Raw genomic sequence first — 163,352 nt, 5'->3', positions numbered from 1 at the left:
ATTTGGCATTTGACAAGTGCACGCTGTTGAGTTCTCAAGGATCGGACGCACCCACACACCCACCAGAACCTGATGGAGACGCGCAGGGCAACTTCACTATCTTATCCACCTCCACCGATCTGTCAACTCGACGGATCGAAGGAGGAGGAAGCATGTCCGCCGCTTGGAGGGGAGCTGGGCCTTCCGGCCTTTCGCTCAACCGCTTGGGGCGAACAGGTAATAACTTACGCGGATCCGGGGCATCGGGCAAATCGGGCCCGACTCTCTGGCGTGTCGCGCGCCGCTTCCCCGGAACGACGCGGATCAACCGCCGGTGTACCCGGTGATGAAGCCCTGCGCGAAGAGCAGCCCTGCGGCGAGGGTGCCGAAGACGCTGATCACGATGCCCGCGATCCCCGCCCACCGCGGCCGGCGCATGACCGCGATGATCGACAGGACGAAGCCGACCACGAGCACGAGTCCGCCGAGCAGCTCGGGCAGGATCCACGGCGTGCAGACACCGACCGTTCCGATCACCGCCAGCGCGATGCCGACGAACCCGATGGCACTGCGTCGCGGTGCGGTGGACGTGCTGAGCTGCCCGGCCTCGCCGCCGGCAGGCGCTTCACTCGACATGGCACGATCCTCGCAAAGATCGTCGGCGTTGCCCACTGATCCAGCGGCATGCCGCGAACCGGAATGCGAGAAGCCCCGGCGATCGCCGGGGCTTCTCCGTCTTGTGGACCCAGGGGGATTCGAACCCCCGACCTCTTCATTGCGAACGAAGCGCGCTACCAACTGCGCCATGGGCCCTAGGACTCAGCAACACTATCACGGGTTCAGCCGGCCGCACGCCGCTCCAGCAGCTGACGGACGTGCGCTTCGATCTCGGCGTCGTCGACGAACCCCATCCGGGCGTACGGCGAGGTGCCATCCGCCGCCGGAAGACGCACGGGCTCGGGCGGGGCGATCTCCTCGGCACGTCGGCGGAGCTCCTCGCGACGCGCTGCGCGGCGCAGTTCCTCCTGCGCCTCGCGCTGCGCCTGCGCGACCTGCGTGCGGGAACCGGCGACCTGAGAGAGCGACTGCGGCACCGGGCGCGGCGTCCACGTCGGCGCTCCCTGGTCGTGCAGCGGCGGCGAGACCCGAACGTGCTCGGCCGCAGGTGCGGCGACCCGGCGACGCGTGCGGAAGGCGACCCGTGCCATCTGCACCAGCACCACGATGCCGGTGAGGATGGTCACTCCCCCGGCGATCAGCCATCCGAAACCTCCGGCTGTCGCCAGCTGCCATCCGCCGAGACCGGCCATGCCGATTCCGAGCAGCAGCACGACCAGCGCCCCCTGACGCGTCCGGCGACGGGCGCGCGCCTGGCGCAGCACCGGATCGTTCCTGGTGGCGGCGAGCTCTTCCCTCAGCCTCGCCAGTTCGGCGTTCTCCCGCTCGTTCTGCACGCGCTTGGCCAGCCTCTGCTGAGCGAGCGCGGTACGGGCATTCAGCTCGAGACGGACCTCCTCGGGGGTCTCGCTGGTCTCGGCGAGCACGCGGAGGGCCTGGTTCAGTCGCACAGCGTTGCGCTCCGCGGCGTTGTACTGGTGACGGCCGCGCCAGCTGGGCAGCAGGTAGAGCATCCACAGCAGCGCGGCTACGAGGACGATCACTCCCCCACTCAGAACCGGCCCGTTCATAGCCTCAACGGTAAGCGACGCCATCGGTCCGCCATGCGCAGTGACGTCGCGTGTCGCCTCAGCCGATCGTCGGACCGGCCGAAGAGTCCCGTCCGGGTGCGGTCGAGCTCGGCGGCACCGCGCCGGCGTCCTTGGGCACGCCGCCCTGCAGCCACCGCGCGAGCACGCCCTGCGGGACGTCCTCCGTCGTCAGCGCGAACGCGTGGTGGTCGCGCCAGTCGCCGTCGATGTGGATGTAGCGGCGGCGCAGCCCCTCGTAGCGGAATCCGAGCTTCTGCACCACGCGGAGGCTCGCCCTGTTCTCGGGCCGGATGCAGATCTCCATGCGGTGCAGCCCGAACTGGGTGAAGCAGGCGTCCGTGGCCAGTGCCACCGCGGTGGGTGTGATGCCCTTGCCCGCGAACCGTTCGCTGACCCAGTATCCGATGGTCGCCGAGCACAGCGATCCGCGGGCGACGCCCCAGACGTTCAGCTGACCGGCGACCTCGCCGTCGTACTCCATGACGAACGGATACCCTGCTCCGTCGCGATACTGCTGCAGCAGCCGGCGGATGCCGACGCGCATGTCGAATGTCGGGACGCCGCCGGGAATCGTCGCCTCCCAGGGCTGCAGCCAGGACCGGTTCGCCAGCAGTTCGTGCTGCAGCACGCGCGCGTCGCGCGAGCGCACGAGACGCAGCGCGATCGGACCGTGCTGCAGGGGTGCGGAGGTGTCGAAAGGCATGGTGGTCGCGACTCGCACTAGAGGCGCTCGGCGAAGTCCTTCAGCCACGGCCGCAGCTCGGGGCCGAGGTCGTCGCGGTCGGCGGCGAGCTGCACGATCGCCTTGATGTAGTCGACCCGGTCCCCGGTGTCGTAACGCCGTCCGTGGAAGACGACGCCGACGACCCCTGGCCCGTCCGGCGCGGCGGCGAGTTCCTGCAGGGCGTCGGTGAGCTGGATCTCCCCTCCCTTGCCCGGCGGGGTGCGCTCCAGGATCTCGAAGACGGATGGCGGCAGCACGTAGCGCCCGATCACGGCCAGGTTCGACGGCGCATCCTCTGCGGCGGGCTTCTCCACCAGACCCGTCACGCGCACGACCTCACCGTCGTCAGCGGGTTCGACGGCGGCCGCTCCATACATGTGGATGCTGGCGGGGTCGACTTCCATGAGCGCGATCACCGCGGCACCTGTGCGCTCGTGCGCGGCGATCATGTCGACCAGCAGCGGGTCGCGCTCGTCGATCAGGTCGTCGCCCAGCAGCACGGCGAAAGAACTGTCGCCGACGTGCGTCCGCGCACGAAGCACCGCGTGCCCGAGTCCCTTCGGCTCGCCCTGACGCACGAAGTGGATGTCGGCGATGTCGCTCGAGGCCATGACGCGCTCGAGCCTGCCGGTGTCGCCCTTCTCCATGAGCTTCACCTCGAGCTCGGGCACCGAGTCGAAGTGGTTCGAGATGGCGTTCTTGTTGCGCCCGATGATGACGAGGACGTCGTCGATGCCGGCGTTCGCCGCCTCTTCCACCACGTACTGGATGGCCGGCTTGTCGACGACCGGCAGCATCTCCTTGGGCATCGCCTTGGTGGCGGGCAGGAAACGAGTGCCGAGACCCGCAGCGGGGATGACAGCCTTCATGGGGGACTTCGCCATCCGGCAAGCTTAGCGGGGAGCCTCGCAGAGCCCGCCTGTACGATCGGAGGCATGGCGAACGAGGTCGAGCAGGAGAAGCGCGCACTGCGCGCAGAGCTGCGAGAGCGCAGACAGCTGCTCTCCGACGCACAGCGCGAGGCGGCTGCTGCAGGCATCACCGCACAGCTCGACGCCCTGGTCGCCGCGCACGACGCATCCTCCATCTCGTGCTTCCTCTCGACGACGACCGAACCAGGCACGTGGGAGTTCGTCCGCGGCGCGGTGACGCGCGGCATCCGCGTGCTGCTGCCCGTCACCCGCGCCGACGGGCTGCTCGACTGGGCTGTCGCGAACGATTCCGACGAGGTGGCCGAGGGGATGTTCGGGCTGCCCGAGCCGACCGGCGAGGTACTCGGCCCGATCGCCGTGAACGACGTCGATCTGATGATCATCCCCGCGGCGGCTGTGGATCGCGGCGGCGTGCGCCTCGGCTGGGGTCGCGGCTACTACGACAAGACCATCGGATCAATGGAGCGCTGCCCGCCTGTCTACGCGGTGATCTATGATTCCGAGGTACTCGATTCGCTGCCGAGCGAGGTGCACGACCAGCCGGTGACCGGCGTCGTCACCCCCACGCAGACCATCACGCTGCCCCTGCCGCAGCACTGAACATCCGGGGGAACGTTGCCCACCTACGCCTATGCCTGCACGTCGTGCGGCCACAGTTTCGACGCCGTCCAGTCGTTCTCCGACGACGCCCTCACCATCTGCCCCGAGTGCGGCGGCGCGCTGCGCAAGCAGTACGGCTCGATCGGAGTGACCTTCAACGGCTCCGGCTTCTACCGCACGGACTCGCGCAAGAGTTCCGGTTCTGGCGCATCGAGCTCGGATTCGGCATCATCGAAGACGGCTTCTTCGTCATCCGCCTCACCGGCACCGGCGAAGGCCCCGTCCTCGAACTGAGGCTGGACACCTATTCGCACAGGGGGAAACTGTGATCAAGGGATTCAAAGAGTTCATCACCAAGGGCAACGTGATCGATCTGGCTGTGGCCGTCGTGATCGGTGCCGCATTCGCCGCGGTCGTGAACTCGCTCGTCGAAGCCGTCATCAACCCGCTCCTCGGCGCGTTCGTGCCCAGCGGAGATCTGGCGAAGTGGACGATCGACTTCCCGGGACTGTTCGCAGAGGTCCACCTGGGCATCGGCGCGATCATCTCGGCACTCATCACCTTCCTGGCCACCGCGCTGGTCGTCTACGTGGCACTTGTCCTGCCGATGAACAAGTACAAGGAGCACCAGGCGGCGAAGAACCCGGCCGTCGAGGAGGAGACCCTTCCCTCCGAGCAGGAACTGCTCATCGAGATCCGCGACGCTCTGCGCAAGAACGCCGCGAACTGACGGACCTCATCGAGGAGGCCGCCCCACGGGGCGGCCTCCTTCGTCTGTCACGTCTCAATAGTGCGGCGGCACCTCGCGCCGCATCCGCTCGTCATTGGGTCCCGTGTCGCCGGAGGCATCGGACGCCGCGGCATCCCGATCCCGCTCGTCCGGCTCCGCCCAGGTGTCCGGCGCGGGCGTCAGCTTCGCGCGGCGCGAACCGGGGACCCGCACCACATGCTGACGCTCCTCATCAACCATCCGTGCCGAGGTCCATCGGCTCGGTGTCGTGCTCGGCGCGCGCAGTCTCGGCAGAGATTCCCAGCACTTCGGCGATGCGGGTCGCGACCGTCGCGGGATCGCTGTACAGGTCGAAGGCGTGCACGCGCACGTAGTGCCATCCCAGCCGGCGCAGCACGTGCGGCCGCAGCCGCAGACTCTCGCGCAGCGATTCGCCGCGCGACTCCGGGTCGGGCTCGATGACGACGGCCTTGCCCGCGTACTGCGCGACCAGCGGCAGCAGGCCCCGGTAGTCCACGTCGACGGATGCTCCGAGCCGGCGAAGCTCGCGGGCGAGCGCCAGGGTCAGCGGATCGGCGAGGTCCTCGAGCCGGGCGTCCCTCCCGCGCACGGCCAGACCGCCGAGGATCGACATGAGCGTGGCAGCGCCGTACTTGAGCCGTCCCTCGTCGAACGCCGACGGCCGGATCGACGACACGATCACCATGGAACGGCGCGCCCTCGTCATCCCGACGGTGAGCAGGCGCTCGCCGTCCGCCGATGACAGATCACCGAAGTCGCTCAGCACGCGGCCGTGCTTGGTGAGCCCGTAGCCCAGCGAGAAGATCACGCGGTCGCGGCTCTCGGCGACCGACTCCTCGAGCGTGAGCACCGCGAACGGCTCTGCGGTGTCGCGCCGGACGAAGTCCGCGACATCCGACCGCCCGGCGAACGCGTTCGTCACCGCCGCGCGCACGCGCTCGGCGTGACGCCGGCTCGCCGTGACCACCATCAGGGTGTCGTCCGGCCGGTGGACCGCGTGCTCGACCACGAGGGTGACCACTCGGGCGACCTCGGCGTCCGGACTCTCGACAGCACCGGTGACGGGGTCGGGAGCCCCGACTCCGCCCTCGACGTAGTCGACGGTCAGGCTCCCCCGGCCCAGGTACGACCCCGCCCAGGGCAGCGACACGATCTCGCCACCGTAGAAGGCGTCGTTGATCAGTTCGGCGAGGTCCTCGCCCCCGGCGCGGTAGCTGCGGGTCAGGGTCGTCACCGGGAAGAGCTCGGCGAGCCGCTCGAACACCGAGACGTCGTCGAAGGCGACCTCGGGCTCCCAGGACTCATCGCGGTCGGTGGCCACCTCGAACGGCGTCGGCCGCTGGGTCACCGGATCACCGAATGCCACGATCTGGCGCGCGCGACGGATGGCGGGCGCCGCCTCTGCGAGGTTGATGGCCGCGGCATCCACCAGCAGCACGGTGTCGAACCGGATCTGCTCGGGGATGTCGGGAACCTCGTACGGCGACGAGATCCACAGCGGTGCGAGCACCTCGGTCAGGCGCGGTGCGGCGGTCACGATCTCGGCGGCCGTCGCGTGCCCGTGCTTCAGGGCGCGGCGCAGATGCTGCGCCTCCTGCGGCTCGTCGACGACGGCGATGCGCCACTGGTTCGCGAGGTTCCACGCCAGCAGCGGACCCGACATCGCGGCGTGCGCCTCGTCGACGAGACGGAAGTCCTTCTCAAGGCGATCGACGACCGCGGTGTTCGCGCCCAGCAGCGCACGGTCGTCCTGAAGTGAGCGCTCCAGCAGTGACTGCCACCACGCGAACTCCAGTTCGTCGGCGACACGCTCCTCCGGCACGTGCCGCACCGAGAGCTCCGTGAGCAGCGGGTCGAGTCCTAGCGCGGCGAGCTCGTCGCGGAGGGTCGCCCGCTCGACGAGGTTGTCGAAGACGTCGGACTTCGCGGCGAGACCGGAGAGCGTTCGCACGAGCCGTGCCACGGGGAGGGAGGAGAGCGGTTCGCGGCGTCCGATCGCGGCGTCCAGCTCGGCGAGTTCGGCGTGCACGCGCTGCCAGGCGACCTGCACGTCGGCGAGGCCGAGCGGCACCTCCGGTGCCACTCCGGCCTCGACGTACCGCTGCCACTGCGTGCGCTGCTGCTGGATGCGCAGCAGCGCCTCGTGCATCTCGGTGACATGCGCCCCCGGCCGCACGTACTCGCGGGCGAGACGTTTGAGCTGTCTGCGGGACGCCGCCGACATGCCCGGCGAATCCCGCCGCGAGCCGTGCGCCTGGATCAGCTCGCCCAGAGGCCGCTCGAACACGGTCGGGCTGAACCTGTCGAGGGTGTCCCTGATGCCCTGCAGCAGTCGCAGGTAGTCGCCCATCTCGTCGATCGTCGCGAACGGACGCATCCGCGTCTGCGCGATCAGCTCGTACCCGCGCTCCAGCAGTGCCGGCACCGCGGTGCCGTGCAGCCGTCCGGCGAGGGCGTGCGCGCTGCGCGCCGCCTCGGTGGTCTCGAAGCTCACGCCGTACCAGGGCGAGTCGTCCGGTCCGAACCGGAACTCGCCCAGCCGCGCGGCCTGGGTGAGCCGTTCGGCTGCAGCGCCGCGCTCCCCCGCCAGCCGCTCCAGCGCCGGGAGTCCGAGCCGAGCGCTCGTGGACGGCGGCACCTCGAGCGAAGCGAGGCGGGTCAGATTCCGCGTGGCGTCCAGCACGGATGCGCCCGTGGCGCCGACCGGCGAGACGAGAGCGTGCCGGTAGGCACGCAGCACGGTGCGCAGGCGCACCAGTGCGTCGTCGACGTCGGCGACCTTCGGCTGCGTGCTCTTCTCGCAGCGCGCGATCGCGCGCACCAGGTCGCGGCGGATGGATGCCGGAGACACGGCCAGTCCGTCCAGGCCGATGCCACCGAGGCGGTGCCGGACGCCGTCGAGAGTCGATCGGCGCGCCGAGATCACGAGAACGCGCTTGCCCGCGCGCACCAGTTCGCCGAGCGCATTGATCACGGTCTGGGTGCCGCCGGTGCCGGGAAGCGTGGCGACGATGAGCGACTGCCCCGCCGTGATCCGCGCGAGCACGGCCTCCTGCTCGCCGTCCGCGTCGAGCAGCAGGGTGTCGGATGCCGGAGCGCGGTCGTCGGGGCTGCTGACCGGTGTGTCGTCGCGGGACCCCGCACGGCGGCTGACCAGCTTCTCGCGGTCGTCGACGTGCCCCGCCAGCGCGTTCAGCACCGGATGATCGAGGTCTGCCATGTCGCGGACCATCGGGCTCGCGACGTCGGCGAACGTCGAGACGACGAGTCGTGGCTGCACCGAGAAGGTGTCGATGTGCTTGGTGAGCGCACGGAGCTGATCGATCACCGGCTGGGGCTTGAAGATGCCGCCGTCGTAGGCGAGCGCGGCGAGGTCGGCTGCATGGAGCGAGAGCCCGAAGTGCTCGCGGACCAGGCGCACCAGCTCCGGGTTGACCTCGAAGGCGCCGTGCAGTTTCAGTTCGAAGTCGGAGTGGTGGCGGCGGATCGCGAGCGGCCTCAGCAGCACAGGGGCCGCGAAATCCGTGCCGCCGATGCGCCAGCGGGCGATGCCGACGGCCAGGCGCACCGCGTCGATGCCCCGCACCGTGCGCAGCTCCGTGTTGCGGGCGGTGATGCGCTCTGCCGCCAGACGTGCGGTGCGCAGCCCCACCTCGTCGCGGAACAGGTTGGAGAGCAGCGTCGCGCGGCCGGTGATGAACTGGGGCAGGCTGCCGGGGTGGGCCTTGGAGATGTCGATCCCGTTGTCGCCGCGGTCGCGGAATCCGGTCAGCGACGACTGGCCGCCGAGGTCTGCCGCTTCGGCCCTCAGCCGCGTGCGCTCGGCTTCGGCGGCATGCGCGATATCCACCCCGGTTCCGGACTCTCCGAGCTCGCCCAGGGTCACCGCGGCATCCGTCTCTGCGTCTCCCGCCGGTTTCCCTTCACGTCGCCACACACGTCACAGACTAAGCGCGCCGCGCGCCCGAGCCGGTATCCCCGGCCGGTTTCCGGGCATTCCCCGGTGTCTCGACCCGTACTGCACAGGCCGGACGAGGTGGCGAACAGTCCACAGACACCGAGGATGACGCAGGCCGGAGCCGCGCAGTGGGCACCGCCCGGCGACAGTATGGAGCCATGACCTTCCGCTACGACTTCGCACCGACGCCGTTCGGCGACGCGCTCACCGTCTTCTCGGACGAGGGGCTGGTCTCGCTCGATCTGTCCGAGTCCGTCGATCCGCAGGCGCCCTGGCTGCTCGACGACATCTCGCAGCGCCTGCATGAGGTGCCGCGTCCCGACCCCGGCGCTGCCGATGAGCTCGCCCACCTGCTCGACCGCTATTTCGAAGGCGAGCCGACCCGGTTCGACGAGAGCGTGCGGCTGGACTGGCGTCTGATCGAGGGCTTCCTACGCGACGCGCTGCAGGCGATCTGCACGATCCCGTGGGGCGAGACGCTGAGCTACGGCGAGGTCGCCGTGCTGGCGGGAAGTCCGGGAGCGGCTCGTGCGGTCGGAACGGCCTGCCGGAACACGCCGTTCTCGATCGTGGTGCCCGTGCACCGGGTGATCCGCTCCGACGGGACGCCGGGCCACTACGGAGCGCACCCCGAGCGCAAGCGGTTCCTGCTCGATCTCGAGCGGCAGGCGGCCGCCTCCTGAACGACGCGGACCCCGGCGTGTAGGCCGCCGGGGTCCGCGTACTCGTTCTCGCTCGCTAGTGCTCGACCGCCTTCTCGGCTCCGAAGCCGGTGAGTGAACGCACCTCCATCTCGGCGGCCAGCGCACGCGACTCAGCCGTCTTGGCCGTGACCGTTCCCAGCCAGCCGAGGAGGAAGCCGAGAGGGATCGAGATGATGCCCGGGTTGTTCAACGGGAAGATCGCGATGTCGATCCCGGGGATCATCGACTTCTCCGAGCCCGAGAACACCGGCGAGATCACGATCAGCCCGATGGCGGCGATCAGCCCGCCGTACATGCTCCAGACGGCGCCGCGGGTGTTGAACCGCTTCCAGAACAGCGAGTACAGGATGGTCGGCAGGTTCGCCGACGCCGCCACGGCGAAGGCGAGCGCCACGAGGAACGCGATGTTCTGTCCCTGCGCTCCGATACCGCCCACGATCGCCACGATGCCGATCACGATCACCGTGCGGCGAGCGACCTTCACCTCGCCGTTCGGGTCGGCGGTGCCGTCACCGTTCTTGCCGCGCCTGATCACGTTCGCGTAGATGTCGTGTGCGAACGACGCCGCCGCCGTGATCGTGAGACCTGCGACCACCGCGAGGATCGTCGCGAAGGCCACGGCGGAGATGAATCCCATCAGGATCGGGCCGCCGAGCGCCTGCGCCAGCAGAGGTGCAGCGGAGTTCACGCCGCCGGGCGCGGCGAGGATGTTCTCCGGTCCGACCAGCGCTCCCGCACCGTAGCCGAGCACCAGGGTCAGCAGGTAGAAGAGTCCGATCAGCCAGATCGCCCAGACCACCGAGCGACGGGCCTCCTTCGCGGTGGGGACCGTGTAGAAGCGCATCAGCACGTGCGGCAGGCCGGCGGTGCCGAGCACGAGCGCCATGCCGAGCGACAGGAAGTCGATCGGATTCGCGCCGTACTGCAGGCCGGGACCGAGGATCTTGTCACCCGCAGGCGCCTCCGCGACCGCCGCCTCGAGCAGCGCGTTCAGGCTGAAGCCGTTCAGTGCGAAGACCCAGATCGTCATGGCGATCGCGCCGGCGATGAGGAGAACAGCCTTCACGATCTGCACCCAGGTCGTGCCCTTCATGCCGCCGATCAGCACGTACAGGATCATGAGCACACCCACGACGGCGATCACGATCGACTGCCCGACCTTCGTGTCGATGCCCAGCAGCAGCGACACGAGTCCGCCGGCGCCCGCCATCTGCGCCAGCAGGTAGAAGAAGCAGACCGCCAGGGTCGTGATGGCCGCCGCCATCCGCACCGGGCGCTGCTTGAGCCGGAACGAGAGCACGTCCGCCATCGTGAACTTGCCCGTGTTGCGCATCATCTCCGCGACCAGCAGCAGCGCCACCAGCCAGGCCACCAGGAATCCGATCGAGTAGAGGAACCCGTCGTAGCCGTTGACGGCGATCGCGCCGCAGATGCCGAGGAAGGATGCCGCGGACAGATAGTCGCCCGCGATCGCGAAGCCGTTCTGCGGACCGCTGAAGGAACGGCCGGCGGCGTAGTAGTCCGCGGCGGTCTTGTTGTTGCGACTCGCGCGGATGACGATGAACAGCGTGACGGCGACGAATGCGCCGAAGATGGCGATGTTCAGGACCGGATTGTTGTCGACCGTGGTGACGGCGGAATGGATGTTCATGCCTCTGCCTGCACCTTCTCGAGTTCATCCCTGATCGCCGATGCCTGCGGATCGAGTCGCTTGTTGGCGAAGGCGACGTACCACATCGTGATGACGAATGTGGTGACGAATTGACCCAGTCCGAACAACAGGCCGACGGTGATGTCGCCCCAGACGCGCTGACTCATGAATTCCGTCGCGAAGGCGGCGAGCAGCACATAGGCGAAGTACCAGATGAGGAAGAACGCCGCGAGCGGGAAGATGAATGACCGCTGCGTCTTCTTCAGTGTCCGGAACCGCTCCGATTCCTGCATCGCGATGTAGTCGATTCCGTCCGGGGGAACGGGATCATTCAGATCTGTCATGAGGCCTCCTTGCCGCATGTCATGGGCACGCACGTGCGCGCCGCACGGGTGATAGGGTCGACGCTACGAAAGTGGGGATCGGTGCCGTCACCCCCGAAAGTTGGTACTCGGTGAACATGACTTCCACGTTGGAGTCAGAAGAGCAACTCGTCGCCGGCGCGGTGCGCGAGCTCTCCCGCCGTACCCGGTTCCCCGTCGCGTTCGGAGGCCTGGTCGAGAGCGGAGTCGTCTCGGTCACGACCATCGTGGGCAACCGCACACGCAGCCTCGACGGCCTGCGAGTCCGCCCGGATCGCGGACTCGGCGGCCGCGCGATGACCGAGCTGCGCCCTCGCATGACCAGCAACTACCGCACGTCGCAGCAGATCACCCATGACTACGACATGTTCGTGCTCGGCGAGGGGCTGCGGACCCTGCTGGCCGTGCCCATCGTCGTCGCCGGCCGCCCGCGCGGCGTGCTCTATGCCGGCGCGTGGGAGGAATCCCAGATCGGCGGCATCACCACGGCACCCGCGATGTCGGTCGCCCAGGCGCTCTCGAGCGAGCTGCGCATCAGGGACGAGGTGGAAAGACGCATCGCGTCGCTTTCTGCACCCGCGGACCTCGCCCCCTCGCACAAGGAGGAGCTGCGTGAGAGCTTCGCCGAACTGCGCAGCGTCGCCGCCTCGGTCGACGACGCGGAGCTGCGCGAGCGGATCGCCGGGGTGGAGAGGCGCCTCCTCGCCCTGACCGGTGATGCGCTTCCGCCGCTCACCTCCCCCATTCCGACGGTTCATCTCTCGCCTCGAGAACTCGATGTCCTGTCGTGTGCGGCTCTCGGGTCGACCAATGCCGAGATCGCCGCGCAATTGGGTCTTCGAGAGGGAACGGTGAAAGCGTATCTGGGCACGGCGATGTCGAAACTCGACGCGTCGACGCGTCATTCTGCTGTGGCCCGTGCGAGGCGCGCGAATCTTCTTCCGTGAAACGCGCGCGGAATTCTTGCGATGACGAATTCCCTGCTTTACGTTTGACCGCATGGCTCGAAGAATTGTGCACCAGCTGGTCGACGATATCGACGGAACCCTGCTCGAGGTCGGCGACGGCGAAACCATCCATTTCTCGGTCGGCGGCACCGCCTACGAGATCGATCTGAACAACGAGCACGCAGAGGAGTTCCGTGCCGCGCTCGCTCCGTACATCCAGGCGGGTCGTCGTGCCGGTTCTGCGGGCGGCGGCCGCAGCGCGTCACCGCGCCGCAGCGCCTCGCGCAACTCCGACACGGCCGCCATCCGCGAGTGGGCCGGGGCGAACGGGTACAAGGTGTCCGAGCGCGGACGCATCTCCGCGGAGGTCGTCGAGGCGTACCGCGCCGCGCACTGAGGTCTTCATCTGAGAAGGAGCCGTCCGGGTGGCGGCTCCTTCTTCGTGCCCTCGCGTCCCCATCGCGCCCTCCACGCGCCGCAGGAACGCAGGCGGGTCACGTTGCGCGGAACAGCGGCGCGCGGAGCCTCCTGCGCGACCGGGGCCCGGCTGACGAGCGGTGAGGATGCGAAAGGGGCCACCCTCCGGGCGGCCCCTTTCGCATCCGTGCCCTCGACAGGATTCGAACCTGCGACCTGCCCTTTAGGAGAGGGCTGCTCTATCCAGCTGAGCTACGAAGGCGCCCGACAAGTCTATCCGGCTGCGTCCGCACTGCGGATCACGCCGCCAGCGCCAGGTACGGCTCCCAGCACGGGTCGCTGCGCTCGGTGCCGCGCACCGTCCACGCCGTGCCGTGCGGCGGACGCGGCGTACTGCGCAGCTCCCAGCCCATCTCCTGCGGAGTCCGGTCGCTCTTGACGTTGTTGCAGCGCAGGCAGCAGGCCACCAGGTTCTCCCAGGAGTCCGCTCCCCCGCGTGAGCGCGGCATCACGTGGTCGATCGTCGAGGCCGCCTTGCCGCAGTACCCGCACCTGTGGCTGTCGCGGCGCAGCACCCCGCGTCTGGTGACCGGCACACGACGCGAGAGGGGCACGCGCACGTATCTCGACAGGATGATCACCGCGGGGCGGTCGTACGACCCGTGGGAGGCCCAGACCGGGTCGCCCTCCACTCGTTCGATGACCGTGGCCTTGTCATTCATGACCAGGACAAGGGCTCTCTTGAACGAGACCACCGCGAGCGGCTCGTATCCGGCGTTCAGTACCAGTGTGCGCATCGTCATCCTCTCGATCCGCCGGGATGGCTTCCCGGCACTCTCGACTCACACGACGCCGTGCAGACAGCAGTCGACCGGAGGATGCGAAAAAGGCGCCGTCTCAGCTGAGACAGCGCCTTTCAGGCTCGGCGGCACCGAGGCATCCATCCGGCAGATGGCGAAGGACCAGACGACCGAGAGCATCCATGGTGCGGATGCGCGGTTGCAGCTCCATCGGCTTCTCCTGCCTGAACGACGACGGGTTCAGGCTAACGCATGCGCGACACGCCCGGGCGAAATCGTGGTGAACGCCCGGTGGCGTGTCGGCCGCGGGATCAGCCGGCGTTGGCGCGAAGCCAGGCGATCGGCTCGACGAGGGAACCGTTGATCTCGACCTCGAAGTGCAGGTGCGCGCCGTAGGAGCGGCCGGTGTTGCCGCGCTTGCCGATGAACTGGCCGGCCGTGACGGTCTGGCCTGCGGTCACGGCGCGCGAGCCGTTGATCATGTGCGCATACAGCGTCGAGACGCGCTTGCCGCCCACGACGCCGTCGATGACGACGGCGACACCGTAGCCGTAATAGCTCTCGCTCGAGATGCGCACGCGTCCGCCGGTGGCCGCGAAGATCGGGGTGCCGGCGGGGCCGGCCATGTCAGCACCGTTGTGGCCGCTGCTGAGCGTACGGCTGACGGTGTAGGAGCCGGCAGGAAGCGGGTAGCGCACCGCGCCCGAGCCGGCGGCGACCAGCTGCAGGTCGGCGTCACTCACATTGCCACCGGCCGAGGCGACGCGCGCGGCTGCGGCGGCCCGCTTCTTGGCCGCCTCCTCCGCCTTCTTCTTCGCGATCTCCTCGGGAGTGGTCGCCGAGTAGTTGCCGCGCGCGATCGGAGCGGCGGTGGCCTCGGAGGCGACGACGAGCGACTGCGCATCGTCGACGGCCGCCTGGCGCAGCGACGTGGCCGCAGCGGTGGAGGGTGTCGAGGTCGCCGCGTACGCCGGGAGGGCGACTGCTGCGACGAGCGCGCCGACGGCGGCGAAGATCGCCACTGTCCGCATCGGCTTCACGTTCCGAGTCCTGGGCTTCGCCCCGCGCTTCGCGGGGGTGCGCTGTTCAGATGTCGTGTCGGGCTTGTCGATGTCTGCGGCCAAAAGGTGGTCCTCCTGCGCCTCCGCGCTTCGGGTGAGCGCAGGCTCGTCAGCAAGTCGTCAGTCGTGCACGCAAATATTGCGGCACGTTGTGCGTTCTCCGCGAAGACGACGAGCCCGGGAGGCGATCTTCACGTCAGTCACCGGCGGGCTTCTTCGCCAGCGACCCGAACGACGTTACCGGAAGATAACGATTCTGTCACCCTGTGAACCTGACAATCCCCGGCATGGATGCCGAAAGCACCCGTGATCAGGCCGGATCTCCGACGAGGAAGATGTGCGAGGCGAGCTCGACCGGAAGCTCGAGCCCTTCTTCCTGCCCCTCCATCTGAATCAGGACGTAGCCCTCGTTGTAGCGGTAGTCGCCGCGCGCGCCGGGCACGACGCCCGCGTCGCGCAGCTGCTCGAGCAGCTCAGGGTCCACCTGTGCCGGCTCCGCCAGGCGCCGCACCGTTCCGTCGATCGGCTCGCCTGCGGCGTCCAGCTTCTTCACCAGTCCGATGACCCCGTCGTCGAAGGTGCGCGCGGGCAGGTCGCCCAGCTGGTCGAGGCCGGGGATCGGGTTGCCGTAGGGCGACTCGGTCGGATGCCCGAGCAACTCGACGAGACGGCGCTCGACCTGCTCACTCATCACGTGCTCCCAGCGGCAGGCCTCTTCGTGAACGAACGCCCAGTCCAGGCCGATCACATCCGACAGCAGACGCTCGGCGAGGCGGTGCTTGCGCATCACGTCGACGGCCTTGCGGCGGCCGGCGTCGGTCAGTTCGAGCGTGCGGTCCTCCGACACGACGACCAGACCGTCGCGCTCCATGCGCCCGACGGTCTGCGACACCGTGGGGCCGGAGTGCCCGAGGCGCTCGGAGATGCGCGCGCGCAGCGGAACGATGTTCTCCTCCTCGAGCTCGAGGATGGTGCGCAGATACATCTCCGTGGTGTCGATCAGGTCGGCCATGGATTCCCTCCGAAGTCTTCTTAGGCAAGCCTACATTCCCCCTCCGACACCGGGCGTCACAGGAACGGGAGGGCTTCCCCTCCGCGCCTATGATCGATCCATGGCGATCGAGATCCCCCGAGAACTCCTGCCCGTCGACGGCCGCTTCGGCTGCGGTCCATCCAAGGTGCGCACCGAGCATGTCGCGGCGCTGGCGGAGGTCGGCGCCTCGCTGCTGGGCACGTCGCACAGGCAGGCTCCGGTGAAGAACCTCGTCGGCAGCGTGCGAGAGCAGCTCGCCTCGCTGTTCCGGCTGCCCGACGGGTACGAGATCCTGCTCGGCAACGGCGGTTCGACCGCGTTCTGGGATGCCGCGGCGTTCGGCCTCATCGAGAACCGCGCGCAGAACCTGGTGTTCGGAGAGTTCGGCGGCAAGTTCGCCAAGGCTGCGGCAACTCCGTGGCTGCAGGCACCCGACGTGCGCAAGGCCGAGCCCGGCTCACGGATCGGCGCCGAGATCATCGACGGCGTCGACGTGTACGCCTGGCCGCACAACGAGACCTCGACCGGCGTCGCCGCTCCCGTGCATCGCGTGGCGGCCGAAGGGGCACTGACCGTGATCGACGCGACCAGTGCCGCAGGCGGCATCGACGTCGACATCGCCGAGACCGACATCTACTACTTCGCGCCGCAGAAGAACTTCGCCTCCGACGGCGGACTGTGGCTGGCCGCTGTGTCGCCCGCCGCGATCGAGCGTATCGAGCGCATCGCTGCATCCGACCGCTACATCCCCGAGTTCCTCAGCCTGAAGAACGCGGTCGACAACTCCCGCCTGAACCAGACGCTGAACACCCCGGCGCTCACGACGCTGCACCTGCTCGACAGCCAGCTGCGGTGGATGCTCGAGAACGGCGGACTGTCGTGGGCGGCTGCCCGCACGGCCGAGTCCTCCGGCATCCTCTACGACTGGGCTGCGGCGTCTCCGGTGGCGACACCGTTCGTCGCCGAGCCGGCCGACCGCTCGCAGGTCGTCGTCACTGTCGACTTCGACGACAGCGTCGACGCGGCGGCGGTCGCGAAGGAGCTGCGCGCGAACGGCATCGTCGACACCGAGCCCTATCGCAAGCTGGGCCGCAACCAGCTGCGCGTCGCGACGTTCGTGTCGATCGAGCCCGACGATGTGCGGCAGCTGACCCGCTCGATCGACTACGTGCTCGAGAACACCGCCGGCTGAGCCGGGGCGCCGCGACAGCCGCACCGCCGGCAGCGCTCGCGCGGCACTCCCCTGCTCGCGCTGCGCACATCTGCGCCGCGCGAGCCGAGAAGAGCAGCGCGAGCGACCCCGGATGCCGAGAAGGGCAGCGCGAACCGAGAAGAGCAGCGTGAGCCTGTGACGGCAGCGCGCCGCGCTGGCGATGACCTCCACAACGCCGAGACCCCGTCTGAATCACGTGATTCAGACGGGGTCTCGGCGAAGAACGCGAGTTCCGGCTACTCCTCCTCGTCGGATGAGTCCTCGTCGCCCGGCTCGTCCTCGCCGGATGCGCCGTCCTCATCGGCCTCAGCCTCATCGGACGCCTCGTCGAGCTCGTCGATGTCGACGCCGTCCAGATCGCCGGCGTGCAGTGCACGGGGCTCGTCCTCGGCGTCGAGGTCGTCGTCATCCTCTGCGTCGAGATCGTCCGCGTCGAGCTCCTCTTCCGCGTCCTCCTCATCGGAGCCCTCGGCGGCGGCCTGCTCGGCCAGCTCCGCCTGGTGCGCGCGGTACTCGGCCAGACGCTCGGCCCACGGCACCCAGTCCGGGGCCAGCAGCGCGCCGTCTCCGGGGAGCAGCTCCACCTCGAGCACGGTCGGCTCGGCGTCGTCGACCTGCGCGACGGTGACCGTCCAGTACCAGCCCGGATATCCGGGAAGGCGGTTCTCGAACCGCAGCGAGACCGCGCCATCCTCCTCGACCGAGTGCCCCGCGGCGGGCCCGACGGTCGAGGGGGCGGTGATCTCGTGCAGCGCGGCGAGCGCCAGCTCACGGGATGCGTCGGCGAGGGCCTCAGGCGTCGAGGTCATCGGCGACCTTGCGGAGCACGGCCGCGATCTTGCGGCCCTGAGCGGACGAGGGGTAGCGGCCGTGGCGCAGGTCGCCGCCGATGCCGTCGAGCAGCTTCACGAGGTCCTCGACGATGATCGCCATGTCATCGGCCGGCTTGCGCTTCGCCTTCGCCAGGCTCGGCGGGGTGTCGAGGACGCGCACCGACAGCGCCTGCAGACCGCGCTTGCCGTCGGCGACCCCGAACTCCACACGGGAGCCGGACTTCACGGCCGCCCCCGCGGGCAGGGCTGAGGCGTGCAGGAAGACGTCCTGGCCGTCATCCGCGGAGATGAAGCCGAACCCCTTCTCGTCGTCGTAGAACCTGACCTTGCCGGTGGGCATGCGAACAAACCTCTTCTGCTGAGAAAATCAAGACTTCGCGCGGGTGCGCGACGTCTCCAGCCTACCGGGTGAGCGCGACCGCGGCCGCGGGCAGGGACTAGTCTGAGAAGGATGAGCGCACAGCGGAGACGGCCGGACAGCGGCACCCCCAATTCTGAGGTGCCCGACCTCCCGGTCCGCACGATCGACAAGGTGCTCGCCTATACGGCACTCGGCCTCGCCGGAGCGTCCGTGCTCTGCTTCTTCGCGATCATCATCGGCACGGCCACAGGCATGAAGCAGGAGGCGTTCGCGCAGGGTGCGTGGCCGCTCATCGCCGGGTTGCCGCTGTACGGCCTGCCGATCGCCTTCGTGATGATCATCGCGCTGCTGATCATGAGCATGGTCCGCAAGGGACGCGCGGCGAAGCGGTCCTAGGACGCCTCGATCATGAGCACCCACGCGCGCCCGCTCGCCGTCAGGCTGGCTGCGGCGAGCGATGACGAGCTGACCGCGCTGTTCCGGGCGCGCGGCATCAAGCCGGATGCGCCGTGGCAGGACTTCTTCGATGCTGCGGAGGCGCTGCTCGAACCGGCCTCCATCGAGCGCGCGCTGGTCGCGCTCCCCCTGGCGGATGCCGCTGCGCTGCTGCACGCCGCAGAGGGGCACGGGCAGGCCACGCCGCACCTGACGGCTCTCGCCCTGCAGGATCCGTCCGGGCTCGTCCCGGTACCCGTGGCGGAGCAGGTCGCCGGCCGGCGGCTGCCGGACGTCGCCGAGGAGCAGCCTCAGCACGCCGCATCCGTCCACGACCCCGCACCCATCGCCGAACGCGCATTCACCACAGCCTCCCGGGTCGCCGACATGCTGCTCGTGGCGCGCGAGGCGCCCTTGGGCCTGCTCGCGACGGGGACGCTCGCGGCGGGCGAGAAGAAGCGCCTCGCGGAGGCCGGGATCGAGCAGAATGCCGACGACCTGCGCACGATCGCCGAGGACGCGGGGCTGCTGAGCACGAGCGATCGTCGGGTGCAGGTGACGACGGAAGCGGATGCCTGGCTCGGTCTGCCCTTCGCCGACCGCTGGTCACGACTGGCAGCGGCGTTCCGCCGGGCGCTGCCCGACGGGGTCCGCGACGGCGCCGGGTGGCTGCCGCCGTCGTCCTGGCCGCACGCCTACCCCTGGGATCCGTCCTGGCCGGACCGCGAGGCCGGGCTGCGGCGCAGAGCTCACCTGCTCGGCCTGACCGCGGCGGACGGCGCCGAACCCGACTGGGCGGCGCCGCTGCGGCGGGGCGACATCGTCGACACCGCATCCCTCGAGCAACTGGTGCCCGCCGAAGTCGACCGGGTCTTCCTGCAGAACGATCTGACCGCCATCGCTCCGGGCCCGCTCCAGCCGGCCCTCGAAGTGCGACTTCGCGGCATGGCCGAGCGCGACTCCGCGCAGTCCTCGTCCTACCGGTTCACCGCGGAGTCGATCGACCGGGCCCTCGTCGAGGGCGAGACCGAGGCATCCGTCCTCGGGTTCCTCACCGCGCTCTCGCTGACCGGTCTCCCGCAGCCGCTCTCCTACCTGGTCGGCCAGACCGCGCAGCGGCACGGTCTGGTGCGGGTCTGGGCGTCGGAGACCGGAACGGTCGTCACCAGCAGCGACCCGCATCTGGTCCAGGCGATCGGCATCGATCGCGGTCTGCGGCCGCTGGGCCTCACCGCAGAGGACGGCATGCTCGTCTCGCGCGTCAGTGCCGAGACCGTGTACTGGGCGATGGTGGACGCCCGCTACCCCGCGACCCTCGTCGACGACACGGGCAACGCGGTCTCGATGCGCCGCACCCCGCCCGTCGCCCAGACGACCGCCGCCGTCCCGTCCTACGCCTCGCTCATCGCGCGGCTGCGCGCACGGCAGGGGCCGGATGCGGATGCCGCGTGGCTGGACCGCGAACTGGAGGCCGCGGTGCGCGCCAAGGCACTGCTGATCGTCGACGTCGGGATGCCGGACGGCTCGACGCGCGAACTCGTCCTGGAGGCGACGGGGCTCGGCGGAGGCCGCCTGCGCGGCCTGGACCGCGGCGCCAACGTGGAGCGGACGCTGCCGGTGCGCAGCATCCGCGCCGTGCGTCTCGCCGACCTGCCGACGCCCGACTGACGACCGGCGGGTAGACTGGACAGCTATGTCTGACGGCCCTCTCATCGTCCAAAGCGACCGCACCGTGCTGCTGGAGGTCGCGCACGCAGATGCCGAGGCCGCCCGGCACGAGCTGGCGATCTTCGCAGAGCTGGAGCGCGCGCCCGAGCACATCCACACCTACCGGATCACCCGGCTGGGTCTGTGGAACGCCCGCGCGGCCGGGCACACGGCCGAGGACATGATCGAGACGCTCGACCGCTGGTCGCGCTTCCCCGTTCCGCCGTCCGTGGCGGTGGACCTGCGCGAGACCGTGAACCGGTACGGCCGGCTGGTGATCGAGCGCGATGACGAGGGCGCCCTCATCCTGCGTTCCACCGACCCCGCCGTACTGACGCAGGTCGCGGGCAACAAGCGCATCCAGCCGCTGCTGATCGGCCACCCCGCCCCCGACACCTTCGTCGTGGATGCGTGGGCGCGCGGACAGATCAAGCAGGAGCTGCTGAAGATCGGCTGGCCTGCCGAGGACCTGGCCGGCTACACGCCCGGCACCCCGCACGAGATCGACCTCGACGAGGACGGCTGGACCATGCGTCCGTACCAGCACGAGGCCGTCGACGCCTTCGCGAAGGACGGCTCGGGAGTCGTCGTGCTGCCCTGCGGCGCCGGCAAGACCATCGTCGGCGCGGGCGCGATGGCCGCCACCAAGACCACCACGCTCATCCTCGTGACCAACACGGTCTCGGCCAGGCAGTGGCGCGACGAACTGCTCAAGCGCACCTCGCTCACTCCCGAGGAGATCGGCGAGTACTCCGGCCAGGCCAAGGAGGTCAAGCCGGTCACGATCGCGACCTACCAGATCCTCACGGCGAAGCGGAAGGGCCAGTACGCGCACCTGGCTCTGCTGGATGCGATGGACTGGGGCCTCATCGTCTACGACGAGGTGCATCTGCTGCCCGCTCCGGTGTTCAAGCTCACCGCCGATCTGCAGGCCCGCCGCCGCATCGGCCTGACCGCCACCCTGGTGCGCGAGGACGGCCGGGAGGGCGACGTGTTCAGCCTGATCGGGCCGAAGCGTTTCGACGCGCCGTGGAAGCAGATCGAGGCGCAGGGCTTCATCTCCCCCGCCGCCTGCTACGAGGTGCGCGTCGACCTGCCGCCGGGAGACCGGCTGGAGTACGCGGCGGCCACCGACGACGAGCGCTACCGTCTCGCGGCATCCGCGCCGGCGAAGATCCGTGCGGTCAAGGAACTGATCGCGAAGCACCCCGACGAGCAGGTGCTCGTGATCGGCCAGTACCTCGACCAGCTGGACGTGCTGGCCGACGCCCTGGGCGCGCCGCAGATCACGGGTGCGACTCCGGTGGACGAGCGCGAGGTGCTGTACCAGCAGTTCCGCTCCGGCGAGATCAGGGTGCTCGTGGTCTCGAAGGTCGCGAACTTCTCGGTCGACCTGCCCGAGGCCTCGGTCGCGATCCAGGTGTCCGGGTCGTTCGGCTCCCGCCAGGAGGAGGCGCAGCGCCTCGGCCGGCTGCTGCGTCCGAAGCAGACCGACCACACTGCGAGCTTCTACACGCTGGTGGCGCGCGACACGGTCGACCAGGACTACGCGCAGAACCGTCAGCGCTTCCTCGCCGAGCAGGGCTACAGCTACACGATCATGGACGCCACCGACCTGCAAGCTGCCTGATCACGTCGCGGCCCGGGGCTCCTCACCGGGCTTCAGGCCGCACCGCCAGCAGGGTGCCGCGAGGTCGTCGAGCAGCGCCCCGCACTCCGGGCACACCTGCGCGAGCCAGCAGGCGGAGTCTCCGCCGTGCTCATCGTGGTCCATGATCCGGATGCTACCCCTGCGCGGGTACGGCAGGGGCCGGCCAGCGCAGGGTGCGGGTGCGCGCGATCGGCGTGCGCCGCTGCATCCACTCGATCGTGCCCACCGAGGCCGCGAGTACGAGCACCGAGATGACCAGGTCGAGCGGTCCGCCACCGGACGAATTCGCGTCGGCCAGGCCGAACGACGCCAGCACGAAGATGCTCACATTGTTGACCACGTGCAGGGCGATGCCGGCCTCCAAGCCTCCGGTGCGCCAGGTCAGCCACCCCGCGGCGAGCGCGAAAGCGGCGACGCTGAGCAGCCCCCAGACGTCGTAGAGGTGCCCGAACACGAACAGCGGCAGGGGCAGCACGATCGCGAACGCAGGGTGCTTCAGCCAGGATCCGATGGCCTGCATGAGGAAGCCACGGAAGACGTACTCCTCCGTGGCGGACTGCAGCGGCACGAGCAGGATCACCAGGAGCAGCATCGGCCACGGCTGCGGAGCGGTGCCGGTCACGATGAGGTCTTCGCCCCGCGCCACGGAGATGACCATCGAGATGCCCGTCTGCAGCGCGAAGACTGCCGCGGCGAGCCCGAGGCAGCGCAGCATCCAGCCCCAGCGCAGCCGGCCGGTCACCGAGGAGAGCAGGCCGAGGCCGCGCCCGGCGACCACGCGCGACGCGATCAGAAGGGCCGGCAGCAGCAGGATGATCGACACCATCGAGACGACGAAGGTCACGGGGTCGGTCATGTCCATGCCGCCGCTGTCGACGAGACGGCTGAATGCCTGCATGACCTCGGGCACGAATGCGGCCGCGACCGCGAAGGGGACGACCAGCACGACGACCATGCCGATGTACAGGGCCAGCCCCAGCAGTGCCACCAGCAGCGGGCGCCACCAGCGCGGCCGCCTGCCGCGTGCGAGATCCAGCCGGTGGTACTCGACGTCCACGGCGACCTCCGGGGCGACCGGTGCCCATGCGGGCGTCGGCGCGCCATCCGGCATCCGCGGGGCGGGCGGCGGAGGCGGGGGGAACGGCATGGGGTCGGCAGGGCCGGGAACGGGCTCGTCCGTGGGAAGCATCCTTCGATCATCGCCGATTCTCGCCGCACACGCCGCGCGCCGGTCCGGCTCCTGCCGGACCGAGCTATTCGCCGACCACCGACTCCGGACGATGTCGATGCGTGCGGGCGATCTCGGAGATCATCTCGGCGAGCCCGTCGATGCCGGGTGACGCGGCGATCTCGGTCTGGAGCTCCTCTGCACGGATGCGGAAGGACGGGGTGCTCAGCACGCGATCGACCGCGTCCCCGACCGCTGCCGAGGTCGGACGCTGCACGCCGAGGTTCACGCCCGTCCCCGACCATTCGACTCGCCTGGTGGTCTCGGCCTTGTCCTCGGTGACGCCGGAGACGACGAGTGGCACGCCGTGCGCGAGCGCGTAGTGCAGACCCCCGTAGCCGCCGTTGGAGACGAACACGTCCACCTGCGGCATGAGCAGGTCGTACGGCACGAAATCCGCGACGCGCACGTTGGCCGGCAGCGGGCCGAGCGTCCCCACGTCCGCCCCGCCGGTCGTCGCGACGACGATCAGGTCGCGGTCCGCCAGGGCGCGGACGGTCGGCTCGACGAGCTCGCTGAGCTCGTTCGCCACAGTGCCCTGTGACACCAGCACCACGGTCCTGCCCTCGAGGTCACCCCACCAGGACGGCACCGCCGTCGCGCGGGTCGGCGGCCCGAAGAGCGGTCCGACGAAACGCACCGTGGGAGAGAGATCGCTGCGCGGGTATTCGAAGCCGGGAACGGTCAACTGCGCGTAGAGCGCGGAACGGGTCGCCCAGTCGAAGCAGAAGCCGGTCAGCTCGCCGCCTGCGACCTCGCGGATCGTCTCCACGGCGAGCCGTTGCGGCCGGCGCAGCACGACGTGCTGAGTCAGCCAGTTGAGGGCCCGGTTGCGCAGGCGGGCGACCTCGCCGGTGCGCGGAAGGATGCCCATCCCCCACGGCGCGGTGTCCCGGCTGCTCAGCCCCAGGGGCAGGATCCCGCACACGACGACGGGCGGATGCGGCATCGCGCCCCAGGTGAGGCACGCGGCGCCGACGACGGTGTACTCGGTCACGACGACGTCGGTCTGCTCCGCGTCGATCGCCTCCACCAGCGCCCGGTACTGCCCCGCGGCTGGTGCGATGAACAGCCGCTCCACGTTGGCGGCCATGGCGGCCATCCCACCGGCATCCGCGCGCAGCGCCTGATGGTCGACCTGGCCGTCCGCCGGCCACGGCAGGTACTCGATCCCGGCCGCACGCACGACAGGGGCGAACCTCTCACCTGTGAGGAAGCGCACCCGATGGCCCTGGTCGGCGAGGTGCCGGGCGATCGCAAGGGTGGGAGCCATGTGCCCGTCGGCGACGTGGGCCGCGACGAGCACGGACAGGCGCTCCGTCATCTCAGCTCGCCTGCCGGTGCAGGTGTGCGCCGAGTCTCGCCAGGCCACCCGGCCAGGCGACGTCGCGGAAGAAGTCGCGGAGTTCGGCGGTGGCGATCGGGCTCTGCTCGACGGTCACCAGGGTGCCCTGTCCCGCCGGCTCGAAGGTCACGACGATGCGACTCTCCACGGTCGGCAGCTGCTGCTCGCCGACGAAGGACTCGGCGACCAGGTCGGTGACCAGCCGGTGAGGACGGTCGATCTCGCGATAGGTCTGCCGGTCGTGCACCCGCGTCTGCGGATTGGGATGGAAGCGCGCCTCCCAGACCCCGCCGACGCGCAGGTCGACTGTGCTCTGCACCGCCCCCTCATCAGGGCCGAGCGCGGACAGCCAGATCCGCTGCGCGGCGGGGTCCGTGTAGGCGTCGAAGACGGCCTCGGGCGTCGCCTCGATCTCGACCTGCACCTTCAGGCCGATGGCCTCGGTCGTGCTCGTCTCGTTCATGATGCTGCTCCTGTCTGTGCGGAACGATTCGGCGCGGCAGCGGCGGCGAACCAGTCCAGGGTGTGACGGACTACGGCGTCGGGGGCGTCGTCGGTGATGAAGTGCGAGGCGCCCTCGGCGAACGCGACGGCGAACCGATCCGCGCGGCGCACGTGGTCGCGGCAGATCTGGCGGACCAGCTCCTCGGGGAACTCGTGGTCCTCCCGCCCGAACACGGCGAGCGTCGGCGGCTTCAACTGCACGCGCCTGTACGAACCGGCAGCGAGCTTCATCACCTCGGGGATGACCAGCCCGCGGTACAGGTCACGCACCGCTCGGCTCACCTCCGGCACCCGGTGCGCCCGCAGATATCCGTCGATCTCTTCATCGGTCAGGGGTTCGGCCAGGTACTTCTCCGAGAAGAGATAGTTCAGCGGCTCCCCCTCGTGGTGCATCAGCAGCTTCGGCATGTGCGAGAAGGCCGGCAGCAGCCGAGGAGTGAAGATCATGAAGGCCGGGGGCACGGCGAACTGCACGGCGGCGACGACCCGCTCCGGATGCCGGTACGACAGCTGGTACGCGACGACACAGCCGAAGTCGTGACTGACGACGCGCGCCCGATCGACCCCCATCACATCCATCAACGCCACGAGATCGTCGACGACGGATTCGCGATGGAAACCCGGTTCATCGGCCCTGGTCCAGCCCGCACCGCGGAAATCCGGGCATATCACGCGGTACCCGGCCGCGGCGACCCGCGGTGCGATCGTGCGCCATTGCCACCAGTGCTGCGGGAACCCGTGCAGCATGAGCACCGGCTCCCCTTCCCCGATGGTGGCGACGTGGGTACGCAGACCCGGCGTCTCGACGAGGTGATGTTCGAAACCCGGAGCCTCCGGCAGCGGCGGCTCCCACAGCCTTCTCTCATTCATGAGGCGACTGTACTACTTTCATAGTGCGTTGTCACTAGAAATATAGTTGCGTAGGCTCGAGACGTGAGCAGGACCCGACGACAGGCGCTGGACGCAGCGGTGACGCTGATCGGCACCGAGGGCATTCGCGCGCTCACACACGGGCGCGTGGACGCGGCGGCTTCGCTGCCGCCGGGATCCACGTCGAACCACTTCCGCACCCGGGCGGCTCTCATCGCGGGGGTGATCGAGTGGATGGCGCGCCAGGAGCGCAGCGATGCGGGTACGCCGGAGATCACCAGCCGAGACGACCTCGTCGGCGCGCTCACCCGCATGATCGCCCTGCAGTCGGGCCCGCTGGCCGGACGCACTCGTGCGCGCTATGCCCTGTTCCTCGAGGCGGACGAGGACGCGACGGCGCCGCTGCGCGAGCAGCGCATCGGGATGGAGATGTGGATCCGCAGCATCCTTCTCACGCTCGGCGGTGAGACCGCCGCACGTCGAGCACCCTTCCTGATGGCCGCCGGCGAGGGCCTGCTGCTGCATCGCATCACGGTGGATCCCGAGGCGCCGATCGAGGACGTCATCGCGCGCGCGGTGGACGCGACGCTGACCGGCTAAAGACCGCCGATCCGGAGACAATCAGACACGGCACCGGTCGAGTCACCATAATGGGGGCATGACTGATGCGCGCATCCTGGTCGTCGACGACGAGCCGAACATCCGCGACCTGCTCTCCACGGGTCTCAGCTTCGCCGGATTCCAGGTGAAGACCGTCGCCAACGGGGCGGCCACCATCTCCGCGGTCCTCGAAGAGGAGCCGGACCTCATCATCCTCGACGTGATGCTGCCCGACATGAACGGGTTCAGCGTGACCAAGCGCCTGCGCGGCGCCGGTTTCACCGCACCGATCCTGTTCCTCACGGCGAAGGACGACACCCAGGACAAGATCGAGGGCCTGAACGCCGGCGGCGACGACTACGTCACCAAGCCCTTCGCCCTCGATGAGATCGTCGCCAGGGCGCAGGCCATCCTGCGCCGCACGATGCAGGCCGACGAGGAGTCGGTCATCCGCGCGGGCGAGCTGTCGATGGACCAGGACACGCACGACGTGTTCGTGGGCAAGGAGCCGATCGAGCTCAGCCCGACCGAGTTCAAGCTGCTGAAGTACCTCATGCTCAACCCCAACCGCGTGCTGTCGAAGGCGCAGATCCTCGACCACGTCTGGGAGTACGACTTCAACGGCGATGCCGGCATCGTCGAGAGCTACATCTCGTACCTGCGCCGCAAGATCGACCCGCACACCGAGGAGTCGCTGATCCAGACCAAGCGCGGCTTCGGGTACATGCTCAAGGTCGGCAAGACCGTCTGACGCCCGGAGAAGTTCATGGCGCAAAGGACTGATGCCGTCACCTCGTGGTGGCGGCGCATCAGCCTGCGCGCCAAGGTCACCGGCGTCACCGTCGCCGTGCTGGCCCTCGGGCTCCTCGTGGCCGGTATCGGCACCGTGCCGATCCTGCGCAACGCGATGATCGGCAACATCAACGCGCAATTGCCTGGGCTGGTCTCGACCAGTCAGGCGGACCGGTTCTTCGTCGTCACGATCGAGAACGGCGAGGCGGTGTTCACCCCGCGGGACGGCGCCGTCTCGCGCGCCGACTACTTCGCCGCCTTCTACGACACCGCAGGGCGGAAGGTCGCCGAGGCCGGCGGTCAGCCGGGCGCGGAGCGCCCCGTCTTCCCGGAGACCTACACCCTTGCCGAAGCGCAGTCGAGCGCCGATCAGATCATCCCCCTGCAGGGCGAAGACGGCGGTGCGTTCAGCGCCGCCGCGGCGACCCAGGTGGCGGTCGGGGCCTCGGTCACCTACGTGCAGATCGTCGCGCTGCCGCTGGACGAGGCCGACCGCATCGTCGCGACGTACTTCGGCGTGTACACGACCGTCGCGCTGGTGACCATCCTCATCGCGGCGCTGCTCACCAGAGGACTGGTCACGCTGACGTTCCGGCGGCTCGGGCAGGTGGAGTCCACCGCAATGTCGATCGCCGCCGGCGACCTCAGCCAGCGACTCACCGATCTCGAACCCACCACCGAGGTCGGTCGTCTTAACGCCGCGATCAACACGATGCTCGACCGTGTCGACGGGGCGATCGCGCAACGGGACCGCACCGTGCAGCACATGCGGCGCTTCATCGGCGACGCCAGCCATGAGCTGCGCACTCCGCTGGTGAGCGTCCGCGGCTACGCCGAGTTGTACCGGATGGGCGCCATCCGCGGCGACGAGGACACCGCGCGCGCGATGGAGCGGATCGAGAAGGAGGCCATCCGCATGGGCGCGATGGTCGAGGATCTCCTCGCGCTCGCGCGGCTGGACGAAGACGCCGGCCGCTCCCTCGAGATCGTGCCGCTCGACCTGCGGCCGATCGCCCGCGATGCAGCCCTCGACATGCGGGTCACCGCCCCCGCACGCACCGTGACCGTCGTCGACACCACGCTGGAGCAGGCGGTCGAGCCCGTCCTGCCGCCTCCGACGCCGGCGACGCCGGCGGCGGAGGCACAGAAGCCGTCGAAGACGAAGGATGCCACGACCCGCGCGCCAGGCGCACGCGGTCTGACCGGGGCTGCTCTCGCCCGGCTGCGCCGCCGTCCTCGCACCGAGGTCGTGCCGCAGATCGACTTCCACGAGACGCTCGACATCCCGGTGCGCACACCGCCCATCGTGCTCGGCGACGAGAACAAGGTGCGGCAGGTGGTGACCAACCTGCTCGGCAACGCGCGGCGCTTCTCGCCGGAGGACAGCCCGATCGAGATCATCGTCGGCGTCGACCGGCTGCGCGGCATCGGCACCATCGCGATCGCCGACCACGGCGAGGGTGTTCCGCAGCAGATCAGGGAGCAGATCTTCCAGCGGTTCTGGCGCGCCGACACCTCCCGCGCTCGCGAGACCGGCGGCTCCGGTCTGGGCCTCGCGATCGTCTCGTCGATCGTCGAAGCGCTGAACGGATCCGTACGCGTCGAGGAGACCGCCGGCGGCGGTGCGACGTTCATCGTCTCGCTCCCCCTGGCGCCGGCGAGCGCGACGCCGGAGCATCTGCTCGAGGAGACGCAGCCGATCGCGCCGCCCGATCTCTGACGGCGACTCGTCCTCCACAATCGGCATCTCGCGGGAGATGTCCCGGATGCCGCGAATCCCGCGTCTCCGGCGTCGCGCGGCGCTCTAGCGTCGGAAGCCCAACGAGAGGAGACCCCATGTCCGTCTTCACCGTCGACACCGACGCCGTCCACGCCGCGCACGGCGCGACCCGGGCCACGATCGAGCGGCTGCAGTCCGAATCGGCCGCGCTGATGGCGCAGCTGAACCAGCTGCAGTCCTCGTGGACGGGCAGCGCCTCGGCCGCGTTCCAGCAGTGCAGCGAGCAGTGGCGCGGCGCGCAGCTGCATGTCGAGCAGGTGCTGGCATCGATCGGGACGGCCCTGGGCTCTGCGGCGACGCAGTACGCCGACGCCGACCAGTACTCCGCGAACCTGTTCCGCTGACCCCCGCCCTCCCCCTCGCGGAACGCAGAACGCCCCCGGCCGAAGCCGGGGGCGTTCTGTGTGCGAGGGGTATGGATCAGAAGTCCATGCCGCCCGACGGGTCTGCCGGCATGGCCGGAGCCTTCTCGGGCTTGTCGGCCACGACCGCCTCGGTGGTGAGGAACAGGCCGGCGATCGACGCGGCGTTCTGCAGCGCCGAGCGGGTGACCTTGGCCGGGTCGATGATGCCCTGTGCGAACATGTCGCCGTACTCACCGGTCGCGGCGTTCAGGCCCTGGCCCGCGGGGAGCTCGGAGACCTTGTGCGCGACGACGCCGGCCTCGAGGCCCGCGTTGATGGCAATCTGCTTCAGCGGAGCCTCGATCGCGACGCGGACGATGCTCGCACCGGTCGCCTCGTCACCGACGAGCTCGAGGCCGTCGAGCACCTTGGCCGACTGCAGCAGCGCGACGCCACCACCGGGGACGATGCCCTCCTCGACGGCTGCCTTCGCGTTGCGGACGGCGTCCTCGATGCGGTGCTTGCGCTCCTTGAGCTCGACCTCGGTGGCCGCGCCCGCCTTGATGACGGCCACGCCGCCGGCGAGCTTGGCGAGGCGCTCCTGCAGCTTCTCGCGGTCGTAGTCGCTGTCGGTGTTCTCGATCTCGCGGCGGATCTGGGTCACGCGACCCTCGATCTGCTCCTGCTCACCGGCACCCTCGACGATCGTGGTCTCGTCCTTGGTGACGATGACCTTGCGTGCACGGCCGAGCAGGTCGAGGGTGGTGTTCTCGAGCTTGAGACCGACCTCCTCGGTGATGACCTGGCCGCCGGTCAGGATCGCGATGTCCTGCAGCTGCGCCTTGCGACGGTCGCCGAAGCCCGGGGCCTTGACGGCGACGGACTTGAAGATACCGCGGATCTTGTTCAGCACCAGGGTCGCGAGAGCTTCGCCCTCGACGTCCTCGGCGATGATGACGAGCTCCTTGCCGTCCTGGATCACCTTGTCGACGACGGGCAGAAGGTCCTTGATGTTGCCGATCTTCTGGTTCGCGATGAGGATGTACGGGTCCTCGAAGACGGCCTCCTGGCGCTCCGGGTCCGTGACGAAGTACGGGTTCAGGTAACCCTTGTCGAAGCGCATGCCCTCGGTGAGCTCGAGCTCGGTGCCGAAGGTCTGCGATTCCTCGACGGTGACGACGCCCTCCTTGCCCACCTTGTCGATGGCCTCGGCGATCAGCGCGCCGATCTCGGGGTCGGCGGCGGAGATCGACGCGGTGGCGGCGATCTGGTCCTTCGACTCGACCTCCTTGGCGGTGGCGAGCAGGTCGGCGGTGATCGCCGCGACGGCCTTCTCGATGCCCTTCTTCAGGCTGATCGGGTCCGCACCGGCCGCGACGTTGCGCAGGCCCTCGCGGACCAGCGCCTGGGCGAGGACCGTGGCGGTGGTGGTGCCGTCACCGGCGACGTCGTCGGTCTTCTTGGCGACCTCCTTGACGAGTTCCGCACCGATCTTCTCGTACGGGTCGTCGAGCTCGATCTCCTTGGCGATCGAGACGCCGTCGTTCGTGATCGTGGGGGCGCCCCACTTCTTCTCGAGCACGACGTTGCGGCCGCGCGGGCCGAGGGTCACCTTGACGGCGTCGGCCAGGGTGTTCAGGCCGCGCTCGAGACCGCGACGGGCCTCCTCATCGAAAGCGATGATCTTTGCCATGAGTAGTGTCGTCCCTCCTGGACGTAGACGTTGGGGTTAGCACTCACAACGATCGAGTGCTAACGCCATTCTGGCACTCGACCATGGAGAGTGCAAGCCACGACGGCGCTACTCGGCTGGGGTCTCCGGCGCCGACGCGCTGCGGTCCGTGCCGATCACCACGGCGAGCTGCTTGCCGCCGGATTCGTTGTAGTCCTTGTACACGTCGCTCTGCTGCACTTCCGCGCCGCCGATGGCACCGGCGAGTCCGATCGCCGCGGCCTCGTCAGCCGCATCGACGTAGTACACGGTCGTCGTCGGGAAGTCGGTGCTGGAGGCGTCGCTGCTGGTGATCTGGTCACCACTCCAGCCGGCCTTGATCAGCTGGTCGCGCATCGAGTCCTCCAGACTGTCGTCCGGAGTGGCGTTGAGGATCAGCACGGCGTAGGACGTGTCCACCACGCCCGTCTCCTCCGGCGCGACGGTCGCAGCTGCGGTGGGCGGGGCATCTCCGCCGAACGAGATGCGCCCCATGGCCAGCAGAGACCCGAAGATGCCGACGACCACGAGAACGAGCACTGCCGCTGCCGACCACAGCAGCACGACCCATCCGTTCATGCCCGGAACCTCGGCGCGGTGCGCTCCGACGCGCCCGGTCGAGTGCGGGACGTCGTCGAATCGATCATGGTTGGGCTTGGACACCCCTCGATGCTAGGGCATGTCCTCTGTGAATCCCCGTCGCCCCGTCAGCCGACGAAGCCCCTCATCCGCGCGACGCGGCGCTCGCTGCGGGCGTCGCGGATCCGACGCAGCCGGCGCACGAGCAGAGGGTCGAACTCCAGAGCCTGCTCCGTCTCGATGAGGCGGCCGAGCAGCTGGTAGTAGCGGGCGGGACTCATGCCCAACTGCGCCCGGATCTTCTCCTCCTTGGCGCCGCCGTGCCGCGGCCAGGCGGCCTCGAGGGCGAGGATCGCGCGATCGCGATCGGTGAGGTCTCCGAGCATGGCCCCAGGCTACGCGGCATCCGGCGCAGCATCCGCGCGCCACTCCCGCCATCGCGCCATTCCCCGCGGAGCGAGGGACAATAGACCCATGGGTTACGACGTGGACAAGACGGAAGCCGAATGGCGCGAACAGCTCGGCGAAGCCGAGTACGCGGTGCTGCGCGAGGCGGCGACCGAGCGCCCCTGGACGGGCGAGCTGCTCGACGAGAAGCGCGACGGGCTGTACCGGTGCGGCGCCTGCGGCGCCGAACTGTTCCGGAGCGGCACGAAGTTCGACAGCGGATGCGGCTGGCCGAGCTTCTACGAGTCGGTCCGGCCGGAGGCCGTGACGCTGATCGAGGACCGCACGCTGGGCATGGTGCGCACCGAGGTGCGGTGCGCCGCATGCGGCTCGCACCTGGGGCATGTCTTCCCCGACGGCTTCGGCACCCCGACCGGCGACCGCTATTGCATGAATTCGCTGGCGCTCACGTTCAGCCCGACTGAATCGTGAGCGCTCTCGACGCCGCGCGCTCCCGGCGGTCCTGGTCTAAGGTGAGCGACGTCGCACCCACGCACGAGCAATTGCTACCGCTCGTCACCGCGGCGGGCCGGGTGGCCGACCACTCCTCTCTGCACCCGTGGCGGCTGATCGAGCTGCGCGGCGAGGATCGCGAACGGCTGGGCGCCGCGATCGCCAAGGCGCAGGGCGACGACAAACCGTCGTCGAAGCCACTGCGCGCCCCGCTGCTGATCGCCGTCGTCGTCAGCCCGCGCAAGAGCGAGAAGGTGCCGTACTGGGAGCAGGAGGCCGTGGCATCCGGCGTGGCGCACATGCTGAGTCTGCTGCTGGACGAGGCCGGCTGGGGCGTCATCTGGCGCACCGGCCACTACACCCGTTCCAAGGCCGTCGCGAAGGCGCACGGCCTGAAGAAGAAGGAGCAGCTGCTGGGTTGGCTGTACGTCGGCGGCAAGCCCGCGGGCAAGGACGGCGGACGCCGGAAGTCGATCGACGCTGAGAAGGTGCTCGGACAGATGCCGCGGCGCTGACGCGCTGTCGGTGGCCGGGGCTACGCTGGCCGCATGTGCGCCAGTTATGGTCTCGATCCCCGGTTCACCGACGCCGAGCAGCTCGCTGCGGCGGATGCCGCGATGCTGGAGGGCCTGCGCCACTGGGCCGAGCAGAACGCCGGTGAGACGCTGCGCCCCACCGGACGGAATCTGCGCAACCTCAATCCTGTCGTCATGCCGGGCGACGACGCGGCGGTGCTCGAGCAGGCCTGGTGGGGCTTCCTCGTGAACGGCGCGCCGGCACGGTTCCCCTCGATCAACACGCGCTCCGAGCGGCTGCAGGAGAAGCCCGGGTCGCTGCGCGGCCGGGCGATCGTGCCGAGCACCGGCTGGTTCGAGATGCAGAAGCCGCAGCGCGCGTGGCACGAGTTCGGACTGGGGCGTGGCGTCCTGTTCGGAATGGCGGCGGTCACGCAGCGCGGGAAGGACCCCGACGGCGAGTGGCGCACCTGCTACTCGATCGTCATGCGCCCCGCTCCCCCGCAGGTCGCGCACATCCACGACCGGGTGCCGCTGCTGCTGCCGGCATCGTTCCAGGGCGACTGGCTCACGGCCGACGGCTCCCGCGAACTCATCGACGAGGCACTGATCGCCGCAGCATCCCTCGACGAGCGCATCGCCGCCGTCGAACGGGCCGACGACAAGGGCATGGACGAGATGCTGTTCTGAGCGGTTCCTCCGCTTTCCTTGCTCTCCTCTCGTCGACGCTGACACACTGGCGCTGTCCGCCGTCAACGAAGACAAAGGAACGATGAGATGGCTGAACAGTCCCCCCGATTCACCCTCACTCGCCGGCACCTGCCTACTGGACCCGGGTCCAGCCGCACGTCGGCCTCGACATCCACCACCAGGGCCTGAAGTACGACGCGTCCGACGAGCCGATCACCATGTCGCTGGGTATCTCGCTGGCGCCGAGCGGACCCACGCTGCCGGGAATCCGCGGTGGCGAGTACGACATCAAGGCCCGCCAGTTGCAGGGTCACGTGTACTCCGAGCTCAAGAAGTACGGGTACGTCAACATCGATCGTTACAGCGTCGGCGGTCCGCGCGAGATCGACATCAAGGGCGGTGTCACCTCGGCGGCGATGCTCGGCCTGAACCACAACGGTCTCAACCCGACCGGACACAGTCACCCGATGGTCTTCTTCGAGACCTACGGCGGCTCGATCGGGCAGAAGAGCCGCGGCAAGGCCGTGAAGCAGAACGTGCTCGGCGTCGAGTCACTGCTCGGCGGGCTCGTGGAGGGCGAGGTCTGGAACACCGACCCGATGATCTGGCACAGCATCCCGCACGAGGCGTACATCGGCTATCTCACCGACACCGGCCCCCTGGACGGCTGGCCGGCGCAGGGCCCCGTGGTCTGACGCGCCCCGCAGACGAAGAAGAGCTCCCCTCACGGGGAGCTCTTCTTCGTCTTGCCGAGCCTCCTGCCGGACTCGAACCGGCCACCTGCGGTTTACAAGGCCGCTGCTCTACCAGATGAGCTAAGGAGGCGAACGGTCACCAGCTTAGCGGCGACCGCCGGCCTCACTTCGCCGGGGTCGTGGCAGTGGGCGTGGGAGTCGGGGTCGGCTCGCCGTAGTAGGCGTCGCTGGCGACGGTCATCACGAACTGGGAGAACTCGGCCGGGTCGTCCATCGCGCCGACATAGGCTTCACCGTTCACGACGATCATCGGCGCGGCGTTCAGCTTGAGCTTCTTCGAGCCGGGCAGCGGCCCCTCGAGCGCACGCGTCGTGGCGTCCTTCGCCCAGGTCAGGTAGTCGCCGCCCTCGATGCAGGAGCGAACCTGCTCGGCGTTGTCGATGCCGACCGCGCCGGCGAGGTCGGCCAGTTCGACATCCGTGCGGCCGTCGCTGTCGACCTTCGGCTGATCGATCAGCAGCTCGTGGTTGTACGCGTAGAAGAAGTCCGGAGCATAGCTGGCGATGCAGGCGGATGCGGCGGCCGCGCGCAGCGAGTACTTCGTNATGCGGCGGCCGCGCGCAGCGAGTACTTCGTGCCGTTGGAGCTCGCCGTCAGCAGCGAGACGGGGTGGTAGGTGACGTTGACCGCGCCCTCGGTGATCCATCCGGTGAGCTGACGGGCGTTCGCACGCCCGAACTCACCCGCGTCGGGCGAGAGGTAGTCGACGTAGATGTGCACGTCCACGGCGCCCTCGACGGGAGTCGGCTCGGGCGTGGGGGTGGCCGAGGCCGTTGCGCCCGCACCGCTCGGATCCGGCGTGGGCGTGCCCTCCGGTGCGGTCTGAGGCGCGCTCACGGCGACCTCGCGCACGGTCACGCCGTCGTCGGCCATGCCGGCCGGGCTCAGCGTGGGCTTGGACACCGAGGAGGTGACCGCCCAGGTCACGGCCGTGCTCACCGCGCCGACGGCGACGACAGCGACGAGACCGATGATGATCCGTCGCATCGCGCGCGCCCGGCGCTGACGGGAATGCACCTGCTGTGCCTTCTCCCGCACCGCCTCGCGTGATGAGGTCGTGGTGGGGACGTTCGGCGTTTCGTCGCTCGACATCGTTCCTCTTGAAAGTCCGGTTGGGGACGGGTCTCCCCCTGATGGCCGCCCGAAGCGGCCGGCGGCCGCCTGAAGCGGCACCGGGTTCGATGTTATCCAGACCTCCTGGGAAGTTACCCAGATGGCGCAGGTGCATGCCATACTGAACCTGGCCCGAAGGCGGGCCACGGCGGGCAACCCCGCCGCTTCCATCACAACGGATCGTCCGGCACGTACCTGCCGGTGAAGGAGAAACCAATGGCAACCGTGACCTTTGACGACGCCACCCGCCTCTACCCTGGAGGCACGCGCCCCGCGGTCGACAAGCTGAACATCGACATCGCCGATGGCGAGTTCCTCGTTCTCGTCGGCCCCTCCGGTTGCGGAAAGTCCACCTCGCTGCGCATGCTCGCCGGCCTCGAAGAGGTCAACGCCGGCCGCATCCTGATCGGCGACCGCGACGTCACCGACGTGCCGCCGAAGGACCGCGACATCGCGATGGTGTTCCAGAACTACGCGCTGTACCCGCACATGACCGTCGCCGAGAACATGGGCTTCGCCCTGAAGATCGCCGGCGTCGGCAAGGAGGAGCGCGCAGCTCGCGTCCTTGAGGCAGCCAAGCTCCTCGACCTCGAGGAGTACCTGACCCGCAAGCCGAAGGCGCTCTCGGGCGGTCAGCGTCAGCGCGTCGCCATGGGCCGCGCGATCGTGCGCCAGCCGCAGGTGTTCCTCATGGACGAGCCGCTGTCGAACCTCGACGCCAAGCTGCGTGTGCAGACCCGCACCCAGATCGCGTCGCTGCAGCGCCGCCTCGGCGTCACCACGGTCTACGTCACCCACGACCAGACCGAGGCTCTGACCATGGGTGACCGCATCGCGGTCCTCAAGGACGGTCTCCTGCAGCAGGTCGGCACCCCGCGCGACCTGTACGAGAGCCCGAACAACGTCTTCGTCGCGGGCTTCATCGGCTCGCCGGCGATGAACCTGTTCACCTCCAGCCTGGCCGAGGGCGGCGTGCAGTTCGGCTCCGAGGTCGTTCCGCTCGACCGCGACACCGTGGGCCGTGCGCACGGCAGCGAGGTCACGGTGGGCGTGCGACCGGAGGACATCACCGTCGGCCCCGCTGATGGCAAGGGTCTCTCCGTCACGGTGGACCTGGTCGAGGAACTGGGTGCCGACGGATACCTGTACGGGCACACCGACGTCAACGGCAAGCGCACCGACATCGTCGCGCGCGTCGACGGCCGCAACCACCCGAACGCGGGAGAGACCGTCACGCTGGCCGCCAACCCCGGCCACGTGCACGCCTTCGACCTCGAGACGGGCGAGCGCCTGAACGACAAGCCGATCGTCTCCGCTTCCTGATCACCCTCACGCACGCGGCGCGGTCGACCACAGGGTCGCCCGCGCCGCGTCGTTTTCGTCGCTGTCCCCCGCCTGCATCCGAGGAGCGCGCATGGCCGACACCACACGCCTGTCCAGCACGCTGCGCATCACCGCCAGCACGGTCGACCCCGGGCTGCTGTCGCTTCCATGGTCGACGCCGCTGGGAAAGTGGCCGAGCGAGCACATCGTGTCGCTGCCGAAGGGCCTGTCCCGGCATCTGGTCCGCTTCGCGGACCTGTCGGGCCGGGTCGTCGCGGTCAAGGAGACCACGGCCGAGATGGCTCAGCGCGAGTACGACATGCTCGGCAGCCTGGCACGGCTGGACGTGCCCTGCGTGAGCCGGGTCGCGGTGATCGCGGGCCGGCAGGATGCGGACGGCGACCCTCTCCCCGCCGCGCTGGTGACCTCGCACCTGAAGTTCTCGATGCCGTACCGCGCGCTGTTCACCCGTGTGCTGCGTCCCGACACCGCCACCCGCCTCGTCGACGCCCTCGCCCTGCTCCTGGTGCGGCTGCACAACGTCGGCTTCTACTGGGGCGACGTGTCGCTGTCGAACACGCTGTTCCGGAGGGACGCCGGCGCCTTCGCCGCCTACCTGGTGGATGCGGAGACGGGCGAACTGCATGAGGAGGGGCTGACCGACGGCCAGCGCTCCTACGACCTCGACATCGCGCGCACGAACATCGCCGGGGAGATCCTCGACCTCGCTGCCGGAGGGCGACTGGAGAACGGTGTCGATGCGGTGGCCATCGCCGACGGCATCGTCTCGTCGTACCGCGCCCTGTGGGCGGCGCTGACCGCCGAGGAGTCGTTCTCCGCGAACGAGACCTGGCGCATCACGGAGCGGGTCGAACAGCTGAACGCCCTCGGCTTCGACATCGACGAGATGTCGATGAAGACCACCGCCGACGGCGCAGTCGTGCACATCCAGCCGAAGGTCGTGGACGCCGGGCACCATCAGCGCCGACTCATCCGCCTGACGGGCCTCGATGTCGAGGAGAACCAGGCCCGTCGGCTGCTGAACGATCTGGACGAGTTCCGGGCCCGTTCCACCAAGCAGTGGGTGGATGAGGAGATGTACGCGCACGAGTGGCTCACCCGCGTGTTCGAGCCGGTCGTCCGCGCCATCCCCTACGACCTGCGTGCGAAGCTCGAGCCCGCCGAGGTGTTCCACCAGGTGCTCGAGCACCGCTGGTATCTGTCCCAGGCGCAGGGTCGCTCGGTGCCGATCGCCGAGGTGCTGACGAGCTACATCAACGACGTCCTCCGGCACCGGCGCGACGAGGCGACGATCATGGGGCCGCCGACGGAGACCATGAGCGTTCCGGTCGTCACCGGTGCCGTGGACGTGTCCGACGACACCGGTGAGGTGGACTGGCGGGACCTGGTCTGAGGCCTAGTACCCGACGGTGAAGCGCTCGCGACGGTGCTTCGGCGTCTCGATCTCATCGACGATCGCCACCGCGAAGTCGGCGCCGGAGATCGTGGAGCTGCCGTCCTCGGCGCGCACGAGCACGTCGCCGCCGTCACGGTAGCTGCCGGTGCGCTCGCCCTCCGCCCACGGGCCGAACACCTCTGCCGGGTGCACGAAGAACCAGTCCAGCCCGGCGTCGGAGTCCTGCAGCAGAGCGAGGGAGTCGATGCCGACCTGCGCTTCGTGCTTGTACTCCTCGGGGAAGCCCTGATCGAACAGACGAGGGCCGCCGGGAGCGATCAGGCTTCCGCCGGCACCGCCGACGACGCCGAGACGGGTCGATGTGCCGGTCAGCTTCGCAGCGAGTGCGCCGAGGGCACCCAGGGCGCTGTCGGTCATGTCGCCGCGCGGTGAGATCGCCGAGACCACGGCATCCGCTCCGTCGAAGACGTCGCCGAGGCCGTCCAGGTCGAGCGCTGAGCCCTGCACGTAGGCCGCACCCTCGACAGGCGCTTCCGGCGTGCTGCGGGCGATGGCGACCACGTCATGCCCTCGGCTCACCGCCTCGCGGACGATGTGCGCTCCGGCGTACCCGGTTCCTCCGACGACGATGATGCGGGCCATGCGATTCCTCTTTCTCAGACGGACGCGCCGCGATCGCGGCACACAGTCGGCAACGGAGTGCCGACCCGCATCATTCCCTGCCTGCGGAACCGTGCGCTCTCAGTCAAGCCCCACGCAGCGTCGCGACCTGGTAGAGCGCGACGGATGCGGCGATGCCGGCGTTCAGCGACTCGGTGGCGGCCGAGATCGGGATCGAGACGATCTGGTCGCAGGTCTCGGTGACCAGACGCGACAGCCCCTTGCCCTCGGAGCCGACGACGATCACGACCGGGCGGTCGGCGAGTTCGAGCGCCGGCAGCGCCACGTCTCCCCCGCCGTCCAGGCCCAGCACGAACACGCCCTGCTTCTTGAACTCCTTGAGCAGCGTGGTGAGGTTCGACGCCAGGGCGACGGGCAGCCGCGCCGCGGCTCCGGCGCTGGTCTTCCACGCTGCCGAGTTCACGCTCGCCGAGCGGCGCTGCGGCAGGATGATGCCGTGCCCGCCGAAGGCGGCGGTGGAGCGGATGATCGCGCCGAGGTTGCGCGGGTCGGTGATGCCGTCGAGCGCGACGAAGAGCGGGGTCTCACCGCGATCGATCACCTGCTCGAGCAGATCCTGCGGGTGCGCGTACTCGTACGGCGGCACCTTCAGTGCGACGCCCTGGTGGACGCCGTCGAAGCCGGCCATGCGGTCGAGCTCCTGGCGGGTGACCTCGAGCACGGGGATCTCGCGGTGCCGCGCGATCGCCAGCATCTCCTTGACGCGGTCGTCCATCTCGACGCGCTGTGCGATGTAGAGCGTGGTCGCGGGGATCTTGGTGCGCAGCGCCTCGAGCACCGAGTTGCGCCCGGTGACGGTCTCGGTGTCGTCAGTGGACTTGGCCCGCGCCTGCCGGTTCATGTCGCGGCCCTGCGGCTTCTGCCCAGGGCGCCCCTTGCCGCCGGCGGCGGCGTAGCGCTCGGCAGCGGCCTTGCGCTTGCCGGCGACGTGCCAGGCGCGATCCTCGGCCTTCGGGGTCGGCCCACGCCCCTCGAGCGCCTTGCGGCTGTGTCCGCCGGTGCCCTTCGAGGCGCCCTTCTTCTTGCTGTTGCCCGCTCCAGGGCGACTCGGCTTAGCCATCGATGCTCCAATGTGTTCCGTCCGGAGTGTCCTCCAGAGTGATGCCTGCGGCGGCGATCGCATCGCGGATGCGATCCGCCGAGGCCCAGTCCTTGCCAGCGCGCGCCGCGGCGCGCTGCACGATCATGGTCTGCACGAGGGCGTCCAGTGCGGACGCCTCGGCGCCGGCGCCTCCGGTCTGCCACTCGGGCGAGAGGGGGTTGACGCCCAGCACATGGGTCATCGCCGTCACGGACTCGAGCGTTGAGCGCACGGAGTCGGTGTCGCCGCGGTCCAGCGCCGCGTTGCCCGCACGAACCGTCTCGTGCAGCACGGCCAGTGCCTGCGGCACCCCGAGGTCATCGTCGAGTGCTGCGCGGAACCCCTCGGGAAGGGACCCCATCGCCATCCATCCGATTCCTCCGTCCTGCGAGCGCACCGCACGCTCGAGGAACGTCCGGATGCGCCCGAGTGCGGCCTCCGCCTCGGTCCAGGACGACTCGCTGAGGTCGAGACTCGACCGGTAGTGCGCCGCCGCCAGTGCATACCGCACGGCAAGCGGATCGTGCTGCGCGAGCACGTCGGCGGCGAGCGTGAAATTGCCGAGCGACTTCGACATCTTCTGCCCGCCGACCGTCACCAGGCCGTTGTGCACCCAGTACTGCGCGAAGCCGTCGCCGGCCGCGGTGGACTGGGCGAGCTCGTTCTCGTGGTGCGGGAAGCGCAGGTCGAGCCCGCCGCCGTGGATGTCGAACTCCGCGCCGAGGTAGCGCCGCGCCATGGCGGAGCACTCGATGTGCCACCCGGGACGACCCGGTCCCCAGGGAGAGTCCCACGTGGCATCCGCCGGCTCACCCGGCTTGGCGCCCTTCCACAGGGCGAAGTCCTGCGGCGCGCGCTTGCCGCGCGGATCGGCGTCCTCCGCCGCCTCCATCGCGTCGACCGACTGGTGGGTCAGATCGCCGTATGCGGGCCAGGAGTGCACGTCGAAGTAGACGTCGCCCGAGCCGTCCGGCGCCGGGTAGGCGTGCCCGTTCTCGATGAGCCGTTCGATGAGCTCGTGCATCTGCGGGATGAAGCCGGTCGCGCGGGGCTCGTAGGTCGGCGGGAGGATGCGCACCGCGTCATACGCAGCGGTGAACTCCTTCTCCGTGCGGTAGGCGAGCGCCCACCACGGCTCGGCTTCCGTGCCGTTCACCAGGATCTTGTCGTCGATGTCGGTGACGTTGCGCACGAGGGTGACCCGGCCGTACCGGAGGCCGAGCCAGCGGCGCAGGATGTCGAAGCTGAGCGCCCCGCGGACGTGCCCGATGTGGGGTCCGGACTGCACGGTCGGCCCGCAGACGTACATCGTCACGTTCTCGGGGTCGAGAGGGACGAAGTCGCGCAGCTGCTGGGCGCGGGTGTCGTACAGGCGGAGAGTCACCGCACAAGACTACCGGGCGGTGCCTGATCGATCCCCCTTCATTCCGCGGAACGCGCCACCACCAGCGCGACCGCCGTCACCGAGATCCCCTCACCCCGGCCGGGGAAACCGAGCCCGTCGGTGGTCGTGGCCGCCACGGCCACCGGCGCACCGCCGAGCGCGGCGGACAGCGCCTGCTCGGCCTCCGCGCGGCGCGCGCTGAACCGGGGCCGGCCTGCTTGGAACTGCACAGAGACGTTTCCGATCGCGAAGCCCGCCTCGCCGAGCAGTTCGCGGGTGCGTGCCAGGAAGACGTCGGCGTGGGCGCCGGCGTACTCCGGATGCGCGGTGCCGAAGTGCTCGCCGATGTCGCCGAGCCCGGCCGCGGCGAGCAGCGCGTCGACGATCGCGTGCGCGACGGCGTCGCCGTCGGAGTGCCCGGAGAGCGGCTGCTCGCCCGGCCATTCGAGACCTGCGAGCCAGAGGTTCCCCTCGCCGCCGAAGGCGTGCACGTCCGTGCCGATTCCGACGCGAGGCAGCGCGAGAGAGGACCGCGCAGCGACCGGCGGTGCTGCAGGCGATCCCGCCAGAAGATGCCTTGCGCGCTCGAGATCCGCAGGCACCGTGATCTTGAACGCCCGCTCCGAGCCGGCGATGTGCTGGACCCGGTGCCCTGCTGCGGCGAACAACGCCGCGTCGTCGGTGTACTCGGCGCCCGAGGCGAGTGCCACGGCGTACGCCGCCTCGAGGGGCTCGCGCCGGAAACCCTGCGGCGTCTGCGCGGCGACGAGGGTGCTGCGGTCGACGGCGGCGACGACGTCCGCGGCCTCGACCCGTTTCAGCGTGTCGACGACCGGGAGCACCGGAATGACGCCGGCATCCGGTCCGCCGTCCTTCACCGCCTGCGCGACCGCATCGACCAGCGCCGGCGGCGTGAGCGCCCTGGCCGCGTCGTGCACGAGCACCGTGCTGACGTCGCCCCAGAGCGCCGCGAGTCCCGCGGCCACCGAGCGCTGCCGGGTGTCTCCGCCGGCGACGACGCGGCCGAGGTCGGCGCGGTCCCCCGCCGCCTGCCGCAGCTCGGCCTCAGCGACCCCCTCGAGTCCGGGGGGCGCGACGACGACGACCTGCATCGGCGCTGCGGCGAACACGCCGTCCAGCGCGTGCCGGAGGATCGTCCGGTCGTCGATGCCGACCAGGGCCTTGGGGGCGTCCGCGCCGAGGCGGGTGCCGGACCCTGCCGCGACGACGATGATCGCGGTGTCCGGGACGGGGAGCACAGTCACGCTCTCAGGGTATCGCCGCCCCGGACACGACGAAGGGCCGGATGCTGCAGCATCCGGCCCCTCGTCGAAACCCGTCAGGAGGCGAGCACCTCGTCGAGCAGCTCGCCGGCCTTGTCCTCGTCGATCTTCTCGGCGAGCGCCAGCTCGGAGATGAGGATCTGCCGGGCCTTCGCCAGCATCCGCTTCTCGCCGGCCGAGAGGCCGCGGTCCTGGTCACGGCGCCACAGGTCGCGGACGACCTCGCTGACCTTGATGACGTCGCCGGAGGCGAGCTTCTCAAGGTTGGCCTTGTAGCGGCGGGACCAGTTGGTCGGCTCCTCGGTGAACGGCGCGCGCAGCACCTCGAACACGTGGTCGAGGCCCTCCTTGCCGATCACATCGCGCACGCCGACCAGATCGACGTTCTCAGCCGGAACCTCGATGATGAGATCGCCCTGGGTGACGTTGAGCTTCAGATACTTCTTCGTCTCACCCTTGATCACACGGTCCTTGACCTCGATGATCGTCGCGGCCCCGTGGTGCGGGTAGACGACAGTTTCGCCAACCTCAAAAAGCATAAAAACGTGTCCTTTCGGCAACCTCCAGGATACCACAACGGGCATGCACTAAGGTTCGCCGCCGCAGCGCTCACGGCGCCGCACCCACGAGGGACCACGCTCACCCACTAGACTTGTGGCGGCCCATCGTTCGCACCTCTGGAGGATCCGTGAAATCGCGCCCTGCTGCGTCCATCGCCCCGCGCCTTCTGGCGTCGATCGCGCTCGGCGCGGTCGCCCTGCTCGGCACCACCGGATGCACCTTCATCACCGAGCAGGCGACCGAGATCCCCTACTCGCCCTCCGACGGCGTCAACGTCAGCAATGACGCGGGCCCGGTCAAGGTCCGCAACGCGATGATCGTCGCGGACGAAGACGGCTCGACCGGCAACCTCGTCGCGGGACTGGTCAACGACACCGCCGAGAACGAGACCGTCACCATCTCCCTCGAGGGTCACGACCCGTTCACGGTCAAGGTGCCGGCCGGTGAGCGCGTCAGCCTCGGCGCAGATGAGGACCCGCTGCGCATCGACGACCTGAACGTGCAGCCCGGTGCGACCGTCGAGGTGCTGTTCCAGTCGGGCGACTCCTCCGGCCGGACGGCCGACGTTCCCGTGCTCGACGGCACGCTGCCGTACTACTCCGACCTGGTTCCCGAGCCGGAGCGCACGGTCCTGGAGACGCCGGCGCCCACCGAGACGCCCGCGTCCTGACACGAGTTCTTCACAGAGGAGGCCGGCCCGCGTTCCGCGGCCGGCCTCCTCTGCGTCCGGGGCGATCAGCCCTCGAAGCGGTAGCCGAGGCCGCGGACGGTCACCAGCATCACCGGCTCCGAGGGGTTCTCCTCGATGCGCGAGCGGATGCGCTTGATGTGCACGTCGAGCGTCTTGGTGTCGCCGAAGTAGTCGCTGCCCCAGACGCGGTCGATCAGCTGTCCGCGCGTGAGCACACGCCCCGAGTTGCGCATGAGCACCTCGAGCAGCTCGAACTCCTTGAGCGGCATGTTGATCTGCTCGCCGGCCACGGTGACGGTGTGCCGGTCGATGTCGAGGCTCACCCGCCCGCCTTCGAGCACCCGCTCGTCGAGATCCTCTTCTCCGGGGACGACGCGGCGGAGCACGGCGCGCATGCGCGCGAGCAGTTCCCTCGACGAGTAGGGCTTGGTGATGTAGTCGTCGGCGCCGAGCTCCAGGCCCACCACGATGTCGATCTCGGAATCCTTGGCCGTCAGCATGATGATCGGCACGGCCGAGGACTGCCGGATCTGCTTGCACACCTCGGTGCCGGGCATTCCGGGCAGCATGAGGTCGAGCAGCACGATGTCGGCGCCCCGCTCCCGGAACGCCGCGAGGGCGCCCGGTCCGTCCTCGGCGATCTCGACCTCGTACCCCTCCCGGCGCAGCAGGTACGCGAGCGGGTCCGCGAGATCGGGTTCGTCCTCGACGAGCAGGATGCGGGTCATGCGTTCTCTCCGTTCCGGGTGCGGGTGGCGTCCTTCTTCGCCCGCTTCTTCTTTTTCTTCTTGCCCGTTCCGTCTGCTGACGGCGCCTCGATGCGCGGCAGCCGGACGGTGAAGGTCGATCCGCGCCCCGGGCGGGACCACAGTCGCACCTCCCCGCCATGGCGCTGCGCGGCGTGCTTGACGATCGAGAGGCCGAGGCCGGTGCCGCCGGTGCGGCGGGAGCGGGCCTCATCGGCGCGGTAGAACCGCTCGAAGATGCGCTCACGATCGGCCTCCGCGATGCCGATGCCCTGATCGGTCACGGCGATCTCGACGACTTCGCCCTCCACACGCACGCCGACGCCGACACGCGAGCCCTGCGGGGAGTATGCGATGGCGTTCGCGAGGAGGTTGCCGACCGCCTCGATCAGGATCTGCGCGTCACCGAGCACCCACGTGCCGCGGTCTCCGCCGCGCACCAGCTCGACGGCGGCCGAGTCGGCCTGTACCGCGTGCGCCTCGAGTGACGATGCGATCACCTCGTCGAGCGACACCGGCCGCAGGCCGGAGAGTCCGTCGGAGGACTGCAGCCGGGACAGGCTCATGATGCGGCCGGTGAGCTGGCCGAGCCTTCCCGCCTCCGCCTGGATCCGGGCCGCGAACCTGCGCACCTGCTCGGGGTCGTCGGCCGCGGATTCGATCGCCTCGGCGAGCAGCGTCACCGCACCCACAGGTGTCTTCAGCTCGTGGCTGGTGTTCGCGACGAAGTCGTTGCGCATCTGATCGAGCCGCTCGCGCTCGGTGACGTCGCGGATGATCAGCAGCGTCAGTCGCGCCCCCATGGCGCTGGCGCGTGCGGACACGAGGCGCGGATCCAGCCGTACGCCGCCGCGGGAGATGCGCAGCGTCTCGGTCGCGCTGCCCCCGGACTGCCTCACCGAGCGCACGAGCTGGCGCAGCTCGGCGTTCTCCAGCACCGCTCCGGCCTCGATGCCGAACCGCGTCGCAGCCTGCGAGACGGCGAGCACGAGCCCGGAGGCGTCCAGCACGCAGGCGGCGTCATCCATGCTGGCGAGCACGTCGATCGTGCCAGCGGGGACGGCCTGCGAGGTCTCCTCCGCGGCCTGCGCCCTGGCGCGGTACGCCCAGCCCACGAGCAGCACGAGGCCCGCGCCGATGATCGCGCCGATGGCAAGGGCGAACAGCGCGATATGCGGCGAGGTCATGCCACCAGCGTAGGGCCGTGGCGAACGCGTCACCTGCCGTTCGCCCGGACTTCCGCGGGCGCACGGCATACTGTTCACATGCCGGGCACCATCCGTTAACCTTCGGCGGACACAATCGCCCAGGGCGCGCCGCAGGCGTTGCGCGTGCCACGCACCCGGCGACACGAGCCCGGGCCCATGACGAAAGGTTGCGCCGGACAATGCGCGAAGTCTTCCACCAGTCCCTCGAGGATCTGCAGGCCCAGCTGGTCGAGATCGCCGAGCTCGTCACCGTCTCCATCGACAAGGCCACCCGCGCCTTCGCCACGAGCGACGTCTCCCTCGCCGAGGAGGTCATCGCCGATGACGCACGCATCGACGAGCTGGCAGTGACGCTCGACGAGCGCGCCATCGAGATCCTCGCCCGCCAGCAGCCGGTCGCCCGCGACCTGCGCATCGTCATCACCGCGCTGCGCGTGAGCGCGTCGCTGGAGCGCATGGGCGACATGGCCGAGCACATCGCCCAGCTCGCCCGCCTGCGCTTCCCGGAGCGCGCGATCCCGAAGGGCCTGAAGGGAACCTTCACCCGGATGGGCGAGCTGGACGTCGAGATCGCCCGAACCCTCGCCGAGCTGCTCCGCACTCAGGACCTGCGCCTGGCGGACGCGATCCGCAACGCGGACGACGACGTCGACGAGCTGCACGCCCGCGTCTTCGAGAAGGTGCTCAGCGACAACTGGAAGGGCGAGGCGACCGCGACCGTCGACGCCACGCTCGCCAGCCGCTACCACGAGCGCTTCGCGGACCACGCCGTGGCCGTCGCGAAGAAGGTCGTCTACCTCGCCACCGGCGACTGGGCTGTGGACGAGGAGGACATCGCCCTCGCTGCGGAGGCCCAGGAGCAGGAGGAGACCGGCTCGGGCCACGCCTGACCGGTCGGCACCCTGCCGCCTGCGGCCGCGCCCCTCGCGCGGCACGTCACGGCATCCGCTGCCGTTCTCCCTTCGCGCGGCACTTCGCCGCTCGCGCTACAGGTCACCGCTCGCGCTGCGCGAATACGCGCCGCGCGAGCAGAAGACTGTAGCGCGAACACGTCGGGATGCCGAGAACTGTAGCGCGAGAAGGAGTCTGCGGCGCGGGCTCCCGACCACGCCGCCTCCGTCCATGCATCACTGCGCGGTCGTTCACCGCCTCACCGTCCCGCTCCACCCCGCTCGCGCTGCACTCCTCGGCTCGCGCGGCAGAAATACGCGCCGCGCGAGCAGCAGAGAGTAGCGCGAACACGTCGGGATGCCGAACCCGGACGCCCGAACGTCGAAACCCCTCCTGATTCGCGTGAATCAGGAGGGGTTTCGGCGTCGCGAGGGAGCCTGCGGTTACTTCTTGCCCTGTGCCGCGACCGCGGCGGCGCCGGCGGCAGCGGCCTCGGGGTCGAGGTAGCGGCCGGGGCCGGTGGGCACGTTGTTCTCGTCGAGCTCGTAGACCAACGGGATGCCGGTGGGGATGTTCAGCTCGGCGATGTCGTCGTCGCTGATGCCCTCGAGGTGCTTGACCAGGCCGCGCAGCGAGTTGCCGTGCGCGGTGACCAGCACGGTCTTGCCGGCCTCGAGGTCGGGGACGATCGCGGACTCCCAGTACGGCAGCAGGCGGTCGATGACGAGCTTCAGCGACTCGGTGCGCGGGATCTCGCCGTCGATGCCGGCATAGCGCGGGTCGTTCACCTGGCTGAACTCGCTGTCGTCGTCGAGCAGCGGCGGCGGCACGTCGAAGGACCGCCGCCAGAGCTGGAACTGCTCGGGGCCGAACTCGGCAAGCGTCTGCGCCTTGTCCTTGCCCTGCAGCGCGCCGTAGTGGCGCTCGTTCAGCCGCCAGGAGCGGGTCACCGGGATCCACAGCCGGTCAGCGGCATCCAGCGCGATGTTCGCGGTCTGGATCGCACGGCTGAGCAGCGAGGTGTGCAGCACATCGGGCAGAAGACCCGACTCGGCCAGCAGCTCGCCGCCGCGGCGCGCTTCTGCCTCGCCCTGCTCGGTGAGACGGACGTCTACCCAGCCGGTGAAGAGGTTGAGCTGGTTCCATTCGCTCTGGCCGTGGCGGAGCAGGATGAGGGTGCGCGTCATGATGGCAGTTTATCGTGGGGCGGTTTTCTGTTTCTCGGGATGACCGTGGGGCGGGCTCCGTGACGTTCCCTGCGCTCGCAGAGCGGGGCCCCTCCGCTTCGCTCCTCCCCGATGCTCGCTCCGGGAACGTCACTGCGCCCTCGTGCTTCTGGGAGGCGCGCACCCTCTTGGGGTGAGAGAGGGGACGGGCGTGTCTGGGGCGCGGGGAGCTTTGGGAGAATGGGGGCATGGCGGGAGTGATCGGTCAGGCGACGCGGGGGACGACCGGGACCAACCGACTGCGCAGGAACGATCGGGCCATCGCGGCGTCGGAAGCGCTGCGCAGGGCAGCCGATCCGCTGGTGGTGGACCTCGGGTTCGGAGCGAGCGGGGTCACGGCGTTCGAGCTCGCAAGGAGGCTGCGCAAGGTACGCGCCGACGTCTCGGTGATCGGGCTCGAACTCGACCCGGAGCGCGTCGCGAAGGCATCCGCGCAGCTCGAAGAGGTGCGGGCGGGGACGACCTCGTTCCCCGCGGAACTTCCGGTGTCGTTCGCACGCGGTGGATTCGAGGTGCCGCTTCCGGCTGGACGCCGCCCCGCGGTGATCCGCGCGATGAACGTGCTCCGGCAGTACGACGAGGCGCAGGTGCAGGACGCCTGGGGGCGGATGACCTCACGGCTCGCGCACGGCGGGCTGCTGTTCGAGGGCACCTGCGACGAGATCGGCCGCATCGCCTCGTGGGTCGAGGTCGACGAGCACGGTATCCCGCAGCGCTTCACGATCTCGCTGAAGGTGTCTGAGCTCGAGCGTCCTTCCGTCGTCGCGGAACGACTGCCGAAGGCGCTGATCCACCGCAACATCCGCGGTGAGCGTGTGCACGAACTGCTCACCGCACTCGATCGGGAGTGGGATCGCGCCGCTCCGCTGTCGGCCTTCGGCGCCGCACAGCGCTTCATCGCCGTGGCCACGGCCCTGCGAGACCAGGGCGTGCCGGTGCTCGGCGACCGGCGCCGCTGGCGCCTGGGCGAGCTGACGGTGCCGTGGCGCACCGTGGCCCCGGCCTACGAGCTCTCGTAGTCCTCAGGCGTTGCGGGGGTCCTGACCCGCCGGGCGGCGGGACAGGCGCGTGAGGCGTGGGACCTCGGCGGTGGCGCCCGCATCCGCCGGCACGATCACCTGCTGCGCCGCCGCGATGTCCACGCCGTCCGCGCGCACCACCAGGTCGCCGACCGGCGCGCGGCGCGAGAGGATCGCGAGCGCGATCGGACCGTCCTCGTGATGCCTGGCGGACGACGTCACATGCCCGACCTCGGCCTCGCCGGCGAACACCGGGGCTCCGGGCTCCGGCAGCACGGCGTCGCTGCCGTCGAGCTGCAGCAGCGCGAGACGACGGGGCGGATGACCGAGATTGTGCACCTTGGCGACCGTCTCCTGCCCGCGATAGCAGCCCTTGTTCAGGTGCACCGCGCTGCGGATCCAGTCGGCCTCGTGCGGGATGGACTTTTCGTCCACCTCGAAGCTCCAGCGCGGCCGCCAGGCCGCGATGCGCAGCGCCTCCGCGGCGAGCGCACCGGCGACGTCGCCGAGCGCACCGGCGACGTCGCCGTCAGCGAGCGCCGAGGGGTCGGACACGATGGCGACACGCCAGGCGAGTTCCGCACCGGGATGCTCCGCCACCTGCGAGTACTGGAATCCGCCCGGCTGCACCTGCTGCCACGGGTCAGCCCACACCAGCGGCACTCCGTTCGGCGCATCCGCCGTGACGGCCTCAGCGGCCGAGCCGCCGTCGACGTAGCCGATCAGGGAGAGCTCGGGGCGCGGAGTGACCACGGCACGCGAGCGGAACACCATCCGCTGCAGCCAGGTCGCCAGCCCCTCCGCGTCGCCGGCGTCGGCGATCAGCCACACCGACGACCCGTCCTCCAGCACGGCGGCATCGTGCTCGATGCGCCCCTGGGGGTCGAGCACGAACAGCTCCGTGCTGTCGCCGGGACGCAGCCCGGTCAGCGCCTGCGAGGTGATCGAGTCCAGCCAGGTCAGCCGGTCCTCCCCCGCGACCTCGATGACGGTGCGGTCACCGAGCGGCACGACGGCCGAACCGGATGCCAGGCGGCGCTGCTCGCCGATCGGGTCGCCGAAGTGCGCGATCGTGTCACCGTCGCGCACCGCGCCGGGCAGTGCCGCGAACGCGTCCAGACTCATACCTTCGCCAATCTCGCTGAGGCGTGCGAGGCGAGCGGCGAACCGAACGCCGCGATGTCCCACGCCCAGAGCAGGTGCCCGTCGACCAGCCCGTACATCCGGGATGCCGCGGCGTAGGGCTTCGCCCCCGCGGTGCGCACCACGGCATCTGTGGCGATGTCGATGCGCGGGCCGTCGATGCGGCCGAGGTACAGCTCGAGCGTGCCGTCGGAGTGCGCGAGCGACACCTCGAGCGGGAAACCCTGTTCGGTGCGCAGGTGCTCGACGTCGGCGGCGCTGCGCGGCGCAGCCTCCGCGGTCGGCGGCAGCAGCGCCGGTCCGGGGTCGGTCTCGCCGTGCGGGCGTCCGAGCCGCCAGAAGCCGCTCTCGGCGAGCAGGGGCACCGGCGCATCACCGCCGAGGAACGACGCGGTCGCCGCGTAGTTCAGGAACGGGCCGCCGTCATGACTGAAGCTCACACGGTGCGAGAACTCACCCTGCAGGTGCTGCTCGTCCGCGGTGTAGTCGATGACGCCCGTGCCCTCCCACACACCGAGCAGCCACGACAGCGGCACCAGGTCGGCGGGGAGATCTGTGGGCAGATCGAACACGATCCGGTCAGCGCTGGCCGCGGAACAGGTTGACCAGAACCACGACCGAGACGAAGGCGATCGCGAGGCTCGCGAGGCCCAGCAGACCGAGGAAGAAGAATTCGAGCGCGACGACGTCCATGACATTCACTCTAACCGCTCGCGCGTCGAACGGTCGCTATGCGGTGGGCACCAGCGCAGCCAGGCCGAACCCGACGGAGATCAGGCCCATGATCAGCAGGGCGCCGATCACGCTGGCGGAGACCCGCACGATGAAGCCCTCGACCCTGCCGAACCACAACTGCACGGCGAAGGAGAGCAGCACCACGATGCCGAACGCCACCAGCATCCACGGCACGCGGTCGTCCTCGGGAAGCACGATGCCCAGCACGATCGAGGCGGCGACGGCGATGCCCCACACGATGTACACGCCGACGTATGCGTTACGCGGCGCCAGCGCTGGTTCGGTCATGTGTCCATCCTCTCACCTCAGACTGAATAGCATGGTCAGGTGGCCCGGTTGCTGGTACTCACCTCGGATGCGGATGGCGTTCTGCCCGCCCTGGAGTTCCTCACGCACGCCGTGCGCCCTCATCCCGCGGATGCCGGGCATCTGCTGTCCGCTCCCGAGGCCGATCTGCTGCTGGTCGACGCGCGCACCGACCTCTCCTCGGCGAAGGCGCTCTGCCGGCTGCTGCGCACGACGGGCGAGCACACCCCGGTGCTGCTCGTGGTGACCGAGGGCGGGATGCCGGCGGTCGCCTCGGACTGGGGATTCGACGATCTGCTGCTGACCTCCGCGGGCCCGGCCGAGGTCGACGCCCGCATCCGTCTCGCGCTCACGCGTGCCGCAGAGTCCGCGGAGCCCGTCCGGGTGCAGGCATCCGGGATCACGATCGACGAGCAGTCGTACTCGGCGAAACTGCACGGCAGACCCCTGGACCTCACCTACAAGGAGTTCCAACTGCTGCACTTCCTCGCCACGCATCCGTCGAGGGTGTTCACGCGCGAGCAGCTGCTCAGCGAGGTGTGGGGCTACGACTACTTCGGCGGCACCCGCACCGTCGACGTGCACGTCCGGCGGCTGCGCGCCAAGCTCGGCGACGCCGAGCAGGCCATCGGCACGGTCCGCAACGTCGGCTATCGCTTCAACCTCTACGACGAGGATGCCGCGGAGTGAGCGTCATCGGTTAACCGCCGCGTCATCGGTCGGTGCAAGGATGTACCCATGATCGATCCCCTACTGGCAGACTCCGGGCTCGGCGACGCCGAGGACGACGACTTCGACGCCATCGAGGAACCCGACTCACTGCTGCCCGACCATCGCTACCTCGACCGCGAGCTGAGCTGGCTGGCGTTCAATCAGCGAGTGCTGGAACTCGCCGAGGACCCCACGCTTCCCGAGCTGGAGCGGGCGAACTTCCTGGCGATCTTCGCGAGCAACCTCGACGAGTTCTTCATGGTGCGCGTCGCCGGCCTCAAGCGCCGCATCCTCACCGGGCTCGCCGTGCCGACCAATGTGGGTCGCGCCCCCGCCGACGTGCTCGCCGACATCTCGGCCGAGGCGCACGCGCTGCAGCTGCGCCACGCCGACGTGTGGACCACGCAGGTCAAGCCCGCGCTCTCCGACTCCGGCATCGAGATCACCGAATGGGACGACCTCACCGAATCGGAACGCGAAACGCTCGGCGACTACTTCCAGGCGCAGGTGTTCCCGGTACTGATGCCGCTCGCGGTCGATCCGGCGCATCCGTTCCCCTACATCTCCGGCCTGTCGCTGAACCTCGCCATCCGCATCCGCAACGCCCGCACCGGCCGTCAGGAGTTCGCGCGCCTGAAGGTGCCGCCCATGCTGCCGCGCTTCGTCGCAGTGCCGGGCGGCGGTGAGATCCTGCGCTTCATCCGCCTCGAGGAGCTGATCGCCAACCACCTCGGCGACCTGTTCCCCGGCATGGAGGTACTCGATCACCACGCCTTCCGCCTGACCCGCAACGAGGACGTCGAGGTCGAGGAGGACGAGTCCGAGAACCTCATCCAGGCACTCGAAGCCGAGCTGCTCAAGCGCCGGTTCGGCCCGCCGATCCGGCTGGAGATCACGGATGACATGGACGACGTGACGCTCGAGCTGCTCATCAAGGAGCTCGACATCACCGACCAGGAGGTCTACCGGCTCCCCGGCCCGCTCGACCTGCGCGGCCTGTTCGACCTGTCCCGCATCGACCGGCCCGACCTGCGCTACCCACCGCACGTGCCGACCACCGCCGTGGCGTTCCAGCCCGGCGACAGCAACGAGCGTCCGGACGTGTTCAAGGCGATCGGCAAAGCCGACGTGCTCGTGCATCACCCCTACGAGTCGTTCGCGACCAGCGTGCAGGCGTTCCTGGAGCAGGCCGCCCGCGACCCTCATGTGCTCGCCATCAAGCAGACGCTCTACCGCACGTCGGGAGACAGCCCCATCGTGCAGGCCCTCATCGACGCCGCCGAGGCGGGCAAGCAGGTGCTGGCGCTGGTCGAGGTGAAGGCGCGCTTCGACGAGGCGAACAACATCGTGTGGGCGCGCAAGCTCGAGAAGGCGGGTGTGCACGTCGTGTACGGCCTGGTCGGGCTGAAGACGCACTGCAAACTCGCGCTCGTCATCCGCGAGGAGGACGGCGTGCTGCGGCACTACTCGCACGTCGGCACAGGCAACTACAACCCCAAGACCAGTCGCATCTACGAGGACTTCGGCCTCTTCACCGCGGACCCGCAGGTCGGCCGCGACCTCACCCGCCTGTTCAACGAGCTGAGCGGCTACGCGATCGAGAAGAAGTTCAAACGCCTGCTCGTCGCGCCGCTGCACCTGCGTCGCGGACTGCTGCGGCTCATCGATCGCGAGCGCAAGAACGCCGAGGCCGGAAAGCCCGCTCACGTCCGCATCAAGGTCAACTCGATGGTCGACGAGCAGATCATCGATGCGCTCTACCGCGCCAGCCGGGCCGGTGTGAAGGTGGACGTCTGGGTGCGTGGCATCTGCAGCCTGCGCGTAGACCTGCCGGGTGTCAGCGACAACATCACTGTGCGCAGCATCCTGGGCCGGTACCTGGAGCACTCCCGGATCTTCGCGTTCGAGAACGACGGCGACCCGCAGGTGCTCATCGGCAGCGCGGACATGATGCACCGCAACCTGGACCGCCGCGTCGAGGCACTGGTGCGGGTCACCGACGAGGCGCACGTGCAGGAGCTCACGACGCTGTTCGACCGGGCGATGGACGACGGTACGAACTCGTGGCATCTCGAGGCCGGCGGTGTGTGGACGCGCCGGACGGAGGATGCCGACGGCAATCCGCTCACCGACCTGCAGGATGAGACCATGGTCCAGATCCAGCGACGTCGGCGCAAGCGCTCGGTGCGATGATCCCCACAACGATCGCACTGGCGTCGGACAAGGCCGTCTACGCGGCCGGATGCGTCGTGTGGCGACTCGTCGACGGCAAGCTGCGCATCCTGCTCATCCATCGCACGAAGTACCAGGACGTCACCCTACCCAAGGGCAAGGTCGACCCCGGCGAGACGCTCGCCGAGACCGCGGTGCGCGAAGTGCATGAGGAGACCGGCATCCGCGTCGTGCTCGGCGTCCCGGTCGGCGTGAGCCGGTACTTCCTCAGGCCCAAGCGGCAGAAGGTCGTGCACTACTGGGCCGCCGAGGCCACGGATGATGCGATCCGGGCATCCACCTTCGTGCCGAACAGCGAGATCGCCGCGATCGAATGGGTCAGCCTGAAGAAGGCCCGCGCCCATCTCAGCTACCCGGTGGACACCGAGATCCTGGACAACTTCGCGAACCTCGTCGACGACGGGGTGCTGCAGACGTTCCCGCTCATCGCGCTTCGGCACGGCAAGGCCGTCGCCCGCGCCGACTGGGACGGCGTCGATGCCGAGCGCCCCCTCACCGGACGCGGAGAGTCACAGGCCAAGGCGATCGTCGGCCCCCTGCGCGCGTTCGGCGTGACCAGGATCGTCACGAGCGACGCGGTGCGCTGCGCGCGCACCGTGAGACCGCTCGCCAAGGCGCTCGGCATCAAGCCGAAGAAGACCCGTCGCATCGGGCAGGACGCCTGGGAGGCCGGCACCGCGGATCTGCGCGGAGTCATCGGCAAGCGCGTGCGTCTGCGCGAGGCGGCCGTGATCTGCAGCCACGGGCCCGTGCTGCCCGACCTCCTGTCCGAGATCGCCCTGGCCACGGGGACCATGCGCGGGTCCTACGTCGCCAGCGCGAGCGCGCTCGAACCGGGCGCGTTCTCGGTCGTCCACCTCTCGGCCACCAACCCCGGTTCCGGGATCATCTCGATCGAGACGCACGACCCGCTGGTCTGAGTTCCCGGGGTTCTCACGGGCGCCGTCTTCTCTGCGCCGCCATCCGTTCACCTTCCGTTCACCCGCACGGGACAGTCTCGTTAACCGTCACTCCTAGCGTCACTGTGTGCCCTGCACCGGGCCCGAAACCCACCCACGATCGAACGGATCCACAGTGAAGATCTCCCGCATCGCCCGTATCGGCGCCGTCGGCGCCATCGCCGCTCTCGCCCTCTCCGGCTGCGCCGCGAACGAGGGCACCGCGCCCGCGTCGTCCGACGCCCCCGCCGAGTCCGCGCTGAGCGGCAACCTGGTCGGCGGCGGCGCGACCTCGCAGGAAGTCGCCGTCTCGGCCTGGACCAAGGCGTTCCAGACCTCGAACCCCGACGTCACGGTCGACTACGACCCGCAGGGCTCCGGCACCGGCCGCGAGTCGTTCGCCGCCGGCGCCTACAACTTCGCCGGCTCCGACCGTGCGTTCAAGACCGACGAGCTGTCCTCGATGGATTTCACCGGCTGCGCCGCTGACTCCCCGATCATCGAGGTCCCGGCGTACATCTCGCCGATCGCCGTGATCTTCAACGTCGAGGGCGTCGAGAAGCTCGACCTCGACCCGCAGACCCTCGCGGGCATCTTCGCCGGCACCATCACCAAGTGGAACGACCCGGCGATCGCCGCGACCAACCCCGACGCGACGCTCCCCGACCTGGCCATCAACCCGGTGCACCGCGCCGACAAGTCCGGCACGACCGGCAACTTCACCGACTACCTCGGCGCCGCGGCTCCGGATGTCTGGACTCACGGCTCCGTCGAGGAGTGGCCGATCAAGGCCGGCGAGGCCGCCCAGGGCACCTCGGGCGTCGTGCAGGCCGTCGAGGGCGGTCAGGGCACCATCGGCTACGCCGACGCCTCCCGCGCAGGCGATCTCGGCACCGTCTCGGTGAAGGTCGGCGAGGAGTTCGTCGGTTACTCGCCCGAGGCCGCAGCCGCCATCGTCGACCACTCGCCGCTGGAGGAGGGCCGCGCAGACGGCGACCTCGCGATCAAGCTCGACCGCACCAGCACCGAGGCCGGCGTCTACCCGATCGTCCTGGTCAGCTACCTGATCGGCTGCGAGGAGTACGCCGACCCGGCACAGGCCGCGCTGGTGAAGGGCTTCTTCAACGTCGCGATCAGCGCCGACGGCCAGAAGGCGGCCGCCGAGGCATCCGGCAGCGCCCCCATCTCCGACGACCTGCGCGCCAAGGCCCAGGCCGCGGTCGACCTGATCGTCACCAAGTGATCCATCGCGGCGGCCCGGCAGTGCACCTGCGCTGCCGGGCCGCCGCAGGCACGCAGACCACCCGACACCACACGAGGAGCCCTCGATGACCACCACCGCGAAGGCCGCCGCACCGGCGGCGACCGCGAAGCAGCGGCCAGGGGACCGCTGGTTCTCCGGAGCGGCGCTGTTCGCCGGGTCGATGATCCTCGTCACCCTGGCAGCCGTCGCGGTCTTCCTCGTCGTGCAGTCCATCCCGGGTCTGGTCGCGACGCCCGAGAATGCCACGATCCTCGAGACCGACTTCTGGGGCTACGTCGCACCGCTCGCCTTCGGAACGGTCTGGGCCGCAGCTCTCGCGCTGCTGTTCGCCGTGCCGCTCTCGATCGCCGTCGCCCTGTTCATCTCGCACTACGCACCGCGACGCCTCGCTCAGGGCCTCGGCTATGTGGTCGACCTGCTCGCAGCGGTGCCCTCGGTCGTCTTCGGCATCTGGGGCATCGCCGTGCTCGCGCCCGCCGTCCTGCCGGTGTACACCTGGCTCAACCAGAACATGGGCTGGATCCCGCTCTTCGACGGCAACCCCTCGGGGCGCAGCATCCTCACTGCCGCGATCGTGCTGGCGGTGATGGTGCTGCCGATCATGACCGCGATCTGCCGCGAGATCTTCCTGCAGACGCCGCCGCTGCACGAGGAGGCCGCTCTGGCCCTCGGTGCCACCCGCTGGGAGATGATCCGCATGGCGGTGCTCCCGTTCGCCCGCGGCGGCATCGTCTCGGCCGCGATGCTGGGACTGGGCCGCGCCCTCGGCGAGACCATGGCCGTCGCGATGGTGCTCTCCGCGTCCGGCGGCATCACCTGGCGCCTGCTCACCGCGCAGAACCCCAACACCATCCCCGCGAACATCGCGCAGACCTTCCCCGAGGCGTACGGCGTCAGCGTCAACGTCCTCATCGCGACGGGCCTCATCCTCTTCGTGGTCACGTTCCTGGTGAACGCCGTCGCCCGCTGGATCGTGAACCGCCGCAAGGAATTCTCGGGAGCCAACTGACATGACCCTCACCGCCACTCCCCCGGTCGCTCCTGCGCCCACCACCATGCGCATCACGAGCGGGCACCTGCCCTCGTGGGCTCCGTGGGCCATCCTCGGTCTCTCGCTCGTCGTGTCCGGCGCCGTCTTCGGCGTCGTCGCCATCAGCGGCGACGGCTTCAACTTCGCGGGCTGGCTGATCGTCGCCGCACTGCTGTACATCGCGCTCATCGCCGTCATCTCCTCGGTCGTCGAAGGTCGCCGCAAGGCCACCGACCGCGTGGTCACGGGCCTGGTCACCGGAGCGTTCCTGCTCGCGATGGTGCCGCTGGTGTCGGTGTCGATCACCGTCATCGAGAACGGCATCAAGGGCCTGAGCGCCGAGTTCTTCACCAACTCGATGCGGAACGTGGTCGGCGAGGGCGGCGGCGCCCTGCACGCCATCATGGGAACGGTCGAGATCACGCTCGCCGCCGCGGTGATCTCCATCCCGATCGGCCTGCTCACCGCGATCTACCTCGTCGAGTACGGGCGCGGCCGCCTCGCACGCGGCATCACCTTCCTGGTCGACGTGATGACCGGCATCCCTTCGATCGTCGCCGGTCTGTTCATCTACGCACTGTTCGCACTGATCATGGGTCCCGGCATCCGCCTCGGCATCATGGGCGCCCTCGCCCTCGCCGTGCTGATGGTGCCGGTCGTGGTGCGCTCCAGCGAGGAGATGCTGCGGCTGGTGCCGAACGAGCTCCGCGAGGCGTCGTACGCGCTCGGCGTGCCGAAGTGGCTGACGATCCTCAAGGTCGTGCTGCCGACCTCGATCGCCGGCATCGTCACCGGCATCATGCTGGCCATCGCCCGTGTCATCGGCGAGACCGCCCCTCTGCTGATCACCGCCGGATTCACCGCCTCGATGAACTACAACCTGTTCGAGGGCCGCATGATGACGCTGCCGGTGTTCGTCTACACGCAGTACATGAACCAGGGCATCCCGCCCGAGGCGTACGTGAACAGGGCCTGGGCCGCCGCGCTCGTCCTGATCCTCATCGTCATGGCGCTCAACCTCATCGCCCGCCTCATCGCCAAGTTCTTCGCCCCGGCCAAGGGCCGCTGAGCGCACCTCTTCAGACAAGGAACCCGATATGTCCAAGAGCATCGAAGTCAACGACCTGAACGTCTATTACGGCGACTTCCTCGCCGTCGAGGGCGTCTCCCTCGACATCCAGCCGCGCAGCGTCACCGCGTTCATCGGCCCTTCCGGCTGCGGCAAGTCGACCTTCCTGCGCACCCTCAACCGCATGCACGAGGTCATCCCCGGCGCGCGCGTCGAGGGCGAGGTGCTGCTCGACGGACGCGACCTGTACGCCCCCGGCGTCGACCCGGTGCTGGTGCGCCGGCAGGTCGGCATGGTGTTCCAGCGCCCGAACCCGTTCCCGACGATGTCGATCAAGGAGAACGTGCTCGCCGGCGTGAAGCTGAACAACAAGCGGATGTCGCGTTCGGACGAGGACGCGCTGGTGGAGAAGTCGCTGGTGGGCGCGAACCTCTGGAACGAGGTCAAGGACCGCCTCGACAAGCCCGGATCCGGGCTGTCGGGTGGCCAGCAGCAGCGTCTGTGCATCGCGCGGGCGATCGCCGTCTCGCCCGAGGTGATCCTGATGGACGAGCCCTGCTCGGCCCTGGACCCGATCTCCACCTATGCGATCGAGGAGCTCATCGGCGAGCTGAAGAACGAGTACACGGTCGTCATCGTGACCCACAACATGCAGCAGGCTTCGCGTGTGTCCGACCGCACGGCGTTCTTCAACATCGCCGGCACCGGCAAGCCCGGCAAGCTCATCGAGTACGACGACACCGCGACGATCTTCACCACTCCCTCGGTGCAGGCGACCGAGGACTACGTGTCGGGTCGGTTCGGGTAAGTCCGTCGAGACGCTCAGCCGTGTCCCCGTCCCCAACTTCGGATGCTGCGGCCGACACGCCGTGGCATCCGCTTGTCCTGGCGGCGTGTCGCACATGGCGTCCGAAGTCAGGTCCGCGCGACTCGCTCTGCACACGCCGCGGCTGCCACAGACTCATCCACAGGAGCGGGGATCGCGCGAGGCAGCTCATGCCGGGCATGCTGGGCTGGCCGGATGTGCTCATCGACTCGCCCATCGATATGGACCACGAAGGAGCTTCGCGCTCAGGGATACACGAAACGCGCGATCGCCGATCTCGTCGCTTCCGGACGGCTCCGCCGCGCCCGGCGCGGCGTGTACGCCTGGCAGGATGCCTGCGACGACGCATTCACGGCGGCGGAACACGGCGGTTCGCTCGGCTGCACCGACGCTGCTGAGCACCTGGGCCTGTGGCTGCTGCCACCGCCGGAGGATGAATCGGCCGAGCCGACGCCCCGCCCTGGTCCGCACGTGTGGATGCGCGCCGACCGGCACCAGTACGCACACTCTGACTGCGCCAGCGTGCCGCATTGGGACGCCGGCGACTGTCGCGACGCCTTCGGTCTGCCTTCTGTGACACAGGTGCTCGAGCAGGTGTACCGATGCCGCGGGGCCGAGCAGTTCTTCGTCGCGCTTGAATCGGCGCGGCGCCAGAATCTGATTCTCGGTAAGGCACTCGCTGTACTGCGCTCCGCGCTGGACGCAGTCGGTCGCGACCTCGTGGACTTCTCCAGGGCCGACGCAGACAGCGGTCTTGAGTCCCTCGTGCGTCTGCGCCTACGTCGTCACGGGATCAGCGTCCGAACACAGGTCGATGTCTACGGCACAGGACGCGTCGACCTCGTGCTCGACGGATGGCTCCTGATCGAAGCCGACGGCAAGGCCAATCACGACGGCGAGTCGATGCGGCACAAAGACCTGGTGCGCGACGCCAATGCCGCGTCCTGGGGCTTGACGACGCTGCGGTTCGACTACGCGATGATCATCTACGACTGGGATCTCGTTGAGCGCGCGATCCTCGGCATGCTCGCCACCCGCGCCTGACCTCGTGCCCAACTCCGGATGTCGAGGACGAAACGCCGCGGCATCCGCCTGAAACCTCGGCGCGTCGCGAGCCTAGCTCCGAAGTTAGGCACAGCCGGAACCAGCGTCGTCTTCATGACGCCCATGCGGAACCTCGCGCCCCCCGGACATGAGAAGACCGGGCCGCAAGAACGCCTCTCGGCGGAAGGCCGCTCGCAGCGGCAGAAGTTGGAGCCCGGGGTTATGCGGCCCGGCCGATCAAGTGTAACGCGTATGACGCCGAGGTATTCCCGGAGTCCTAAGCTCGTGTCATGGTCACCCGCTTCGCCCTCATGATCGTGCCCGCCGCCGCTGATGAGGAGCGCGCGGACTTCTCCGATTCCTTCCGGATCGTGGATGCCTCGGCACCGGCGCTCAGCGTCGGGGAGTTGAGCACGCAGCGCGGTGACGGCGTCTTCGAGTCCATCGGCGTCGTGGACGGGCATGCTCAAGAGGTCGAGGCGCACGTGCAGCGCCTGGCGCACTCCGCCGAACTGTGCGAGCTGCCTGCACCGAACCTCGAGCAGTGGCGGCAGGCTGTCGCGGTCGCCGCCGCCGAATGCCCCAAGGGCGAGGCCGTCGTCAAGCTCATCCTCAGCCGAGGCGTCGAGCACGGACCGACGCCGACCGCGTGGGCGACCGCGGCGAAGGCCGGCGATTTCACCGCGCCGCGCACCGCCGGCATCCGGGTCGTGACACTCGACCGCGGTTACGACATCGCCGCGGCCGAGCGCGCTCCCTGGCTGCTGCTGGGAGCGAAGACGCTGTCATACGCGGTCAACATGGCGGCCGTCCGCGAGGCGCACCGCCGAGGAGCCGACGACGCCATCTTCCTCAGCTCCGACGGGTTCGTGCTCGAGGCTCCGACCGCCTCATTGATCCTGAGATTCGGCGACCGCTTCGTCACCCCGGCGCCGTCGGGCGGCATCCTGCACGGCACGACTCAGCTGAGCGTCTACGAGCACCTCGCCGAGCAGGGATTCGACGCCGGCTACGCACAGATCCCGGCATCCGATCTCGCGAAGGCGGACGCCGCGTGGCTGGTCTCCAGCATCCGGCTCGCGGCCCCGATCACGGCGATCGACGACCATGTGCTGCCCATCGACCCGCTGACCGCCGGACTGAACGCCTTCCTGCTCAGCCCGCGCTGATCGCGTACCCGTCGAACGTCGGGAAACACAGACCGGATGCCCGCGCCCCGGCGCGTCGACGGGATCACGCACCGGACACGCCGAATGTCGGATGATCGGTCTGTGATTCCCGACGGCCACGCCCGGATCAGGTCAGTACGCCGGCGCTCCATGCCTTGGCCGACGCCGTCAGGTCGTCGGCGTAGGCACTCAGGCGCGCAGCCCGGCGCGTGAGGTCGCTTGCACGGTCGGGTTCGGTGACCTCGTAGTCGTCGGCGGTGTGCGTGGCCCCGGATCCCTGCACCCGGCAGAACGACGCTGCGCGGTCGAGCGCAACGGCGAAGTCGCCGCGGAACGCCCCGCGCATGATCGTGTCGATCAGGGAGACGAGTTCCTCGGGGCTCGCCGGCGACGGCGCCCCGGCGATCACGGCATCCGCACTCTTCAGTTCGACACGGCCGCGCTCGTAGAGCAGCGCCGTCGTCGTCGGGTCGCCGTGGATCGCCGCCTGCACGAGATACAGCCGCCACAGTGCGCCCGGCAGAGAACGCGCCGGCGCCTTCGACCACAGCTCGGCGATCTCGTCGATGCCGTGCTTCCCGGTGTACGCGATCAGGCGCTCGGCGCTCACACCGCTGTCATCCGCACGCACGCGCGCGAGCAGGGCGGATGCCGTGGCGTGCGCGATCCGGGTCTCCTCAGCCGGATCGTGCGATCCGACGAGGTTGTCGAAGGCGGCCGCGGGGCGGCGCTCTGGTCGATGGAACTGCGCAGGCATCGCACCAGGGTACGCGCGATGCCCGAACGGGGCGCCCATCCCCGCACCCTAGACTGGAACAGCGGGCCTCTAGCTCAGTTGGCAGAGCATCGGACTTTTAATCCGCGGGTCGTGGGTTCGAGCCCCACGGGGCCCACCGTGTTCAGGGGCATCCACAGGATGCCCCTTTCGCTAGTGTCTGGGTCATGCCTCACATGACCGCCCCCGATCCGCACGATCCGTCCTCGATCGCCCGGTTCGTCGACGCCATCGGATGCGGGGTCGTCGCGACCGTCTCCCCCGACGGCGCGCCGGAGGCCGCGCTGGTCGGCCTCGCCGCGCTCGACGACGGCACCCTGATCTTCAACACGCCGGATGATGCGCGCAAGGTCGCCAACCTGCGGGCCGACGCACGTGCGGCAGTGGTGGTGAGCGCGGGCGATGTGAGCGTGCAGGCCGAGGGTTCCGCCACGATCGCCGAAGATGCGGAACGTGAGCGAATCGGCGGCGCCTACGAGGGCCGCTTCCCCGGCTCGCGCGCCTTCGCGGACGGGTTCCTGGTCGTCGCCGTGCGCCCCGACTGGGTACGCGTATATGACGCCCGGCCCCGCCCCGCCGTCGTCGCAGAGGCCGTCTGGCGAAACTGATCGGAGAAAATCCGGAATACCCCCCTGGGGTATTCCGTTCATCCTCCTCGAAGCATCCATTCGAGGAGGAATCATGGACATCACCGGCACGACACTCTCACGGGACGGATACCTGCTGACCGACGTCAGCGCTCCGTCCGCAGCCGGAATCCCGGGCACGCTGTCGTTCACCATCCGTGCCGCCGACGGCACGCCGGTCACCGGCTTCGCACCGAGCCACGGCAAGGCGCTGCACCTGATCGTGGTGCGCACCGACGGCGTCGGCTACCGTCACCTGCATCCCGCTCTCGACGCCGCGACCGGCATCTGGTCGACACCGGTCGCGTGGGATGCTGCAGGCAGCTACCGCATCTTCGCCGACGCGACGCCGCTCGGCGCCGACGGCATCACCCTCTCGCACACGATCGACGTGGCCGGCGACCTCCGCCCGGTCTCCGCGCGCGGCGAGCGCCGGCACGTCAGCGTCGACGACCTCGACGTGCACCTCGAAGGAGCCCTGCTCACCGGCGACGGCGGCGTGCTGACCGTGACGGTCTCCGAGCACGGGCATCCGGTGCAGCGTCTCGAGCCGTACCTCAGCGCCTTCGGGCACCTGGTCGCGCTGCGCGAGGGCGACCTCGCCTACCTGCACGTGCATGCACTCGGCGACGATCCGGCGCCGGGCAGCCTCTCCGGCCCGGAGATCGCATTCCACGCATCCGCACCCACACCCGGCCGCTACTTCCTCTACCTCGACTTCCAGGTGGACGGGCGCGTGCGCACCGCATCGTTCGTCGTCGAGGCGTCGGACGCTCCGTCGGCCCCCGTCGAGCACCACAGCCACCACGTCCACGCCCACTGACCCGATCGACACTGAAGGAGAACGATCATGACCACATCCCCCACACCGAACCGCCGCCGCTGGTGGGCGCTCGGGCTCATCGCGACCGCGCAGTTCATGGTGATCATGGACACGTCGATCATCGGCGTCGCGCTCCCCCGCATGCAGGAGGACCTCGGCTTCACGCCGAGCACGCTCTCCTGGGTGTTCAACGCCTACGTGATCGCGTTCGGCGGTCTGCTGCTGCTCGGCGGCCGGCTCTCCGACCTGTTCGGCGCCCGCCGGCTGTTCATCGCGGGCTGGATCGTCCTGCTGGCGGGATCCTTCCTCGCCGGGGCTGCAGGCGACGTGACCATCGAGCTCACCGGACGCGTCGTCCAGGGCGCGGGTGCCGCGCTCATCGCGCCGTCCGCGCTGACGCTGCTGATGATGCTGTTCGGCGCGAACCCGAGGGAACTCACGAAGGCGCTCGCACTCTACGGCGCGGCGGCTCCCGCCGGCGGCACGGCCGGCGTCTTCCTCGGCGGCCTGATCACGCAGTACGCGTCCTGGCCGTGGGTGTTCTACATCAACATCCCGATCGCGATCCTCGCGGTGCTCGTCGCCCGCCCACTGTTGCCCGGCGGCTCGTCCGGCGCCCGCGGCAGCGTCGACCTGTTCGGCGCGCTCACGGCCACCCTGGGACTCGGCGCACTGGTCTACGGCATCGTCCGCGCTCCCGAGGCAGGCTGGGCCGCGACCGAGACCCTGCTCGCGATCGGCGGCGGTGTGGTGCTCCTGGCGCTGTTCCTGGTGATCCAGTCCCGCTCCCGCAGTCCGCTGATGCCGCTGTCGATCTTCCGCGCGCCTCGGCTCGGCGCCGCGAACCTCGCGCAGTTCTTCCTCGGCGGCGCCTGGATCCCGATGTGGTTCTTCCTGAACCTCTACCTGCAGCAGGTGCTCGGCTACAGTGCGTTCCCCAGCGGCGCGGCCCTGCTGCCGATGACGGCCCTCATCATGGTCGGCATGATCGTGCTGGCGCCGCGCGTGATCGCTCGGTTCGGCATGAAGACGCCGATCGTCGCCGGGCTCGTGCTGCTGGCGGCCGGGCTCGGATGGCTGTCGCTGGTGCGCCCCGACGGGAACTTCCTCGTCGACGTGCTGCCGGGCTCGCTGGTCGCCGCGCTCGGGATGTCACTGGCCTTCATCCCGTCGCTGGGCACGGCGATCTCGGCCGCCCGCCCTGAGGAGGGCGGACTGGCCTCCGGCATCGTGAACACCAGCTACCAGGTCGGCTCGGCACTGGGCCTTGCCGCGATGACCGCCGTCGCCGCATCCTTCGGCGCGGAGCAGCTCGGTGACCTGGCGGCGCTCACCGACGGGTACTCCGCGGCGTTCCTCGGGTCGGCAGCCGTCGCTCTCGTCGGCGGACTGCTCGCTCTCGCGTTCTTCCGCCGCACGCCGGCCTCGGCGCAGGCTGCCGAACCGGCTCTGGACGCCGTCGCCTGAGCAGCGAGCCCGGATGCCCAGGATGCGGCGGTTCGTTCGACCGGACCGCCGCATCCGCGCGTGCCGGGACCGTTCCGTGACGGCTCAGGGCTGCCGGGCCCGGTGCCGTCGCACGGCGTCCCGGTTCGCGCACCGCACCGAGCAGTAGCGCTGTCTGCCGTTGCGGGTGACGTCGACGACGACACGGCGGCAGGGAGCCGCCGCACAGCGACCGAGCCTCCCCATGCCCCGGCCCGCCAGGTGCAGCGCGGTGCCCACGCTGAACACCGCCCCGAGCACGAGCGGCAGCGTCGCCGCATCGTCGCGGTAGTGCAGATGCCATCCCTCGCCGTCGTGATCGGTGAGCTGCGGGTAGGCGCCCCGAGCGGCCATCTGCCCGTTCAGGAGGCGTGCGCGTTCCGCAGCCGTGTCCGCGTCGACGACGCGCAGCCACTCGTCCAGCACCGCCCGCGTGGCCGCATGGTCATCGTCCGCGACGGAGAACACCATCGTCATCCCGAACTCGCGGGTTCGCTCCTCGATCCCGCCCCGGGTCTCCGGCCAGTCGTTCGCGAGCGAGGCCGCGAGCAGCACGGCGTACTCGCCGTAAGGGTTGAGATGCATAAGAGCATTACATCATCGTGGAGACATGACCGCATCCCGCACCGCATCCGCACCCGCTCCAGCCCGGCCGCACCGCCACGAGCACGGCTGGATCACGGAGTCGCGGCACCCCACGTCGGAGGGCGTGATCGTCTACGTGCGGTGTGCGGAATGCGGCATCCGGCGGGTCGATCTGATCCCCCTCTGCGGCCTCTCGCAGGCGGCCGCGAGCCGCCCCGCGCCGTCTCCGCCCACCGCATGAGCGCCGCGTCAGCGCGGGACGTCGATCACGCGCGAGGCGCCGGTGACGAGCGGATGCCACACTCCGGCCGACATCGCGGCGACGTCGGCCTCGAAAGCCGGGAGCTCCCCGGCCGGCGCCCACACCTCGAAGACCGCATCGGCGGAGTACGTGGTCTCGCCGAGCACCGCGCCATGCTCCGCGACCCAGTCGCGCACGGCGTTGTCGAAGCGACCCGCGTCCATGTGCGGGACGGCGACGGTGGCCTGCGAGAGCAGCATCCGGTCCCGCAGCACGGCGAGATCGAGTGCCTCCGACACTGCGGACGAGTAGGCGCGCACAAGGCCTCCTGCGCCGAGTTTCACTCCGCCGAAGTAGCGGGTGACCACGGCGACCACGTCGGTCAGCTCGCGGCGGCGCAGCACTTCGAGCATCGGCATGCCCGCGGTTCCGGACGGCTCGCCGTCGTCCGATGAACGGGCGCGGTCACCCCGGAGCCCTGTGACCTGCGCGGAGCAGTTGTGCCGGGCGTCCCAGTACTGCTTCTTGATCGCGGCGATGACCTCATCCGCCTGCTCCGGTGATGCCACCGGTGCGACGTGCGCGAGGAATCGCGACTTCTTGATGACGAGCTCGTGATCGACCGCGGTCGCGATGGTGGCGGGATACTCGGTCACCCGCTCAGCGTATCGACCGTGGATTTCAGTTGCGCTTCAGCCTGCAGCCGCGAGACTGGTCGGATGCGTATCCTGCTTGTCGATGACGAGGTCCGGCTCGCCGACGGCATCCGCCGCGGCCTGGAGGCCGAAGGGATGGTGGTCAGGGTCGCGCACGACGGGATGTCGGGGCTCGATGCCGCCAGGGACGACGACTACGACGTGATCGTGCTGGATGTGATGATGCCCGGGATGAGCGGTTACCGGGTCTGCCAGACGCTGCGTGCCGAGGGCGATTGGACCCCGGTGCTCTTCCTCACCGCCAAGGACGGCGAGTGGGACGAGGTCGAGGGTCTGGACACCGGCGGCGATGACTGGCTGACCAAGCCCTTCTCGTACCCGGTGCTCGTGGCCCGGCTTCGGGCGCTCGTGCGCCGGGGCGGCAGAGAGCGGCCCGCCGTTCTCGAAGCGGGTGATCTGAGGCTGGACCCCGCCGCACGACGCGTGTTCCGCGGCGAGAGCGAGGTGACGCTCACGGCACGCGAGCTGGCCGTACTCGACTTCCTGCTGCGTCGACGCGGTGAGGTGGTCACCAAGCGCGAGATCATCGCGAACGTCTGGGGAGACGACTTCGACGGCGACGCCAACATCGTGGAGGTGTACATCGGGCACCTGCGCGGCAAGGTCGACCGCCCGTTCGGCCGTGCTGCGATAGAGACCGTGCGCGGCGCGGGATACCGCCTCGCGGCGATGGGCGGCTGAGGTGACGGCTGCGAAGAGGCGGCTCTCACGGTCGATCCGCGCGAGGATCACACTCGGCGCCCTGATCGTCGTGGCCCTCGCCCTCACCCTCGGATCGGTCGTGGCGGTGCGCATCATGGAAGGCTCGCTCACCGAGGGCGTCGCCGTCGCACTGGAGCAGAACCTGAAGACCATCGCCGAACAGGTCGATCGGGATCCGTCCGCGGTCAAGGACCTCGACGGCGACGTGCTCGTGCGTCTCGACCCGGCCGGTGCCGAGGGCGGCCAGGGATCGGACGATGACGACGACGAGGATGACGACGAGACCAACGACGATGACGCCGCCGGACTCCCCACCGCCGCGGAGTCCGATCCGGCGCGGGTCGTCATCGACGGCGACTCCTACCTCGTGGCGTCCGAGCAGACGGATGCCGGGCTGCTGACCGTCGCGCAGCCGCTGGAGCACGTCGACGATGCGGTCTCGACCGCGACCGGCCTGCTCTGGTTCGCCGTGCCTCTGGTGCTGGTGCTGATCGGCGGGGTGCTGTGGGTCGTCACCGGTCGCGCCCTCGCGCCGGTCGAGCGGCTGCGCCGGCAGGTCGACGGCATCGACGCGACCGATCTGGATCAGCGGCTCGACACCGGCCGCGGCGACGAGCTGAGCGCCCTGGCTGGTACCATGAACGGCCTGCTGGACCGCATCCAGGCCGCGCAGCTCACGCAGCGCCGCTTCGTGAGCGATGCCTCGCACGAGCTGCGCTCCCCGCTTGCGACGATGCGACAGCACGCCGAACTCGCCGAGGCGCATCCCGAGGCGACCTCGCTCGAAGCGCTGAGCGACGTCGTCCTCGCCGAGGGGCTGCGGATGCAGGAACTCGTCGAGGGTCTGCTGCTGCTGGCGCACCTGGACGAGCGGCGGGAGCGCGCGGTCGCCCCGGTCGATCTCGATGATCTCGTGCTCACCGAGGTCAGGAGGCTGCGGGGCACGGGCATCACCGTCGACGCCGGAGGAATCGGGCCGGGCCGCGTGATCGGCGATCAGTCGCTCCTCGGCAGGGTCGTGCGCAACCTGGCGGACAACGCGGCCCGTCATGCACGCACCCGGGTCACGATCCGGGTGATGACGCAGGCTGAACGTGTGCTGCTGCAGGTGCAGGACGACGGCAGCGGCATTCCCCAGGCCGACCGAGCGCGCGTGTTCGACCGCTTCGTGCGGCTGGACGAGGGACGCGCCCGCGACGAGGGTGGAAGCGGGCTGGGGCTGGCGATCGTCGCCGAGGTGATCCGCGCGCACGGCGGGACCGTGACGGTGACGGATGCTGCGGATGGCGGCGCCCTGTTCACGGTGGATCTTCCCGCGGCCTGAAGAAGTCTTCAGGATGCTTCAGGATCGGTTCACCCCCACTCGGAGAGGCTTGAGTCATGGATACCGAGAAGAACACCCCGCAGGACGAGACCCCGACCGCCCGCATGGCCGAGCAGCCGGCGGATGCCGCGAACGCGACCGCGTCGGCGCAGAAGCCGAAGCGCCGACCGGGACGGATCGCCCTGATCGCGGGCGCCGCAGCCGTGGCCCTGGTGGCCGTCGGCGGAGGCGCCTACGCCGTCACCGGCGGCTTCGACGACGATCGCGGGTCGCAGGGAGCGTTCGCCGCGGATCACGACGACGCGGATGATGCGCACGACGCGGACGACGACGGGCGGGACGACACGACCGACGACGACGGGCGGGACGACAAGACCGACGACGACGGGCGGGACGACGACGGCGACGGTTCGCAGGCACCCGCGGATGCCGCCTCGCTCCGCGCGGCCGCAGAGAGCGCCATCGCCGAGACGGGTGCGCAGGGCGCGACCTCGATCGAGGCCGAGCACGGTGGCTACGAAGTGGAGCTGCGCCGTGCCGACGGCATCGAACTGGACGCGTTCGTCGCCACGGACGGCACGGTGCGCGTGGCCTCCGATGACGACGACGACCGGTCCGATGACGCGCTCATCGACCTGCATCTGCTCTCCACCGTCACCGATGCGGCCGTGGCGGCCGCGGGCGGAACCGTGGAGAAGGTGTCGACGACCTCGCAGTCCGGCGTCGTCTACGAGGTCGAACTGCGCACGACGGACGGGCGCGACGCAGAGGTCCTGCTCGACGCGGATGCCGTGGTGGTCGCCACCGACCTCGACGACTGAGCGTCTAGGCCGTGAGCTCTGCGAGCGTGCGCACCGTGCGGAGGTTCCGTGCGGTGCCCGCGACGCCGAGAGCACGGTCCAGTACGGCTCCGGTGAGCTTCGTGGACTGCACGCCGCCGGAGCCGTAGTCGATCCAGAGCTCGTCGCCGACGAGGGCGATCCGCTCACTCGGCTGCAGCCGTGGCGTCAGCGCCTCCACTGCCCCGGCCGCGGCAGAGCCGTCGAGGAACATCACGTGCAGCATCTTCTCGGATGCCGCATCCGGGAACGGGTTCTCCGCGAGTGCCGCGACCAGTTCCTCGTGACTGCGCTGCACCACGGGGGTGTCGACCTCGAACTCCTTGGCGATCAGCCTCCGTACCGCCTGCGGGTCGACAGGGAGGTCGCAGATGACGTTGCCGCTGGCGATATAGGTCTTCACGTTCTGCTGACCGAGCCGATCGGCGAGAAGCGCGCGAAGCTCGGCCATCGGCACCTTGTTCCTGCCGCCGACGTTCACGGCGCGCAGCAGCAGCGCACAGCGCCCGGTCACGCGCCCGCCTCGGCGAGAGCCGCCCCGGCGTGTGCGAGCTCGGCCAGCGCCGCGGCGCTGGATTCCTCTCCCACGCCCGCGACGAGATCGGTGAGGATGCGCACGTGCACGCCGTGCGCGACGGCGTCGAGCGCGGATGCCCGGACGCAGTGGTCCGTGGCGATGCCGACCACGTCGGCCTCGACGATGCCGTGCGCGGTGAGGATCTCCGCGACCGTGGCCCCGGCGTCGGCCGTGCCCTCGAACATCGAGTAAGCAGGGCGCCCCTGCCCCTTGCGCACATGGTGGGTGATCGCCGAGGTCTGCAGCAGCGGATCGTACTCCGCGCCCTCCGTCCCCGCCACGCAGTGCACGGGCCAGGTGTCGACGTAGTCGGGCTCCACGGCGAAGTGCCCGCCGTTGTCCCCCTCGGGGTCGTGCCAGTCGCGCGACGCGATGATCACGTCGTAATCAGCGGCGCGCTCGTCGAGCAGGCGCGAGATGCCGGACGCGACGGCGTCACCGCCCGCGACCGCGAGGGCTCCGCCCTCGGTGAAGTCGTTCTGCACGTCGACGATGAGAAGTGCTCTGGCCATGTTCAGAGCCTACGCCGGGGCGGCGCGGCCGGTACGACGAAGGCCCGGGATGCTGCATCCCGGGCCTTCTGCTGAGCCACCTGTCAGATTTGAACTGACGACCTGTTCTTTACGAGGGAACTGCTCTACCCCTGAGCTAAGGTGGCCTGCGCCGCGAACCGCGGCACGATCAACGATCTTACCCTGCCCGCGGCGTCACTGCGAAATCAGCCGCAGCGCAGTCCGTCCTCGGGCACCGTGTCATCGAGGAGGAACGACTCCACCGCGTCGTCGACGCAGGAATTCCCCTTGTTGTAGCCGGTGTGCCCCTCGCCCACTCGGGTGATCAGCACGCCGTGCTCGAGCTGGTCGGCGAGCGACACCGACCACTCGTAGGGCGTCGCAGGGTCGTTGGTCGTCCCGACCACGAGGATCGGTCCCGAGCCCGGCGCAGCGATCTTCTCTCGCGCTCCGGTAGCCGGGTAGGGCCACTGCAGGCAGGGGTCGGGGGCGTTCCAGTAGGGCGCGAAGGTCGGTGCGCCCTTCTCGATCTTCAAGCGCGCGGCCGCCTCTGCGGCGGGGTCTGTCTCGACCGGGTAGTCCATGCAGTTGTAGGCGTTGAACGCCTCGGTCTGGTTGTCCTCGTACGTACCGTCTTCGAGTCGACCGTTGTATGCGTCGGCGAGGAAGAACAGCTGCGTGGGGTCGCCCTGCAGCGCACCGCTGAGCGCCTGGCTGAGAAACTCCCAGTAGTCCTGGGAGTAGAGCGCCTGGATGATGCCGGTGAGCATGGTGTCGGCGCCCATGAGACGTCCGTCGCCGCCCTTCAGCGGGTTGCGGTCGACGGCGGCCAGCAAGGCCGAGAGGTCGGCTCGTGCTTCGTCGACGGTGCCGTTGAACGGGCACTCGCTGCCGGAGACGCAGTCCTCGAGGTAGGCGGTGAGCGCCGATTCGAATCCGAGCGCCTGGGTGGTGCCGACCTCGAGGCCCGGCACCGACGGGTCGATGGCGCCGTCCAGCACGAGGTGCGTGGCCCGTTCCGGGTAGAGCTTCGCGTAGGTGGCGCCGAGGAACGTGCCGTAGGAGTAGCCCAGGTAGTTGAGCTCGGTGTCGCCCAGCACAGCCCGGAGCAGGTCCATGTCGCGGGCCGAGTTGACGGTCGTGACGAACGGCAGGATGCCGCCCGAGTTCTCATCGCAGGCGGCACCGAACTTCTTGTTGCGCACGTCCAGCTCCGCCTCCCACGCCGGTGTGTTTCGGGGCGACTTCGGGATGCCGTACAGGTACTGGTCCATCTGCTCGGCGTCGTAGCAGGTCACCGCCGTCGACTCGCCCACTCCGCGCGGATCGAAACCGATCACATCGAAGGACTCGATGAGGTCGGGACCCACGGCGTAGTCCAGGCTGTCCCGCACGAAGCCCTTGCCGCTCGCGCCGGGCCCGCCGGGGTTCAGCAGCAGCGAACCCTTCGCGGTGCCGCCGGCGCGGTGCCGCACGACCGCGAGCTCGATCTCTCCGGCGCCCGGGTTCTCCCAGTCCAGCGGTGCCGTGATGTCGGCGCAGTCGAACGACGGGCCGCAGTCGCTCCAGTCGATCTCCTGTCCGTAGAACGGCAGCAGGTCCTCGGAGACGCCGGAGGTGTCGGGCGCCTTCGAGGCCGCCGGGGCGGACTCCTCGGGGATCATCGAGTACAGGCATCCGCTCAGCATGAGTGCCGCGGCGGCGGTGCCGGCCACGACGGCGGCGATCCGGCGCAGCCGGGAGGTCGTTCGGTTGTTCACGGTGTCCTTCCACTCGCGACTGTCACGAGAAGGCTCTCCAGTGCGAGCAGCGGGGCGACGTTGCGCTCCAGCGACTCGCGGGTGTCGGCCAGGTGGTCGAGCACGATCAGCGTGCGCTCGATCGGCCACGACTCGGCGACGGCGCGCAGCTCGCCCTCGAGTTCGCGATTGATGAGGTCGTCGCCGCGTCCGTACTGCAGCATGATGACGTCGCGGAACATCGACTGCAGATCGGTGAGCACCCGGTCGATACCGTCGCGCAGGCTGCGCGTGGCCCGCTTCTTCTGGTCGTCCTCGAGAGCGGAGATCTGGGTGCGCAGCGCAGGCGGCACGGCCTGCCCCTCGGCGATGCCGACGGTGCGCAGCAGCGCGGCGCGCTCTGCAGCATCCCGCTCGGCCGTGAGCGCCTTGGCGTCGTCGGTGGCGGCCTGGATGACACGGCCGGCGACATCGACCGCGTCGCGCACACCGCGCACGCCGAGCACCGCCCGCAGCGTCTCGTCGCGGCGGCGTCGTGCCGCCTCGTCGGTGGCGAGGCGCTGCGCCATGCCGATGTGCCGTTGGGCGTGGCGGGCCGCCTGCTCGGCGATGAGCTCGTCCACGCCGGTGCGCTCGGTGATCAGGCGTGCGACGTCGGCCGCATCCGGTTCGCGCAGGCGCAGCGCCCGTACGCGGGAGCGGATGGTGGGCAGCAGGTCGGCCTCGCTGGGCGCACAGAGCACCCAGACCGTCTGCTCCGGCGGCTCTTCGAGCGCCTTCAGCAGCACGTTCGAGGTGCGTTCGACCATGCGATCGGCGTCCTCGACGACGATCACGCGATAGCGCCCGGCGGACGGCGCGAAGTACGAGCGGGCGACGAGCTCGCGCGCCTCCTTGATCGTGATGAGCACCTTCTCGGTGCGCAGCACGGTGACGTCGGGATGCGTGCCGGCGAGCACCTGGCGCATCGTGTTCTCGTCGTCGGGGCCGTCCGCGATGAGCGCGGCGGCGAAGGCGTACGCGAGGGTGGAGCGCCCGGATCCGGGCGGTCCGGTGAGCAGCCAGGCATGCGAGAGCGCGGCAGGATCGGATGCGGCCTGACGCAGCGTCTCGACGGCGGCATCCTGCCCCCAGACGTCCGTCCACGGGAACGGGGCGAGCGTCGTGGAGGTCATGGGCTCCAGCCTAATCGGAGGGTACGACGCCCGCCCGTCAGAGCGGCCCGAGTACGCTCGCGCTACACAATCCCGCTCGCGCTACGCGAATACGCGCCGCGCGAGCACCGAACAGTAGCGCGACCCAGATGGGAAGCCAAGAACTGCAGCGCGAACCGAGAACTGCAGCGCGAGCAGACGGGCACCCCGCACAGGTTCCCGCCCCGCACAGGTTCCCGCCCCGCACAGGTTCCCGCCGCCCCCGACGGGCAAGCCCCCTCGCGCTACACAATCCCGCTCGCGCCACGCAAATACGCGCCGCGCGAGCACGGAACAGTAGCGCTACCCAGATCGGAAGCCGAGAACTGCAGCGCGAACCGAGAGCAGCGGCGCCCGGCTGTCAGAGCAGGGGCTCCACGCGGTCGCGGATCTGGGCGGCGATCTCGTGCGCGGGAAGCGCCGCGTCGACGACGAGGAAGCGCTCGGGCTCCGCATCCGCCAGTGCGAGATACGCCTCGCGCACGCGGGTGTGGAACTCCTCCTTCTCGGTCTCCAGGCGGTCGAAGGGCTTGTCGTCGGCGTCAAGGCGCAGGCGGGCCGCCGCGGGATCGAGGTCGAGCAGCACCGTCAGATCGGGCAGCGCTCCCTCGGTCGCCCACAGCGACAGGTCGCGCACCTCGGCGCCGTCGAGAACGCGGCCCGCTCCCTGGTACGCGACGGACGAGTCGAGGTACCGGTCCTGGATGACGACCTCACCACGTGCCAGCGCCGGCCGGACGACCGTCGCCACGTGGTGCGCACGGTCGGCCGCGTACAGCAGCGCTTCAGCCCGTGGGGCGATGTCGCCGCGGTGATGCAGCACGATGTCGCGAATCAACCGACCTACCTCGGAACCTCCCGGTTCACGGGTATGCCGCACGCTGCGCCCGCCCGAGCCGAGCCAGGTCGAGAGCAGCTCGGACTGCGTGGTCTTCCCCGAGCCGTCACCGCCCTCGAACGTGATCCATAGCCCTGAGGTCACGAGTTCTTCTTCGCCGCGTTGGCCGCACGCGTCGCCGCAGCCTTCTTCGCCGCCGCCGAGCGGGCTGCGGCCTTCTCAGCCTCTGACTTCGCGGGAGCTTTCTTGGCCGCAGGCTTCTTGGCGGGCGCTTTCTTCGCAGGAGCCTTCTTCGCGCCGCGCTTCGGAGCCGGCCCCTTGGCGCGCTTGTCGGCGAGCATCTGCACGGCGACCTCGAAGGTGATGTCGCTCGGCTGCTGACCGCGCGGGATCGTCACGTTCGTCTCGCCATCGGTGACGTACGGGCCGAACCGGCCGTCGCGGATGCGGATCGGCTTGCCGCTGACCGGGTCGGCCTCGAACTCGGCGATCGCACTGGACGCCCGGCGCGAACCAGCGCCGTACTTCGGCTGCGCGTAGATCGCCAGTGCCTCGTCGAGGGTGATGTCGAAGATCTGCTGCTCGTTCTCGAGGGACCGGGAGTCGGCGCCCTTCTTCAGGTACGGGCCGTACCGGCCGTTCTGCGCGGTGATCTCCTCACCGGACTCGGGATCGGCGCCGACCACCCGGGGCAGGCTCAGCAGCTTCAGCGCGGTGTCGAGGTCGATCGTGTCGACGGCCATCGAGCGGAACAGCGACCCGGTGCGCGGCTTCGGCGCAGCCTCCTTCTTGGCCTTCTTCTTCGGCTTCGCGTCGTCGACGACTTCGCCGGTGGTCTCGTCGACGGCGGCATCCTCGGCGACAGGATCGTTCTCCTGCACATAGGGACCGAACCGGCCGTCCTTGACGACGATGATCTTGCCGTTCTCGGGGTTCTCGCCCAGCACACGATCGCCGGCGACCGGGGCATCGACGAGCTCCTGCGCCTTGGCTGCGGTGAGCTCGTCGGGTGCCAGGTCCTCCGGCACGTTCACGATGCGCGGCTTCGCCTCGGGGTTCGCCGGGTCGACGACCTCGAGATAGGGACCGTACTTGCCGAACCGCAGCGTCACATTCTCGGCGATCGGCGTGGAGTTCAGCGCGCGGGCGTCGATCTCTCCGAGGTTGTCGACGATCTGGCGCAGACCGACATGCTCGTTCGAACCGAAGTAGAACGAGTTCAGCCACTCGGCCCGCTTCTGCTCGCCGCGGGCGATCGCGTCGAGGTCGTCCTCCAGCGCGGCCGTGAAGTCGTAGTCGATCAGCTCGGCGAAGTGCTGCTCGAGCAGCCGCACCACGCTGAACGCCATCCAGGTGGGCACGAGCGCCTGCCCGCGCTTGGTCGCGTAGCCGCGGTCAATGACGGTGCCGATGATGCTGGCGAACGTCGAGGGGCGGCCGATGCCGTGCTCCTCGAGGGCCTTGACGAGGGATGCCTCGGTGTAGCGAGGCTTGGGGCTGGTGCGGTGCCCCTTGGCCTCGGACTCGGCCATGCCGAGCTCGTCGCCGACGGCGACGGCCGGCAGCGACTGGTTCTCCGCGGCGTCCTGGGAGTTGCGCTTCTCGTCGCGTCCCTCCTCATAGGCCTCCAGGAAGCCCTTGAAGGTGTAGACCGTGCCGGAGGCGGTGAACTCGACGCGCTTGCCTGCAGCATCCGCCGCGAGCGTGACCGTGGTGGTCTCGTACTTCGCGTCGGACATCTGGCTGGCGACGGTGCGCTTCCAGATCAGGTCGTACAGGCGCTGCTCGTCGCGGTCCAGCTGCGAGGAGACGGAAGCCGGAGTGCGGAAGGTCTCACCCGACGGACGGATGGCCTCGTGCGCCTCCTGCGCATTCTTGCTCTTGGACTTGTACACGCGCGGCTTGAGCGGCACGGCGGCGTCGCCGTAGAGCGCGACGGCCTGGTTGCGCGCGGCCTGGACGGCCTGCGTGCTCAGCGCCGTCGAGTCGGTGCGCATGTAAGTGATGTAGCCCTTCTCGTACAGGCGCTGGGCGGTGCTCATCGCCTGCTTCGCGCTCATCGAGAGCTTGCGTCCGGCCTCCTGCTGCATGGTGGAGGTGGTGAACGGGGCGTAGGGGCTGCGGGTGCCGGGCTTGGCCTCGACCTTGGTGACGGTCGCGCGCGCCGCGGCATCCACGGCGGCGGCGATCTCGGCCGCCTGCTTCTCGCTGAGGACGACGACGGCCTTCTTCAGCTTTCCGGCGTCGTCGAAGTCGGTGCCGCGGGCGAGCTGGCCGCCGTCGACGCGCACCAGGCGCACGCGGAACCCTTCGTCTCGCTGCGCTCGCTCAGGGACCGAAACGAATGCGGTCGACTCGACATCCCAGTACTCGGCCGAAGTGAACGCCATGCGCTCACGCTCCCGGTCGACGATCATGCGGGTGGCGGCGGACTGCACGCGGCCGGCGGACAGGCCCGTCTTGACCTTGTACCAGAGCACCGGAGACACGTCCCAGCCGTAGAGGCGGTCGAGGATGCGTCGGGTCTCCTGCGCGTCGACGAGCGCGAGATCGAGCTCGCGCGTCTTGCCGACGGCCTCCTGGATGGCGTCCTTGGTGATCTCGTGGAAGACCATCCGCTTGACGGGCACCTTGGGCTTGAGCGTCTCGAGAAGGTGCCACGCGATGGCCTCGCCCTCGCGGTCCTCATCAGTGGCGAGCAGGAGCTCGTCGGCGGACTTCAGCGCGCGCTTGAGCTCGGCGACGGTCTTCGTCTTGCGATCCGAGACGACGTAGTACGGGTCGAAGCCGTGCTCGACATCGATCGAGTACTTGCCGTACGCCTGCTTGTCGGCAGCGGGGATGTCCTTCTTGTCGGCGAGGTCGCGGATGTGACCCACCGAGCTGAGCACCTCGTAGCCGTCGCCGAGGTACCCCTGAATAGACCGCATCTTCGTCGGAGACTCGACGATGACGAGCTTCTTGCCTTCAGCCAAGGGTGCGTCCTTTCTTCGAAGCACACCATACACACCGCGTTCGTGTCGTGAACACAGCGTCGATGAGGGGAGTTCCGCAGTCACGTCCCGTCGGGTGGCCCTGCTCGGGCCCGGGAGACGGCGGCGAGACCAGCGTACGCCGCCTGGACCTGCACGGTCGCCACCAGCCCCTCGACGGAGCATTCCGTGACGGATGCGCCGGAGGCCGCAGCCACCCGTTCGGCGACGACGCAGGGATCGTCGGCGGAGGGCACCGCGCCGGATGCCGTGTCGGCGGCGGCAAGCGCGGCGGCGTCCGCCGCGCTCGCCACCCGCTGTGCGGTGACGGATGCTCCGCCCACTGCGGCCAGGCCGAGAGCGAGCGTCGCCGTGACGGCGAGCACTCCGGTCGCGAAAGCTGTTCCAGCCATGGGTTTCCTCCCCTCAGAGCCCGCCGCTCAGCGCGCAGCTCGACGCCCGCAGCGGCACCGAGACGACCCGTCCGATCGCGAGGGCCGCGGTCGCCGTGACGCAGATCAGGTCCCCGCGCTGCTCGGATGCCGCGGCGGCACCGTCGACGGCGCCGCTGACAGCGCCGAACGCCCGGCCTTCGCTCTCCCCGCGGCCGAGCAGCCGTGCAGCGTCGGCTGTGGCATCCTGCAGGGCGACCTGGCGGGCGGCGGCTGAGAGTGCGCCGACGCCCAGCATCAGCACCAGGAGCACGGCGGGAACGGCCACGGCGAGTTCCGCCGCGACAGAGCCGTGCTCGTCCGGCATCCGCCGCCCGCGCGATCGCATCACGACACCGTGAGTGCCCGACGCACGAGATCGGTGAGGATCCCGCGCACCTCGTCCGAGCGCATGATGACGACGAGCAATCCGGCGAAGGCCACAGCCGCCATCGTGGTGATCGCGTACTCCGCGGTCGCCGCGCCGGACTCGTCGGTGAACAGCGACGCGGCTCTGCCCCTGGTCAGATCGGGGATCGGGTTCTCGGTCATTTCCTTCTTCTTCCTCTCGGCGGACGCCCGTTGCGCCCGGACGTTCAGATCGGCAGCGGCGTCGAGGTGAGCACGCTGAGCATGAGCGGGGCGACGCCGAGCAGCAGGAACGCCGGCAGGGTGCACGCACCCAGTGGGAGGAGCAGCCGGGACGAGAGCCGCGCGGCGCGCAGCCGCCCCTGCACCCTGGCCTCCTGGCGCTGCTGCGCGGCGGACGCCCGCAGGAGCTCGCCGGCGGGTACTCCGGCGGAGCGCGAAAGCTCGAGCACGGAAGCGGTGCGGTCGGCGTCGTCGCCGAGCGACGCGGGGCTGCGTTCCACCAACTGCAGCGCCCGCGGGATCGCCGCGCCGCCGGCGAGAGCGACGGACATCAGTTCGGCGTGCATCCCCGGTGTGCCGGCGGACGGCTGAGCGCGCCGCACGAGCGCCGCCGTCCACCCTCGCGCAGCGAGCACGAGGAGCACACCTGCGATCACGCATCCCGCGCCGAACGGGTTCGTCATCAGCACTCCGATCGTGTCGAAGCCGAGCGCGAGCCCGAGAAGCAGTCCGGCGAACGGCAGCCACAGCAGCAGCCGGGCGGTGCCGGTCGGCTCGGCAAGCGCGATCCGCACGTCGTCGGCCGCCGTGGCCGCATCCTGCAGGGACTCGGAGAGGGACCGGAGCACCTCCGCGAGCGGGGCACCGACGGTCGTCGCGATCTCCCAGGCGGCGGCGACATCCGCCCACGCCCCGCCCTCCGCGGCGATCTCCGTGACGAGCTCGCCGCCCTCGTCGCAGCGCGCGATCACCCGCTCGGCGTGGCCGTCGCCGGACTCGGCGAGATGGCGCCACGCCGTCATCGGCCGGGCGCCCGCCTGCAGCAGCACGGCGAGCGTGCGCACGGCCGCGGCCGCCTGTGCGGCCTCGACTCCGGCATCCTCCGTGCCGCGACGCCGCGAAGACCTCACCACGGCTGCACCTCATCGATGCCGAGTCGCTCGCCGTCGAGCATGAAGCGGCCCGTCTGCACGACCCGCCTGGTGCCGTCGGGGCGGCGGGCGAGATGCACCACGACGGTGAAGGCACTCACGACCTGGCGCGCCAGCGCCGGCGCATCCATCCCGGCCAGCGCGCCGAGCGCCTCCAGCCGGGCAGGCACGTCGGCGAGTCCGCTGGCATGCAGCGTGCCTGCGCCACCGTCGTGCCCGGTGTTCAACGCCGTGAGCAGATCGCGCACCTCTTCGCCGCGGCACTCCCCCACGACGAGCCGGTCCGGCCGCATCCGCAACGACTCGCGCACGAGCATCGCGAGCGTGATCCGGCCGGCGCCCTCGAGATTCGCCTGCCTGGCCTCGAGCGCGACGTGGTGCGGATGCGGAGGACGCAGCTCCGCGACGTCCTCGATGGTGACGATGCGCTCGGCCTCCGGCACCGCGGCCAGCATCGCGGAGAGGAGGGTCGTCTTCCCCGTTCCGGTCCCGCCGGTGATGAGCACGTTGGCACGCTCCGCGACGAGGGTGCGCAGCCACGCGTGCTGTGCGGCGTCGAAGGCGCCGAGCGCGGCCAGCGCGCCGAGGTCGGCGGCGCGCACCCGCGGCACGCGGATCGAGAGCGCGGTTCCCGACGTCGACACCGGCGCCAGCACCGCGTGCACCCGGATGCCGGAGTCGAGGCGCACATCGACGCAGGGCGCCCTGTCGTCGAGGTGCCTGCCGCCGAGGCCCACCAGCGCCACAGCGAGGTCGCGCACCTCGCGCTCGGATGCCCGCCATTCGGGAACCCGCTCGGCGCCGTGCCCTCGGTCGACGAAGAGTCCGCTCGCGCCGTTGACGAAGATGTCGGTGACCCGCTCGTCCGCGCAGTGCTCGGCGAGTGCGCCGAAGGCCGGATCGACCTGCAACGGCGAGGCCGGAGCGCCGGATGCCGCCGCTGCACGGCGGGGGCGGAGCACGAACGGATCGGTCATGCCGACGACGTTAGAAGCGCCGGCGGACGCTCCAACGACTCAAACCCGCGTCCTGTGCAGAAGAGGCGGCGAGGCTCGACTGTGGAGGGCTTCTGCCGCGGATATGCGGGAGCGCTCCCAAAATGGAGGGCGGCATCTCACGGGGGGAATGAGATGCCGCCCAGAGCGCGCCGCTGAATCGGGGGTATCGGGCGCGCTGAAGCCGGAATACGATTTCGGCTGAGCAAGAGTGTACGCAAGGTAGGTGCCCTCACAAAACCCGGGCGCAATACCGACTTTCGGCAGTAGGCCGTGTCGGGTGCCGAGGATAGATTCGCCGTGTCACGGTCGTGTCCCTGCACGACCCCACCATCCGCGCAAAGGAGCGAGCGCCATGAGCAGCCAGATCGATCATCTTCTCAACGAGTCTCGGCAGTTCCCGCCCTCGCCCGAGTTCGTCGCACAGTCCATCGACGACCCCGCTCTCTACGAGCGTGCGGCCGCCGACCGCGAGGGATTCTGGGCCGACCAGTCGCGCGAACTGCTGCACTGGCACAAGCCCTTCACCGAGGTGCTGGACTGGACGAACCCGCCGTTCGCGAAGTGGTTCGGCGACGGTGAGCTGAACGTCGCCTACAACTGCCTGGACCGGCACGTCGAGGCCGGCATCGGCGACCGCGTCGCCATCCACTGGGAGGGCGAGCCGGGAGACTCCCGCAGCATCACCTATGCCGAGCTCACCGATGAGGTCAAGCGCACCGCGAACGTCCTGGCGGACCTCGGCGTCGGCCAGGGCGACCGCGTCGCAATCTACCTCCCGATGATCCCGGAGGCCGTGATCTCGATGCTCGCGGTCGCCCGCCTCGGCGCGATCCACTCCGTCGTCTTCGGCGGCTTCAGCGCCGACAGCCTGCGATCGCGCATCGACGACGCCGGTGCGAAGGTGGTCATCACCGCCGACGGCGGCTACCGCAAGGGCAGGGTGTCGGCGCTCAAGCCCGCCGTCGACCAGTCGCTGGCCGACCGCAACGGTGAAGGCGAGCAGCAGACCGTCGAGCATGTGCTCGTCGTGAAGCGCGGCGGCAACGACGTGGAGTGGACCGAGGGCCGCGACATCTGGTGGCACGATGTCGTGCCCGCGGCATCCGCCGAGCACGAGGCGCAGGCGTTCGGATCCGAGAACCCGCTGTTCATCCTCTACACCTCGGGTACGACGGGCAAGCCGAAGGGCATCCTGCACACCTCGGGTGGCTATCTGACGCAGGCCGCGTACACCCACAAGTACGTCTTCGACCTGCACCCCGAGACCGACGTCTACTGGTGCACGGCCGACATCGGCTGGATCACCGGACACTCCTACGTCACTTACGGCCCGCTCGCCAACGGCGCGACGCAGCTGATGTACGAGGGCACGCCGGATGCGCCGCACCCCGGCCGCTGGTGGGAGCTGATCCAGAAGTACGGCGTCACCATCCTGTACACCGCCCCCACCGCGATCCGCTCGTTCATGAAGATCGGCCGCCAGGTACCGAACCAGTTCGATCTGTCCACCCTGCGCCTGCTCGGCTCGGTGGGCGAGCCCATCAACCCCGAGGCGTGGATGTGGTACCGCGAGGTCATCGGCGGCGGGCAGGCCCCGATCGTCGACACGTGGTGGCAGACCGAGACCGGCGGGATCATGGTCTCGCCGCTGCCCGGCATCACCGCCGCGAAGCCGGGCTCCGCCCAGGTGCCGCTGCCCGGCATCTCGATCGACGTGGTCGACGAGCAGGGCAACGAGGTCGAGTCCGGCAACGGCGGGCTGCTCGCGATCACGAAGCCCTGGCCCGCGATGCTGCGCGGAGTGTGGGGCGACCCCGAGCGGTTCAAGGAGACCTACTGGGAGAAGTTCGAGGAGCAGGGCTTCTACTTCGCCGGCGACGGCGCCCGACTCGACGAGGACGGCGACCTGTGGCTGCTGGGCCGCGTCGACGACGTGATGAACGTCTCGGGCCACCGTCTCTCCACGGCCGAGATCGAGTCGTCGCTGGTCGCGCACGAGGCGACCGCCGAGGCCGCGGTCGTCGGCGCGTCCGACGAGACCACCGGTCAGGCTGTCGTGGCGTTCGTCATCCTCAAGGAGAGCTTCCTTGCCGAGCACACCCCTGAGGGGCTGGCGACCCAGCTGCGCACCTGGGTCGGTGAGCAGATCGGTCCGATCGCCCGCCCGCGCGATGTCTACATCGTGGGCGAGCTGCCGAAGACCCGGTCCGGCAAGATCATGCGCCGCCTGCTGCGCGATGTCGCCGAAGGCCGTGAGGTCGGCGACACGACGACCCTCGCCGACACCGCGGTGATGAGCATCATCTCGGCGCAGGTCAAGTAAGACGACCCTTCGACAGGCTCAGGGACCGAGCACTGGGTCGCTGAGCCTGTCGAAGCGTCTACGGCGCAGATTCAGCCGAGCAGGAACGCGACCTCGACCTCGACCGGGGAGTCCAGCGGCAGCACTGGCACGCCCACGGCGGCGCGGACGTGCTTGCCCGCGTCGCCGAAGATCTCGCCGAGCACCTCGCTGGCTCCGTTCGCGACGGCGGGCTGACCGGTGAAGGACGGGTCGGATGCCACGAAGGCGCCGAGCCGGAGCACGCCGACGATCCGGTCGACGCCGCCTGCGGCATCCGCGGCGGCGGCGAGAGCGTTCAGCGCGCAGATGCGCGCATAGCCCTTGGCGTCCTCCGCCTCGACGCCGGCGCCGACCTTGCCGGTGGCGGGCAGCGCACCGCTCTCGAACGGCAGCTGACCGGAGGTGTAGACGACGTCCCCGTGCACGGTGGCGGGCACATAGGCGGCGACGGGTGCGGCGACGGCGGGCAGCTCGATGCCGAGCTCGGCCAGACGTGCGGTCGTGCTCATCGGATCAGTTCCCTTCGAACTGGCGGGCGGCCTCGGCCGCAGCGGCGAGGCCGGCGTTCTGCGCGCCAGACTCCTGGACGGGGCGCTTGAAGTAGGCGACGAGTCCGCCCTCGGGGCCGGTGACGACCTGCACGAGTTCCCAGCCCTGCTTGCCCCAGTTGTTGAGGATCGCCGCCGTGTTGTGGATCAGCAGCGGGGTGGTCAGATACTCCCACGTGGTCATGGCACTCCTGTGCGTCAGCAGGCCGAGAAGGGCCTGGCGTTCGGGCTTTCGTTCAGGGAACTCCCCTACCATCAAGCGTATGCCCCAAACGAAACGCACGGTGAAGGGTGTGCTCGGAGGACTGCTCGGCCTGGTGGGCCTGAGCGCGGTCGCCGGGCTCCTGGTCACCGCGACGGTCACCCCTGCGATCGCCATGGCCGGGTACACCGGCTCGCAGGCGCTGACCCTTTTCGACGAGCTGCCGAGCTACCTGAAGCCGTCCGAGCCGATGGCTCCGACGACCATCTACGCGAACGACACGAACGGCAAGCCGTTCAAGCTCGCCACGTTCTACGAGCAGAACCGCACTCCGATCACGTTCAGCCAGCTCTCGCCGACCCTGGTCGACGCGGTGCTGTCCAGCGAGGACAAGAACTTCTATTCCCATGGCGGCGTGAACCTGCTGCAGACGGTGAAGGCGGCGGTCGAGAACGTCACCGACACCTCGTCGCGCGGTGCGTCGACGATCACCCAGCAGTACGTGAAGAACGTGCTCATCCAGCAGTGCGAGCAGGATGTCCCGCCCGAGGACGATCACTACGAAGACAAGATGCAGCAGTGCTTCATGGATGCGGCGCAGGCGAAGGGCTCCGCGGGCATCCAGCGCAAGCTGCAGGAGATGCGCTACGCCCTCCAGGTCGAGAAGGACTACTCGAAGAACGACATCCTGCTCGGGTACCTGAACGTGTCGAACTTCGGCGGCACCACCTACGGCATCGAGGCCGCAGCGCAGCGCTACTTCAGCACCTCCGCGTCGAAGGTCACCCTGGTTCAGGCCGCGACCCTCGCCGGCATGGTGCAGGAGCCCAACCTGCTGCGCATCGACCGGCCGGGCGGAACCTGGACCAAGACGGTCGACGGCCAGGAGGTCGGGCAGAACAGCGAGGCCGACGGCTACGCGACGACGAAGGACCGTCGTGACTACGTGCTCGGCCAGATGTACAGGAACGGCCAGATCACGAAGGCGCAGTACGACGAGGCCAAGGCCACGCCGGTCACGCCCCAGCTGTCGAACACCTCGCAGGGCTGCTCGACCGCCGGCGACAACGCCTACTTCTGCAAGTACGTGCAGAGCGTGCTCAAGAGCGACCCCGCGTTCGGCGCCACGAAGGAAGAGCGCGAAGCGAACCTGAAGCGCGGCGGAATGTCGGTGTACACGACGCTGGACATGCGCCTGCAGGGTCCCGCCATCAAGGCTGTGCACGACCGCGTGCCCGCGACGATGGCCGGCATCGCCCTCGGCGGCGCCGGCGTGTCCGTCGAGGCCACCACCGGGCGCGTCCTCGCGATGGCGCAGAACACCTCCTTCAGCGAGTCGGCGGATGCCTCCCTGGCCAAGGGCCAGTCCTCCCAGGTGTTCGCCGCCGACAGCAAGCACGGCGGCGGTATCGGCTTCCAGGTCGGTTCGACCTACAAGCTCTTCACGCTGATCGACTGGCTCGAGAAGGGCCACTCCGTCAACGAGGTGCTCGACGGCACCACCGGCGCCGTCTTCGGAACGTACAAGCGCGATGGCTGTGGCGGCAATTACACACTGCCCCGCCAGTCCGACAGGGCCATCGGAAACTCCGGCGGCAACCGCGGCTACACCGGCAGTGTGATGCGGTTCACCGCAGCGTCGCTGAACTCCGGATTCCTCGCGATGGCGAAGCAGCTGAACCTGTGCGACATCAACGAGGTGGCGAAGCGGATGGGCGTGCACCTCGGCAGCATGCACGACGTCACCGTGCAGGACAACAAGTACAACCCCGGTGCGAACGACCCGTTCCCCTCGGTGCTCGGTTCGAAGAACATCGCACCGCTCCAGATCGCCGGCGCGTACGCGACCGTCGCCAACAAGGGCAAGTACTGCGAGCCCCGCGTGATCGACAAGGTCATCGGCCAGGACGGCAAGGAGATCGCTCCGCCGAAGCAGTCCTGCACGCAGGTGATCTCGCCCGAGGTCGCGGCGACCGCCGCCCACGCCCTGCGTGGTGTGATGGACGGCGGCACGGGTGGCCGCGCCAACCCCCGCAACGGCGTCCAGCTGATCGGCAAGACCGGTACCGCCGAGAAGGCGCACACCATGCTCGTCGAGTCGAGCACGCGCGTGGCGACCGCGGTCTGGGTCGGAAACGTCACCGGTGACGAGCGGCTGAGCAGGAAGTCGTACAAGGGCATCCAGCTGAACAACATCCGTTACCCGATGGCGAAGGCGATCCAGGGCGCCGCGAACGACATCTACGGCGGGGACGCGTTCCCGAGCCCGGACAAGAACCTCACCCGCAAGGTGGTCAAGGACCTGCCGAACGTGGTCGGCATGACCGTCGACGCCGCGACGAAGACGCTGGAGGACGCCGGGTTCCAGGTGAGCGTGGGACCGGCCGTGGACAGCAACCAGCCCGCAGGCATCGTGGCCGCTCAGGCCCCGGGAGCGGGGCAGGTCGCGGCCGGCACGACCGTGACGATCTCGCCGAGCACCGGTAAGCAGGCGGTGACCGGCATCCCGGTACCCGACGTGACCGGGAAGTCCGCTGCGGAGGCGATCATCCAACTCAACGGCGCCGGATTCTCGAACATCGACTGGGGCGGCAGGTGCCAGCCCAGCTCGCAGGTGTCCGAGACCGATCCGCCGGCCGGGACGATCGCTCAAGCCGACCAGCGGATCAAGCTGGAGTGTGAGAACGGCAACGGCCGTTGACCTCTCGTGACATCCACCCGGCCCTCATCGCGCTCGGCGCGGTGGGGGCCGTCGGCGTCGCGGCCGCCACCTGGGGCATCGGGATCGAGCGCTACCTGTTCACGGTGCGCACCGCAACGGTTCCGGTGCTCTCCCCCGGATCCGCACCGATCCGCGTGCTGCACCTGTCCGACGCGCACATGGCGCCCTGGCAGCAGCGCAAGCAGCAGTGGCTCGCATCGCTCGCTTCGCTCGAGCCCGACCTGGTTGTGAACACCGGCGACAACCTCGGTCATGTCGACGGTCTGGCCGGCATCCGGCGCGCGTTCGCGCCGCTGGCCGGCATCCCCGGCGTCTTCGTGCACGGCTCGAACGACGTGCAGGCTCCCGCGCCGCGCAATCCGTTCAAGTACTTCATGGGTCCCTCGAAGCACCACACCGCGGTGCCGAGCCTGGACACCGCGGCGATGGATGCCTACTTCACCGAGGAACTGGGCTGGACCGACCTGAACAACACCGCCGCGCGCCTCACGGTCGCGGGTCGCAGCGTCGACTTCTTCGGCGTCGACGACCCGCATCGCGGGTGGGACCGACTGGCGGACCTGCCCGAGCGGATCGCCGCTCTCGGTCCCCGGGACGCGGGCGCACCCGTGCTCGGGGTCGCGCACGCGCCGTATCAGCGCGTGCTCAACGAGTTCATCGATCTCGGCGCCGACATGCTCATCGCGGGGCACACGCATGGCGGGCAGGTCTGCCTGCCCGGATACGGCACGATCGTCGCGAACTGCGACATCCCGCTGAAACAGGCGAAAGGCTTGAGCACGTGGTCGCACGGCGGCCGTTCAGTGCCGCTGAACGTCAGCGCGGGCTGCGGCACGTCGATCTACGCACCGGTGCGCTTCGCCTGCCGCCCGGAGGCCTCGCTGCTGACGCTCGTGGCGGCGCCCTCGATTCGGTAACAGCGCCGGTTCCATGTAGACTCGAACAGTTGCAAAAACGGGGTGTGGCGCAGTTTGGTAGCGCGCGTCGTTCGGGACGACGAGGTCGCAGGTTCAAATCCTGTCACCCCGACCAGCACGCAAAAGGGACCAGCCGGAGGCTGGTCCCTTTTGCGTGCTGAGCCGGCGTGACAGGCGGGGCCCCGCGGCGCAGGAGGCTCCGCGCGCCGCTTCCCCGCACAACGCGACATTCCCGCCTGCGAGCGGCGCGTGGAGGGCGCCGTGGGGACGCACCCCGTCGTGACATGCCTCGCAGGCGATGCCGCGAAGCAGCAGCGCCGTCCCAGCCCCTTCGCCGCTCCCCGCGATACCTTCGGAACATGCCCCGCCGATCCGTCACGACAGCCCTCGTCATCGGCATCCCGTTCCTCGTGATCCTGCTCGTGCTGACCATCTCCCCGCAGCCGTTGCAGGACCGCTTCCCCGTCTTCCTCGATCACGTGCTGGACCTCGGCCGGAACACCCTCGGCTGGAGCTGGCTGGGCTTCACCGCGCTCGAGAAGATCGCGAATGTGCTGGTCTTCATCCCGGTCGGCGTGCTCGCGGCCCTGATCGTCCCGCTCCGACTCTGGCCCCTGGCGCTGCTGGCCGGCCCGGCCTTCTCAGCAGTCATCGAGATCGTTCAGGGCCTCGCTCTCTCGCATCGCTCGGCGACACTCAGTGACCTCGCGCTGAACACGCTCGGCGCGACCGTCGGGGCCGGCATCACCCTCACCGCACGAGCCCTGCACAGATCCCGGCAGCACGGCTCGTCTAAGCTGGAGGGATGACTGCGCCCCGCCTTGTCGCGTTCGACCTCGACGACACGCTTGCCCCCTCGAAGGGCGCGATCGATCCTCGCATCGCCGATCTGCTGCGTGCACTCATGCACCGCGTCGAGGTCGCCATCATCTCCGGCGGCAACGAGGAGCAGTTCCGCAGTCAGGTGATCGCACAGCTCGGCGAAACCGAGGCCGAGGACCTCGCTCGTCTGCACCTGCTGCCCACCTGCGGCACCCGTTATCTCCGCCACGACGGCAAGGACTTCGCTCCGCTGTACGCGCACGACCTGACGTCCGACGAGCGGGATGCCGCGCTGGAGGCGCTCCGCGAGGAAGCCGAGCGTCTCGGCCTCTGGGCGCCTGATCCCTGGGGCGACATCCTCGAGGACCGCGGTTCGCAGATCACCTTCTCGGCGCTCGGGCAGCGCGCACCGCGCGAGGCGAAGGTCGCCTGGGACCAGGACGGCGCGAAGCGCGCCGCCCTTCGTGACGCGGTCGCCGCTCGCCTGCCCGGCTTGGAGGTGCGCTCCGGCGGGTCCACGTCGATCGACATCACCCGCGCCGGCATCGACAAGGCCTACGGCATGCGACAGCTCGCCGAGCTCACCGGCATCCCGCTCACCGACATGCTCTTCTACGGCGACCGTCTGGACGAGGGCGGCAACGACTACCCCGTGCTCGCGATCGGCGTGCCCTGCATCGCCGTGGACGGCTGGGAGGACACCGCCGACAAACTCGACGAGCTGCTGACTGCCCTGACTAGCCGTTGAGCGTCCCGCCCCGCGGGTCCTGAGCGAGCGAAGCGAGACGAAGGGCGCCTCAACGAACGAGGATGCTCTCCCCGAGCGGCACCATCCGGGTCAGCTGCGTCACGTGCGCGGGCTCGAGCTCCGCGAGTGACGAGACGCCCAGCAGGCGCATCGTGCGCTCGATCTCGGTGCGCAGGATGGCGATCGTCCGGTCGACGCCCTGGCGGCCTCCGGCCATCAGCCCGTAGAGGTACGCCCGTCCGATCAGCGTGAAGTCGGCACCCAGCGCGACGGATGCCACGATGTCGGCCCCGTTCATGATGCCCGTGTCGATCATGACCGTGAAGTCGTCCCCCACCGCCTTGCGCACCTGCGGCAGCAGGTGGAACGGGATCGGCGCGCGGTCGAGCTGGCGGCCGCCGTGGTTCGAGAGCACGATGCCGTCGACACCCGCATCCTTCAGCCGCACGGAGTCCTCGACGTTCTGCACACCCTTGACGACGATCTTGCCGGGCCAGAGGTCGCGGATCACGTCGAGGTCGGCGTAGCTGATGGTCGGATCCATCGCGGCATCCAGCAGCTCTCCGACGGTGCCTCCTGTGGTGCTGAGCGAGGCGAACTCGAGCTTCGGAGTGGTGAGGAAGTCGTACCACCACCACGGCCGGGGGATCGCGTTCACGATCGTGCCGAGCGTCAGCTGCGGCGGAATGCTGAACCCGTTGCGCTTGTCACGCAGGCGGGCACCGGCGACCGGGGTGTCGACCGTGAAGTGCAGGGTGTCGAACCCGGCTGCGGCCGCGCGGCGGGTGAGCTCGTACGAGATCTCACGGTCGCGCATGACGTAGAGCTGGAACCAGTTCCGACCGTGCGGGTTCGCAGCCTTCACTCCCTCGATCGAGGTCGTGCCGAGCGTGGAGAGGGTGAACGGGATGCCTGCGGCTGCAGCCGCGCCGGCGCCGGCGACCTCGCCCTCGGTCTGCATCAGGCGGGTGAAGCCGGTGGGCGCGATGCCGAACGGCAGCGCGCTGGGGCCGCCCAGGATCTCGACGCTGGTGTCGACGGTCGGCGCGGGCTTGAGGATGCCGGGATGGAACTCCACGTCCTCGAAGGCCTGGCGTGCACGTGCGAGCGACAGCTCGCCCTCGGCTGCGCCGTCGGTGTAGTCGAACGCCGCCTTCGGGGTGCGGCGCTTGGCGATCGTTCGCAGATCGTAGATGGTGAGCGCCGCGTCGAGGCGCCGCTTGCGACCGTCGAGTTCGGGCTTCTTGAACTGCATCAGCTCGAAGAGCTCGGCGGGCTTGGGCAGCTGTCGCTGGACCATGGTGTTCTCCTTCAGACTGCGGGATCGGGCACGAGCCCGGCCGCGACGTAGTAGCCGGTGATGTGAGCGACGACGAGGTCCCGGGCGCGCTCGGCGTCGCCCTCCTCGATCGTCGCGACGAGGACGCGGTGCTCGGCGCGCAGACGCTCGGCCATGGCAGCCCAGTCCTCGATGCGCGCGGAACCTTCGCGGACGTACGACTCGATCGCCGTACGCAGTCCGGCCATCATCGCCGCGATGACGGAGTTGCCGGATGCCTCCGCGAGGGCGAGATGCAGCTGCGCGTCGAGAGCGAGGAACTCGGGCGCCGACAGTCCCGCGCCGTCCATCGCATCCAGCAGGGCGTGCGCGTCGGCGAGGTCGGGAGCACCGGATGTCGCGAGGGAGGCTGCAACGGCTCCCTCGAGCACGAGCCGGGTCTGCACGACGTCGGCGACAGGAAAGCCCTGCGCGGCGACCTGCAGGCGCAGCAGCTGCTGCAATCCCCCGGCGGGGGTGGCGATGACGATCGCGCCTGCCTGAGGCCCCGAGCCCGTCGCAGTTCGGATGAGACCCATGACCTCCAGCACGCGCAGCGCCTCGCGCACGCTGGAGCGCCCGACGCCGAGGTCGGCGGAGAGGTCGCGCTCGGAGGGCAGCCTGTCCCCCGGGCCGAGTCGGCCCTCCATGAGGTCGCGCTCGATGCGCTCCAGCACGACGCGCCATGCGCGCTGCGACTCGCGCGCGGCAGTCGGCTCCGCCATCCGTCCTCCTATGGTCTGACCACAGGTTATCCCCTGTGGTCAGACCACGCAACGGCTGCCCGCCCATCTGTGAGGGGTCAGAAAACGTGGGATGTGGCCGCGCGAACCCGACGTTTTCTGACCCCTCATGACGAGGTGACGGCCCGCCTCCTCTTGAGGGGTCAGAAAACGTCGGGTCCGGCGCCTCGAATGCCGCAGATTGTGACCCCTCACCGGCCGGGCGGGGGCGGGCGCCGTCAGGCCAGGCGTCCGCCGGATTCGTCGAGGTAGCAGTTGCCGCACAGCGATTCGTACGTCACTGCGGCGCCGTCGATGGCGACCTGGTCACCGTCGAACACGAAGCGCCCGTCGACCAGACGGCCGTTGAACACTGCTTTGCGCCCGCAGCGGCAGATCGTCTTCAGCTCCTCCAGCGAGTGCGCGATCGCGAGCAGCCGCGCCGACCCGGGGAAGGCGTGGGTGAGGAAGTCGTTGCGGATGCCGTAGGCCATCACGGGGATGCCGTCCAGCACCGCGATGCGGAACAAGTCGTCGATCTGCTCGGGGGTGAGGAACTGCGCCTCGTCGACAAGCAGGCAGGCGACATCCACCTGTTGCGGCAACAGCGTCGCAGCGTCCCGCTGCCGGATCCGCTCCCGTTCGGACGCGAAAAGCGCCCTGGCATCATCGTCGGCGCCGATGAGGAAGTCCACCTCACGGGTGACTCCGAGTCTGCTCTCGATCTGCGAGGCACCCTTGGTGTCGATCGCGGGCTTCGCGAGCAGCACGTGCTGGCCGCGCTCCTCGTAGTTGTAGGCCGCCTGCAGCAGGGCCGTCGACTTGCCCGAGTTCATCGCGCCGTAGCGGAAGTAGAGCTTCGCCACGGTCGTGAGTCAGGCCGTCAGGTCGAGTGCCGCCGCCGTCGCGCTCATCGCCATGTCGGCGGTCTCACGATCGTCGTTCAGCTTCGCACCCAGAGTCGGGACGAGCTCGCGCAGCCGGGGCTCCCAGCCCGCGTACTCCGAGGGGAAGCACTGCTTGAGCAGCTGCAGCATGATCGGAGGCGCCGTCGACGCGCCCGGCGAGGCTCCCAGAAGACCGGCGATCGAGCCGTCCTCGGCCGCGACGATCTCGGTGCCGAACTGCAGCTTGCCGTCGCGCATCACCTGCGCGCGCTGGCCGGCCTGCAGCAGCTCCCAGTCGCCGTCGGCGGCGGTCGGCATGAACTGCCGCAGCGTGGCCACCTTCTTCTTGGGCGTCTTCAGCAGTTCGCTGACGAGGTAGGTGATGAGGTCGAAGTTCGTGAAAGCGACCTTGAGCATGCTGCCCAGGTTGTGCGGGCGCACCTGGGTGACGATGTCGAGCATCCCGCCGTTCTTGAGGAACTTCGGGCTGAACGTCGCGAACGGGCCGAACAGCAGGCTGCTCTCGCCGTCGACGACGCGGGTGTCCAGGTGCGGCACCGACATCGGCGGCGCGCCGACGGGCGCCTGCGAGTAGACCTTGGCCTTGTGCTGGGCGACGATCTTCGGGTCGGAGGTCTTCAGCCACTGACCGCCGATCGGGAAGCATCCGTAGCCGCGGATCTCGGGGATGCCCGAGCCCTGCAGCAGCTTGAGCGCCCAGCCGCCTGCGCCGACGAACACGAAGCGCGCCTTGATGTCGCCGGGAGCCCGTCCGATCGTGCGACGGTACTTGACGCGCCAGCTGCCGTCCTTGTCGCGCTTCAGCTTGCGCACCTCGGTGTTCGTGCGCACGTCCACGCCGCTCTCGCGGAGGTGGTCGAAGAGCTGCCGGGTGAGCGCGCCGAAGTCGACGTCGGTGCCGGCGACGCTGCGGGTGGCCGCGAACGGCTCGCCCTTGCGGCGCTTCTGCATGAGCAGCGGCGCCCACTGGTTGATGACGCGGGAGTCCTCGCTGTACTCCATGCCGGCGAACAGCGGCTCGTCCTTGAGCAGGGCGTAGCGCTCGCGCAGGTACTGCACGTCGTTCTCGCCGCGCACGAAGGTCATGTGCGGAGTGGAGTTGATGAACGTCTGGGGGCCGTCGAGGATGCCGCGCTTAACCCACGACGACCACAGCTCGCGGCTGAGCTGGAACTGCTCGTTGATGTTGATCGCCTTGCTCGAGTCGAGCAGGCGGTCCTCACCGCGGGGGGTGTAGTTGAGCTCGCACAGTGCCGAGTGGCCGGTGCCGGCGTTGTTCCACGCGTTGGAGCTCTCTTCGGCGACGTCGCTCAGGCGTTCGAACGCAACGATCTTCCAGTCCGGCTGCAGCTCGTGCAGCAGAGTACCCAGGGTGGCACTCATGATGCCACCACCGATCAGGACGACGTCGACGGATTCAGTCACCCCACCAGTCTAGTTCGCCTGAACCAGGGCGCGATTCGCCGTCACGTCCATCCCGACGTCGATATTCGCCGCGGCGGACGCCGTCAGGCGACGGGTGCGCCGATGCGCTCGGCGACCAGCTCGGCGATCTGCACGGCGTTCAGCGCCGCACCCTTGCGCAGGTTGTCGTTGCTGATGAACAGCACGAGCCCCTTGCCCTCTGGCGCGGACTGGTCGGCGCGGATCCGGCCCACGAAGCTGTCGTCCTTGCCCGCAGCCTGCAGCGGCGTCGGCACCTCTTCGAGGGTGACGCCGGGAGCGGATGCCAGCACCTCACGGGCACGGTCGGGCGTGATGTCCGCGCCGAACTCGGCGTGGATCGACAGCGAGTGCCCGGTGAAGACGGGGACGCGCACGCAGGTGCCCGCGACGCGAAGGCCCGGCAGCTCGAGGATCTTGCGGCTCTCGTTGCGGAGCTTCTTCTCCTCGTCGGTCTCATTGTCGCCGTCGTCGACCAGGTTGCCTGCGAACGGGATGACGTCGAAGGCGATCGGGGCGATGTACTTCTCCGGCTGCGGGAAGTCGACGGCCGAGCCGTCGTGCACCAGTCGCAGCGTGTCGCCCTGTGCGAGGACGCCCTGCACCTGGCCGAGCAGCTCCTCGGCGCCGGCGATGCCCGATCCGGACACGGCCTGGTACGTCGAGACGATCAGGCGCTCGAGGCCTGCCTCTGCATGCAGCGCCTTCAGCACCGGCATGGCCGCCATGGTCGTGCAGTTCGGGTTGGCGATGATGCCGCGCGGACGCTCGTCGATCGCGTGCGGGTTGACCTCGCTGACCACCAGCGGAACCTCGGGGTCGTTGCGCCAGGCGCTGGAGTTGTCGATGACGACCGCACCGGATGCCGCGAACTTCGGCGCGTATGCGCGGCTGGCGGTCGCGCCGGCCGAGAACAGGGCGATGTCGATGCCCGCGGCATCCGCCGTCTCGACGTCCTCGACGATCACGTCGACGCCGCCGAAGTCGATGCTCGTGCCTGCGGAGCGGGCGGAGGCGAACAGGCGCAGCTCGCGGATGGGGAACGAGCGCTCGGCGAGGATCTCGCGCATCACGCGGCCGACCTGGCCGGTGGCGCCGACGACGGCGACGGAGTATCCGGAATCGGAGATGCGGGTCATGACTGGGGTCCTTGGCGTTCAGACTGTTACGCCAGGCTCAGCCCCGGGTCGCGGATGCTTCGCCCGGCGCCGATGTCAGGGTTGCGGTGAGTCTACCGTGCCGTGGGTGGCACGGCGCCGGTGTGACGTCGAGCTTCAGCGCCCCGTGCCGGCGTGCACGACGGCCTCGATCTCGCTGTCGAGACCGTAGGCGGTGTGCACGGCGCGGGCCGCGTCGGCGAGCTCGTCGGCGCGCAGCACGACGGAGATGCGGATCTCGGACGTGGAGATCATCTCGATGTTGATGCCCGCCGTCGACAGCGCCTCGAACAGGATCGCCGAGACCCCCGAGTGCGTGCGCATGCCGGCGCCCACGACCGACAGCTTGCCGATCTGGTCGTCATGCTGCAGCGAGTCGAAGCCGATGCCGCCGCGCTCCGCGGCGAGTGCCTTGAGCGCGGATGCGGCATCCGCCTTGGGGAGCGTGAACGAGATGTCGGTGCGTCCGGTGGATGCCGCCGACACGTTCTGCACGATCATGTCGACGTTCGCACCCGACTTGGCCACGACGGTGAAGATCTCCGCCGCCTTGCCCGGCACGTCCGGAACGCCGGAAACGGTGATCTTGGCCTGGCTGAGGTCGGTGGCGACGCCAGCGACGATGGGTTCTTCCATGGCTGCTCCCTCGGATTCGCGGGGGTTCTTCATTCCCTCGCCCAGAACGTAGGTGCCCTCGGCCGTCGAGAAGGTCGAACGGGCGTGGATCAGGACGCCGTGCCGGCGCGCGTACTCGACGGCGCGGATGTACAGCACCTTGGCGCCGTTGGCGGCGAGTTCGAGCATCTCCTCGCTGGAGACGTGATCGAGCTTGCGCGCCTGGGGGATGACGCGCGGGTCGGCGGTGAAGATGCCGTCCACGTCGCTGTAGATCTCGCAGACGTCCGCGTTCAGCGCGGCTGCCAGTGCGACGGCGGTGGTGTCGGAACCGCCGCGGCCGAGCGTGGTGATGTCGAGGGTGTCGCGGTTGATGCCCTGGAAGCCCGCGACGATGACGATCGCGCCCTCGTCGAGTGCTTCCCGCACCCGCACCGGGGTGACGTCGACGATGCGCGCCTTGCCGTGGTGCGAGTCGGTCATCATGCCGGCCTGGCTGCCGGTGAACGACCGCGCCTCGAAGCCCATCGAGTGGATCGTCATGGCCAGCAGCGCCATCGAGATGCGCTCGCCGCTGGAGAGCAGCATGTCGAGCTCGCGCGGAGCAGGGATGGGGGCGACCTCGTGCGCGAGATCCAGCAGCTCGTCGGTGGTGTCGCCCATGGCGCTGACAGCGACGACGACGTCGTGCCCGGCGCGACGGGTGTCGACGATGCGCTTGGCTACGCGCTTGATGCTGTCGGCGTCGGCGACGGACGAGCCGCCGTACTTCTGCACGATGAGGGCCACGTTCACTCCCTGGGATTACCGGGCGATCAGCCCACGCACATTCTACGGAGCGGGTTCATGCCGTATTGCGTATGTGTCAGATCAGCCCGCGGCGGCGGGCCTCGGCGGCGGCCGCCGTGCGGCTGGGAGCGCCGAGCTTCTCGAGCAGGTGCACGACGTGCGTCTTCACGGTGGCCTCGCTGATGAACAGCCGGTTCGCGATCTCGCGGTTGGCGGCGCCCTCATCGACCAGCTGGAGCACCTCGCGTTCCCGTGCGGTCAGTGACACGCGTGGCGCGCGAAGCGCGCCGATCAGGCGGTCGTCTGCCAGGCCTCCGACGAGGCCGACGGATGCGGCATCCGTGATCGCTCTCGCGATCGTGTCTGTGTCGACCTCCTTGAGCAGGTAGCCGGCGGCCCCGGCCTCGATCGCGCGGATGATCTGCGCGTCGTGGTCGAAAGTGGTGAGGATGATGACCGCGGGCGGCGACGGCGTCGCGCGCAGCGCCGCCGTCACGGCGACCCCGTCGATCCCCTCCCCCAGCCGCAGATCGCAGAGCACGACGTCGGGGTGCAGTTCGGATGCTGCGGCGAGCGCCTCCTCGCCGGTGGAGGCCTCGCCGATCACCTCGAATCCACGGCTCTCGATCACCGCGCGGAGACCCGCCCGCACGATCGGATGGTCATCGACGAGGAGCAGCCGGATGCTCATCGCTCGGCCTCCTCTCCCGCGCCGCGCTGCGGTCGCGTGGTCGGTTTCGCATCCGCAGGCGACGCGCCGGCGGCACTATCGACCGCGTGGTCGAAAACGCGTGTCGCGCCCGCCGACCGCGTGGTCGGTTTCGCATCCGCGGACGGCCCGCCTGCTGCATTTTCGACCGCGTGGTCGAAAACGCGTGTCACGCCCGCCGACGATGCGAGCGGAACTCGCGCGGTCAGCCGGGTGCCCTCGCCGGGCGTGCTGTCGATGACGAGCTCGCCGCCGAGTTCTTCGAGTCGCGAGCGCATCGCGATCAGCCCGTATGACGACCCGGCGCGGCCGGCGGATGCCCGGTCGAAGCCGCGGCCGTCGTCGGCGATCTCCAGGCGCGCGAGGCCGTCGGCCGCACCGAGTCCGATCTCGACGCGTGCGGCGCCGGAGTGCTGCCGCACGTTCGCGAGCGCCGACTGCGCCACGCGCAGGAAGGCGACCTCCACTCCGGTCGGCAGCGCGGGCATCGGCTCGGACACGTCCAGTGCGGACTCGATCCCGGTATCCGTGCGCAGCGCGTCCAGCATCCTGTCCAGTGCGCCGGCGAGGGCCGAGTCCTCCAGCTCGGCGGGCGCGAGGGAGGCGACGATGCGGCGCAGCTCGACGAGCGAGTGCTGCGCGAGGGCGTCGATCTGCGGCATCCGCTCCGCGCCGCCGGTGCGGGCGAGGAGAGAGACCGAGCTGAGCTCCTGAGCGATCGTGTCGTGCAGGTCGCGGGCGAGGCGGGTGCGCTCCTTGGCCGCGCCGGCCTCGTGCTGCGTGCGGGCGAGCTCGTCCTGCAGGGCGGCGGTCTCGTGCTGCGCCTGCAGCAGCGAGGCGATCAGGCGTTCGCGCTCTGCGGCATCGCGCAGCAGAGTGTCGTAGCCGAGCGAGATCGCAACGGCGAACGCGCCGCCGAGCACGGGACCGGCGATGTGGGCGAAGGTGAGCGGGGTGTGATGAAGCACCGGCGCGACGACCGCCCCGAGCATGACGATGACGGCGTAGATCCATGCTGCGCGGCCGCGGATCAGGTGCCCGGCGAGCAGCAGCAGCGGGAAGGCCAGCCAGACGTACTCCGGTGAGATCACCAGCATCCCACCCCAGAGCACGGTGAGCCCGCCCAGCCACCAGAGCGCGCCCGGACCCTGGATCAGGAGGGCCCCGGCGCCGTACCAGCCCAGGAACGCGACGGCGGCGAGGATCGCCGGCAGCGGGGCGAGGCCGGCGACGACGGCGCGGAGCGTGGTCACGACGGCGAGCAAGACGGCGATCAGGTGCAGGGCGACGCGCGCGGTGCGCAGCATCCGATGCCGGCTCGAGACGGAGGCGTCGCTCATCCTTCGATTCTGCCCCTGGGGCGCCGCGAGTGCGCGCCACGGAACTCGATCCTTCGATGGATCCGCCTGCGGGTCGCTCCGGCGAGGCTGGAGACATGACCGAAGCATCCGTCGATGTCCGCACCCAGCGCTCGGCGCTGACGAAACTCTTCTCCGCCACGGCTCTGTACACCGGGCTGGGCCTCGCCGCCGGCCTGTTCTACCGCGAGTTCACGAAGGCGAACGGCTTCCCCGAGGGATTTCCAGGGCAGCTGGCCGTCACGCACACGCACCTGCTCGTGCTGGGCATGATCGTGCCGCTCATCGTGCTGGCGCTGGAGAAGACGTTCCGGCTGTCGGAGAGCAGACTGTTCGGCTGGTTCTTCTGGATCTACAACGCCGGAGTCGTGCTGACCACGGCGATGATGGTCTGGCACGGCTCGTTGCAGGTGCTCGGCGTGAAGGGTTCCGCAGCGATCTCGGGCATCGCCGGGCTGGGCCATATCCTGATCGGCGCCGGGTTCGTGCTGCTGCTCGTGACGCTGGGGAAGGCGATCCGCCGGGGTTAGTCCTTCCGCCGGATCCGGCAGGTCGCGCTGCATTTCTCGGCGCGCGCGGCGCATATTCGAGGCGCGTGAGCAACAAAGTGCAGCGCCAACCACGGGACGCGTCGAGGACTGCCGCGTGAGCAGGAATATGCCGCGCGAGCTGGATACTGCCCTCGAGCAGAGTTCTGCGGCTCGGGGCCGAGGGTCGTGTCGATCAGCGAGTGGGATCCGGCTCGGGCGGCGGCCCGTCGCAGATCACCTCGGCGGTCTCGGCTGTCGTCACCGGTCCGGTGGTCAGATCGGCCTCCCCGGACTTCAGTCTGCCGCCGGTGGCGGCGAACCAGCATCCGATGAGGATGATCGGGAAGCCGATCAGCAGCCCTGCGGTGACGGGCTCGCCGACCAGGATCGTGCCGAGGATGATCGCGACCACCGGGTTGACGTAGGTGAACAGCGGTGCGCGCACCGGGCCGACTTCGCGGATCAGTGCGAAGAAGAACACGAACGCCAGGGCGGTGCAGATCACGCCGAGCAGAACCAGCGACACGGTCGAGCGGATGGTGGGCACGTCGTGCTGGGTGAGGATGCCGGCCGGCAGGTAGGCGAGGCCGACGACGAGGAGCGCGAGCGTGATGGTGCCGATCGACGGCACGTCGGCCAGCTTGTGAGCGATGATGAACGGCGCGATCGCGTACAGCACGGCGGTGAGCAGGATCTCGCCGATCGCGATGTAGCTCGCCGTGCCGTGTGCGAACAGCCCCGGGCCGGCGACCACGATCGCGACGCCGGCGAAGCCGACCAGCAACCCGCCCAGGCGGGTCGGCGCGAGCACGGAGCGGTCGCCCCGCATCAGGGCGATGACCACGGCGAACAGCGGGACCGTCGACACCAGCAGTCCGGTCAGCCCCGACGGCAGCTGGGTCTCGGCGTGGCTGAGCAGCAGGAAGGGCCCTGCCATCTCGACGGCGCCGAACGCGAGCACCCACGGCCACACCTTGAGCGCGGCCTTGAGGGCACCCGATCGGATCGCGAAGGGCAGGAGCACGAGCGCACCGAGAAGCGTGCGGGCGGCCACCACGGCCGGGGGCGAGTACGATTCGACGGCCTCTTTGATGAAGAGGTAGGTGATGCCCCACACGATCGACATGATCGCGAAGAGGATCCAGCCCTTGCGGGTGAAGCCGCCGTGCGGGCTCACAGCCGGCGCCGTCCTTCGAACGCCCGGCCGAGGGTGACCTCGTCGGCGTACTCCAGGTCGCCGCCGACGGGCAGACCGGATGCCAGGCGCGAGACCGTGATCTCCATCGTCGTCAGCAGGCGGCTGAGGTAGCTCGCCGTCGCCTCGCCCTCGAGGTTGGGGTTGGTCGCGAGGATGACCTCCTGCACGGTGCCGTCGGCGAGTCGGGTCATCAGCTGAGCGATGCGCAGGTCGTCGGGGCCGACACCGGCGATCGGACTGATCGCGCCGCCGAGCACGTGGTACAGCCCGCGGAATTCGCGGGTGCGCTCGATCGCTGCCACATCCTTAGCATCCTCGACCACGCAGATGAGTGCGGCGTTACGGCGCGGGTCGCGGCAGATCGCGCAGCGGTCCTGCTCGGAGACGTTGCCGCAGATCTCGCAGAAGCGCACGCGGGCGCGCACCTCGGTGAGCAGCTCGGCGAGGCGCGCCACGTCGAACGACGGGGTCTGCAGGATGTGGAATGCGATGCGCTGGGCCGACTTCGGGCCGATGCCGGGGAGCCGGCCGAACTCGTCGATCAACTCCTGGACGATGCCGTCGTACATCAGTTGAACCTCGTCTGGGGCTCGAAGGGCTCTTCGCGGATGAACGTCGCGCCGAGCACCTGGCGGATCACGGCCTCGCCGCGGCGCTCCACGCCGTCCGGGGCGGACGAGCGGCTGGTGACGACCGGGGCGGCAGCCGACGGCGCGGATCGCTGCGGGGCGGAGGCCCGCGGAGCCTGCTGCGCTGGCGCCTGTTGCATCGGGGCCTGCTGCGCTGGCGCCTGCTGCACCGGGGCCTGGCGGCCGGGCGCCTGGGCGCCCGGCATCCGGCCGCCGGCGTCGGGCGGTGCGGCGTCGTAGTGCGGGTCGTACGGCGGCTCGTCGTCGTACGGGGGCTCATCGTCGCCCGGCAGCGGCGGCTCGTCACGGTCGATCGTGCCGTCGACCGGCGGCACAGGTGCGGACGCCGCGGACTCGACCTCGGCGGGCTCCTCGTCGACCGCGAACTGCGGCTGCACCGGTTCCTCGTGCGCAGCGGGGATGGGCGCGACCGCCCATTCCGTCACCGGCGCTGCGGCGGATGCCGACGGGCGGGACTGCGTCGGGCGGGTGGAGGGCCCAGCCTGCGACTGCGATGCCGCGGGCGTACCCAGCTGCGCTGCTGACGCGACGGGAGCGGGGTCGGGGGCACCGGCCTGCGGCACGCCCGGCGTCGCCCAGCCGGAGGCGGGCGCGGTGTCACCCTGGTGCTCGGCGCGCGCCGGCGCAGGGTCGGCGGGCGCAGGGTCAGCGGCAGCGGATGCTCCGCCCTGCTCCGGTCCGCCCTGCGGCGAGCGTGCTCCCCCACCAGGTGCGTTGCCGGACGGCAGCGGGGCCGGGCGGTACTTCACGCGGACGCCGATTTGCTGCTCGATCGCGGTGCGCAGGTGATCAGACGGCCCGGGACCAGGCGTCGGCCCCTTGAACTTCGTGACGTCGGACGGTGTCGCGAAGCCGAGGGTGAGCACTTCGTCAGCGTACGCGAGGGGCTGCACACCGGTGACGAGCAGCCACGCGTTGCGGTTGATCGACGCCAGCTTGTCGAGCACCGCCGGCCACTCGGCCGTGATGCGCTCGAAGGTGACGGGGCCGGTCGGCGCGGGGGGCGCGTCCTGCTCCGGGTCGTTGAGCGGAGCCGAGGAACGAGGCGCAGACGAAACGTCGGGAGTTGGCGTCTCGGGCGCCGGCGCGGGAGTCGGTGCTGAGGGCTCCGCGGAGGCTGAAGGCGTCTCGTCTCGCTCCTTCGTCGCTCGCTCGACGACCGGGGCAGAAGCCACTGGAGCAGAGGCGACTGGAGCAGAGGCAGCCGGAGCAGAGGCAGCCGGAGCAGAAGCAGTCGGTGCAGCCGCGACAGCCGCGCCCTCGCCGGCGCTCGCGAGCACGCGCGCAACCATGAGCTCGAGGTGCAGTCGCGGCGAGGTCGCGCCGGTCATGTCGTCGAGCGCCTGGCTCACGACATCGGCGGTGCGCGACAGTCGCACAGATCCGAACGCGACGGCCTGCGCCTGCATCCGCTGCAGCTCGTCGGCGGGGATGCCGCGCAGCACGGCGGAGGCGCCGTCGCCGACGGCGGCGATCACGATGAGATCGCGCAGCCGCTCGAGCAGGTCGTCGACGAATCGCCGCGGGTCCTGGCCCGTCTGCACCACGCGGTCGACCGCGGGGAACGCCGCTGCGGCATCGCCGGCGGCGAGCGCGTCGACGATCTCGTCGAGCAGTTCGGCGTGCGTGTAGCCGAGCAGCGCCACGGCGCGCGCGTACGTGACGTTGCCGTCCTCGGAGCCGGCGATGAGCTGGTCGAGCAGCGAGAGGGTGTCGCGGGGGGATCCGCCGCCGGCGCGGACGGCGAGAGCGAGCACGCCCTCCTCGACCTGCACGCCCTCTTCGACACAGAGCTTCTCGACGTACTCGAGCATGGCCGCGGGCGGCACGAGCCGGAACGGGTAGTGATGCGTGCGGGAGCGGATGGTGCCGAGCACCTTCTCGGGCTCGGTGGTCGCGAAGATGAACTTCACATGCGCCGGCGGCTCCTCGACGAGCTTGAGCAGGGCGTTGAAGCCCTGCGGCGTGACCATGTGCGCCTCGTCGAGGATGAAGATCTTGTACCGGTCACGACTGGGCGCGAACGTGGCCCGCTCGCGCAGGTCGCGGGCGTCGTCGACGCCGTTGTGGCTGGCCGCGTCGATCTCGACGACGTCGAGCGAGCCGCCGCCGTTGCGCGACAGCTCGACGCAGCTCGGGCACACGCCGCACGGGGTGTCGGTGGGCCCCTCGGCGCAGTTCAGGCACCGCGCCAGGATGCGGGCCGACGTGGTCTTTCCGCACCCGCGGGGACCGGAGAACAGGTAGGCGTGACCCACCCTGTCACCGCGGAGGGCGGTCATGAGCGGGTCGGTCACCTGGGACTGACCGATCATCTCCCCGAAGTTCTCGGGCCGGTAGCGGCGGTAGAGGGCTGTGGTCACCAGAACAGCCTACGGTGTGCCCCGGACACGGGACTCAGTCGACCTCGATCACCGGGATCGTCGTGGTGACCGGCACCGTCGGCGACATCAGAGTGCCGTCCTCGCGACGGGCATCCGCGAACTGGCGCAGGGTCGGGCGGCCGGGGCGCACCGGCCCCTGACCGGCGAGCAGCACCACGGCATCCGCATCCGTCGACGCCGTGTGCGCGGCACCCCGCACGGTGAACGAGACGGGGTCACCCGACAGCACCGTCATCCGCAGCTCCCCGCGGGTGATCGTCACCCGCAGCGACGACCCGCGCCACTGCAGCGGGAACTCCAGCGAGGGCCACTCCGCGGGCAGTCGCGGGTCGAAGCTCAGCTCGCCGGCGTAGTCGCGCATGCCGCCGAAGCCGCTCACCAGCGCCGACCACACGCCACCGGCCGACGCCACGTGAACTCCGTCGGTGGCGTTGTTGTGCAGGTCGTGCAGGTCGACGTACAGCGCCTCGCGGAAGTACTCGAGCGCCAGGTCCTGGTATCCCACCTCGGCGGCGAGGATCGACTGCACCACGGCAGACAGCGTGGAGTCACCGGTGGTCAGCGGGTCGTAGTAGTCGAAGTCGGCGAGCTTCTCCTCGGCGGTGAAGTGGCTGCCCTGCAGGAACAGCGCGAGCACCACGTCCGCCTGCTTCAGCACCTGGAACCGGTAGATCACCAGCGGGTGGAAGTGCAGCAGCAGCGGGCGCTGATCGTCCGGCGTGTTCGCCAGGTCCCAGACCTCGCGCTCCAGGAACAGCGAGTCCTGCGGGTGGATGCCCAGCCCTTCGCTGTAGGGAATGTGCATGGCCTCGGCGGCGCGCTCCCAGCCGTCCGGCTCCCCGGCGTCCAGGCCGGTGCGGGCGACCAGGGCGGCGTAGGCCTCCGGCGACTTCTCCGCCAGCTCGCGCACCACGCGGGTGGCCAGGCGCAGGTTGTGCCGGGCCATCACGTTGGTGAACAGGTTGTCGTTGACGACGGTCGTGTACTCGTCCGGACCGGTGACGCCGTGGATGTGGAAGCTCGAGTCCCCGTTCGTGCCGCGCCAGAACCCGAGCGTCGCCCACAGCCGCGCGGTCTCGACGGCGATGTCGGCGGCTTCGCTGCGCAGGAACTCCACGTCGCCGGTGGCGTACACGTACTTGCCCAGCGCGAAGCTGACGTCGGCGTTGATGTGGTACTGCGCGGTGCCCGCCGCGTAGTACGCCGAGGCCTCCTCGCCGTTGATCGTGCGCCACGGGAACAGCGCCCCCGCCTCGTTCAGCTGCGCCGCCCGGCGGCGCGCCGCCGGCAGCATCAGCACCCGCGCCCGCAGCGCGTTGCGCGCCCACTGCGGCGACGTGTACGTGAGGAACGGCAGCACGTAGATCTCGGTGTCCCAGAAGTAGTGCCCGCTGTAGCCGGATCCGGTGAGCCCCTTCGCCGGCACTCCGGCGCCGTCGGCCCGTGCCGACGCCTGCGCCAGCTGGAACAGGCACCAGCGCACGGCCTGCTGCAGGTCGTCGTGCCCGCCGATGAGCACGTCGCTGCGCTCCCAGAACGCGTCGAGCCACTCGGCCTGCCGGGCGAACAGCGCGTCGACGCCTTCGACGGCGGCGCGGTCGAGCGTGCGGCGGCAGCGGTCGACCAGCTCGCGCGGAGGCACGCCCCGCGACGTGTGGTAGCTGACCAGCTTGGTGAGCCGGATCGGCACGCCCGCCTTGGCCTGCACCCGGAAGACGTTCTTCGCGATGTCGGGCTCGATCAGCTGTCGGGCGCTGTAGTCGTTCTCGGTCTCGATCACGTGGTCGGCGACGACGGCCAGCGTCATACCCGAATCCGCCACCCGGTACGACAATGCTGCGCGCAGCCCGTCCTGCCAGTACTCATCCGGCTGCAGCACCCGCTCGGTGATCTTCTCGGCCTTGCGCGGGTCGAATCCGGCCTTGCCCGCCGCCGCCTTCTGCGCGGCCTCCGGCGTGCCGGTGTAGACGGTGCCGCCGTCCTGGCGGTTCAGCAGCTGGCAGCTGACGGTGACCGGGGCATCCGCGTTCTCGACCACGAGCTCGAGCCGCATGACTGCGAGGTGGCGCTCGTCGAAGCTCACCATCCGCTCATCGCGCAGCCGCACCCGCTTGCCCGAGGGGGTCACCCACAGCACGTCGCGGTGCACCACTCCGGTGCGCATGTCAAGCGTGCGAGAGTACTCGCGCACGTCGGCCTCGTCGAACGACAGCGGCTCGTCGTCGACGTAGACGCGCATGATCTTGGCATCCGGCGCGTTGATGATCGTCTGCCCGACCTCGGCGAATCCGTACGCCTGCTCGGCATGGCGGATGGGCCAGGTCTCGTGCAGGCCGTTGATGAACGTGCCGTGCTCGTGCGCGCCGCGGCCTTCGATGTGGTTGCCGCGCAGACCGAGATATCCGTTGCCCACCGTGAACAGGGTCTCGGGCAGGCCGTCCCCGTCGTAGCGGCTCTCGACGAGACGCCAGGGGTCGGACGAGTAACGGTCGCTGTCGAACACTTCGGCTCCCTCTGGTCGTTCGGATGAAAGGATCAGGATGCCAGCAGGCGGGCGAGATCATCGACGATACTCGTCGCACCGGCATCCCGCAGGGCCGTCTCACCCGCGCCGCGGTCGACGCCGATCACGGCGCCGTACCCGGCGGATGCTGCGGATGCCGCGCCCGAGACCGCGTCCTCGACGGCGACCGCCTCGGCCGGCTCGACGCCGAGGGCGAGGGCGCCGGCGCGGAACATGTCCGGAGCGGGCTTGGAGGCGAGGTGGTCGCGCTCGGCGACGACGCCGTCGATCACGACGGTGAAGAAGGAGCGGATGCCGGCGGAGCCGAGCACCTCCTCGGCGTTCTTCGAGCTCGACACGACGCCCATCGGAACACCGGCAGCCCGCAGCTGCTCGATCAGCGCGAGCGATCCGGGGTACGGGGCGATGCCGCCGCTGCGCAGCTCGGCGGCGAACGCGGCGTTCTTGCGGTTGCCGATGCCGCAGATCGTGTCCTCCGTGGGAGCGTCGTCGACGTGCCCCCACGGGATCTCGACGTTGCGGCTGCGCATCACCGCAGCGACCCCGTCGTAGCGCTTCTTGCCGTCGACGTGCGCGTAGTAGTCGGCATCGGTGTAGGGCGGAGTGATGCCCCAGTGCGCGAACACGTCGTCGAACACGGCCTGCCAGGCGCGCATGTGCACTTCGGCCGTGGGGGTGAGCACGCCGTCGAGGTCGAAGAGGATTCCGGCAGCGGCGCGAAGGTCGGGCTGGGACTCGGGCATGTGTCCAGGGTAGTCACGCACCCCGCCCTCAGACCACGGCGAGCGTCTGCCGCGCGATCTCCAGTTCCTCGTCGGTGGGCACCACGAGCACCTCGACAGTCGAGTCGTCGGCGGAGATGCGCCGGATGCCGCCGCGCTGAGCGTTCCGCTCCGGATCGATGCGCACGCCGAGGAAGCCCAGCGTCGCCAGGGCGTCCGCGCGCACAGGCGCTGCGTTCTCGCCGACGCCGGCGGTGAACGAGATCACGTCGACCCCGCCGAGCTGCGCGATGTACGCACCGGCATAGGCCCGCAGCCTGTGGATGTAGACGTCGTAGGCCAGCGTCGCGGCATCCTCTCCCGCCTCGCGCCCGGCGAGGATGTCGCGCATGTCGCTGCGTCCCGCCAGCCCCAGCAGGCCGCTGCGCTTGTTCAGCAGAGCGTCGAGGTCGTCCGTGCTCATGCCCGCGCGGCGGGCCAGGTGCAACAGCGCCGCGGCGTCGATGTCGCCGGAGCGGGTGCCCATCACGAGCCCCTCGAGCGGCGTGAGACCCATCGAGGTCTCGACCGACTCGCCGCCGCGGATCGCGGTGACGGATGCCCCGTTGCCGAGGTGGAACACGATCTGGCGCAGTTCTGCGGCATCCCGTCCGAGGAAGGCGGCCGCCTGCTCGCTGACGTACTTGTGGCTGGTGCCGTGGAAGCCGTACCGGCGCACGCGGTGCGCGTGCGCGAGCTCCGCGTCGATCGCGTAGGTGTACGCGGCGGGTGGCAGGGTCTGGTGGAACGCGGTGTCGAAGACGGCGACGTGGGGCACGACGGGGAACGCCTTGCGCGCGGACCGGATTCCGGCGACGTTCGCCGGGTTGTGCAGCGGGGCGAGCACCGCGAGGTCTTCGATGTTGATCTCGACCAGCGGGGTGATCACGGTGGGCTCGAAGAACCGGGCGCCGCCGTGCACCACACGATGACCGACCGCGACCGGAGGGAACTCGTCGAGCGACGGCCCGTGCGCGGCGAACTGTTCGAGCATGACGGCGAACGCGACATCGTGGTCGGCCACGGGTCGCTCGGTCTTCGCCGTGGCATCCAGCATCGTCGGCGCCGGCTCGCCAGGCCCCGCCGTCTGCCGGATCGTGTGCGAGACGATGCCGGAGGACTGGCCGATCCGCTCGATCAGCCCGCTGGCCAGCTCGGTCTCGCGGTCCATGTCGAGCAGGCTGTACTTCAGCGACGAGGAGCCGCTGTTGATCACGAGGACGGCGGTCATCGGTTCTCTCCCTGAGCCTGGATCGCGGTGATCGCGACGGTGTTCACGATGTCGTCGACGAGGGCGCCGCGGCTGAGGTCGTTGATCGGCTTGTTGAGCCCCTGCAGCACCGGGCCCATCGCCACGGCGCCGGCCGAGCGCTGCACGGCCTTGTAGGTGTTGTTGCCGGTGTTCAAGTCGGGGAAGACGAACACGGTCGCGCGGCCCGCCACGGCCGAATCGGGCAGCTTGGCACGCGCGACGGCGGCGTCGGCCGCCGCGTCGTACTGGATCGGCCCCTCGACGGGCAGCTCCGGGGCACGCTCGCGGACCAGCGCCGTCGCGGCTCGCACCTTGTCGACCTCGGCGCCCGACCCGGACTCCCCCGTCGAATACGACAGCATCGCCACCCGGGGATCGATCCCGAACTGCCGTGCGGTCGCCGCCGACGAGATCGCGATGTCGGCGAGCTGCACGCTGGTGGGCTCGGGGATGACGGCGCAGTCTCCGTAGACGAGCACCCGGTCGGCGAGCGCCATCAAGAACACGCTCGAGACGACCTCCACGCCCGGCCGCGTCTTGATGATCTCGAACGCGGGGCGGATGGTGTGCGCTGTCGTGTGCGCGGCGCCCGAGACCATCCCGTCAGCGAGGCCCAGGTGCACCATCATCGTGCCGAAGTACGAGACGTCGGTGACGGTGTCGGCGGCCTGCTGCATGGTGACGCCCTTGTGCGCGCGCAGGCGCGCGTACTCGGCGGCGAAGCGCTCCACGAGCTCCGGGTCGGTGGGGCTGAGGATCTGCGCGGCGCCGAGGTCGAGGCCGAGCGCGCTCGCCCTGGCGCGGATGTCGGTCTCGTCGCCGAGGATGGTCAGGTCGGCGACGTCCCTGGCGAGCAGGATCGCCGCGGCACGCAGGATGCGGTCGTCACCGCCCTCCGGCAGCACGATGCGCTTGCGGTCGGCGCGGGCCCGCTCGATCAGCCCGTACTCGAACATCAGCGGCGTGACGACCGACGATTCGGCCAGCCCCAGCTCGATGGTCAGCTCGGTGAGGTCGACGTTGCGCTGGAACAGGCCGAGCGCCTTGTCGTAGCGCTGACCCGACTGCACGCTGAGCCGACCGCGGGTGTTCATGATGTGTGTGGCCGTGTCGAAGGTGCCGAGATCGGTCGCCACGATCGGCACGCCGATCTCGAAGCCCTCCAGCAGCTGCTCGATGGGCTCGGGCAGTTCGAAGGGTCCGTTCAGCACGATTCCCGCGATCTGCGGGAAGGTGCCCGAGGCGGATGCCAGGAGTGCTGCGAGCAGCACCTCCGTGCGGTCGGCGGCGATCACCACGACGGCGCCCTCGGTGATGCGCGGCAGCACGTTGACCATCGACATGCCCGAGATGACGACATCGAGGGCCTCCCGGTCGAGCAGGGCCGGGTCGCCCTTCAGCAGCCGGCCGTCGACGGCGCGCAGCACGCCGCGCATCGAGGGCGCCACGAGCGAGCGGTCCTCCGGGATGGCCCACACCGGAGTGCGCTTGGGCGGAGCTGCTTCGACGATCTCGACGGTCTGCTGCAGAGCATCCGGGTCGGCGCGGTTGACGATCACGGCGAACAGCTCGGCGCGCTCGGCGGCGAGCTCGGCGAGGGCGAGCGAGGCCATCTGCCCGACCTGCGCCGGTGTGCGGGCCGTGGTGGTTCCGAGCCGCTCGGCCTGGGTCTGCTGATCGCGACCCGAGAGCACCAGCAGCACCGGGGCGCCGAGGTTGGCGGCGACGCGGGCGTTGTACCCCAGCTCGGCGGGACTGGCCACGTCGGTGTAGTCGCTGCCGAGCACGACGACGGCGTCGCACTGCGCCTCGACGGCCTTGAAACGCGCGACGATGGTGGCGAGGGCCGTGTCGGGGTCGGCGCGCACGTCGTCGTAGGTGACTCCGATGCACTCGTCGTAATCGAGCTGCACGCCGTCGTGCGCGATCAGCAGTTCGAGGATGTCATCACGCTCGGTGGTCGATCGCGCGATGGGCCGGAACACCCCCACCCGTGGCGAGACGCGCATCAGTGCGTCGAGCACTCCCAGCGCGATCGTGGATTTGCCGGTGTGCCCCTCGGCGGATGTGATGTAGATGCTCTGCGCCACGGGGCCAGCCTATGCCGGAGGCGGGACGTGCGGCCTCGGCCGCGGACGGGGAAACCCGTCAGGCGCACTCCCCCGACAGCGCGTCCACCACCCTCGTAGCGTCGTCCTCGAACTGCGCGTAGTAGTCGCGGTCGGTGTTCACCTGAACCCGGTGGATCGCCTGCGTCGGCGGCATGCTCTGCCAGCCGTCGAGCTTCGCGAGCTTCGCGTAGAACAGGCCGGCGGCTCCCGCGGGATCCATCCGGGTCTCGACGCTCCCCCACCACGTCTGCTGCTGGAACAGGCCGATGCTGGTGGTGCGGCTGCCGTCGGGGTTGGTGAAGCCGCGGGTCTCCCAGTCGCCGTAGTCGATGTTGTGCAGGCTGCTCTCGCCCATCGCCGTCATCACCCCGAGGATCTGGCCGTCGCGGGCGAAGCCCAGCGCCGAAGCCGTACGGACGATCGTGGCGGCGTTCTCGAGCTGGTCGCCGTGCCAGCCGGCCACGCCCGTCGCGGGGAAGGATGCCGGGTCGGCCGCGCACAGCGACGGCGGCTCGGCCATCCGCAGCGGGACCATCACCAGCAGCGCGGCGACCGCCGCGATCAACCCGCCGATCGCGAAGCCGCGCAGGCGGCGAGCGCGGGCCCTGCTGCGCGTCGTCCGTCGGCGGGCGGCGTTCGCGCGGCTCGGACGCCGGCGCGCGGGCCTGCGCCGGGTCGGCTTCGTCGGCGCGGTTCGGGTCGCATGCACGGTCGCCATCGTGCCAGCATCCGCTGTGAACAGAGCGGAAACGGGCAAAGAAAAGACCCTCCGCGCACCCGACAGAGCCCGGTTACCCTTGCTACGTTTCCGTCCTGGGGGAATTGGCCTGGGTGTCGTCACGCGGAGAGCCGTTGAACAGTCTACCGGACATCCGAAGGCCCTTCGTCTCGCTTCGCTCGCTCAGGGTCCGGCCGGGTGCCGGGCGGGTTACGATCGATCAACGCGCACAGACGGGCGAAAGGGACTCCATGACCGACGACGCACCCTCGATCACGGCCGAGCAGTTCGCCGAGCAGACCTCGCGGATCATCGCCTCCGTCAGCGCGGTCATCGACGGCAAGCCGGATGCGGTGCGCAGCGCTCTGGTCTGTCTGCTGGCCGAGGGGCACCTGCTCATCGAGGACGTCCCCGGTGTCGGCAAGACGATGCTCGCCCGCGCTCTGGCCGCGAGCGTGGACGCCACGGTGCGGCGCATCCAGTTCACCCCCGACCTGCTCCCCGGCGACGTCACCGGCGTCTCGGTCTACGACCCGGTGGAGCGTGAGTTCGCGTTCAAGCCCGGCGCGATCTTCGCGCACATCGTCATCGCCGACGAGATCAACCGTGCCTCGCCGAAGACCCAGTCGGCGCTGCTCGAGGCGATGGAGGAGGGCCAGGTCACCGTCGACGGCTCGACGCATCCGCTTCCCGACCCGTTCCTCGTCGTCGCGACCCAGAACCCGCTCGAGATGGAGGGCACCTACCCGCTGCCCGAGGCCCAGCGCGACCGGTTCATGATGCGCATCTCGATGGGATACCCGGATGCCGCGGCCGAGGCCCTCATGCTGCGTCAGCGCGACACCGTCAACCCGCTGTCCGCCGTGGCGCCGGTGGCCGATGCGGCATCCGTGCGCTCGCTGATCGCCCACTCCCGCAGGGTGCATGTCGCGGAAGCCGTCGAGGAGTACGCCGTCGCGCTGGCCCAGGCCACCCGGATGGACCCGAGCCTGCACCTCGGCGCGAGCCCCCGTGCGACTCTGCAGCTCGTGCGCGCGGCCAAGGTGCACGCCGCCCTCGACGGCCGCGACTACGTCATCCCCGACGACCTGGCCGAGCTGCTCTCCCCCGTGTTCGCACACCGGCTGCTGCCCGCGCGCGGCGCGCACCGTGCGGGCGCCCAGCCCGTCGAAGCCGCTCTGGCGCAGATCCTCGACAGGGTCCGCGTGCCGCTCGCCGCGCGGCTCTGATCATGCGCCGGCGACCGCTCACCCTGCGCGGCGTGGGGTGCCTGCTGTGCGGCATCCTGCTCGTCATCGCGGCCAACCTCGTCGCCGCGCCCGTGCTGATCTATCTGGCGGTCCTGCTGTTCGCGCTGCCGCTGGTCGCCGCGATCGCCGTGCATCTGCCGCGGCGCAGCGGCACGGTCTCGCGGGTGATCTCGACCGACCTGCTCACCGTCGGCGAGACCTCGCGGGTGACGGTGCGCTTCGACCTGCGGGCGCTGCGCGCGCCTTACGGGCTCTGGCGCGACGAACTGCCCGCCGCCGTCAGCGGCGATGCATCCGGGGAGTACGAGCGCGGCAGCGCTTCGCTGCGATACCAGGTCACCGGTGAGAGACGCGGCGTTTCGGCGCTCGGCCCCCTGCTGCTGCGCACCGTCGATCCGTTCGGACTCGCCCAGCGCGAGCAGCAGTTCGGCGACACCAGCACGATCACGGTCGTGCCGCAGGTGGTCGCCCTCGATCCGCTGCCGGTGCGCGTGGGCGCCTCCGGCGGCAGTGCGCACTCGCGTTCCAGCCGTCTCGGCCCCGGCAGCGACAATCTCACCCCGCGGCACTACGTCCCCGGCGACTCGATGCGGCGCATCCACTGGCGCGCCACCGCGCACCGTGGCGACCTGATGGTGCGGCAGGAGGAGGAAGAGGCGAGCCCCGACGCGATCGTCGTGCTCGACCGCGCCGCTTCCCGCTGGGCCCGCCCCGGGATCGAAGCGGATCCGCTCTTCGAGACGGCGGTGTCGCTGTGCGCGTCGGTCGCGATCCGCCTGGTGCAGGACGGCTACGGCGTGGACGTGATCGACAGCGCCGGGCAGCTGCTGGGGTCGCTGCGCGGCCATGAGGATGACCGCGACGGCCTGCTTGTCGCCCTTGCGACGATCTCGCCGCGCGGCGAGTCGCGCGACATCGGGGCCGTGATCGGCGCTTCACCACCCGGCCCGCTCGTGGTGATCACCGGTGCTCTGTCCGAGGCGGACGCGGACCGGCTGCGCTCGGCGGGAGCGGCCGCGCCGATCCTGTTCGCCGCAGGCCCCGGCGAGGGCGCGCTGCCCGCGGCGGCCGCGCATGGCTGGCGGACAGCCGAGATCGACGCGGGCACCGACCTCGCCGAGGCCTGGCAGGACGTCATCCCGATGCCGGGAGCGCAGCATGGCTGATCCGTCGCCGCAGAGTGCCTGGGGCGTCCGCAACCCCGACGCCCGGACCGCGCCCGTCGCACCAGCGCTGCTCGCCGCCGGTGCCACGGCGATCGCCGCCTGGCCCTACACCACAGCGGTGCAGCCGGGCACCTGGACCACGGTCGTGGTCGTGGTCATCGTCGCCACTGCTCTCACCGGCATCCTGGTGCGGAGGCTGCTCAGCGGCCGCCATGCGGCGGCGCGCGCCTGGACGACTCTGCTCGCGCAGCTCGTGGTGGTCTCCCTGGCGCTGACGGCGATGCTGGTGCGCGAGGCGGCCTGGTTGGGGATCGTGCCGACACCGACGGCACTGCGCCTCGCCGGGGCGCATCTCGGCAGAGCCTTCGGAGAGGTGCTGAACGGCGTCGCGCCGATCGACGCCACCGTCGGCATGGCCGTGCTGCTCGGCGTCGCCTTCGGCCTGCTCGCCATCATCCTGGACCAGCTCGTCGCGCTGCGCTGCGTGATCGCCACCGCTCTCGTGGTCGCCGTCGTGGGCGCCGTGCCGATGGTCATCATCGGCGGCGGCGTCAACGTCGTGTGGTTCGTGCTTCTGGCTCTGCTCGTGCTGGTCCTGTTCCGGTACGGCGCACGGCACGACGATCGTGCGCCGCGACGCACCTCGGGGTCGGTGGCGACCGCGGTCGGCGCGACCGCCGTGGTGATCGCGCTGGTCGTCGCCCCCGGGATGCCGGTCTCGGCGACCCTGCCCGGCACCGGACCGTCGGTGCGGGTCGACGCGAGCCTGCGACTGGGCGACGATCTGCGCCGTCCGGAGAGCGTGCCCGTGATGTCCGTCGTCACGAACGCCCTGAACCCGCCGTACCTGCGGATGGCCACGCTCTCCCGCTTCGACGGGGAGGTCTGGCGCCCTGATCGGCCGGCGGCCCAATCGATCGCAGACGGCTTCGGCACCCCCGATTGGGCGTCGTCGGTGAAGACCGAGGAGCGGAGCACCTCCATCCGGGTCACCGGGATGTCGAGCTCGCGCCTGCCGCTCCCCTATGCGGCCGAGGAGGTCAGCGACATCGGCAACGGCTGGAGGGCCATGCCCGGGAACCGCACGGCCTCGTCGGAGACGCGGAACGCCGACGGCGCCGACTACACGGTCACGTCCACCTCTGTGCTGCCCACGCTCGAGCAGATCCGCGCCGCGAATGCGGGAGGCGCCGACGTCGACGAGACCGCCGACGGCCTCCCACCGGTCATCGCCGAGACCGCCCGGGACATCACCGCGAACGCCACCAACGACTACGATCGCCTGATCACTCTGCAGAACTGGTTCCGCAGTCAGTTCAGCTACTCGCTGGAGACTCCCGTCGATCAGGGGTTCGACGGGACGGGTGCCGAGGCGGTGGCCGCGTTCCTGGAGGTGCGATCGGGGTACTGCATCCACTTCGCCGGCGCCTTCGCGCTGATGGCCCGCAGCATGGACATGCCGGTGCGCATCGTCGTCGGATACCTCCCAGGGCGCCCGACCGACGATCGCCGGGACGAGCGCACGGTGTACCAGGTGGACAGCGACCAGCTGCATTCCTGGCCGGAGGTGCACTTCGAAGGCATCGGCTGGGTGCCGTTCGAGCCCACGGCCACGCTGGGCGTGCCGACCGAGTTCAGCGCGGCGAGCAGCGGCGGGGACGACCTCCCCGAGGCCGAGCGCCCGACGACCGCGCCGACCGCTGCCCCCTCATCGGCGGCGCCCGAGGAGCTCAGAGATCCCGACGCGCAGAACGGCGGCACCGGGGGCCTGCGGACCGCGGACCCGGCACCGTTCCTGTGGACGATGTTCGGACTGCTCGTCGCACTGCTGCTGCCCGCGCTGATCCGCCTCGCGGTGCAATTCACCAGGCTGCGCCGGGCCGCGGCCGGGGACGCACTGGCCGCCTGGCGCGAGCTGCAGGCGACCATGGTCGACCTGCGGATGCCGGTGTCGGACGCCGACACCGCGCGCACTCGCGGCGCCTGGATCGTGGCCGAGAGCACGGCGGACGCCGCAGACGTCACGGCGCTGGTCCGCGCCGTGGAGCGTGCGGCCTACGCGGAGAGCTCCGATGAGGCATCCGGTCTCGGCGGCGCGGTGGCCCGGGTGGACCGGGCACTGCGGGCGTCGTCCAGTGCGCCGGCGCGCCTGGGCGCCCGGCTGGTGCCGCGGTCGCTGCTGCCGCGCCGCCGGGACGGCGCGGCTGTGGTCACCGGGAAGTGACCTCGGCGGCGTGCTGCTCGCAGGGCACGGCGACGCAGGTGCCGCACACCACGAACTGGCGGCGGCACGAGGGGTCGGGGCAGTTCGCCGTGCGGTTGGTCGCTGCGCCGCATCCGGCGCAGGTGCCGATCACGGCGGCGTGGTCGGAGAAATCGACCGACCCGCGCTTGTCGAAGACGTACAGCGAGCCCTCCCACAGCCCGTCGTCGCCGAACCGCTCGCCGTAGCGGACGATGCCGCCCTCGAGCTGGTACACCTCGCCGAAGCCGCGCGCGGTCATCAGGCTGGAGAGCACCTCGCAGCGGATGCCGCCGGTGCAGTAGGTCACGACGGGTTTGCCCTTGAGGTGGTCGTAGACGCCGGAATCGAGCAGGCCGACGAAGTCGCGGGTGGTCTCGGTGTCGGGCACGATCGCGTTCTTGAAGCGGCCGATCTCCGCCTCGAGGGCGTTGCGCCCGTCGAAGAAGACCACCTCGTCACCGCGTTCGGCGACGAGTTCGTGCAGCGCCTCGGGGGTCAGGCGCTCTCCCCCGCCGATGACGCCGTGCTCGTCGACGGTGAGCTCGTCCGGCGCGCCGAACGACACGATCTCGTCGCGCACCTTCACACTGAGCTTCGGGAAGTCCAGGCTCAGGCCGTCGGCGTCCAGGCCGGTGCCCTCGCTCCACTTGATGTCGGCGGTCTTGAACGCCGGATGCTCGCGGAACTTCCGCAGCCACTTCTTCACGTTCGGCAGGTCGCCGCCGAGCGTGCCGTTGATGCCCTGCGCCGAGATGAGGATACGTCCGCGCAGTCCGAGCAGCTCGCACACGTCGCGCTGCCAGAGCCGGATCGCCTCGGGGTCGGCGAGCGGCGCGAACGCATAGAACAGCACGATCTTCGGGGTGGGCACCAGGAGATTCTAGGACGCCCGGCTGGAAACGCCTGAGGCCCCGCAGTCGCGGGGCCTCAGGTCTTTTGGCGGTGACGGCGGGATTCGAGTCCCTCGACGCCCCTCCACGCGCCGCCTCGTTGGGCGCGGCAAGTCGCGTTGCGCGCGAAAGGCGGCGCGCGGAGCCTCCGGCGTCGTGGGGCCCTGTTGTTCGAAGTGCCAACCGCCATCGGAAAGACCCGAGCCCCCGGGACTTCGTCCTGGGGGCTCGGGTCTTTGGCGGTGACGGCGGGATTCGAACCCGCGGTTGCTTGCACAACACACGCTTTCCAAGCGTGCTCCTTCGGCCGCTCGGACACGTCACCAAGGAACAACCTGAACAGTCTATCCGATCGCGGAGGGTGCCCCGAACCTCACCCCGTACACGCGGACGCCCTCGGCGGAGGGCAGCACCTGCATGCCGAGTCGTTCGTAGAACTTGCCGGCGCCGATGTTGTCAGGGTTCATGCCCAGGTGCAGCCCCGCGACGCCGCGACCGGCGAGCTCCGTGAACAGCAGCTCCGTGAGCCGGCGCCCCAGCCCCATGCCCTGGGTCTCGGGCAGCAGGTCGATGTGCAGGTGCGCCGGGTACTCGGCGGCGTTCGGCTCGTCGTTCCCGCCGCGAGCGGCAGCGTAGGACATCACCCAGTCCTGCCGCGGGTGACCGGTCACCGGCGGCTCGGGATACTCACCGACACGCGTCGGCCACCACTCGTCGTGGAACCAGCGTTCGAACGAGAGCGTGTCATCCGTCGCGACGATGTAGCCGATCACGCGTGCGTCGTCGGACTCCACCACCCAGCACAGGTCGGGATGCCGCTCGGCGTACGGCACAGCCCACACGTCGCCCCAGAGCCGGTCGTCGGAGAGGATGCCCGTGGCATCCGCTCCGGAGTCCGCGGTCTTCACGCACACGTCGTACAGGCCGTCGCGGTCGGCAGGACGGTAGGGGCGGATCTGCGGCACGGGACCTCCTGAGTCAGACGGTGCGCGCGCGCTGCGGCGGGCGCCGATCCCAGCGTAGCCAGCCCCAGAGCAGCGCGGCGACCAGCAGGGTCGCTCCGGCGCCCACGAGGATGCCGCCGATCGTGTCGGTCAGCCAGTGCACGCTGAGGATGGTGCGGGAGAGCGCCATCGCCACTGTCCACAGCGCTCCGAGAACCGCCACCCAGAGCCGGGGCGCGATCAGCCACAGCACCACGGCGATCGTCGCCGCGTTGGCGGTATGCCCGGACGGGAAGGAACCGAAGTCGGATGCCACGAGCAGGTCCTCCGGCCTCGCCCGGCCGACGATGTGCTTGATGACCTGCACGAGCCCGGCGCTCAGCGCGAAGGCGGCGAGGGCGAACAGCGCCTCCGTCTGCCTGCGGAGCACCAGCAGCGCACCGGCGATGCCGAGCGGTACGAGGAGCACTGCTCGCCACCCTCCGCCGATCCAGTCGAAGAACAGCGCGACGTGGATCATCCATGGCGCTCGGAGCTGCACCATCAGTGCGTGCCAGCCGGTGTCCGGCGCGCTCGCGATCGGCACGAACATGACGAGCGCTCCGAGCAGCACCGCCGCGACGAAGAGTGCCGCTCCGATGATGGCCGCCGCACGTCGAGTCATCGTGTCAGCTTACGGGGCCAGCATCCCGACCGTTCGCGGGCGCACGATCACCCAGAGCGACAGGATCGCCACCACGGCGCATCCGGCCATCACGGAAGCCATCGTCGTCGCGGTGATCCCGGCGTCCCGCGCGATCCAGCCGACGATCGGCGAGATCAGTGCGGCGATGCCGTTGTTGCTCGCGCCGAGGATGGATGCCGCGGTGCCGGCGGCCTTGCCGTGCCGATCCAGCGCGAGCACCTGCACGCAGGGGAAGCTGAATCCGCAGGAGGTCATGAACACGAACAGCGGGATCACGGTGCCCCACAGCCCCAGCCCGAGCTGGTCGCAGACGATGATCGCGACGCCCGAGAGCAGCAGCATCGCGGTCGAGACGGCGAGCACCCACTGCGGTCCGAACCGTGCCGCCAGCCGGGCTGCGGTCTGGACGCCCAACACCACGCCGAGCGAGTTCGCGGCGAACAGCAGTCCGTACTGCTGCGGGTCGAGTCCGTGCGTCTGCTGGAACAGGAACGGCGAGGCGGACAGGTACGAGAACAGGCCCGAGAAGGTCATGCCGCCGATGATCAGCACGCCGAGGTACACCCGGTCGGTGAGCACGCTGCGGTAGCGGTGCCAGGCGGTCTCGGTGCCCCGCTCATGCCGCCGCTCCTTGGGCAGCGTCTCCGGGATGAAGAGCGCGGTGGTCACGAGCATGACCGCGCCGTAGCAGGCGAGCACGACGAAGATGCCGTGCCACGACATCACGGTCAGCAGCCACGATCCGATCAGCGGGGCGACCACCGGCGCGACGCCCGACACCAGGGCGAGCCGCGACAGCATGACCACCAGCCGCCTGCCGCCGAACAGGTCCCTCACGATCGCCATCGCCACGACGCCGCCGGCCGCGGCGCCGACGCCCATCAGCACGCGCGCGCCTCCGAGCAGCAGCAGGTTCGGCGCCAGTGCGGCCGCGACGCTCGCCAGCACGTGCAGTGCGGTCACCGTGATCAAAGGGACCCGGCGGCCGACCTTGTCGCTGAGCGGACCCACCACCAGCTGGCCGAGCGCGAAGCCGATCATGGTGCCGGTCAGCGTCAGCTGGATCATCGCCGCGGTGGTCTGGAAGTCGCTCTCCAGCACGGGGAACGCCGGCAGGTACAGGTCGATCGTGAACGGGCCGAGTGCGGTGAGCGCGCCGAGCAGGATGATGTAGAGCACCCTGCGCCCTGCCGGGATCGCGTCACCCGGATGCAGCATGACCGGCGCGGTGGCCGGGTTCGGCCCGAGGGTGCGGATCGCACCGGTCGGCGTCGAGGTGCGGATGCTGCCGGTGATGGCGCGGATGCTGCCGGTGGGGGTGCGCTCGTCTGTCACTGAGGCCTTCGAGGAGGAGGTTCCGAATCGATTCGAGAAAGGCTTCAGTCTATCCGGCATCCGGGAGCGCACGAGACCGCCGGACCGTCCTCGACGGTCCGGCGGCAGGCCGCGCGGGCGTCAGCCCTTCGTGGCTCCGGCCATCAGTCCGCGGACGAAGAACCGCTGCAGCGCGAGGAACACGATCAACGGAACGATGAGCACGAGGAAGGCGCCCGCCGACAGCAGGTACCACCGATCACCCCAGGACCCGGAGAGCGAGTTCAGCGTCTGCGTCATCGGCAACGACGATGACGGCGCGAAGATCGTGGCCACCAGCAGGTCGTTCCACACCCAGACGAACTGCAGGATGGCGAACGACGCCAGCGCCGGCGTGGCCAGCGGCAGGATGATCCGGAAGAAGATCTGCCCGTGACCCGCCCCGTCCACTCGTGCCGCTTCGATGACGTCGGACGGGATCTCGGCGATGAAGTTGTAGATCAGGAAGATCGCCAACGGCAGACCGAACATCACGTGGGCGATCCACATCGTCGCGAAGCTGTGATCGACCTCGCGCATCTCCAACCCGGGGAAGATCCCGACGTCTCCGAACTCGAGTCCACGCGAGAACAGGCTGAGCAGAGGCACCAGCGCCATCTGGATGGGCACGATCTGCAGGGCGAACACCGCCACGAACAGGAACCCGCGACCCTTGAAGTCCATCCAGGCGAAGGCGTAGGCCGCCAGCGAGGCGATCGCCAGCGCGAAGACCGTGACCGGGATCGTGATGGCGAGCGAGTTCAGGAAGGATTCGCCGAGCGTCAGCGCCGTGCCGCCCGAGGTGAGCGCGTCCTCGTAGTTGCCGAGCGTGAAATCGGGATCGGTGAAGACCGTCCACCATCCGGATGACGCCGAATCCGCACCGGGGCGGAACGAGGTGATCAGCAGCCCGAGTGTCGGGATCGTCCACAGCAGGGCGATCGCGATGGCGATGACCGTCGCCACCGGCGAGGTCAGACGCTTCTGCGCCTGCGCCTCGCTGCGACGTGTCTGCCGTGCCACCTTGCGAGCGGCGGCCCTGTCGAACTGCTGCGTTCCCTTGGAGTCGACGGCGGTCATCATCGCACCTCCCTCTGTCGGCGAAGCTGTCTGACGTTGTAGACGATCAGCGGCGCCACGAACACGAAGATGAGCACGGCCAGAGCGGCCGCGTGTCCATAGCTCTGGAACCGCTGCTGCTGATTGACCATCTCGAAGCCCAGCACCGTCGAGTTCGACCGGCCACCGGTCATGACCGCCACGATGTCGTACAGCTTCAACGAGGCGATCGTGATCGTCGTCAGCACGATCACGATGGCCGTCCGGATGCCGGGCACCGTGACGTTGACGAAGCGCTGCCAGGCCGTCGTGCCGTCGAGCTGAGCCGCCTCCATCTGCTCGGTGGGTACCGCCTTGATCGCTGCGGAGAGGACCACCATCGCGAATCCGGTCTGCGCCCAGACGAACGCGAACAGCAGGCAGAAGGTGTTCACCAGCGGCCAGATGTCCAGCCATCTGACGGGGTCCCCGCCGAAGGCCACGACCAACGCGTTGAGGATTCCGATCTGCTCGCCCTGGCGGTAGTCGTAGACGAACTTCCAGATCAGGCTGATACTCACCGGGGCGATGGCGAACGGCATGAACACGAGCACCTTGAGGAACTTGTCCCCGCGCGCCCGTTCCATGAACGCGGCGTACGCGAGTCCGACGATCGTCGCGAAGATCGGTGCGAAGATCGCCCAGATCAGCGTGTTGATGATCGACCAGAACCCCTGCGGGTTGGTGAACGCCCATACGTAGTTCTCCATGCCGACGAAGTTCTCGCCGGTCTTGTCGTAGAACGACTGGATGACGGTCGAGATCGTCGGATAGATGAGTCCGACGAGGATCAGGACTGCCGCCGGCGCCATGAACAGCGTGAGCTGATACAAGTAGCCCGCGCCCTCCTTCGCCCGGTAGTCGGCGAAGAACAGCAGGCCGCCCGCGATGAGCGCGATGATCAGGACGTAGACGACGGCGTTCTGGTACGGCCGCAGCAGCATGAATGCCACGACCGGGATCGCGAAGCACGAGACCAGCCGGAGCCAGAAGTACCCGCGGCCCTTGCGCGGTGCGTACTCGATGAGCACCAGCAGCAGCGCGACGACCACGCCGAAGATCACCAGGATGATCGGGATCTGCAGGATCGGCCCCAGACCGCCGATCCACTGGAAGAACGAGTTGAACGAGAAGCCCAGTGACGTCGGCCTCGCGTCCGGAGCCGGAGGGCTCAGCAGCAGGAAGATCACCAGCGCCACGATGCAGATGGCCCCGATCGTGACGACCATGCGCGTCACGGTGCGCGATGGCGCCTTCTTCACAGGATGCGACGGCGGGGCCTGCTGCGCCCGATCCGTCGAGATATCCGTCTGGGACATGACTTGCCTTCCTCCGTCGCCGTCGAGGGGGTGACGTCGACCAGGCGCCGGGTCCGCTCCGATCGCGGAGGAACCCGGCGCCGGGTCGGGTGCGTCAGTTCTCGTACCCTGCCTGGATGTCGCTCAGGACCTGGGTCGTGGGCTTGCCGTCGATCCAGTCGACCATGCCGCGCCAGAACGATCCGGATCCGACGGTGGCCGGCATCAGGTCGGAGGCGTCATAGCCGAACACCGTTTCGGGATCCTGCACGATCGTCATCGCATCGGTGAGGAACTTGCTCGATGCGAGCGACGGGTCGGCGCCGGAGTTCGCGGAGATGGCACCGCCGAGCTTGACGCGCTCGTCCGCCCATTCCGGGGTCGACATGTACTCGGCGACGGCCCTGGTGGCCGCGTCGTCCGAGAACGTCGTGACGAACTCGCCGCCGCCGGACACGGAGAACGGCTGGCCCTCGAACCCGGGCATGAGGAACGCGTACACGTCGCCGTCCTCAGCCACCTCCGGCGTCTCACCGTCAGCGGTCTCGACCGCGAGGAAGTTCGCGGTGAGGAACGACGCCTGGTGGGTCAGTGCGCACTTGCCCTCGGCGACTGCGGCGGCGATCGGGTCGCCGAATGCCGTCGAGTTGATGCTCTTCACGTCTCCGAACCCGGCGTTGACGTACTTCGGGTCGAGCAGGATCTTCGCCACCTCGTCGAACGCCGACTCGATCTTCGGGTCTGTGAACTCGACATCACCGGCGGCCCAGTCGTTGTACACCTCCTCGCCGGACTGGCGCAGCACGAGGTCTTCGATCCAGTCGGTGCCCGGCCAGCCCGATGCCGCTTCGGACGAGAACCCGGCGCACCACGGCGGCTCGCCGGTCTTCTCCTGGATCGTCGCGGTCAGCTCGAGCAGTTCCTCCCAGGTGGTGGGGATCTCCACGCCCCATTCCTTGAAGCTGGCCGGCGAGTAGTAGATGTACCCCTTCAGGTTGGCGAGCATGGGCGCCGCATAGAACGTGCCGTCGACGGAGCCGTAGTCCTTCCAGGCCGGAGCCCAGTACTTGTCGACGTTGGCCGCGACCTCGTCGCTGCCCTCAGCCACTTCGCCGGTCTCGACGAGTGAGCGGAACAGCCCGGGCTGAGGCACGATCGCGATGTCGGGCGCGGATCCACCGGCGACCTTGGTGACGATGTTGCCCTCGAAACCCTTGTCCCCTGTGTAGACCACCTCGACGCCGGTGTCCTCTGTGAACTTCTCGAAAGACTTCTGCAGGGCGTCGGCCTCGGTGCCGGTGATGCCTCCCGAGATCTGGACGGTCGCGCCCTCGAGCGAGCCGTCGTCGGAGCCGCCCGTGTCGCCCTCGGCGCAGCCTGACAGGACCATCGCGGCCGCGCCGACCAGTGCGAGGGGAGCGAGCAGGCGGTATCGCTGTGACAAAGCCATGTGAATTCTCCTCTTCGAGTGCTTGTCGATTGCTCGACGATTGCCTTGCGGCATCCGTTCAGGAACCGATTCCAGCCCAACCTATCCGGCCTGGGCACACCGGCACAATGCCGAGACGGTTACAACAGGACAACCATCCGCCCCCGCGTGGGAGCGCTCCCACAGCGTAACCCATGGAACCGGTTCCGTACTTGCCCGTCTTCGGATACGCTGTGCCGGAGCCGTGTGCGGACCGGAGGAATCATGAGCACGATCGCCGATGTCGCCGCCCGCGCAGGGGTCTCGAAGGCCACCGCGAGCCGCGCACTCAGCGGCAACGGCTACGTCTCGCCCGAGACCCGCGAGCGGGTGAGGGCCGCCGCCGTCGACCTCTCCTACGTCGCACACTCCTCCGCGATGAGTCTCGCGACCGGGCGCTCGCTGTCGGTCGGCGTGATCATGCCGTCACTGGCACGCTGGTTCTCCGCCGAGCTGCTGGCCGGGATGCAGGACGCCCTGTTCGCCGAGGGATACGACCTGGTGCTGTACGGCATCAGAGAGGGATCTGCGGAGCGGGCACGGCTCTTCGAGCACATCCTCCCGAGACGTCGCTTCGACGGGATCATCGCGGTCGGCATCCAGCCCAGCGCCCACGAGCTGGAGCGATTGCTGCAGGTGTCCTCCCCCGTCGTCAGCATCGGACCGTACAGCGAGGGCACGAGCGCCGTGTCGATCGACGACGCCGTCGCCGCGCGCATCGCGACCGAGCATCTCATCGATCTCGGGCACCGCGACATCGTGCTGCTCGGCGGACGCGCGGATGCCGCGACCCATGCCGTCGGCGACAAGCGGCGCTTCGACGGCTACCGCGCGGCGATGATCGCCGCCGGCCTGGATGAGCACGTCAGGCAGGCATCCGGTCCGCCGACGATGCCTGGCGGCTACGAGGCGGCGGTGCGGGTGCTGGGCGACCGGCGCAAGAGGCCGACGGCCTTCGTGGGCATCTGCGACGAGGCCGCGATCGGCGGCATCGTCGCCGCGCGCCGGCTCGGCATCGCGGTACCGGCGGAGCTCAGCGTGATCGGCATCGACGACCACGAGCACGCGGAGATGTTCTCGCTGACGACCGTGCGGCAGCATCCGCGCGAGCAGGGCGCCGCCGCCGTTCGCCTGCTGCGCGAGCGGATGGAGCACCCGGATGCCGCGGCTGCGCAGGTGACCCTGCCGATAGAACTGGTCGCGCGGTCGTCCACCTCGGGCATCCGCTGAGACGCACGAAGGCCCCGGGATCTCTCCCGGGGCCTTCGAAAGCGCGGTGAAGCGGAATTACTTCAGGGTCACCGTGGCGCCGGCCTCCTCGAGGGCGGTCTTGGCGGCCTCAGCGGCCTCCTTGTTCGCACCCTCCAGGACGGGCTTCGGAGCGCCGTCGACGAGAGCCTTCGCCTCGCCCAGACCCAGCGAGGTGAGCTCGCGGACGGTCTTGATGACCTGGATCTTCTTGTCGCCGGCAGCCTCGAGGATGACGTCGAACTCGTCCTTCTCGTCCTCGGCCTCGGCACCGGCAGCGCCACCGGCAGCACCGGCGACGGCGACCGGAGCAGCAGCGGTGACCTCGAACTTCTCCTCGAACGCCTTGACGAAGTCGTTGAGCTCGACGAGGGTCAGGCCGGCGAACTGCTCGAGCAGCTCCTCAGTGGTGAGCTTAGCCATGATGTATCTCCTAGATTGATGGGGTTTTGGGGTAAAAGATCACCAGGCCGCTCACGCGGCTTCGGCGGTCTCCAGCTTTTCGCGAAGCGCGTCGATGGTGGCGGCAGCCTTGCCCATCGTCGCCTTCATCATGCCCGCGGCCTTCGCCAGCAGAACCTCACGGCTCTCCAGCGAGGCGTACTTGTCGACCTCGGCGGCGTCGAGGGCGTTGCCCTCGAAGATGCCGCCCTTGATCACGAGAAGCGGGTTGGCCTTGGCGAAGTCACGCAGGGCCTTCGCGGTGGCGACGAAGTCGCCGTGCACGAACGCGATGGCCGACGGACCCTTGAGGTCGTCGTCCAGGGCGCTGATCCCCGCGTTGTTCGCGGCGATCTTGGTCAGCGTGTTCTTCACCACGGCGTACTCAGCGTTCTGACGGATGCTGTTGCGCAGCTCCTTGAGCTGGGCAACCGTCAGACCGCGGTACTCGGTCAGCAGAACGGCGTTCGAGTCCTCGAATGACTTCGTGAGCTCGGCGACCGATGCATCCTTCTGCGCCATGGTCACTCCTTGATGTGTACGAGATGCCTCACGGAGGTGGGACATCGACCTCGACTCCGGCCCCGCATGAAGAAAGCTCCGGCGCAAGCGCACGGAGCTCTGGAAACTGATCTCGCACACCTGCGCGGGCCCCTGCGATGCAGTGCTTCGATCGCCTCGCGCTTGCGCGCACGACGATGACCGGCGGTCTTCGGTTGTTCTTACTCTAAGGCATCCCGCGTCGCTCCCCAAATCGGGGCCGGCCGCACGTTCTCATGTGAGGCTCGCGCAGCACCTGCGGCTTAGTCGCTCAGGGCCAGCGCCCGGAACATGTCCCGCTCGCGCAGCGCCTCGCGCCCGCTCGCGGCGACAGGCGCCTGCTGGGGAGGTCGCTGCCCGGTCGTCCGGTGGTACAGCTCGTCGATCAGCCGCGTGGCGAGGCCGACCAGACGTCCGATCTCGCGGTCGTCGCGCTCGATCCACACCGACTTCGGCTCGTCGTGGATAGGACGGAAGTCGTCGTGCTCCTCCCACACGAACAGCGTGCGCTCGGCGCCGAGCACGTGCTGCTGCCACCACACCTGACGCAGGTAGGTACGCGGGATGGACCGCCACGACTTGTTCGTGGTCTTGATCTCGGCGAGCAGCACGCGGCCGCCCGCCTCCTGCACGATTCCGTCCGGGGTCGCCAGGTGCCGTTTCTCGACTTCGGCGCAGAACAGCGCGGACGAGGGCAGGATGCCGTGGGTCGCCGCGACCCACGCGGCGATCTCCGGTTCGCGTCGACGTCCGTGATCGGTGTACGCGTTGCCACCGAAGCGCGGACCGGCGCCGAGCTTGGCGTCGGCGGCGCGGGTGATGGACGCCTCACTGGACAGTCCGGCGACATCCGTCGCGGTGATCCCTCGTGCCCTGGCCCGCAGCCACGCGACCCGATCGCGGGAGTCCGCGATGATGCGCGCTTCGAGTTCCGGAGTCACCTCTCGAGGCTACCCTCGACTACCGGCATCCGCCTTCACACACGCCGCCGCGCGGTGGTTCGCTCGGCGGCAACCGCGCGCTCAGCGCAGCGGCGCGAGGGCACGGGATGCCTCGGCGGCGACCTCCGCGGCGATCGCGTCGAGCAGCGGTGAGCGCAGGTTCCACTGCTGCCAGTACAGCGGCACCCTGGTCGCGGGACCCCCGAGGTCGACGAGACCCTCGACGCCCTGCACCACAGGGATGAGCGCCCACCCCAGGCCGAGCCGCACCGCCTGCGCGAAGTCGTACGATGCCGGCACGTAATGCCGCGGCACCGACCACGGATCGACGCCGTGCCCACGCAGCCAGTCGTGCTGCAGCTCGTCACGGCGATCGAAGTCGACGAACGGGGCGCGGGCAAGGGCATCGGGTGTCGCCCCCTCGGGGAGCCATCGCGCGAGGTACTCCGGCGTCGCCATCGGACGGTACTCCAGTACGCCGAGCGGCTCGACCCGGCATCCGCCGACCGGGGTGCTCTCCGAGGTGACAGCCGCCATCACCTCACCGGACTCGAGCAGGCGGGCGGTGTAGTTCTGATCGTCGCGGTGCAGGTCCACGTCGATGTCGTGCTGCTGCGCCACCCGTGCGATCGGGGCGAGGAACCAGGTCGCCATCGAGTCCGCGTTGACCGCGAGCGGCACGCGCACCCGGGTCTCCCCGGTGTCGTCGGGCGAGAGTCCGAAGGCAGTGATCGTCTCGTGCTCGAGCAGCGCCACCTGCCGTGCGAGACGCACGAGCGCCTCACCGGCCTCGGTCGCGCGCACCGGCTTCGACCGCACCACGACCACACGACCGAGCTGCTGCTCGAGTGCCTTGATGCGCTGGCTGACCGCGGAGGGCGTCAGATGCAGCCGGCGCGCGGCGGCGTCGAAGCTGCCCTCGTCGATGACGGCGGCGACGGTGGCGGCGAGCTGGGCGTCGATCTGCACATAAGCGATGCTAATGCTGATGCAGTTCTCTTCGCTGGAGTTCATGATGCCTGACGCTTAGCGTGGATCCGTGCTCACCCTCCTGTCCGGCCTCGGCCTCATGTACTCGCTGATCATCGCCGTCGGCGCGCAGAACGTCTTCGTGCTGCGCCAGGGCATGCGTCGCGAGCACGTACTGCCGGTCGTGCTGATCTGTGCGGTATCCGACGCTCTGCTGGTGCTGGCCGGCACTGCCGGACTCGGCTATCTCGTGAACTCGGCCCCCTGGCTGATCGTCGTCGCCCGCTGGGCGGGCGGCATCTCGCTGGTCGTGTACGGGATCTTCGCGGCCCGTCGCGCGTGGGCGAAGGGCGGCGAGTCGCTGGTCGCCGACCCCGAGGCGGATGCCGCGGACGCGGCCGCCTCCGGCGGCACCGCGCTGGCGACGAAGACCCGTCTGGCTCCGGTGATCCTCGCCACCCTGGCGTTCACCTGGCTGAACCCGAACGTCTACCTCGACACCGTGCTGCTGATCGGCGGCATCGCGGCGACTCACGGCGACCAGCGCTGGATGTTCGCAGCCGGCGCGATCATCGGCAGCATCACCTGGTTCTTCGCGCTCGGCTACGGCGCCCGGTACCTCGGCCGCTGGCTGCGCACGCCGCGCGCCTGGCGCATTCTCGACACCGCGATCGCCGTGCTGCTGGTCACGATGGGGATCGCCCTGGTCGTGCCGGTGTTCGCCGGCTGAACGGCCACGTCCGGCGTCCGTCAGGGTCAGGGACGGCGCAGCGACGGATCCTCGATCTCGGCCATCCGCGCCGAGACGACCGCGCGGATGGCGTCATCGGGCAGCGGATGCTCCGGCTGGAACCGGATCGTCCCCTTGTCGTACTCGAAGCCGGCGAGGGCGTCCGCGACGACCTCCGGCACGCGTCCGCTGAACGGGTACAGCCCGATGTGCTTCTTGGTGCGCATGACCGAGATGAGTGCCTTGCCGCGGTGCAGCAGTGCCGGCATCCCGTAGCTCTTCCCCTGCTCGGTCTCCCCCGCCGTCGCGCGGGCGATCTCGTACACATGCGCGATCACCGCGCGGTCATCGGGTTCGAGTCCTTCGAGGTAGTCGTCGATCGTTCCCATGACGGCATCCTGTCATCCGCTCGCCCAACGCAGAAGACCCCCGCCCGAAGGCAGGGGTCTTCCGAATGAGCGTCAGACTCAGATGGCGTTGACGTCCAGCGGGATGCCGGGGCCGAACGTGGTCGACACGGCGCCCTTCTGGATGTAACGGCCCTTCGAGCTGGACGGCTTGAGGCGCACGATCTCCTCGAGCGCGGCCTTCATGTTCTCGTCGAGCTGCTCGGCCGAGAACGAGGCCTTGCCGACGACGAAGTGCACGTTGGCGTGCTTGTCGACGCGGAACTCGATCTTTCCGCCCTTGATCTCCTCGACGGCCTTGGCCGTGTTCGGGGTCACGGTGCCGGTCTTCGGGTTCGGCATCAGACCACGGGGGCCCAGCACCTTACCCAGACGGCCGACCTGGCCCATGAGCTCAGGGGTGGCGACGGCTGCGTCGAAGTCGGTCCAGCCGGCGGCGACCTTCTCGATCAGCTCGGTGCCACCGACCTCGTCGGCGCCCGCGGCGATCGCGGCCTCGGCGGCCGGGCCGTTCGCGAACACGATGACGCGGGCGGTCTTACCGGTGCCGTGCGGGAGGATGACGGTGCCGCGCACCATCTGGTCGGCCTTGCGGGGGTCGACCGAGAGCTTCAGCGCGACCTCGACGGTCGAGTCGAACTTCGCCGAACCGGTCTCCTTCGCCAGAGCGACGGCCTCGGTGGGCGTGTAGAAGCGATCCGCCTCGATCTTCGCGGCGGCGTTCTTGTAAGCCTTGGACTTGGTAGCCATTGTTATCTCCCTCAGCCCTCGACCGTGATGCCCATCGAGCGCGCGGTGCCCTCGATGATCTTCGACGCGGCGTCGATGTCGTTCGCGTTCAGGTCGGCCTGCTTCTGCTCGGCGATCTGGCGGACCTGGTCCTTGGTGATCTTCGCGACCTTGACGGTGTGCGGCGTGGCGGAGCCCTTGGGCACACCGGCGGCCTTCTTGATCAGCTCAGCAGCCGGCGGGGTCTTCAGGATGAAGGTGAAGCTGCGGTCCTCGTAGACGGTGATCTCCACGGGGATGACGTTGCCGCGCTGCGACTCGGTCGCGGCGTTGTACGCCTTGCAGAACTCCATGATGTTGACGCCATGCTGACCGAGCGCGGGGCCGATCGGCGGCGCCGGGTTGGCTGCACCGGCGTTGATCTGAAGCTTGATCAGGCCGGTCACCTTCTTCTTCGGTGCCATTGTGATTCCTTTCTCGAGCGGATGCCCTGGAGCATCCCTCTCCCGCGGATCCGGCATCTCCGGAGCGCGGTGACGAATGCGCGACCCTTCGACAGGCTCAGGGACCCATGTCGATGGCGCACAAACCAGACAAGTCTACCCGATCAGAGCGGATGCCGCGTGCGCGGTGCCCCGTCGCTGCGGTAGAGGCCTGCGATCCGGTCTCCCAGCTCGCGCAGCGCCGCGCGCACCTCCGGCGGCCCGACCGCCTCCGCCACTCCCGCCCAGCCCGCCAGCTGCTCCGCGAGCGCGTCCACCCGGTGCGCGCGCACCTCCATGAGCGCGCGTCCGCCCTCATCAGGCTCCGCGTCCAGCACGAAGGCCTGCGCGCCGAACCGGTCCTGCAGTGCCCGTACGGCCCAGGGCTCCACGCGCACCAGCGCCCGTGCGGCGCCGCGCAGGTCCTCGACACGCTCGACCATGCGCGCCCAGGCCTCGGCGACGTCGAAGCCGTCCGGCGCACTGCCGCGCTCCGGGAGCACGCCCAGCTCGCGGATGCGGTCGATCCGGTACATCCGCAGCCTGTCCGCATCCGCGGCATCCGCATCATCCTGCGCGGGCGCGCCGAGCAGGTACTGCCGGCTCCCTCGGCTGCCGATCACCAGCGGAACGAGTTCGATCTCGATCGCGCCGCGCGTCCCCTCGTACTCGAGACGCACCCGCCGCTGGGCGGCGATCGCTCGCTGCAGCGCCGCGACGGTCGACGAGGCCGCCTCATCCGGGACCTCGCCCCACGGCGCATCCCGCACGGTGGATGCCGCCACGCGCTGCGCGCCCTCGCGGAACGGTTCGGGCATGGCCCGCACCAGCTTCCGCACCGCGGCGATCCGCTCGGGATCGGCGTGACCGCTCTGGCTCAGCCCGATCAGCAGCGAGGTCACCTCACCTTCGGTGAGCCCGGTCAGGTCGGTGCGCGCACCACCGATGAGCCGCCAGCCGCCGCCGCGCCCTCTCGTCGGGTAGATCGGCACGCCCGACATCGCCAGCGCCTCGAGATCGCGGCGCGCGGTGGGCACCGACACCTCGAGCTCCTCCGCGAGTTCGGCGGCAGTGATCTGCGGGCGCCCCTGCAGCAGCAGGAGGGCCTGGATCAGGCGATCGGCACGCATTCCGGGAATTCTTCCGACGAGTTTTTCAAGTGATCAGAAGATGATCACTTCACGGTCGAGCATAGAAGTATCAGCAGTTCGACAGAAGGGGAAAAGACATGTTCCGTGGACTCGCCAACCTCAACCTCGTGGCCGACGACATGACCGCCGCGATCGACTGGTACACGCAGGTGTTCGACTCGGCGCCCTACTTCGTCCGTCCCGAGCAGGGCCCCGCTCAGTACGCCGAGTGGCGGTTCGGCGACGACGACGACGAGTTCGCCCTGATGGACGCGAAGTTCCGCCCGGCTCTCCCGGCGCCCGGCGGCGCACTGGTCAGCATGCACGTCGACGACATCCAGGCGTCCTTCGACCGCCTGATCGCGCTCGGCGCGCAGCCGTTCGACCCGGTGACCCAGCGCGGCGAGGGCTGGTACTCGGCATCGGTCAGCGACCCGTTCGGCAACCTCGTGGGCCTGATCCAGAGCCCGCACTGGGCGGCACAGCACGCGTGACCCCGCCGAACACGAAAGCGGCCGCCCCGAGGGGACGGCCGCTTTCGCACGTGGTGATGTCAGATCATCTTCGTGACCTGGTCAAACGACAGCTCGACCGGGGTCTCGCGCTCGAAGAGCGACACCAGCACGGTGAGCTTGCCGCTCTCGGGCTTGATCTCGCTGATCGAACCGGGAAGGCCGGCGAACGAGCCCTCCTTGATGGTGATCGTCTCGCCGATCTCGAAGTCGACCTCGGCCGCCACCGGACGGGCGACAGCCGTGCCGCCCTTGGCGGCGATGGACTTGGCGGTGGGGACGTCCTTGACCTCGACGAGGGACTTCAGCATGTTGAAGGCCTCTTCGAAGCGCAGCGGCGTCGGGTTGTGCGCGTTGCCCACGAAGCCGGTGACGCCGGGCGTGTGGCGGACGACCGACCAGGTGTCCTCGTTGAGCTCCATGCGCACGAGCACGTAGCCGGGGATGCGCACCCGGGTGACCATCTTGCGCTGGCCGTTCTTGATCTCGACGACGTCCTCCATGGGGACCTCGACCTGGTAGATGTCGTCCTCGACCTCGAGCGTCGACTTGCGCTGCTCGATGTTGGCCTTCACCTTGCGCTCGAAACCGGCGTAGGAGTGGATGACGTACCACTTGCCGGGGAGCATGCGCAGGTCCATGCGGAAGGCCTCGTACGGGTCCTCCTCGGCCTGCTCGTCGTCGTCGGACTCATCAGAGTCGTCGCCGAGCTCGGGGCCGTCGTAGGGTGCGACCTCGGCCGCCTCCTCCGCCTCCTGCTCAGCGGCCTCCTCGGCAGCCGAATCGTTGAGAACCTCTGCGGCGGCCTCGGTCTCGGCCGTCTCGTCCAGGTTGAGAGCGTCGTTCACGATCGCGTCCGCCTCCGGGTCGTCGATGTCGTCAGTGTCGTCATCAGTCTCGTCGTATTCCTCGTCGTCCTCGATGTGCAGGGCGACGTGCTCGGCCGAGGTCGCTGCGAGCTCTTCGGCAGCGAGGACGTTGCCCTCCTGGGCTTCGTCCTCCTCGCTGGACTGCTCGGCCGCGGTCGCCCAGTCGGCGTCGTCGGAATATCGTTCAGACACTGTGCTTCTTTCGGTTCACTGCGGCGGTCGCCGCAGGGGCGTCACTAGGCCGGAACGCCGAATACGTAGTGGGTGAGCGCTGCGAAGAGCGTGTCCAGGCCGTACACGACGCCCATCACGATCAGCACGAACACGAGCACGACCAGCGTGAACTTCACGAGTTCCTTGCGGGTCGGCGTGACGACCTTGCGAAGCTCGGCGATCACCTGCCGGAAGAACAGCGCGATTCGACCGAAGAAGCCCAGCTTCTTGTCGCGGGTGGCGGTTCCGCCGAACGCTGCGACCTCGCCGCGCGGTTCGTCCTGATCCATCCTGCTTGTACCTTTCGTGGTCAGCGTCGCGCTGACGCGCAGGGCGGACAGGAATCGAACCTGCAACCTGCGGTTTTGGAGACCGCTGCTCTGCCAATTGAGCTACCGCCCTAGAGACCCGGAGGCCCCTGGGATCCGCATCCCCGCACCGACCTGAGGCACGGCGAAAGAATGCAGACAACTGCCCCACCAGTGTACGACATCCGGGAGGCTCCGACGAACCGGGGTCGGAACCGGTCCCCTGTTAGGCTCTGCGAGCGGCCGCGAACGGGAGGGGTTTCAGTGACCGAGGGGATGCAGCAGTTCCAGGTGGATCTGCGCGGTGTCGTCGACCTTCTGAGTCGCCACATCTACTCGAGCCCGCGGGTGTATCTGCGAGAACTCCTGCAGAACGCCAGGGACGCGATCACGGCGCGTCGCGAGGTCGACGGCGGCGGCGGGGTGATCCGGATCACCCCGCTGTCCGAGAACAGCGGCGAGTTCGTGCTCCGCGATGACGGGGTCGGACTCACCGCCGCGGAAGTCGCCGAACTGCTCGCCACCGTCGGCCGCAGCTCGAAGCGCGACATCTTCGACCTGCCCCGCAGCGACTTCCTCGGCCAGTTCGGCATCGGGCTCCTGAGCTGCTTCATGGTCGCCGACAGCATCGTGATCCGCTCGCGCAGCGCGCGCGGCGGAGCATCCGTGGAGTGGACCGGCAACGCCGACGGCACCTTCGTCGTCGCCGAACTCGACGAGGAACTCCCGATCGGCACGAGCGTGCACCTGGTGCCGCGATTCGACGCAGACGACCTGCTGCGCGGGCCCGCCGTACGCGAACTCGCACAGACCTTCGCCGAATTCCTGCCCGTGCGGGTGGTTCTCGACACCCCGGCCGGTGACGTCGACGTCACGCGCCCCGCGCCGTTCCTCGACGGTGCGATGTCGGATGCCGCGTGGGCCGACGCCGCTCGCGGCTACGGCCGCGACCTCATCGGCGCCGCCCCGCTCGACGTCATCGAGATCGCGGAGCCCGGTACCGGCACCCGCGGCCTGGCGTACGTGCTTCCGTACGCCCCGCCGCCGAGCGCCAGGCAGGCGACTCGCATGTACCTCGGCCGGATGCTGCTCTCGGAGCACGCCTCCGATGTGCTGCCCGACTGGGCGTTCTTCGTGCGCGCGGTGGTCGACTCCACCGGCCTTTCCCCCACCGCGAGCCGTGAGTCGCTCGTCGAGGACCCGGCCCTCGAGCACGTCCGTGAGCAGCTCGGCGCCGGCATCCGCCGCTGGGTGCTGGAGCTGGGACTGCGCGAGCCGCACCGCCTGGCGCAGTTCGTCGCCGTGCACGAGATCGGCCTGAAGTCGCTGGTGCGGCACGACGAGGAACTCGCGCGCTTCATCACCCGCTGGCTCACCGTCGAGACCACGCACGGCACGATGCGCCTCGGCGACTTGGCCGAGCGGTACCCGCTGATCCGCTACGCGGCGACGGTCGACGAGTTCCGCCAGGTGGCGGGCATCGCGCGCCCGGGCGAGGTGCTGGTCAACGGTGGGTACCTGTACGACGCCGAGCTGATTCGCATGCTGCCCGAGCTGTACCCCGAGGTCGCCGTCGAGCAGGTCGACGTGACGGGCGAACTCGACAGGCTCGACCCGCCGCCGCTGGACGACCGCGACTCCGCGGTCGCGCTCGAGGAGCGCGCGAGCGCCGTGCTCGCGGCATCCGGCTGCGCGGTCGTGGTGCGCACGATCGACCGGCCCGACCTCACCGGGCTGTACGTCGCCGATCCCGACGTGCTGCGAGCGATGGACCGCACCCGCACCAAGGGCATCACGAACTCGTTGTGGGGCGGCGTGCTCTCCCGGATCGACGACCAGGTCGGCGCCGGGCGCGACGACGATCTCGCGGCCCGGCTGTGCCTGAACTGGAGCAACCGCGTCGTGCGCGCCCTCGTCGGCGTGCAGGACGACGCGGTGTTCGCCCGCACCGTGCAACTGCTCTACATCCAGTCGCTGCTCGCCGGGCATCACCCGCTCGCAGACGCCGACCGCACTCTCATGACGACGGCCCTCGCCGATCTCGTCTCGCTGTCCGCCGGCCTCGAGGCCGACGTCTTCCCGTTCGACGACCCGCGCTGACCTGCGCGCCTCCCGTACCCAGAAGGAGCACCATGCCTCGCCCTGCCCAGCGTCTCGAACAGCTGCTCGAGGAGATCGACCGCACGCCCTGGGGCCCTGCGGAACAGGCGCTCACGGCGGAGGCCGTCGCCCTCGCGGTCGAGATCGGCGACGAGCAGCTCGAGTACCGTGCGCGGATGCGGCAGACGGCGTCGGCGAACATGGGCGGCGCCACCGACGTCATGCTGAACTCGTTCGCGTGGTGTCTGGCCAGGCACGACGCCGACCCGGTGCGCTTCCCCGCCGACATCGAGAACGGCGGCGCCGACCTGATGTGGCAGTTCAAGTGGATGGCCGCCTCGCTGCGCTCCTCACCGTCGTTCTCGCAGGAGCAGATCGCCGCGGTCCTCGATGACATGGAAGCGCACTACCGCGCCGCCGGCATCGGCATGAGCGGTGTGCTCACAGCCCGATTCGAGGATGCCTGGGATGCCGGGCGGATGGACGAGGCGGAGGAGCTGCGGGTGCGCCTGGAGGCGACTCCGCGCGACGACTACAGCCACTGCGACGCGTGCGGCCGCAGCCAGATCGCCGGCTTCTTCGCTGCCACCGATCGCGAGGAGGAGGCTGTCCGCCTCGTGGAGGAGATGGTCGAGGGCGGCTTCTCCTGCGGCGAGGAGCCAGAGCACGCGCTCTCGCGCGCCCTGATCCCGTATCTTCACCTCGGCCGGTTCGAGGAGGCGAAGGCCGCGCATCTGCGCAGTTACCGGCTCGCGAAGGACAACCCCGACAACCTGGTGATCGTCGCGAACAACATCGAGTTCGCGGCCCTCACCGGCAACGAGGCGCGCGCCCTGACCATGATCGAGCGGCACCTGCCCTGGCTCGCTCATGACCAGCTCAACGTCGACGGGCACCACGCCGCCCTCTCGACGATCGCCTTCGCCCTGGACCGTGTCACCGCGGCAGGCCACGGCGACACCCCGGTGCGCGGTGCGGATGCCGCAGCGCTGGTGCCCCTGTTCGGCGAGCACGACGGCACCTGGACGGCGGAGCAGCTGGCGGCGGCGGCCTGGACGGCGGCGGACCGCATCGGCGCGGCGTTCGACGAGCGCGACGGCACCGACGGGCACGCGCAGCGCCGGGCCCGGATGCAGGCACTCGCCGCGGAGCACTACGACGTGCCGATCCGCTCCGACGCCTTCGCTCCTGCGCCGGCCGCGGCGACGCCGGTGGATGCGGACGGCTGGTACGACCGTGCGGTGGCGATCGGCAGCTACGGATCCGAGCTGGACGCCCTCGCGGCCGCCGACCGCGCCGAGTCGGCCGGGCTCTCCGACCCTGCCAGGCGCGCCCGCATGCTGGGTCTGCGCATCGGCGCTCTGGTCTCGCTCGAGCAGGTCGACGAGGCATCCGCGCTGCTCGCTCCACGGGTCGCGGAACTGCGTGCGTCCGCACAGGAGGATCAGGCGGAGCTCGAGGAGCGTCTTGGTCTTTCGCTGTTCGGCCGCGGCACCCCGGACGACATCGCTGCACTGGAGCGGGAATGGGCGGATGCCGCGGCGCTGCCGGAACGTCCGCGCGGCGACCTCGCACTGACCCTCGCGTCCGCGCGCGCCGGAGCGGGCGACCCCGCGGCGGTCGAGCTCGCAGCCCAGGCGCAGCGGATCTACCAGGGTGTCGACGAGGACCGGCTCGCCACCACCTCGGTGCTGACCGCCGCGGTCGCGCTGCTGCGCACCGAGCGGACCGCCGAAGCCGCTGAACTGCTGGATCAGCTGGTCGAGGGCGAGCGCGTGAACGACGGACACCGTGCCAGGGCGCTCGATCTGCGTGCCCGCGTGCGCGGCGGCATCGGCGAATTCGGAGCGGGCGCCGCAGACGCCGATCGGGCGGCCGGGCTGCTCGCGGGCCTCGGCGCCGAGCGCGCTCTGGCCAATGCGCAACTGCTCGCCGGTGCACTGTGGGAGGACGCCGGCTCTCCCGAGCAGGCGGTCGTCCGGTACCGGCTGGCGGCGCGACTGGTGGCCCAGCACGGCGGCGACCGCGAGGGCGTGGAGTTCCGTCAGGCCAAGGCGATGCTCGCCGCCGGTGATGCCGCGGAGGCGGCAGAGCTGCTCAGCGACGTGCTGCAGCGAGAGGAGGCGGCCGAGACGCCGGCGGGATCGCGGGCGATCACCGTCGGCATGCTGGCCCGTGCGCTGGCCGGTTCCGGCGAGTTCGGCCAGGCCGTCGGCGCGTTCGGCTACCAGGCCGGCCTGCATGCCGAGGCGGAGGAACCGGCGGACCAGGCGATGGCGATGCTCGAGCAGGCCAGGATCCTGGCCCGGTTCGGCGAGATGGACGAGGCGATCGAGACGCTCGAGGAGGCGGCAGATGTGGTGCGCCCCACCGAAGCCGCCGGCGCGATCACGCAGGTCCTGCATGAACTCGGCCAGGGCTATGGATCGCAGAAGGACGAGCGGGCGTTCGCGCTGTTCGACGAGGTCGCACGGATCGCTGCAGAGAACGACGCGGCCTGGCTGATCGCCGATGTGACCGACTCGCGTGGTCGCGCTTTCGCCGAGTTCGGCCGGATCGACGACGCCGTGGCGGCGGCGCTGACCGCAGCCGACGCGTTCGCCGAGCTGGGGGACGCAGGATCGGCCGGCGGGTCCGAGCTGTTCGCGGCGCGCGTGCTCACCGAGGCCGGCCGGCGCGACGACGCCGTGCCGCTGTTCCGCAGCGCCATCGACCGGGCTGCGGAGATCCCTCCGCTGCGACAGGTCGCGGCGCTCGAACTCGGCGACGTGCTCTCGGCCCTCGGGCGCAATGCCGAGGCCGCCGAGGCGCGCGCGATCGCGGAGGGCTGACCAGGCGCAGCCGGGGCCGGGGACACGGCAGAATGATCCTTCTATGGAACCTGTCCCCCTGCTCCGGCGCGCCGGTGCTGAGCTTCTCGGCACCGCGCTGCTGACCGCGGTCACGCTCGGCTCGGCGGCCGCGGCCCAGAAGCTCTCGACGGATGCCGGGCTGAGGCTGCTGGAGGGGTCGCTGGCGACCATGCTCGGCCTCGGCGCGCTGATCCTGCTTTTCGGCCCGGTCTCCGGCGGGCATCTGAATCCCGCCGTCTCGCTGACCGACGCGGTGCTGAGCCGGCGCGGCAGCGGCAAGGGGCTTCGCCCGGTCGAGCTCGGCGCCTACGTGCTGGCCCAGGTGATCGGCGCAGTTCTCGGAGCGCTTCTCGTGAACGCGATGTTCGAGGTGCCGGCCGGGCTCGGCACCGTGGAACGCGCCACGATCCCGGCTCTGCTCGGCGAGCTCGTCGCGACCGCCGGTCTCGTGCTGCTCATCGTCGGCCTGGTGCGGGCGGGGCGCAGCATCATGGTGATCGCGTCCGCTGTCGGCGCGTACATCGGCGCGGCGTTCTGGTTCTCCAGCTCGACCGCGTTCGCCAACCCGGCGGTGCTGGTCGGCCGTCTGATCAGCGACTCGGCGGGCGGCATCGCCCCGGGATCCTTCGTGCCCTTCCTGGTCGCGCAGCTCATCGGCACCGGCGTGGGCATCGTCCTCGCCGTGCTGCTGTTCCCGCATCCGCGCACGCCGGGGACCGACGTGCCGCTCGTGCACGAGCCGGAGCCGGTCGGCTAGAACAGCTGACGCCAGTTCGCCTTCGCGAGGTCGAGCAGCTCGTCGCCGCGACCCGACATCACGGTGCGCAGCGCGTACAGCGCGAAGCCCTTGACTTGGTCCGCCTTGATCGCCGGCGGCATGGACAGCTCCTGCCGCTCCGTGACCACGTCGAGCAGTGCGGGACCGTCGTGGGCGAGCACCTCGGCGACGGCGTCGAGCAGATCCTCTGAGCGTTCCACGCGGCGGGCGAAGATGCCGAGAGCCTGCGCGACCGCCGCGAAGTCGGGGTTCTGCAGGTCTGTGCCGTAGGTGACGAATCCCGCCGCCTTCATCTCGAGCTCGACGAAGTTCAGCGAGGAGTTGTTCACGACGACGACCTTCACCGGCAGCCGGTTCTGGGTGAGCGTGATGAGCTCGCCGAGCATCATCGTGAGCCCGCCGTCGCCGGCGAGTGCGACCACCTGCCGGTCGGGACAGGCGGCCTGCGCACCGATGCCGTGCAGCAGCGCGTTCGCCATCGAGCCGTGGTTGAACGACCCGATCAGGCGGCGGTTCTCGGTCATCGTGAAGTACCGCGCCGCCCAGACCGTCGGCGACCCGACGTCGGCCGTGAACACCGCATCGGACGACGCGGCCTCGTCGAGCAGGCTGGCAAGGTACTGCGGGTGGATCGGCGCCTTCCCGCGAGAGGGCACTGCCAGTTCGTCGAGCTTCGCGCGCGTCTTGCGGTAGTGCGCGGTCGCGTCGTCGAGGTGTGCGCGGTCCTCCTTGCGCTTCAGCCTCGGCAGCAATGCCTCGGCCGTCGCCTTCACATCGCCCACCAGGCCGAGATCGAGCGGATGCCGCTTGCCGAGCTGCGACCCGCGGATGTCAACCTGGATGGTGGTCACCCCGTCGGGATAGAACTGCGTGTACGGAAAGTCGGTGCCGAGCAGCAGCAGCGTCTGCGCGGCATCCATCGCGCGATATCCGGAGGCGAAGCCGAGCAGCCCTGTCATGCCGACGTCGTAGGGGTTGTCGTACTCGATGAACTCCTTGCCGCGGAGGGCGTGCACGATCGGTGCGCCGAGCTACTCGGCGAGCGCGACCACCTCGTCGTGGGCGCCCTCGACGCCCGCTCCGGCGAGGATCGTGACTCGCTCGCATCCGTTCAGGATCGTCGCCGCCTTCTCGAGCTCTGCGGGGCTGGGCACGACCACGGGGCGGGTGCGCCCGATCGCCGTGGTGCGCGTGTCACGGGCGTCCGACAGGGCGACGTCGCCCGGGATGACGATGACCGCGACGCCGCGCTGCTCGATCGCCGCGCGCATCGCGATCTCGAGCACCCTCGGCATCTGGCTGGGGTCGGCGACGTACTCGACATACACGCTGGACTCGCGGAACAGCTCCTGCGGGTGCGTCTCCTGGAAGTACCCGCTGCCGATCTCGCTGGTCGGGATGTGCGCGGCGATCGCGAGCACCGGCACGCGCGAGCGATTGGCGTCGTAGAGGCCGTTGATCAGGTGCAGGTTGCCCGGCCCGCACGAACCGGCGACCACGGCGAGGTCGCCCGTCAGCGCGGCATCGGCGGCCGCGGCGAAGGCAGCGGTCTCCTCATGGCGCACGTGCACCCAGCGGATGGTTCCGTCCTTGCGGAGGGCGTCGGTGAACCCGTTGAGGGAGTCCCCCGGGATCCCGTAGACGCGCTGCACCCCGTTCGCGCGCAGGGTCTGGACGATGTTCTCGGCGACGGTGGTCATGACGGCCTCTCGTGAAGGGACAGGACGCCTCCGACGCTACTCCGTGATGTACACCGCGTGGCCGATCCAGTCCGGGTGCGTCAGGGCGTCGACTGCGGCACGGCCCACCGTGTCGAAGGTGGTGCTGTAGTGCCAGCGCACGGAGAGGTCGACGCGCCGACGGTAATCGACGGCACCGGTCCCCTGCACGAGACGGCCAGGGCGGATGCTGGTCCAGTCGAGTCCGGATGCCGCCATCGCGGCATCCATCGCCATCGTGTCCTCGTTGTTGGCGCGCAGCACACGCTGCAGGATCGGCTTCGCGACGAACCGCGCGAGCGGATCGTCGCCGGCGACGTAGGGCGCACCGGCGGAGATCGCGATGAGGCGGCGGATGCCGGTGCGGTGCATCGCCTCGAGCGTCGCCGCCATCCCCTCGCGCAGGATGCGCGCGTTCGCGTCGCCCTTGACGAAGCCGAGCGTGGAGATGACGGCGTCCGCGCCTGTCATCGCGCCAGTGAGAGCGTCGACGTCTCGGGCATCCGCTCGCGCGACCTCCGTCGACTCCGGTGCGGACGACGGCGTGCGCGCGACCGAGACGACCTCGTGGCCGGCGGCGAGGGCGTGGGCGATGGCCCGCCGGCCGGACCTGCCCGATGCTCCGATGATGACGACGCGCATGTGATTCTCCTAGGGGTGAGTGAACACTTACTCACTAGACTAACCCCATGGCCGAACCCGCTCCCCCTGCCCGCGAACGCTTCCTCGACGCCGCATTGCTCGTCATGCGCGAGCGCGGCATCGCGAACACGACAACGAAGCTCATCGCGCAGCGCGCAGGGCTGTCCGAGGCGCTCCTGTACAAGAACTTCGACGACAAACAGCATCTGTTCCTGAGCGTGCTCGAGGAGCGCACGCCGCGGGTGCGCTTCGACCCGGACGCCGCGGGGTCCGAGGATCTCTTCGAGTCGATCATGACCCTGGTGGAGCAGCTGATGGCGTTCTTCACGCGCTCGTTCCCACTCGCCGCCTCGGTGTTCGGCACGCCGGAGCTGCTCGCGCAGCACCGCGACGGCGTGGCCGCGCGCGGCAAGGGTCCTGCCGAGGCCGTGACCGAAGTGCGCCGCTACCTCGAAGCCGAGCGCAGGGCCGGCCGCATCCGTCGCGACGCCGACACGACCGCCGCCGCGCGCACGCTCGTCGGTGCCGCATTCCACCAGGGGTTCCTGGCCGCGTTCGACGGCAAGGACAACGTGCCCGCATCGCGCCGGGTCGCCGCCGGCATCGCCGGTGTGCTGCTCCCGGCGCTCAGCCCGGCGGAGTGAGCGCCCGGGTGCGGATGCAGGCAGCCCGAACGCCTGCAGGGCGGACACTCCGCCGATCCTGCCTGCGTCCGTCATCCGTGCCTGCATCCGTGACAGCGACGATCCGTCGCGGACTGTCCGCGCTCGTGCCCCGGGCCGAGGACTGCGGTTTTCCGCACCGGGTGTGCGGTCGGCCACAGTGACCCCGGCGGCGCGGCTGTCCAGCATGGAGACATGGACAGCACAGAACAGCTCGGGACGATCGCGGAGTGGGCGATGTCGCTGATGGAGCGCCTCGGCAGCGTCGGAGCCGGCATCGCGGTGGCACTGGAGAACCTCTTCCCCCCGATTCCGAGCGAGATCATCCTGCCGCTCGCCGGCTTCACCGCGCGCCGCGGATCACTGGTTCTCTGGGAGGTGCTGCTCTGGACCACGATCGGGTCGGTGATCGGCGCGCTGCTGCTCTACGGGCTCGGCGCCTGGCTCGGCCCGCAGCGGCTGCGCCGCATCGTCGACCGCATGCCGCTGATGAAGGTCACCGATGTCGACCGCGCCGAGGCCTGGTTCGCCCGGCACGGCGGCAAGGCAGTCTTCCTGGGGCGGATGGTCCCGATCGTGCGCAGCCTCATCTCCATCCCCGCGGGCATCGAGCGGATGCCGCTGCCGCGGTTCCTGCTGCTGACGGCTGGCGGCAGCGCGATCTGGAACTCGATCTTCGTGCTGGCCGGCTACTTCCTGGGCGCGAACTGGCACCTGGTCGAGCAGTACGCCGACCTCTGGCAGTACGTCGTCATCGCCGCCGTCGGTGTCGCCGCGGCGGCGTTCGTGGTGATGCGCCTGCGCGAGCGGGCTCAGGGCAGGATGGGGTGATGGACGACCCCGCCCCCTCGCCGTCGACGGACACGCCGCTGCCGCGGGCGATCGTCCGCGGCGCGGCCGGGGCGCTCTGGGGCGTCGCGCTCCTGCCCGCCGTCCTCTTCGCGGTGCTGGCGGCTCCTGTGCATCCGGCCACGACGATCGCCCGCTGGACAGCGCGGCGCCTGTCCTGGATCGACGGCGCTCCACGGGAGTCGCTGCCACGCGGCGGGCGCCTGTTCGGGATGCACGCGGTCATGCTCCTGCTGGGAATCCTCAATCTCTGCGTGCTCGCCCTGCTCGTGATCGGCGTCGTCTCGGTCGTGCAGGTCGTGACCGCAGCCGCCACCGGAAGCGGCGTCAGCGTCTTCGATGCGCCGCCCGGACGAGTCACCTGGTCGACGGTCGCCGTCTTCGCTCTGCCGGGAATCGTGATGCTGTTCCTCGCCGCGTCGGGGATCGGCGGCATCCTGTGGCTCGAGCGACGAGCATGGTCGTCCTTCGCGCGGCCCGGTGCCGAGCAGCTGGAACGCGAGATCACGCGTCTGTCCAGCACCCTCGACGACGTCGTCGCGGCCGTCGACGGTGAACGCCGGCGCATCGAGCGCGACATCCACGACGGCGTGCAGCAGCGCGTGGTGGCGCTGTCGATCCTGCTCGCGCGAGCCGAGCGCGCCGAGGACGCCGCCGCGCGTGACGACCTGCTGCGCCGTGGCGTGGCGGAGACCCGCCTGGTGCTGGAAGACCTCCGGACGGTGGCGTGGCGTACTTATCCGGCGATGCTCGCCCGCGATGGGCTGCTCGCCGCGCTCGAGGCCCTGCGCGACCGCACGCCCCTGCCGATCCGGCTGGACGCGGAGGTCTCCGGCGCACGGCACCAGGCGGCGGAGACCGCGGCATACTTCGTCGCGAGCGAAGCGGTCACGAACGCGATCAAGCACGGCGAGTGCAGCAGCATCGAGATCTGGGTGCGCGACGACGGCGACGAGCTGACGATCGCCGTGCTCGACGACGGCATCGGCGGAGCGGATGCCTCAGGGCCGGGGCTCACGGGCATCGCCTCGCGGGTGCGCGCGCAGGACGGCCGCCTGCGGGTGGACAGCCCCGCGGGCGGGCCCACACGGATCGAGGCGGTGCTGCCGTGCGCGTGATGCTCGCCGAGGACTCCGCGCTGCTCAGGGAGGGCATCGCTCAGCTGCTGACCGCCGAGGGGCACGATGTCGTGGCATCCGTCGGCACCGCCGCCGACCTGCTGCGCGAGGTCGCGCTCGATCCCCCCGACCTCGTGATCGCCGACGTGCGCATGCCGCCGGACTTCGTGGACGAGGGCATCAGGGCGGCGCTCGAGATCCGGCGGAGCCGGCCCGCGGTCGCCGTGCTGGTGCTGTCGCAGTACGTCGAGCGCCGTCACGCCCGCGAGCTGCTCGACGGCGAGGGCGGGGTCGGCTACCTGCTCAAGGACCGCGTGTCCGACATCCCCGGCTTCCTCGACGCGATCGAACGAGTGGCCGGCGGCGGAACCGCCTTCGACCCGGAGGTGATCCGGCAGCTGCTCGCGGCGCAGGACAGGCCGGCCGAGCGCTTCGCCGGCCTCAGCGAACGGGAGCGCGCCGTGCTGGACCTGCTCGCGCAGGGACACAGCAACGCGGCGATCGCGGAGCGGCTGCACATGAGTCTCAGCGGCGTCGAGAAGCACATCAACACGATCTTCGGCAAGGCCGGCATCGTCGCGGACGGGCGGTACAACCGCCGCGTGCTCGCCGTGCTGGCGTATCTCGGCCCGCCGTCCGGCGCCTGAGCCGATACGGATGCAGGCCACCCGGACACCCGCAGGCCGAAACGCCGCGGAATCCGCCTGCATCCGTCATCCGTGCCTGCATCCGTGACGCGCGACAACACCGGATGCCGGAACGCACGACGCCCCGCCCGCCGAACCGGGCGGGGCATCGTGCGTGATCAGACGGATCAGGCCACGCGGATGAGCTTCTTGTTCACGAACTCGTCGGCGGCGAGGTGGCCCAGCTCGCGTGCGGTGCCGCTGCGCTTGATGCCACCGAAGGGCAGCTCGGGGCTGTCCGCCAGCACGAGGTTGACGTAGACCATGCCGGCCTCGATCTTGTCGGCCACGCGCTCTGCCTGTGCGGCATCCGTCGTGAACACGTACGAGCCGAGACCGAACGACGTGTCGTTCGCCAGGGCGACCGCGGCGTCCTCGTCGGCGACGCGGTAGACCACCGCGGCGGGACCGAACAGCTCCTCGCGGTAGACGTCCATCTCGGGCGTCACGTCGGCGAGTACGGTCGGGGCGAAGAACGCGCCCTCACGGGTGCCGCCGGTCAGCAGCGTCGCGCCCTGCGCGACCGCGCCGTCGATCTGCTCCTGCAGGCGCTCCGCGGCGGCCTCCGACGACACCGGGCCGAGCACGGTGTCGTCCTGCATCGGGTCGGTCGCCGTCACTGCCGCCATCGCCGCCGTGAACTTCTCGGTGAACGCGTCGTACAGCTCGTCCACGATGATGAAGCGCTTCGCGCCGTTGCAGGCCTGACCGTTGTTGTCCAGGCGCGCGTCGACGCCGGCCTGCACCGTGGCATCCAGGTCGTCGGTGGACAGCACGATGAACGGGTCGGACCCGCCCAGCTCCAGCGCCACCTTCTTCAGGTTGCGGCCGGCGACCTCGGCGACGGCCGCGCCGGCGCGCTCGGAGCCGGTCAGCGAGACGCCTGCGATCCGCGGGTCGGCGATCATGGCGGCGATCTGCTCGTTGGTCGCGAGGATGTTCTGGTACGCGCCCACCGGGAAGCCGGCGTCCTTGTAGATCTCCGCGATCGCGGTCGACGACTCCGGGCACTGCGGCGCCGGCTTCAGCAGGATCGTGTTGCCCACGATCAGGTTCGGCGCCGCGAAACGCACGATCTGATACGCCGGGAAGTTCCAGGGCATGATGCCGATCAGCGGCCCCAGCGAGGAGCGGCGGATGATGGCCGACCCCTCCCCCAGGATCGCGATCGGCTGGTCGGCCATGATGGCCTCGGCCTGGTCCGCGTAGTACTCGGCGATGTCGGCGGCGAAGTCGACCTCTCCGAGGGCCGCCTCGCGAGGCTTGCCCATCTCGCGCACGAAGATGTCGGCCAGTTCCTCGCGACGCTCGCGGTGCAGCTGCGCCATCCGGCGGATCAGGCCGGCGCGCTCGGCGACGGTCGACGTGCGCGACCAGGTGCGGTGCGCCTCGGCGGCGGATGCCACGGCCTGCTCGACCTGCTCATCGGTGAGCGTGTCGAACGAGGCCAGAGTCTGCCCCGTTGCCGGGTTGACGACGGCGTAGTCGGTCATGACTGGTCCTTTCAGTCGTTGGGGATGAGCGTGTACTTGGTGGACAGGTACTCGTGGATGCCCTCGAACCCGCCTTCACGGCCGATACCCGACTGCTTGACGCCACCGAACGGAGCGGCGGCGTTCGAGACGACGCCGACGTTCAGACCCATCATGCCGGTCTCGAGCGCGTCGATCATGCGGTGGCCGCGAGCGAGGTCCTCGGTGTAGACGTACGAGACGAGACCGTACTCGGTGTCGTTCGCCAGGCGCACGCCCTCCTCCTCGGTGTCGAAAGTGGCGATCGCGAGCACAGGCCCGAAGATCTCCTCGCGCAGGATGTCGCTGCCGGCGGCCACCTCGGTGACGACCGTGGGCTCGTAGAACGTGCCCTCGCCCTCCAACGCGTTGCCTCCGGCGAGCACCTTCGCACCTCGGCCGACGGCATCCCTGACCAGTTCGTCGGCCTTGGCGACGGCGTTCGCGTCGATCAGCGGGCCGATCGTGACACCGTCCTCGGTTCCGCGGCCGATCTTCATCGCTCGCACGCGCTCGGCGACGCGGTCCGCGAACTCCTCGGCGACCGACGAATGCACGATGAAGCGGTTCGCAGCGGTGCAGGCCTGACCGATGTTGCGGAACTTCGCGGCCATCGCGCCGTCCACCGCCTTGTCCAGGTCGGCGTCCTCGAACACGACGAACGGGGCATTGCCGCCGAGTTCCATCGACACGCGCAGCACGCCCTGGGCGGCCTGCTCGATGAGCCTCTGGCCCACGCCGGTCGATCCGGTGAACGACAGCTTGCGCAGACGGGGGTCGGCGATGATCGGAGCCGAGAGCGCGCTCGAACGAGCGGTCTGCACGACGTTGACGACTCCGGCCGGGACGCCGGCCTCCTCGAGCAGCTGCGTGAAGAAGATCGTGGTCAACGGGGTCAGTGCCGGGGGCTTGATCACCACGGTGCAGCCGGCGGCGAGAGCGGGCGCGATCTTGCGGGTCGCCATCGCGAACGGGAAGTTCCACGGCGTGATGAAGAAGGACGGGCCGACGGGGCGCTGCGAGACGACCATGCGCCCGGTGCCCTCGGGGTTCGAGCCGTAGCGCCCGGTGATGCGCACCGCCTCCTCGCTGAACCAGCGCAGGAACTCGCCGCCGTAGACGACCTCGCCGCGGGCCTCGGCCAGGGGCTTGCCCATCTCGAGGGTCATCAGCAGGGCGAGGTCCTCCTTGTGCTGCTGCACGAGGTCGAAGGCCCGCCGGAGGATGTCGCTGCGCGTGCGCGGCGCGGTCGCCGCCCAGGCGTCCTGCGCCGCGACGGCTGCGTCGAGGGCGCGGATGCCGTCAGCCGGAGTCGCGTCGGCGATGGAGCGGATCACCGCGTTCGTGGCGGGGTCGTGCACGTCGAAGGTGCGGCCGCCCTCGGCCTCGACCCATTCGCCGCCGATGTAGAGACCCGTGCGGACGCGGTCGAGCAGCTCCTGCTCGTTCGGTGCCAGTGCAGTGCTCATGGTTTCTCTTTCCTTGTCGATGTGCGGTCAGCGACGGTTGCTGGGCGGGGCGTCCATCCCCAAGGTCCTGCCCTGGAAGAACGCCGGAGAGACGAATCTCATGACGACCATCAGCACCGCGCCGAAAAGGAGCAGGCCGACGCCGATGAAGAAGACGATGCCTATGCCGCCCTCGCCGTTCGCGTCGGCGCCGATGGCGATCGACCCGTAATCCGGGGCGAGGCTGTCCACCGCGGTGATCACGAACAGCACCAGCAGGATGATGCCGCCGACGAGCGGGCTGGCGAACTTGAAGAAGAAGTCCTTGCCCGAGTCGAACCACTGGTGCCGGAAGTACCAGACGCAGGACAGCGCGGTGATGCCGTAGTAGAAGCAGATCATCATGCCGAGCGCGAGGATCGTGTCCCACAGCGCGTCCTCGCTGAGGAAGCGCATCACGGCGTAGAAGCCGCCGGCCACGACGGCCGAGGCGATCGTCGCGAACCCGGGTGTGAAGAACCGCGGGCTGACGCCGGCGAAACTCTTCGGCACGGCGCCGTAGTGGCCCATGGCCAACAGGGTGCGGGCCGGGGAGATGAACGTGGACTGCAGCGACGACGCCGACGAGGTGAGCACCGCGAGGGAGAGCAGGAACGCCAGCCCGCCCATGACCGGCCCGGAGAGGGCGAAGAACACGTTGCCGCCGATGTCCTCGTTCGTGAGGCCCAGACCGGTGTCGCCGATGCCGGAGTACATCAGGCTGCTGACCGTGAGCAGCAGGTAGATCGCGATGATCGACACCACAGTGAGCATGGCCGCTCGTCCGGGCGTGCGTTCGGGGTCCTTCGCCTCCTCGTTCATCGTGAGGGTGACGTCCCAGCCCCAGAACATGAAGACCGAGGCGGAGAGCCCCATCACGATCATGGAGAGGCCGCCCTGGATCTCGAAGGGATTGAACCATGCGAGTTCGGGCATGTGCGGCTCGAAGGCGTTGCCCTGCACGGTCTCGACGATCGCCATCACGGCGAACAGCACGAGGATCACGATCTGGAACGCGACGAGTCCGTACTGCAGCTTCTGCGAGGTGGACACGTCGCGGTACGAGACCCATGCGGCGAGTGCGACGAAGGCCAGGCAGACGCTGACGTTCACGAACGGGTTGCGCGTGATCTCGGCGATGGCCTCATTGCCCGAGATCTGCGAGATCAGCAGGAAGAGGAAGTCGACGGCGATGCCGGCGAGGTTGGACAGCACGAGGATCGTCGCGACGATCAGGCCCCACCCCGCCATCCAGCCGACGTAGGGGCCGAAGGCGCGGGTCGCCCAGGTGAACGAGGTGCCGGAGTCGGGCATCGCCTTGTTCAGCTCGCGGTAGCCGAAGGCGACGAGCAGCATCGGGATGAAGCCGAGAAGCAGGATCGCGGGCACCTGGAATCCGACGGCGCCGACCGCGCCGCCGATGCCTGCGGTGTAGGTGTAAGCCGGGGCGATGCACGAGATGCCCATCACCAGGGCGCCGAGGACGCCGACGGTGCCGACGCTGAGACCCTTGCGGGAGATCCCGGTGGTCACTGAGGAATCGGGCTCTGCGGCGCGGTTCGTGATGGACATCAGCGATCTCCTGCTTCGGCGCCGGTGCGCGGCACCACGATCATGGGGACGGGCAGTTCGCGCAGCATCTTCGCCGCGGTCGACCCGAGGAACAGACGGCGCGGCTGCGCCAGACGGCTGGATCCGACCAGCACGACCTCGCCGGGCAGCCAGTCCAGCTGCGCCACGGCGTCTTCGATGCTGTCGCCGCCGGCCTGCAGCACCTCGACCTCGGTCTCGGCAGGCAGCCGATCCCGCGCGGCGGCGAGCACCTGGTCGACATGCGCGTCCTGCACCAGCGTGATGGCGCCCGTGTTGAGCCCCGCCGGCACGTCGAGCGGCATCAGCGACACCAGGCGCACGGCGGCACCGGATGCTGCGGCCAGCCGCACGGCGCTCTGCAGCAGCCGCTCCGCGCCGGGACGGGTCCCGGTCGCGACGGTGATGCGCGGAAGTCCGGCATCCGCCTCGCCCGACAGACCTGCCGGGGCGAGCGCGACGGGCACTGTCGAGGTGTGCAGCAGTTCGGATGCCACGGAGCCGAGCCTGTGCCGGCGCAGGGCGCCGCCGTTGGCGGCGCCGAGCACGAGCAGGACCGCGCCGAACTCGTCGGCGGCGGACAGCAGCCCCTCGCCGAACGACTCCGCGAAGCGGACGTGGGCGCTGTGTGCGAGGCCTGCGGGGATGGCGGTGACCGCGTCCTCCAGCCAGCTGCGGGCCTGGCCCGCGAGCAGATCCTCGTAGGCGCGCTCCGGCGCGACGGCCTTGCTGCGCGTCCCCTCGAGCGGGAGCACGATCACCACGTGGAGCCGGGCATCCGCGGCCCGCGCGAGCCGCACGCCGAGCGCGAGGGCGTCCGCCCCCGCAGCCGTGGCGGTGTAGCCGACGACGATCGAACCGGTCATGAGCCGTCCGCAGCCAGGATGTTCGCCGCGGCGAGGCGGCCCATGCGGATCGCGCCGTCGACGTGCTGGTATCCGGCGCCGGCCATGTCGCTGCAGGCGAAGTGGATCGGGCCGACCGCGGCACGCAGGTCGGCGCCGTAGCGGTGCAGGCCGCCCATGTCGAAGCTCGCGGCGTAGGCGCCGCGGGTCCACTCCTCGGTGCCCCAGTCGCTCTCGTAGTAGACCACCGGGTTCTTCGCCTCGGGACCGTAGTAGTGCGACAGCGACTCGAGGATGCGCTCCTTGCGCTCCTCCGCCGACAGCGTGAACAGGTCGTCGGCGTTCTGGTCGGACACGAAGCCCACCAGGGTGCCGCGCTCGTCGCCGTGGTTGGTGTTGTCGTACGCCTCGTGCGAGAGCTCGTAGGGGCTGAACGCGGTTCCGGACAGGCCCTGCTCACGCCAGAACGGGCGGTCGTAGACGGCGTGCACCTTGATCACGAAGCCCATCGACAGGTGCTGGTGCAGCTGGTGCTGTCGGCGCGGCAGCGAGGGCACGAACGAGATGCGGTCGTAGAGCACCGGCGCGTGCGCGAGGATCGCGTACCGCGCGCGCACGGTGAGATCTCCGTCGGCGTGCGCGACCACACCCTCGTCGCCCCACTCCAGGAAGCGCACCGGGCTGTTCAGGAACACGTCGTCACCGAGACGCGCGGCCAGTGCCTGCGGCACCTGCTGCAGGCCGCCGACGACGCGCTTGTCCAGGATGAAATCGGCGTCGACGAGGTTGGAGTACGAGCCGGCGGATGCCGCCATGAGCAGCGACTGCAGCAGCGAGAAGGTGTGCGTGGGCTTGGTGAGCATCGCGGAGCCGGTGGCGAAGGCGAGGTTGCGGACGGCCTCGTCGTCATCGGTCTGTGCACGGAGCCACGCGTCCCAGGTGACCGAGTCCCACTCCTGGGCGTTCGGGTGCTCCCAGGGCTTGTCGGGGTCGATCTCGGCGACCATGGCGTCCAGGCGCTCGGTGATCTCGGCGATGACGGCCTCGGTCTCGGCCGACACGGGGAACATCTCGCCGGTGAAGCGGTGCAGCTGTCCGTCCGGGCCGACGTAGACGCTGTCGCCCTCGCGGTAGCGGCTGAAGGTCTCCAGCCCCAGCTCCTCGATGGTCTCCTTCAGCGCGTCCTGGTCGGGCGAGACCCACTGGCCGCCGATCTCGAGCATGGCGCCCTCGATGACGTCGGTCCACAGGCGTCCGCCCACGCGGTCGCGCGCCTCGAGCACGGCGACCGTCAGGCCGGCCTTGCGCAGCTGGTTGGCCGCCGTGGTGCCGGCAGCGCCGGCGCCGATGATGACCACGTCACGAGTGATGTCCGTCATTGCACAGATCCTTCTGTTCGAAATGGGGTGTGCCGGCCGCGCTCCGAGATCCCCCGACCCTTCGCGCGGCCGGTGGTCTCAGGCTGCCGCCAGTGCGGCCGCGACGACGTCGAGGCCCTCGTTCAGCAGCTCGTCGCCGATCGAGAGCGGAGGCAGGAAGCGGATCACGTTGCCGAAGGTGCCGCAGGTGAGCACGATCACGCCCTCCGCGATCGCGGCCTTGGCGACCTTCGCCGTCAGTGCGGCATCCGGTGCTCCGGTGGCGGGGTCGACGAACTCGGCGGCGATCATCGCGCCGTGGCCGCGGACGTCGCCGATGCGCGGGTCGCTGGCCTGCATGACCGCGAGACGGCCGAGCAGGATGCTGCCGATCTCTGTGGCCCGCTGCACGAGTCCCTCGTTCTCGAAGGCGTCGATCGCGGCGAGAGCCGCGGCGCAGGCGATCGGGTTGCCGCCGTACGTGCCGCCGAGACCGCCGGCGTGCGCGGCATCCATGATCTCGGCACGGCCGGTGACGCCGGCGAGCGGAAGGCCCGCGGCGATGCCCTTGGCGGTGGTGATGAGGTCGGGCTCGATGCCGAAGATCTCGCTGGCGAACATATGGCCGGTGCGGGCGAAGCCGGTCTGCACCTCGTCGGCGATGAAGACCACGCCGTTCGCACGGCACCAGTCCACGACCTCGTTCAGGAAGCCGTCGGCGGGGACGATGAAGCCGCCCTCGCCCTGGATGGGCTCGATGATGATCGCGGCGAGGTTGTCGGCGCCGACCTGCTTCTCGATCAGGGTGATCGCGCGGGCGGCGGCCTCGGGGCCGGTCAGTCCGTCGCGCAGCGGGTACGACCCGGGCACGCGGTAGACCTCGGGGGCGAACGGCCCGAAGCCGCTCTTGTACGGCATCGACTTGGCGGTCAGCGCCATCGTCAGGTTGGTGCGGCCGTGGTAGCCGTGGTCGAGGGCGACGACGGCCTGGCGGCCGGTGTGCTTGCGGGCGATCTTGATCGCGTTCTCGACGGCCTCGGCACCGGAGTTGAACAGGGCGCTCTTCTTGGCGAAGTCGCCGGGCGTCAGCCGGTTCAGGGCCTCGGCGACCTCGATGTACGACTCGTACGGCGAGATCATGAAGCAGGTGTGGGTGAACTGCGCCGCCTGTGCGGCGACGGCGGCGGCGACCTTGGGGTGCGCGTTGCCGACCGAGGTCACGGCGATGCCGGAGCCGAGGTCGATCAGGGAGTTGCCGTCGGCGTCGACCACGACGCCGCCGCCGGCCGCGACGGCGGCGACGGGGATCGTGTGCGAGACGCCGGCGGAGACGGCGTCGGCCTTGCGCGCCAGGATCGCGGCGGAGCGGGGGCCGGGGAGTTCGGTGACGACGCGGCGCACCTGGGGCAGTGCGGGGCCGCCGACGGGGACAGTGGTGGGCTCGTCGATGAGGGTCATGACAGCAACGGTAAGACCGCTGGATGCCTGATGCATTCGCCGGTGCGTACAATCTGAAGCAGACATTCGCCATGCTGTACATCAGCGCCCCTCCCGCTCCGGTCTCACTCGTTGCGGGTGCCGGCGACCGAACACCCGCAACGAGTGAGACCGGAGCCGCAGAAGGCCACGGAGGATGAGAGATGGACACCACGACGCCCACCCTGCGCACGCTGCTCGCACGACCCGCGCTGAAGCTGCGCCTGCTGCCCGCGGATCTCCCCGACGGCGCGCTGGATCGCCCGCTGCGCTGGGTGCACAGCAGCGACCTCGCGGACCCGACGCCGTTCCTCGCCGACGATCTGGTGCTGCTCACCACCGGCACGCAGCTCGAGCGGACGCCAGTGACCGACTACGTGGACCGGCTCGCGCAGCGCGGCGTGATCGGCCTCGGATTCGGCACCGATGTGCATCGCGCCGGCGTGCCCGAAGACCTCGCGGAGGCCTGCGCCGCGCGGGGCATCCCGCTGTTCGAGGTGCCGTACGGCACCCCGTTCATCGCCGTCGCCCGCGCGCACGCCGAGGCGATCGCCGAACAGGCGTACTCCCGGCGCACCTGGGCTCTCGAGGCCCAGCGCGCCCTCGCGATCGCATCGCTGCGGCCGCAGGGCCTGGATGCCGCGCTCACCGAGCTCTCCCGCCGACTCGGCTGTGGCGTGACCATGTTCGACGACGCCGGCGGTCTGGTGCACGAGCATCCGTCCGGTGCGGCGACCGCCGAGCTCGCCGCCCACGCTGCGGCGCTGCTCGCGCGCGGAGCGACCGCGAGCGAGACGATCGAGCACGGCTCCAGCGGAGCGACGCTGTTCACCCTGGGCAGCACCGGGCGCCTGCGCGGGGTGATCGGGGTGGCCGCGGCAGCACTGGATCCGGAGACCCGCACGGTGGTCACGTCGGTGATCGCGATGGCCGGCTTGGCCCTGGAGCAGGGCGAGCGGCTCGCACTGCGCGAGCGACGGCTGGATGCCGAGGTGCTGACGCTGCTCCGGGAGGGCGCGGCCGGCTCCGCCCGGCGCGTGCGGGAGCTGCCCGCGGAACCGGTGCTCGTCGCGACGGCGGAGGCACCGGCGAATCCGGACTGGTGGCGGCGGCGCGCAGCGGGCGCGCTCGTCGCGGAAGGCGTCGTCGTGTTCTCGGCAGCGGACGCCGCAGTGGCGGATGCCTTCGCCGCAGACTTCGACGTGAAGCTGGGACTCTCGCAGCATGGAACCCTCGAGGAGTTCACGCGCGCCGAGGCGCAGGCCTCGGCGGCGCTGCGCCGAACAGGCACCGGCGTGATCCGGTACGCAGCCCCCGCCGGCATCCTGGAATCCCTCGGCGCGGATGCACGCCTCGCCGCGCAGAGCCGGCTCGCCGGGCTGCGCGAGGCGGACCCGGCGCTCGAGGAGCAGCTGCGGGTATGGCTCGAGCACGACGCACGGATCGAGCAGGCAGCGGCAGCCCTCGGCATCCATCGCCACACCTTGCGGGCACGCATCGCACAGGCATCCGGCATTCTGCACACCGACCTGGCGACGTTCCCGGCCCGAGCCGAGCTTTGGGCGGCGCTGCAGGCGGCGCGCTGATGCGTCAGCTCACGGCGAGCGCGTCGATCAGCTGATCGGCGGTGCCGCGGAACTCCGGCCCGTGACCGGGGAAGAGACGCGTCTCGGGCAACCCGCGCAGCCGATCCATACTCTGCGGTGTCAGGTGCGGGTCGTCGCTGAACGGGCCGAGCCCGACAGCCTCGACACCGGTCAGCACGTTGCGCGTGGTGACCGCATCACCCAGGAACAGTGCATCCGCTGCGGGGATGCGAACGGCCACGGATCCCGGGGAGTGACCGGGCAGTCCGATGATCTCGGGGGCGCCGGGCAGGTCGAGTACGTCGCCGTCGCAGAACGTCCGCACCTCGCCGATGCGCACACCGCGGAGGGCGCCGCGGCGGACGCCGCTGCCGAGGAACCGGAGCACGGGACCCAGCCTCCACGCACCACCGGGTGCATGCGACTTCTCCTCGCCCCTCGCCCGCGCGGCATCCGCCTCGTGCACGTGCACGGGCACGCCGTGCTCGGCGCGCAGCCACTCGGCCACGCCGATGTGGTCGCTGTCGCCGTGGGTCAGCACGACTCCGCGGATGTCCGAGAGTCCGCACCCCGCGGCGCGCAAGGCGCGCTCGAGCGCCCTGCGGTCACCGGGAAGCCCGGCGTCGACGAGTGTGACACCTGCATCGGTGAGGACGGCGTGCATCGCGACCAGGTCGTCGCCGATGCGGAGGATCTCTGCGTTCATGATGGCTACACTAAATAGCCTTGAAGGCTATTGTCAATAGCCTTATGATCGTCGCAGAGGAGGTCGACATGCCTGCACCGCAGCGCGTCAGCCAGGAGGAGCTCGTCGCCGCGATCCGCCGGATCGCCGAGGACGACGGCATCGACGCCGTCACCATGAGCTCGGTGGCGTCCGCCGTCGGCGTCCGCACGCCGAGCCTGTACAAACGGGTGGCGGATCGGCATGGACTCCTCCGGCTCGCTGCGGACGACGCCGCCCGCGAACTCGTCGCGGAGTTGTCCGGGGCGCCGCACACGGAAGGAGAGGACGCCGCGGGCAGACTTCGCCGGATGGCGTATGCGCTGCGCGCCTTCGCCGCCCGCGCCCCCCGCGTCTCCGGCCTGCTGTTCGCCGCGCCGTCAGCCGCGGCCGCCCCCTCCCCCGAGGCCGGGGAACCACTGCTGCGCCCGCTGCTGGAGGCCGTGTCGGCGGCCGCCCCGGGAGATCCGCTGCCCGCGGCTCGAACCTTCACCGCGTGGATCTACGGTTTCTGCACCATGGAGCAGGCCGGCGCGTTCCGGCTCGGCGGCGACGTCGACGCGGCGTTCGAGTACGGGCTCGACGTACTGCTGGGCGCCATGACGCGCCCCGCCTGAGCCGGCGTCCCGCGCGGAGCCGACGCCGGCTCGGGTCCGGCCCGGCCGGGCCGGCGACAAGAACGCGCCACAGGATGCCCCGGGGCGTCACTGCGCCCGGAGCGCGGCCGCGCGAACGAGCAGATGCGCGCGCACCGACGGGTCGTCGGCCAGTGCGGCGGCCCGCTCGTAAGCCATCGCCGCCTCGGCCGGGCGCCCCGACCGCACGAACAGCTCGGCGCGCACCGCCCACAACGGCTGAAAGACCTCGGGCTCCCCCGAGAGCAGGGCGAGGCCGGCATCCGGACCGTCGAGCCGCCCCACCACCGCGGCGTGGGCGACTCGAGCGCCCGCGGTGGGCGCCACGTGGAGCAGCGCGAGGTACAGCATCCGCAGCGCGTCGTCGTCGAGATCGGCTCCGTGTCGAGGTGCGACGTGGACGGCTTGGATCGCCGCCTCCAGCTCGAACCTTCCGGGCGCCTCCGCCCCTGCGATGCGCTGCGCATGGCGCAGCGCGCCCTCTGCCTCGGCGATCAATGCGGGATCCCAGTCCGCCGGGTCCTGCTCGCCGAGCGGCACGAAGTCGTCGGCGCGGCGCGCCAAGGAGAACGACACCAGCGCGGCGAGCGCCCATGCCTCGCGCACCGCGGCGGCCGGCGCTCCCGTCTGCTCCAGGGCGCCGGCGAGCGTCCGCGCCAGGTAGCGTGCCTCACCGGCCAGGCCGTCCGCCGCGCTCTCGCGCCAGGTGATCGCCGCGCAGCCGTACACCGCCTCGAGCACCGCCCCGACGCGCTCTGCCATCTGGGCGCGGCCGGGCACCGCGAACGGCACCCGCGCCTGCGCGATGCGGCGCTTCGCCCGCACGAGCCGCTGCGCCATCGCCGAGGGCGAGGTCGCGAAGGCGCGCGCGACCTGAGCAGCTTCGAACCCGAGCACGGTCTGCAGCATCAGGGGTGCGCGCACCTTCGGGTCGATCGCCGGATGCGCGCACACGAAGAGCAGCTCGAGGCGCTTGTCGCCGATGGCGTCGGGATCGATGCCCTGCAGCGGATCCACCGGCGGCGCGCGGTCGATCAGCGCCTCCGACAGCTCGACGTCCCGCGCGGACGCCGCCTTCCAGGCATCCCGCTGCCTGTTGCGGGCCACCGTCAGCAGCCACGCATCGGGATGCTCCGGCACCCCGGCATCCGGCCAGGATCGCAGCGCCTGCTCGAACGCCGCCTGCAGGGCGTCCTCGGCGGCGGGGATGTCGCCCGTCGGCGCCGCGATGATCGACAGCAGCCGCCCGTACGAGGTGCGGGCGGCGAGTTCGGCCGCCGCCCGCACCTCGCTGCCGCCAGATGCGGTCACGCGTTCGGCTGCCACTCGCCGTCCACGACGTGGGTCGCGCCCGGACGGACCTCGACCGCACCCCACGCGATCGACGGCGCCTTGCGCGCCCACCCGATCGCCTCGTCGAGATCGGCGACATCGATCACGAAGGTGCCACCGAGCTGCTCCTTCGAGTCGACGAACGGGCCGTCCTGCACCCGAAGCTCGTCGCCGTCCATCCGCAGTGTGGTCGTGACAACCGACGGCTGCAGAACCTCTCCCGACAGCAGCACCTCCGCATCGTGCAGTGTCTGCGCGTAGGCGGCGAAGGCGCGCTGCCCTGCGGCCATGGCCTCGTCATCGAGCACGAAGTCCCCGCCCGGCTCGGGGTAGTGCAGCAGGATCGTGTATCGCATGATCTTCCCTTCATCGGGATGCGTCGCTCGGAGCGTCTCTCCGCACATCCACTGTGAAGACGATCGGGGCCAGGGTCAATCGACATCCTCCTGCCTCACGCCGGCGCGTGCGCCTCCAGGAACTCGTACACGTCCGTCGTGTCGACCCCGGGGAAGGCACCGGTGGGCAGGGTCGCGAGCAGCGTGCGCGGGGTGCGCACGTTCGGCCAGGACTGCGTGCGCCAGCGCTCCTCGAGCTCGGCCGGCGCCCGGCGGCAGCACACCTCGACCGAGTGCTTCGACACGCCCCTGTTGGGCGTGTCCCGTCCGACGAACCACTTCGTGTCATCGAACCGCACCCCGACGCTCACCGAGTGCAGCCCCTCACTGGAGGGCTCCACGCGCGCGGTGCACCAGTAGGTTCCGTTCCCGGTGTCGGTGTACTGGTAGTACGGGTTGAACCGGTCCTCGACCTCGAACACCTCGCGGCTGGTCCAACGCCGGCAGCACATCTGCCCCTCGATCGCGCCGAGCCGGTCGGTCGGGAAGTTCACGTCGTCGTTCTCGTAGGCCTTCGTGATCGTGCCGGACTCGTGCACCTTCAGGAAGTGCACCGGGATGCCGAGGTGCCGCGTGGCCACGTTCGTGAACCGGTGCGCGGCGGTCTCGTACGACACCGAGTAGGTGTCACGGAGGTCCTCGATCGAGATCGCGCGCCGCGCCTTGGCATCCTGCAGCACCGGCACGACGTGTGCTTCCGGAATCAGCAGGGCCCCGGTGAGATAGTTCGTCTCCACCCGCTGGCGCAGGAACTCCGCATAACTGCGCGGCTCGGCATGGCCCAGGATGCGGCTGCTCAGCGCCTGCAGCACGGCAGTGCGCGCGTCGCCCTTGGCCGGCACGCTGCTGGACAGGTAGAGCCGGCCGTTCGCCAGGTCGGCCACGCTGCGCGTGGACTGCGGCAGGTCGGGCGCATAGTGCAGCGTGAAGCCGAGGTGCGCGGCGATCTCGGACGCGGTGCGCTGCGTGAGCGGGCCGCCCGGATGCCCGACGGCGTCCAGGATCCGGCGCGCAGCCGCTTCGAGGGGCTCGAAGTAGTTGTCCTGCGTGCGCATCAGATGCCGCAGCTCGACGTTGGCGCGGCGGGCCTCCTCCGGCGTCGCCGCGCGCTCGTCCCGCAGCCGCTCGATCTCGCCGTGCAGGGCGAGCATCGCGGCGAGCGCGTCATCCGGCACCGACTTGCCGATCCGGAACGACGGGATGCCGAGGGCGCGGAACGTCTGCCCCTTCATCGCACGCTCCAGAGCGATCTCCATCGTGCTGCGCTCGTCGAGCGGCTCGCCCTCGAGCAGCGCGTCGATCGTGGTGTCCAGCGCCCGCGCGATCGCCTGCAACTGCGTGAGCTTCGGCTCGCGCTTGCCGGTCTCGACCATGGACAGCTGGCTGGGCGCGCGGTCGACCGCGGATGCCAGTTCTTCGAGCGTCATCCCGCGCGCCGTGCGCAGCTGTCGGATGCGCCTCCCGATCGTGAGGGCGTCGGTCTCTTCTACGGCATCCGTGGTGGCCATGGCCGCGATTCTGTCACAAAAATAGAAATTCGAGCAAACTTCACACCCGGAATGGTCAGGCGAAGCCCGGAACTTCTCCCAGAGTGGATGTCAAGCCACCACCGGCAGCACAGAGAGGACCACGGTCATGAGCACTCCCACCATCCAGACCACCCAGCAGGGGCCCGCGATCGTCGTCGCAGGTCCCATCCGCGAGCGGTACGACGAGATCCTCACCCCCGGCGCGCTGGCGTTCCTCACCGAGCTGCACCACCGCTTCGCAGGCCGCCGGCACGACCGCCTCGCCGATCGGATGCGCCGCCGCTTCGAGATCGGCAACGGTCACGACCCGCGGTTCCGCGACGACACCCGGCACATCCGCGAGGACGCCGACTGGCGCGTCGCCGGAGCCGGCCCCGGGCTGGAGGACCGTCGCGTCGAGATCACCGGGCCGACCGACCCGAAGATGACGATCAACGCCCTGAACTCGGGAGCCAAGGTCTGGCTGGCCGACCAGGAGGACGCCACCAGCCCTACCTGGGAGAACGTGATCGGCGGTCAGCTGTCGCTGCACGACGCGATCCGCGGCACTCTGGAGCACACCAGCGCCGACGGCAAGGTGTACCGCGTCACCGCCGAACAGACCCCGACGATCGTGATGCGACCGCGCGGATGGCACCTGCCCGAGAAGCACATCGCGTTCACCGACCGCACCGGGCGCCGCCTGGACGCCTCGGCGTCGCTGGTCGACTTCGGGCTGTACTTCTTCCACAACGCGCAGGCGCTGATCGACGGCGGCCGCGGCCCGTACTTCTACATCGCCAAGCTCGAGTCCAGCGAGGAGGCGAAGCTGTGGAACGACGTCTTCACGTTCAGCGAGGAGTACATCGGAATCGAGCACGGCACCATCCGCGCCACCGTGCTCATCGAGACGCTGCCTGCAGCCTTCGAGATGGACGAGATCCTCTACGAACTGCGCGACCACTGCGCGGGGCTGAACGCCGGCCGCTGGGACTACATCTTCTCGATCATCAAGAACTACCGCGGCCGCGGCGCCCGCTTCGTGCTGCCGGACCGCAGCGAGGTCACCATGACCGTGCCGTTCATGCGGGCGTACACCGAGCTGCTGGTGAAGACCTGCCACCGCCGCGGAGCATTCGCGATCGGCGGCATGAGCGCCTTCATCCCGAACCGCCGCGACCCCGAGGTCACCTCCCGCGCCATCGAGAAGGTCGCCGCCGACAAGCGCCGCGAGGCCGGCGACGGCTTCGACGGCACCTGGGTGGCGCACCCCGACCTGATCCCCACCGCCCGCGCCGAGTTCGACGCCGTGCTCGGAGACCGGCCGAACCAGCTGGACCGGCAGCGCGACGACGTGCAGGTGCGCGCAGAGGAACTGCTCGACGTGCGCATCGGCCGCCCGATCACCGCCGACGGCGTGCGCGACAACGTCTCGGTGGCCATCCGCTACATCGAGGCGTGGCTGCGGGGCATCGGCGCCGTCGCCATCGACAACCTGATGGAAGATGCCGCGACCGCCGAGATCAGCCGCTCGCAGGTCTGGCAGTGGATCCACCAGAGCCAGACCGTCGAGGACGGCACCCCGATCACCGCCGAGTACGTCGAGGGCCTGATCGCCGAGATGCTGGCCACCACCTGGCGCACCGAGGGCAACCGCTTCGACGACGCCGCGGAGGTGTTCCGCGAGGTCGCGCTGCGTCCCGAGTTCCCCGCCTTCCTGACGCTGCCGGCCTACTCGCGCTTCCTCGTCGAGACCGCCTGACCACCCGAACATCCGCCTCCCCAAAGAAGGACAGAGAAATGACCCGCTACCAGGACGACATCGAGGCCATCCAGGCGCTGAAGCAGCAGAACGGCTCCCCCTGGGACGCCATCGACCCCGAGTCAGCTGCACGGATGCGTGCGCAGAACCGGTTCCGCACCGGGCTCGAGATCGCTCAGTACACCGCCGGCATCATGCGCCGCGACATGGCCGAGTACGACGCCGACTCGTCCGTCTACACCCAGTCGCTCGGCGTCTGGCACGGCTTCGTCGGACAGCAGAAGCTCATCTCGATCAAGAAGCACCTGAAGTCCACGAACAAGCGCTACCTGTACCTCTCCGGGTGGATGGTCGCGGCCCTGCGCTCGGAGTTCGGCCCGCTGCCCGACCAGTCGATGCACGAGAAGACGGCCGTTCCCGCCCTGATCGAGGAGCTCTACACGTTCCTCCGTCAGGCCGACGCCCGTGAGCTCGACCTGCTCTTCACCCAGCTGGATGCCGCACGTGCCGCCGGCGACGAGACCGGGGCCGAGTTCATCCAGTCGCAGATCGACGAGTACGAGACGCACGTCGTGCCGATCATCGCCGACATCGACGCCGGCTTCGGCAACCCCGAGGCCACGTACCTGCTGGCGAAGAAGATGATCGAGGCGGGCGCGTGCGCCATCCAGATCGAGAACCAGGTCTCGGACGAGAAGCAGTGCGGCCACCAGGACGGCAAGGTCACCGTGCCGCACGAGGACTTCCTCGCGAAGATCAACGCGGTCCGCTACGCCTTCCTCGAGCTCGGCATCGACAACGGCATCATCGTCGCCCGCACCGACTCGCTCGGCGCCGGCCTCACCCAGAAGCTCGCCGTCTCGCAGCATCCGGGTGACCTGGGCGACCAGTACAACTCGTTCCTCGACGTCGAGGAGATCGCCGAGGGCGATCTCGGAAACGGCGACGTGATCATCAAGCGCGACGGCAAGCTGCTGCGGCCGAAGCGCCTCGCCAGCAACCTCTACCAGTTCCGCAAGGGCACCGGCGAGGAGCGCGTCGTGCTGGACTGCATCACCTCGCTGCGCAACGGCGCCGACCTGCTGTGGATCGAGACCGAGAAGCCGCACGTGGAGCAGATCGCCGGCATGGTCGACGCGATTCGCGCGGAGATCCCGGACGCGAAGCTGGTCTACAACAACAGCCCCTCGTTCAACTGGACGCTGAACTTCCGCCAGCAGGCGTACGACGCGCTCGCCGAGCTGGGCGAGGACGTCTCGGGCTACGACCGCGATCGGCTGATGAGCGTCGAGTACGACGACACCGAGCTCGCGCGCCAGGCCGACGAGAAGATCCGTACCTTCCAGCGCGACGGATCCGCACGCGCGGGGATCTTCCACCACCTCATCACGCTGCCGACCTACCACACGGCGGCACTGTCGACCGATGACCTGGCCAAGGGCTACTTCGGCGACGAGGGGATGCTCGCCTACGTGAAGGGCGTGCAGCGCCGCGAGATCCGCGGCGGAATCGCGACCGTCAAGCACCAGAACATGGCCGGCAGCGACATCGGCGACAACCACAAGGAGTACTTCGCCGGCGACGCCGCCCTGAAGGCGGGCGGCCAGCACAACACGATGAACCAGTTCAGCTGAGATGACCGGCCGGTGGGGCGGGGTGCGTTCAGGACAGCAGTTCGACGTACCCCGCTCCGCCGTTGCCGCGACGCGCTGCGCGATCAGCGCGGCCAGACCCCCATCGACCTGCTCATCGAGCACGGCGTCGCCGACCTCAGCCTGGAGAAGGTCGCACGTCGCGCCGGAGTGGGCAAGACCACCATCTACCGGCGATTCCCGGACAAGTCCGCGCTCCTGCTCGCGGCGGTCTCGGGCGCGCAGGCGGTGGACGACGAGCGGCTGCTCGACTGGCCCGATGCCGCGACGATGCTCGCCTCGTGGGCGCTGCACCTGAGCGACCCTCGCAATCGCAGACTGCTGCGCCGGCTGTTCGCATCGATCGACGACCTGCCAGAACTGCTCCCCGCCTACCGCGCCGCGGAATCGCCTCGCCGCCAGCACGCCGAGCGCGAGGCGCTGCGGCGCGCGCAGGCCGTCGGGCAGCTCCCCGAGGACGCCGACATCGATGCGATCGCCGACATCCTCGCCGGGGCGATCCTGCAGCATCTGACGACCCACCCCGACGACGAGAGCGCCGCCCGGATCGACGAGTATCTGACCAGGGTGCTCACGCAGGTCGGCTACACGAAACCGGACAGGAACCCCTCATGACCTCTACCGCAGACCTCTACGACGAGCACGGCGACGCCCTGCAGTCGCTCCCCCTGCAGCTGCGCTCCTTCGGCGGCGTGACGGCTTTCGAGGGGCCGATCCGCACGGTGCGCTGCTTCCAGGACAACTCGCTGCTCAAAGGCCTGCTGTCGACCCCGGGCGACGGTGCCGTGCTCGTCGTCGACGGCGCCGGCTCGCTCGTCACAGCGCTGATGGGCGACATGATCGCGCAGCTGGCCGTGGACAACGGGTGGGCCGGCGTCGTCATCCACGGCTGCGTGCGCGACAGCGTCGCGATCGGACGCATGCCGCTGGGCGTGAAGGCGCTCGGCACCAACCCGCGCAAGAGCCGCAAGGACGGCACCGGCGAGGTGGACGTCGTCCTGTCCTTCGGTGATGTCGTGTTCCGTCCCGGCGCCCGGCTGTACGCCGACGAGGACGGCGTGCTCGTCGAGCGCTGACACAGCCGGGCGCAGTGCGGCGTAGCCTGAGGACATGAGCGGGACAGTCACCGGATCGCCGGTCCACGACGAGATCGCGGGCGAGTTCCTGCGTAGTCGTCGCGGTGGTGCGCGACTGGTGGCCGTCGCGAGCCCGGATGCGGCACTCTCGGCAGCCTTCGCCGAGGATCTCGCTGCCGCCTTCGCCAGGCGCGGCGTGCTCGCGTCGTCCGCCGCACAGGACGGGAGGTCCGAGGAGGCTCTGCGGGACGAGCTCGTCGCCCCGCTGCGGGCAGCGGGAGCGGATGCGGTGACGATCGTCGCCGGTGACGGGTCGCTGCTCGCCGGGCGCGCCCGCTGGCTGTGGCACTTCCGCATCTGGCTCGCCACCGACGACGATCTGGCCGACACCACGGCGGATGCGATCGTGGACATCACCGATCCGCAGCATCCGGCCCGCCGCCTCGCCGACTTCTGCCAGTGCGACGTCGGGTGAGGTCCATCGCCGCCTCCGCCGGCTCACAGCCGGCCTCGACGAGAATGGATGCATGCGCACCCTGCTGAACATCATCTGGCTGATCTTCGCCGGCTTCGGCCTGTTCCTCGGCTACGTGCTCGCGGGGGTCCTGCTGTGCATCCCGATCATCACGATCCCGTGGGCGATCGCCTCGTTCCGCACCGCCGGCTTCGTGATCTGGCCGTTCGGCCGCACGATCGTCGCGAAGCCGACCGCCGGGGTCGGCTCGTTCCTCGGGAACGTGATCTGGGTCATCCTCGCCGGGTGGTGGCTTGCGCTCGCCCACATCATCTCCGGCATCGCCCTGTGCATCACCATCATCGGCATCCCCATGGCGATCGCCGACTTCAAACTGGTGCCCATCTCGCTGATGCCGCTCGGCAAGGACATCGTCTCCACCCGCGACGGCGCCTTCGCCCGCTGACGGACGGGGGCCGGACGCCCCGTGGCATCCGGCATCCGATCGCGTGATCAGCGCGGGTCGGCGGGCTCCGCGTCGAGCTGTGCGCGCACGTCGTCATCGAGCACGACGTCGGCGGCGCCGAGCACCTCGTCGAGCTGCGCGATGCTCGACACCCCGACGACCGGGATCACCGGCACCTCGCCGCCGAGCAGCCAGGCCAGTGCGACCTGGTTGGGCGTGCGGCCGATGTCGGCGGCCACCTCGTGCAGCAGGGCGCGGCGGGCGTGGCTGGTGGGGTGGTCGACACCGCCCCA

The 163,352-nt window shown here is 69.8% G+C and carries 159 protein-coding genes, 8 tRNA genes, 1 other RNA gene and 1 pseudogene (1 of these 169 running past the window's edge); 68 read left to right on the top strand and 101 right to left on the bottom strand.

Annotation, left to right across the window (positions count from 1 at the left end):
* Positions 1–303 precede the first annotated feature (303 nt).
* The 5 genes from DY023_RS08675 to galU form a co-directional block, all read right to left on the bottom strand.
* Complete coding sequence (locus tag DY023_RS08675) at positions 304–615, bottom strand: hypothetical protein (protein ID WP_116241923.1); 312 nt, start codon at positions 613–615, stop codon at positions 304–306.
* Positions 616–719: 104 nt separating this feature from the next.
* Positions 720–792 (bottom strand) — tRNA-Ala (locus tag DY023_RS08670).
* A 26-nt stretch (positions 793–818) separates the two neighbouring features.
* Positions 819–1,667 carry a hypothetical protein gene (locus DY023_RS08665; RefSeq protein ID WP_116241922.1) on the bottom strand — a complete coding sequence of 283 codons (849 nt, stop codon included), beginning with the start codon at positions 1,665–1,667 and terminating at the stop codon, positions 819–821.
* 58 nt (positions 1,668–1,725) lie between these two features.
* Positions 1,726–2,391 (bottom strand): GNAT family N-acetyltransferase, encoded by a 666-nt coding sequence (locus DY023_RS08660; protein WP_181905775.1) that lies wholly within the window; start codon positions 2,389–2,391, stop codon positions 1,726–1,728.
* Positions 2,392–2,408: 17 nt separating this feature from the next.
* Positions 2,409–3,296 carry a UTP--glucose-1-phosphate uridylyltransferase GalU gene (galU, locus tag DY023_RS08655; RefSeq protein ID WP_116241921.1) on the bottom strand — a complete coding sequence of 296 codons (888 nt, stop codon included), beginning with the start codon at positions 3,294–3,296 and terminating at the stop codon, positions 2,409–2,411.
* Between the two features lie 51 nt (positions 3,297–3,347).
* On the opposite strand from galU, the gene DY023_RS08650 reads away from it, so the two are divergent.
* Genes DY023_RS08650 through mscL form a run of 3 tightly spaced genes read left to right on the top strand, consistent with a single transcriptional unit; the run spans position 3,348 to position 4,674 of the window.
* On the top strand, positions 3,348–3,944 hold the full coding sequence (locus DY023_RS08650) for a 5-formyltetrahydrofolate cyclo-ligase (protein WP_116241920.1): 597 nt from the start codon (positions 3,348–3,350) through the stop codon (positions 3,942–3,944).
* A gap of 15 nt (positions 3,945–3,959) precedes the next feature.
* Entirely contained in the window at positions 3,960–4,238 is a 279-nt protein-coding gene (locus DY023_RS08645; RefSeq protein WP_116241919.1) for an FmdB family zinc ribbon protein, read from the top strand.
* Between the two features lie 31 nt (positions 4,239–4,269).
* Positions 4,270–4,674: a large conductance mechanosensitive channel protein MscL gene (mscL, locus tag DY023_RS08640; RefSeq protein ID WP_116241918.1), complete on the top strand. Its 405-nt coding sequence runs from the start codon at positions 4,270–4,272 to the stop codon at positions 4,672–4,674.
* Between the two features lie 54 nt (positions 4,675–4,728).
* Here the strand turns inward: mscL and DY023_RS08635 are convergent, their stop codons facing one another.
* Together DY023_RS08635 and DY023_RS08630 are read right to left on the bottom strand one after the other, a co-directional pair.
* Positions 4,729–4,914: a hypothetical protein gene (locus DY023_RS08635; RefSeq protein ID WP_116241917.1), complete on the bottom strand. Its 186-nt coding sequence runs from the start codon at positions 4,912–4,914 to the stop codon at positions 4,729–4,731.
* Positions 4,907–8,632: an ATP-binding protein gene (locus DY023_RS08630; protein WP_116241916.1), complete on the bottom strand. Its 3,726-nt coding sequence runs from the start codon at positions 8,630–8,632 to the stop codon at positions 4,907–4,909. The genes DY023_RS08635 and DY023_RS08630 overlap by 8 nt, the downstream gene beginning before the upstream one ends.
* A 179-nt stretch (positions 8,633–8,811) precedes the next feature.
* Between DY023_RS08630 and DY023_RS08625 the strand changes: the two genes are divergently transcribed.
* Positions 8,812–9,336, top strand: a complete 525-nt coding sequence (locus tag DY023_RS08625) for a methylated-DNA--[protein]-cysteine S-methyltransferase (protein ID WP_116241915.1) — start codon at positions 8,812–8,814, stop codon at positions 9,334–9,336.
* 55 nt (positions 9,337–9,391) lie between these two features.
* Here DY023_RS08625 and DY023_RS08620 read toward each other — a convergent pair whose 3' ends face one another.
* Positions 9,392–11,008 (bottom strand): solute symporter family protein, encoded by a 1,617-nt coding sequence (locus tag DY023_RS08620; protein WP_116241914.1) that lies wholly within the window; start codon positions 11,006–11,008, stop codon positions 9,392–9,394.
* Complete coding sequence (locus tag DY023_RS08615) at positions 11,005–11,352, bottom strand: DUF485 domain-containing protein (RefSeq protein ID WP_116241913.1); 348 nt, start codon at positions 11,350–11,352, stop codon at positions 11,005–11,007. The genes DY023_RS08620 and DY023_RS08615 overlap by 4 nt, the downstream gene beginning before the upstream one ends.
* A gap of 116 nt (positions 11,353–11,468) precedes the next feature.
* Between DY023_RS08615 and DY023_RS08610 the strand changes: the two genes are divergently transcribed.
* Both DY023_RS08610 and DY023_RS08605 read left to right on the top strand, forming a co-directional pair.
* Positions 11,469–12,317, top strand: coding sequence for a LuxR C-terminal-related transcriptional regulator (locus tag DY023_RS08610; protein WP_116241945.1), 849 nt, complete (start codon positions 11,469–11,471; stop codon positions 12,315–12,317).
* Between the two features lie 52 nt (positions 12,318–12,369).
* Entirely contained in the window at positions 12,370–12,714 is a 345-nt protein-coding gene (locus DY023_RS08605) for a histone-like nucleoid-structuring protein Lsr2 (RefSeq protein ID WP_116241912.1), read from the top strand.
* A 208-nt stretch (positions 12,715–12,922) separates the two neighbouring features.
* Here the strand turns inward: DY023_RS08605 and DY023_RS08600 are convergent.
* From DY023_RS08600 to DY023_RS08585, 4 genes are all read right to left on the bottom strand, one after another.
* Positions 12,923–12,996 (bottom strand) — tRNA-Arg (locus DY023_RS08600).
* Positions 12,997–13,033: 37 nt separating this feature from the next.
* On the bottom strand, positions 13,034–13,531 hold the full coding sequence (locus DY023_RS08595) for an HNH endonuclease (RefSeq protein WP_116241944.1): 498 nt from the start codon (positions 13,529–13,531) through the stop codon (positions 13,034–13,036).
* Positions 13,532–13,845: 314 nt separating this feature from the next.
* Complete coding sequence (locus DY023_RS08590) at positions 13,846–14,565, bottom strand: M23 family metallopeptidase (protein ID WP_181905780.1); 720 nt, start codon at positions 14,563–14,565, stop codon at positions 13,846–13,848.
* 340 nt (positions 14,566–14,905) lie between these two features.
* Positions 14,906–15,607, bottom strand: a complete 702-nt coding sequence (locus tag DY023_RS08585; protein ID WP_116241910.1) for an iron-dependent transcriptional repressor DtxR — start codon at positions 15,605–15,607, stop codon at positions 14,906–14,908.
* Between the two features lie 100 nt (positions 15,608–15,707).
* On the opposite strand from DY023_RS08585, the gene serC reads away from it, so the two are divergent.
* Positions 15,708–16,820: a phosphoserine transaminase gene (serC, locus tag DY023_RS08580; RefSeq protein ID WP_116241909.1), complete on the top strand. Its 1,113-nt coding sequence runs from the start codon at positions 15,708–15,710 to the stop codon at positions 16,818–16,820.
* A gap of 257 nt (positions 16,821–17,077) precedes the next feature.
* Here the strand turns inward: serC and DY023_RS08575 are convergent, their stop codons facing one another.
* Together DY023_RS08575 and DY023_RS08570 are read right to left on the bottom strand one after the other, a co-directional pair.
* The gene (locus tag DY023_RS08575) at positions 17,078–17,650 is read right to left on the bottom strand and encodes a DUF3027 domain-containing protein (RefSeq protein ID WP_116241908.1); all 573 of its coding nucleotides are present in this window, start codon (positions 17,648–17,650) and stop codon (positions 17,078–17,080) included.
* On the bottom strand, positions 17,634–18,014 hold the full coding sequence (locus tag DY023_RS08570) for a cold-shock protein (RefSeq protein WP_116241907.1): 381 nt from the start codon (positions 18,012–18,014) through the stop codon (positions 17,634–17,636). Before DY023_RS08570 ends, DY023_RS08575 begins: the two co-directional genes overlap by 17 nt.
* 111 nt (positions 18,015–18,125) lie before the next feature.
* Here DY023_RS08570 and DY023_RS08565 point away from each other — a divergent pair, with 111 nt between their 5' ends.
* From DY023_RS08565 to DY023_RS08555, 3 genes are read left to right on the top strand one after another with little or no spacing between them, the layout of a single operon-like run.
* Positions 18,126–18,431 (top strand): multidrug ABC transporter ATPase, encoded by a 306-nt coding sequence (locus DY023_RS08565; RefSeq protein ID WP_116241906.1) that lies wholly within the window; start codon positions 18,126–18,128, stop codon positions 18,429–18,431.
* 12 nt (positions 18,432–18,443) lie between these two features.
* Entirely contained in the window at positions 18,444–20,138 is a 1,695-nt protein-coding gene (locus DY023_RS08560; protein ID WP_116241905.1) for a helicase-associated domain-containing protein, read from the top strand.
* Between the two features lie 25 nt (positions 20,139–20,163).
* Positions 20,164–21,807, top strand: coding sequence for a DNA repair helicase XPB (locus tag DY023_RS08555; RefSeq protein WP_116241904.1), 1,644 nt, complete (start codon positions 20,164–20,166; stop codon positions 21,805–21,807).
* Here the strand turns inward: DY023_RS08555 and DY023_RS17985 are convergent, their stop codons facing one another.
* The 5 genes from DY023_RS17985 to DY023_RS08535 form a co-directional block, all read right to left on the bottom strand.
* Positions 21,808–21,951: a hypothetical protein gene (locus DY023_RS17985; protein WP_181905774.1), complete on the bottom strand. Its 144-nt coding sequence runs from the start codon at positions 21,949–21,951 to the stop codon at positions 21,808–21,810.
* 10 nt (positions 21,952–21,961) lie between these two features.
* Entirely contained in the window at positions 21,962–23,017 is a 1,056-nt protein-coding gene (locus DY023_RS08550) for a CPBP family intramembrane glutamic endopeptidase (RefSeq protein ID WP_116241903.1), read from the bottom strand.
* Between the two features lie 64 nt (positions 23,018–23,081).
* On the bottom strand, positions 23,082–24,380 hold the full coding sequence (locus DY023_RS08545; protein ID WP_116241902.1) for a glycosyltransferase: 1,299 nt from the start codon (positions 24,378–24,380) through the stop codon (positions 23,082–23,084).
* 1 nt (position 24,381) lies between these two features.
* Positions 24,382–24,864: an SRPBCC family protein gene (locus DY023_RS08540; protein WP_116241901.1), complete on the bottom strand. Its 483-nt coding sequence runs from the start codon at positions 24,862–24,864 to the stop codon at positions 24,382–24,384.
* Positions 24,861–25,775, bottom strand: a complete 915-nt coding sequence (locus DY023_RS08535; protein WP_116241900.1) for an alpha/beta fold hydrolase — start codon at positions 25,773–25,775, stop codon at positions 24,861–24,863. Before DY023_RS08535 ends, DY023_RS08540 begins: the two co-directional genes overlap by 4 nt.
* A 63-nt stretch (positions 25,776–25,838) precedes the next feature.
* Between DY023_RS08535 and DY023_RS08530 the strand changes: the two genes are divergently transcribed.
* The 4 genes from DY023_RS08530 (at position 25,839) to DY023_RS08515 (ending at position 29,291) form a co-directional block, all read left to right on the top strand.
* Entirely contained in the window at positions 25,839–26,375 is a 537-nt protein-coding gene (locus tag DY023_RS08530; protein ID WP_116241899.1) for a TetR/AcrR family transcriptional regulator, read from the top strand.
* A gap of 58 nt (positions 26,376–26,433) precedes the next feature.
* Positions 26,434–27,126, top strand: a complete 693-nt coding sequence (locus tag DY023_RS08525; RefSeq protein WP_116241898.1) for a response regulator transcription factor — start codon at positions 26,434–26,436, stop codon at positions 27,124–27,126.
* Between the two features lie 15 nt (positions 27,127–27,141).
* A complete protein-coding gene (locus DY023_RS08520; RefSeq protein WP_116241897.1) occupies positions 27,142–28,887 on the top strand; it encodes a sensor histidine kinase in 1,746 nt (581 codons plus the stop codon).
* Between the two features lie 116 nt (positions 28,888–29,003).
* Positions 29,004–29,291, top strand: a complete 288-nt coding sequence (locus DY023_RS08515) for a WXG100 family type VII secretion target (protein ID WP_116241896.1) — start codon at positions 29,004–29,006, stop codon at positions 29,289–29,291.
* 76 nt (positions 29,292–29,367) lie between these two features.
* On the opposite strand, the gene groL is transcribed toward DY023_RS08515, so the two are convergent.
* From groL to DY023_RS08500, 3 genes are all read right to left on the bottom strand, one after another.
* A complete protein-coding gene (gene groL / locus DY023_RS08510; protein ID WP_116241895.1) occupies positions 29,368–30,984 on the bottom strand; it encodes a chaperonin GroEL in 1,617 nt (538 codons plus the stop codon).
* 108 nt (positions 30,985–31,092) lie between these two features.
* On the bottom strand, positions 31,093–31,665 hold the full coding sequence (locus DY023_RS08505; protein WP_245958634.1) for a LytR C-terminal domain-containing protein: 573 nt from the start codon (positions 31,663–31,665) through the stop codon (positions 31,093–31,095).
* A gap of 44 nt (positions 31,666–31,709) precedes the next feature.
* Entirely contained in the window at positions 31,710–31,967 is a 258-nt protein-coding gene (locus DY023_RS08500) for a DUF3263 domain-containing protein (protein WP_116241894.1), read from the bottom strand.
* 88 nt (positions 31,968–32,055) lie between these two features.
* Here DY023_RS08500 and msrB point away from each other — a divergent pair, with 88 nt between their 5' ends.
* The 4 genes from msrB (at position 32,056) to DY023_RS08480 (ending at position 34,381) form a co-directional block, all read left to right on the top strand.
* Positions 32,056–32,460 (top strand): peptide-methionine (R)-S-oxide reductase MsrB, encoded by a 405-nt coding sequence (gene msrB / locus DY023_RS08495; RefSeq protein WP_116241893.1) that lies wholly within the window; start codon positions 32,056–32,058, stop codon positions 32,458–32,460.
* Positions 32,457–32,996: a nitroreductase family protein gene (locus tag DY023_RS08490; protein WP_116241892.1), complete on the top strand. Its 540-nt coding sequence runs from the start codon at positions 32,457–32,459 to the stop codon at positions 32,994–32,996. The genes msrB and DY023_RS08490 overlap by 4 nt, the downstream gene beginning before the upstream one ends.
* Before the next feature lie 33 nt (positions 32,997–33,029).
* On the top strand, positions 33,030–33,686 hold the full coding sequence (locus tag DY023_RS08485; RefSeq protein WP_116241891.1) for an SOS response-associated peptidase family protein: 657 nt from the start codon (positions 33,030–33,032) through the stop codon (positions 33,684–33,686).
* A 218-nt stretch (positions 33,687–33,904) separates the two neighbouring features.
* Positions 33,905–34,381 (top strand): hypothetical protein, encoded by a 477-nt coding sequence (locus DY023_RS08480; protein ID WP_116241890.1) that lies wholly within the window; start codon positions 33,905–33,907, stop codon positions 34,379–34,381.
* A 57-nt stretch (positions 34,382–34,438) separates the two neighbouring features.
* On the opposite strand, the gene DY023_RS08475 is transcribed toward DY023_RS08480, so the two are convergent.
* Positions 34,439–34,511 (bottom strand) — tRNA-Thr (locus tag DY023_RS08475).
* Between the two features lie 1,259 nt (positions 34,512–35,770).
* Here DY023_RS08475 and DY023_RS08465 point away from each other — a divergent pair.
* Positions 35,771–36,877, top strand: a complete 1,107-nt coding sequence (locus tag DY023_RS08465; protein ID WP_116241889.1) for an ABC transporter ATP-binding protein — start codon at positions 35,771–35,773, stop codon at positions 36,875–36,877.
* 91 nt (positions 36,878–36,968) lie between these two features.
* Positions 36,969–38,291, top strand: coding sequence for a DUF4032 domain-containing protein (locus DY023_RS08460; RefSeq protein WP_425453442.1), 1,323 nt, complete (start codon positions 36,969–36,971; stop codon positions 38,289–38,291).
* Between the two features lie 3 nt (positions 38,292–38,294).
* Here DY023_RS08460 and DY023_RS08455 read toward each other — a convergent pair whose 3' ends face one another.
* From DY023_RS08455 to DY023_RS08435, 5 genes are all read right to left on the bottom strand, one after another.
* Positions 38,295–38,936, bottom strand: coding sequence for an NAD(P)-dependent oxidoreductase (locus DY023_RS08455; protein WP_116241888.1), 642 nt, complete (start codon positions 38,934–38,936; stop codon positions 38,295–38,297).
* Between the two features lie 103 nt (positions 38,937–39,039).
* Positions 39,040–40,035, bottom strand: coding sequence for a 23S rRNA (guanosine(2251)-2'-O)-methyltransferase RlmB (gene rlmB / locus DY023_RS08450; RefSeq protein ID WP_116241887.1), 996 nt, complete (start codon positions 40,033–40,035; stop codon positions 39,040–39,042).
* Complete coding sequence (gene cysS / locus DY023_RS08445) at positions 40,028–41,440, bottom strand: cysteine--tRNA ligase (RefSeq protein ID WP_116241886.1); 1,413 nt, start codon at positions 41,438–41,440, stop codon at positions 40,028–40,030. The genes rlmB and cysS overlap by 8 nt, the downstream gene beginning before the upstream one ends.
* Before the next feature lie 38 nt (positions 41,441–41,478).
* Positions 41,479–42,705 (bottom strand): 2-C-methyl-D-erythritol 4-phosphate cytidylyltransferase, encoded by a 1,227-nt coding sequence (gene ispD / locus DY023_RS08440; protein ID WP_116241885.1) that lies wholly within the window; start codon positions 42,703–42,705, stop codon positions 41,479–41,481.
* 74 nt (positions 42,706–42,779) lie between these two features.
* Positions 42,780–43,262, bottom strand: a complete 483-nt coding sequence (locus DY023_RS08435) for a CarD family transcriptional regulator (RefSeq protein ID WP_116241884.1) — start codon at positions 43,260–43,262, stop codon at positions 42,780–42,782.
* 149 nt (positions 43,263–43,411) lie between these two features.
* Here DY023_RS08435 and DY023_RS08430 point away from each other — a divergent pair, with 149 nt between their 5' ends.
* The gene (locus tag DY023_RS08430) at positions 43,412–43,954 is read left to right on the top strand and encodes a DNA modification methylase (protein WP_245958633.1); all 543 of its coding nucleotides are present in this window, start codon (positions 43,412–43,414) and stop codon (positions 43,952–43,954) included.
* Positions 43,955–44,019: 65 nt separating this feature from the next.
* Here the strand turns inward: DY023_RS08430 and DY023_RS08425 are convergent, their stop codons facing one another.
* Positions 44,020–44,703: a response regulator transcription factor gene (locus tag DY023_RS08425; protein ID WP_116241883.1), complete on the bottom strand. Its 684-nt coding sequence runs from the start codon at positions 44,701–44,703 to the stop codon at positions 44,020–44,022.
* Positions 44,700–45,908, bottom strand: a complete 1,209-nt coding sequence (locus DY023_RS08420; RefSeq protein ID WP_116241882.1) for a sensor histidine kinase — start codon at positions 45,906–45,908, stop codon at positions 44,700–44,702. The genes DY023_RS08425 and DY023_RS08420 overlap by 4 nt, the downstream gene beginning before the upstream one ends.
* A gap of 200 nt (positions 45,909–46,108) precedes the next feature.
* Between DY023_RS08420 and phoU the strand changes: the two genes are divergently transcribed.
* Positions 46,109–46,819: a phosphate signaling complex protein PhoU gene (phoU, locus tag DY023_RS08415; protein WP_116241881.1), complete on the top strand. Its 711-nt coding sequence runs from the start codon at positions 46,109–46,111 to the stop codon at positions 46,817–46,819.
* Positions 46,820–47,263: 444 nt separating this feature from the next.
* On the opposite strand, the gene DY023_RS08410 is transcribed toward phoU, so the two are convergent.
* Complete coding sequence (locus DY023_RS08410) at positions 47,264–48,007, bottom strand: phosphoglyceromutase (RefSeq protein ID WP_116241880.1); 744 nt, start codon at positions 48,005–48,007, stop codon at positions 47,264–47,266.
* Between the two features lie 227 nt (positions 48,008–48,234).
* Between DY023_RS08410 and DY023_RS08405 the strand changes: the two genes are divergently transcribed.
* The gene (locus DY023_RS08405; RefSeq protein ID WP_116241879.1) at positions 48,235–49,065 is read left to right on the top strand and encodes a class I SAM-dependent methyltransferase; all 831 of its coding nucleotides are present in this window, start codon (positions 48,235–48,237) and stop codon (positions 49,063–49,065) included.
* A gap of 3 nt (positions 49,066–49,068) precedes the next feature.
* Here the strand turns inward: DY023_RS08405 and ygfZ are convergent, their stop codons facing one another.
* From ygfZ to DY023_RS08390, 3 genes are all read right to left on the bottom strand, one after another.
* The gene (ygfZ, locus tag DY023_RS08400; protein WP_116241878.1) at positions 49,069–50,190 is read right to left on the bottom strand and encodes a CAF17-like 4Fe-4S cluster assembly/insertion protein YgfZ; all 1,122 of its coding nucleotides are present in this window, start codon (positions 50,188–50,190) and stop codon (positions 49,069–49,071) included.
* The gene (locus tag DY023_RS08395; protein WP_116241877.1) at positions 50,187–50,780 is read right to left on the bottom strand and encodes a heme-binding beta-barrel domain-containing protein; all 594 of its coding nucleotides are present in this window, start codon (positions 50,778–50,780) and stop codon (positions 50,187–50,189) included. The genes ygfZ and DY023_RS08395 overlap by 4 nt, the downstream gene beginning before the upstream one ends.
* Before the next feature lie 157 nt (positions 50,781–50,937).
* Positions 50,938–51,231, bottom strand: a complete 294-nt coding sequence (locus DY023_RS08390) for a hypothetical protein (RefSeq protein ID WP_116241876.1) — start codon at positions 51,229–51,231, stop codon at positions 50,938–50,940.
* Between the two features lie 39 nt (positions 51,232–51,270).
* On the opposite strand from DY023_RS08390, the gene DY023_RS17980 reads away from it, so the two are divergent.
* The 9 genes from DY023_RS17980 to DY023_RS08345 all read left to right on the top strand — a co-directional run bounded on the left by DY023_RS17980 (position 51,271) and on the right by DY023_RS08345 (position 61,532).
* Positions 51,271–51,939 carry a winged helix-turn-helix transcriptional regulator gene (locus DY023_RS17980; RefSeq protein WP_116241875.1) on the top strand — a complete coding sequence of 223 codons (669 nt, stop codon included), beginning with the start codon at positions 51,271–51,273 and terminating at the stop codon, positions 51,937–51,939.
* A 48-nt stretch (positions 51,940–51,987) separates the two neighbouring features.
* On the top strand, positions 51,988–54,153 hold the full coding sequence (locus DY023_RS08380; RefSeq protein WP_116241874.1) for an RNA degradosome polyphosphate kinase: 2,166 nt from the start codon (positions 51,988–51,990) through the stop codon (positions 54,151–54,153).
* Positions 54,150–55,112 carry an NUDIX hydrolase gene (locus DY023_RS08375; protein ID WP_116241873.1) on the top strand — a complete coding sequence of 321 codons (963 nt, stop codon included), beginning with the start codon at positions 54,150–54,152 and terminating at the stop codon, positions 55,110–55,112. The genes DY023_RS08380 and DY023_RS08375 overlap by 4 nt, the downstream gene beginning before the upstream one ends.
* A gap of 154 nt (positions 55,113–55,266) precedes the next feature.
* Positions 55,267–56,373 (top strand): phosphate ABC transporter substrate-binding protein PstS, encoded by a 1,107-nt coding sequence (pstS, locus tag DY023_RS08370; RefSeq protein ID WP_116241872.1) that lies wholly within the window; start codon positions 55,267–55,269, stop codon positions 56,371–56,373.
* An 85-nt stretch (positions 56,374–56,458) separates the two neighbouring features.
* A complete protein-coding gene (pstC, locus tag DY023_RS08365; protein ID WP_116241871.1) occupies positions 56,459–57,403 on the top strand; it encodes a phosphate ABC transporter permease subunit PstC in 945 nt (314 codons plus the stop codon).
* Between the two features lies 1 nt (position 57,404).
* Positions 57,405–58,493, top strand: coding sequence for a phosphate ABC transporter permease PstA (gene pstA / locus DY023_RS08360; RefSeq protein ID WP_116241870.1), 1,089 nt, complete (start codon positions 57,405–57,407; stop codon positions 58,491–58,493).
* A 28-nt stretch (positions 58,494–58,521) separates the two neighbouring features.
* Positions 58,522–59,301, top strand: coding sequence for a phosphate ABC transporter ATP-binding protein PstB (gene pstB, locus DY023_RS08355; RefSeq protein ID WP_116241869.1), 780 nt, complete (start codon positions 58,522–58,524; stop codon positions 59,299–59,301).
* A 213-nt stretch (positions 59,302–59,514) separates the two neighbouring features.
* A complete protein-coding gene (locus tag DY023_RS08350; protein WP_116241868.1) occupies positions 59,515–60,363 on the top strand; it encodes a type IV toxin-antitoxin system AbiEi family antitoxin domain-containing protein in 849 nt (282 codons plus the stop codon).
* 290 nt (positions 60,364–60,653) lie between these two features.
* Positions 60,654–61,532, top strand: a complete 879-nt coding sequence (locus tag DY023_RS08345; protein ID WP_116241867.1) for an aminodeoxychorismate lyase — start codon at positions 60,654–60,656, stop codon at positions 61,530–61,532.
* A 127-nt stretch (positions 61,533–61,659) separates the two neighbouring features.
* On the opposite strand, the gene DY023_RS08340 is transcribed toward DY023_RS08345, so the two are convergent.
* Positions 61,660–62,289, bottom strand: coding sequence for a DNA-directed RNA polymerase subunit beta (locus DY023_RS08340; protein ID WP_116241940.1), 630 nt, complete (start codon positions 62,287–62,289; stop codon positions 61,660–61,662).
* 63 nt (positions 62,290–62,352) lie between these two features.
* Between DY023_RS08340 and DY023_RS08335 the strand changes: the two genes are divergently transcribed.
* The 4 genes from DY023_RS08335 to DY023_RS08320 all read left to right on the top strand — a co-directional run bounded on the left by DY023_RS08335 (position 62,353) and on the right by DY023_RS08320 (position 65,223).
* Positions 62,353–62,425, top strand: a tRNA-Lys gene (locus tag DY023_RS08335).
* Between the two features lie 49 nt (positions 62,426–62,474).
* Positions 62,475–62,915 (top strand): pyridoxamine 5'-phosphate oxidase family protein, encoded by a 441-nt coding sequence (locus DY023_RS08330; protein WP_220347261.1) that lies wholly within the window; start codon positions 62,475–62,477, stop codon positions 62,913–62,915.
* Between the two features lie 73 nt (positions 62,916–62,988).
* A complete protein-coding gene (locus DY023_RS08325) occupies positions 62,989–63,756 on the top strand; it encodes a hypothetical protein (protein WP_116241865.1) in 768 nt (255 codons plus the stop codon).
* Between the two features lie 27 nt (positions 63,757–63,783).
* Positions 63,784–65,223 carry an MFS transporter gene (locus DY023_RS08320; protein ID WP_116241864.1) on the top strand — a complete coding sequence of 480 codons (1,440 nt, stop codon included), beginning with the start codon at positions 63,784–63,786 and terminating at the stop codon, positions 65,221–65,223.
* An 84-nt stretch (positions 65,224–65,307) separates the two neighbouring features.
* On the opposite strand, the gene DY023_RS08315 is transcribed toward DY023_RS08320, so the two are convergent.
* The gene (locus DY023_RS08315; protein ID WP_116241863.1) at positions 65,308–65,826 is read right to left on the bottom strand and encodes a CGNR zinc finger domain-containing protein; all 519 of its coding nucleotides are present in this window, start codon (positions 65,824–65,826) and stop codon (positions 65,308–65,310) included.
* A 25-nt stretch (positions 65,827–65,851) separates the two neighbouring features.
* On the opposite strand from DY023_RS08315, the gene DY023_RS08310 reads away from it, so the two are divergent.
* Positions 65,852–66,067, top strand: coding sequence for a hypothetical protein (locus DY023_RS08310; protein WP_116241862.1), 216 nt, complete (start codon positions 65,852–65,854; stop codon positions 66,065–66,067).
* 8 nt (positions 66,068–66,075) lie between these two features.
* On the opposite strand, the gene DY023_RS08305 is transcribed toward DY023_RS08310, so the two are convergent.
* Positions 66,076–66,723: an IMPACT family protein gene (locus DY023_RS08305; protein ID WP_116241861.1), complete on the bottom strand. Its 648-nt coding sequence runs from the start codon at positions 66,721–66,723 to the stop codon at positions 66,076–66,078.
* 63 nt (positions 66,724–66,786) lie between these two features.
* Here DY023_RS08305 and DY023_RS08300 point away from each other — a divergent pair, with 63 nt between their 5' ends.
* From DY023_RS08300 to DY023_RS08290, 3 genes are read left to right on the top strand one after another with little or no spacing between them, the layout of a single operon-like run.
* A complete protein-coding gene (locus tag DY023_RS08300) occupies positions 66,787–67,464 on the top strand; it encodes a response regulator transcription factor (protein ID WP_116241860.1) in 678 nt (225 codons plus the stop codon).
* Between the two features lies 1 nt (position 67,465).
* A complete protein-coding gene (locus DY023_RS08295) occupies positions 67,466–68,809 on the top strand; it encodes a sensor histidine kinase (protein ID WP_116241859.1) in 1,344 nt (447 codons plus the stop codon).
* Between the two features lie 56 nt (positions 68,810–68,865).
* Complete coding sequence (locus DY023_RS08290) at positions 68,866–69,630, top strand: hypothetical protein (RefSeq protein WP_116241858.1); 765 nt, start codon at positions 68,866–68,868, stop codon at positions 69,628–69,630.
* A 4-nt stretch (positions 69,631–69,634) separates the two neighbouring features.
* Here DY023_RS08290 and DY023_RS08285 read toward each other — a convergent pair whose 3' ends face one another.
* The 12 genes from DY023_RS08285 to DY023_RS08230 form a co-directional block, all read right to left on the bottom strand.
* Positions 69,635–70,162 carry a DUF1697 domain-containing protein gene (locus DY023_RS08285; protein ID WP_245958632.1) on the bottom strand — a complete coding sequence of 176 codons (528 nt, stop codon included), beginning with the start codon at positions 70,160–70,162 and terminating at the stop codon, positions 69,635–69,637.
* A complete protein-coding gene (locus DY023_RS08280) occupies positions 70,159–70,737 on the bottom strand; it encodes an isochorismatase family protein (RefSeq protein ID WP_116241857.1) in 579 nt (192 codons plus the stop codon). Before DY023_RS08280 ends, DY023_RS08285 begins: the two co-directional genes overlap by 4 nt.
* Positions 70,738–70,811: 74 nt before the next feature.
* Positions 70,812–70,883 (bottom strand) — tRNA-Thr (locus DY023_RS08275).
* Between the two features lie 60 nt (positions 70,884–70,943).
* Complete coding sequence (locus DY023_RS08270) at positions 70,944–72,497, bottom strand: alpha/beta hydrolase (RefSeq protein ID WP_425453441.1); 1,554 nt, start codon at positions 72,495–72,497, stop codon at positions 70,944–70,946.
* Positions 72,494–73,651 (bottom strand): DNA polymerase III subunit delta', encoded by a 1,158-nt coding sequence (locus tag DY023_RS08265; RefSeq protein WP_116241856.1) that lies wholly within the window; start codon positions 73,649–73,651, stop codon positions 72,494–72,496. The genes DY023_RS08270 and DY023_RS08265 overlap by 4 nt, the downstream gene beginning before the upstream one ends.
* A 379-nt stretch (positions 73,652–74,030) precedes the next feature.
* Positions 74,031–74,651 carry a dTMP kinase gene (gene tmk / locus DY023_RS08260; protein ID WP_116241855.1) on the bottom strand — a complete coding sequence of 207 codons (621 nt, stop codon included), beginning with the start codon at positions 74,649–74,651 and terminating at the stop codon, positions 74,031–74,033.
* Complete coding sequence (gene topA / locus DY023_RS08255; RefSeq protein ID WP_116241854.1) at positions 74,648–77,482, bottom strand: type I DNA topoisomerase; 2,835 nt, start codon at positions 77,480–77,482, stop codon at positions 74,648–74,650. Before topA ends, tmk begins: the two co-directional genes overlap by 4 nt.
* A gap of 80 nt (positions 77,483–77,562) precedes the next feature.
* Entirely contained in the window at positions 77,563–77,892 is a 330-nt protein-coding gene (locus DY023_RS08250) for an Rv3654c family TadE-like protein (protein ID WP_116241853.1), read from the bottom strand.
* A 13-nt stretch (positions 77,893–77,905) separates the two neighbouring features.
* The gene (locus tag DY023_RS08245) at positions 77,906–78,259 is read right to left on the bottom strand and encodes a TadE family type IV pilus minor pilin (protein ID WP_116241852.1); all 354 of its coding nucleotides are present in this window, start codon (positions 78,257–78,259) and stop codon (positions 77,906–77,908) included.
* Complete coding sequence (locus DY023_RS08240) at positions 78,259–78,462, bottom strand: DUF4244 domain-containing protein (protein WP_116241851.1); 204 nt, start codon at positions 78,460–78,462, stop codon at positions 78,259–78,261. Before DY023_RS08240 ends, DY023_RS08245 begins: the two co-directional genes overlap by 1 nt.
* Before the next feature lie 44 nt (positions 78,463–78,506).
* Positions 78,507–79,415, bottom strand: a complete 909-nt coding sequence (locus DY023_RS08235) for a type II secretion system F family protein (RefSeq protein WP_245958631.1) — start codon at positions 79,413–79,415, stop codon at positions 78,507–78,509.
* Complete coding sequence (locus tag DY023_RS08230) at positions 79,409–80,410, bottom strand: TadA family conjugal transfer-associated ATPase (RefSeq protein WP_116241850.1); 1,002 nt, start codon at positions 80,408–80,410, stop codon at positions 79,409–79,411. The genes DY023_RS08235 and DY023_RS08230 overlap by 7 nt, the downstream gene beginning before the upstream one ends.
* Before the next feature lie 373 nt (positions 80,411–80,783).
* Here DY023_RS08230 and acs point away from each other — a divergent pair, with 373 nt between their 5' ends.
* Positions 80,784–82,754 (top strand): acetate--CoA ligase, encoded by a 1,971-nt coding sequence (acs, locus tag DY023_RS08225; RefSeq protein ID WP_116241849.1) that lies wholly within the window; start codon positions 80,784–80,786, stop codon positions 82,752–82,754.
* Positions 82,755–82,825: 71 nt separating this feature from the next.
* Here acs and DY023_RS08220 read toward each other — a convergent pair whose 3' ends face one another.
* Both DY023_RS08220 and sp36 read right to left on the bottom strand, forming a co-directional pair.
* A complete protein-coding gene (locus DY023_RS08220) occupies positions 82,826–83,284 on the bottom strand; it encodes a RidA family protein (protein WP_116241848.1) in 459 nt (152 codons plus the stop codon).
* A 4-nt stretch (positions 83,285–83,288) separates the two neighbouring features.
* The gene (sp36, locus tag DY023_RS08215; RefSeq protein ID WP_116241847.1) at positions 83,289–83,507 is read right to left on the bottom strand and encodes a Sp36 family protein; all 219 of its coding nucleotides are present in this window, start codon (positions 83,505–83,507) and stop codon (positions 83,289–83,291) included.
* 79 nt (positions 83,508–83,586) lie between these two features.
* Between sp36 and DY023_RS08210 the strand changes: the two genes are divergently transcribed.
* From DY023_RS08210 to DY023_RS08190, 5 genes are all read left to right on the top strand, one after another.
* A complete protein-coding gene (locus DY023_RS08210) occupies positions 83,587–86,226 on the top strand; it encodes a transglycosylase domain-containing protein (RefSeq protein WP_116241846.1) in 2,640 nt (879 codons plus the stop codon).
* Positions 86,223–87,164 carry a metallophosphoesterase gene (locus DY023_RS08205; protein WP_181905773.1) on the top strand — a complete coding sequence of 314 codons (942 nt, stop codon included), beginning with the start codon at positions 86,223–86,225 and terminating at the stop codon, positions 87,162–87,164. The genes DY023_RS08210 and DY023_RS08205 overlap by 4 nt, the downstream gene beginning before the upstream one ends.
* Positions 87,165–87,202: 38 nt before the next feature.
* Positions 87,203–87,279: transfer RNA gene (locus tag DY023_RS08200), tRNA-Pro, on the top strand.
* A gap of 244 nt (positions 87,280–87,523) precedes the next feature.
* Positions 87,524–87,973, top strand: a complete 450-nt coding sequence (locus DY023_RS08195) for a VanZ family protein (protein WP_181905772.1) — start codon at positions 87,524–87,526, stop codon at positions 87,971–87,973.
* Positions 87,970–88,734: an HAD-IIB family hydrolase gene (locus DY023_RS08190; RefSeq protein ID WP_116241844.1), complete on the top strand. Its 765-nt coding sequence runs from the start codon at positions 87,970–87,972 to the stop codon at positions 88,732–88,734. The genes DY023_RS08195 and DY023_RS08190 overlap by 4 nt, the downstream gene beginning before the upstream one ends.
* A gap of 49 nt (positions 88,735–88,783) precedes the next feature.
* On the opposite strand, the gene DY023_RS08185 is transcribed toward DY023_RS08190, so the two are convergent.
* The 8 genes from DY023_RS08185 to DY023_RS08150 form a co-directional block, all read right to left on the bottom strand.
* On the bottom strand, positions 88,784–90,034 hold the full coding sequence (locus DY023_RS08185) for an alpha-hydroxy acid oxidase (RefSeq protein WP_116241843.1): 1,251 nt from the start codon (positions 90,032–90,034) through the stop codon (positions 88,784–88,786).
* Positions 90,035–90,045: 11 nt separating this feature from the next.
* A complete protein-coding gene (locus DY023_RS08180; protein ID WP_116241842.1) occupies positions 90,046–90,777 on the bottom strand; it encodes a FadR/GntR family transcriptional regulator in 732 nt (243 codons plus the stop codon).
* Between the two features lie 236 nt (positions 90,778–91,013).
* Complete coding sequence (locus DY023_RS08175; protein ID WP_116241841.1) at positions 91,014–91,640, bottom strand: thymidine kinase; 627 nt, start codon at positions 91,638–91,640, stop codon at positions 91,014–91,016.
* A gap of 9 nt (positions 91,641–91,649) precedes the next feature.
* A complete protein-coding gene (gene mqo, locus DY023_RS08170) occupies positions 91,650–93,107 on the bottom strand; it encodes a malate dehydrogenase (quinone) (RefSeq protein ID WP_116241840.1) in 1,458 nt (485 codons plus the stop codon).
* Positions 93,108–93,190: 83 nt separating this feature from the next.
* On the bottom strand, positions 93,191–94,264 hold the full coding sequence (locus DY023_RS08165; protein WP_116241839.1) for an aspartate-semialdehyde dehydrogenase: 1,074 nt from the start codon (positions 94,262–94,264) through the stop codon (positions 93,191–93,193).
* Positions 94,265–94,399: 135 nt separating this feature from the next.
* Positions 94,400–95,686, bottom strand: a complete 1,287-nt coding sequence (locus DY023_RS08160) for an aspartate kinase (protein ID WP_116241935.1) — start codon at positions 95,684–95,686, stop codon at positions 94,400–94,402.
* A 76-nt stretch (positions 95,687–95,762) separates the two neighbouring features.
* Positions 95,763–96,377, bottom strand: a complete 615-nt coding sequence (locus tag DY023_RS08155; RefSeq protein ID WP_116241838.1) for a response regulator — start codon at positions 96,375–96,377, stop codon at positions 95,763–95,765.
* Positions 96,374–97,735, bottom strand: a complete 1,362-nt coding sequence (locus DY023_RS08150; RefSeq protein WP_181905771.1) for a sensor histidine kinase — start codon at positions 97,733–97,735, stop codon at positions 96,374–96,376. The genes DY023_RS08155 and DY023_RS08150 overlap by 4 nt, the downstream gene beginning before the upstream one ends.
* A gap of 95 nt (positions 97,736–97,830) precedes the next feature.
* Between DY023_RS08150 and DY023_RS08145 the strand changes: the two genes are divergently transcribed.
* Positions 97,831–98,283, top strand: a complete 453-nt coding sequence (locus DY023_RS08145; protein WP_116241934.1) for a DUF2871 domain-containing protein — start codon at positions 97,831–97,833, stop codon at positions 98,281–98,283.
* Positions 98,284–98,476: 193 nt separating this feature from the next.
* Here the strand turns inward: DY023_RS08145 and DY023_RS08140 are convergent, their stop codons facing one another.
* The 9 genes from DY023_RS08140 to ffs all read right to left on the bottom strand — a co-directional run bounded on the left by DY023_RS08140 (position 98,477) and on the right by ffs (position 110,017).
* Complete coding sequence (locus DY023_RS08140; RefSeq protein WP_116241836.1) at positions 98,477–99,460, bottom strand: DMT family transporter; 984 nt, start codon at positions 99,458–99,460, stop codon at positions 98,477–98,479.
* Positions 99,457–100,050 (bottom strand): recombination mediator RecR, encoded by a 594-nt coding sequence (recR, locus tag DY023_RS08135; RefSeq protein ID WP_116241835.1) that lies wholly within the window; start codon positions 100,048–100,050, stop codon positions 99,457–99,459. The genes DY023_RS08140 and recR overlap by 4 nt, the downstream gene beginning before the upstream one ends.
* Entirely contained in the window at positions 100,050–102,494 is a 2,445-nt protein-coding gene (locus tag DY023_RS08130) for a DNA polymerase III subunit gamma and tau (protein WP_181905770.1), read from the bottom strand. Before DY023_RS08130 ends, recR begins: the two co-directional genes overlap by 1 nt.
* Before the next feature lie 34 nt (positions 102,495–102,528).
* Positions 102,529–105,018, bottom strand: coding sequence for a glycoside hydrolase family 65 protein (locus tag DY023_RS08125; protein ID WP_116241833.1), 2,490 nt, complete (start codon positions 105,016–105,018; stop codon positions 102,529–102,531).
* Between the two features lie 32 nt (positions 105,019–105,050).
* Positions 105,051–105,782: an HAD family hydrolase gene (locus DY023_RS08120; RefSeq protein WP_116241832.1), complete on the bottom strand. Its 732-nt coding sequence runs from the start codon at positions 105,780–105,782 to the stop codon at positions 105,051–105,053.
* A 28-nt stretch (positions 105,783–105,810) separates the two neighbouring features.
* Positions 105,811–107,031, bottom strand: a complete 1,221-nt coding sequence (locus DY023_RS08115; protein ID WP_116241831.1) for an acetate/propionate family kinase — start codon at positions 107,029–107,031, stop codon at positions 105,811–105,813.
* Entirely contained in the window at positions 107,028–109,142 is a 2,115-nt protein-coding gene (gene pta, locus DY023_RS08110; RefSeq protein WP_116241830.1) for a phosphate acetyltransferase, read from the bottom strand. The genes DY023_RS08115 and pta overlap by 4 nt, the downstream gene beginning before the upstream one ends.
* Positions 109,143–109,200: 58 nt before the next feature.
* Positions 109,201–109,881: a hypothetical protein gene (locus DY023_RS08105; protein WP_116241829.1), complete on the bottom strand. Its 681-nt coding sequence runs from the start codon at positions 109,879–109,881 to the stop codon at positions 109,201–109,203.
* A 39-nt stretch (positions 109,882–109,920) separates the two neighbouring features.
* Positions 109,921–110,017, bottom strand: an RNA gene (gene ffs / locus DY023_RS08100) — signal recognition particle sRNA small type.
* 115 nt (positions 110,018–110,132) lie between these two features.
* Here ffs and DY023_RS08095 point away from each other — a divergent pair.
* Genes DY023_RS08095 through DY023_RS08085 form a run of 3 tightly spaced genes read left to right on the top strand, consistent with a single transcriptional unit; the run spans position 110,133 to position 114,521 of the window.
* Positions 110,133–111,110 (top strand): AAA family ATPase, encoded by a 978-nt coding sequence (locus tag DY023_RS08095; protein WP_116241828.1) that lies wholly within the window; start codon positions 110,133–110,135, stop codon positions 111,108–111,110.
* 2 nt (positions 111,111–111,112) lie between these two features.
* A complete protein-coding gene (locus tag DY023_RS08090; protein ID WP_245958630.1) occupies positions 111,113–112,297 on the top strand; it encodes a DUF58 domain-containing protein in 1,185 nt (394 codons plus the stop codon).
* Positions 112,290–114,521: a transglutaminase TgpA family protein gene (locus DY023_RS08085; RefSeq protein WP_181905769.1), complete on the top strand. Its 2,232-nt coding sequence runs from the start codon at positions 112,290–112,292 to the stop codon at positions 114,519–114,521. The genes DY023_RS08090 and DY023_RS08085 overlap by 8 nt, the downstream gene beginning before the upstream one ends.
* Here the strand turns inward: DY023_RS08085 and trhO are convergent.
* From trhO to DY023_RS08045, 8 genes are all read right to left on the bottom strand, one after another.
* A complete protein-coding gene (gene trhO / locus DY023_RS08080) occupies positions 114,508–115,413 on the bottom strand; it encodes an oxygen-dependent tRNA uridine(34) hydroxylase TrhO (RefSeq protein ID WP_116241825.1) in 906 nt (301 codons plus the stop codon). The genes DY023_RS08085 and trhO overlap by 14 nt on opposite strands.
* 256 nt (positions 115,414–115,669) lie before the next feature.
* A tRNA-Ser gene (locus DY023_RS08075) sits at positions 115,670–115,757 on the bottom strand.
* Positions 115,758–115,776: 19 nt separating this feature from the next.
* Positions 115,777–116,397 carry a GNAT family N-acetyltransferase gene (locus DY023_RS08070; protein WP_116241824.1) on the bottom strand — a complete coding sequence of 207 codons (621 nt, stop codon included), beginning with the start codon at positions 116,395–116,397 and terminating at the stop codon, positions 115,777–115,779.
* Positions 116,398–116,410: 13 nt separating this feature from the next.
* Positions 116,411–117,040, bottom strand: a complete 630-nt coding sequence (locus DY023_RS08065) for a phosphatase PAP2 family protein (protein ID WP_116241823.1) — start codon at positions 117,038–117,040, stop codon at positions 116,411–116,413.
* A gap of 9 nt (positions 117,041–117,049) precedes the next feature.
* The gene (locus DY023_RS08060) at positions 117,050–118,279 is read right to left on the bottom strand and encodes a multidrug effflux MFS transporter (RefSeq protein WP_245958635.1); all 1,230 of its coding nucleotides are present in this window, start codon (positions 118,277–118,279) and stop codon (positions 117,050–117,052) included.
* A 237-nt stretch (positions 118,280–118,516) separates the two neighbouring features.
* Positions 118,517–119,494: a carbohydrate ABC transporter permease gene (locus DY023_RS08055; RefSeq protein WP_116241933.1), complete on the bottom strand. Its 978-nt coding sequence runs from the start codon at positions 119,492–119,494 to the stop codon at positions 118,517–118,519.
* Positions 119,494–120,831 (bottom strand): carbohydrate ABC transporter permease, encoded by a 1,338-nt coding sequence (locus tag DY023_RS08050; RefSeq protein WP_116241821.1) that lies wholly within the window; start codon positions 120,829–120,831, stop codon positions 119,494–119,496. Before DY023_RS08050 ends, DY023_RS08055 begins: the two co-directional genes overlap by 1 nt.
* Before the next feature lie 94 nt (positions 120,832–120,925).
* A complete protein-coding gene (locus DY023_RS08045; RefSeq protein WP_116241820.1) occupies positions 120,926–122,260 on the bottom strand; it encodes an ABC transporter substrate-binding protein in 1,335 nt (444 codons plus the stop codon).
* 243 nt (positions 122,261–122,503) lie between these two features.
* On the opposite strand from DY023_RS08045, the gene DY023_RS08040 reads away from it, so the two are divergent.
* Positions 122,504–123,508 (top strand): LacI family DNA-binding transcriptional regulator, encoded by a 1,005-nt coding sequence (locus DY023_RS08040; RefSeq protein WP_116241819.1) that lies wholly within the window; start codon positions 122,504–122,506, stop codon positions 123,506–123,508.
* Between the two features lie 57 nt (positions 123,509–123,565).
* On the opposite strand, the gene rplL is transcribed toward DY023_RS08040, so the two are convergent.
* From rplL to DY023_RS08020, 4 genes are all read right to left on the bottom strand, one after another.
* Positions 123,566–123,949: a 50S ribosomal protein L7/L12 gene (rplL, locus tag DY023_RS08035; RefSeq protein WP_116241818.1), complete on the bottom strand. Its 384-nt coding sequence runs from the start codon at positions 123,947–123,949 to the stop codon at positions 123,566–123,568.
* Positions 123,950–124,000: 51 nt separating this feature from the next.
* Entirely contained in the window at positions 124,001–124,489 is a 489-nt protein-coding gene (gene rplJ / locus DY023_RS08030; RefSeq protein WP_116241817.1) for a 50S ribosomal protein L10, read from the bottom strand.
* 281 nt (positions 124,490–124,770) lie between these two features.
* The gene (locus DY023_RS08025; RefSeq protein ID WP_116241816.1) at positions 124,771–125,448 is read right to left on the bottom strand and encodes a YqaJ viral recombinase family protein; all 678 of its coding nucleotides are present in this window, start codon (positions 125,446–125,448) and stop codon (positions 124,771–124,773) included.
* Positions 125,449–125,529: 81 nt separating this feature from the next.
* Positions 125,530–126,462 carry a LysR family transcriptional regulator ArgP gene (locus DY023_RS08020; protein WP_116241815.1) on the bottom strand — a complete coding sequence of 311 codons (933 nt, stop codon included), beginning with the start codon at positions 126,460–126,462 and terminating at the stop codon, positions 125,530–125,532.
* A gap of 25 nt (positions 126,463–126,487) precedes the next feature.
* Between DY023_RS08020 and DY023_RS08015 the strand changes: the two genes are divergently transcribed.
* Positions 126,488–127,147, top strand: a complete 660-nt coding sequence (locus DY023_RS08015; RefSeq protein WP_181905768.1) for a LysE/ArgO family amino acid transporter — start codon at positions 126,488–126,490, stop codon at positions 127,145–127,147.
* 26 nt (positions 127,148–127,173) lie between these two features.
* On the opposite strand, the gene DY023_RS08010 is transcribed toward DY023_RS08015, so the two are convergent.
* The 4 genes from DY023_RS08010 to DY023_RS07995 form a co-directional block, all read right to left on the bottom strand.
* On the bottom strand, positions 127,174–127,536 hold the full coding sequence (locus DY023_RS08010) for an iron chaperone (RefSeq protein WP_116241814.1): 363 nt from the start codon (positions 127,534–127,536) through the stop codon (positions 127,174–127,176).
* A gap of 78 nt (positions 127,537–127,614) precedes the next feature.
* Positions 127,615–128,304: a 50S ribosomal protein L1 gene (gene rplA, locus DY023_RS08005; RefSeq protein WP_116241813.1), complete on the bottom strand. Its 690-nt coding sequence runs from the start codon at positions 128,302–128,304 to the stop codon at positions 127,615–127,617.
* Between the two features lie 11 nt (positions 128,305–128,315).
* Positions 128,316–128,747: a 50S ribosomal protein L11 gene (gene rplK / locus DY023_RS08000; protein ID WP_116241812.1), complete on the bottom strand. Its 432-nt coding sequence runs from the start codon at positions 128,745–128,747 to the stop codon at positions 128,316–128,318.
* A gap of 143 nt (positions 128,748–128,890) precedes the next feature.
* A complete protein-coding gene (locus DY023_RS07995) occupies positions 128,891–129,895 on the bottom strand; it encodes a helix-turn-helix transcriptional regulator (RefSeq protein WP_116241811.1) in 1,005 nt (334 codons plus the stop codon).
* Positions 129,896–129,993: 98 nt separating this feature from the next.
* On the opposite strand from DY023_RS07995, the gene DY023_RS07990 reads away from it, so the two are divergent.
* Positions 129,994–130,389 (top strand): VOC family protein, encoded by a 396-nt coding sequence (locus tag DY023_RS07990; protein ID WP_116241810.1) that lies wholly within the window; start codon positions 129,994–129,996, stop codon positions 130,387–130,389.
* Positions 130,390–130,448: 59 nt separating this feature from the next.
* Here DY023_RS07990 and nusG read toward each other — a convergent pair whose 3' ends face one another.
* The 3 genes from nusG to DY023_RS07975 all read right to left on the bottom strand — a co-directional run bounded on the left by nusG (position 130,449) and on the right by DY023_RS07975 (position 131,891).
* Positions 130,449–131,468, bottom strand: a complete 1,020-nt coding sequence (nusG, locus tag DY023_RS07985; RefSeq protein ID WP_116241809.1) for a transcription termination/antitermination protein NusG — start codon at positions 131,466–131,468, stop codon at positions 130,449–130,451.
* Positions 131,469–131,512: 44 nt separating this feature from the next.
* Positions 131,513–131,779 carry a preprotein translocase subunit SecE gene (gene secE, locus DY023_RS07980; RefSeq protein WP_116241808.1) on the bottom strand — a complete coding sequence of 89 codons (267 nt, stop codon included), beginning with the start codon at positions 131,777–131,779 and terminating at the stop codon, positions 131,513–131,515.
* Positions 131,780–131,818: 39 nt separating this feature from the next.
* A tRNA-Trp gene (locus tag DY023_RS07975) sits at positions 131,819–131,891 on the bottom strand.
* A 182-nt stretch (positions 131,892–132,073) separates the two neighbouring features.
* Here DY023_RS07975 and DY023_RS07970 point away from each other — a divergent pair.
* From DY023_RS07970 to DY023_RS07960, 3 genes are read left to right on the top strand one after another with little or no spacing between them, the layout of a single operon-like run.
* Positions 132,074–133,897, top strand: a complete 1,824-nt coding sequence (locus DY023_RS07970) for an HSP90 family protein (RefSeq protein WP_116241931.1) — start codon at positions 132,074–132,076, stop codon at positions 133,895–133,897.
* Between the two features lie 32 nt (positions 133,898–133,929).
* Complete coding sequence (locus DY023_RS07965) at positions 133,930–136,728, top strand: hypothetical protein (protein WP_116241807.1); 2,799 nt, start codon at positions 133,930–133,932, stop codon at positions 136,726–136,728.
* Between the two features lie 43 nt (positions 136,729–136,771).
* Positions 136,772–137,506 (top strand): aquaporin, encoded by a 735-nt coding sequence (locus DY023_RS07960; RefSeq protein WP_116241806.1) that lies wholly within the window; start codon positions 136,772–136,774, stop codon positions 137,504–137,506.
* Here the strand turns inward: DY023_RS07960 and poxB are convergent.
* Together poxB and DY023_RS07950 are read right to left on the bottom strand one after the other, a co-directional pair.
* A pseudogene (gene poxB / locus DY023_RS07955) lies at positions 137,503–139,227 on the bottom strand (ubiquinone-dependent pyruvate dehydrogenase). The gene DY023_RS07960 and the pseudogene poxB overlap by 4 nt on opposite strands.
* 36 nt (positions 139,228–139,263) lie before the next feature.
* Complete coding sequence (locus DY023_RS07950) at positions 139,264–139,887, bottom strand: NAD(P)-dependent oxidoreductase (RefSeq protein WP_116241805.1); 624 nt, start codon at positions 139,885–139,887, stop codon at positions 139,264–139,266.
* Between the two features lie 47 nt (positions 139,888–139,934).
* Here DY023_RS07950 and DY023_RS07945 point away from each other — a divergent pair, with 47 nt between their 5' ends.
* The 4 genes from DY023_RS07945 (at position 139,935) to DY023_RS07930 (ending at position 143,163) form a co-directional block, all read left to right on the top strand.
* Entirely contained in the window at positions 139,935–140,531 is a 597-nt protein-coding gene (locus DY023_RS07945) for a TetR/AcrR family transcriptional regulator (RefSeq protein WP_116241804.1), read from the top strand.
* A 213-nt stretch (positions 140,532–140,744) separates the two neighbouring features.
* Complete coding sequence (locus tag DY023_RS07940; RefSeq protein WP_116241803.1) at positions 140,745–141,380, top strand: DedA family protein; 636 nt, start codon at positions 140,745–140,747, stop codon at positions 141,378–141,380.
* On the top strand, positions 141,380–142,516 hold the full coding sequence (locus DY023_RS07935) for a sensor histidine kinase (protein ID WP_116241802.1): 1,137 nt from the start codon (positions 141,380–141,382) through the stop codon (positions 142,514–142,516). The genes DY023_RS07940 and DY023_RS07935 overlap by 1 nt, the downstream gene beginning before the upstream one ends.
* Positions 142,516–143,163 carry a response regulator gene (locus tag DY023_RS07930; RefSeq protein WP_425453443.1) on the top strand — a complete coding sequence of 216 codons (648 nt, stop codon included), beginning with the start codon at positions 142,516–142,518 and terminating at the stop codon, positions 143,161–143,163. The genes DY023_RS07935 and DY023_RS07930 overlap by 1 nt, the downstream gene beginning before the upstream one ends.
* A 167-nt stretch (positions 143,164–143,330) precedes the next feature.
* Here DY023_RS07930 and DY023_RS07925 read toward each other — a convergent pair whose 3' ends face one another.
* The 6 genes from DY023_RS07925 to gabT all read right to left on the bottom strand — a co-directional run bounded on the left by DY023_RS07925 (position 143,331) and on the right by gabT (position 151,451).
* Positions 143,331–144,695 (bottom strand): NAD-dependent succinate-semialdehyde dehydrogenase, encoded by a 1,365-nt coding sequence (locus DY023_RS07925; protein WP_116241800.1) that lies wholly within the window; start codon positions 144,693–144,695, stop codon positions 143,331–143,333.
* Positions 144,696–144,706: 11 nt separating this feature from the next.
* Positions 144,707–146,182 (bottom strand): NAD-dependent succinate-semialdehyde dehydrogenase, encoded by a 1,476-nt coding sequence (locus DY023_RS07920; RefSeq protein WP_116241799.1) that lies wholly within the window; start codon positions 146,180–146,182, stop codon positions 144,707–144,709.
* 27 nt (positions 146,183–146,209) lie between these two features.
* A complete protein-coding gene (locus DY023_RS07915; protein WP_116241798.1) occupies positions 146,210–147,772 on the bottom strand; it encodes an APC family permease in 1,563 nt (520 codons plus the stop codon).
* On the bottom strand, positions 147,772–148,656 hold the full coding sequence (locus DY023_RS07910; protein WP_116241797.1) for a universal stress protein: 885 nt from the start codon (positions 148,654–148,656) through the stop codon (positions 147,772–147,774). The genes DY023_RS07915 and DY023_RS07910 overlap by 1 nt, the downstream gene beginning before the upstream one ends.
* Positions 148,653–150,014 (bottom strand): flavin monoamine oxidase family protein, encoded by a 1,362-nt coding sequence (locus tag DY023_RS07905; protein ID WP_116241796.1) that lies wholly within the window; start codon positions 150,012–150,014, stop codon positions 148,653–148,655. The genes DY023_RS07910 and DY023_RS07905 overlap by 4 nt, the downstream gene beginning before the upstream one ends.
* Before the next feature lie 78 nt (positions 150,015–150,092).
* Positions 150,093–151,451: a 4-aminobutyrate--2-oxoglutarate transaminase gene (gene gabT, locus DY023_RS07900; protein WP_116241795.1), complete on the bottom strand. Its 1,359-nt coding sequence runs from the start codon at positions 151,449–151,451 to the stop codon at positions 150,093–150,095.
* 182 nt (positions 151,452–151,633) lie between these two features.
* On the opposite strand from gabT, the gene DY023_RS07895 reads away from it, so the two are divergent.
* Positions 151,634–153,055: a PucR family transcriptional regulator gene (locus tag DY023_RS07895; protein ID WP_116241794.1), complete on the top strand. Its 1,422-nt coding sequence runs from the start codon at positions 151,634–151,636 to the stop codon at positions 153,053–153,055.
* A gap of 4 nt (positions 153,056–153,059) precedes the next feature.
* Here DY023_RS07895 and DY023_RS07890 read toward each other — a convergent pair whose 3' ends face one another.
* Positions 153,060–153,761 (bottom strand): MBL fold metallo-hydrolase, encoded by a 702-nt coding sequence (locus DY023_RS07890; RefSeq protein WP_116241793.1) that lies wholly within the window; start codon positions 153,759–153,761, stop codon positions 153,060–153,062.
* 68 nt (positions 153,762–153,829) lie between these two features.
* Here DY023_RS07890 and DY023_RS07885 point away from each other — a divergent pair, with 68 nt between their 5' ends.
* Positions 153,830–154,396: a TetR/AcrR family transcriptional regulator gene (locus tag DY023_RS07885; protein ID WP_116241930.1), complete on the top strand. Its 567-nt coding sequence runs from the start codon at positions 153,830–153,832 to the stop codon at positions 154,394–154,396.
* An 87-nt stretch (positions 154,397–154,483) separates the two neighbouring features.
* On the opposite strand, the gene DY023_RS07880 is transcribed toward DY023_RS07885, so the two are convergent.
* The 3 genes from DY023_RS07880 to DY023_RS07870 form a co-directional block, all read right to left on the bottom strand.
* On the bottom strand, positions 154,484–155,725 hold the full coding sequence (locus tag DY023_RS07880) for an RNA polymerase sigma factor (protein ID WP_116241929.1): 1,242 nt from the start codon (positions 155,723–155,725) through the stop codon (positions 154,484–154,486).
* Positions 155,722–156,102, bottom strand: coding sequence for a YciI family protein (locus tag DY023_RS07875; RefSeq protein WP_116241928.1), 381 nt, complete (start codon positions 156,100–156,102; stop codon positions 155,722–155,724). The genes DY023_RS07880 and DY023_RS07875 overlap by 4 nt, the downstream gene beginning before the upstream one ends.
* A 95-nt stretch (positions 156,103–156,197) precedes the next feature.
* A complete protein-coding gene (locus tag DY023_RS07870) occupies positions 156,198–157,649 on the bottom strand; it encodes a helix-turn-helix domain-containing protein (protein ID WP_116241792.1) in 1,452 nt (483 codons plus the stop codon).
* 127 nt (positions 157,650–157,776) lie between these two features.
* Here DY023_RS07870 and aceB point away from each other — a divergent pair, with 127 nt between their 5' ends.
* From aceB to DY023_RS07840, 6 genes are read left to right on the top strand one after another with little or no spacing between them, the layout of a single operon-like run.
* Positions 157,777–159,411, top strand: coding sequence for a malate synthase A (aceB, locus tag DY023_RS07865; RefSeq protein WP_116241791.1), 1,635 nt, complete (start codon positions 157,777–157,779; stop codon positions 159,409–159,411).
* A gap of 38 nt (positions 159,412–159,449) precedes the next feature.
* A complete protein-coding gene (locus DY023_RS07860) occupies positions 159,450–161,045 on the top strand; it encodes an isocitrate lyase (RefSeq protein ID WP_116241790.1) in 1,596 nt (531 codons plus the stop codon).
* A 12-nt stretch (positions 161,046–161,057) separates the two neighbouring features.
* Positions 161,058–161,678, top strand: coding sequence for a TetR/AcrR family transcriptional regulator (locus DY023_RS07855; RefSeq protein WP_116241789.1), 621 nt, complete (start codon positions 161,058–161,060; stop codon positions 161,676–161,678).
* Complete coding sequence (gene rraA, locus DY023_RS07850) at positions 161,675–162,139, top strand: ribonuclease E activity regulator RraA (protein ID WP_116241788.1); 465 nt, start codon at positions 161,675–161,677, stop codon at positions 162,137–162,139. Before DY023_RS07855 ends, rraA begins: the two co-directional genes overlap by 4 nt.
* Positions 162,140–162,173: 34 nt before the next feature.
* Positions 162,174–162,614: a hypothetical protein gene (locus tag DY023_RS07845; RefSeq protein WP_116241787.1), complete on the top strand. Its 441-nt coding sequence runs from the start codon at positions 162,174–162,176 to the stop codon at positions 162,612–162,614.
* 52 nt (positions 162,615–162,666) lie between these two features.
* Positions 162,667–163,059, top strand: a complete 393-nt coding sequence (locus DY023_RS07840) for a YccF domain-containing protein (RefSeq protein WP_116241786.1) — start codon at positions 162,667–162,669, stop codon at positions 163,057–163,059.
* Between the two features lie 47 nt (positions 163,060–163,106).
* Here DY023_RS07840 and DY023_RS07835 read toward each other — a convergent pair whose 3' ends face one another.
* Positions 163,107–163,352: the final stretch of an aldo/keto reductase gene (locus DY023_RS07835; RefSeq protein WP_116241785.1), read on the bottom strand. It continues 744 nt past the right edge of the window; 246 of the gene's 990 nt are visible here — the last part of the coding sequence; its start codon lies off the right edge, out of view; it ends in the stop codon at positions 163,107–163,109.

The sequence above is a fragment of the Microbacterium bovistercoris genome (assembly GCF_003387575.1).
Lineage (GTDB): Bacteria > Actinomycetota > Actinomycetes > Actinomycetales > Microbacteriaceae > Microbacterium > Microbacterium bovistercoris.
The sequence above is the reverse complement of the archived record's forward strand: the minus strand, read 5'-3'. Positions and strand labels throughout refer to the sequence as shown.

Bases quoted from the DNA above. Each gene is read 5' to 3' on its own strand.
- DY023_RS08120 (WP_116241832.1), bottom strand. From the start codon at position 105,782: ATGCCCGAGTCCCAGCCCGACCTTCGCGCCGCTGCCGGAATCCTCTTC.
- DY023_RS08095 (WP_116241828.1), top strand. From the start codon at position 110,133: ATGACCGACGACGCACCCTCGATCACGGCCGAGCAGTTCGCCGAGCAG.
- DY023_RS07905 (WP_116241796.1), bottom strand. From the start codon at position 150,014: ATGACGGACATCACTCGTGACGTGGTCATCATCGGCGCCGGCGCTGCC.
- rraA (WP_116241788.1), top strand. From the start codon at position 161,675: ATGACCTCTACCGCAGACCTCTACGACGAGCACGGCGACGCCCTGCAG.
- DY023_RS08055 (WP_116241933.1), bottom strand. From the start codon at position 119,494: ATGACCGCCGTCGACTCCAAGGGAACGCAGCAGTTCGACAGGGCCGCC.
- DY023_RS08300 (WP_116241860.1), top strand. From the start codon at position 66,787: ATGCGTATCCTGCTTGTCGATGACGAGGTCCGGCTCGCCGACGGCATC.
- DY023_RS08650 (WP_116241920.1), top strand. From the start codon at position 3,348: ATGGCGAACGAGGTCGAGCAGGAGAAGCGCGCACTGCGCGCAGAGCTG.
- DY023_RS08515 (WP_116241896.1), top strand. From the start codon at position 29,004: ATGTCCGTCTTCACCGTCGACACCGACGCCGTCCACGCCGCGCACGGC.
- DY023_RS07965 (WP_116241807.1), top strand. From the start codon at position 133,930: ATGCCTCGCCCTGCCCAGCGTCTCGAACAGCTGCTCGAGGAGATCGAC.
- DY023_RS08540 (WP_116241901.1), bottom strand. From the start codon at position 24,864: ATGAACGAGACGAGCACGACCGAGGCCATCGGCCTGAAGGTGCAGGTC.
- DY023_RS08180 (WP_116241842.1), bottom strand. From the start codon at position 90,777: ATGGCGGAGCCGACTGCCGCGCGCGAGTCGCAGCGCGCATGGCGCGTC.
- acs (WP_116241849.1), top strand. From the start codon at position 80,784: ATGAGCAGCCAGATCGATCATCTTCTCAACGAGTCTCGGCAGTTCCCG.
- DY023_RS08605 (WP_116241912.1), top strand. From the start codon at position 12,370: ATGGCTCGAAGAATTGTGCACCAGCTGGTCGACGATATCGACGGAACC.
- DY023_RS08040 (WP_116241819.1), top strand. From the start codon at position 122,504: ATGAGCACGATCGCCGATGTCGCCGCCCGCGCAGGGGTCTCGAAGGCC.
- DY023_RS07890 (WP_116241793.1), bottom strand. From the start codon at position 153,761: ATGAACGCAGAGATCCTCCGCATCGGCGACGACCTGGTCGCGATGCAC.
- DY023_RS08480 (WP_116241890.1), top strand. From the start codon at position 33,905: ATGTCGCTGGGTATCTCGCTGGCGCCGAGCGGACCCACGCTGCCGGGA.
- DY023_RS08550 (WP_116241903.1), bottom strand. From the start codon at position 23,017: ATGCTTCCCACGGACGAGCCCGTTCCCGGCCCTGCCGACCCCATGCCG.
- DY023_RS07940 (WP_116241803.1), top strand. From the start codon at position 140,745: ATGGACAGCACAGAACAGCTCGGGACGATCGCGGAGTGGGCGATGTCG.
- DY023_RS08265 (WP_116241856.1), bottom strand. From the start codon at position 73,651: ATGACCTCCACGACGCTCGCCCCGTTCCCGTGGACGGACGTCTGGGGG.
- DY023_RS08310 (WP_116241862.1), top strand. From the start codon at position 65,852: ATGACCGCATCCCGCACCGCATCCGCACCCGCTCCAGCCCGGCCGCAC.
- DY023_RS08350 (WP_116241868.1), top strand. From the start codon at position 59,515: ATGTGCTCATCGACTCGCCCATCGATATGGACCACGAAGGAGCTTCGC.
- DY023_RS07995 (WP_116241811.1), bottom strand. From the start codon at position 129,895: ATGCGTGCCGATCGCCTGATCCAGGCCCTCCTGCTGCTGCAGGGGCGC.
- rplA (WP_116241813.1), bottom strand. From the start codon at position 128,304: ATGGCTACCAAGTCCAAGGCTTACAAGAACGCCGCCGCGAAGATCGAG.
- DY023_RS08425 (WP_116241883.1), bottom strand. From the start codon at position 44,703: ATGACCCGCATCCTGCTCGTCGAGGACGAACCCGATCTCGCGGACCCG.
- DY023_RS08090 (WP_245958630.1), top strand. From the start codon at position 111,113: ATGCGCCGGCGACCGCTCACCCTGCGCGGCGTGGGGTGCCTGCTGTGC.
- DY023_RS08150 (WP_181905771.1), bottom strand. From the start codon at position 97,735: ATGAGCGACGCCTCCGTCTCGAGCCGGCATCGGATGCTGCGCACCGCG.
- ygfZ (WP_116241878.1), bottom strand. From the start codon at position 50,190: ATGAGTCTGGACGCGTTCGCGGCACTGCCCGGCGCGGTGCGCGACGGT.
- DY023_RS08455 (WP_116241888.1), bottom strand. From the start codon at position 38,936: ATGGCCCGCATCATCGTCGTCGGAGGAACCGGGTACGCCGGAGCGCAC.
- DY023_RS08535 (WP_116241900.1), bottom strand. From the start codon at position 25,775: ATGAATGAGAGAAGGCTGTGGGAGCCGCCGCTGCCGGAGGCTCCGGGT.
- DY023_RS07945 (WP_116241804.1), top strand. From the start codon at position 139,935: ATGGCCGAACCCGCTCCCCCTGCCCGCGAACGCTTCCTCGACGCCGCA.
- DY023_RS08085 (WP_181905769.1), top strand. From the start codon at position 112,290: ATGGCTGATCCGTCGCCGCAGAGTGCCTGGGGCGTCCGCAACCCCGAC.
- DY023_RS07910 (WP_116241797.1), bottom strand. From the start codon at position 148,656: ATGACCGGTTCGATCGTCGTCGGCTACACCGCCACGGCTGCGGGGGCG.
- DY023_RS08560 (WP_116241905.1), top strand. From the start codon at position 18,444: ATGAGCACCCACGCGCGCCCGCTCGCCGTCAGGCTGGCTGCGGCGAGC.
- DY023_RS08405 (WP_116241879.1), top strand. From the start codon at position 48,235: ATGGCGGGAGTGATCGGTCAGGCGACGCGGGGGACGACCGGGACCAAC.
- DY023_RS08010 (WP_116241814.1), bottom strand. From the start codon at position 127,536: ATGGGAACGATCGACGACTACCTCGAAGGACTCGAACCCGATGACCGC.
- DY023_RS08020 (WP_116241815.1), bottom strand. From the start codon at position 126,462: ATGAACTCCAGCGAAGAGAACTGCATCAGCATTAGCATCGCTTATGTG.
- DY023_RS08115 (WP_116241831.1), bottom strand. From the start codon at position 107,031: ATGACCGCCGTCCTCGTGATCAACAGCGGCTCCTCGTCGCTGAAGTAC.
- DY023_RS07895 (WP_116241794.1), top strand. From the start codon at position 151,634: ATGGACACCACGACGCCCACCCTGCGCACGCTGCTCGCACGACCCGCG.
- serC (WP_116241909.1), top strand. From the start codon at position 15,708: ATGGCGATCGAGATCCCCCGAGAACTCCTGCCCGTCGACGGCCGCTTC.
- phoU (WP_116241881.1), top strand. From the start codon at position 46,109: ATGCGCGAAGTCTTCCACCAGTCCCTCGAGGATCTGCAGGCCCAGCTG.
- DY023_RS08045 (WP_116241820.1), bottom strand. From the start codon at position 122,260: ATGGCTTTGTCACAGCGATACCGCCTGCTCGCTCCCCTCGCACTGGTC.
- DY023_RS07885 (WP_116241930.1), top strand. From the start codon at position 153,830: ATGCCTGCACCGCAGCGCGTCAGCCAGGAGGAGCTCGTCGCCGCGATC.
- rplL (WP_116241818.1), bottom strand. From the start codon at position 123,949: ATGGCTAAGCTCACCACTGAGGAGCTGCTCGAGCAGTTCGCCGGCCTG.
- secE (WP_116241808.1), bottom strand. From the start codon at position 131,779: ATGGATCAGGACGAACCGCGCGGCGAGGTCGCAGCGTTCGGCGGAACC.
- DY023_RS08185 (WP_116241843.1), bottom strand. From the start codon at position 90,034: ATGGTCCAGCGACAGCTGCCCAAGCCCGCCGAGCTCTTCGAGCTGATG.
- DY023_RS07960 (WP_116241806.1), top strand. From the start codon at position 136,772: ATGGAACCTGTCCCCCTGCTCCGGCGCGCCGGTGCTGAGCTTCTCGGC.
- DY023_RS08220 (WP_116241848.1), bottom strand. From the start codon at position 83,284: ATGAGCACGACCGCACGTCTGGCCGAGCTCGGCATCGAGCTGCCCGCC.
- DY023_RS08595 (WP_116241944.1), bottom strand. From the start codon at position 13,531: ATGCGCACACTGGTACTGAACGCCGGATACGAGCCGCTCGCGGTGGTC.
- DY023_RS08570 (WP_116241907.1), bottom strand. From the start codon at position 18,014: ATGCCCACCGGCAAGGTCAGGTTCTACGACGACGAGAAGGGGTTCGGC.
- DY023_RS08340 (WP_116241940.1), bottom strand. From the start codon at position 62,289: ATGCCTGCGCAGTTCCATCGACCAGAGCGCCGCCCCGCGGCCGCCTTC.
- pstB (WP_116241869.1), top strand. From the start codon at position 58,522: ATGTCCAAGAGCATCGAAGTCAACGACCTGAACGTCTATTACGGCGAC.
- DY023_RS08345 (WP_116241867.1), top strand. From the start codon at position 60,654: ATGGTCACCCGCTTCGCCCTCATGATCGTGCCCGCCGCCGCTGATGAG.
- DY023_RS08245 (WP_116241852.1), bottom strand. From the start codon at position 78,259: ATGCGATCGCGCGGGCGGCGGATGCCGGACGAGCACGGCTCTGTCGCG.
- DY023_RS08545 (WP_116241902.1), bottom strand. From the start codon at position 24,380: ATGACGGAGCGCCTGTCCGTGCTCGTCGCGGCCCACGTCGCCGACGGG.
- DY023_RS08250 (WP_116241853.1), bottom strand. From the start codon at position 77,892: ATGGCTGGAACAGCTTTCGCGACCGGAGTGCTCGCCGTCACGGCGACG.
- DY023_RS08420 (WP_116241882.1), bottom strand. From the start codon at position 45,908: ATGACCTCGCCGCATATCGCGCTGTTCGCCCTTGCCATCGGCGCGATC.
- DY023_RS08675 (WP_116241923.1), bottom strand. From the start codon at position 615: ATGTCGAGTGAAGCGCCTGCCGGCGGCGAGGCCGGGCAGCTCAGCACG.
- DY023_RS17985 (WP_181905774.1), bottom strand. From the start codon at position 21,951: ATGGACCACGATGAGCACGGCGGAGACTCCGCCTGCTGGCTCGCGCAG.
- pstA (WP_116241870.1), top strand. From the start codon at position 57,405: ATGACCCTCACCGCCACTCCCCCGGTCGCTCCTGCGCCCACCACCATG.
- DY023_RS08280 (WP_116241857.1), bottom strand. From the start codon at position 70,737: ATGGCCAGAGCACTTCTCATCGTCGACGTGCAGAACGACTTCACCGAG.
- DY023_RS07875 (WP_116241928.1), bottom strand. From the start codon at position 156,102: ATGCGATACACGATCCTGCTGCACTACCCCGAGCCGGGCGGGGACTTC.
- DY023_RS08590 (WP_181905780.1), bottom strand. From the start codon at position 14,565: ATGCGGACAGTGGCGATCTTCGCCGCCGTCGGCGCGCTCGTCGCAGCA.
- DY023_RS08380 (WP_116241874.1), top strand. From the start codon at position 51,988: ATGATCGATCCCCTACTGGCAGACTCCGGGCTCGGCGACGCCGAGGAC.
- DY023_RS08525 (WP_116241898.1), top strand. From the start codon at position 26,434: ATGACTGATGCGCGCATCCTGGTCGTCGACGACGAGCCGAACATCCGC.
- DY023_RS07840 (WP_116241786.1), top strand. From the start codon at position 162,667: ATGCGCACCCTGCTGAACATCATCTGGCTGATCTTCGCCGGCTTCGGC.
- DY023_RS08520 (WP_116241897.1), top strand. From the start codon at position 27,142: ATGGCGCAAAGGACTGATGCCGTCACCTCGTGGTGGCGGCGCATCAGC.
- DY023_RS08065 (WP_116241823.1), bottom strand. From the start codon at position 117,040: ATGACTCGACGTGCGGCGGCCATCATCGGAGCGGCACTCTTCGTCGCG.
- DY023_RS08195 (WP_181905772.1), top strand. From the start codon at position 87,524: ATGCCCCGCCGATCCGTCACGACAGCCCTCGTCATCGGCATCCCGTTC.
- DY023_RS08500 (WP_116241894.1), bottom strand. From the start codon at position 31,967: ATGCTCGGAGACCTCACCGATCGCGATCGCGCGATCCTCGCCCTCGAG.
- DY023_RS08575 (WP_116241908.1), bottom strand. From the start codon at position 17,650: ATGACCTCGACGCCTGAGGCCCTCGCCGACGCATCCCGTGAGCTGGCG.
- DY023_RS08060 (WP_245958635.1), bottom strand. From the start codon at position 118,279: ATGCTGCATCCGGGTGACGCGATCCCGGCAGGGCGCAGGGTGCTCTAC.
- DY023_RS07925 (WP_116241800.1), bottom strand. From the start codon at position 144,695: ATGACCGACTACGCCGTCGTCAACCCGGCAACGGGGCAGACTCTGGCC.
- DY023_RS08435 (WP_116241884.1), bottom strand. From the start codon at position 43,262: ATGCTTTTTGAGGTTGGCGAAACTGTCGTCTACCCGCACCACGGGGCC.
- DY023_RS08165 (WP_116241839.1), bottom strand. From the start codon at position 94,264: ATGACCCGCATCTCCGATTCCGGATACTCCGTCGCCGTCGTCGGCGCC.
- gabT (WP_116241795.1), bottom strand. From the start codon at position 151,451: ATGACCCTCATCGACGAGCCCACCACTGTCCCCGTCGGCGGCCCCGCA.
- DY023_RS07920 (WP_116241799.1), bottom strand. From the start codon at position 146,182: ATGAGCACTGCACTGGCACCGAACGAGCAGGAGCTGCTCGACCGCGTC.
- DY023_RS08390 (WP_116241876.1), bottom strand. From the start codon at position 51,231: ATGACCGAACCAGCGCTGGCGCCGCGTAACGCATACGTCGGCGTGTAC.
- DY023_RS07860 (WP_116241790.1), top strand. From the start codon at position 159,450: ATGACCCGCTACCAGGACGACATCGAGGCCATCCAGGCGCTGAAGCAG.
- DY023_RS08465 (WP_116241889.1), top strand. From the start codon at position 35,771: ATGGCAACCGTGACCTTTGACGACGCCACCCGCCTCTACCCTGGAGGC.
- DY023_RS08620 (WP_116241914.1), bottom strand. From the start codon at position 11,008: ATGAACATCCATTCCGCCGTCACCACGGTCGACAACAATCCGGTCCTG.
- rlmB (WP_116241887.1), bottom strand. From the start codon at position 40,035: ATGGCTAAGCCGAGTCGCCCTGGAGCGGGCAACAGCAAGAAGAAGGGC.
- DY023_RS07950 (WP_116241805.1), bottom strand. From the start codon at position 139,887: ATGCGCGTCGTCATCATCGGAGCATCGGGCAGGTCCGGCCGGCGGGCC.
- DY023_RS07990 (WP_116241810.1), top strand. From the start codon at position 129,994: ATGTTCCGTGGACTCGCCAACCTCAACCTCGTGGCCGACGACATGACC.
- DY023_RS08585 (WP_116241910.1), bottom strand. From the start codon at position 15,607: ATGGCCGACCTGATCGACACCACGGAGATGTATCTGCGCACCATCCTC.
- DY023_RS08290 (WP_116241858.1), top strand. From the start codon at position 68,866: ATGGATACCGAGAAGAACACCCCGCAGGACGAGACCCCGACCGCCCGC.
- DY023_RS08460 (WP_425453442.1), top strand. From the start codon at position 36,969: ATGGCCGACACCACACGCCTGTCCAGCACGCTGCGCATCACCGCCAGC.
- DY023_RS07935 (WP_116241802.1), top strand. From the start codon at position 141,380: ATGGACGACCCCGCCCCCTCGCCGTCGACGGACACGCCGCTGCCGCGG.
- DY023_RS08615 (WP_116241913.1), bottom strand. From the start codon at position 11,352: ATGACAGATCTGAATGATCCCGTTCCCCCGGACGGAATCGACTACATC.
- DY023_RS08410 (WP_116241880.1), bottom strand. From the start codon at position 48,007: ATGACGCGCACCCTCATCCTGCTCCGCCACGGCCAGAGCGAATGGAAC.
- DY023_RS08625 (WP_116241915.1), top strand. From the start codon at position 8,812: ATGACCTTCCGCTACGACTTCGCACCGACGCCGTTCGGCGACGCGCTC.
- DY023_RS08330 (WP_220347261.1), top strand. From the start codon at position 62,475: ATGCCTCACATGACCGCCCCCGATCCGCACGATCCGTCCTCGATCGCC.
- DY023_RS08105 (WP_116241829.1), bottom strand. From the start codon at position 109,881: ATGGCGACCGTGCATGCGACCCGAACCGCGCCGACGAAGCCGACCCGG.
- DY023_RS08485 (WP_116241891.1), top strand. From the start codon at position 33,030: ATGTGCGCCAGTTATGGTCTCGATCCCCGGTTCACCGACGCCGAGCAG.
- DY023_RS08155 (WP_116241838.1), bottom strand. From the start codon at position 96,377: ATGAGCATCCGGCTGCTCCTCGTCGATGACCATCCGATCGTGCGGGCG.
- DY023_RS08610 (WP_116241945.1), top strand. From the start codon at position 11,469: ATGACTTCCACGTTGGAGTCAGAAGAGCAACTCGTCGCCGGCGCGGTG.
- DY023_RS08635 (WP_116241917.1), bottom strand. From the start codon at position 4,914: ATGGTTGATGAGGAGCGTCAGCATGTGGTGCGGGTCCCCGGTTCGCGC.
- DY023_RS08210 (WP_116241846.1), top strand. From the start codon at position 83,587: ATGCCCCAAACGAAACGCACGGTGAAGGGTGTGCTCGGAGGACTGCTC.
- groL (WP_116241895.1), bottom strand. From the start codon at position 30,984: ATGGCAAAGATCATCGCTTTCGATGAGGAGGCCCGTCGCGGTCTCGAG.
- DY023_RS07845 (WP_116241787.1), top strand. From the start codon at position 162,174: ATGAGCGGGACAGTCACCGGATCGCCGGTCCACGACGAGATCGCGGGC.
- recR (WP_116241835.1), bottom strand. From the start codon at position 100,050: ATGTACGACGGCATCGTCCAGGAGTTGATCGACGAGTTCGGCCGGCTC.
- galU (WP_116241921.1), bottom strand. From the start codon at position 3,296: ATGGCGAAGTCCCCCATGAAGGCTGTCATCCCCGCTGCGGGTCTCGGC.
- rplJ (WP_116241817.1), bottom strand. From the start codon at position 124,489: ATGGCGCAGAAGGATGCATCGGTCGCCGAGCTCACGAAGTCATTCGAG.
- DY023_RS08320 (WP_116241864.1), top strand. From the start codon at position 63,784: ATGACCACATCCCCCACACCGAACCGCCGCCGCTGGTGGGCGCTCGGG.
- DY023_RS08315 (WP_116241863.1), bottom strand. From the start codon at position 65,826: ATGCATCTCAACCCTTACGGCGAGTACGCCGTGCTGCTCGCGGCCTCG.
- DY023_RS08660 (WP_181905775.1), bottom strand. From the start codon at position 2,391: ATGCCTTTCGACACCTCCGCACCCCTGCAGCACGGTCCGATCGCGCTG.
- DY023_RS08190 (WP_116241844.1), top strand. From the start codon at position 87,970: ATGACTGCGCCCCGCCTTGTCGCGTTCGACCTCGACGACACGCTTGCC.
- DY023_RS08555 (WP_116241904.1), top strand. From the start codon at position 20,164: ATGTCTGACGGCCCTCTCATCGTCCAAAGCGACCGCACCGTGCTGCTG.
- DY023_RS08145 (WP_116241934.1), top strand. From the start codon at position 97,831: ATGACCGAAGCATCCGTCGATGTCCGCACCCAGCGCTCGGCGCTGACG.
- DY023_RS07915 (WP_116241798.1), bottom strand. From the start codon at position 147,772: ATGTCCATCACGAACCGCGCCGCAGAGCCCGATTCCTCAGTGACCACC.
- DY023_RS08240 (WP_116241851.1), bottom strand. From the start codon at position 78,462: ATGACCGAGAACCCGATCCCCGATCTGACCAGGGGCAGAGCCGCGTCG.
- DY023_RS08230 (WP_116241850.1), bottom strand. From the start codon at position 80,410: ATGACCGATCCGTTCGTGCTCCGCCCCCGCCGTGCAGCGGCGGCATCC.
- DY023_RS07970 (WP_116241931.1), top strand. From the start codon at position 132,074: ATGCAGCAGTTCCAGGTGGATCTGCGCGGTGTCGTCGACCTTCTGAGT.
- DY023_RS08050 (WP_116241821.1), bottom strand. From the start codon at position 120,831: ATGTCCCAGACGGATATCTCGACGGATCGGGCGCAGCAGGCCCCGCCG.
- DY023_RS08565 (WP_116241906.1), top strand. From the start codon at position 18,126: ATGAGCGCACAGCGGAGACGGCCGGACAGCGGCACCCCCAATTCTGAG.
- DY023_RS08375 (WP_116241873.1), top strand. From the start codon at position 54,150: ATGATCCCCACAACGATCGCACTGGCGTCGGACAAGGCCGTCTACGCG.
- DY023_RS08665 (WP_116241922.1), bottom strand. From the start codon at position 1,667: ATGAACGGGCCGGTTCTGAGTGGGGGAGTGATCGTCCTCGTAGCCGCG.
- sp36 (WP_116241847.1), bottom strand. From the start codon at position 83,507: ATGACCACGTGGGAGTATCTGACCACCCCGCTGCTGATCCACAACACG.
- aceB (WP_116241791.1), top strand. From the start codon at position 157,777: ATGAGCACTCCCACCATCCAGACCACCCAGCAGGGGCCCGCGATCGTC.
- DY023_RS07870 (WP_116241792.1), bottom strand. From the start codon at position 157,649: ATGGCCACCACGGATGCCGTAGAAGAGACCGACGCCCTCACGATCGGG.
- DY023_RS08325 (WP_116241865.1), top strand. From the start codon at position 62,989: ATGGACATCACCGGCACGACACTCTCACGGGACGGATACCTGCTGACC.
- DY023_RS07930 (WP_425453443.1), top strand. From the start codon at position 142,516: ATGCTCGCCGAGGACTCCGCGCTGCTCAGGGAGGGCATCGCTCAGCTG.
- pstC (WP_116241871.1), top strand. From the start codon at position 56,459: ATGACCACCACCGCGAAGGCCGCCGCACCGGCGGCGACCGCGAAGCAG.
- msrB (WP_116241893.1), top strand. From the start codon at position 32,056: ATGGGTTACGACGTGGACAAGACGGAAGCCGAATGGCGCGAACAGCTC.
- rplK (WP_116241812.1), bottom strand. From the start codon at position 128,747: ATGGCACCGAAGAAGAAGGTGACCGGCCTGATCAAGCTTCAGATCAAC.